Source organism: Pseudomonas congelans (assembly GCF_900103225.1).
Classification (GTDB): domain Bacteria; phylum Pseudomonadota; class Gammaproteobacteria; order Pseudomonadales; family Pseudomonadaceae; genus Aquipseudomonas; species Aquipseudomonas congelans.
In genome coordinates, this window is sequence record NZ_FNJH01000007.1 from 83184 (window position 1) to 265689 (window position 182506).

Consider the following 182506-nt stretch of genomic DNA (forward strand, 5'->3'; position numbering starts at 1 on the left):
AGATCTGCGCCACACCGCACAGTCAAGACAGGACGCAGAGCGTCCAGAAATGCATACCCACGCGGAGCATGGGCACGATAGTGTTCTTGCGGGCGCTTATCGTTCCTCAGCAATCCGGCTCGTCAGCGGTATAACGACGGGCCGGATTGACCGCGGCGTCGAACTCGCGCAGTGCCTTGGCACCGATCAACAGCGGGAAGTTGAAGTGGCTGCGGTCCACCAGGTTGACCTCGACCGTGCGCTTCTTGTCGCCCAGGCACAGTTCCAGGTCAACGACCGGGCGCTTGGCAGGGTTGATGCCTTCGTCTTCATCGTCGTCACCTTCGGCGCGTCCCTTGATCTTGCTGATTCGCGAGACCTTGTGCTCGTACACCTTATTGTCCGCACCCTTGGTTGCCAGGCGGAAACGTACCCAGTCATCGCCATCGCGTTTGAACAATTCAATGTCCTTTGCCGACAGCGAGGCGGTCAGTGCGCCGGTGTCCATCTTGGCTTTGAAGGTCTGGCCTATTTCCGCAACCTTGATGTTCTCGTAGCGACCATACAACGTCGGTTCAGCAGCCATGACCGGCAGGGCCAGCAAAGACAATAGCGCCAGGATCGGTTTCACGTGGGAGGTTCCTCGCAATAGTCAGCGCCCGATTGGCGCCCGGGTTTAGACAGCGAACCTGCAGTAGGTTCGTCGTGATAAATGTGACGTAAGCATAAAGGTCGCGACGTGAAACATTTGTAAGCACCTGTGTAATTGGCGTAAAACGCGTGGGTCTTTATTATTGCCGCCCCTGAACCTTCAAGAGTCCGTCATGCGCCGTCTGCTCACCGGCTATTTTGTTGCCTTGCTGTTACTGATCAATACGCTGGTGCTTATTGGCCCGCTATTGATTTTTGCGTTGCTCAAGCTGCTGTTCAGAGGCCGGATGCGCGATCGCTGTTCAGCTGCAGTGATGTGGATCGCTGAAACCTGGGCCGAGGTCGACAAGGTCATCTTTGCCATCTGCACACCCACGCAGTGGGACATTCGTGGCGATGAAGGGCTGCGTGGTGACACTTCCTACCTGGTCATCAGCAATCATCAGTCGTGGGTGGATATTCCCGCGCTGGTCCAGGCACTCAACCGGCGCACGCCGTTCTTCAAGTTCTTCCTGAAAAAAGAACTGATCTGGGTGCCGCTGTTGGGGCTTGCGTGGTGGGGGCTGGACTACCCGTTCATGAAGCGCTACAGCAAGGCTTTTCTGGAAAGGCACCCTGAACTCAAGGGCAAGGACCTGGAAATTACCAAGGCCGCCTGCGAGCTGTTCAAACGCCAGCCAGTGACTATCGTCAACTACCTGGAAGGCACGCGCTTCACTCCGGCCAAACATGCCGCTCAGGGCTCGCCTCATACCTATCTGCTCAAGCCCAAGGCCGGCGGCGTTGCCTTCGTGCTGGCGGCGATGGGCGAGCAACTGGATGCCATTCTGGATGTCACGGTTGTGTATCCCGGCTCAGGCATTCCCGGTTTCTGGGACATGTTGTGCGGTCGGGTCTCCAGAGTGATCGTCGACATCAGGACCCGCGAGCTGGACCCCGCACTGTGGCAGGGCGACTACGAGAACGACCCTGTGTTTCGCGAGAAAGTGCAGGGTTGGGTCAATCAGCTCTGGGTCGAGAAAGATGCGCGTATTGCGGCATTGCGGCTGGATCTGGCGGGGCACTGACATTTCTGACAGGTAGACGAGACTCAAACGGCGGATGAAACTGGCCTTCAGTTCTGCGAGAGGCCACTTCCATGTTGACGCTCAACTCTTCTCCACTTGGCACCTACCGCTACGACGCGCTGGACCGGCTGTCTTACATAGCGCCTGCTGGACAGGCGTCTATCAGCCGATTCTATCGGGAGAGCCGTCTGACTACCTCCATACAGGGCGCCTCTCACCATTCTGTTGTTCAGACAGAAGACCTCTTACTGGCGTTGCGCCGCGTTGACTCCGGTCAGGTTCTGTTCGATGTGCTTGCCACTGATCAACAGCACTCAGTGCTGTGCAGCATCGAGGCCACGCAAGACACGGCATTCGCCTACAGCCCCTACGGTTTTAGACCTTCGCAAACGGCGTCACAGGGTACTCCTGGTTTTACCGGGCAGATGCTTGACCCGCTAACGGGGCATTACGGCCTGGGAAATGGCATTCGGGCATACAACCCGAAGCTGATGCGCTTCAACTGTCCGGATACGCTCAGCCCATTTGGTGCGGGTGGACTGAACAGCTACGCCTACTGTGTTGGAGATCCTGTGAACTACAGTGATCCGACTGGGCATTGGCCTCTGAGGATGCTGGCAATGGCATTTACGCGCGCTAGAAATTTTCGTGTACCCGCGACATTGACAGTAAACGTGGACGAAGTGATGGAGATATCTCGTCAGGCCATGACGAGAAATGCTGATTTTTCAGGAGAAGTGACGGGCGTCAGAAAATATCTTGGGCAGAACCTTGGTGAACTTGATAAGCACAATGCGTTTATCAATAAACTTGATTCCGTTAATGACAACCTTGCCAGCCATCTCAATGACGCTCTTTCGCAATCACATGCCGACTACTACTTGGGAATAGCTCGTAAAGTGCATGCTGGAGAACTGAGCAATACCGGCGCCCATGTGGCGGCAGCCGAGAAATGGATGCCACAAATTCTTGATCCACGCACCCGCTCGGACGGTATCGTCGGCACCACTTTCAATCTGGGAGGTGCGTTTGGCGAGGGCGTGAATGATCACAGACTCTATAAAACCGGATCGGCATTAACCGGGAGCGCCAGACGCAAAGCCCTGGATATCAGATTAACTGCCGGCACCCCATAACCCACTCAAACTCTGCAACGCCGAACCACTGGCGCCTTGCTGTCCCAGGTATTGCAGAATCAGCGGGGCAAACTGGCTGACCATTGTGCTGTCCATGCCCAACGCCTTGAAGGCGTTATTCACATCACCCATGCTCTGCACGTTGCCCAGTGCGCTGTTGAGCATCGAGCTATTGCCCGACTTGCCACCCAGCAGACTGCCCAGCCCGTTGGCGCCGCCCAGGCTGTCCAGCGCGGACGTACCGGACATTTGCTCCAGTCCCGGCACGGATTTGGCCAACTGCGAATAATCGGTGCTGGTCAGTTTGTTCTTCGCCAGCCCGAGCAGAGCGCCTGTCCCGCCAACCGCCTGTTCCGGGGTGACATTGAGCTGCGTACCGAGGGTATTGAGCAGCCCCGCGACTTCGGGTGCCGCCGTGGCTTTCTGATTGCCATTGGTGGCGTTGGAGACCGCATTCGCTGCGTCATTCAGATTGAAGGCGAATGCAGGGCTTGCAGCCACGGCCATCAACGTTGCCAAAGCCATTACGCGTGCAGTTTTCATTGCGTCACCTTTATCGAAACGGGACCGCCCGTGAGTGGGCGATGAAGCAGAGGCTTTGACTGGAGGAACAGGAGCTTGTTCCCGGCGCGGGGCAGCAACAACGGCGACTTTCCGATCTGCACCGTCGAGCCTGCGCATTGGGTGCCCGGCGTAGTGATAGAACATCTATGTATTACCCGGCTTTTTCCGCGAAACAGCATGGTGTCGGTCATTTGGAATGCACGGAGCATCAGCAATGACCGACACCTACACTGCATCATTTCCTTCCAGGCCAACTGTCGTACGGGAAAGTCTTCAGCACGTATTGGCGGTTGAGGGTAACGAGCAACTGGCCGCCATTCTGCAACGGCCCCGGCCTGAAGGTTTCACGCTACTGGACGAGATCCAGGTACTCGGGGCCGCCAGCGCGTTCGGACGATGGGCAGACGACCTCGAACTCTTGAGTAGCCTGAAATCAATGTTGTTCGACGATGAGCTGAACGCGCTTGGCGACAGCGCAGAACGCGTTACCCGTTCCGTCGGTTCGTCAACATCGGAGGCCGGCCCCGAGCACGAACTGGCCAAAGCGGCGTTCGATATTGCGCAGAGTCATCAGCGCGAGTCACATTCGCCAGGTGTTCGAACCGGGCATATTGATCGCACCCGGGGCGATTACCCCAGGTTGCTGAATACGCTGCGCGCACGCCTGCGGGACGTGAAGACCGGCAACTGTGCGACTGACAGAGTGTTCGTGGCCGTTGCCGACGACTCGCCGCTGTCTGCAGGGGTCGCTTTTGGCGGTTCGATATTGCAACAGTTCAAGGCGTTGCTCCGGGTTATCGCCGGTGTGCATTCGGCTGGCGATGCCGATGAAGATCTATTGCCCAGAGTACGCCGCAAAGACCTGCGCTACGTTCTTGATCTGGTCAATACGACCCGCTTCGACTTCAGGCAGCCCTTCACCTGTGTGTTGCATGTCAGGATGAATGCAGGCAGGCCGGTTTACTCGTTGAGACTGCAGGGCGTTTCCGGGAGCCGGCACCCTGTGTATGCCACGCTGTCAGATCTGCACCTGCGGGTCATCCGGCTCACGGACAGCCTGGCCCGGATGACGCCGCATCTGGAGTCGGCCGATGCCAGGTGCATTCTGGCCATTCGCGACGATCAAAGCATGTCACTGCATGGCCTGCTCCATTACTACGGTGTCGAGATTCCTCTGGCAGCCACCCGAGACGATCTGCTGCAGGCGATCACTGCGCTTTTGCCCGGGGAGAGCGAAGTCCACCCCGCAGTGATGACGCCCGCGTTGCCTTTTACCCTCGCAGAACACCAGCGTTTCCTGCTCGATACATCGCAGGTCTACACCTTTCGGCAGCATAAGGTCCAGGCGCACGGCACGGACGATTATGCTGTCATCGACCTTGAGCTGGAGAAGGAGATGCAGTGGCATCTTGGTCGATGCCGCACCTTGCTGAACAGCTACCGACATTTCGGTGCGTCGCTGCAAGACAACGAAAACGCGCTGCTGGCAATGCTCCAGCAAGCCGGTGGCATCACTCTGAAACTGGTCGTTTACGACAGCGACGGCCACCACGATGTCTACCGCGAGCAGCACACCGTCAACCCCTGGCGCGAGAAGGATCTTCCCGGATACTTCGACGCGGCGCGCCAGGAACTGTCGTCTTACATGATCAACACTATTCGCTATGGCGAGGCCGAGGGGGCGATCAATATCGAGCGGCTGATTGTGGAAGTGATCGTGCCCAATCCTGTCCAGCGTTGCCATCCGCTGACCGATATCGACATCGAAGCCTTCGATATCCGCAGCAAAGAACCTCCGTTTCTGTTCGTGGATCCTTTTGCACTGGGGACTTATGACGTGATCAGGTCACGCTTTATGGAGCTGACCGAGGAGTTGCGCGAGGCGCAGTGGGACGTCGGCCAGTCTGCGACATTGCAGCGCGCGGTCAGTTATCTGCTGACACATTACCAGGAGGACCTGCCGGCTTTGCCGGAAGCACAGCGTCAGACGGCCTACACCCAGCGCTTGAATGATGCAGTCAACACCTACTACAGAGTGATTGCAGAGAACCTCGAGGATCAACAGCGACTGCAAGTCGTTCTGCAGCCTACCCAGCCGGAGTTCGTGGCGCGTGAACTGTGCCGTTATCTGGGGCTGAACGAATCCTGTTGGCCGGTAGTTGCGCGGTCTTCGTTCGATATCAGTTACCAGGCCGGCTGGATCAATACCGGCACGTTTTTCAAGCATGAAGAGTCGGCCGGTTATCGAACACTGCTGAGTGTGGTGTATGACGAAGACCTGCGCCGCGAGCTGGCGCTTGCCGACAATCGTGATGAGCGGCTCGGGCAGCTGGCTCAGGCGCTCGCCGATAAAACCCGCTACACCGCAAGCCTGGACGTGCTGCAAGCGAAGCTGACCGGTTTATTCGACGCGAACATTGCCTTCGTCAACAACGCTCATCTGCCTGCTCAAATGACCACACCCCAGGCAGCGTTCAGGCTCGAGGCCGAGAACTACGCCATCCAGGCCACCGAAACCTACCGGGCGCTGGAGGCCGAGCGGCTGGTGCTGGTCTCCGGCACTGCCGCCGAGCGCCTGCAGACTCTGGAAGGCGCCGTGCTGTCGGACAGTGACAGACCGGTTCATTGCATCGAGTTATTGAGCGCCGACGAGAAGGTCCGGCTTGAAGCCAGTGCTCTGGCGTTCCGGCAGATGTTGAGCGCCCGAGCCAACGACGATGATATTCAGAACATGTCGACCAGCGCGCAGCATGTGCTGCAACTGGTGCATCAGGTCGGCGGACTGATTCCTGTGCTGGGCAACTTCATCAACCTGGGATTCGATATTTACGACGGTAACGACGAAGGCATTTCGATGGATGCACTCAACATCATTGCCGAGCTGGTGCTGTGCAAAATGCGCACGGTCCCTCCCAGGGTGCTGGGTGTGCTGATGCTGCAAGGCACCAATATCTGGACGATGAGCCAGCAGGTCCAGGCCCTCGGCGAGTCGATCAAGTCCAACGACTACGAGGAGTCTGTGAAGAACTTCGGCTTTATGCTGGTCGGCCTGCGTTCGGCGCTGCACTGCGGTATATCGGCAGTGAAAGGGCTCCGGTCCGCGATACGGCATTACCAACAGACTGTCAGCGAGCACGCTGTGTCTGACAGGTCTGATTTGACCGAAACGGTTCGACGCAACGAGCACGGCGATGCCATTGAGCGCGAAGCTGGGGGCGAATACTTGGCGAGGCGTCGGCCATCCACAAGCAGCTCACTCTGGCGGGTTGCCGAGGATGGGCAGATATCCGAGCGGCCGACGGGCAGGAAAATCATGCGCATCGACTGGAACGGCAACGCGATGGTCGAGGGTGGCGCTCGGGCGGTGCTGCTGGGTGGAATAAGCGAGAAGATCTACATGCTGAACGGCCATGCCTGCCGGGCGCTCAGCGCAATGGCGGGTGCGGAATTGCGACCGCTGTATGCGCTGGACCTGGAAGCAGGGCAATGGCGCAGGCATCCGCAGTCAACGGTCGACGCCCCGCAACTTTCACGGTTTGCCCACACCGAAGATTTTCCGGTTGGCTTCAGCGGCCGTCCGGAGCGTTTTCTGGCTCCCGCCAACACGGTCAGTTGGTATGACAACTGCGTGGCGACGCTTGAAGCAGCCCCCGTCCGGGTCATTGACCTGGATAGCGGGGCAAGCCGGCAGACTATGGCGCTTGGCGTGATCGAGCACAAATATGTCACCGAGCGTAATGGCCACGTCGAGGTGCTCGAACATGCAGGCACCGAAGTGGAGACTACCGCCTTCATTCGCGCTGACGGCAGTCGCATGGAAGTCGCCAGGGTGTTGCCTGCCATCCCGAGCTACAAGCCTGAAATTCAGGCACAGATTGTCGCGGCTCAGGGCATGTTCGTGACCGTTCGGATAAGCGACACGTTGCAAGGTCTGGCCGGCAGAAAGACCGTGGCGGGTGTTTTGGCGACGCTCAGTGATGGCCGTGGGCAGGAGCTGGTGATCGAGGCGGATCGCGGCGTTCACTATCGCGGCACGGTGCCCATTGATAGCTTCCTGGCGCTGGCACCGGGCGATACGTTGCATGATCAGCAACCCATTGCCCTGACCCTGCAGAAAATCAGCCCGCAAGCCGATCCCAAACGGGCGTTGCCCCACCTGTGGCGCGACCAGTCGGATTATCGCAACGGGATTGCCCATGATGACTTTGCGCTGGAGCTGTTCTACGGCTCGAAGGCAGCGAACGAAGCCTATGCACGCAACCCTCAGTGGGTTGCCAGGAACATCGACGCTGTGGCCAAAATCAAATCGCGGCTGCCCTCGTCCATTACCACGGTGGAAAATCCCTTTTATGTACTCGATACCCCCGAGGAACTGGCCATTCTATTTGCTGCGCGTAATCAGGCGGCGCTGGCCAATACCTTACTGGGCAATACCATTGAATGGGGCGCGGCATCGAGATCCCGGGAGTTGAGCCTGGGGGGAAATATCCTCAGACAGCTTCGTCTGAACGAGCCGCTTCTGGCTGCACAGGAAAACATTCCGCCGCTCGCCAGCGAGCGGAGCGCCTTCGTCACTCAGCTTCAGGAGAAGCTGGCCCGGAACAACCTGATGATGGCAGAGGTCAGCCTGAAGTCAGGAGAGAAAGCCTGGTTCGCCCATTCGCCTGCCAGGCATCTCGGCATGCTGGCTGGGCATCTGCACGACGAGTTTTACCTGAGTCATTCGGGGTCTGTCATCGATCATGTCGAAGCCTGTTTTACCGACCCGTCGAGAATTGAAAGTATCGCCGTGCTGTCCCTCGACGATGTCTGCGAAACCGATGCCCGACGCATTTTTCTCTCCTCCCAGCGCGGCTACACCTATGAGTCGGTGACCAGCCTCGAGCAGCCGGTCGAGCATGCATACCTGAGCGGCGCGCAGCTGCAGTTGCACATCGACGATGCCATTTATCCCGAGCGAACCCGAGGCGTGGGGATCGCCAGCGCGGTTGTCGATCTGTCCGCCGCCGAAGCGGTCAGCAGTGGGCCAAAGCGCGGCAGTTATTCGATCGAGGGGCGTGACTACATCAAGCTGGATAACGGCAGAATCTACCGGGCAGACTGGGATGAGCGCAACGGGGTGTTTCTGCTGGTACCGCCGCAGGGGCGGTCGCGAGCCGAGCCTCTGGCACTGCCCTGGGTGCGTCACATCGGCGGGCATGAGTTCACGCTGATCAACCGGCCAGCGCTCAAGGGCGGCCATGTCATCGATCAGATGATCTGTAGCATTCGCACCCGGCGGCTGGCCGGTAGCCTGGCAACCCACGAGTCCCATTCTGCTCATGACACAACAAGCGGAACGCTTCAGGTTCACCATGAAGACCTGCACATCATGAACGACGGTGTTCCGGTACCCGGCAAGCTTAATGTGCCATCGAAGCTGTTCCACTCCATCGCAGCAGATCGTGACGGTTATGTGAGGCTCGAAGCCAAGGCAGCGGTGCCTGAAAGCTGCATTTCCAGTACCGAGTTTCTGGTATCGAAATATGCCGGCGGGCAAGTACCGTTCGATTACAAGGGCGAGCGTCTGGGCGATCCGGCCCCAGTGGTGCCCAATGTCGAAGTCGTCGCCCTGCAGGATGGCCAGCCGGTGAGCCTGAATATCACGACGACAGCGCTCGATACCTGGATAAATGCACGCGGCCACTCTGACTACTTTGTCGGCGAGCGGTCATTTCCCGAAGTGGGTGAGGGTATTGGCTTCATCGAGCGAGGTGAGCTGGAGGGCAGTCCGTCATCGGACTACCCGTTTCATTTCATGTTCGTGGCCGGGAAAGTACTGGATCAGAACGGGCAGATTATAGGCGTGCTGGCCTCGGATTTGTCCGAGCCCGCACGTGAACCCGATCAAAACGGAGTCACGCCGCAATTGCCCGCCAGACGTAACTGGAATCTTGGGCTTTTCCCGTCAATCGACAGCATGCGCGGGACACCGGAGCCTGACAGCAACGCCTATGTGCAGGAGCATTACTACTCGGTATTGGTGAGGCCTGTGCGGGAGTAAGGCGTTATCCGGGGCGCTGGAGGCTTGTGCCCCGGCGCTTTTTGGTCCCGCAGGCGAAACAGCCTAGTAGTTCTGCTAGCTGGGCGAAAGCAGGGAGTCAGCCCAGACTTGCTGCCATAGGGTTACCTCAAAGGAGTGACATCATGGCTTCGTCTGGGCAATCAGTACTTTGTGTCTACCGCTACGACGGATTGGATCGCCTGGCCGATTGCGCGCCTGCCGGGCAGGGCGACAATCGGCTTTTTTATCAGAAGAGTCGCCTGGCTACGCAAATTCAGGGGCAGATCCAGTACACACTTCTGCGCACGGATGAGTATCTGCTGGCGCAATGGCGTATGGAAAACAATCAGAGCGATTGCGCCTTGCTGGCGACCGATCAGCAGCAAACCGTGATCGCCGCCCAGGGCCTGGCGTTTGCCTATATGCCTTACGGCGATCATCACCCGGCAGCAGGGCCAATGAACCTGCCGGGTTTTACAGGCCAGCGGGTTGATCCGGTGACGGGACACTATTTGCTGGGGAACGGATACAGAGCATTCAATCCGGTGTTGATGAGGTTCAACAGTCCGGACAGTTTGAGTCCGTTTGGCGAGGGTGGGTTGAATGCGTATGGGTACTGTGGGGGGGATCCGGTTAATCGGATGGACGCGAACGGGCATGTGCCCTCGCTTCTCAGGCCACTGTTGAAAGTTATGCGTTTTTTTAAACCTAAGCCGATCAAAAACCTGAAAGTTATCTCAGAAGATATAGTGGTTTTTGAAGACACCGCAAACGGGGCAAAAAGAATTAATTTCTTTGGGCACGGCAATAGGGTAAAAGAGCATGGGTATCATCCAATTATAACAGCAGACAGAAACTTTAGTCCCGATCAGCTAAATCACTTAGCGGCGACGTCTGGTATTGACTTTGATAAGTATCAGAAAATAAGATTGGTCATGTGCAATTCAGGTTCAGAAGGGAGTGGCTCTTTTGCAGCCCTTTTTTCGGAAATTACACAAAAGCCTGTTAAAAGCTATATTTCGAAAGTGTTCGTCGATCGTGGGCCAGAGAAGATAGCATCAATGATTACTAATAAGTCTGACTCTATTCGCTGGCTGGATGGCGGTAAAAACCAATATGACAAGGGGCTGAATATTGTTAAGAAGAATGTTCATGCGCCTGGCTCTTTCAAGTTTAAAGAATTCAGCTATAAGCCTGTAGTCCATCAGCTTACTGAGCTTTAAAGTAAGCAGTTTGAATGTGGGTTTTAGTTGAGTGTTGCTGGAGTTGGATGTGGAATGGGTAACTATGAGCTACCCATTCTGCGGGTGGTCAAGATGCACTAAACAACCTATGCGGATCAATCACAAACTTCTTCGGTACGCCCGAATCAAACTCGCCATACCCCCGCGGAGCATCATCCAGACTGATCACCTCGACACCCACTATGTCGGCGATCTTGATACGGTCCCACATGATCGCCTGCATCAACTGGCGGTTGTATTTCATGACTGGGGTCTGGCCGGTATGGAAGCTGTGGGATTTGGCCCAGCCCAGGCCGAAGCGAATGCTCAGGCTGCCCATTTTTGCAGCGGCGTCCACGGCTCCCGGGTCTTCGGTGACGTACAGGCCGGGTATGCCGATCTTGCCTGCGACGCGCACTACGCCCATCAACGAGTTGAGAACGGTCGCAGGTGCTTCGGCCTGAGCGCCAGCATGGCCGTGACCGCGTGCCTCGAAGCCTACGGCATCGATGGCGCAATCCACTTCAGGTTCGCCGAGCAGGGCAGCGATCTGTTCGTGCAAGGGTGTGTCCTGGGACAAGTCGGCAATTTCGAAGCCCTGGGCCTTGGCGTGAACCAGGCGTGTCGGGTTGACGTCGCCGACGATTACCACCGCTGCACCCAGCAAGCGTGCTGACGCCGCGGCAGCCAGGCCGACCGGGCCCGCGCCGGCTACATAAACCGTGCTACCAGGCCCAACCCCTGCAGTCACTGCACCGTGATAACCGGTGGGCAGGATGTCGGACAGGCAGGTCAGGTCGCGAATTTTTTCCATCGCCGCGTCGCGGTCCGGGAGTTTTAGCAGGTTGAAGTCCGCGTAAGGCACCAGCACGTATTCAGCCTGGCCACCAACCCAATCGCCCATGTCCACATAACCATAGGCACCACCGGGACGCGCCGGATTGACCGTCAGGCAGACGCCGGTGTTCTGTTCCTTGCAGCTGCGGCAGCGACCGCACGCCACGTTGAATGGTACGGAAACCAGATCACCGACTTTCAGATGTTCCACGTCACGACCGGCTTCCAGCACCTCGCCGGTGATTTCATGACCGAGCACCAGCCCGGTCTGCGCCGTGGTGCGGCCACGTACCATGTGCTGGTCGGAGCCGCAGATATTGGTGGAGACCACGCGCAGGATAACGCCGTGTTCGATGCGCTTGCCGCGTGGGTCTTCCATTTTCGGGAAAGGAATTGATTGCACTTCGACCTTGCCAGCGCCGAGATACACTACACCGCGATTACCAGACATACATGTCACCTCGCTTTTATTGTGGTGGAGCAGAGAGAAGCAGTTGCAGCTATAAAACCACCGTCCTGTTGGCGTTGAGGAACACCCGCCGTTCGATGTGATAACCCACCGCGCGGGCCAGTGTCAGGCCTTCGATGTCTCGACCCTTGGCGATCAGGTCTTCGGGATAGTGACTGTGATCGACCACTTCCACGCCTTGGGCAATGATCGGACCTTCGTCCAGATCGTTGTTGATGTAATGCGCCGTGGCACCGACCAGTTTCACCCCCTTGTTGTAAGCCTGATGGTAAGGCTTGGCGCCTTTGAAGCCGGGCAGCAACGAGTGGTGGATATTGATCGCCTTGCCATCCAGCTTGCGACACAGGTCCGGGGACAGGACCTGCATGTAGCGGGCAAGAATCACCAGTTCTGCACCAGACTCTTCGATGACCTGCCAGACTTTGGCTTCCTGCGCGGGCTTGTCGTTGGGGTCCAGGGGGAAATGGTAGTACGGAATGCCGTGCCAGCCAGCCAGTGGCTCAAGATCAGGGTGATTGGACACCACCGCGACCACGTCCATGGACAGTTGATTGATACGCTGGCGATAGAGCAGGTCATTGAGGCAGTGATCGGCTTTCGAGACCATGATCACTACTTTTGGTCGGTAGTTGGGCGCCGTGAGTTCGAAGATCATGCCGAACGTTTCACTGCGCTCACTCAGACCGGCCCTGAACGCGTGTTCGTCGAAAGCCTCGGGCTGACGAAATTCCACACGGATGAAGAAGCGTCCCGAGAGACGGTCATCGAAGGAGTGGTGCTCTGTGACGTAGCAACCCTGCTCGAACAGAAAGCGCGTCACTGCGTCTACCGTGCCGAGCATGCTGGGGCAGTCGGCGGTCAAAATCCATGTGTCGGGCGCGCGGCTCATTAAATGAATGCTCCAGAGTATTCGTTATCCGCAAATCTGACTGACAGTGTCAGCCAGCTTGCTCAAGCAGGACGCAGAGCGTCCGGAACTGCATTCCCACGCGGAGCGTGGGGACGATAGTCACCGTTTCGGCTATCGTGCCAATGCTCCCGCAGGAGTCTTCATTGAGACTGCCGCTGCGGTTTCAGCCCCGGTCCCCGGCGCTTCACGCTTGAACGCTCAGCCCGTACTCGGCACTCGCATCCTGCAACCACAACCACCAGTAATCCGAGAAGCTGCGGCGGACCAGCAGCTCCCAGGTTTCTTCACCGGTCCGGCGGATTACCAGTTGCGACTTGGCGAACACGGTGCCGACTGCCTTGCCCACCGGGAAGTTGTCCGGGTGCACGTCGTAGCTGGTGGACTTCATCAGTACCTGGCGCACCTTCGGCCCGCTCAGTTCAAGGATCGATTGCCCGCCGCTGACATTGACGATAGCGATGTGTTGTCCGCTCAGTTCGGCCCGCAGCCGCTGTTCTGCAGCGAACTCTTCGCCGCTTGGCACGATCAGCAGCCACTCATCCGGGCCAAGCCACTGCAGCGAGCTTTCGCCGCTGATGACCAGCATCAGCGCGGCGGGCAACTCCATGCCCAGCGCCTTGTGTACGCCAGCGGCGAAAGCCGGATCGTGGGCATTGCCACGAATCGTCAGATGCCCCAGCAGCTTTTTCTCGCGCAGGAAAACCCCCGGGCTGGCGCGCCCCTTGCCAATCAGGCTGTCGAGGTTTGCATGGAACAGCGGCGACTCGGCTTTGACGTCGGTGGTCGGGCGCTGCTGGTAAACGTTGGCTGTGCTCATGATTCACCTGCTTGAATTCTGTGTGCTGCGGATGATCGGCTCACCGCGGACTACTCGACGTTCTGCTGCTCGCCCTTCGGATCGAAGAACACCGAAGAAACGATCTCGGCTTCGATCACGCTGCCATCGGCCAGAGGCGCGAATACCCGCTCGCCCATACGCGCCAGGCCGCCTTTGACCACGCCCATCGCGAACGAATAGCCCAGCGAGTTGTGCGCGTAACTGGAGGTCACGTGGCCCACCATGCTCATCGGGATCGTCTGTTTGGTGTCGAAGACCAGTTGCGCGCCTTCCGGCAGCCATTTGGCAGGGTCCACCGGCTTGAGGCCGACCAGTTGCTTGCGCTGTTCGCGTACGCAGTCTTCGCGATTCATGCCGCGCCAGCCGATCCAGGAGAACGGCTTGGTACGGCCGACACACCAGCCCATGTTCAGGTCGTCAGGCGTCATTGAGCCATCGGTGTCCTGACCGACGATAATGAAACCCTTCTCTGCGCGCAGAACGTGCATGGTCTCGGTACCGTAAGGCGTCAGGTTGTACTGCTTGCCCGCCGCGGCGATCTTTTCCAGGACGCCCATGGCGTAGTCGGCCTGAATGTTGACCTCGTAGGACAGCTCGCCGGTAAACGAGATGCGGAATACACGGGCCGGCACTCCGGCGACCAGACCTTCTTTCCAGGTCATGAACGGGAAGGCTTCACGGCCCAGATCGATATCGGTGACTTCGCTGAGCAGTTTGCGGCTGTTGGGGCCGGACAGCGTCAGGGTCGCCCAGTGATCGGTCACTGAAGTGAAATACACTTTCAGGTCCGGCCATTCAGTCTGTTGATAGATTTCCAGCCATTGCAGGACGCGCGCCGCGCCGCCCGTGGTGGTGGTCATCAGGAAGTGGTTGTCAGCGAGACAGGCGGTTACCCCGTCATCGAAGACCATGCCGTCTTCCTTGCACATCAGGCCGTAGCGGGCCTTGCCGACGTCCAGTTTGGTCCAGGCGTTGGTGTAGATGCGATTGAGGAACTCGCGTGCATCCGGGCCTTGAATATCGATCTTGCCCAGCGTCGAAGCGTCCAGCAGGCCGACGCTGTCGCGCACCGCCTTGCATTCGCGAGCGACGGCTGCCGGCAGGTCCTCGCCGTTCTTCGGGAAGTACCACGGCCGTTTCCACTGGCCGACGTCCTCGAATTCGGCACCGTTTTTGACATGCCAGGCATGCAGCGCAGTGAAGCGCACGGGTTCGAAGATGTGCTTGCAATGACGCCCGGCTATCGCGCCGAAGGTCACCGGCGTGTAGTTGGGGCGGAACATGGTGGTGCCCATTTCCGGGATCGACACGTTCAGCGAACGGGCAGCGATGGCCAGACCGTTGACGTTGCCCAGCTTGCCCTGATCGGTGCCGAAACCCAGCGCGGTGTAGCGCTTGACGTGCTCGACCGACTCGAAACCCTCGCGTGTTGCCAGTTCGATGGCGGCGGCGGTGACGTCGTTCTGAAAGTCAACGAACTGCTTGGGGGCGCGTGCGGTGCCTTTTTCGTGCGGCACCTGGAACAGCGCCAGCGTCGGCTCTTCAGCACGGCTGAGGGCTTTGGGCATCACACCTTCGACAACCTTGAAGCCCGCTTCACTGGCAGCGCGCACGCCGCCTTCGAAGCCATCGGCCAGGCTGTCAGCCAGGCTGTAGACGCCGTTGACGCCGCCTACGCAGATACGTTTCTGCGGTGCTTCGCCCGGCACGAAGCCGAGGATGTCCTCGCGCCACACCGGCTTACCGCCCAAGTGCGAGGCCAGATGCACGATCGGGCTGTAGCCGCCGGAGCTGGCAACCACGTCGCATTCAAGCCATTCGCCGGGGCTGGTCACGCTGTGCGTCTTGACGTCGATGGCGGCCACGCGGGCGGCCGTCACGCGCTTGCTGCCGCGGGCCTCGATGACCGCGCTGCCGGTCAGGATGCGAATGCCTTTGGCCCGCGCTTCCTCAACCAGCGGGCCGCGCGGGTTATGCCGTGCATCGGCAATGGCGACCACGTGCAGACTGGCGTCGAGCCAGTCCAGAGCGACGCGATAAGCGTGATCGTTGTTGGTGGAAAGCACCAGTTTCTTGCCCGGTGTCACGCCATAACGACGAACGTAAGTCGATACGGCACCGGCCAGCATGTTGCCGGGCACATCGTTGTTGCCATAGACCAGCGGACGCTCGTGAGTACCGGCGGCCAGCACCACACGTTTGGCACGTACCCGGTGCATGCGCTGGCGAACCATGCCGATCGGCGCGCGATCACCCAAGTGGTCGGTGAGGCGCTCGTGGATGGTCAGGAAATTGTGATCGTGGTAACCATTGACCGTTGCACGCGGCAGCAGGGTGACGTTGTGCAGGCTTTTCAGCTCGGCAACGACCGTCGATACCCATTCAGCGGCGGGTTTGCCGTCCAGGCTTTCCCGGCTGTCAAGCAGACTGCCGCCGAACTCTTCCTGTTCGTCGGCAATGATCACCCGGGCACCGGAGCGACCTGCTGCCAGTGCGGCAGCCAGACCGGCCGGGCCCGCACCGACGATCAGCACGTCGCAGTGCTGGTTCATTGCGTCGTAGCTGTCCGGGTCGTTCTCGGTCGGCGAGCGACCGAGGCCTGCAGCCTTGCGGATGTACTTCTCGTAAGTCATCCAGAACGATTGCGGGTACATGAAGGTTTTGTAGTAGAAACCCGGCGGCATCAGCTTGCCGCCGACCTTGCCCAGAATGCCCATGACATCGGTATTCACGCTCGGCCAGCCGTTGGTGCTGGTCGCGACCAGCCCTGAATAAAGCGCCTGTTGCGTGGCACGCACGTTGGGGATCTGCGTCGCCTCGGTCGCGCCGATCTGCAGCACCGCATTGGGCTCTTCCGAACCCGCTGCGAAGATGCCGCGCGGGCGGGAGTATTTGAAGCTGCGGCCGATGATATCGACGCCGTTGGCCAGCAGGGCAGAGGCCAGCGAATCACCTTCAAAGCCCTGGTAGGTCTGGCCGTTGAAGGTAAAGTTGAGCACCTTGCTGCGATTGATACGGCCGCCGTTGGGCAGGCGATGGGTCTGGCTCATACCTTGTCTCCCTGATCCGTGAACTGCGGCCTGGTACCGATCGGATAGGTCTCGAGAATCTCGTAGGTCACGGTGTTGCGCGTCATGTTGAAATACTGGCGGCAACCGGCGGCGTGTATCCACAGTTCGTGATGCAGGCCGCGCGGGTTATCGCGAAAGAACATGTAGTCGCCCCATTGCTCATCGGTGCAGGCACCGGGGTCCAGCGGGCGCGGGATGTGCGCCTGACCGGACGGGTGGAATTCCTCTTCGGAGCGCAGTTCGCCACAGTGAGGACAGAAGATATGCAGCATGGTCGTGTTCTCCTGTTAGTGGGCTACGGCTGCAGCGCCGTGTTCGTCGATGAGTGCGCCGTTGTGGAAACGGTCGATTGAGAACGGCTTTGCCAGCGGGTGCATCTCGCCTTTGGCCAGGCTGGCGGCAAATACGTTGCCCGAGCCCGGCGTGGCCTTGAAGCCGCCTGTGCCCCAGCCGCAGTTGAAGAACATATTCGGCACCGGGGTCTTGGAAATGATCGGGCAGGCGTCCGGGGTGGTGTCGACGATACCGCCCCATTGACGGTTCATGCGCACGCGGGACAGCACCGGGAACATCTCGACGATGGCCTGGACGGTGTGTTCGATCACCGGGTACGAGCCGCGCTGGCCGTAGCCGACCCAACTGTCGATACCGGCACCGATCACCAGGTCGCCCTTGTCGGACTGGCTGATGTAGCCATGTACCGCGTTGGACATGATGACGCTGTCGATAATCGGTTTGATCGGCTCGGAGACCAGTGCCTGCAACGGGTGTGATTCGATGGGCAGACGGAAGCCTGCCAGTTTGGCCATGTGCCCGGAGTTGCCGGCGGTTACCACGCCGACACGTTTTGCACCGATGAAACCCTTGTTGGTTTCCACGCCGATGCACACGCCGTTTTCCTTGCGAAAGCCGATGACTTCAGTCTGCTGAATCAGGTCAACGCCCAGTGCGTCTGCCGCACGGGCGAAACCCCAGGCCACCGCATCGTGACGAGCGACACCACCACGGCGCTGAACTGTCGCGCCGATGATCGGGTAACGGGTGTTTTTCGAGCAGTCCAGGTACGGGATTTCCTCGGCGACCTGCTGGCCGTTGAGCAATTCTCCGTCCACGCCGTTAAGCCGGTTGGCGCTGACGCGGCGCTCGGAGTCGCGCATGTCCTGCAGGGTGTGGCACAGGTTGTATACGCCGCGCTGGGAGAACATGACGTTGTAGTTCAGGTCCTGGGACAGGCCTTCCCACAGTTTCATCGCGTGTTCATAAAGGTGGGCCGATTCGTCCCACAGGTAGTTGGAGCGCACGATGGTGGTGTTACGCGCGGTATTGCCGCCGCCCAGCCAGCCTTTTTCGACCACGGCCACATTGGTAATGCCGTGCTCCTTGGCCAGATAATAGGCCGTCGCCAGGCCGTGCCCGCCGCCGCCGACGATGACCACGTCATAGACCTTTTTCGGGGTGGGCGTGCGCCACATGCGCTGCCAGTTTTCATGGTGGCTGAGGGAATGCTTGAGAAGGCCGAAGCCTGAGTAATGCTGCATGTGAGGCTACTCCTGACTCAGCGATAAACCGGGAAATCGGCGCACAGGGCGGCGACCTGGCTGGCAACGTCGGCCTCGACATCGGCATCCCCGAGGTTGTCGAGGATGTCGCAGATCCAGCCTGCCAGCTCGACGCACTGGGTCACCATGAAGCCGCGAGTGGTCACGGCCGGTGTGCCGATGCGCAGGCCGGACGTCACGAATGGCGACTGCGGGTCATTGGGCACCGAGTTCTTGTTGACGGTGATGTGCGCGCGGCCCAGCGCCGCGTCGGCGTCTTTGCCGGTCAGGCCCTGACGGATCAGGCTGACCAGAAACAGATGGTTGTCGGTGCCGCCGGAGACCACGTCGAAGCCCCTGTCGATGAACACCTGCGCCATCGCTTGCGCATTGTCGATGACCTGCTGTTGATAGACTTTGAAGGCGGGCTCCATGGCTTCCTTGAAACACACGGCCTTGGCGGCGATGACGTGCATCAGCGGGCCGCCCTGACCACCGGGGAAGACGGCGGAATTGAATTTCTTCTCCAGCTCTTCGTTGGCCTTGGCCAGGATCAGGCCACCACGTGGACCGCGCAGGGTCTTGTGGGTCGTGGTAGTGACTACGTCTGCGTAGGGCAGCGGATTCGGGTAAAGGCCGGCGGCAACCAGACCGGCAACGTGCGCCATGTCGACGAACAGATAGGCGCCTACCTTGTCGGCGATTTCACGGAAGCGCGGGAAGTCGAGGGTCTTGGAGTAGGCAGAAAACCCGGCAATGATCATTTTTGGCTGGCATTCGACGGCAATGCGCTCGACTTCGTCGTAATCGATCAGCCCGGTCGCGGTGTCGATACCGTACTGCACGGCGTTATAGAGTTTGCCCGAGAAGCTGACCTTGGCACCGTGGGTCAGGTGGCCGCCGTGCGCCAGGCTCATGCCCAATACGGTATCGCCGGCCTGGAGCAGCGCGAGGTAGACCGCTGCGTTGGCCTGACTGCCGGAGTGCGGCTGGACGTTGGCGTAGTCGGCGCCAAACAGCTGTTTGGCGCGCTCGATGGCCAGTTGCTCGACCTTGTCGACATGCTCGCAACCGCCGTAGTAACGCTTGCCGGGATAGCCCTCTGCGTACTTGTTGGTCAAGCCGCTGCCCTGCGCCTGCATCACGCGTTTGCTGGTGTAGTTCTCCGAGGCGATCAGCTCGATATGGTCTTCCTGACGCTGCTCCTCGGCGTTCATCGCCGACAACAGTGCATCGTCATAACCCTGGATCTGGTCTTGCTTGCTGAACATCGCGGATCTCCCAGCGGCGGCGCGGCGCCTGACTTGTCGTTCGGGCGGAACAGAGCCCTCTGAGAGCGATGGTATGGCTGGACCGAAGACGCCAAATGCCTATGGACGCCACACAAAGGTGCGTTTACGACATGGCAGCTGAGGGAGCAGAAATAGCCGAAGGGGAGTTGCCCGGGTGACAAGGCTGCGGACGAAAAAAAGCCCGCTCCCGGCTGGATGAGTCCAGCGCGGTGGAGCGGGCTTGTCGGTTGCAGGCCTTGTCAGCCGTGGTTTTTGCCCAGCAATGCGTGATACAGCTCGGTATCACCCAGAATGCCGACCACTTTATTGCCGTCCTGCAGGACCAGTTTGTTGCCGGTCTGGTAGCGGATCTGCAGCGCGTCGCGCATGCCGATGTTGGAATGCACAAGCGTAGGGCGTCTATCCAGAGTGGCGACGTCCTGACCGGGGGTCCAGTTCTGCAGGTCAAGGGCCGTGGCACCTTGCCGCGCGCCTTTGATCACATTGCCTTCGGCCAGATCGAGCCATGAGTCGCCGCTCGGGTCCAGGCACACCGAACCGTCGACGTGGGTGCACTCGTCGACGGTGCGCATCAGACTGCGCCCGCACAGCACGTTGAGCGGGTTGGTGTGTGCAACGAAGGTGCGCACGTATTCATCTGCCGGATTGAGCACGATCTGCTCCGGCACGCTGTATTGCACGATACGGCCGTCTTTCATGATGGCGATCCGGCTGCCGAGCTTCAGTGCTTCATCCAGATCGTGGCTGACGAACACAATGGTCTTGCTCAACTTGGTTTGCAGGGCGAGCAGTTCGTCCTGCAAATCCTGGCGGATCAGGGGGTCGAGCGCCGAGAACGGTTCGTCCATCAGCAGGATGTCGGCGTCCATCGCCAGTGCCCGTGCCAGGCCCACTCGTTGCTGCATGCCGCCAGACAGTTCGTCGGGCTTCTTGTTGCGCCATTGGGTCAGGCCAACCAGCTCGAGCTTTTCATCCACCAGCTTGCGCCGTTCCTTTTCGGGGCGACCCTGCATCTCCAGGCCGAAGCTGATGTTCTCGCGCACCGTCAGCCAGGGCATCAGGGCGAATTTCTGGAAGACCATGGCAATGCGCTTGGTGCGCATCATTTTCAGTTCGGCTGCGCTGCAGTTGGCGATGTTGATCTGCGAGCCTTCATGCTCGACGAACAGTGAGCCGCGGCTGACGGTATTGAGACCGTTGATACAGCGCAACAGGCTGGATTTGCCGGAGCCCGACAGGCCCATCAGGACGCAGATTTCGCCTTTTTCGATATCCAGACTGGCGCTTTCGACGCCGACGATCTGTCCGGTTTTCTTGAGGATCTGATCACGCGTGAGGCCTTCGTCGAGCAGCTTGAGGGCTTCACGCGGGTCCTTGGAGAAGATGACGTCTACCTTGTCGAATTTGATGATACTCATGCGTCGGACCCTACCTTGGCTTCGGGTTGTTTGCAGATACGGTCGAGCATGATGGCCAGCAATACGATTGCCAGACCGGCTTCGAAACCGAGCGCGATGTCGGCCGTGTTCAGTGCGTTGACCACAGGTTTGCCCAAGCCGTCGGCGCCCACCAGGGCCGCGATGACCACCATCGATAATGACAGCATGATGCACTGGGTAATCCCGGCGGCAATGCTGGGCATCGCGTAAGGCAGTTCAATGCGCGTCAGCAACTGGCGGCGTGACGAGCCGAACGCCTTGCCGGCATCCAGCAGCTCCTGAGGCACATCGCGGATACCCAGGTAGGTCAGGCGAATCGGCGCGGCAATGGCGAAAACCACCGTCGATATCAGGCCGGGTACCACGCCCAGACCGAACAGCGTGAGTGTCGGAATCAGATAGACGAAGGTGGGCACGGTCTGCATCAGGTCGAGTAACGGCCTGATGATGGTGTAGAACAGCGGCTTGTGCGCGGCAATGATGCCCAGCGGCACGCCGATGACGACACAGACCAGCGTGGCGAAGAGCACTTGCGCCAGGGTTTCCATGGTCTCCTGCCAATAATGCAGGTTGAGGATCAGCAGAAACGAAAGGATGACGAAAACCGTCAGGCCCCACTTGCGCTGGATGAAGTGCGCGAGGGCGGCGATAAGGCCGATCAGTACGAATGGATTGAACCAGGTCAGCGCGAAAGTGAACCCGTGGATCATCATTTCCAGTGTCGAGGCTATTGCGTCGAAGTAGTCGGCGCCATTGGCCGTCAACCAATCGACAAATGCGGCGATGTACTCGCCCAGAGGGATTTTATGGTCAGTCAGCATGATTTCGGGTGTCCGCTTGCGGAAGGTGAAGAGGGCAGCAGGCGGGTCAGCCCCGCCTGCTGTCGGCTTACTGGGTCAACTTGGCTTTGGCTGCCTCCAGGCCTGGTTTGCCATCGACGGTGGTCACGCCTGCGAGCCAGGTGTCGAGTACTTGCGGGTTTTTCTTGATCCACGCCTTGGCGGCGGCATCAGGCTTCATTTTGTCGTCCAGTACGTTACCCATCAGGGTGCTTTCCATGTTCAGCGTGAAGGACAGGTTCTTGAGCAACTGACCTACGTTGCTGCACTCCTGACTGTAGCCTTTACGGGTGTTGGTGTAGATCGTCGCCTGGCCATAGTTGGGGCCGAAGAAGTCATCGCCGCCAGTCAGATATTTCATCTTGAAGCGGGTGTTCATCGGGTGCGGTTCCCAACCGAGGAACACCACATCGTTCTTGCGTTTCACGGCGCGGTCGACCTGCGAAAGCATTGCGGCTTCACTGGATTCAACGACCTTGAAGCCTGCGTCTTTGAGGCCGAAGGCGTTCTTGTCGATCATGCTCTGGATCAGGCGATTGCCGTCGTTGCCAGGCTCGATCCCGTAGATCTTGCCGCCCAGTTCCTTCTTGAATTTGGCGATGTCGGCGAAGTCATGCAGGCCTTTGTCGTAGAGCGCTTCCGGCACTGCGAGGGTGTACTTGGCGTTCTCCAGATTGGCACGCACGGTTTCGACGGTCCCTGCTTCGCGATAGGGCTTGATGTCGTTCTCCATGGTCGGCATCCAGTTGCCGAGGAACACGTCCATGTTCTTGCCGTCAGCCAGCGACTTGTAGGTCACCGGTACGGAGATCATGGTGGTCTTGGTCTTGTAACCCAGTGACTCGAGTACGGCGCTGGTTACCGCAGTGGTGACGGTAATGTCAGTCCAGCCTACGTCGGAGAAGTTGACCGTATGACAGGCCTCTGGCTCGGCTGCCTGGGCTAGCACCGGCATACAGAGCGTGGCGGCCAACAGCAACGATTTGGAACCTTTCATGGGGTGGACTCCTGTGAGTTTCTTCTAGTCATCAGCAGGTGAACGCTGACGCGGCTTATGGGTTGGCGAGGCTTTTCGCGAAGCTCCATCACTGCGCCTGGCGATCGAGTCGGAACCGATCATGTAACAGGGAAAATCAAACGCCTACAGGGGGCGTCGTATCCAGTGCAGGAGGCGTCGTATCCAGTGCGCGCAAGGTCGCTTACAGATTCGTTGCATCGTACGCACGCCCGGTTGCAGTGTCGGAACTGCGAAAAAACGGCCAGTACGTTACACAGTCGCTGCGCAGGTCGGCAGCGGTCGGTTGGCAGGTCGGAGCCTGCGCGAACGCGGTGTTTTGGAGGGGAGTAACGCCGACAAGTTCATTATCGGGTCGGATCCGGCAGTGGTCACGCCATGTCGGGTGCCATTTTTGGTGGCTGCGCGCTTTTCGATCACGCGCCCTGCAGGCCGCCACTTTTTAGCGCGAACGCCTGTCCTTTGCAGGCTTTTCCCGGGATGTGCATTGAGTATCACTTGGCGTGCGAAGACCCCTTGGTCGTTTCCGTCAAGTGCTACCGAACTGCTCATCGAACTGCGCATGCGGAGGCTTGGCTGTCGCAAACAGGTACGTGGGTCGCAGCCGGTTAGACGCTTCGCGACGTCGTTTTCAGATGTTCTTGAATGAGCGATCAAATTCCGGCATGGGATTTGCGATGTCATTACAAAGCTCTGCAGTAACGGGGGCTACAAGAAGAGCCTGTTCTGGGGCCAACCATTGCCATATGAGAGGAGATAGTGTGATGACATCGTTCAATCAAGGGACTCAACCCCAGAACCGCGCGCCACAGTCCATCGGCTTTCTGCTGCTGGATAATTTCACCCTGATCTCCCTCGCATCGGCGGTAGAGCCCCTTCGCATGGCCAACCAGTTGTCGGGCCGCGAGCTGTATCGCTGGACCACGCTGAGTCTCGACGGCGGCCAGGTGTGGGCCAGCGATGGTCTGCAGATCACGCCGGATGCGGCGATGCACAAGGCGCCTTTGCTCGACACGGTCATCGTCTGTGGCGGTGTCGGTATCCAGCGCTCCGTCACGCGTGAACATGTCAGCTGGCTCCAGAGCCAGGCACGTCAGTCGCGTCGTCTGGGCGCCGTGTGCACCGGCAGTTGGGCGCTGGCGTGCGCGGGTTTGCTGGACGGTTTCGAGTGCAGTGTGCATTGGGAATGTCTGGCGTCGATGCAGGAAGCCTTTCCGCGAGTGTCCATGAGCACCCGGCTGTTCACGCTGGACCGCAACCGTTTCACCAGTTCAGGCGGCACCGCACCACTGGACATGATGCTGCACCTGATCAGTCGTGATCATGGGCGCGAGTTGTCGGCAGCCATTTCCGAGATGTTCGTCTACGAGCGCATTCGCAACGAACAGGACCACCAGCGCGTGCCGCTCAAGCACATGCTGGGTACCAATCAGCCGAAGCTGCAGGAAATCGTGGCGCTGATGGAAGCCAATCTTGAAGAGCCGATCGATCTTGACGAGCTGGCTGTGTATGTCGCCGTTTCGCGCAGGCAGCTGGAGCGGCTGTTCCAGAAATACCTGCACTGTTCGCCATCGCGCTATTACCTGAAACTGCGCCTGATTCGCGCCCGACAACTGCTCAAGCAGACACCAATGTCGATCATCGAAGTGGCCTCGGTGTGCGGCTTCGTATCGACGCCACACTTCTCCAAATGCTATCGCGAATACTTTGGCATCCCGCCACGTGATGAGCGCGTAGGGTCCAACACCGCACAGCAGGTCGCCATGATGCCAATCCCGCAGGCCCTGGTGCTTGCCCCGTTGTCAGGGCCAATGTCGGCCTTGAGTCAGGCGCGTAATGAGTCGACGTTTGCGAGTGTGAGGCTGTAGCCGCCCAGCATCGTCAAGAGGACGCGGAGCGTCCAGAAAGGCATGCGACGCAGAGCGTCGCACGATAGTTGCGATCATCATTCCGCACGCTCCAGCGTGGGAATGCAGGTCTCGACGCTCTGCGTCGCAAGAGGACGCGGAGCGTCCAGAAAGGCATGCGACGCAGAGCGTCTCACGATAGTTGCGATCATCGTTCCGCACGCTCCAGCGTGGGAATGCAGTTCTCGACGCTCTGCGTCGCAAGAGGACGCGGAGCGTCTGGAAAGGCATGTGCCGCAAGCGTCGCACGATAGTTGCGATCATCGTTCCGCACGCCCCAGCGTGGGAATGCATTTCGCGACGCACTGCGTCGCCAAGAGGACGCACAGCGTCCAGAACTGCATGCCAACGCGGAGCATTGGCATGAGAGTCAGGTACCTGTCTGTAATCAAAGCGCGAAGCGCGAAACCATGCCGTTGAGGTCGATTGCCAGGCGTGACAGCTCGGTGCTGGCTGCGCTGGTCTGGTTGGCGCCGTTGGTGGATTGTGCCGACAGGTCGCGGATGTTGACCAGGTTGCGGTCCACTTCACGGGCGACCTGTGCCTGCTCTTCGGCGGCGCTGGCGATGACCATGTTGCGTTCGTTGATCTCTTCGACGGCGCTGTTGATGGTGTTCAGCGCCTGGCCCGCGCCCTTGGCGATGTTCAGCGTCGATTCGGCGCGTTCGGTGCTGTTGCGCATCGAGCTGACGGCCTGTTCCGTGCCGGTCTGAATGCTGCTGATCATGCGTTCGATTTCGCTGGTCGATTGCTGGGTTCGGTGGGCCAGGGCACGGACTTCGTCGGCGACGACGGCAAAGCCACGTCCTGCTTCACCGGCGCGTGCAGCTTCGATGGCGGCGTTCAATGCCAGCAGGTTGGTCTGGTCGGCCAGGCCGCGAATCACGTCGAGCACCTTGCCGATATCACGCGACTCATTGGCCAGGCTGATGATCAGCTCGGCAGTGCCTTGCACGTCGCCACTCATGCGCTCGATGGCGCTGACGGTTTCCTGCACCAGGTCGCGGCCATCGCCTGCAGAGGTCGCCGCGCTGCGCGATGCCTGCGAGGTGCTGGTGGCGTTGCGCGCCACTTCTTCCACGGCGCTGGTCATCTGGTTGACCGCGGTGGCTGCCTGTTCTATTTCATCGTTCTGCTGCACCAGCCCGCGTGCGCTTTCGTCAGTAACGGCATTCAGCTCTTCGGCTGCCGAGGCCAGTTGCGTGGCCGAGCCGGAAATACCCTGCAAGGTATCGCGCAGCTTGTCCTGCATGGTCTTCATGGCCAGCAGCAGACGACCGGCTTCATCGGTACCGTCGATACTGATCGGCCGGGTCAGGTTGCCTTGCGCGATGGTCTCCGCCGCAAGCAGCGCGGTGGCGATCGGCGTGGTAATACTTTTGATCAGCATCCAGGCAAACACCAGGGTCAGCAGGGTGGCTGCGATCAGCAGTCCGATCACCATGTTGAATGCCGAGTCATACTCGATGGAGGCCTGTTCTTTGACCGCATTCAACTGCGCCGTATTGATATCCACCAGCTTGCGCAGCACAACGTTCATCTGGTCGGAGTTGCTGACCATTTCGTTATTGAGCAAGCCCTGCAATTCGTCGATGTTGTTCGCGCGGGTCAGCGTTTTCAGGCGGTCTTCAAGCTGGCGATACTGGCCCAGCAACTGCACGTACTGGCTATAGAGATCGCGCTCGTCGGAAGTGCTGATCAGCTTCTCGTAAATGGCCTGAGCGTCGGTGATCTGCTTGTTGCGCATCGCCATCAGCTCGATGGTTTTCTGCTGGGTTTCCGGATCGCGGTTGACCAGCAATCGGTAGGACAGCACCCGCAGGCGAATACTGACTTCAGCGAAGCGATCGAGGCTCTTGATGCTGGGCACATTGTTGTCGGCCAGCACTTCGGTTGCGCTGCGGATCTTGCTCATCTGTGACAGTGCAAAGACGCCCAGAATCAGCATGAGGGTGCCGATCATGGCAAATCCAAGAAACGCTCGGGGCGCGATGTTCATATTTCGCAAGGACATAGAAAGCTTCCAGGGTCATTGACGCGTTCCATGCGATTTAGAGACGGGGATAAAGCCGTAAGTGGGGTGCCTATCGGACGTGCGACTGAAGTCTTGAGCCGATAGGCACGTATCGCATGTGCCTTAATCATGACGATTTCTTCATTTCTTTCGCGGATCTGGCGCAACCCATTGAAAAGACGGGGTGGGGGCTTTTTTCGCGATGGCAGTCCGCCCAATGGCTGCGCGCATTTGTCGCAGTTTCAGACGGTCTGACGAACAGCAGGAACCGGATACCGAATAAGGAGTCACAAGCCCCCTACGCGTCTACGTTATCGATGTGTCGATGTGATGACAGAGCGGTGAGCGCTGGTATGCGCAACGACTTTTCTTTATCGTACGCGCCCGTTGAAATTTGCTCGAGAAATCAAAATGTTGGAAGCCTCCCTTAGCCAATTGGAACAACTTGTCGGCGATCTGGTACAGCAGAACCAGGCCCTTCAGGAAACAAATGCACAGCTCGGTGCCGAGCTGGCAAAAGCCAAGGACGAGAACGAGAACTTGCAACTGAGTCTGATGGAGCAGGAAGAGAAGCATGGCAGTACTGCCGCACGCATCCAGGCACTGGTTGATCGCGCGACCAGCGCAAGTGCTGTCGGCGCATGAACGTCGATGGCAGCGGGGTAACCGTTCTCACCATTCTGGGTAATGAGTACTCGGTCAAGGCGCCGGCTGGCGAAGACCTGACCCTCATGAAGGCCGCGGCGATGCTCAATGCATCGCTGGCCGACACCAAGCGTAAATACCCGACGTTGATCGGTGATCGTCTACTGGTCCTCGCCGCGCTGAACCTTTGTTCGCAGCAGATCGAGCTGGAGCAACTGCACAAGGTCGAACTCAAGCGCTACCGGGAGCAGGTCGAAGCGACGGTGGATGTGATCGCCAAGACCATCGCCCCGAACTGAACGTGAGGCGCTGACGCAGTCGCAATCAGAACGAGTGCGACTGTCTGCGCCTGCGCCATTGCCCGAGTGCTTCCTCCAGCCGCAAGGGGCTGTCGATCTGCTGACGACGGGCGTGGCTGAACAGGATCAGCGCCAGTTCTGCGGTGACCAGCGCATCGGCGCTGGCGTGGTGACGCTCTTCGGCATGCAGGCCAAAGAAACGGGTCCAGTCATCCAGCCCTGCATGACGCAGGTTGGCGTGTTCGCATAGCATCGGGGCTATTTCGGCGGCGTCGAAAAACGCATGCTGCAAGCGATAGCCCAGGCTTTCTTTCAAGGCGCGTGACAGCATGTGCTGATCGAATGGCGCATGAAAGCCGAGAATCGGGCTGTCACCGACGAACTCCATGAAGTCCAGCAAGGCTTCGACCGGCTCACTGCCCGCGGCAATCGCACTGGGCGCCAGCCCGTGAATCAGAACGGCCGGACTGACCTTGTGGTCGACGCGCAACAGTGTGCGCTCGAACTGCTGGCCCAGATCGATGGCGCCGTCTTCAATCACCACCGCACCAATGGACAGCACCTGATCACGGTTCATGTTCAGGCCGCTGGTTTCCAGGTCCAGCACTACCCAGCGCTGTTCACGCAGTGACGTGGCGCTGAGCTTCGCGCAAACCGGCAGTCGTTCGAGACGATCCAGTTGATGCGCGTGCAAAGGTGTTTTTTTCGGCCGTGGTTTGAGCCATTCGAACAGATTCATAGTTGATAACGCAGGGTCAGGCTGGTTTGCAATCGCTGCGCCTGGCGAAACGATTCGCGCAGAATGCGCCGGTCCAGATGGTTGAGTGTGTCGGGGGCGATGCGGTTGGAATAAGCCAGATTCTGGCGACTCTGCAGTTGGTGCTGCTGCATGCGGGTCTGCTGAATGAAGTGATAGGCCTCCTCATACGCGGCGCCATCCAGCGGGTCGATAACCTCACGCTCGACTAACTGGCGCAGACGTTCCTGCGTGTTGTTGACGTCAATACCGTTGGCCAGCGCCAGCAGGCGCGCACCGTCGACGAAGGGCGTCAGGCCTTCGACCTTGAGGTCCAGCGTATCCTTTTCACTGCCTTTGCGGGCCAGCACGAAATCCTTGAAGCGACCCACTGGCGGACGCTGGCGCAATGCGTTGTCGGCCATCATGCGCTGGAACAGCCGATTGTCTGCGACCTGATCAAGAATGCCGCGGCGCAGTTGCTCGCAGCCGCTTTCATCCCCCCAGACCACGCGCAGATCGAAATAGATACTCGAGGCCAGCAGGTTCTCCGGCGTCGCCTCGCGAATAAACGTCGAGAAGCGCTGTGACCATTCGAGTCGGGACAGGCACAGGTCGGGATTGCCGGCCATGATGTTGCCCTTGCACAGGGTAAAACCGCACTGCGCCAGGCTCTGATTGATGCGTTCGGCAATCGGCAGCAATACTTTGCGAATCTGCTCCGCCTCGGCTGCATCACGCGCTTCGAACAGAATGCCGTTGTCCTGATCGGTATGCAGCGTCTGCTCGCGACGGCCTTCGCTGCCAAAGCACAGCCAGCTGAATGCGATGCCGGGATCGCCTTTCTCTGCAAGCGTCAGCTCTATTACCCGGCATACGGTGTGGTCGTTGAGCAGGGTGATGATCTGGGTTATCTGGGTCGAAGACGCGCCATGGGCGAGCATGCGATCAACCAACTGGACTATATCGCCCCGCAAGCCGGCGAGCGCTTCGATGCGTGGCGCGTTGCGAATGGTCCGCGCCAGGTGCACCAGGTCGACCCGTTGCAGGGAAAACAGGTCCCGCTCCGACACCACGCCGCACAAGCGTCCGTCCCGAACCAGGCACACGTGGGCGATATGACGACCGGTCATGGCGATGGCTGCGTCGAACGCACTGGCGTCGGGGCTCAGGTGGAACGGTGACAGGCTCATGGTGTGACTGACCGGTGCGCTGAAGTCGGCATTCACATCGGCAACCGCCTCACGCAGGTCGCGCAGGGTAAAAATACCCAGCGGCGCCTGCCGCTCGTCGACAATCACGATGCTGCCGACTTGCTGCTCATGCATCAGCTTCACGGCGTCGCGCATCGGCGTTTCCGGGCTGCACATCACCGGATGGCGCATGGCAAGTTCACCCAGCCGGGTGTTCAGAGAGTACTGCGTGCCGAGGGTTTCGACGGCGCGCTGCTGGACCTGTTGATTGACTTGATCGAGCAGGCTGCTGACACCGCGCAGGGCAAAGTCGCGAAAGGTTGTGGAGAGTGCGAACAGTTTGATGAATGCCTGCTTGTTCAACTGCAGGCAGAAGGTGTCCTCGGCAGCCAGATGCTCGGTGCGAGTGGCACGCTCGCCCAACAGTGCGGCGAGCGGAAAACACTCGCCCGTGGTTATTTCAAATGTCGTTTCCGTAACGCCTTTGGCAGAATGCGGACGCTCGCCGACGATGCGCCCTTGCTTGACGATGTAAAAGTGCTCCACCGGTCCGTCGCCAGGCTTGATGATGCTTTCACCGCCTGCGTAAAACCGCAGCTGACACTGCTCGACCAGATACGCCAGATGAGCGTTTTCCATCTGATTGAATGGCGGGAATTTTTGCAGAAACTGCATGGTGCCGTGTATGTTCTGCAGCACGGCTGTCTTGCCTGCCTGGGTGAAAGCATCTGCCTTGCTCATGGCCTGTTCCGCGTTCTTGTTATTGGTGCTCATGGTCGGCCGCTTGCAGCCAGGTGCCCATTGGACGTAAGTCTTACCTTGAACCCGGTGACACCGCCGTGCCGGTTGCGGCATAACTGATTTGACGAGCGCAATGGATTGCGAGCGAAGATTGGCCAGGATGCCGACGAAATGCATCGCAGATTGACCCGTATCTGCTGTCGGATTAGTTCAGGGAATGATGAGACTGCAATGATTGACCACGATATTCTGAGCGACGATGAGCGCGATGCCCTCCATGAGGTCATGCTCACGCCCGACCGCAGCGCCCCGCAACGGGTCCTGATCGTCGATGACGACAGCGACGCGCGCGAACTGTTGGCCGAAATTCTGAGCCTCAATGACATCAGCTGCATGACCGCGCCCGGTGGCGATACTGCGCTGCAGATGATCCACTCGCGTCAGTCCATTGGACTGCTGATCACCGACTTGCGGATGGCTCCTTTTGACGGGCTGGATCTGATTCGCAAGGTTCGTGAGTCGGACCGCGCCGAACTGCCGATCATCATCGTTTCCGGCGACGCCAATGTGCGCGATGCCATCGATGCCATGCACCTGAACGTGGTGGACTTCCTTCTCAAACCGCTCAATACCAGGCAGTTGGTGAAGCTGGTCAAGCGGGAGTTGGGGATGAACTGAGGCGGTGAGCCGTTGCAGGTTCTGGTCCTTCAAGGACCAGAACCTGCAAGGAGGGTGTGCGACGCGTTACAGGCCGTTGATGGCCTTGAACTCTCGACGGCGACGGTGCAGTACCGGCTCGGTATAGCCATTAGGCTGTCGGATGCCTTCGATGACCAGTTCGACCGCCGCCTGGAAGGCGATGTTGCTGTCGAAGTCCGGTGCCAGCGGGCGATACAGCGGGTCGTTGGCGTTCTGGCGATCCACCACCGGAGCCATGCGCTTGAGACTCTCAAGCACCTGAGTTTCGCTGACGACACCATGACGCAGCCAGTTGGCCATGTGCTGGCTGGAGATACGCAGCGTGGCGCGGTCTTCCATCAGGCCGATGTCGTTGATGTCCGGCACTTTCGAACACCCCACCCCCTGATCGATCCAGCGCACTACATAGCCAAGAATGCCCTGCGCGTTGTTGTCCAGTTCGTTCTGGATTTCTTCCGGCGTCCAGTCAGTGTTTGGCGCAAGCGGAATGGTCAGAATGTCATCCACCGAGGCTTGCTCGCGCTGTGCCAGTTCGGCCTGCCGGGCGAACACGTCGACCTTGTGATAATGCAGGGCGTGCAACGCAGCGGCCGTAGGTGAGGGGACCCAGGCCGTGTTTGCACCCGCCAGTGGATGAGCGATTTTCTGCTCCAGCATCGCCGCCATCAGGTCCGGCATGGCCCACATGCCTTTGCCGATCTGTGCGCGACCTTGCAGGCCGCATTTCAGGCCGATGTCGACGTTGGAGTTCTCGTAGGCAGTGATCCACTTCTCGGCTTTCATCTGTGCCTTGCGCACCACCGGACCCGCTTCCATGGAGGTATGGATTTCGTCACCGGTGCGGTCGAGGAAACCGGTGTTGATGAACACCACACGCTCGCTGGCGGCCTGAATGCAGGCTTTGAGGTTGACCGTGGTGCGGCGCTCCTCGTCCATGATCCCGACCTTCAAAGTGTTACGCGGCAAGCCCAGTACCTGCTCGATACGCTCGAAAAGTTCGTTGGTGAATGCAGCTTCCTCCGGGCCGTGCATCTTCGGTTTGACGATGTACATCGAGCCGCTGCGGCTGTTGCTGCGCGAGGTGTTGCCCTTGAGGTTGTGGATCGCGGCGAGGCTGGTCAGCAGGCCATCGAGAATGCCTTCCGGCACTTCATTGCCATGCTTGTCGAGGATCGCATCGATGGTCATCAGGTGGCCCACGTTGCGAATGAACAACAGCGAGCGCCCGTGCAGGGTGACTTCGCCGCCCTCTGGCGTGGTGTAGACGCGGTCCGGGTTCATGGTGCGGGTAAAGGTCTCTCCGCCCTTGGACACCGATTCGGCCAGATCTCCCTTCATCAGGCCCAGCCAGTTGCGGTAGACAACCACTTTGTCGTCGGCATCGACGGCGGCGATGGAGTCTTCGCAGTCCATGATGGTGGTCAGCGCGGCCTCCATGAGAATGTCTTTCACGCCTGCCGGATCGGTCTGCCCGACCGGGCTGGCGGCGTCGATCTGCAGTTCGAAGTGCAGGCCGTTGTGCTTGAGCAGCAAGGCAAACGGTGCCAGGGCATCACCTTGAAAGCCGACCAGTTGGGCGTCATCGTGCAGGCCGGTATTGCTGCCACCCTTGAGACTGACGACCAGCTTGCCGTCGATCAGCTTGTAAGCCGTCGAGTCTGCATGTGAACCTGCTGCCAGAGGCGCAGCCTGATCGAGAAAGGCGCGAGCGAAAGCGATCACCTTGTCGCCACGCACCTTGTTATAGCCTTTACCTTTTTCCGCGCCGCCTGCTTCGCTGATGGCGTCAGTACCGTAGAGCGCGTCATACAGCGAACCCCAGCGGGCGTTCGACGCATTGAGTGCGAACCGGGCGTTCATCACCGGCACAACCAGTTGCGGGCCGGCCATGGTGGCGATTTCTTCATCGACGTTTTGCGTGGTGATCTGGAAGTCCGCTGCTTCTGGCAGCAGGTAGCCGATCTCCTGAAGGAAGGCTTTGTAGGCCGAGGCGTCGTGAGCCTGTCCGGCATGCGACTGGTGCCAGGCGTCGATTTTCGCCTGTAACTCGTCACGTCTGGCGAGCAGTGCCTTGTTCTTTGGCGCAAGGTCGTGGATCAGTTTGTCCGCACCGGTCCAGAACGCAGTGGCATCGACGCCGGTTCCGGGGGTGGCTTCGTTCTGCACGAAGTCGAACAGGACTCTGGCGACTTGCAGGTCACCGACTTGAACGTACTCAGTCATTGCACTTGCCTCACTCTGCTCAGCAGGGTCGAGCACACTCGGGGAGCGCTCTGTTATTGATCTTGGTGCCATGTAGTGCGCGATTCGGGATACTACATGAGCTGCCTTCGCGTGAAAACGTCGCTGAATATGTCACTAAACGACCGGATATTCATATCGGGTCACGATGATATTCACCGTGTTCCCAAAAGCGCTCAGGATTGTTCCATAAAGCGTGGCAAACGGTACACGATTTACCGCGAGCGAGCTGCCCCTCGGGCATGCCTATACTGGTAAGACCGACGCTGTCTCCAAATCACCTGTGCAGAAAGAGGAATTGACCGTGGATCATCTCGTCGTAACGCTGGTTGCTCCCGACAAACCGGGTCAGGTCGAACGCATCTCGCAGTGCATTGCCGAGCATGGCGGCAACTGGCTGGAAAGCCGCATGTCGCGCATGGCCGGGCAATTTGCCGGGATTCTCAAGGTAGGCGTCGAGGCAGAAAAGTATGACGATCTGATCAATGCCCTGAACGGCCTGTCAGCTCATGGCATCCGCATGTTATTGGCTGAGAGCGTGGTCGAGACGTCCGATACTACCCGCTTGATCAGCATGGAACTGGTCGGCAACGACCGCCCCGGCATCGTGCGCGACATCACCCGCTTGCTGGCCGGGCAGGGCGTCAACGTCGAACACCTGATCACCGACGTAGCCCCTGCGCCCATGAGCAGCGAACTGCTGTTCCATGCCGAAGCAGTGTTGGGCGTCCCGCAGGACTTGTCACTGGATGACCTGCAGATGGCGCTGGAGACCCTGGCGGATGATTTGATGGTGGAGTTGGTGCTGGGAGCCAAGGAGTAAGTCCGACGACTGGTTTTATTCAGTTGTGGACTGCTTCTCGCTCTGGTACCAGCCTGACTTCTACACGTTGCCCCAGCGCTCTTGCTGCGCTGGCCAGCGTCGCAAGAGTCATTCCTGGATCGTTTTGATCCAGAGCCCTGTCCACTGCCGTCCGGCTTGTGTGCATACGCTCGGCAAGGGCCTTCTTGGTCACCTTTTGCTGTTTCATGACTTCGGCGATCTGCCAAGAGATGACTCGCTTCAGAGCTGCGGCAGAAACCTCCTCGGCAAAACCTTGCTCGGCAAGGAAATCATCGAAATCGGAGCCTATGTGCTCGCTCATTACCTTTTCCTCTTCAGTGCTGCCTTGCGCTGTCTGGCAGTTTCCAGATCAGACGCGGGAGTTTTTTCACTTTTCTTGATGAAGCCATGAAGCAAAACCATTGTGCGGGCTTCGACGGTAAACAGTACTCGTGCAATCTTTTCCTTCAAATCAATTCTGACTTCCCAAAGGTCTGGCTCCATTTTACGGACCACAGGCATACCTATTGGCCATCCGAACTGGACCGTCTTGATGTCAGTGCCGACTGCCTTACGATCGTCGCGTGGCAGATCGATCAGCCATTCACGTACAGGTTCATTGCCTGATTCGGTCCGGAAAAACTTGACGGTCAAAGTGGGTGGGAGATTACTCATATTTGGAGTGTACCAAAAAATGTGCATAATTCAATGCTTGGAAAGGTATCCCGGGTTATCCAAGTTAATCGTGCACCTGCCTGTGGATAACCTGGGGGAATAGCCTTGCGCGCCATATCAGCTGCGGCTTCGCGGGATCTGATCAAAAAACCAGCAGTTTCAAGGGCTTGTGCACAGATAAGGTGAGTCTGCCTGTGGATAACCCTTGGAGAACCTCTTGCAGGCCACGGTCGACGTGGCCTGCGAGGATCTGTGTGTTTTTTGATCAGCTACGGCCGCGGGATTTCAGCCAGATATCCACACTGTAGATGGCCAGCCCCGTCCAGATGAAAGCGAAGGTGATGATGGTGCTGGTGGTCAGGTGTTCGCCATACAGCAGCACAGCCAGTAGCAGAACCAGTGTAGGCGCGATGTATTGCAGGAAGCCCAGGGTGGTGAAAGGCAAATGGCGAGCGGCGGCGTTGAAGCACACCAGCGGTACCAGCGTGACCGGGCCGGCGGCGGCGAGCCAGATGGCTTGCGTGGTGGTCCAGAATTCCGGTTGCGCGCTTACGGCCATCGGGTTCAACGCGAGCCAGATCAGCGCCAGCGGCACGAGCATCCAGGTTTCCACCACCAGGCCGGGCAGGGCGGCGACCGGTGCTTTTTTACGGATCAGCCCGTAGAACGCGAAGGTCAACGGCAGTGCCAGCGACACCCACGGCAGGCTGCCAACGTGCCAGACCTGCTGTGCGACACCCATCGCGGCGAAGGCGACCGCCAGCATTTGCAGGCGTCTGAGGCGTTCGCCCAGCAGCAACATGGCGAGCAGCACGTTGACCAGTGGGTTGATGTAATACCCGAGGCTGGCCTCCAGCATGCGTCCGTTGTTCACTGCCCAGACGTAGATGATCCAGTTGCTGGCGATCAGCGTGCCGCTCAGCGCCAGCACGGCCAGCCGTTGCGGGTTGTTGCGCAGGTCGCGCCACCAGCCGGGGTGTTTCCAGAACATCAGCACTATCGAGCCGAAGAGCGCTGACCAGAGCGCGCGGTGGATGATGATCTCGATGGCCGGAACGGCGGCGATGGCTTTGAAGTAGATGGGGAACAGCCCCCAGATGACGTAAGCACTCAGGCCCAGAATGTACCCGCGACGTGGATTGGCAGCTTGCATGGAGCGTCCCTTTAATACAGAAATTTCCGGTTTTATTATGCGGTGATGCGATGGATCGTTTGACTCCTGTTCACGCAGGTGCGCTGATTGTTATACACATATTCGACTGATTCACGCCAAGTGGAGCTGCTCAAGGGCGGACGCAGAGCGTCCAGAACGGCAGGCCCACGCGGAGCATGGGCACGATGGTTTCTCCCGAACACCTATCGTTCCTCACGCTCCAGCGTGGGAATGCCCTTTGTGACGCTCTGCGTCACCGGTTCTCGCTTCACCAAGGGCTTGAGAGTGTCCAGAACGGCGTGCTCTGGGTACTCCACGCAAGTGCGTGCAGCCAGCATCAAAACAACTTCAGCGGTTCTTCATTCAGTGCAGCCATCTGCTCGCGCAGGGCCAGGATATGGTCGCCCCAGTAGCGCTCGGTACCGAACCACGGAAAGCTGTGCGGAAACGCCGGGTCATCCCAGCGCCGTGCCAGCCAGGCGCTGTAGTGCATCAGACGCAGGGCGCGCAGCGGTTCGATCAGGGCCAGTTCGCGAGGGTCGAAATCATGAAATTCGTTGTAGCCGTCCATCAGCTCCGACAGTTGACCCAGACGCTCCTGGCGGTCGCCGGCCAGCATCATCCAGATATCCTGAACGGCAGGGCCAAGGCGGCAATCGTCCAGATCGACGATGTGGAACATCTCGTCGCGGCACATCATGTTGCCGGGGTGGCAGTCGCCGTGCATGCGGATGTTGGTGTGCGGTGTGGCCGCGTAAACGTCTTCGACACGTTTGAGCAGATCGCGGGCCACCGACTCGTAAGCCGGCAGCAGGCTGCGCGGGATGCAGTCGTTTTTCAGTAGAAAATTGACCGAATCATGGCCGAAGTTCTTCACGCCCAGTGCTTCACGGTGCTCGAACGGCTTGGTCGAGCCGACGGCATGCAGACGCCCCAGTAGCTGACCGAGGCGATACAGCTGATCAAGATTGCCCGGCTCCGGCGCTCGTCCACCGCGACGCGGGAACAGCGTGAAACGGAAACCAGCGTGCTCGAACAGGGTTGCGCCGTTGTGCACCATGGGCGCGACCACGGGCACTTCGACCTCGACCAGTTCAGCGGTGAAGCTGTGCTCTTCAAGGATGGCTTCGTTGCTCCAGCGCTGTGGGCGATAGAACTTGGCGATCAGCGGTTGGCCGTCTTCGATACCGACCTGGTACACGCGGTTTTCGTAGCTGTTCAGCGCCAGGATGCGGGCATCGCTGAGAAAGCCGATGCTTTCGACAGCATCCAGGACCAGATCGGGAGTAAGTGTTGCAAACGGGTGAGCCATGACTACTCCTGCGCGCAGCAGGTTGCCGCGTCGGACCGCTGATGGTAACGCAGACCGGTCCCGCTTCGCCAAACCCATCCCATTAAAGTGCTCAAGGGGTGGACTGTCACCAAACGGTCATCACCCAGTCGCGGTATAGCCATGTTTGCCGCTTAGAGTCGCCGTCAATGAGATCGATCTCAAGCGAGCGACAATGACTGATCTGAAAGAGGTAGCGCATCTGGCCGGGGTTTCCCGAGCCACGGCGGCACGTGCCTTCGCAAGCCCCGACGTGGTGCGCTCGGAGACCCGCGAGCGGGTATTCGCCGCTGCCCGCGCCTTGGGGTTTCGTCCCAACCGGCTGGGCCGCCAGTTGCGTCTGCAAACCACCAATCTGATTGGCGTGGTGGTGCCCAACCTGCTCAACCCGGTATTTGCCGAGCAGTTTCAGGCCATGGAGCGGGCGGCGCGGGCGCGGGGCTATAACCTGCTGCTGGCAACCACCGATTACGCCGCAGAACGTGAAAGCGCTGTGGTTGAGGAGTTGTTGCGTCAGCGGGTCGACGGGCTGGTGCTGACGGTGACCGACGCCGAGCACAACCGGGTGCTGCAAAGCCTGATCAATGAAGACACCCCGTTCGTGCTGGCCTATCACCAGACCGGTAATCCGGAGTACAGCGCGGTATCTGTGGATAACCGTGCGGGCATGGCGCTGGCCACCCGCTACCTGATCGATGCGGGCCATCAGCGAGTCGCCATGGTCGCAGGCCCGGCGATGCAGTCCGACCGCGCCCGACTGCGTTATGAAGGCTATCGCGACGCCATGGCCGAGTGTGGCCTTGAGGTCCGACCGGTGATTGAAATGCCTGCTCATACCCGCGCTGATTTCGCTGCACTGGAACCGCTGTTACGTGGTCCGGATGCGCCCAGCGCGCTGGTCTGTTCCAACGATTTGCTGGCCATCAGCCTGATTGCCGAATTGCGCCGCAACGGCTGGGGCGTTCCCGAGCGCCTGTCGGTGATCGGCTTTGACGGCATCGCTCTCGGCACGCAGATGCACCCGACCTTGTGCAGCGTGGTTCAGCCCATCGCCGAGCTGGCGCACATCGTCATCGACCAATTACTGGCACGGATTGCTGGCGCAGTACCTGTTTCTCATTGTCTGCCGTGCCACATCCGGCCCGGCGAAAGCACCCAGCCCTACCAGGAGATGCTTCATGCTCAGCCTCAGTAAAACCCTCGCGGCACTGCTGTTATGCGGTGCGGCCAGCCTCGCCCAGGCCGCCGAAACCGCCATCTGCTACAACTGCCCGCCCGAATGGGCCGACTGGGGAACGCAGCTCAAGGCGATTGCCGACAGCACCGGTGTGCAGGTGCCGCTGGACAACAAGAACTCTGGCCAGGCGCTGGCGCAGATCGTTGCCGAGCAAGCCGCGCCGGTCGCTGACGTGGTCTATTACGGCGTGACGTTCGGCCTGCAGGCGCAAAAAGCCGGTGTGGTCGACACCTACAAACCCAAGCACTGGGACGAGATTCCGGCAGGTCTGAAAGACCCTGAAGGGCACTGGTTCGCGATTCACTCCGGGACACTCGGCATCATGGTCAACGTCGACGCACTGGGCGGTCTGCCGGTGCCGCAAAGCTGGGCGGATCTACTCAAGCCCGAGTACAAGGGCATGGTCGGTTACCTCGACCCGTCCAGCGCGTTCGTCGGTTACGTGTCCGCCGTGGCGATCAACCAGGCCATGGGCGGCACGCTGGACAACTTCGGTCCGGCCATCGACTACTTCCAGAAACTGGCGAAGAACTCGCCCATCGTGCCCAAGCAAACGGCCTATGCACGCGTGCTGTCCGGCGAGCTGCCGATTCTGGTCGACTATGACTTCAACGCCTATCGCGCTCGCTACAAGGACAAGGCCAACGTCGCCTTCGTGATTCCCAAGGAAGGCACCATCGGCGTTCCGTATGTGATGAGCCTGGTGGCCAAGGCGCCGCATCGTGCCAACGCCGAGAAGGTGCTGGACTTCGTATTGTCCGACGAAGGGCAGGCGCTGTGGGCCAAGGCCTATCTGCGTCCAGTGCGCTCGAAAATGCCTGCCGAAGTGGCTGCACAGTTCCTGCCGGACAGCGATTACGCCCGCGCCGGTGTGGTGGACTACCAGCACATGGCTGCCGTGCAGGAAGCCTTCGCCGCCCGTTATCTGCGTGAGGTGAAGTAATGTCAGCCTCGCCGGAACAAGCGCTGGCTCTGCGCAAGGGCGGATTTTTCAGGCTGCGGTTGCGCCCGACCGCTGCGGTGGCGCTGGCTCCGGCGATGGCGGTATTGCTGGCCTTCTGGCTGCTGCCGCTGACCCACCTGATTGTGCTCGGTGCGCAAGGTTCTGATGGCAATGGCAGCGGCTACTGGCAGGTCCTGAGCAGTGCGCAGTATCTGGGCAGTCTGGTGCAAACCTGCCTGCTGGCGCTGGTGGTGACGCTTGCGGCGTTGCTGGTCGGCGGCATCAGCGGTGTGTTTCTGGCCCGCAACCACTTTTTCGGACGCTCTGCGCTGGTGGCCCTGCTGACCTTCCCGCTGGCGTTTCCCGGCGTGGTGGTCGGCTTTCTGGTGATTCTGCTCGCCGGTCGCCAGGGCATCTTCGCTGCGCTCGGGCTGCACCTGGCGGGCGAGCGCTGGGTGTTCGCCTACTCGCTGACCGGGCTGTTCATCGGCTATCTGTATTTCTCGATTCCGCGAGTGATTCTGACAGTCATGGCGGCCTGCGAAAGCCTGGACCGCAGCCTTGAAGAGGCGGCTCATTCGCTGGGTGCCGGTCATTGGCGCGTGGTGTGCGATGTGATCATTCCGGGACTGGCGCCCGCGCTGGTGTCCTGCGGCGCGATCTGCTTCGCCACGTCGATGGGCGCCTTCGGCACCGCCTTTACCCTGGGCACGCGTCTGAACGTCACGCCGGTAGCGATCTACAACGTGTTCACCAATTACGCCAACTTCACGGTGGCCGCCGCGCTGTCGGTAATCCTCGGTCTGGTGACGTGGGCAGTGCTGTTGCTGGCCCGTCGCATGGTCGGTAAATCGGGAGTTGTCCTGTGAAACGTTCACCGCTGTTCGTGGCGCAACTTGCGTTCACCCTGTTGGTCTGTGCGTTCATGCTGGTGCCGGTGGTGCTGTCGCTGCTTGCCGGCCTGACGCGCAATTATTTTCTGGGCCTGTCGAGCGGGCTGACCTTCGACTGGCTGGTGCAGGTCTGGCAGGCCTATTCACCGACCGTCTGGCTGTCGTTACAACTGGCCGTGGCGTGCGCAATCTGCGTTTGCCTGGTGGGTGTGCCGGCAGCGTATGCACTGGTGCGCATGAACAACCGCTTCAGCCGGGCCTTCGAGGAGTTGATGGTCTTGCCCGTCGCCATGCCCGGTCTGGCCAGCGCCCTCGCGTTACTGCTGACCTACGGCCAGTTCGGCGGCTTTCGCAGCAGTTGGTTGTTCATTCTGGTCGGCCACGTGTTGTTCACACTGCCGTTCCTGGTGCGCCCGGTCATGGCGGTGATGCAGCGTCAGCAACTGCCGGTGCTCGAAGAGGCTGCCGCCAGTCTGGGCGCCGGGCCGATCAAGCGGTTCTTCAGCGTGGTGGTGCCTAACTGCCGGGCCGGGATTCTCGCTGGCGTGCTGATGGTCGTGACCCTGTCGCTGGGCGAATTCAACCTGACCTGGATGCTGCACACACCGATGACCAAAACCCTGCCGGTCGGTCTGGCCGACAGCTACGCCTCGGCCCGACTGGAAGTCGCCAGCGCCTACACCCTTCTTTTTCTGTTGCTGATTGTGCCGCTGCTGATTGCGTTGCAGGCCATCAGCGCGCGTCTTGCCCGTGGAGAGAGCCGATGAGCGGAACCACCATTCGCCTGAAAGGCTGCCGCAAGGCATTTGCCGATGGCACCGTTGCTGTAAAGGATCTGCACCTGACCATCGAGCCCGGCGAAACGCTGGCGATTCTCGGTCCGTCCGGTTGCGGCAAAACCACCACCTTGCGGCTGATTGCCGGGCTTGAACGTCCGGATGTCGGCCAGGTGTTGTTCGATGATCAGGACGTTACACGCCTGCCCATCGAGCGGCGCGACGTGGGCATGGTGTTTCAGAACTACGCGTTGTTTCCCAACCTCGATGTGGCCGGGAATATCGTTTACGGCCTGAAGATTCGTGGTCTGTCGGCTGCCGAGCGCAACAAGCGTTGCGATGAGTTGCTGGAACTGGTCGGTTTGACCGGCCACGGCAATCGCCGCGTCAACGAGCTGTCTGGCGGGCAGCGCCAACGGGTTGCGCTGGCCCGGGCACTGGCGCCGCGTCCCCGGGTGCTGTTGCTCGACGAACCGCTGGCGGCACTGGATGCGCAGTTGCGCGAGCGCTTGCGCAGTGAGCTGGACCAGTTGCTGCGTGGGCTGGGCATTACCTCGGTGTTCGTCACCCACGATCAGGGCGAGGCAATGGCCCTGGGCGACCGGATTCTGGTCATGGAAAAAGGCTGCGTCTCGCAATTGGCGACACCGAGGGAAATCTATCAACAGCCTGCCAATGCGTTTGTCGCCGGGTTTGTCGGCAATCTGAACGCGTTCAGTGTGGTCGAGCGCACCGCGTCAGGCCTCAAGGTGAGCGGTGGCGAGTTGCCGTGGCAGGGTGCTGAGGTACCGGGCACGGTCTACTGCCGCCCCGAGCACCTGCGTTTGATGTCAGGAAGCGGCCATCTTCATGGGCGTCTGGTCGGGCAGTTTTTTCAGGGCGCGCAAAGTCGCTTGCTGGTCGATGTCGGTGGCCCGCAGCCGTTGCTGGTGGACAGCACCGACAACGTGATTTACGCCGCAAACGCAGTCATTGCCTTGAGTGTCGACCCGCAAGTGCTGTTTACCCTGCATTCGTGAAATCGTTTTTCGTAGAGAGATTATTTTGAATCGTCCGTTTCTTATTGCTCAGATCAGTGACCTGCACCTCAAAGCCGACGGGCGCCTGACCTATGGCGTGGTCGACACCCTGGGTGCGTTGCGCCGCGCTGTCGCGCACATCAATGCCAGCAAGCAGCGCCCCGACATCGTGGTGATCAGCGGTGACCTGGTGGACTTCGGTCGTGAGGACGAATACGCGGTACTCAAGCCAGAGCTGGAACGTCTGCAGATACCGTTTTATCTGGTGCCCGGCAATCATGACGATCGACACAACCTGCTGGCGGCGTTTGCCGAGCAGGTGTACCTGCCGTTGTCGGCCAGCGGGCCTCTGGATTGGGTGGTGGAGAAATATCCGGTGCGCCTGATAGGCATGGACACGACCATTCCCGGCGAGCATGGCGGGCAACTGGATTACTGTCAGCTGGACTGGTTGCACGCGCAGCTGTCACGTCGTCCTTATGTGCCGACCGTGATCGTCATGCACCATCCGCCGTTCATTACCGGCATAGGGCACATGGACCGCGAACCCTTCGGCAACGCATCGGCGCTGGAGCGTGTGATCGCCCAGCATCCGCAAGTGGAGCGTTTGCTGTGCGGACATCTGCATCGACCGATGCAGCGACGTTTCGGAGGCAGCGTGGCGAGCATCTGCCCGGGCACCTCACACCAGATCGTGCTCGACCTCGACGAAGCCGCGCCAGCGCATTTCAACCTGGAGCCGGCAGGCTACGTGCTGCACCGCTGGCAGTCGGAACAGGGGTTTGTCAGTCATAACGCCGTGTTCGGCGACTATGAAGGGCCGTACCCTTTCTATGATGTGAACGGGTTGATTGATTAATCATCGCTCCCACGCTCTGCGTGGGAGCGCTGTTCCGGACGCTCTGCGTCCTCTTACTGAAGTGACGCAGAGCGTCAAGAACTGCATGCCCACGCGTAGCATGGGCACGATCACCACCCCCACTATCAGGCGCCGATAACGCCGCCATCTTCACGGGTGATGACCATCACCGATGAACGCGGTTTGCCGTTGGGCAAATGCTCGGGGAAGGTAGAGCCGCCGTTTTCGCCGGGATGCTGGATACCGATGAACAGGGTTTTGTAGTCAGGCGCAAAGCTGATACCGGTGATCTCGCAACCGATCGGCCCGACCAGAAAGCGACGGATCTCGCCGCTGGCAGGGTCGGCACAGAGCATCTGGTTGTTGCCCATGCCAGCAAAGTCGCCCTTGTTGCTGGAATCGCCATCGGTCTGAATCCACAGGCGACCGGCCTGGTCGAAGCTCAGGCCGTCCGGGCTGTTGAACATGTTCTGCGCGTTGATATTGCTCGACCCGGCTTGCGGGGTGCCGGCATATACAGTCGGATTCCCTGCGACCACAAACAGATCCCATTCGAACTCCATCGCCGAAGGGTTACTGCCTTCTTCACGCCAGCGCAGGATCTGACCGTACTGATTCTTGGCACGAGGGTTCGGTCCGCCAACCGGCTGACCTTCATCGCCGCGCTTGATGTTGTTGGTCAGGGTGCAATACACCTGGCCATCCTTGGGGCTGACCACAATCCACTCCGGGCGGTCCATGCGCGTGGCCTTGACCACGCTGGCCGCCAGGCGCGCATGAATCAACACTTCGGCCTGATTATTGAAACCGGCAGCGGCATCCAGGCCGTTCTTGCCATGGGTCAGCTCGATCCACTGGCCTTTGCCTTTCGGATGATCGGGGTTGCTGTCGCCAGCGTCGAATTGCGCCACGTACAGCGTGCCGTGATCGAGCAGGTCGCGATTGGCTTTCGGGTTCTGGTGGTCGATCTTGTCGCGGCTGATGAACTTGTAGATGAATTCGCCACGTTCGTCGTCGCCCATGTACACCACGGCGCGACCGCCCTTGGTTTGGGTGAACGCCGCATTCTCGTGCTTGAAGCGGCCGAGCGCGGTGCGCTTGACCGGCGTCGATTTGGGATCGAATGGATCGATCTCGACCACCCAGCCATGCCGGTTGATCTCGTTGGGGTTCTTCGCCACGTCGAAGCGCGGGTCGTGCGGGTGCCAGTTGATCTCCTTGCTGGCAGCGACAACGCCGTAGCGCTTCATGCCTGCATCGAACTTCTGCTCCGCATTGCTGCTGCCGAAGCAATCAGTGAAGTTCTCTTCGCACGTCAGGTACGTGCCCCACGGTGTTTGCCCGCTGGAGCAGTTCTGGAAGGTCCCGAGCGCATGCGTGCCGGTCTTGTCGGCCTCGGTCTTGAGCCAGTCGTGACCGGCTGCCGGGCCACTCAGGTTGATCGGCGTGTTGCCATGCACGCGCCGGTTGTAAGGCGAGTCCTGAACAAACTGCCACTTGCCGTTTTTCTGCTGGACCTCGATGACCGACACGCCTTCGGCCGCCAGAGCCTTTTGCACTTCTTCAGCCGATTGCGGCTCCTTGCCGTGATCGAAGAGGTAGCGGTAGTTGGTGTACTCGTTGTTGATCGCCATCAACGCGCGGTCTTTGTGACCTGGCATCGGGAACAGGCACATGCCGTCGTTGTTGTCGCCGAACTGCACTTCCTGAGCCTTGGCGGTGCCTTTGCCGCTCGGGTCGAACGCCGGGCCGCCTGCCTGCAACGGCTGGCCCCAGCTGATCAGTACCGAAGAGGTGTAGCCTGCCGGCAGGCTGATGCTGTCGGCGGTGGCAGCAGGAATGCTCTGGAAGCCGAGCAAGGTGCCAGAGGCCGCACTGACGCTGTCCGCCAGGACAGTGCGGCTGAGCAGGTTGCCACCCAGGAACATCGCCGCGCCACACAGGGCACCCGCGCTGATGAAACCGCGGCGGGTGAGGCCGACCTTGTCTGCGCCGACCATGTTTTCCAGATCGGTGGTTTGATTTTCTTCTAATAGTTTCATCATCACGGCTCCCTCGAATATGGCAGCCACCTTAGTGCGCGCATATGACGAAATTGTGTCGTGGTGATGACTTGCCAGCGCCTAAAGCGGTATACCAAGCAACACCAGTGAAGCTGAAAATCTTGCCTGCACCGTGGCGCCGGGTTTCAGCTGCTGTGCATGCAGGTGCTCAGGCGTCGCCAGGGCGCACAGCGTCTGGCCGCCGGGGAGTGTGATGCGTACTTCACTTGGACCATCTTCAGCCTCGGCCATGCTGTCGATTCGACCGATCAGGCAATTGTTTCCATTTGTTTCTTGGGTGTCGTCTGGGTGCAGTTGCAGCCAGCCGGCCTTGATCAGTGCAACCACTTCCGTGCCGTTCTCCAGCTCCAGACGCAGGGTGCTGTCATGGGTGACCTGTGCTTCGATAAACACCTCGTCAGCCAATTGCAGGCGAACCTGATCGTTGTGTCCCTGTCGGGTGATGCTGACGATTCGCCCCAGCAACTGGTTGCGTGCGCTGGTACGCAGGGTCAGGCGATTGAGCAGGTCCAGATCGCTGCTGTGTTCGGCTGCTTCCAGCACCTGGGCCTGCAATGCTTGGACGCGCTGATAGAGACGCAGCACTCGCTCGCCCTCGACCGACAACTTCGCGCCGCCACCGCCGCGCCCTCCGACACTGCGCTCTACCAGCGGTTTTTGCGCCAGATTGTTCAACTCGTCGATGGCGTCCCAGGCCGCCTTGTAGCTCAGCCCTGCGCTTTTCGCCGCACGGGTGATCGAGCCCTGTTCGGCAATATGCTGCAACAGCGCAATGCGTTGCGGGCGGCGGACCATGTGTTGCGTCAGCAAGGTGGGTAGGGACATGGAAATCCGGGCGGTCGAGTAGGAGAGGGCAGTATGATCGCTCTTGTGCGCGGCGTCGAAAACCGGACGCGGAGCGTGGTCCGCATGCCTTTCGTGACGCTCTGCGTCACAATTCTGCGCCGCACCGCACGCTCAAGATCTGACGCGGAGCGTGGGAGCGATGAGAGTCTTGAGGTTCATGAACATAGAACCAGATCAATCGCCCGGTTTGGGCGTCCGCGCCAGGCAATACACGTCCACTCTTCGCGCGCCGGCCTTGTTCAGCAATCGTGCAATCACCTCTGCCGTCGAACCGGTTGTCACAACATCGTCGATCAGCGCCAGATGCCTGCCTTGTACCCAATCGGGATCAACCAGGGTGAAGGCGCCGCGCAGGTTGCGTTTGCGGGCTTTGGCGTCCAGGCCCTGTTGTGCGGTTGTCTCCCGGCTGCGCAACACATGCTCTTCGTCGACCGGCAGTTGCAGCTGTTTACCCAGCCAGCCGGCCAGCATCGCCGCTTGATTGTAGCCGCGCTGGCGCAAGCGCTTGTTGGCCAGTGGTACTGGAATGAGGCAGTCGGGACGCGGCAGGTCTTCCTCGAAACGGTGCTGCAGATACTGTGCACACAGCTCCGCCAGCAGCCGTCCCATGGGCCATTTGCCGTTGTGTTTGAAGCGGGTGATCAAGCCGTCGACCGGGAAATCGTACAGCCAGGGCGCGATGACCTGAGTAAAGCCCGGCGGCCGCTTGCAACATTGTGCGCAGCTCATGCCTGAGCGGGGTAACGGCAGCGCACAGCACACGCAGGCGTTGCCCAGCCACGGCAGCTCTGCTTCGCACGGCACGCAGATGGGCGCGGGCACCTCACTGCGTTCATCGCATAACAAACAGGATTGTTTGTTTTTTAACCAGATGTAAACCTCGTGAGTATGGTTGGGTTGACAGTGCATGACTCTTCCTTAAATATGCCCGACATCCGTGTAGCGCCTGGGGTCTTTCCCGCCCTCGCGCATTGCCCAGAAACACCAAGGAGCCGCCCGATGAGCGCCAGCACCACCGCCACTTTGCGTCACGACTGGACTTTAGCCGAGGTCAGGGCGCTGTTCGTACAGCCATTCAATGACCTGCTGTTTCAGGCGCAAACGGTGCACCGCGCTCATTTCGACGCCAACCGCGTGCAAGTCTCCACGCTGCTGTCGATCAAGACCGGTGCCTGCCCGGAAGACTGCAAGTACTGTCCGCAGTCCGGCCACTACAACACCGGTCTTGAGAAAGAAAAGCTGCTGGAAGTGCAGAAGGTTCTTGAAGAAGCCGCGCGCGCCAAGGCCATTGGTTCGACCCGCTTCTGCATGGGCGCGGCGTGGAAGCACCCCTCCGCCAAGGACATGCCTTACGTGCTGGAGATGGTCAAAGGCGTGAAAGCCATGGGCATGGAAACCTGCATGACCCTGGGCCGCCTCGATCAGGAACAGACCGAAGCGCTGGCCACCGCCGGCCTGGATTACTACAACCACAACCTCGATACCTCGCCGGAGTTCTACGGCAGCATCATCACCACCCGTACCTACGCCGAACGCCTGCAAACCCTGGCCTACGTGCGTGATGCGGGAATGAAGATCTGCTCCGGTGGCATTCTGGGCATGGGCGAGTCCCTGGATGACCGCGCCGGGCTGCTGATTCAGCTGGCCAACCTGCCAGAGCATCCGGAGTCGGTGCCGATCAACATGCTGGTCAAGGTCGCCGGTACGCCGCTGGAAAACGCCGAAGATGTCGACCCGTTCGATTTCATTCGCATGCTCGCCGTGGCACGGATTCTCATGCCGCAATCCCATGTGCGTCTGTCCGCCGGTCGTGAAGCGATGAACGAGCAAATGCAGGCACTGGCGTTCTTCGCCGGGGCCAACTCGATTTTCTACGGCGACAAGCTGCTGACTACCGCCAATCCGCAGGCCGACAAGGACATGCTGCTGTTCTCGCGTCTGGGCATCAAACCCGAAGCGGGCGAAGGGCATGCCGACGAAGTGCACCAGGCCGCCATCGAACAGGCGCTGGTCGAGCAGCAAAGCAGCTCGATGTTCTACGACGCCGCCTCTGCCTGATCCGTTGAATGGGCCGGACTGTTCCGGCCCTTTTTGAATTGTCATCCTCCGGACCGGGGCCTGCATGTCTTTTGATCTCCGCACGCGCCTCGATGCCCGTCGCGCCGCACACCTCTATCGCCAGCGCCCGCTGCTGCAAAGTCCGCAGGGGCCGCAGGTCATCGTCGACGGCCAGCCATTGCTGGCGTTCTGCAGCAACGATTACATGGGGCTGGCCAATCATCCCGAGGTGATCGCTGCCTGGCAGGCGGGCGCCGAGCGCTGGGGCGTGGGAGGCGGGGCTTCGCATCTGGTGATCGGCCACAGCGCGCCGCACCACGAACTGGAAGAAGCGCTGGCCGAGCTGACCGGTCGTCCGCGCGCGCTGTTGTTTTCCAATGGCTACATGGCCAACCTCGGCGCGGTGACCGCGTTGGTCGGGCAGGGCGATACGGTGCTGGAAGACCGTCTCAACCACGCCTCGCTGCTGGATGCCGGTCTGCTCAGCGGTGCACGATTCTCGCGTTATCTGCACAACGATGTGAGCAGCCTGGAAGCCCGCCTGAAAAAATCCGTGGGCGATACCCTGGTGGTGACCGATGGGGTGTTCAGCATGGATGGCGATATCGCTGATCTGCCGGCGCTGGCCCGAGCGGCGAGGGCCAAAGGGGCCTGGCTGATGGTGGACGACGCCCATGGCTTCGGCCCCTTGGGCGCCAACGGTGCCGGTATCGTCGAACATTTCGGCCTGACTATGGATGACGTGCCCGTGCTGGTCGGCACCCTGGGCAAGTCGTTCGGCACTTCCGGAGCGTTCGTGGCAGGCAGTGAAGAACTGATCGAAACCCTGATCCAGTTTGCCCGGCCTTACATTTACACGACCAGCCAGCCGCCCGCGCTGGCCTGCGCCACCTTGAAAAGCCTGCAGCTGTTGCGCACCGAGCATTGGCGTCGCGAGCATCTGACGCGTCTGATCGAGCAGTTTCGTCGTGGTGCCGAGCAGATCGGGCTGCAACTGATGGACAGCTTTACCCCGATCCAGCCGATCATGATCGGTGATGCTGGCCGGGCGTTGCGCCTCTCGCAGTTGCTCCGCGAGCGTGGCCTGCTGGTCACCGCCATTCGCCCGCCCACCGTGCCTGCGGGCAGTGCGCGGCTTCGTGTGACGTTGTCTGCCGCGCACAGCGAAGCCGACGTGCAGCTATTATTGAACACTCTGGAGCAGTGCTACCCGCTGCTGGATGCCCACCAATCCTCGGAGCCTGTTCATGCGTGATCGTCTGATTCTGTTGCCAGGCTGGGGCCTTGGCGTTTCGCCGCTGGAGCCGCTTGCCGCTGCGTTGCGCGGGCTGGATGAGCACCTGCGGGTTGAGATCGAGCCGTTGCCGGATATCGACAGTTGCGATTTGCCAGACTGGCTCGACGAACTGGACACCAACCTGCCAGACGATGCCTGGCTGGGCGGCTGGTCATTGGGTGGCATGCTCGCGGCTGAACTGGCGGCGCGGCGCGGCTATCGTTGCTGCGGGTTGCTGACGTTGGCCAGTAATGCCTGTTTCGTCACCCAAGGGGCCTGGCCGAACGCGATGCCCGTGCACGATTTCGAGGCGTTTCTGGCGGGCTGTGCCGTTGATTCGGAGCTGACCCTCAAGCGTTTCAGCCTGTTATGCACGCAAGGCGCAGAAGACCCGCGCGGTCTGGCACGGCTGCTCAAGGCCGGCGCGCCGCACTTGTCGAAAACGGCGTTGATCGATGGCCTGAAAATACTCCGGCAACTCGACACCCGCAGCGCACTGCAAACCTATCGTGGCCCGCAACTGCACCTGTTCGCCGGGCTGGATGCCTTCGTGCCCGCCGAGGCGGCAAGTGATCTGCTGGCCTTGTTGCCTGATGTCGAAGTGGGCCTGATCGAGCAGGCCAGTCATGCATTCCTTGTGGAAAACCCTCACGGGGTGGCGGCCGCGATCCACGCCTTTCTGCACGAGCTGGACGATGACTGATCTTTCGACCCCCAAACCACCTTCTGTCTTGCCTGACAAACGACAGGTGGCCGCATCCTTTTCCCGCGCGGCAGGCAGTTATGACAGCGTTGCCGAGCTGCAGCGCAGTGTCGGTAATGAGCTGCTCGCGCGTCTGCCTGCGCAATGCAATCCGTCCCGCTGGCTTGATCTTGGCAGCGGCACTGGCTACTTCAGCCGTGCACTGGCGCAGGCGTTCGGTCGCAGCGAAGGCATTGCACTGGATATCGCCGAAGGCATGTTGCGTCATGCCCGACCCCTGGGTGGCGCACAGCACTTTATTGCGGGTGATGCCGAACACTTGCCGCTGCATGACCAGAGTTGCGGGCTGATTTTTTCCAGCCTCGCGGTGCAGTGGTGCGCCGATTTCGCTGCGGTGCTCAGTGAAGCTCACCGCGTATTGCAGCCAGGCGGCGTATTCGCCTTTGCCAGCCTGTGTGTCGGCACCCTGTACGAACTGCGCGACAGTTGGCAGGCCGTGGACGGGCAGGTGCATGTGAACCGTTTTCGTCACGAGGATGACTACCGCAAGCTGTGTGCGGCCAGCGGCCTGCGAGTGCGCAGCCTCGACGTTCGTCCGCAGGTCCTGCATTACCCGGACGTGCGCAGCCTGACGCACGAGTTGAAGGCGCTCGGTGCGCACAATCTCAACCCCGGGCGGCCCAATGGTCTGACCGGGCGCGAGCGGATCATGGGCATGGTTCAGGCCTATGAAGGCTTCCGCGAGGACGCCGGACTGCCCGCCACCTATCAAGTGCTGTACGCGGTTCTTGAAAAAAACTGACGGATTGACAGGAAAGAGTGCTGAAATGACTGCCGCCTACTTCATCACCGGGACCGATACCGACGCTGGCAAGACCACGGTGGCTGCCGGTTTGCTGCATGCAGCCCGGTCGTCCGGCCTGAGCACGGCAGCCGGCAAGCCTGCTGCATCCGGTTGTTTTGTCACGCCACAGGGGCTACGCAACCCGGATGCCCTGGCGTTGCTGGCCGAGTGTTCTGTCGAGCTGGATTACGCTGAGGTCAATCCGCAGGCCTTCGAACCGGCCATTGCTCCGCACCTGGCAGCACGCGAAGCCGGCGTCGCGTTGACGGTCGACTCGGTGCTGCAACCCATGCGGCATATCCTCGCCAAACAGGCCGATTTCACCCTGATCGAAGGGGCAGGCGGCTGGCGCGTACCATTGTCCGGGCAGAGCACGCTGTCCGATCTGGCCATTGCCCTGGATCTACCGGTGATTCTGGTGGTAGGCGTGCGTCTGGGCTGTATCAATCATGCGGTGCTGACTGCCGAAGCAATCGCCCGTGACGGGCTATGCCTGATCGGCTGGGTGGCCAACATCGTCGATGCAGACACCTCGCGGCTTGAAGAAAATCTCGCCACGCTGGTCGAGCGTCTGCCTGCCCCTTGTCTGGGGCGGGTGCCGCGCTTGAACGAGCCAAACGCCGAAAATGTGGCGCAGTATCTTGATTTGAAGTTGTTGAGCTGACAGCGCCGCTATGTAGCTGACAGGCAAGACAGTTTTGGATTTTCAAGACTCAGGCTATCGTGCGGCCTAGTGCCATTAGTCTATTTGTCGAGTATTTCCAGGCAAATGCTGGTTCAATGGAACGTGTTCGTTTTTTTGAACTGAGGATCGGCTTATGCAAATCACCATGAACAACACCCTCTACCCGGGCCTTAGCGCAATGCAGGTCGGGCAAGGTCGTGTGGATCAGGCGGCCACCCAGATCGCCAGCTCCAATATCGAAGTGTCGGGCAGAAGCCAGTCTTCTGACTTCCAACTTGAGAACCTGCGCTCGGTTGATCGCAGCCAGCGTTCCGATCTGCCGTCCAATATCGTCGAGCTCGAAGCCGGTAAGGGCCAGTTCGAGGCCGGACTGGCTGCGCAAAAAGCCAGCGACGAGATGCTTGGCACGCTGATCGACACCTACGCCTGATTTCGCTGCACCTCCCGCCGTGCCATCAGCGCACGGCGTTGTCCCCCCCCTGAATTTCTCCGCATCATTGTCCTTTATCACGCCTGCACCTGATTCCGCCCTCCACTAGACTTTTGCTTACGCTTCTCTCGCCCCTCGTACGACGTGCGTCTGCGTGGTTTATGCATGGGCCGTGGACGAATGGTGCGTGCTTCGCTATTGACAAGGTTTGGGCGTAAACGTATGTTTCAAACACCTGTTTGACCGCGAGGCATACGAGATTGTCTGGCGCTTGAGGGTATCTCCCCAGCGACCGCCCGGTCATTCGTTCCAGGATTCATCAGCAGAGGTTATCGCTATGCCTGACTACAAGGCCCCCTTGCGTGATATTCGTTTTGTTCGTGATGAACTGCTCGGCTATGAAGCGCACTATCAGAGTCTGCCAGCCTGTCATGACGCCACTCCGGACATGGTCGATGCCATTCTGGAAGAGGGCGCCAAGTTCTGTGAGCAGGTGCTGGCACCGCTGAACCGTGTGGGCGATACCGAGGGCTGCACCTGGAGCGAGTCCGGCGTGAAGACTCCGACCGGCTTCAAACAGGCTTATAAGCAGTTCGTCGAAGGTGGCTGGCCGAGTCTGGCGCATGACGTTGCGCATGGCGGTCAGGGCCTGCCCGAGTCGCTGGGCCTGGCGGTCAGCGAAATGGTTGGCGAGGCGAACTGGTCGTGGGGCATGTACCCGGGCCTGTCGCATGGCGCAATGAATACGATCTCCGAGCACGGTACGCCCGAGCAGCAGGACGCGTATCTGACCAAGCTGGTGTCCGGCGAATGGACCGGCACCATGTGCCTGACCGAGTCGCATTGCGGCACCGACCTGGGCATGCTGCGCACCAGGGCAGAGCCTCAGGCTGACGGGACCTACAAGGTCACCGGCACCAAGATCTTCATTTCCGCCGGCGAACACGACATGGCCGATAACATCGTCCACATCGTGCTGGCCCGCCTGCCCGACGCACCGGCTGGCACCAAAGGCATTTCGCTGTTCATCGTGCCCAAGTTCCTTTCGGCTGCCGATGGCAGCATCGGAGAGCGCAACGCAGTGAACTGTGGCTCCATCGAGCACAAGATGGGTATCCACGGCAACGCCACCTGTGTGATGAACTTCGACGGCGCTACCGGCTACCTGATCGGCCCGGCGAACAAGGGCCTGAACTGCATGTTCACGTTCATGAACACCGCGCGCCTGGGCACTGCACTGCAAGGTCTGGCGCACGCCGAAGTCGCCTTCCAGGGTGGTCTGCAATACGCCCGTGATCGTCTGCAAATGCGTTCGCTGACCGGTCCCAAGGCGCCGGAAAAAGCTGCAGACCCGATCATCGTTCACCCTGATGTGCGTCGCATGCTGCTGACCATGAAGGCATTCGCCGAAGGCACGCGTGCCATGGTGTACTTCACGGCCAAACAGGTCGATATCGTCAAGTACAGCGAAGACCCGGAACAAAAGAAAGCCGCTGACGCATTGCTGGCGTTCATGACCCCGATCGCCAAGGCGTTCATGACGGAAGTGGGCTTCGAAGCTGCCAACCACGGCGTGCAGATTTACGGCGGCCACGGCTTCATTGCCGAGTGGGGCATGGAGCAGAACGTTCGCGACAGCCGGATTTCGATGCTGTACGAAGGCACCACCGGCATCCAGGCGCTCGACCTGTTGGGCCGCAAAGTGCTGATGACCCAGGGCGAAGCGCTCAAGGGCTTCACCAAGATCGTTCACAAGTTCTGCCAGAGCAATGAAGGCAACGAAGCCGTGCAGGAATTTGTAACGCCACTGGCTGCGCTGAACAAGGAGTGGGGCGACCTGACCCTGAAAGTAGGCATGGCGGCGATGAAGGATCGCGAAGAAGTGGGTGCTGCATCGGTGGACTACGTCATGTTCTCCGGCTATGCCTGCCTGGCGTACTTCTGGGCCGACATGGCGCGTTTGGCGGCCGAGAAGCTGGCGGCCGGTGCTTCGGACGAGGCGTTCTATCGCGCCAAGATCCAGACCGCGCGCTTCTACTTCCAGCGCATCCTGCCGCGCACCCGCACCCACGTGGCGGCCATTCTGTCGGGCGCTGCCAACCTGATGGACATGAAAGAAGAAGACTTCGGCCTGGCTTACTAAGCCTCGCTGCCGTCATGAAAGCCGCCTGATCGCTGATCAGGCGGTTTTTTTATGGCTTCGTTTTAGCGCATTGCTGTACTCGAACCCCTGACCAGACCTGAAAAGGAACCCCGGCCCCGTGCATAGCCACGAGAAGTGTTCTCCAGAACACCTCTCGTTCCTCACGCTCCGCGTCAGGACTCAGCCGTCACTAACGTCGCACTCTGCGTCGTCAGTGCCATCTCGATAAAAAAGCGCTTTTTATGTGCAGTGATGACAGGCAAAGCATGACGTTGCGCTGCAGCACGACGTGGAGCGTCACCCAATGCGTGCCGGCGCGGCGCATGAGCAATCACGCAATAAACATTTCCCGCCTCCTGCCGTTACAGAAAGTAGCGTGTTTATTGATCCTGCCGATGCATTGTTCGCTGGCGGAGGGCACAATGCCATCAGGTCAGCCAGTCTTTCAGATGCCGGGTAGGAGATAACCCTTTTGTTGCGTCCATCAGCTGCACGATTGAGTCATTTTCTGCCGTCACTGGGCTTGCTGGTGGCGGGGCTCGCGGCTGCATATGTAAAAGACCTGAACGTCTTCTTCACTTCGCTGTTCAACGTGCTTCCGACCCTGGTTCTGCTGCTGGGCGGTGCGTACTGCTGTGTTTACCGACGTCAGCGCGAGCTGTTTCTGATGCTCACGGTGTATATCGCCTACTACCTGCTCGATACTCAGACCGATTACTACCGTGACAACGGCAAGGTTCGTGAGGATGCGGCGGTGATCTTTCATCTGGTCTGTCTGCTGCTGCCGGTGCTGTTCGGGTTATATGCGGCATGGGAAGAGCGGACGCACCTGTTCCAGGACATGGTCGCGCGGCTTGCGGTGCTGGTGGCTTTGGGCGGCGTAGCGGTGGGGCTTGAGCAAAGTTATCCGGTCGAGCTGCAAATCTGGCTGGCCGACATCCGCTGGCCTGCCCTGCATGGCGCATGGATGAGTCTGATTCAGTTGTCGTACGCGATGTTTCTGGTGTCATTCGGGGTGCTGATCTGGCAATACCTGGAAAAGCCGCGACCGCTGCATGCGGCACAGATTGTCGGCCTGCTGGGTTTGTTCTGGGCATTGCCCAAGACTTTCATCCTGCCGTTCACGCTGAACATACTCTGCAGCCAGGTGATGCTGATGATTGCCGCTGCGGTCGCTCACGAGGCTTATCAGATGGCCTTCCGCGACGAGCTCACCGGGTTGCCTGGGCGTCGGGCGCTCAATGAGCGCATGCAGCGTCTGGGTCGCAATTATGTGCTGGCGATGAGCGACGTGGATCACTTCAAGAAATTCAACGACACCCATGGTCACGATGTGGGGGATCAGGTGCTGCGTCTGGTGGCCAGCAAGCTGTCGAAAATCACCAATGGTGGCGGCAAGGCTTATCGCTATGGTGGTGAGGAGTTCGCCATCGTGTTCGCTGCCAAGAGCATCGATGAGTGCATGCCGCACCTGGAAGCCATCCGCGAGACCATCGCCAATTACGAGATTCAGCTGCGCAACAAGGACAATCGTCCTCAGGACGATCAGCAAGGCCGGCAGCGTCGCAGCGGCGCGCAGGCTGGCAGCGTGTCGGTGACGGTGAGTATCGGCGTTGCCGAACGCCAGCCGGAGCATCGGACGCCCGAGGAAGTGCTCAAGAGCGCCGACCAGGCGCTGTATGCAGCCAAAGGCGCCGGGCGCAATTGTGTGGTGGCGTACGGGCAGTTGAACCGACGCGGCGCTGTCCGCACAACTGAAGCGGCAACCTGAGTAAACCCTGATACTTCCCATGACCTGTTATGACTATTCAGTCATGACACGACCCTATGTCTCTGAAATGTTGTTCGGTTAGACTCGTGAAACTCGACTGCTGATCTGCGTCGCTGGATGCATCGATCGGCTTCCCAAAGCATTTCGATCCGTGTTCACGAGGTTTGCCATGGCTGACTATAAAGCGCCACTGCGCGATATGCGCTTCGTCCTCAATGAAGTCTTCGAGGTTTCAAAGCTCTGGGCTCAACTGCCCGAGCTGGCCGAAACAGTCGATGCTGAAACGGTCGAGGCCATTCTCGAGGAAGCCGGTAAAGTCACCAGCAAGACCATTGCGCCACTGAGCCGCAACGGTGACGAGGAGGGCTGCCACTGGAAGGACACCGTCGTCACCACGCCTGCAGGTTTCCCCGAGGCCTACAGGATCTACGCCGAAGGTGGCTGGGTCGGTGTAGGCGGTAATCCCGAGTTTGGCGGCATGGGCATGCCCAAGGTGGTTTCGGCTCAGGTCGAAGAGATGCTCAACTCTGCCAGCCTGGCGTTCGGTCTGTACGCGATGCTCACCTCCGGCGCCTGTGTATCGATAGACACCCACGCCAGCGAAGAGCTCAAGACCAAATTTCTGCCCAATATGTATTCAGGCGTCTGGGCCGGGTCGATGTGCCTGACCGAAGCCCATGCCGGTACTGATCTGGGCATCATTCGCACCCGCGCCGAACCACAGGCGGACGGTGCCTACCAGATCACCGGCAGCAAGATTTTCATTACCGGTGGCGAACACGACCTGACCGAAAACATCATTCATCTGGTGCTGGCCAAGTTGCCGGATGCACCGCCCGGTCCGAGAGGCATATCGCTGTTTTTGGTACCCAAGTTCATGGTCGGTGACGACGGCAGCATCGGCGAGCGCAACACGGTCAGTTGTGGTTCGATCGAGCACAAGATGGGCATCCAGGCGTCTGCGACGTGCGTGATGAACTTCGACGCCGCCACCGGTTACCTGATCGGCGAGCCGAATAAGGGCCTGGCGGCAATGTTCACGATGATGAACTACGAGCGCCTAGGCGTCGGCATCCAGGGGCTGGCGTCCGGGGTGCGTTCTTATCAGAGCGCCGTTGAATATGCGCTGGACCGTCTGCAGAGCCGTGCCCCGACCGGTGCGCAGAACAAGGACAAGGCCGCTGACCCGATCATCGTCCACCCCGACGTGCGTCGCATGCTGTTGACCATGAAAGCCTTCAACGAAGGCGGTCGGGCGTTTTCCAGCTACGTTGCCCTGCAACTGGATATCGCCAAGTTCAGCGAAGACGATACCGCGCGCAAGCGTGCCGATGATCTGGTAGCGCTGCTGACACCGGTTGCCAAGGCGTTCCTGAGTGATATCGGTCTGGAAACCACTGTTCATGGTCAGCAGGTATTCGGCGGCCACGGTTACATCCGCGAGTGGGGCCAGGAACAACTGGTGCGTGACGTGCGTATCACGCAGATCTACGAAGGCACCAACGGCATTCAGGCGCTGGACCTGGTCGGGCGCAAGATCGTCGGTTCAAATGGCGCGTTCTATCAGTTGTTTTCCGACGAAGTCCGCCAGTTCATCAACGGCTCGGACAACGCGCTCGGCGAGTTCACTCAGCCGCTGAGCAAAGCCTTGAACATGCTGGATGAGCTCACCGGCTGGGTGCTGGATCGCTCGCGTAACAACCCCAATGAAATCGGCGCAGCTTCTGTGGAGTATCTGCATCTGTTCGGTTACACGGCGTATGCCTACATGTGGGGCATGATGGCCAAGGCAGCACTGGGTAAAGAGCAGCAGGAGGAGTTCTACGCAAGCAAACTGGGTACCGCACGCTTCTATTTCGCACGTCTGCTGCCGCGTATTCACTCGCTGGATGCCTCGGTGCGCGCGGGCTGCGAGTCGCTGTACCTGTTGAAGGCGTCACAATTCTGACCTGGAAAAGTCTTGTAAGCATTTGCTTACACTACGTGACGCCAATTGGCCTCTTCCCAAGAAAGGGATCCAAAGTTAATCTTTGTTCATGGACGTAGCGCAGGAAGCGCAACAAGACATAACAGGGACACGTAGGGAAGCCTGCCAGGATGGCGGGGTGAAAGGGAAATCAGGGAAACAGTCTGGAAAGCCCCGCTTCGGCGGGGTTTTCTTTGTTTGCGTTTTGACGATTCTGTTTCCTTTCCGCTCGCAGCACACGCTGCTGTGCCCGCATTGCAACGCTTGTCCTGAGCCCCTCCCGCTAAAGAATACTGGCGCGCTGCCAGAGCCGGTTGAACCCTCACCTCCGGCCAGGGTCGATTAGCTGTATGGCCAATCAGAGCCAATCAATCAGGAGCTTTCCATGGACATCATTCGTATCATTTTCGCCATTCTGCTGCCTCCGGTAGGCGTGTTCATGCAAGTAGGCTTTGCTGGTGCTTTTTGGCTGAATATCCTGCTGACCCTGCTGGGTTACATTCCGGGCATCATCCACGCGATCTACATCATCGTTTCGCGTAAGTAACACCTCGTTGCACTTGCTGATCGTTCCCTGATGCGGGAACGATCACACGGCCTGATCAGGCATCCAGCACATCCCGATAGAAACGCCATTCCTTCTCCAGCGCATCTGCCAGGTTGTTTGCCTTGCGGAACCCATGATGCTCGTCCGCATAGAAGTGCGCTTCGGTCTTGATACCGTTCTCCTGCAAGGCCTTGAGCATGGAGCGGGTCTGTTGCGGAACCACCACGGCATCCAGTTCGCCCTGAAAGAAAATGACCGGCACGTTGATGCTGTCTGCATGCAACAAGGGTGTGCGAGCCTGATAGCGCTCGATGTCCTTGTCGGGGTCACCGATCAGCCAGTCCAGATAATCACCTTCGAATTTATGCGTCGCCCTGGCCAGTGCCACCGGGTCGCTGACGCCGTAAAGACTGGCACCTGCGCGGAATACGTCGTGGAAGGCCAAGGCGCAGAGCGTGGTGTACCCACCCGCACTGCCGCCACGGATAAAGGCCTGTCGTTCGTCAATCAAGCCGCGCTCGGCCAGATGTTTCACGACTGCACAAGCGTCTTCGACGTCCGCCACGCCCCAGGCCAGGTGCAGGCCTTGCCGGTACACGCGACCGTAGCCGCTGCTGCCACGATAATTGAGGTCTGCCACGGCGAAGCCGCGGTGTGTCCAGTACTGAATGCGCGGGTCCAGCACCGGGTAGCAGGCAGAGGTCGGGCCGCCATGGATGAACACCACCAGCGGCGGTTTTTCCGCGCCGGTCATGGCCGGATAGAAGTAGCCATGGGCCTCGGCCCCGCCACTGGGGTAACGCAGCGTTTGAGGGCAGCTGATCTGGTCGGCCGGCAATGGCGACCCGCCTCCGGCAAGCACCTGAACACTGGCGTCGAGGCGAGAAATGGCCAGTACCGCCGAGGTGCTTATGGCTGAGGCCGCAATGCAATAGACGAACTCTTCGTCAATGGCGAGGCTACGAAAGCGGCTGTAACCTGCGCTGAAATCCTCGACACGGCCGTCAGCCTGACTAAGCCCCAGAACACTTGAACCGTCTTCGAACCAGCTCGCCAGATAACCATCGTTGATCGGCAGCCAGGTGCAGCTGCCCATTTGCCACGGCGCGGAAGCATGATCCGCCGCGCGGGCGGGAAGCGGCGCAAACCCGGAAGGCGATTCGCCCCACGGCTGCCAGAAGCCCGCGCGATCAGTCAGGCAGTACAAGCGGCCATGGGCGTCAAAGCGTGGTTGTTGCAGTGACTCTTGCGCACCCTCGCCTGCGATGCACTGTGCAGCAGCCCAGCTGCCGTCGTCCTGCTTCGTTGCACACATCAAGCGGGTGCAGGTCCACGGCTGATGCGGACGTTGCCATTCGATCCAGGCCAGGCGTCTGCCGTCGGCACTGACAATCGGCGATGAGTAGAAATCAGCGCCTTCGGCCAGCGACTGGCGCTGTCCGTCGGCCAGATCGATAGCGACCAGTCGATGCGTATTGCGCTCCTCTTCAACGGCCAGAATCCGGCCACCGCTGAAAAACACGCCACCGTAGCGCTTGTCGCCCGCGGTCAGCGCCACCGGTTCGCTGGCGTCCAGCGCCTGTCGATACAGTTGCTGGTCGCGCTCGTTGACGAACACTACGGCGTCATCGGCGAGGCAGAACGAACCGCCGCCGTATTCATACACCCGACTGCGCACGCTGAAGCCTTGTGGCGTCAGGCAGCGCTTGCTGTTGGCGTACCAGTGCCAGATGCGGCTGGCGCCGTCTTCGGGACGGTATTCGTTCCAGAACAGGCCCGCCGAGCTGACATCCAGTTCGGCGAAGTCGACGCCTGCAGCGACCGCTTGTGCGGCGCTCAGGCGTTCAGGAGGATTTTGCGATGAGTCGTGAGTTTCGGTCATTGCGAAAGGCCAGCTCTTCAATGGTTTGAGTAGCGGTTTCGGACTCGTCACGAGCCTGAGTGATGATCCCGTGGTGATAGGATTTGCTGCACACCGGGTCGGCATTGGCGGCGTCGCCGGTGAGCATGAAGGCTTGGCAGCGGCAGCCGCCGAAGTCCTTTTCCTTCTCGTCACACGAGCGGCACGGCTCGGGCATCCAGTCATAACCGCGAAAGCGATTGAAGCCGAACGAGTCGTACCAGATGTGCTGCATGCTGTGATCGCGTACGTTGGGGAACTGAATGGGCATCTGGCGCGCGCCGTGGCAGGGCAGCGCCGTGCCATCCGGTGTCACGGTCAGGAAGATGTTACCCCAGCCGTTCATGCACGCTTTGGGACGCTCTTCGTAATAGTCAGGGGTGACGAAGATCAGCTTGCATGGGTGACTCTCTGCCTCCAGCCGTTCGCGGTATTCATTGGTGACGGCTTCAGCGCGGACCAGTTGATCTTTGGTCGGCAGCAGGCCGACGCGATTCAGGTGTGCCCAGCCATAGAACTGACAGGTCGCCAGTTCGACGAAATCCGCCTCCAGCGCGAGACACAACTCGATGATCTTGTCGATGCGGTCGATATTGTGCCGGTGGGTCACGAAGTTCAGCACCATCGGGTAGCCATGCCTTTTCACCGCGCGGGCCATTTCCAGCTTCTGCGCGAAGGCTTTTTTCGAGCCGGCGAGCATGTTGTTGACCTGCTCGTCGCTGGCCTGAAAGCTGATCTGGATGTGGTCCAGGCCTGCTTCCTTGAAGGCGATGATCTTCTCTTCGGTAAGGCCGATGCCCGAGGTGATCAGGTTGGTGTAGAAGCCCAGACGCCGCGCCTCGGCGATCAGTTCGGCCAGGTCCTGGCGCACCAGCGGCTCGCCGCCGGAAAAACCGATCTGCGCCGCGCCCATTTCCCGCGCTTCCTGCATGACCTTGAACCACTGCTCGGTGCTCAGCTCCTGGCCCTGTTTGGCGAAGTCCAGAGGGTTGGAGCAATACGGGCATTGCAACGGGCAGCGATAGGTCAGCTCGGCGAGCAGCCACAGTGGCAGCCCGACCTCGGGAGTGGGCGGTATGTAAGGGATGTTGGTGACGGGTGCTATGTCAGACAAGATCGATCCAGTTTTTTTTCTTGGCGCCTTCCATGAACTCGTCGACGTCCATGCCCAGTTCGGGAACATTGGGGAACTGCTGGTGAAGCGCATGAATGATGGTGGCGATGGTGCGCTTTCCATCGATCAGCCCGCCAATCAGGGCCGCGCTTTCATTCAGCTTGATCATGCCCTCAGGGTAAAGCACCACATGAGCCTTTTGCGCAGGCTCATATTGAAAGCGATAGCCCTGATGCCATTTGGGTATTAACGCACGGAGCTTCAAATCCTGTTTCAAATCGTGCTTCATAGCCTGATCCCCTTATGCCAGACGCGTTGGTCTGTGACGCTGTGATATGGCGGGCGGTTCAATTCATAGGCCATGGACATCGCATCGAGCATGCTCCACAGGATATCGAGTTTGAACTGCAGGATTTCCAGCATACGCTGCTGACCTTCGTACGTAGTGTAGTGCTGTAACGTGATTGCGAGACCGTGCTCTACATCGCGTCGGGCCTGACCCAGGCGAGTGCGGAAATACTCGTAGCCTGCCGGGTCGATCCACGGGTAGTGCTGTGGCCAGCTGTCCAGACGCGACTGGTGGATCTGCGGTGCGAACAGTTCGGTCAGCGAGCTGCTGGCGGCTTCCTGCCAGTTGGCGCGGCGGGCGAAGTTCACGTAGGCGTCGACGGCAAAACGCACGCCTGGCAGTACCAGTTCCTGAGAGCGCAGCTGGTCCGGGTCGAGCCCCACGGCCTGGCCGAGGCGCAGCCAGGCTTCGATGCCGCCGTCTTCACCGGGCGCACCGTCATGATCGAGCAGGCGCTGAATCCATTCGCGACGGATCTCGCGATCCGGGCAGTTGGCCAGAATGGCTGCGTCCTTGAGCGGGATGTTCACCTGATAGTAAAAACGGTTGGCGACCCAGCCCTGAATCTGCTCGCGGGTCGCACGGCCCTCGTACATCGCCACATGGAACGGGTGATAGATGTGGTAATAGGCACCCTTGGCGCGCAAGGCCTGTTCGAATTCGGCGGGGGACAGCGCAGTCGCTTCGCTCATGTCAGCTCCTAAAGCTCGATGCTCATGCCATCGAAGGCCACTTCGACGTTGCGACGAACCAGCTCCGCGCGTTCCGGGGAGTCTTCGTCGAGAATCGGGTTGGTGTTGTTGATGTGGATAAGCACCTTGCGCTGCTCGGGGAAGCCTTCGAGGACTTCCAGCATGCCGCCGGGGCCGTTCTGTGCCAGATGGCCCATCTCCCGGCCGGTACGCGTGCCCACGCCACGACGCTGCATTTCGTCGTCGTCCCACATTGTGCCGTCGACCAGCAGGCAGTCGGCGTCGCGCATCTTCTCGGCCAGCGCTTCATCGACCTTGCCCAGGCCCGGAGCATAGAACAGCTTGCCGCCGGTGCGGGTGTCTTCGACCAGCAGGCCGATGTTGTCGCCCGGATGCGGGTCGAAACGGTGTGGCGAGTAGGGCGGGGCGGCGCTGCGCAGCGGGAATGGCGTAAAGCGCAGGTTCGGGCAGGCCGGAATCACGAAGCTGCCCTGCAACTCGATGCGGTTCCAGCTCAAGCCACCGTTCCAGTGCTTGAGCATTTCGAACAGCGGGAAACCGGTGCTCAGGTCCTCATGGACCATGTCGGTACACCACACCTGATGCGGGCAGCCTTCGCGCAGGCTGAGCAGGCCGGTGGTGTGGTCGATCTGGCTGTCCATCAACACGATCGCGCTGATGCCGGTGTCGCGCAATGCGCGCCCGGGCTGCATCGGCGCAAAGTCCTGCAATTGCGCGCGAATGTCTGGTGAGGCGTTGCACAGCACCCAGTTGATACCGTCATCGGACAGCGCAATGGACGACTGGGTCCGCGCGTGAGCACGCAGGCTGCCGTCGCGAAAGCCCGCGCAATTCAGGCAGTTGCAGTTCCACTGGGGGAATCCACCGCCAGCAGCAGAACCTAGAATCTGGATGTACATGACAGCTCCTGGGACACGCTCTGAAATAAAAAACAGCCACAACCATAAAAAAAGCCCCGGCGAACCGAGGCTTCACAGCGCACTGAAATCAACGGCTTGCGAAGTACATGGTAACTTCAAAACCGATACGCAGATCAGTGTAAGCAGGTTTAGTCCACGACATAAAAATCTCCTCGGATAAGTGCAGCGATTGGTGACTACATCTTAGTGCATCGCCGGAGGCATACGTTCAGATGCTTAGGGAGCTATGTTACTCAATTTCACAATTGGACAGGTTCGGAATCTGCAGAAAAGACCGTTACCGTTCAGGTAAGGATAGTGGGGCGGCCGTGCTGGCAGGGCGATTGGACACGATCAGCCAGCCACCAGTGGCGCTGATCAGTTGATCTGCAGAGGCCAGCAAGGAGTGTGTATCCAGATTTGACAGAGCCCGCTGCAAGGCATGCGCATGGTCACCCCGATGCCCGGCAAGGTGTGCCTGCCACTGCAGGCCCGCACGCTGTTGCTCCGGCAGACTCGACGGCTCGAACTGCGCTGCAAGGGCGTTTGTCTGCTCAGGCAAATTTGCGTCGCGGACCAGTTGTGGCAATTTGCCGATAAAGGCCTCGATGTGCGCAAACAGCTGTTGGGCATTGCAGGTGGGTGATTGCACGCCGAACAGCAAGCCGTTCCTTCCGTCGATTTGCCTGAGGCCGCTGAACACCGCGTAACCCAATTGCAGCTCGACCCGCAGCCGCTGATAGAACGGCGCTTGGGCCAGGTGCGCGAGCAGGCGCCAGGCCGCTTCATCCTTGATGGAAGTGGTGGGCGCCGGGCAGAACACCAGCACGGCGTCTTCCGAGGAGGACGATGCTTGCGCCGTCCAGTGCTTGCCGGAGCGAATGGTTGGCGCATCGGGTGGGGAGGTTTGCCGAACGCCGGGTGCTGCATTCAATATCGCATCCAGCGTTGACTGGCTGGCCGGGCCGAAACCGCTGCTGAAACTGATCCAGCGCGAAGCTGCCCATAAGCCTGGCAGGTCGCTTATGGTCAGTTCCGGGTCGCTGCGCAGGTAATGATCGGCAAGCTGTTTGAGCAATTGACGAATCGGGATCAACACCGGCTCGTCGTGTTCCAACGCGTGGGCGTCGGGATGCTGCAAGCGCTGCAGGCTCTGTTGCAGGACTGCCAGCATCGGTTGGCGCAAGCCGTTCAATTGAAGCTGCCAGTAAGGGCCGTAAGCGCTGAATGTCAGGGTTACGCCAGCCTGACGCGCGTCTTCGGCCAGTGGCTTGAGTGCGGCATCGAGCATCCGCCAAAAAGCGGGCTGCGGGGACGGCAGTTGCCAGCGCAGGTACAGCGCGGCTTCAGCGGGGTCGTCCGCTGCCGTATCGAGAAACGGATTCGGCGCTGGCAGGCGCCAAGCGACCGGCTCGAGATCGAGGTTATCCACAGCAGCAAAACTGACCAGTGCATCAGCGGTGAGCTTCGCCAGTAATGTGCTTAAGGCTTTTTGGCCTTGCTCGCTCAACTGCGCGGGCGTTTCGCGGCAGTGATGGTTTGCCAGAGCCAATGCACCGCACATCTGCAGACGGCGCTGTTCGAGACGGTGGTATTCCTCGATTTGCGTTGGCCAGTGAGCCTTGAAAAAACTGATCCAGCTGAAAAACAGGCTGTTGATAGCGGTCGCGTTTGCCGGGTCGCCTTTAAACTCGATATCCAGCAAAAGCTGCCCGCCGAACTGGTACAGCGGCGCGGCGTTCAATGATGTGCAAAGGCCCCTGCGGACCAGCTCGGCAACCAGTCCGCCAGGCTGCGCGGCATTCAGCCAGTGACAGAAAAAGGCCACCGCTTCGTCAGCCTTGGCCGGCAAGTCCTCGAAGGCAAACAGCAGATGGTTTTGCTCGCCAGCCTGTCGGGGTCTGGCCATCAATGCTGGAGGCGGGCGCTGTCTGACCTTCATCCCGCTGACGAAAACTGCGCCGTGGTTTATCGCCAGCGCCTGCAGTTCAGCCATTGGCAGCGGGCCACTCAGGCACAGGGTCATCTGCCCGGCCTGATAGAAGCCTTGATAAAAGTCGTGCAATGCTTGCTGAAAAGCCGGGTTGGGCACTGACAGGCTGTAGCGATTGCCGGCGTGAAAGCCGCGTAGCGGATGCTGTGGGTTGATCGCTGTCAGCAGGCGCGCCTGATCGCGGGACGCGCTATCGCCGAGCCAGGCGATGAATTCGGCGTGCAGCACTTCGCGTTCGCGCAATTGATCTGCGATGTCCATTCGCGGCCGGGCAAGCATGTCGCACAGGCGCTCCAGCCCTGGGGCGAAGGCCGCCTGCGGAAGTTCGAAGAAGAAGTCGGTGGTGCGCTCGCGGGTGCTGGCATTGACCTGCCCGCCATGACGCTGCACGAAGGTCATCAGGTTGTCCCCGGCCGGGAAGCGCTCGGTGCCGAGGAAAAACAGGTGCTCGAGAAAATGCGCCAGCCCCGGCCACGCCTGCGGTGCATCATGACTGCCCGCCGCCACACGCACTGAGGCCGCACAGCGCTTGAGCCGTGGCTCGTGACACAGCACCACATTCAGGCCGTTGGCCAGCGTGAGGCGTTGAGTGTCAGCGGAGTGTGCGGCAAGCATGAGGGGCGTCCGGAAAGCTGTGCAAGGCGAAGCGTCATGCTAGCGGATTAGCTGACCTGTTCGCGAGCCTGCTGCTCAAGCCTCCGAAATAGAGGACGCAGAGCGTCCAGAACGGCATGCCAACGCGGAGCATTGGCACGATAAGCAACGAGAATTACGATAAGCAAACGCGCTATTTCCAGAGGCTGTACCGGCCTGTTCAGGATCAAGTCAGCGACGCATAAAGCGCCGGACGGCGATCCAAGAAATAGTCGTTCGCGGTTCTGGCCTGGGCCAGCAGTGACTTGTCCAGCGTACCGACCAGCAGTGCTTCGTCCTGACCTGCCAGCACCGGGCGGCTGCCGTCCGGTGCGCAGATGCTGCTGAGCCCGCAGTAACGAATCTCGCCTTCGCTGCCGCAGTAGTTGGCGTACACCACGTAGCAGTGATTCTCGAAAGCCCGCGCGCGGACGGTCACGTCGCAGACGAAATCGTAAGGCAGCATGTTGGCGGTCGGGACCAGAATCAACTCGGCCCCGGCCAAGGCCAGCCGACGGGTGTTTTCGGGGAACTCCACGTCGTAGCAGATCAGCAGGCCCAGGCGCCAGCCATTCAATTCGACCACCGGGTAATGATCGTCGCCTGCGGCGAACATCGACTTGTCCAGCTCGCTGAACAGGTGCGTCTTGCGGTAATTGCACAGGCGTGTGCCCTGGCTGTCGATCAACTGCACGGCGTTGTAAATCTGCCGATCGGTAGCGCGCTCCGCATAGCCGTAGAGGATCGCAATGCCGCTGGCCTGTGCGATGGCGGCAATGCGCGTTGCTGCCGGACCGTCCTGCGCCTGCGCCAGCTCAGCGACAGCCTGAGCGCCGATGTTGTAGCCATTCAGGAACATTTCCGGGCAGATCAGCACCTGTGCCCCTTGCTCGGCGGCGGCCTGAGCCTGCTGTTCCAGGCGAGTCAGGTTGCCGCTGACATCCAGCGGCAATGGAGGGCATTGATACAGCGCAACGCGCATGAGGTTTTCCTTCTGTCAGTCGCCCAGTGCAATCGGGCCGATTTCGCGGAACACATCACCGGGGCCGGGGTTCTCGGCGTGAGTCTTGCCGCCGAAGTGATTCATGATGCCCCACACGGCGTTCAGTGAGGTCTGCACTGCGCCTTCGACCCACGCCGGTGTCCAGGACACATCGTCGCCGGCGATGAACATGCCGCGCTGTTCGCTGGGCATGTCCTGTTGCATGAAGTGCGCATACATACGCTGGTTATAGCGGTAATGGCCCGGCAGCGCACCCTTGAACGCGCCCAGGAAGTGCGGATCGGCTTCCCATGACACGGTAATCGGATCACCGATGATCCGCGCTGCGATGTCCACTTTCGGGTAGATCTTCTTCAAGGCATCCAGCGCCAGCTTCACACGCTTCTCGATGGGCTGCGGGAGCATCTTCAGTGCATCGCTCATCCACGAGTAGGACAGACAGATCACGCCCGGCTTGTCGTCGCCGTTATCGAACAGGTAAGTGCCACGGGTCAGCCGGTCGGTGAGGGTCATGCTCATCAGGTCGCGGCCGGTTTCCGGGTCCTTGTCCTTCCAGAACGGGCGGTCGACCATTACGAAGGTCTTCGAGGACTGCATGTAACGGGTGCGGTCCAGGGCCATCCACATTTTCTGCGAGAACAGCGACTCTTCGCACTCGATCTGCGTGGTCAGCAGCCAGCTCTGGCAGGTGGTCAGCACGGCAGCGTACTGCCGGGTGTCGCCCCAGTTGTCGGTCACCGCAAAACTGCCATCCTCGGCGCGTGCAATGCGCTTCACGCCGGGACGTGGTGCGCCGCGGTGCAGCGAAGACAGGCTGGTGCCCTTGGGCCAGTGCGCGCAATGCTCGGGCACGTGGCTCCACAAGCCGACCGGCACTTGCTGCACGCCGCCGACGATCAGGTGCTGGTGTTCATCGCAGTTGGTCATGACTACGCGGAAGATTTCCAGCATCGAGTTGGGGAAGTCCGAGTCCCAGCCGCCCGTGCCGAAGCCCACCTGGCCGAATACTTCGCGGTGAAAGAAAGACAGCTTGGCGAAGGCTTTTGAGGTCGCAACAAAGTCATAGAACGTGCGGTCGTCCCATAACGGCACCAGCTTGTTCCACAGCTCTTTGAGACGCGGCACGTCACGGTCGCGGATGGCCTGCTGGATATCACCGAATTGCGAGCCGCTTTCCAGTGCGTCGGCCCAGGCGTCGGCGACTTCCTGAAACAGTGCTGGCAGGTCCGAGAGCATCTGTGCGTAGTAGGTGGTGCCTTCCAGGTCGATAACGGTGCTGCCGGACGCCGCGGTCAGCGGGTTGGGGAACGGCCTGGATTCAAGGCCCAGCTTGTCGACGTAATGAAAGAACGCCGTCGAGGACACCGGAAAGCGCATGCCGCCCAGTTCGGCAACGATACCTTTGGCGCCTTCGAACTCCTGCGAGCGCAGGCGGCCACCCATTTTCGAGGCTTCGTACACCACCGGCTTGAGACCCATCTTCATCAATTCGTAGGCCGCCACCAGACCGGCTATCCCTGCACCGATAATTGCCACTTCGGCGCCGTGGTTCTCCACAGGAATGCTGCCCAGACCTTTCGGGTGCTCAATCCAGTCATCGAACGCGAAGGGGAAGTCGGGGCCGAACATGGTGATCGGCTTTTTGCCGTTGGCGGGGTGACGGTTGTTCTTCATGACGGACCTTGGTGGGCAACGGCGAAAAACAACAGTCTAGAGAAGGGCGGGCACGTTAATAAGACGCAAAGTGCCGTCGATATGCTGTTTGTTTTGGCTAAGTGACGAAGCTGGCGGTCACTTTGTATGAGTTGCTTGATCGAGTAGTCAGTTACACCGGCTGGCCGCGGTCGATCTTGCTGCTGAGAATGATCGAGGTCGTGGTCTTCTCCACACCATCCACGCTGCCGATCAGGTCCAGTAGCTGGTCCAGTTGCTCGGGAGAATCCGTGCGCAGCCAGGCGACATAATCGAACTCGCCGCTCACCGCACAGAGTTGCTGAACCTGCGCCATGGCACTGAGCCGCCGCACCACTTCCTTGCCCGAGCGGGGTTGCACGGTGATGCCGACATACGCCTGCAACCCGCCACTGACCACGCGCTGGCCAAGGCGCACGCCGTAACCGGTAATCACTTTGCTGCTTTCCAGGCGTGCCAGCCGCGAGGTGACGGTGGTGCGGGCGATGCCCAATTGCCGGGCGAGCATGGCAACGCTTTCGCGCGCGTTGATTTGCAGCGCGGCAATCAGTTGGCGATCGATTTCATCCAGCACTGGCGGGCGGGTATCGGGCACGGGCGGTTCCTTAAAACTTCCAGCGTTTGGCGGTCTTGGCCAGACGCGCCTGCAGGCCGTCGAGGTTGAGCGCCAACTGCTGGGTCATCAAGTGGTAGCCCTTCAGCTCGGTAGGAATGACGGCTTTCACTACAGGTGTTCCGGGTGTCTCCGGTGTTTCGGTCGTGCGCGCCAGGCGCTCGGTGGCACCGGTTTGCAGGGCGCGGGCCATGCCGATCAGCTGTCGACGAATCTGGCGGTAGTCAGCTTCCAGCGATGCCTTGAGCGTCTCGTCGGCAAGCTGATTCAGATTCGCCGGGCGAATATTGGCGAGAATCTCCAGGGTGCTCAGGCACATGCGGAAGTGGCCTTGAATGGCGTCCAGCTCGACCATGGACATCTTCACTTCCTTGGACACCGACGGCAGTAGCGAGCGCAGTTGCAGCATCGTGCCGTTTAGCCTGGCGGTCAGTTTCAAATGCTCGTCAGCGGTAACCGGCTGGCCCTGCACGATGCGCCCGTACACCTTGGCGCAGTCACGCAGACCACTGGCCAGGTTGTAGCGCCAGGAAAACACCGCATACAGCGGCAGGGCGAAGGAGAACGCCAGGGCCAGCGCGATACCGATCAGAATATCGACGGTCCGCCACAGCCCGTCACTGATCGGGTTGTAACCATGACCGGCCACGATGAACAGCGTGATCGCCGACAGCAGCGCGGTGTAACCCCCTTTGCCAATGGCGTGATAGGCGAAGAAGCCGCACATCACCGACATCATTGCGTAGGTCAGCAACGGCATTTCCAGATAGCCCTGCTGGACCACCACGATCAGACCGAGGCCGGCACCGATCAACGTTCCGTAGGCCCGTTCGACCGACTTCTTGCCGATATTGCCGTGATGCTGCAAACCGCCGATCACGATCAGCATGGTCACCGACGCCCACTCGCCATGAGGCAGGTTGAGGCCGGTGGTCAGCAGAATAGTCACCAGCAAGCCCACCGCAATCCGCGCCGCGTGGATCAGCCGCGCATGCCGATAACGGCGATACGGGTCCAGCAAAGGACGCAAAACAGGGCGAAGCCAGGAGGGTATGAAAGCAGAGCGCGAATTCGTCATGCGTTAAGAGACCGCGAGGGTAGGGAAGAGATTCCCTGATTGGATGATGGCAGGCCTCAGTAAGCCACATTTTGATGGGGGATGGGTGGGGTATGTCGGTGATCAGTGACGTGGCATTGCGCATTCAAGGTGTAGGAATGACGCGCTGAAGGCAGTAATCACGATTTTTATGATTAATTAAGATGGCACTTGGTGATACTTTATTAGAGTTAATGTGTTCTTTCGTGAGCTATTATTTTCGGGGCCACGTAGCTATACGTGTTACTTTGTTTTTTCTAGAACACCTATGCACGTCCACTGGTAACCGCTCATGAAGGCTTTTTTCCCCGTTCAGTGCACCGACACGCTTTTGCGCATTGCGCTGCTGGTAAAGCAGACCAGGTTGCAGCAAGGCATCCGTCAGGTCGATCTTGCCGAAAGGCTGGGCATCTCGCTTCGTACGTTTCGACGTATCGAGGCAGGCAATGCCGAAGGCGTATCGCTGCGTGACTTCATGTTGGTGGTCTGGGGGCTGGGGGTGTCGGAGCGATTGTTTCAAGGGCTTCGGGATGACCAGTCGTTCAGTGTCGAGCAGCTTGAAGCAGCCGACCGAAAGCGTGTCCGCCTGCCTCGAAACAAGCCGGAGGACTTCTGATGGCACAGGCTTATATCTACATGGAGTGCCCTGTAAGCGGGGAGACACTGACGCTGGGCAAGCTGACGATTCAGGCGGGCGTCGGAACGTTCCAATATGCACCGGATGCGGTGCAGGAAAGCATCTGGGTGCCGGATCCTTTCAGGTATCCACTGTCCACGCGGTCCTACACCGTGACTAAAAATGGTGGCGTCCCGGGTTTTATCGATGATGCCATGCCCGATGGTTGGGGAGAGCGGTTGCTGCATCGGATTGAAAAAGGCGCGTTGGACTCGATACAGCTGCTGCTCAAGTCTCCCAACAGCGACAGAGCGGGCAATATCATGGCCGGCCTGTCTCGTGTAGCGCAGGACGGTCTGGGCCAGACGCCTCCCAAGGCCTTTCGTGCCAAAGGGCTCGATCATTTCATCGATGCCTGTGAAGCGATCTATGACAGCCAGCTCAGCGCCGAGCAACTGGAGGCTCTGAAGGTAAGGGATCAGCGATCTTCCGCTGGCGGCGCTCGTCCCAAGCGAACTTATCTGGGCGACAGAAAACTGATTCTGGCCAAGCCTCGCGACAAATTCGATCACTATGACCTGCCCTCCGTTGAGCACGCCTGCATGACCTTCGCCGGGCTTAAAGGGCTGCAGACGTCCAACACTTCTCTGTATCGCGGCGAGCGGATCAATACACTGTTGGTCGAGCGTTTCGACCGCGCTTTTGATGAGCAGACCCATCGCTTCCGCCGCCTGCCGATGCTCAGCGGCTTGACCTTGCTGGACGCCGAGTGGAAGGCCCGTACGCACCCCGACTGGCAATATGCGGCGCTCGCAGATGAGCTGTATCGTCGTGGTGCGCCTGACCGTGATCGGCAGGAGCTGTATCGGCGCATGGCCTACAACGTGCTGGTCGGCAATGCCGATGACCATCCCCGTAACCACGCAGTCATCTGGAAAGAGGGTGGCTGGAGGTTATCGCCGATGTACGACGTACTGCCCATTCTGGACGAAGGGCCTGCTCAGGCACTTGCCATGTCAGTCGGCATCGAAGGGGTGCGGCTCAACCGAGGCAATCTGCTCAGTCAGCACACTCACTTTGCCTTGAGCAAGGAGCAAGCCGAGGCGACGCTGGACGAGGTGGCCGGTTGGGAAGCCGAACTGCGTGATTACTACAGCCAGCTCCTATCCGGTGCGGAACTGGATGCTGCGGTCGATGCGACCAGTGGCGCACGTCTGAAGCGCTAGCAGTTCCTTCTGCTTCGTAGCGTTCTACGGCAAGGTCCGATTGATCTGGTAGCGAGTGCTGCGGCCTCCACCGGGAAGGCGGACCAGGCAGTTTTTGGCAAGCAGGTAAAGTTAATCGGCTCATGGAGTGAGCCGATTGTGGTGATTATTCGGCTCACCGTCCAGATGTGCCATCGGCGTCTGGTTTCGATGTCAGGTAGTCACGGAGGAAAAGCGGGTGGAATTTGATCTGCGTGTGTCGCAACACAGCGACCTGGATTCGTTACAGCGCCTGTCAGTGCGGGCGCGTCACCGTTACAAAAGCATTCCTTCTCTGGCGCATGTCGCCGAAAGCCTTCCGCTGGGCGCAGACAGGTTTGAAGCCTGCCGGGTAGTGGTCGCAGTCGACAGGCACAGCGGTGACATCATCGGTTTTGCAGCCATGCGCCTGCTGGATGATGACCTGTACCTGGACAACATCTCGGTCGAGCCTGATGCATCCGGCAAGGGTGTTGGAAAAAGACTGCTGGCGTCCGTCGAGGCGTATGCGCATGTCTGTCAACTTCACGCGATAAGTGTGACGACATTTCGCGAGCCGCGCTGGAACGGTCCATGGTTTCGGCGAAATGGTTTCCAGCCGATGCCAGCGGAGCGTATTGGCGATGGGCTGAGAAGTGTCATGGAGCGTCAGGCGCAGTCTTTCAACCCTGCGACGCGCGAGACCTTGTGGCGTCTGCTGTAACCCGCGCAGCAACGCGGGCAATCCGCCACCTTCGTTTTGTTGTTCAAGATTCGTACAGCCAGCCTTTGCCATATTCGCCTTGCCAGCCTGTTCTCTTGCCCCGGTGAGAGCTGCAGCGCTCCAGCCAAAATGTATCAAAACGGACATATTCCGGACACGCAACGACCACAGAATTCGCGCCAATCGCTGACGGACCGGCTCATAACCAGAAAATCTCAGGCACCTCCTTCAGACGAGCTAATACCTGCTGCCATGAATAACCTGAACCTGTCGACGCTAGGCCAGAATGAACAATCGCTGGACGTGATTTACGGTCCGATTCAACCTGAGCTGCTACGTGAGGAAGTGCTGGCCGATTTGCTGGAAGCCAGTGTCCGGCGCAATCCGCAGCACGTGGCATTGATCTTCGGCGAGCGCCAGATCAGCTATGGCGAACTGGACCGGCAGGCAGATCAGGTGGCTTCTGCGCTGATCATTGCGGGTGTTCGGCCGGGTCACATTGTCGGTCTGTGGCTGCCGCGTGGCATCGAGCTGCTGGTCATGCAGGCCGGTATCGCCAAGGCTGGCGCCGCCTGGTTGCCTTTGGATCAGGACACGCCGGTTGAGCGTTTGCAGATTTGCCTGGACGACGCCAGCGCAGTCGGGCTGGTGTCCTGCGATGCGATGATGCCGGGGTTGGCCGACACCGGTCTGAAGGTGTGGACTGCCGAACAACTGCTGACGCCGACCGACACAGCGTTGATGCGCCGCAGTGGGGTGCTTCCCGACCATCCTGCCTATGTGATCTACACCTCCGGCTCCACGGGCAAGCCCAAGGGCATTCTGATTTCCCAGCGCAGCATCTGCCATTTTCTGCGCAGTGAAAACGCGATACTCGGCATTCGGGCCAGCGACCGGGTTTACCAAGGCTTTTCCGTGGCCTTCGACATGTCCTTCGAAGAAATCTGGATTGCCTATCTGGTGGGCGCGACGCTGTGGATAGGTCCTAAGGAAACCAGCGGTGACCCCGAAACCCTGCCGCGCTTGTTGAATGAGCAGCGCATCAGCGTGTTGCATGCGGTGCCGACTTTGCTGGCGCTGTTCAGCGAAGACGTTCCCGGCTTGCGCCTGATCAATCTGGGCGGCGAGATGTGTCCGGAATCGCTGGTCGAGCGCTGGGCAACGCCGAACCGGCAGATGTTCAACACCTACGGCCCTACCGAAGCCACTGTATCGGCCAGCCTGGCGCGTCTGTCGCGTGGTCGCCCGGTTTCGATTGGCACACCGCTACCCAATTACGGACTGTTGGTCATCGCCAATGACCCGGCGGTCGGGAGCAACCTGGCGCCCAGCCTGCTGCCGCGTGGTGAAGTCGGCGAGCTGTGCATCATCGGCCCTGGCCTGGCTGAGGGATATCTTGGCCGGCCGGACCTGACCGAAGAAAAATTCCTGCCGAACCCATGGTCCACCGGCTATCACGATGCGCGCCTGTATCGAACCGGCGACCTTGCCCGGATCGACGATGAAGGGCAGGTGCAGTGCCTCGGGCGTGCCGACGATCAGGTAAAAATTCGGGGCTTTCGCGTCGAGCTGGGCGAGATTGAATCGCTGTTGGCGCAGCAGCCTGGCGTGGGCACCGTTGCCGTCCTGTTGCGTAACGAGGAGGGCGTGGATCAGCTGATTGCTTATCTGGTGAGCGACACCTCGACGCCTTCCGCATTCACCAGTCAGTTGCGCAAAACCCTGCAGGCGCAGTTGCCGCCTTACATGGTGCCGGGACACTTCGAACTGCTCGACAGCATGCCACGCCTGACGTCCGGCAAAATCGACCGTAAAACGCTCAAGGCCCGTCCGTTGACGGTCGATGCCGAGGCCGCCAGTGCGGAGTCCGATGTGGCGGAAACAGAAGGTGAGATTGCGCTGTTTGCCGCGCTGAGCACACTGTTCCCCGGCATGCCGATCCGCCGCGATGCGGACTTTTTTACCGATCTGGGTGGGCATTCCTTCTTTGCCGCGCGTCTGGCCTCGGCCCTGCGGGCCAACCCGCGTTTCGCTCAAGTCACGGTGCGTGACATTTACCAGCATCGGCGTATCGGTGCGATTGCCCAAGTGCTGGATCAGGCACCCCAAGAGATGGACGCTCCGGTGGACTGGACACCTCCGTCAGCCTGGCGCCGCTGGCGCTGTGGCGTGGCTCAGGCGCTGGCATTACCGGTCATGGTCAGCCTGCGCATGAGCCAGTGGCTCGCACCGTTCTTCACCTATCACCTGCTCACCGGATCGCCCGAAGACTCTGTCACCTTGGCGACTTTGGCGTCGATCTCGGTATTCCTGATTGCCACCGTTCTGCAGTTTTTCATCGCGCTGGCGGCCAAGTGGCTGATCGTCGGCCGCCTGAAGCCTGGGATCTATCCGTTGTGGGGCGTTACTTACTTTCGCTGGTGGGCCGCAGACCGCATGGTCGAGTCGGCGCCGACTTATCTGCTGAGCGGCTCTTCGCTTTACCCCCTGTGGATGCGTGCACTGGGGGCGAAGATCGGGCAGGACGTGATTATCGGCGGGGCGACAGTACGGGCTCATGACCTGCTGGAAATCGGCGACGGGGTCAGCGTCGGCAACGGTGTCAGTTTTGAAAACGCACGCGTCGAGCGGGGCCAGCTGCATCTGGGACGTATCGCTTTGCAGGACAATGCCTGTGTCGGCTCGTACGTGATCATGGAAGGCAATACGGCCGTAGGCCCGTGGGGACATCTGGAAGCCCAATCGGCCATGGCCGACGGTCGGGAGGTTCCGGCCGGGCGCATCTGGCAAGGCTCGCCAGCGCGTGACGTCGGCGCGTTCGATACGCTCAGTCAACCTGCGCGCCCCGTAACCAGCCCTGCGCGTTTGCGCGCCGAAAAACTGTTCTTCGTCGTCGGCGTTCTGCTGGTCGCGACGCTGTTCTTCATCCCGGTCTTCCCGACCTTTTTCCTGATCGACTGGTTCGACACGCAGCATGTCTTGCCATGGTTCGAGGGCAGCGGGCCACTGGGACAACTGGCGCGCTATTTCCTGCTCGCGTTCCCGGTCAGTGCAGTGCTGATTGTCGCGACCGTCCTGGCGTCTGCGGCATTGCGCTGGGTGGTCTTCCCACGCCTCAAACCGGGCCGTTATGAGGTACACAGCAATACCTACTGCGCCAAATGGCTGATCAGCCAGATTCAGGAAGCCAGCCTCAACGTGCTGTCCGGCATTTACGCCACGGTGTATTCGCCCTTCTGGTATCGGTTGCTGGGCGCGAAAGTAGGGCGCGACGCCGAGATTTCCAGCGCACAGGGCGTTATCCCGGACATGCTGACCCTGGGCGATGAAACCTTTATCGCCGATGCGGTGATGCTCGGCGATGAGCGTATCGACGGCGGCTGGATGACCATGCAACCCACGGTCGTGTCGCATCGCAGCTTTGTCGGCAATGGCGGATATATTGCGGACGGCACGGTACTGCCGGAAAACGTCCTGATCGGCGTCCATTCCTGCGCGCCGCCCAACAGCAAAATAGTCGACGGCGACACTTGGCTGGGCTCACCACCGATCCACCTGCCTGCTCGCGAGCAAGTGAGTGGCGCTCCCGAGTCGCTGACGTTCAAGCCCTCACCGCTGCGCCGCCTGGCCCGAGGCCTTGTCGAAGGCGTGCGCATCGTTACCCCTCATGCGGTGGTGATCGCGGTTGGCTACACGGTGATGCTTGATCTGATGCCACTCGCCTACGATGAACGCTGGGGTGCCGTACTGGCCTACCTCGCCGTCATCGGCATGGCCTACAGCGTGGGTAATTTTCTGCTGATCGCGGCCTTGAAATGGCTGGTGATGGGCCGCTATCGCAAACGCGCTGACCCCATGTGGACGCCCTTCGTATGGCTTTCGGAAGGCATCACCAGTCTGTATGAAGGCATGGCCGCACCAAACTTCATGCGCTACCTGCGCGGTACTCCGTGGTTGCCGCTGGCGTTCAATTTGCTCGGCTGCAGGATTGGTCGCGGGGTTTACATGGACACTACCGACATCACCGAATTCGACTGTGTCAGCATCGGCGCAGACAGCGAGCTGAACGCCGGCGCCTGCCCGCAGACCCATCTGTTCGAAGACCGAATCATGAAGATCGACCACGTCAGCATCGGCGAACGCGTGTACATGGGGCCACGCAGTGCTGTGCTGTATAGCGCCGTCGTCGGCAACGATGCGCACCTTGGCGCACTGACTCTGGTGATGAAGGGCGAACACATTCCTGCAGGCAGCCGATGGGCCGGCTGCCCGGCGTCACCTGACAGGGCATGAAGCACGGGGCGAGCTGGGCATTCGATGAAGATGGCCGGCTTGCCCCGCCAAAGCCTTTCCCTCGGCAGAATGTATTGCTGGTCAGCTGCGTCACCAGACCGGGCTGTGCAAGAGATGAAGCCAGAAACCGCATTCGGGCTTGCGTGCGTACCGCCGTGGAACAGTGGCTTGAGCTGCCACCCGGAGCGATCACGTTCATCCGCGCCCCAGGTCTCGCGCCGCGATTGCTTATCGACGGGCTGCCGGAGCCCGGGTTTTCCATCAGCCATGAAGCTGGATTCTCTCTGGCTGCCGTCAATCTCCAAGGCGCAGTGGGCGTGGACTTGATGCAGTTTCAGGCGGTGCCGGACTGGCATGCTGTCGCGCTGGATTATCTGGGGGCTGAGGTTGCTACCGGCCTGTCAGGCATGCCCGAGTCGATTCGCCCGATCGCGTTCGCCAAGGCATGGTGCAGGCGCGAAGCATTTTTGAAGTTGCGTGGGTTGGCGCTTGAGGAATGGGCAGCAGTGGGAGGGTTGCAGGGCGTTGAGGTTGAGGTTGAATTGGGGGAGGGGATGGTGGGTGTGGTGGCGTTGAGTCAGGGTTTGATGGAATACCTGAATCTTGCTGAGCGGCGTACGGATCCTGAACTGGGACTGTCAGAAATCCCTGATCGATGCGCTGCTGCCAATCATTTCAAAATCTGATCTGGTCGAGCAACTCAACCTTTTCTTTGTTACGCGAGTTTTGCTCTTCAACTTTCTGTTTAACCGCCTCGATGTGCTCAGCGAGCTTTTCTTCTGCCTTTTTTACGTTCTTCTCGGCGGCTGTCGGTTTAGGCGCTGCGGGTTTCCGGAGCTTTTGTTCCATCCCTCCCAGCGGATGATGTGAGGGCTGGGAGGGTTGAAAATCCACCTCGACAAAGCCTGGGTGCTTATCTTCCAGACCTGAACCCGGAGGTGATAGCGCATGCAGTTGCTTCAGCTGACCACTGCTGTCGACATGAATCCTGACTTCAATGTCCCGATCCGGCTTATCGCTCTCGTCCGAGAAATCCTGCGCACGGTAGCTGTAGTGCCGGCTGCCCTCTCCTGAAGATCCTCCGGCGTCGTCAGCGTCCAGATCGGTCATCTCCCCGGTCGGTTTCAACCATGCGGCGAGCCGATGTTTACCAATCCCTTTCGGCAGTTTGAAGCTGCCCACCCTTATCGGCGGTCGGCCTCGCGGAGAAATCTGCGAAGGGACTTCGTGAGTATGACTCTGCGGAGCACTTGGGCCACTCGAACGAGCTGGCCCCGGGGCATGTGCATCGGAGGCAGGCGGACCCCCTGCAGGGTGAGTAATACGGGAGGGATCGAATCCTCGGATCGGGAACATGACGCGAACCTTTAACTGAAGCTTGAAGGCTGAGTGGTCAATACGGCATGCAAGGTTCCCTGGATAGGGGCTTTGTGCGTGTTTGATGGGCGTCGCCGGATTATTCCGGCGTTTGCGCGCCACTGGTCCTGGACAGTTCAGCGGGCCGGGTTGCCGCATTGGAAAAGGCCAAATGATAGGCCAGGCCGACGAACACCGCGCCGCCCACCGCGTTACCTAAAAATACCGGAACGAAATTGTCGCCGAACTGCGCCCAGCTCAAAGCGCCGGCAAAGATCGCTGCAGGAATGACGAACATGTTGGCGACGATGTGCTGAAAGCCGATTGCTACAAATGCCATCACCGGAAACCACATGCCGACCACTTTACCGATCACATCCTTGCTCGCGTAGCTGAGCCACACCGCCAGGCACACCAGCCAATTGCAGCCAATGCCGGAGATGAAGGCCTGTTCGAAGCTGGCCCCCACTTTTGCATTGGCGATGGCCACGGTCTTGGCCATGAATGCGCCTTCAGTCAGACCCACCACATGGCCGAAACAATAGGCGACGAACAGCGCGCCGATCAGGTTGGCCAGCGTCACCAGCAACCAGTTGCGCACCAATTGACCCAGACCGATACGCCCGGCGAACAACGCCATGGGCAGGCTCATCATGTTGCCAGTCAGCAACTCGCCGCCAGCCAGCACCACCAGAATTAGCCCGACCGGAAACACCACAGCGCCAAGCAGATTGCCCAGCGACGCCCACTCGTGAGGGATCATGGTGCTGACATGAATGTCGAGGAGAAACCCGAGGGCGATGAAAGCCCCTGCCAGAAAGCCCAGGATCATCAACGACGACAGGCCCATGTGGGCCTTCTTGACGCCGCTTTCGACGGCAATTTCAGCGATTTGCTGCGGGGTGTTCAAAGACATGGTGGGCTCGTGCGTGGTCGTGGGCTGAGCGTGGGGAGTAGAAACTCAGGCGGTGCGCGCATCTGTCGCACCGGTAAACAACGTTACGGAATGTTTCGGAAGATGGCTAATCGGATGTTTTGATCGGGTGATTGAGATGGTCGATGAGTGGGGAGGTTTGCGCGGAGGTGGGCTTATAGTTGTTTGGTTGGCAGGTTTGTAGTGGGTCGACTAAACCCGAGCACTGAGTTGTCAGCGACCGAGCCACCTTAGAAACGCTGACTCAAGCGCTCAAGCCAGCGGACTGACGCAACTGCAGGCAACGGAGCAAGGCGCCAAGGCTTCTGTAGGACGTTTACTCGTTCCGCAACACGATCCTGTTTTTTACTTCATCCGGCTTGGTATTGCCCGGCATCACCCCATAACTATCCCTGTCTCCATAAACCGCAAGGACAGACCATGACCAACCCAACCGAAACCGCCATCCTTGCCGGCGGCTGCTTCTGGGGCATGCAAGATTTGTTGCGACGCTACCCCGGCGTACTGCATACGCGAGTCGGCTACACCGGTGGTGACGTACCGAACGCCACCTACCGCAACCACGGCAACCATGCCGAAGCGATTGAGATCGTGTTTGACCCGGCGGTGATCAGCTACCGGCAGATTCTTGAGTTCTTTTTCCAGATCCATGACCCGAGCACGCCTAACCGGCAGGGTAATGATCTTGGGCCAAGCTATCGTTCGGCGATTTACTACCTGAGCGAACAGCAAAGGGATATTGCCGAAGATACCGCGGCTGACGTGGACGCCTCCAAGCTGTGGCCGGGACGTGTGGTCACGCAAATCGAGCCCGCCAGGGAGTTCTGGGAGGCGGAGCCGGAGCATCAGGATTATCTGGAGCGGATACCGAACGGTTATACCTGCCACTTCATCCGGCCGAACTGGAAGTTGCCCAAGCGGGCTTGAACCTGAATCGCACCGGGAAAGGCTGCGATAGGGGAGAGCGCAAAAGCTGACCTGTCCCTGTCATGCAGGCAACTGTAGTGGTATCAGACACTTCTATCTGGCGATATTCTCGCCTGAATGAGTGTCCGGAATCACTAGACCACTACAGGACTGTATCTGAGAGGGCCTCACCAGAAACACAAAAGCCGCGCAATGCGCGGCTTTGAGTATGGTGGGCCCACACGGACTCGAACCGTGGACCAAAGGATTATGAGTTGCCTAGAAACGCTGTGAGCCTAGTAAAACTGTTCATAGGTTAACGTAGGCACACAAAGCTGAAAGCATTCTAAACAGCGGGTTTGGCGTAGTTTTGAGAAAGTAGCGAGAGCTTATGACTGTACCTGGTGTGTACCGAATCGTTGAACCAGAATCACGCTCATGAGGTTTCCATACACGGGTGTTCAGTCAATTCTGCCGTATGTCCTCCAAACCTCTTTCAATTCCATCCTGCGCATAATCGCCTATGATTTTGAACGTCTGTTTTGGCTGGTCCTGGGCGTGTCCACTGGCTAACATGACGTGAGCAATTTTACGAAACGGAGAGGTTCAATGAGGTCTAGCCAAAATCGTGTCGCTGAGAGAGTTGCATTTGCCGCCGGTATCGCGCTGCTCGGATACGTTGTAGCTAAAGGATTTTCAGATCAGATAGGCGTAGATATTTCCGCTGGAGGCAGACTCCTTTTCAGCATCGTCCTGTGTCTGAGTTTAGTAGGTTACGCAATATGGAATGAGCTCACGGACGGTTTATTAGGTTGCAGGGCGCTTTTGCCTCTAGCGCTATCGACTTTGTGGAGCGGATTCTGGCCTGCCATGCAGTATTGGGGTGTCAAAGGCTTGTACTTCCCCGGGTTGTCCATCGAGCGTCTAGACGTGGAGTGGTGGGCTAGCACATACATGCAATGGGGAGGTTCCGCAGTGCTGCTTTTTGGAGGGTATGGCATCGCCTACTGGACCTGGAGAAGGTATTAATCCTTATGAGAACACGCACCGTGTCGACAGCTCAAATAGCGAATACGCTCAGCAATGAGCGAGCTGTTAGCCAAAACCAAGCCCAGCGGCCGCCAGGTTTTATTTCGGACTGCTGCGCAGGTTGAGATTCGTAACCCTCCCTGACGAGGCTTTTCTGGCTGATGAATACTTAATGTCCCCAGGTTCAAAGCTCGTACTGAACCACAATGGTAAGCGTCCGGCGAGCTCACCCTCCGAACTCCAGCATTAAGGGCGATGGTGTCCGCGTATTTTTAAGCGGACGCTATCACCCCTAATCGTCAGGTTTTCCATGCGCCAACGAGCTCTTATCCTAAACCGTGCAAAGCCCAGGTCGTTCAGGAACAGCTCAGCCATGCCCAAGCTCTCGACTGCAGTCTGAAACGCTGGGTGACGCTGGCACGCTACCTGGATAATGTGGCTGTGCCCATCGACAACAATTAGGTGGAGAACCGGATACGGCCATGAGCACTCAGCCGCTCAAACTGGCTGTTTGTCGGTCGCTGCGCAGCGGTAAACGGGCGGCGACAATCATGAGTCTGATCCAGCCGACACGTATGAGTGGTCATGATCCGTATGCCTACCTAAATGATGTGCTGACGCTGCCGACGACGCAGCGGGCCAGTGAGATAGAGCAAATGCTACCGCATCAGTGGATGCCGACCTGACTTAGGCAAGCTGAGTTGGGCGGACGCTTACTCAGCTTCAGCACATCGGCGAAGACCTAGCGAAGTTCGATTACACGCCAGGCGTATTCCCCGTACGATTACGCAGCAGGGATGAAGGTTCTGGAGAGTAACTATGAGTCAGGAAAGCGGATACTCCAATTGGGAGTCGAGGGTCCAGCAGGGTCTTGCTCTGTGCGATCAGATGTTGGCAAATGGAGAGGTAGGGGCAGCCCTCGCGCATCTCCGTGGCCTGGAGCTTGGAGGCGAGGCGGATACCAGGGTGGTAGCCATTCAAATGCTTCACCGTGCTGGTTTGCCGGAGCAAGCGTATAGAGAGGTCAAGCGCCTGATACTTCCTGCTGATCCCGAACCAGAGGCACTGTTACGGTTGGCCCATGTGTGTGCGGACGCTGGAGCTGACGCTGACTCTAAAAGCTTCCTAAACAGAGTCGTCGATGATGCATTCTCATTGGACTCTCTCTACATAGCTTCCCGCGTCGCCGAACGAATTGGCGATGCGAATCTTCAGGGACATTTCGAGACACGCATGATCAATGAGCACCCCTCCTATAGCGGTGTCCGGAACTTGGTCTTGCAGCGGGCATTAGGCGACGAACGATTCGCCGAGGCAGCAATTGTGCTTCACCCCGATTTAATGAGTTCGCGCGAGCATCTTTACCATCTGCAGCTGCTGGCAGATTCTGATTCGCTTGATACTGAAGCAATGGTGACACTAGCTGAACGGTCATCTGGCAATTTGGTGCCCTTGGCTATTCTTCGATACCTGCTTGCAAGACATGAGGTAGTGGCTGCGATCAATGTTGCAATCTTACTCGTGGGATTGGAGAAAGATGAAGAAGTCAGAGAACTGCTGGCCGTTCTCGACGCATTTCTGGTGAGAAGGGGCTCAATTGACTTCTTGTTGATTGAGAGCAAGGTTGTAGACATCATCAAGGAGATCGTTGGCTACTTGGCTATCCGCCCGGAGCGGGGCTACGTTCGACAGCGCCTGATAGAGCTGCTTTCGGTTGAGCGTAGTGCCGACATCGGTGTTCCACTCATCTTGAAGGTTGTCTCAGATCTTATTGATGAAGGAGGACTCATCCTCGGACCTGACATGTATCCGGCGTCTAGTTCTGAGGAGGCGCTAATCAAGAGCAAAATCCCAGAAATCTGCATGCAATGGTTCGTGGATCGCCAGCCATGCATTCCTGGCAAGACCAAACTTCCACGCGAGTTGATCTCGATCAATCCAGACGTCTGTATGGCAACCATTTGTACGATGATGAGTTCGGTGGCCATTGCAGTTGAATCACGCAAGGACGTAGACGCCTTGAAGAACTGGCTTCTTCTTGGATGCGGTGTTGCGCCCCATACATCTGCCCCTGATTTTACTACGGTCTTGTTCCGGGTAGCGATGATGCGGTTAGGTAACGCTGGGTACGCGCAGCAGGCCAGAGACCTTTGCGAAGAGCAGCTTTCTCAATGCGGTGATTCACGATCTCGGGCCCAAGCCGCATGGTTCAGCATGGCCGATCTCTACAGCCGTCTTCAGGACCGTCGCACCAGCTTGGTTGCCTTTGCTTGTGCTATTGCGGGCCCCAATATTGGGCAGACACCGTTTACTAGCTTCAATGAGATCAACCTTTGGGTACGGCTGCTTAGGGAGTCTGGACTGTTTGACTATGCTTTGGACGCATTGGAGATATCTGACAAGGCCTTGCAGGCCTGCGGAACCTATGAAAAGCATCGACACCAACAGCTTCATGTCAGATTGACTATCGAGCTTGAAAGGGTTGTTCGCGATCTTCCAGCAAGAGCTGACGAGATCCCTAATCTGCTCCTGCGTACCGCCGAAGCTGGTCAGGAGGCGCTTGGTAGTGGTGAGGACGGCGTCCAAACGATGGCTCTGCTTGATCAGCTCATCCGGCTTTCCAAGAGATTCAACGTTGAGATCCCGGATAGCGCAGCTCAGACGATTAAGGTACTCGCTGGCAATACCTTTTTATCAAAACCGTTCGTCCAAACGCTAATGGATAGCGAGGATCCTATTGGCGCCCTTTGGACGCATTACACATCTGTAGAACCCGCAAAGTTCGCCAACGATGCCGCATATGACTCAATGCCGCTGACGGACGCCGCCAGGGTGGTGCTGACCCTTAAACGCAATAGCGTAAAGCCTGATGAGCTATTGCTGCCGTTTGAGCTTCTAGCCGACAGTGGCGTCGCAGCTCCGGGATGGACGCGGCACCCAAGACCCCCCTACACGTTTGGGTCCCCTTCGAAGATTTTGGAGGTGGCCGAACATCTGCGCGAGCACGGGATCGCCTTGGTGCTGGCCGCATTCGACAACCTCGGCCAGCTAGTTTCCCTCAGATATGAGGAAGGCCAGTTCACTCTTTTGGAAGAGCAAGAGTTCATCTACGACAGCTTCAAGAGATGGTCTAGGTTGTACCCATATGACTACTGCAGGGACGTGGGAACGCAGAGTTGGGAAAAGGAGCACGCAATGCAGCAGTCCCTAGCTGAGTGCAAATGGCAGACACTCCCGTCGAGCGCAACCCTGGTCGTGATGGAGTCAGAGCTGCGTTCGATGCCGAGCAATCTGCTCTGGACCGACAATGGCTTCTTTGGAGCCTCTCAACCCGTTGGTGCCGCACCGTCAATGGCATGGCTCGCGGAGTCGTTCAACCGCCGTCCTGCTTCCGTGCCGCGACTGTGCGCCTGGATATCCAACGCAGGCGAGCAGACACAGACCCTCAACGTATTACTTGGTTATCTGCAAGGGGAGTTCGAGGAATACGGAGTGGTACTGGATACCAGCAACCAGCCGCCCGCAACTCTTGCAAGCTCGGACCTGGTGTTTATAGCCGCCCATGGACAGGTCTCCCCTGAGGGCAACTATTTCCATACCTTGAATGACGAGGGGTCGCTGAAGGTCCCTGCTGATGTGGTCGCAACAGCTGTTCGCGACTCACGTGTGGCGGTGCTGTTTGTCTGTAGCGGTGGCCGCTCGGACAAGGTGCCGGATGCTAACACTACGAGTGGCCTGGCTAAGCAGCTTCTTTCTAATGGATGTTCAACGGTCATTGCCTCACCTTGGCCGGTCGAAGCAATGGTCGCAGCGAGCTGGGCGCCAAAGTTCCTAAAGCACTGGAAGTCAGGCAAAACCGCCATTCAGGCCTGCCATGATGCCAACAAGGAGATTAGTGGTGATCCTTCTCGAGCTTTGGCGATGAATCTTTACGGAGATCCCTGTCAGACCTTATCGTAGCCGTGTGGTGCTAACGCTTTTTGGATTGTGTAGGTGAACGTTTGTAACCGTCCGGCGAATTCTCCCTCCGATCCCAACCATAAGGACGATGGAGTTCGGAGGGTGATCTCGCCGGACGCTTACTTTCATTGGAGCAATACTGCACCCAATGGCTCATCGGTACTAATCGAGCCGGTAAAAGTTTGTCTGGAGAATTGCATTCGACTTGCCCAGATGCTTGCACCGGATTTGACCAGCGCACTGGGTGCGCCCTGACCGGCAGAAGTCGACCCAACGCGGTCAGTGAGGACTGCGTCAATCAGCCGGGTTAACCGGAGATTTTATGTAGGCCCTATCCTCGCTCTGAGAGCGGAATTCTATGTGTGGAGAGCGGTGCATTGATGTATAGTTATTTATAAATAGTGCGGTTATTTTGAAAAATGTAGTTTTATAAGGTGTGCTCGGTGCGTAATACTTGTATGGCATTGGTTACATCAAAGTAAAATTTTAAAGAGGCGGTGTATGTTTTACTCAAGAAAGCTGAACAAGGATACTCAGCAGGTTGAAGTCTGGGAATGTGAGTGGTCAGACCCTGGAACGGGAATGGCCAAGAAGAACTTCATCAGGAAATATTGTATTGAGGGTGAGCAAGAAGATAACCCCGATCAGTACTCGACATCTCAAGCTATTTGTTGGGCGCCAGGAAGAACTATAGGTAATATAGCTGTAAGCTCTGAAGGCGTGTTTGGGAGTTTTACTGCTGTGAAAGGCGATCATGCAGTACTGCCCTGTAATATAATTCCCTGTGGAAAATTCAGGAACGGTGCTGACCGTTGGTATTGTAAAACTCATCAAATTCATTGGGGGGTTAAAGCTGATATTGCTGCGGTTCCTGCTAGCGGGGAGGTGACTTGTAGCAACCATTTGATGGGCATGAGCTACGTTGTAAATCCATTAGTAGTAGACTTCAATGAGTTCGAAGAAATTGCTGTATGGTGCTCACTGCCTCCAGCAATGTCTAGCGAGGATATCGTTCCTCGTGCGCCACACATTCATGTTCATAAACGTTTTACGGGGGAGGAAAGAAAAAGGATAGATCGTGATTACGACGCAATTGTATGCTCCTACAGTCAGGATCTTGGGTTATTCAAAAGCAGTGATATCACTCAAATTCAGATTACTCCCCCTGCTGCATTCGAGTTCGTTAAATCGCTTGAGGATAACCGGGATATGGACTGTGTTACGTGCAAAAAGTGTGGTTATCCCCATTTAGATCTCGGAAGTTTTGCCAACGCTCCTCATAAAAAACACTTTTGTGGTAATTGTGGGAATGACAGTGTCTGGAGTGATGGTAAAATTGTCTCTACCCCTCTTAAACCACTCCATGATCAATTCAATAATAGCAATGAATACATAATACCGGATCGAGTTTTGGATATGGATGACTACCGCGATCTTCATTTTGAATTGTGGTCATCGACCCCTGCTGTCTTATGGACGGCAGATAGACCTCAAGAAAAAGGTATTCATGTTCATGTTTATGAGAAAGGTATGGGCGGAAGGCGTATTGTTGATGATACGTTTGGAAAAGTGATTTATAAAGGCGAGGAGTTAGATCGAAAGGCTCTTTGGGAAATGATGGCTTCTAATACGATATATTAGAGGGTGGAAGGTTATGGTCGATGCGCATCAGTCAATATGCCCATTTTTGAATCTGTGCGAGTGCGCGTTGATGAGCGGGATTAAATGTAAAGGTGTACTTGGATAACGCTATCACCGAGTGGGGTCGCTGTAATGCCAAATACAACTATCACTCAAAGAAGATTTCGTAGATTCTAAGTCGGGGTTAATATGTGGTGCTTTAAGAAATTTTTTTACACGCCGCCGCCGCTTCCCACTCGCTCAGAGGATTTTTCAGACTACAGAGCCTGGTTTTTACACGCGGTGAAATTCACAAATGCTCAAGGCTTTAAGGTCGCAAAGCCAAATTGGCTGTCCTCCCCAATTAGCGAAAGCGATGATTTTCTGGAGCGTGCGCTACTGACCGCAGGTGTGAGCGACGCCTCAAAATCAGCTTTTCAGTGCCTTAAATGGAGCCATTTTCTTGCACCCCACATTGAGGCCTCTCTCGGTAGAAAAGTCTACATCACCATCGGACAGCTTTGGAACGGAGATAAGGCGGCATTCGATCCATCTTGGGGAGATTTGAGACGTTGGTGTAAGAGAGGAATTTCACTTGCAGATATTTCTTCTCAAGGCAGGCAGGGGATTAATCTGCACGTTTGGCTGACAGTTGAAAGCGGTCAAATAATTGATGTCAGTTTACCTAGCTCACTGGCTAGGATTTTTCCCGATAAGGAGTATGGGAAGTATCTTGGAGCGATGATATGGGGTAATCCTCCGCAGATGTATGGTGACTATTTTTACCTGCCTATGGCGGTTGGGTCTGGTTTCGCAGAGGCAATTGGTAGCTGCTCTGAGTTGAAATTAATCGCTCGTAATTCAAATGAGCTGAACGAGTATCAGTATGCATTTGTGAGAAACTAAGTGGAGGCCCGCGATCCTAAGTGATCTGCTCTCCAAGCTAGGTAAGGCCTGCAGCACGCTACGTGGTCTTTCTCAGATCAGCTTTGAGCTGGAACCAGCTAGATCGGGCTGTCAGAAACGGCCAGCCTTCATTGCTCTGGTCCATGGGGTCGTTCAGATGAATCAAGATCTCGCCGTGATGAAGAACTCCCAACTCCCGTATTTTCGCGCGCGCGAAAATCCTTGGCTGCTGGTGATATCCAGCGCGACAAGTCACCCTGGCTCTCACCAGCTCATTTGGAAGCATCTTGTTGAGCTTCCAAACGAGCTGTGTGCACTTATTTGTTCACCGCGAAGTAAACGAACGGTGCACACGCCTACCTCACGCTTAGGTGGGCATCCGCGTAATCACGCAAGATGTGTTCGGCGGACGCTTACCCTGACGGTTGCGGGTCGCTATGAGCAGTGATCCATGATCTGAATTTAGGGAAGCTTTGGAGCGCCTTTACCACCTGCTCAATCGGCCTAATCCTTCTAAGAATCGCTGTAGGTAGCTCTCACTGCCATAGGCAAAGCCGGCAGCAAGCAAGGGCGCGTTGAACTCCGGCGTAGAGTATTCCTGAGCAAAGCGCGAGATTGTCTCCGAGTGCCACGATAGACGACCCATCGCGATGTTTCGAAATTGACTCTGCTGGATTCGATTATTGAGCTCTTCTTCATTGACGCCGTTCGTTTGAGCGAAGAACAGCAGGTTCAGAAACTCGAAACGCTCGTACAGCAGCTCGGGATCCTGCACTCCGGCGAACGAGGGTGCCCATTTACAGGTAATGAGGCTGGCCAGGCGATTGGATAGCGGTGTACGGGCGTTGCTCTGATCCTCTAAGGTTTTCCAATGCGCCAGCAGCCCGTTACCGGCCTCTAAATAGAACGGTGACAACTCGTAACCAATCAATCCTGGTTGCTCACGGCGGTTAATGACGGTTGAATTGAGCAGGCTATATAGAACGTCAAGGCGATTTGCACGGGTTAGGCCCAGTGAATAGCCAAGAACGACCAACGCAGCTGGGTAGTTCTTCAGGGCGAGCCAGTGGGTATAGCCAGCCTGCTCCCTATGAGCTTCTGCATATAGTCCTTTAACGGCATCCAGTACGAGACTCAGCTCATCACCTGTGCCCCATCGACCTAGCACTGAAGCGAGGCGTGCGATTGGTTCTGCAATAGCCTCGTACTCTGGGACCCAATCACTGAACGCCTGGGTTCTCACATCACCCTGTCCTGCAAATAGAGGTGCAAAATCAGCAATACTCTGTCGAGTTTGAGCCGTGACTAGGTCGTCGAGCTGGATTCTGTGTTCAGGCCGGTCCATGAAGCGTTTTGCCATGGCGATCATCAGCTCGATGCTCGCCGGATTGGGCTGGCGGGATTTTTGAATGGTCTCAAGCTTCAGGTTAAGGGCATCGAAGAACGTATCCGCATCAGTCCCACTAACCACCGAAGCGCGGCGTCGTGCGACCAACTCTTGGGCGCGCTCAGACACACCTCCTCGGGCGAGCCAGTAGGTTGGGTAGCGTCGGGAAGGGGCGCGTAGAAACGCAGCCCTCAGGGCGTGATCCCATTCTCCTGACCAGCCGGCGACGATCAACCCGAACTCATCGATTATGCGGTCGAGCAGAGTGTTGAATTCAGTGGGGTAGTCGCCCAGTTCAACATCCGTATTTAGAATCCGGGCGTCCTTGTAATCGCCATGGATTTTGAGGATGAAGCACTGGGAATGGGCGAGCGGTTCTGCTCCTGCCAGGGTGTCGACCGAACTCACGATCGTGGGCTCGATGCCGGCATCACGCAGTGCGTTTTCCATCAGCCTGTCGAAGTTGGTGGTCACAATGACCCGCACGTGCCCAGCACGCACCATTTCTGCGATAGCTCGATGAGCCCTGGTGGGTACTTTTAAACCGTCCTCCAGCTCTTGGGCTGTAGGCTCAAGGAAGCTCTGCACAATGGCTCTGCGTTCGCTCTGCGTGCCTGCTAAGGTCTCCAGCAGCGTCGAATAGTTAGGCTGCTCTCCTGTCTGACCTAGATACCAAGCATACCAATCCTCTTGCTCGCCGACACCTGAGGCAATACCGGCACGTTTGACTAGCTCCATGGTGATCTCCCAGCCGGTTGGAATACCGGCGGTGCGGGATACTCCTGAGCCTAGGAGTAACGCGTACACTCCCTTGTTCTCATATACAGAGAATGCAAGCTGGGTAGTGGGGTCATTGGCGATCATGGGCACAGAGTCTTCCTTGTATTCGGGGTAGCAACGTATGTCACTTAGTCGCCTGCCCTGTTCTGGGTGGGGGTATTCTAGCTAAAGGCCATCACTTGTGCAGTGATCGTACCTCTCGAATTCGAATAAGCTTCCGGCCATCCCTTCTTACGCAACTAAGCGGGTTGTCACCGATGCGGCAACAACTCCCCGATTCCATTTGCCCGCTGCGTCGACTAGCGGCTGCAATTGCACACCGCAAACGCCGACCCAACTGGCGAGCGTTGAGCTAGGTATCGCAAGACCGGCCCGACCGAAGATTTGCTCCTGGCGGTACAGCGGTAAATGATCGGCGTATTTCGCGATCATCACCTGGGCCATCAGCCCGGCAGTCGGGATGCCTTTGTCGATGACCTGTGCCGGTATGCGTGTTTGCCGTTCGCTTACATCACGAAGATTAGGTTTTGAACCCGCTGTGATTTTCGCGCGCGCGAAAATGAGGAGATCTTTCGAAAGTAGGTACAGCTCGTCGTTCTGTGCAGGCTATCAATTTCTAGCTCCCGTTAGCGGGTTGTAACCTTGGGCCGCGCATCGGGCTCTTGCCATGATGCTGGCCGTACATTCTCTTTGCTTCGCCTCGGCTGCAGCTTCCGATTGACGTTTTGCCGCAGCTAGCCGGCGCTCGGAATCTTGCTCTGCTCGGCGTGTAGCCTCGGCAGCTACGCTGGCCTGACGCTCAATGTCCCGTTGGCGTTGGATAGATAGACGCTGTGCTTTATGTTGCTCACGTTCCGCCTGTAGCTCTGCTTGTCGGGCGTCTCTCTCTGCCTGACTTGCCTGATTCTGAGCTTCCAGCTTTGCCTGTTGCTTCTGCTGTTCTGCGCTTCGCTCTGCTTTACGGATTGCGCTACTGAGCTCGTCAATGGGAGCTTTAGGCTCGGGCTGCTGCCGCTCGTATAACTGTTCTCCACTCTCATAATCGGAAGCCTGCTCTGCTGCTGGCCCAGGCACGCCTGCCTTGTCGCCGTTCAGTTGCACATCCAGTCGATGAACCATGTTCTCTGTCTGGGCTTGGAGCTTGAATACTTCCTGCAGTACAGGCAGCGCATCAAGCAATCCGTCTGAAAGCCTTTGGTACTCAAATCGTGAGGGGCGTTTAACCTCAAGAGCATCGAGATACCTTTTCCCTTCAGCGCTCAGCGGTATCTGCAGTTTCGTTAACCCTTTAAATGGCGAAGCTGCGATCACTTGTTGAGCCTGATCGTATTGTTCTTGCTGCACTACCGCTTTCTGAAGTATCTGCTCCTTACTCAAGGGCTTGACCAAGGACAGCTGGGCTTGAAGTTCAGTCGTTTGTGCGGTCGCCACTTGTCGCAGCCATTCAGGTTGGTCTGCCATCAAGCCCTGGAGGCGTGAGAGTGCTGTCTGTGTGTGTTGCGCCGATTGGTCGATCAACTGGTTCACGGCTTCAATGCGTTGAATCGCTTCGTCCGCTTTCATCGCAGGGTACCGGTAACCATAAACGAATGCGGCCAATAGCAGAGCCAAGGCTAGCAAGGTCGCTGGGGAAGTTGACCCTGGCCAATACCAATGGCCCTCCGCTTCACGCATCAACGGCATATAGATTTCGGTAGTTTTCATGCTGCATCCCCCGCTTGTTTCGGATACAGGCGGATCACATCACGGCGTTGGATTCGTCCGCGGTTGATGACTGCGATAGCGGTACCTGGTATGGCCAAGAGGGTGTCGATCTCATCGGGCGAGATGAGTGGGGATAGCTCTAGCTGGAGTGCTGGTCGCGGTGGTGCCTGATTTGGATCATCAGGCACCACCATTCCATCCAGCCAGTTCATAGCTTTGGGAGTCCACTGACGATGCCAGAGTCCTATCGCATAAGATAGCCGTGGCGCGCCGAAGCGATTCTGGCGATGCAGCGTGGTCGACTGCATTGCTTGACCAGTACCAGAGTTAGCGTACAGACCAAAATCGCTAGCGGCGTCAGGTAGCCCCTGAAAGCTTTGTGTCGAAGCCTTCCATACATTACCGACCCGCTTGGAAACGTAGCTGTTTGAGTCATCTGTACGGGGGGCTAAAGCTATGATGCTGGCAAGGTTGCCGAGCATCTGTACCGCGCCGTCGCGCTCCAGGCGCTTATACAAACCGTCGACGTTTTGTGTCGCAAACATCAGATACAGGCCAAGGCTGCGTGCGACCGGAACAGTTTCCAGATCCGCTTTGGTCAACAGGTTCTGAACCTCGTCAGCGGCGAGCAGAACAGGCCTATGGCCTTCCAAGCCCTGCCAACTGTCGCCGCGTTTTTTTACCGCATCGTAGACTCTGCGCATGCATATAGCTGAGATGGCCACCCCGCCAATGCCATATTCCGATTCTGGTAGCAGAAGCCCAATTTTCTGACCGGTCATCACATTTTCAACTCTGAACTCAGTGTCAGTTGTGTTGACCCACGGACCAAGCTTCTCTTGGAGCAGGATGTTGCCCAGCCAGGTTCGAAGCATGTTGCTGATACAGCCGGCAGTCTTCTCCGGAAAATCGGGGTACTCCAGCAGCCAGTAATGAGCTGCGGCAAGCAGGCGGCCACTACCGTCAATTTCGCTAGAAATAGGGTCGAGCCAGTCCGCGCGTTCTTGGTGGCTGGCTAAGCAGAACTGTTGGATCTGCGTCAGCGTGTATGGCAGGTTGGGATGGGCTTCTACCAAGATCGCCGCCATGCGCAGCATGAGGCGTGCAGAGTCACGCCAGAAGGTATCCCCTTTTCCGTCGTCGCATACGTCGGGGAGCACATCAGCCAATGCATCTGGCGTCATACCAGAAATTGGATTGAACGGGCCGTGATCCGGGCTGATGAGTGTGTATCCTTCTGTTCCGTCAAATTCGAGAGGCAATGCTCCTTTGCCATCGAGTACTAGAAGCCCCCCTAGATCGCCATCAATCCATTGTTTGGTAAGGGGGCGAATGACGCCTGAGGTTTTACCTGTGCCGCTAGCTCCTAATACGCCGACGTGGGTAGCCAAGTCCGTTACGGACAGGCCGAACGGGATGCCGGCCTCAGTAGGCGATAGTGGGTCACGTCGTTGCGCTAGAAGACCAGTACTGGTTCCAAGGTGGATAAACGGAGAGCCATCCTTTTTGGCGTTTCGGATCTGCTCAGTACGTGCCTCCTCAAGATGCTGGAAGTACGCCCGTCCGACCTTGTCGACTAATAGCTCCGTACCACTTTCACGCACTGCTTGATCGAGCAGCATTGCGCGAACCTTAAGTGGAGATTTGGCCGTGAAGGTGAGATAGATCGCGAAAGCCCACATCCCGATAACGTAGACCCAGTTAATCACTTGTGCGTCCAGCCGAACAAAAGCATCCAGGTGTTCTCGATAGGACGCAGATAGCCCAAAAATTATTAGCAGTGGGATGATCACGACCTTCAGTGCGAAGAAGAGTACGGACGAATCTTTTTCCTGCTGCCCAGATTTGGATTGCTCGTGATCGCGGGGAATCCAGAACGCCATTTTTTGCCAGACCAAAAGGGAGAAATAATCCAAGACCGCAAGCATGGGCGATGAGGTCGCAAGGACTGGAGATAGCATGACTAAGCCCATCAGCACGAGCACAGCCTTAGTGATCATCCACTCTGCGCGAACGGCTGAAAACTCTAGGTCAGTAGCTAGTACTTGCCCCGCTACAGATTGGCCGTCGGAATCAGTTACCAATAGTCGGGCACGGTCTTTCAGATCGAGCGGAGTTTCTGGCTCTAAATCACGAATGACGCAGCGACTGATTACGCTTTTCACTGAGTCGATTTCATCCTGACGCACTGGCATTTTTGGCAGGAATAACTGGGCAATCAGTGGACCGAATATTGTTGCGGAACAACACAGAAAAAAGCTGAGCCAGACGGTGCCTGTCAGCACCAAGGGAATGAGCTTGTCGCTTGTTGTAGTGCCAGCTGCATTCACCAGCATGTAGGTAATTAGCAGCCCAGCCATCATCAGCATTGGGACGACTAGCCAGGTTCGCTTTGCCCAGATACGTTGAGCGAGAAACACACCTATTTGCGACAGCGAGAGCCGCTGCGCCATTCTTTCGATTTCGTCATCTGATAAGCCGTCATGCTCATTATCAGTACCTACAATCCAATATACCTGCGGGTCTAGGACATCCTCATATTTTCGACCAATGACTGCTCGCATCATTTTTTGCTCTCGATGTAAAAGCCAGTGCCTTACCTTCGATACAGGATCATCAAAAAATTTACTTTTCGCTAAAAAGCTCATGTCTACTGCCTGCTAGGTTTATTGACGTGTGGACGGGGCGCTACTCAGCTTTTTCTGGGTCGTTCCCGACTTGCCATAAGTGCATCTCCTGTTCTTTTCCAGTCGACTCGCACTGCATCGGTTACGGCCGTTTCTTCAATTGCCACAAGGGCGCCCAAGAGCTCACCACGATCCAAAAGAGGACTTCCTGTCTTTGTATCAACCAAGCCTGCCAGTATGAGCAGTCCGGCTGCTTGATAAAGCTCACGGTCCCTGGCTTTACGTGCAGATTCTTTTTCTGCATTAACAATGCGAGCTACATCGCTTCTGGCCTTCTGTGCCTTGGCTTCTGCCCACTCGGCCTTGATGAGAAAACTGAGCTTTCGCTCCTCGTCATTTGTTCGAGAGGTTTTTTCTGAAAGCATCAGGAGTAATCGCTGTTGATCATTTGGTGATTTCAGATTTTTTATGTGAAGAATCCTGTCGCTAAGCCATTTTTCTTTCATTTCGCTTAATTACGCTAAGTTTGATTTTAGGGTTCTAATTATAACTATTATATGTTTGATGTGCGCACGAACTGCTTTATCCTTCCAGTATTGGAAGGCGCGCTTAGTTGTTTCTTCGTTCCTCAGAAACAGCGCGCCCTGCCGGGGGCAGAAGCGAAAATCAAAAGCAGAATTTTCGCGGGCGCGAAAAAAAAGCGTAGTGCCAAGGCATATTTTCGCGGGCGCGAAAATTCAGACGCGTGAGGTAATCCGCAGATGGCTATTGGTCGTTTAAGCATGAAGGTGGGAAAGATCGGGAAGGCTGGGCCACATGCGGCCTATATCGCCCGTGAAGGTAAGTATGCCGCGCGGCTAGATAGAAACGAAAAACTGGAGGCGACTGAGTCCGGGAACATGCCGGCTTGGGCTCAGCATTGTCCTCAAGAGTTTTGGAATGCCGCTGACGCGAATGAGCGCAAAAATGGCACTACGTATCGCGAGATGGAAATAGCGTTGCCTCGTGAGCTTTCACCACAGCAGCGCACTGATCTGGTACATGACTTTGTACGCCAGGAAATAGGAACGCGCCACGCGTATCAGTGGGCAATTCATTCGCCGAAAGCAGCAGACGGCGACGAGCAGCCCCATTTGCATTTGATGTTCAGTGAAAGGCAGTGTGATGGCTATGCACGTGATCCTGAGCAGTACTTCAAACGCTACAACTCTAAAAATCCGGCTAATGGTGGCGCTCGTAAAGGCTATGGCCCAAGCGCTGGACTCACACTGAGTACGACGGAGCGCAAGGCGGAGTTACGTCAGTTGCGCTATCGCTGGGAGACAAGTTGCAATACGCATCTGGAGCGAGCGGGGTTTGCAGAGAGGATCGATATGCGCAGCCATGCCGAAAGGAATACTGGGTTAAAGCCAGAACGGAAATATTTGCCGAGCGAGTGGAGAGATCCGTTGCTACGCGCAAAGGTGATCGACTTTCGACAGGCCCGAGCAGAGCTTTCCCGATCTCGTGATGATTTACGGAGCGAAGTTCCGAGCGCTGCAGCTGAGATTATTAGCCTTGAGAAAGAGCGTGAGCGGCGAACCCACGTGCAAAAAAACTCGGGCGGTAGCCCCCAACAGACCATCATTACGACCGGTTCGGTCGAGAGGCAAAGCGACGTGTCAACTAATTCCAACGGTAGTTCTACTGATAAAAAAAGATCTGAGCGAATGAGTAGAGAAGAGGCTGGACGAATTGCTACAGCGCTCTCCCAAGAAAATGAGCGCCGCGAGAACCTTGAAACCATGCGACACATCGAAAAGATTCCGCAGTCGGAAAAGTCAGCTCAAGAGCTGCGAGATCAAAAAGAACGATCAGACCAAGAGAAAAGCATCCGCGATCAGGTCCGTAGGATGGAGCAATCGCGAAGCGACGAAGGAGATCGCTTGATTAACCAACTGCAGCGGGAGAGGGAGGAGGGAAGTGCGTGCGTACCTGGCGCGATTGAGAAGATGGAGGCCCAGGTGGCCCAGGGGGCCGGGAGTGGAAAGGCACCTGGTCGCGACCATGTACATGGTCAGAACGTTTCAAGCATTGAGCAAATGCGAACCAGGGCAATGGAGCGAGGTCACTTTAAAGATCAGGCGCTAAAGCCCGACCATGACCGTCCTCGCGCTTCTACTACGCTTGAGCAGATTAGGTCCGACGCCGAGACACGTCGTCTTGCGAAAGAGCAGAATTCCAATGAGGCGGACATCGAACGCTGACGGGGTTTGGCTATCACATCTCTAGCTGTTGCCGTACCTTGGGCGGTAGCCACTCCAATTCAGGAAGATTGATTTCCTCAAGGGCCTGCAGCATGGCTTTCAACTTGCGACGGTGTCTCTGAAGAGCATCTTCGAGGGATTCTTTTGGTAGCGTGCTGAGCTCGCAAAGCTCCGAATCGTCGAAAATTCCTCGCCAAACGGCAAGGCAGAGTGGGTTTTTGTCCATGGTAATGAAATATTCGCGCCAGTAGCTGGACTGCTCGATAGATACGTTCGTCATGTGTTCTTGCCATCCCTGATTTTTTTGCGCATATCTTCTAAGTCGATAAGGGCGTTAGTTTGAAAGCGACCGATCAGAAGCTTGCTTAACTGCACCTGTGGAACGCACGCCAGTCGTGCTGCGTCACCAAGTGACAATCCTTTTTCCTCTATGAGTCTGATTATTGAGGACACCGTTTGTGCTTTGACCAGCATTTCCTCCGCTTCTGGGTCGCTAAGATCAGTGTATACGTAGCCGCGACCTGCTTCGACCTCAATCATTGTGGCCTCCAAGCTGTATTAGGATGATTAAAAAGGATTAAGGGGGGGGCATTATCTGCGCAGCCCTCAAGGGACACGGCTTGTAGCCATTTAGGCCTGTGGGTAACTTATCCAGTGCTACGGTATTTGCTAGCCGACGCTACGGTATTTTCTAGCCAATGCTACGGTACATCTATTCAACGCTACGGTACTATTTTTTGCTCTCATAGCCGCTGGCTTTCCTCGCAATATGCCTGGCTTGGCTACTGGTTGGGGTTTTTGTGACATACACGTTGCCACTGCTGATTTCGTAGCTAAACGTCTGTCCGTGCAGATTGCTCGCGTCCTTAAGCGCGTCCAATGCTCTTCGAAGATTCTGTTCACGGCTGGAGGCAGAGCTATTGATGCTGCTTGCCATCATCATCAGTGTGCCAATTGATACAGGGTAGGGCTCAGCATGGGTGGAGAAATACCCATGTAGCCACTGTGCTAGCGGTTTAGAGTTCAAAGCCCTGCGGACGGACCAATCGATGTGGGTGAAGTCATTTGGCCCGAATAGGTTAGAGAGCTCAAGGTTCAGCGTGATAACCAGCTTCTGCTCCTGATCATTTCTATGGATCGAGTCAATCAGACCTCCCGTGTAGGAATGACACTTTGCACTTATCTCGAGCGTGCCTGCTGCCAGGCGGAACAAACGCTTGTAGAGAGTTTTCCTATTACTCCCGGCATCCGTCTTCCCTTGTAGTTTCAGAAGCTCGTATGCGCTGGTTTTAAACGATTTCCCCATCTGCTTTTGGCGAGCGATATGCAACAACGTGATCCAGACATCTAAATCGCCCTGGTCCAACCGTGGTCCCGTATATCTCATTTGCGTAGGCCTCTGAGTGTAAATTTCAGCGCGCTGTAGGAAGGCGTTGCTAGCGGAGCGACTGGACCCGAAAAGCGCAGACCGGAGAGTGACATTGGGTACGCCTCTCACTTCGTCTGGCCAGCTTGTCAGCACCTTTTCAGACCGGACCGGTTCTAGTGATACCACCGTCGGAGTAGGTGGGAGCCTGGAAGCCCGTTCCACTAGTCGCGATAGTTTGGTCACTGCGGACACAGGCTAGTCTTACGCTTCGTCGATAAAACGAGCTATGCCAGCTACGCGGAAATAGACGCGTCGACCAATTTTTATCCTGGAGGGTTTCAAGTTTCGGGCGATTTCGTTATCCCCGGATAACGTTATGCGCAACCCCTCAGGGCTGCGATGAAGGATCTCTGCGACCTGCGATAGTGACAGTAGGGGAGAGCCCCCGTTGCTGGTGAGAATTAGCTCTTCGGTTGTCATGTTTCTTTACCTACAGTGAGTAATGTAGGTAGAACATTACGAGTAATTACGTCTAAAATGAGGCGAATGTTTTTAACTTCTAGGTTGACATGGCGCGCCTTGATTATCTGACAAATTTGCTCAATGTCTACGATCACGATCCTCGTTGTTCAGTCCAGTTTGCTGCTGGCTACAGAGCGGTGTTAGGCCGGCTTAACGCATCCTCAAGCCTAACCTCCAGGCGGTATCCCATCTGGCCTCTGGTGAGGACGAATTTGGATGCGCCGTTTGATCAATGCCTAGCTGGTTACGAGGGCGAGTGGGCCAAGAGTTTGCTGACTGGTGCTCGGCTGTCGGAAATGGCCCATACCCCACCTCCATTTTATGCAGCACCTTACATTGCGAGTGCTGAGGCAGGTGGAGGCGGTCTTATGGCTGATATTCTGGCTCGCGGTGTTATACCCGATAGACCAGAAAATATGCCGGAGATCGACTGGCAGCTCCAGAACTTGGATCGCTGGGACTCAAATATTGAGTTCGCCATTCGTAGTTTGCTCAGCCCGAACGGTGCGCCGTTCGAGGATGCGGAATCGCTTTGCGGGGCTTTGGAATCTGTACGTGACTTGTTTCGATTGATGCGCCACTTCAGACCCCTGCGTACAAAGGCATTGAGAGACTTTGATGCCGCTATAGATGACCGGACCCGTCCACAGGATGGCGGTTACTGTGAGCTTTGTTGGCGTGTAAGCGTTCGGTCTAGCAGACTGCAGGAGCTCGCAGTGCAGCAGCGGCAAGCGGTTGGCGAGATTGTACGCTCAGGTCAGTGCCAGCTCTCCGCGGAGGAACAGTACGCCAGGCTGTCGCAGGCCTGGAGGCTGGAAAGCAGTCTTCAGCTTTCTCCATCCTGTACTTTGATATCGAAAGCAGACGCTGCAAAGCTGCGCCTTGTATTCGAGCGGTTTCGCATCGAGAGAATCGTGGCTGGAAATCTAAGCGACCGGTACTGCGCCATACACAAGCCCGGGTCGGCTAACTACCATGCTGACTTACGCTACAAAGCTGCGTTTCAACGCCATTTGTCCGCACTCAACAGATCTGGAAGGTCTGAGTTTGCATTCAATTTTCGGCTACCCAGTGCTGCTGATACCCAGGAGATAAGAAAGGTTGCCTACGACCAGGTGCACTCAGGTTTGCATGTGGTGACTTCGCCTAAAGCCTCCTCAATTGGTCTGCGCGAGAAAGTTTGGCTCATGCACGTAGAGGGAATCAGCCAATCAGAGATGGCGAGGCGGTTGGGCATATCGCGTCAGGCGATATCAAAGGCTAAGAAAAGCCTTGAATCGTTGATGAATACGCACCATGCCGGTAGCTACATCAACCCTCAAACCGGCGAGGCGCAGGTTCCAGATGCAACTAGAAAGGCGATAATGGATGCTGCAGCGAAAGGGCAATCGATCACGGCAATCGCTAAGGAAGTGGGGCTTAGCAAGGCTACAGTCGACGGGCTGGTACGTCTGATGCGGGAGCTCTAAGCATGCAAAATAATAGTGCTAGCCGTTTTTGTCCCGGCGGATTTTCAGCCGGGGCAAAAGCGGCTGAGGCTTTGATTGGTGTGACCATGGCGTCGGGTCAAGGCGCGTAATTGCATTTGACCACTCATTTGCGTCCTATCTGACAAGCGGACGGCGTATTGACGACTGGCAGACCTGCCAGAAGCTGAAACTCATCCCACTTTGCACTTTTACGAGCTTGCCCCCCGTCGCTTACGCTTACGCGATTGGTGCCATCGTCCAAGACTTCCTTTCCTGGCCGGTCGCTCAAGGTCATACCTTAAGTGAAATGCATTGTCCGAACACACCGTGTCACGCGCCCGCATCAGCGTGTTCACGATTTGGGAACATTCTGTTGACCGCATGCAGACGATGGGATAGTTTGTTACCAAATTGGGAACATGGCACGATCATGAGACTGCTTGGTAGAGAAAAGCTGCCTCCTCTTCAAGAGGAAAGCGAGCAAATCAGGAGGTGGCTGAGCGTTTGGGTAAGCGAGGTTAGCCATGCTCGGTGGAAGGTTCCAGCTGAGATACTGGAACAGTATCCGACTGCCTTTGCCATTGCCGAAGATACCTTTCTATTCTCTATCTGCGAATCTAGCATGCTCCTAGAACTAAAGGTCGCGTTTGCTCAAGGTATTGCAATCATCACTGCGATAGTGAAGAAACTATGAACATGCTTAATCTAAAAATCATTAAAACTGAGGATCAATACCTCGAATATTTCAATGAAGTGCACTCACTAATTATTTCCACTCCAACTCTCGGCTCGGAAGAAAGTGATCGGCTAGAATTGCTTTCAGTGTTGATTGAGGATTACGAAAAGCAAAAATACCCAGTAGAGGCACCGGACCCCATTGACGCTATTCTTTTTCGGATGGCTGAAAAAGGTTTGAAGCAAGCAGACTTGGTTCCTTATTTTGGAACTCGTAGCAGGGTATCCGAAGTCTTAGCAAGGAAGCGGCCGCTAACGGTTCCAATGATAAGGTCGTTAGCGATAGGCCTAGGTATATCGGCTGATACCTTAGTCGGACTAGACGAGGTTGAAAATGGCCAATCTAAAGCGAAGGTAGACTGGGCCAAATTTCCTATCAAAGAAATGGTAGCTAGGGGCTGGATTGACAATATTACGAGTAAAGCAAAGAGGACCGTTGAGGAAATGGTTCAAGGCTTTATTAGTGATATGGGCTTGCAGGAGAGTGGAGTTGCATTCCGTCGTACGCTTTCCGGCGATTCAGCCACACCTACGACTGCATATGCGTTATATGCGTGGCTTGCGAGGGTTATACAAAAGAGCCGAGAAATTAAAGATCAACTTCCGGAATATGATCAGCAAAAAATCGGAGATTCATTGATCAAGCAGCTTGTTCAGCTTAGCCGATTTGAGGACGGTCCTCGAATGGCAATAGACTTGCTTAAAAATCATGGTATTGCCGTTGTGATCGAACCTCAACTAAAAGGTACCATGCTTGACGGTGCGGCGCTGAAAGAATTAGATGGAACACCTATAATAGCTTTGACGCTCAGGTATGACAGGATCGATAACTTTTGGTTTACCTTAGTGCATGAGCTAGTTCATGTGTGGAAGCATATCGATGACACCAATGAAGCTATTCTTGATGACCTCGAGCACCCCAGCACCGACAAGCGAGAATCTGAGGCTAATAGAATAGCAAGAGACTCATTCATCCCTAGGTCTATGTGGAAGCGCACCGATGCGTACCTGAAGCCAAGCAGAGAGACAATTATTGCGCTCGCTAGAGAGTTGAAGATTCACCCAGCTATTGTAGCAGGGCGCCTCAGGAAAGAGGCTGGTAACTATAATCAGTTTACTGACCTTATCGGCCAAGGCATGGTCCGTTCTCAGCTTCTAAATCCATGAGGTGAAAAAATGAACACTCAGTATTATCCTATTGTTCGAGCAAAAGGCGGCGAGCTTGAAGCGCTGATGTTTTTCAAAAAACTAGACAAGGCTTCGTTGTCCCGATGCACTCCAATATTTGAGATTGCAAAGCTTGAAGGCAAATCGTTAGAAGTAGCTAAGAAAAATAGCTCCACCCCTTACGAAGAGTATCTCGACGCGCGTGCTCATAAAATCGCTGAAATATTCAGAGGTAAGCGTGTTTTCCTGGATGTCTCCCAATGGCCAACCGGCTTTACGACTGAAGGCGGAGAGCAGATTCTCACCTATGTGTGCCAAAGCCTCAAAGATCTGGGGGTAATCGTCTGTCCCCTGATCGGTTATGACCGATGGGAAGCAGCGGAGTATCGAGAGACTATAAGATCAATCGTACTTGCTGAAACCGCAGTTTTTTGCATCCGTTTAGATAGTTTGGCAATTGAAGATTTAGGTGATCTCGATCATCTTGACGAAATTGTCGAAGATATGATTCTAACGACAGGGATTAGCGAGGAGCAGACGCCTGTACTTATCGACATTGGAGATGTGACAAAGATTCCGATGCAAGAGCTCATGGAGACTGTTGAAACTGCATATGTTCACATGAAAAGTCTTGGTTTTAGCACCGTTATAATGAGTGCAAGCTCGATCCCAGACTCCATTGAAAAAGCGGTAAGGGAACGCGATTCAAGTGGAATAATTCACCGTAAAGAGATGATTGTTTGGAAAGGATTTTTATCGGCTAATCCAACTGCATCATTATACTTCGGTGATTACGGGGTACGAAATCCCAGGTCCTCAGACAATATCGCACCTCATATGAACGGCAAGATTCGGCACACTATAAACAACGGATTTTATGTGGTGCGCGGCCATTCAGTGCAGGGGGATGGCGGCTTTGCTCAAAGTCAAAAGCTCGCACTCGATGTAGTGCAGTCTGTTCATTATAAACACCCTAATTTTAGTTGGGGTGATGCCATGATTAAGCAATGTAGCGTGGGTAAAGTGATAGGTAATCCGACAAACTGGATCGCATACGATACCAGTCATCATTTGAAATACGTTACTGCAGAGATTTTTGAGTTTACTGCCCAACTTGCGGCCATCGCTGCTCGGGTAGGCAGCGACGCGAAGTCGGCAGTAGGGTCAATTCTGGATCAGCGATAACATGTATGCTACAGCCGCCTTCAGCGATCAGGTGTAAGTAGTAATGAAAACTATATTTGAAGATCTTATTACTCGCTATGGAACAAAGCGTGCAGAGTTTATTGCTAAGACCTGGCCGAAAAAGCCAAAATGGCGTGAGATTATTTCAGTCTCGGAGTCGCCGAGAGCTGAAGAGTACTTTGATGAAGAGATGGCTTTTTACAGGGTTTTTGAGGCGGAGCTTGATGACATACCGCGATTGAGAAATAAGGAAATCAGTGTGGATCAATGGGAGGAGGTTGTTCATTTTTTAAAAATCCACAATGAAAGGCTGTCATCTCAGATTGATAACTCTACTACTCTCACCGCTACCTTTGTGTTTATGGGGTCTCTATTTCTATTGCTTGCAAATTACGTTACGTATCTATTTTATTTTCCGTTCGTTTTCCTGGCAGTCATTGCTATGCAGATCTTTTTACAGCGGATGGGGAGGCGACACGAGTTGGCCAGAAATAAAGAATTTGTGATCATTATTGAAAATTACATCAAAAAGCGTCGTACGGTTTCTTAAGGGGCATCTGCATAGGCACCAATTTAGGGGGGCCTAAATTAGTCCTGAAGGATGCCTGTGGCCAACTGACGGTTTTCATCATGGGAATGATAATGAATGATCGTGGAAATCCTCAGAGGATCTGGTCCGAATAGGCCATGCAGTCGATTTCGGTGATGCCCAGCTCCGAGCCTTCTCTAGTCAAATCGGCATCCACTGATATGCTATAGAACTGTTGTGATAATCCGCATCGACACCATCTTGCTCGGTGCCGAGTCCATGAATACGGAGGACTGAATCGCTTCTGGTTTTGTAGACGCTGAGTGCCTGCTCCTGTCCGTTCTCTGCCTTTCACGAAGGGCTGCAGTCGATCCCAGGCAGACCATGAGTCTCCTGCGTACCAAATGCAAATAGTGGCGCGCTCCGCATACATGCAGTGTCGCGGAGAGTAGCGCGGCACGGTCATGGCCTCAGAACGAGCTGCTCAAATTCAATGCAAATGACTGGTCACGTCGAATGCAAACAGATGGTCGAGTCCATGCAATTACTCATTTAGAGAATTTCTCGCCTCCAGCTTATCCAATTTGCCTACCAGATCCTCAGCTCGCAGATGAGTGTAGCGCTTAAGCATCTGCATCGACTTATGCCCGCTGATGGCGGAAACCTCCTGATCAGAAAGGCCGCCCTCTACCAAGCGGCTGACTGCTTCATGACGAAGGTCATGAAAGCGTAGATCAGGCATTCCTAGCTTAGTCTTCAGCTTGCCCCAAGTCTTGGTGAAGGCATAAGCGCTGCGCTTACCCTCTTTGCCAGGTTCCCCAAAAAACACCAGGTCGCAATCGATTGGACGAATAGGGTTGCTCATCGCCAGTTGGAAGGCGTCAGTGGCTAACCGGGTTAACGGCACGGTGCGAGCGCTATCGTTTTTGGTATCAGAAAGGCGTACCACGCGCTTTTTCAGGTCAACCTGATGCCGGCGCAACGATGTTATCTCCGATGAGCGCATGCCGGTCTCCAAGGCGATTCGAACAATCCAACCAAGCATGGGATTACTGTGAGCATTCACTGCAGCCAGCAACCGACGTTCCTCTTCGGCACCTAGGCGTCGATCTCTGCCTTCACCAGGGCTCGGTTTGCGAATGTTCAGCACCGGGTTGAAACTTAGCCCCAGCCCCCACTCCTGAATTGCGACCGTGTACAGGTGGCTCAGAAGGGCCAGTTCCAGACGCACGGTGTTGTTGCTTGTTGGTTTGCCACGACTGGTGATTGATGCCAGACGCGTATCCCGGTAATTGGCAATGATTTCTGCGGAGAGTGCAGCCATCGAGTACTTGCCTAGATGGCTCATCAACTGCTGAGCTTTGGTTGCTTCGGCGCGCTGAGTCGTCGGTTTCTTCGTTGGGCTGATCTCGGCCAGATATCGCTTCAAAGCCATGGCCAACGTCATGCGCTCTGAACCGCTCCGCTGGATGTAAACGCCTCTGACCATTTCATCTTCTGTGCGACGGGCCCAGTCTTCGGCATCACGCTTTGTACGAAAGGTCTTCGCGTTGGCGGGCCAGCCGGTTTTCCGCACCAGGGCTTTCCAGGTGCCAGCGTCTGTTTTGACGATGGTGGCCATGTTATTTCTGCTCCAAAAACGTACCGTTGTTTTGGCACTGTACTGATTTTGTACCTGTGGACCATAGGACTGGTCCAGCTGTTTTTGTCGCAGGCAGCAAAAAGCCGCGCAATGCGCGGCTCTGAGTATGGTGGGCCCACACGGACTCGAACCGTGGACCAAAGGATTATGAGTCCTCTGCTCTAACCAACTGAGCTATGGGCCCTCAGTAGGTCGCGGATTATAACGGCGGTTTCGCGGCTGTGCTATCCGAAAAGTCCGAAAGATTCATAAGAAGAAATCTTGCGCAGAATTCTTCGGCGTCGAGGGGCAGGCTGACGATGTAGCCCTGGATCTGTTCGCAGCCTTCGCTGGTCAGAAATTGCTGCTGTTCGCTGTTCTCCACGCCCTCGGCGATCACGGTCAGTTGCAGGCTGCGTCCAAGGGCGATGATGGCGCGGACGATGGCGGCGTCGTGGGTGTCTTCCGGCAGGCCGCGGACGAAGGACTGGTCGATCTTGAGGATGTCCAGTGGCAGGCGTTTGAGGTAGCTCAGTGAGGAGTAGCCAGTGCCGAAGTCGTCGATCGCCAGTTGCACGCCGAGTGTCTTCAACTGGTGCAGCACTGCCAGCGCTTCCTGGGTCTGGCTCATGATGAAGTTTTCGGTGATTTCCAGTTGCAGGCAGCCGGGTTCCAGGCCGTTGTCCGTGAGCAGCTTTTCGATGCGTTCCAGCAGGTTGGTCTGGCGCAGTTGAGCGCCTGCCAGGTTCACCGATAGCGGGCCGAACGGCTGACAGGTCTTGCGCCATACGCCCATCTGGCGGCAGGCCTGCTCCAGCACCCAGTCGCCGATCTGCAGGATCATGCCGTTTTCTTCCGCCATGGGAATGAAGTGCTCGGGCGGCACTTCGCCAAATGTCGGGTGGTTCCAGCGGATCAGTGCTTCTGCGCCTGCCATTGTGTGGGTTATCAGGTTGATTTTGGGCTGGTAGGCCAACGTCAGTTGATTGCGCTCCAGAGCGCGTCTCAGTTCCTGCTCGAGGGCGATGCGCTCGCTGGCCTGGTCACTGAGGTCGCAGGTATAGCTTTCGACCCGGTTGCGACCTTTTGCCTTGGAACGGTACATCGCAGCGTCGGCATTTTTGACCAGCGTGGCCACGTCATTGCCGTCGGTAGGAAACACGCAGCTACCGATGCTGGGGCTGATGTAGAGCTCATGTTCGCCAGCTTGAAAGGGCGTGTTGAAGCAGGCCAGTAATTTATTCGCGATAGCCTGCGCGTCGCTGGCTTGCAGCAGGCCTGGCAACAGAACGATGAACTCGTCACCGCCCAGGCGTGCGACGGTATCGATGTCGCGCAGGGTTTCCTTGAGCCGGTGTGCGATGCCTTTCAGCAGCAGATCGCCGACCGGGTGGCCGAGGCTGTCATTGATGTGCTTGAAGCGATCCAGGTCGAGAAACAACACTGCGCCGAGGCTGCCGGACTCTTCGCTGTGTAGCAGGGCGGCCTGAAGCCGGTTCTCGAACAATATCCGGTTGGGCAGGCCGGTGAGCGGATCATGATGAGCTTGATAGTCGAGGCGCGCCTGTGCGTGTTTGAGGCTGGATATGTCGGCGAAGACGGCGACGAAGTGGGTCAGGAAGTTGTCTTTGTTGCGCACGGCACTGATGGTCAGCCAGCTCGGGTAAAGCTCGCCGTTCTTGCGGCGATTGCTGATTTCGCCCTGCCAATGACCCTCGGCTGCCAGTTGGTGCCACATCGAGGCATAGAACGCACTGTCATGCTGGCCGGAGGCAAGCAGGCGAGGGGTCTGGCCAATGGCTTCATCCTCGCTGTAGCCAGTGATTTCCGTGAATGCCCGATTGACGGCACTGATGCGCTGGTCGGTATCGGTGATGAGCACACCTTCGGCGGTGCTTTCGAATACCGTTGCGGCCAGGTGCAGCTTTTCCTGCATCTGGCTGCCTTCGGTTACATCCCGTGCAATTGTCAGCAGGCAGTCATCGCCCGCGATAATGAGGGGTTGAGAGGACAGTTCGCACAGTCGTATATCGCCGTTGGCATTACGCAGCCGGACGCGCAGGTCTCTGACGAAACCATGCTTCTTCATACGCTCGACGAGCCTTGAGCGCTCACTCAAGTCAACCCAGATGCCCAGGTCGAACGTTGAGTGGTCAAGGCAGTACTTTTCGCTGTATCCGGTGATACGGCAGAATCCTTCGTTGACCTCCAGAAGCATGCCGTCCTGTTGCCGGGTAATCGCCAGTCCGTCGGGCGAGGCATGAAAGGCTTTGGCGAATTTCTCTTCGGAAAGCTGTAACTGTCGCCGGGCCTGTTTGAGCTGGGTGATATCTCGCACTGTCACCAGCACAGCGGGCGTCGAGCTTTGCTCGAACGGTTGGGCGGACATGAGGCCGGAAAAGATTTCGCCGTTTTTGCTCCGGAAGGGCATCTCCAGATTATGGATATCGCCCGTCTGCAATTGCTGCAGGACTTTTGGGCCGATGCCTGGCACTGCCCACAGATTCAGTTCTGTAGGTGTCTTTCCAAGCACTTCGTCAAGGGCTAGCCCGGTTCGCTCCACGAACGCCGGGTTGGCATCCATGATCTGCCCGTCGGCAAGGCTGGCGATGATCATTGCATCCGGGCATTGGGCGAAGACCGAGGCGAATCTTCCTTCGGACAGGCACGACGCCTCCCGATCACTGTTGTCGATTACTCCACTCATATGCGGTTTACGTCCGTGCTTGACTATCGCTGATGATGGTGTGGCGTAACCTTGTACTTCATTGATCCAAGGTTTTACTCGAAGAGCGCTTGTTTCCAGCGTGATACGTAGTTGTAGGTCAATTCATCAGTACCTGCAAATGGATTGATGTCTGACCTCTTCTTGTTTTGATCAATTGACGACTGGGCCTGCAAGTTTTGAATTTTTTTCTGCCCGGAAACGCAAAACCCCCGGCATGCCGGGGGTTTTGTTGACTCGCTGGTGTGATTACTCGTCGAGGAACGAGCGCAGGTGCTCGCTTCTCGTCGGGTGGCGCAGCTTGCGCAGTGCCTTGGCTTCTATCTGACGGATCCGCTCGCGGGTTACGTCAAACTGCTTACCAACCTCTTCAAGGGTGTGGTCGGTATTCATGTCGATGCCGAAACGCATGCGCAGAACCTTTGCTTCACGGGCGGTAAGGCCCGACAGCACTTCGCGTGTCGCTTCTTTCAGGCTTTCAACAGTGGCGACATCGATTGGCGACTGCATGGTCGAGTCTTCGATGAAGTCACCCAGATGCGAATCTTCGTCGTCACCGATCGGGGTTTCCATGGAGATCGGCTCTTTTGCGATCTTCAATACCTTGCGGATTTTATCCTCAGGCATCTCCATACGTTCGCCCAGCTCTTCCGGGGTCGGTTCGCGACCCATTTCCTGCAGCATCTGCCGGGAAATGCGGTTGAGCTTGTTGATCGTCTCGATCATGTGCACCGGAATACGAATGGTGCGTGCCTGGTCGGCAATCGAGCGAGTGATCGCCTGACGGATCCACCAGGTGGCATAGGTCGAGAACTTGTAGCCACGACGGTATTCGAACTTGTCCACAGCCTTCATCAAGCCGATGTTGCCTTCCTGGATCAGATCGAGGAATTGTAAGCCACGGTTGGTGTACTTCTTGGCGATGGAGATCACCAGACGCAAGTTCGCTTCGACCATCTCTTTCTTCGCACGGCGGGCCTTGGCCTCACCGATCGACATGCGACGGTTGATGTCCTTGATCTCGGCGATTTTCAGGCCGGTCTCTTCTTCCAGGGCGGACAGCTTCTGCTGGCAACGCTGGATGTCAGGCTGCAGGCGACCGATGGCTTCGGCGTATTTGCTCTTGCCCTTGGCCAGTGCGTCAGTCCAGCTTTCGTCAACTTCGTTGCCCGGGAACTGGCGCAGGAAGTCGGCGCGCGGCATACGTGCATCACGTACACACAACTGCATAATGGCGCGTTCCTGTGCACGAAGACGCTCAAGCGCACCGCGTACACGCTCTACCAGACCTTCAAACTGCTTTGGAACCAGTTTGATCGGCATGAACAGTTCGGCCAGAGCAACCATTTCGGCAATGGCGTGCTTGTCGTCGCGACCAAATTTCTTCAGGGCCTTGCGGGTGATTTCCATTTGATCGGAAACCGCACCGAAGCGCTGTTGGGCGATGACCGGATCAGGACCGCTCTCGACTTCGTCTTCTTCGTCGCTGGCGTCCGCCGACTCTTCCTCTTCGTCATCGGCACCTTCGGCCTTGACGGCTTTAGGGTCGACAGGCGGCGGGACTTCGGCAGGCGGCGCGATGCCGTCGTCCGGGTCGATATAGCCGCTCAGGACATCGGAGAGGCGACCGCCTTCACTGGTGACGCGTGTGTATTCGGAGAGAATGTGGTCAACCGTGCCTGGGAAGTGCGCAATTGCGCCCATCACTTCACGGATGCCTTCTTCGATACGTTTGGCGATTTCGATTTCGCCTTCACGGGTCAGAAGTTCAACGGTGCCCATTTCCCGCATGTACATACGAACAGGATCGGTGGTACGACCGATGTCGGTCTCGACCGCTGCCAACGCTGCAGCCGCTTCTTCTGCGGCTGCCTCATCGGTATCGGCGTCGGCCAGCATCAAGGCGTCCGCATCCGGAGCACTCTCGTGTACCGGGATCCCCATGTCGTTGATCATGCGGATGATGTCTTCCACCTGCTCGGGATCTGAAATATCCTCGGGCAAGTGGTCGTTGACCTCTGCGTAAGTCAGATACTTCTGCTCACGACCCAGGGTGATCAACTCTTTGATACGAGATTGCTGTTGCGCTTTTCCGGACATAACACCCTATCCACTGAAGGTCTTGGCGGGCAAAAAACAAGCCGAGGATTATACCCGAGCTATGACCTCACGCGCCAGTTGAGGTCGGGGTTTGTGCGGGAACATTGCGATTTAGCAGTTCCCTAAGCTGAATTTTCTCTTCTGCGCTCAACTCGGTCTGCCGAGCCTTGCTGATCAGATGTTCCAGACTGCGCTCGCGCTGGCGAGCGGATAAGCTAGTTATAGTGTCGAAAAACTGTTGTTCAAGGTTATCGGCCTCAATCAGCCATTCCTTTTCTGCCAGAGCGCGCAGCAAACGGCCCTGTTCAGTGCCGTGCCATCGCGCTATCAACTGTAACGACCGAAGGTTCGGATTCTTTTGCCGGGCCTCGATAAGAGCGACCAGCAGTTGTGCGTTTGATTGGTCTTCTGCAGCGAAATGGCTGGCATTTTCGACCTTTTCCGCCAATTCAGGGTGATGCAGCAAGGTTCTCAGCGCAGCCTGCATGGGCGGTTCGACGGCGGTAGGCACACGCGGCGTTCGAGGCTCAAAGTCCTGGCGCTTGCCTTTTTTGCCCCAGGATTTGTTGTCCCATTTTTTTTGATTCTGACCGCCGGTTTTCTTCTGCGTCCATTCCTGCTGAGGCTCATAACCGCCTTGTGGCTGGTAATCGGCAAAATCAGGCATGGCATCGTAGTCGACATACGGGTCGTAACTCGGTGGCGCCTCTGCCGGCGCGCTCTGCACCAGCTGACTAACGGCTTCGCCGGACAGCCCGGTAATTTCGGTCAGGCGCTGACGCATCAGAATACGCAGGTTCGCGCCGGGCACCTTGTCGATCAGTGGCGCTGCCAGGGTGGCCATGTGCGCCTTGCCTTCCAGCGAGCGCGGGTCAGACTCTTTGGTCAGTTGCTCGAAAAAATAATCGGCCAGCGGCTGCGCGTGCTGATTGATGCGTGCCTTGAACGCGTCGGTGCCTTCTGAGCGCACCAGCGTGTCCGGGTCTTCGCCTTCGGGAAGAAACAGAAAGCGCGCCCGCCGTCCGTCCTGCAGGCTCGACAGGGTCGCTTCCAGTGCACGCCATGCAGCGTTGCGCCCGGCCTGATCGCCGTCGAAGCAGAACAACACGTTAGGCACGACCCTGAACAGGCGCTTCAAGTGCTCTTCGCTGGTCGCTGTACCCAGCGTGGCCACGGCATTGCGCAAGCCTTGCTGGGCGAGGGCGATGACGTCCATGTAGCCTTCAACAACAATGATTTCATCGAGGTTGCGATTGAATTTGCGCGCCTCGAACAGGCCGTACAGCTCCTGACCCTTGTGGAAAACCGGTGTTTCCGGGGAGTTCAGGTACTTGGGTTTGTCATCGCCCAGTACGCGGCCGCCAAAGGCAATGACGCGCCCACGTGAATCACGGATCGGAAACATCACCCGGTCGCGGAAGCGGTCGTAGCGTTTGCCGGTTTCGGCGTTCTCGATCAGCAGGCCGGCATCGATCATCACCTTTTGCTGCAATGAGTCGCTGCTCAGGTGTTTGTACAGGTTGTCCCAGCCGGGAGGGGCGAAGCCCAGGCCGAAGTCCCTGGCGATTTCGCCGGACAGTCCGCGGCCCTTGAGGTAATCCACCGCAGCCTTGCGTGACGGGTGGCTTTTCAGGGCCTGGCGGTAGAACTCGGCAGCGGCGGTCAACAGCGGGTAGAGCGGGGAATCGGTCGGTTGCCGGGGCTTCTGGCCTTTTACGCTCTGTTCGCGAGGCACTTCCATGCCGGCGGCCTTGGCCAGGTCCTCGACCGCCTGGGGGAAGTCCAGGTTGTCGTGGTCCATGATGAAGCCGAGCGCGTTGCCACCTGCGCCGCACCCGAAGCAGTAATAGAACTGCTTGTCCGGGCTGACGCTGAAAGAGGGGGTTTTCTCTTTGTGGAACGGGCAGCACGCGGTGTAATTCTTCCCGGCTTTCTTGAGCTGCACGCGCGAACTGACAACATCGACAATATCGGTGCGGTTCAGAAGGTCGTCGATAAAGCTCTGGGGAATCAGCCCGGCCATGGCGTTCTCATCATTCAAGCGTGGTGCAAAAGTATCGGATGACTCTACGAGCGTTCCGTCAGCCTGTCAGCCGTCTTTTTGAAGACGTCGGCAATAAACGGGCACGTCTTTGCATCCGAAGGACGGTGTTGGCCTGGAAGGAATAAGGCTTGATCCCGCGAGTGGATCAAAAAGGCCACAAGCTTCGTTGCCCACATGAGTGGTCAGAGCCCGGGACACGGAAGACGCTGCCTTGGCTGAGCTTCTTGCGAAGTCATCAAGGCATACTCGTCTTGTCATCGGTCGATGTGCTGCCCGAGTGGGCATGACCGATGTAGCCTGTGAACAGGCTGGACGTGCTTGACTGAATATCCGAGTCGCATCGGCGGCCTGGACAGGGTCAATCAATAAAGCAAACGCAAAACAGCGAAGCTGTAACTGCCGACAGCCCGGCTGGTTGGCCGGGCAAGGCAGAAGCTTGCGACGAAGGTCTGTAAATTAATACAGACGAACGGCGCGGCGCTGTTCGCGCTGGACTTTCTTGGCGTGGCGTTTGACAGCAGCTGCTGCCTTGCGCTTACGCTCCGAAGTCGGCTTCTCGTAAAATTCGCGGCTACGAACTTCAGCCAGAACACCGGCTTTTTCGCAGGAGCGCTTGAAACGACGCAGAGCTACGTCGAAGGGTTCGTTCTCTTTAACTTTGACGGCTGGCATCCAGAGCTACCTTCATTCATTACCGGGGTCAACGCTCAGTGCAAACACTGCACAAAAGTACGTCGGTTTTTAAGGGTTGCGGATGTTAACCCCTCATTGAGAGGAATGCAAAGCCTCTGATCGAAAACCGCTGGTCGGCACCTCGGTCGACGACTATTATGCGCGCCTTCAAATCTGCCCCCTACAAGGCGCAACCCCATGCTAGTACTGGGATTAGAAACCTCCTGCGACGAAACCGGCGTCGCATTATATGACAGCGAACGCGGTTTGCTTGCGGACGCATTATTCAGCCAGATCGACCTGCATCGTGCCTATGGCGGTGTGGTGCCGGAGCTGGCTTCGCGTGATCACGTCAAGCGCATGCTGCCCCTGATTCGCCAGACGCTGGCCGAGGCAGACTGTGTGGCCACTGATATCGACGCCATTGCCTACACGGCCGGCCCTGGACTGGTGGGCGCCTTGCTGGTCGGCGCTTCGTGCGCTCAGGCGCTGGCATTCGCCTGGGACATCCCGGCGCTGGGCGTGCATCACATGGAAGGTCATCTGCTGGCGCCGATGCTGGAAGAAAACCCGCCACAGTTCCCGTTCGTCGCCTTGCTGGTGTCCGGCGGCCATACGCAACTGGTACGCGTCGACGGTATCGGTCAGTACGAGCTGCTGGGCGAGACCCTGGATGATGCTGCAGGCGAGGCGTTCGACAAGACCGCGAAGATGATGGGCATGCAGTACCCAGGCGGCCCGGAGATTTCAAAGGCGGCGATGCAGGGCGTGGCAGGGCGTTTTGTCTTCCCTCGGCCGATGACTGATCGTCCCGGGCTGGAATTCAGCTTCAGCGGTCTGAAAACCTCTGCGCTCAATACCTGGCAGCAATGCCGGAACGCTGGAGACGACAGTGAGCAAACCCGCTGCGACATCGCGCTGGCCTTCCAGCAGGCGGTAGTGGAGACTTTGACCATCAAGTGCAAGCGCGCGCTCAAGCAGACTGGCCTCAAGAGCCTGGTGATTGCCGGTGGTGTCAGCGCCAACAAGGCACTGCGGGCTTCGCTGGAAAGCATGCTTGGCGACTTGCGCGGCCATGTCTATTACGCGCGGCCCGAGTTTTGTACCGATAATGGCGCCATGATTGCCTTTGCCGGGTGTCAGCGTTTGCAGGCCGGGCAGAAGGAAGATTTGAGCATCAGCGTGCAGGCGCGCTGGCCCATGGAGCAGTTGTCGGGGTTGTGACGGCGACGAGGCGTGTTGCGCCTCAGAAATGTCGTTCGCGCCCGGCGAGCAGGTCGCGTAGATTGCCGCGATGGCGCCAGACGATGAGCAGGGTCAACACGCTCATCGGCAGCAGCGCATGAGGCTCCTGCCATGCCAGCAATGGCAGGGTCAGGGGAGTGGCGATCAGGGCGGCAAGGGAGCTGGTGCGGGTCAGGTAGAGCGTCAGCAGCCAGGCGACTATCGCCAGGGCGGCGGCGGGCGGATACAGGCCCAGCAGCACACCGGCGGCGGTCGCTACGCCTTTGCCACCGCGGAAGCGAAAGTACAACGGGAACAGATGGCCCAGCACCGCGCAGACACCGATCCAGCCCTGCTGTGCAGTGTCCATGTTCCAGGCGCTGGCCATCAGGATCGGCATCAGGCCTTTGCAGAGATCGCCGAGCAGGGTCAGGATGGCGAGTTTTTTCCCGGCCAGACGCAGCATGTTGGTCGCACCGGCATTGCCGGAGCCACTGGCGCGCGGGTCAGGTCTGCCGCTCAGTCGGCTGAGCAGGATGGCGAAGGACAGCGAGCCAAGCAGGTAGGCGAAGGTGGCCAGTAACCAAAACATGCGAACCATTCCGGGCGAGGATGCCCTGATTCTAACGGCGCATCGCGCCCTTGTCGTGCAGTGGAGAGTAGTGCTTGGACAGAGTTTTCATCGAGGGCCTTGAGGTCGATACGGTCATTGGCGCCTATGACTGGGAGCGCGGCATTCGTCAGTGCCTGCGTCTGGACCTCAGCTTTGCCTGGGACAATCGCCCCGCCGCCGCAGGGGATGATCTGAGCAAGGCCCTCGACTACGCCAGCGTCTCGACACGTATCCAGGCGTTCGCCGAGCAGGCACAGTTCCAGTTGGTGGAGACCTTCGCCGAGCGACTGGCCGAAGTGCTGATGGGTGAATTCAATATTCCCTGGCTGCGCCTGAAACTGACCAAGCCCGGTGCTGTGGCGGCCGCCGCCGGTGTGGGCGTGGAGATCGAGCGCGGATGTCGCTGACGCGGATTTTCCTCGGCCTGGGGAGCAATATCGAGCGTGAGCGCCACTTGGTTGCGGGGCTTGATGCGCTGGATGGCTTTCTGACTGACCTGAGCTGCTCGCCGGTTTTTGAAAGCCATGCGGTCGGTATCAAGAGCGGGCCGTTCTTCAATCTGGTGGTGTCGGCGCTGACCGATCTGCCCTTGATGGAGCTGGATCGTCGCCTGAAATTCATCGAAGCGGACAATGGCCGCTATGCTCCGGATCGCAAAGGGTTGCCCCTGGATATCGATGTGCTGCTGTATGGCGAGCAGGTGGGTAATTTCGACGGGCTGATTCTGCCGAGGGCGGAAATCCTGAAGAATGCCTTCGTGCTGCGCCCATTGGCGTTGATTGCCCCTGAACGTCTGCATCCGGGCGTGGGAATTGCCTTCAGCAAACTCTGGGCTGATGCGCAGATTGATCAGCAGCTCTGGCCTGTGGCTTTCGAGTGGCGCGGGCTGGGTCTGACGCCTGAGGATTTACTGCGTAACTGAGGGTGTCCGCGCCTTCCAGTTCGAATGCCTCTGGCGTCACGGGCTGAAGATCGTACGCAGCGCGCCCAAGGCTGCGCTACTACGCCGAGCGTTCGGCGTTATACACAAATCCAACTGACTATCGTGCCAATGCTCCGCGTTGGCACGCATTGGGTGACGCTCCGCGTCACAAATCTGCAGCCTGGCGCGGTATCAAGCGCAAAGAAGTCGCAGGCTTTGGTGCTGCCTGCATATTCAACCGGATTGAATGATGCAGCGTGGCTGCAATGTGACGCAGAGCGTCACGAAATGCATTACCACGCGGAGCGTGGGAACGATAATACGCCACCCTGTACAAGGGTCAGGCCGAATGCTCGGCCTTGTAGGTTTTCAGCGCCTTCAAGCGCTCGTTCTTCAGCGCATCACCCAATTCCTTGCCCTTCAGACCCTGTTCCAGCAACGGCTTTACGGAAACCGCACGTGCGGCCTCGGCAGCGCCGCGCAGGTAATCGGCCTGTGGGTAACTGCGTTGTTCGAAGCCGTGGCGTCCTCGGGCGTCCATTTCGCAAGCCGCAATGAATTCTTCAAAGCGCTGCGGGCGGCGGTAGACGTCGAAGCTTTGCAGCAGCTCCAGCAGGGTCGAGGGCTTCAGCTCCAGCGCACGGTGGCCGTGGGTATGGTACTGGCCGACCAGCAGCGCCAGTTCCTGGCAGTCCCTTGGTACACGAAAGCGCTCGTTGACCGCCTTTATCAGGCGCAGGCCGGTGTGTTCATGGGCGATGTGCCGTGGCCATTCGGCTTCCGGGGTCAGCCCTTTCCCGAGGTCGTGCAGCAAGCAGGCCCAGCGCACCGTCAGCGGATGTTTATGGCGTGCGGATTGCTCGAGGACACTGAGCACGTGTACGCCGGTGTCTATTTCCGGGTGATGCGCCGCTGGCTGCGGTACACCAAACAACGCTTCGACCTCGGGCATCAGCTCGTTGAGCGCGGCGCAGTCGTGCAGCACCTGAATGAACACCTGAGGCTGTTCTTCCATGAGCGCGCGCGAGATTTCCTTCCAGCTTCGCTCGGCAGTTAGCGCCTTGAGTTCACCCGATTCACTGAGCTGGCGCATCAGCCCCAGGGTCTCGGGTGCGATGGTGAAACCGTAGCCGGCGTAGCGGGCGGCGAATCGGGCTACACGCAAGACCCTGAGCGGATCTTCGGCGAATGCGGGGGAAACGTGACGTAATATCCGCGCTTCTAAATCTTTCTGGCCGTTATAGGGATCGGTGAGATTGCCGTCCTTGTCTTCCGCCATGGCGTTGATCGTCAGGTCACGCCGAATCAAATCCTGCTCAAGCGTCACCTCGGGGCTGGCGTGGAAAACAAAGCCTCCATAGCCCACGCCGCTTTTGCGCTCGGTGCGCGCCAATGCGTATTCCTCATTGGTCAGCGGATGCAGAAACACCGGGAAATCTGTACCGACCGGGCGGTAGCCCTTGATCAGCATGTCCTCGGTACTTGCGCCGACCACGACCCAGTCGATGTCCGTGACAGGTTGACCCAGAAGACGGTCGCGTACAGCACCGCCTACTTTATAAATCTGCATAAAAAGCCTCCGTAAGCGCGACAGGATAAACCTTGTGTCGTGCTTGCGGAGGCTAAAGCTGCATGACCAAGCGTTTTAAGCACTATTGGCCTGGCGCTTAAAGGTGGACGACCGCCATATCAAGCCGGGGATATTCACTGTCGGCATGCTCGCCTTTCGGGGGGACGTGATGAGTCTTGACCACCTGATCGCCCTGCAAGGTTTCCAGGTGGATGTCAAAGCCCCACAGCCGGTGCAGGTGTTTGAGCACCTCGTCTGTCGAGTCACCGAGCGGTTTGCGATTGTGCTGTTGATGGCGCAGGGTCAGCGAGCGATCGCCTCGGCGGTCTATGCTGTAGATCTGCACATTGGGTTCCCGGTTGCCCAGGTTGTACTGCGCAGCGAGTATTTCGCGGATGGTCCGATACCCGTTTTCATCATGAATGGCGGGTACCAGGAGGTCTTCCTGCTGGTCGTCGTCCATGATGCTGAACAGCTTGAGGTCGCGAATCACCTTGGGCGACAGGTACTGGAGGATGAAGCTCTCGTCCTTGAAACTGCTCATCGCAAACTTGATCGCCGTCAGCCAGTCGCTGCCGGCAATCTCCGGAAACCACTGCCGGTCCTCATCGGTAGGGTTTTCGCACATCCGGCGGATGTCCTGATACATGGCAAAGCCCAGCGCATAGGGGTTGATGCCACTGTAGTAAGGGCTGTCGAAACCAGGCTGAAAAATCACGCTGGTGTGCGACTGCAGGAACTCCATCATGAAGCCGTCGGTGACCAGGCCTTCGTCGTACAGGTCATTCATCAGCGTGTAGTGCCAGAACGTCGCCCAGCCTTCGTTCATCACCTGTGTCTGGCGCTGAGGATAGAAATACTGCGCGATCTTGCGCACGATGCGCACCACTTCGCGCTGCCAGGGTTCAAGCAGCGGAGCGTGCTTCTCGATGAAGTAGAGAATGTTTTCCTGCGGCTCAGCCGGGAAGCGTGCATTGTCTTCCTTGCTGCCCTTGTCGGCACTTTTCGGGATGGTGCGCCAAAGATCGTTGATCTGCCGCTGAAGGTGCTCCTCCCGGTCCTTCTGCCGACGCCGCTCCTCTTCGGCGGAAATCGGGTAGGGCCGCTTGTAGCGGTCCACACCGTAGTTCATCAGCGCATGGCAGGAGTCCAGCAAGTCCTCCACGGCATCGATGCCATGGCGCTCCTCGCATTGCATGATGTACTGCTTGGCAAACACCAGGTAATCAATGATCGAGCTGGCGTCGGTCCAGGTGCGAAACAGGTAGTTGCCCTTGAAGAAGCTGTTGTGGCCATAGCACGCATGGGCGACGACCAGCGCCTGCATGCAGATGGTGTTTTCCTCCATCAGGTAGGCAATGCACGGGTCGGAGTTTATGACGATCTCGTAGGCCAGGCCCATCTGGCCGCGTGAATAGGACTTTTCCGTACTGAGGAAGTGTTTGCCGTAGGACCAATGGTGATAGCCCAACGGCATGCCTACCGACGCATAAGCATCCATCATCTGCTCGGCAGTGATCACTTCGATCTGGTTGGGATAGGTGTCCAGCGCATACCGCTCGGCAATCCTGCCAATTTCGCGGTCGTAGGCGCGGATCAGTTCGAATGTCCACTCTGACCCCGTGGAAAGGGGTTGGCGCTTCTGCTCTCTGGCGGTCATGACACTAACCTTCGCTGGAAGAGTTCGCGGAATACCGGATAGATATCACCGGCAGAGACCAGCTGTTGCTGGGCAAACGTGTCGGCAAAATCTTCACCGATGCGTTCGTATTCATACCACAAGGCCTGATGCTCACGCGGGGTGATTTCCACGTACGTGTAGTACTGCACGAAGGGCATGATCTGTTTGGTGAGGATTTCCCGGCAGATGGGCGAATCATCGTTCCAGTTGTCGCCATCCGACGCCTGTGCCGCGTAAATATTCCAGTCACTGCTCGGGTAGCGTGCGGCCATGATTTCCTGCATCAGTTTCAATGCGCTGGAAACGATGGTACCGCCGGTTTCCCGGGAATAGAAAAACTCTTCCTCGTCCACTTCGCGGGCGCTGGTGTGGTGACGAATGAAGACCACATCGATTTTGTCGTAGTTACGTTTGAGGAACAGGTACAGCAGGATGAAAAAGCGCTTGGCGATGTCCTTGGTCGCCTGGGTCATGGAGCCGGAGACGTCCATCAGGCAAAACATGACCGCCTTGGAGCTGGGGTTGGGTTGCTTGACCAGCAGGTTGTACTTGAGGTCGAAGGTGTCGAGGTAGGGCACACGACGAATGCGTGCCTTCAGTCGGTCGATCTCTACTTCCAGTTCCTGAATGTCGCCGAAGTTATCCGGCTCTTCGCGCTTCATGCGCTCAAGCTCGGCGGTGGCTTCCCTGAGTTTCGCGCGACTGCTGCCGGACAGCGCGATGCGGCGTGCATGCGCCGAGCGCAGGGTGCGGATGATGTTGATACGCGACGGGTTGCCTTCGTTGCTGATACCCGCGCGCACGGTCTTGAAGGTGTCGGTGCCGGTCAGGTTGCGCTTGACCAGGTTCGGCAGCTCCAGGTCTTCGAACATGAACTCAAGAAACTCTTCCTGAGTAATCTGGAACGAGAACTCATCCATCCCTTCGCCGGAGTTGCCCGCCTTGCCGGGGCCCTTGCCACCACCACCGCCTTGAGGGCGGGCGATGTGCTCGCCTGTGGTGAACTCCTTGTTGCCAGGATGAACAACAGTCTGCTTGCCCCCGCGACCGTGGTGCAGGACCGGTTCGTCGATGTCGCGCCCGGGAATACTGATCTGCTCGCCGTGTTCCATGTCAGTGATGGAGCGCCGGCTGACCGCTTCCTCCACTGCTTTCTTGATGTGGTCACGGTAACGCCGCAGAAACCGCTGCCGGTTTACCGTGCTTTTGTTCTTGCCGTTGAGACGTCGGTCGATCACATAGCTCATAGGCTCCTCCGGGGAGCTTCAAGTTGTAAGCCTCAAGCTGCAGGCGAGCACGCGATCAGTCCCGAGCCCGGGTCTTGATCGCTTTTCGCCTGCAGCTGATAGCTTGAAGCTTGCAGCTGCGTTACTGCGATTTCCGCACGCGCAGATACCATTCGGAAAGCAGGCGTACCTGCTTGTCCGTGTAGCCCCTCTCGACCATTCGTGTCACGAAGTCGTTGTGCTTCTGCTGATCCTCTTTGCTGGCCTTGGCATTGAAGCTGATGACGGGCAGGAGATCCTCGGTGTTGGAGAACATTTTCTTCTCGATCACCACCCGCAGCTTCTCGTAGCTGAGCCAAGTCGGGTTCTTGCCGTTGTTGTTGGCGCGGGCACGCAGCACGAAATTGACGATTTCGTTGCGGAAATCTTTCGGGTTGCTGATGCCTGCCGGTTTTTCGATCTTTTCCAGTTCCTCGTTCAAGGCGACGCGGTTGAGGATCTCGCCGGTTTCCGGATCGCGATATTCCTGATCCTGAATCCAGAAGTCCGCATACAGCACGTAACGGTCGAAAATGTTCTGACCGTACTCGCTGTAGGATTCCAGATATGCCGTCTGGATTTCCTTGCCGATGAACTCGATATAGCGGGGTGCCAGGTATTCCTTGATAAAGCGCAGATAGCGTTCGCGCGTTTCGGCAGGGAATTGCTCCTGTTCGATCTGCTGTTCCAGTACGTAAAGCAGATGCACCGGGTTGGCCGCGATTTCATGCGGATCGAAGTTGAAGACCTTGGACAGAATCTTGAATGCGAAGCGGGTGGACAGACCATTCATGCCCTCGTCGACGCCCGCGCTGTCGCGGTATTCCTGAATCGACTTGGCTTTCGGGTCAGTGTCTTTGAGGTTCTCGCCGTCATACACGCGCATCTTGGAGTAGATGTTGGAGTTGTCCGGCTCTTTGAGGCGCGACAGCGTGGTGAACTGCGCGAGCATTTTCAGGGTGTCCGGCGCGCAGTGCGCCTTGGACAGCGAACTGTTGAACAGCAGCTTGTCGTAGATCTTGATCTCGTCGCTGACACGCAGGCAGTACGGCACCTTCACGATGTAGATACGGTCGATGAAGGCTTCGTTGTTCTTGTTGTTGCGGAAGCTGTGCCATTCCGATTCGTTGGAGTGCGCCAGCAGGATACCGGTGAACGGGATCGCTCCCAGCCCTTCGGTACTGTTGTAGTTGCCTTCCTGGGTTGCGGTGAGCAGCGGATGAAGGACCTTGATCGGTGCCTTGAACATCTCGACGAATTCCATCAGGCCCTGGTTGGCCCGGCACAGCGCGCCCGAGTAGCTGTAGGCGTCTGCGTCGTTCTGCGGGAATTCTTCCAGCTTGCGAATATCCACCTTGCCGACCAGCGCAGAGATGTCCTGGTTGTTTTCGTCGCCGGGCTCGGTTTTCGCCACGGCAATCTGATTGAGAATCGAAGGGTATAGCTTCACCACCTTGAACTGGCTGATGTCACCGCCAAACTCGGCCAGGCGTTTGGTCGCCCAGGGCGACATGATGGTGCTCAGGTAGCGTCGCGGAATCCCGAAGTCTTCCTCGAGAATCGCGCCGTCTTCGGTGGCGTTGAACAGGCCCAGGGGCGACTCGAATACTGGTGAGCCCTTGATGGCATAGAACGGGACTTTTTCGATCAGTTGCTTGAGTTTTTCCGCCAGGGACGACTTACCACCGCCCACCGGGCCGAGCAGATACAGGATTTGTTTCTTCTCTTCCAGGCCTTGGGCGGCATGGCGGAAATACGAAACGATCTGGTCGATGCATTCTTCCATTCCGTGGAAGTCGGCAAAGGCCGGATAGCGGCGTATGACTTTGTTGGAGAAGATCCGCGACAGCCTGGAGTTGGTGGAGGTATCCACCAGTTCGGGTTCGCCAATGGCCAGCAGAAGACGTTCTGCGGCAGAGGCGTAGGCGCTGCGATCCTGTTTGCAGAGCTCAAGATACTCCTGTAACGAGAGCTCTTCTTGCCGCGTGCTTTCGAAGCGTTGTTGGAAGTGGCTGAATATACTCATGACGTCACCTCGCTCGATACGTGGAGCCGGCGGCGGATCGTCAGTCGATGCTGGCAGCAACCGCTTAGCAGCCACTGTTTCCCCCCAGAACACCCTAAAAGTAACTACCGATGACCCACGCGCCGGTGTACCGGCTCTCCCCTGAATACGGATGGCCTAGGGCTAAGGATAGTTCGGATTCGGAAAGATAAAGAAGGGATGCGCGAGAAGAGGGGCTGACCGTTCGTCAGATGGCTCGCGAGCCCGCGTAGAACGCGGGATCAGCTGTCATAAAAATATTTTGTATCAGCCTTGCACGGTTTCTTGCGGGTAAGTGGCGCGCCACAGCTCGAAACCGCCGTCCACGCTGTACACATCCGAGAAACCCTGGCCGACCAGGTAGGCTGCAGCGCTCTGGCTGGAGTTGCCGTGGTAACAGACGACCACCAGCGGCTTGTCCAGGTCGGCCTCGCGGATGAAGTCGGCGATCGAGTGGTTGTCCAGATGCACGGAATCGGGGATGTGATTGCTCTGGAAAGCCTGTGGATCCCGAACATCGACCAGCACGGCGCCTTGCTCGCGCAGAGCCTGGGCCTGTTCAGGTGGAATACGTTTGAATTCAGTCATTGCCTGGGCTCCTGAGCCTGAGGTTACGGAAGGGGAGTAGCGCCGGCTTGCGCTCGGGTAACAAGCCCGTCGGCGGCATTGCCGATAGCATCGCAATTGCACTGATGACGTTCAAGCGTATCGACATTGAGCAGCGTCATCGAGCCACCCCAGACACACCCGCTGTCGAGGGCAAAGACGCCCGGTTCGTCGCAGCGACCTTCCAGCGCAGCCCAGTGACCGAAAATGATTTTCACGTCTCGGGTCTTGCGGCTCTGGTGGCTGAACCAGGGCGCGTAGCCAGGTGTCGCGGTGCCGACCCCTTCCTTGCTCTTCAGATCGAGCTTGCCGTCGCTGGTGCAGAAGCGCATGCGAGTGAAGTAGTTGGTGATGACTCGCAGACGCGTCACACCTTGCAGGTCATTGTCCCACTTGGCCGGTTCATTGCCGTACATGCCGTCGAGGAAGGCGTCGTACAGCTGGTCGTCCTGCAGCGCGTGCTCGACTTCGGCAGCGTGCTTCAAAGCCTTTTTCAGTGTCCACTGTGGCGCGATACCGGCATGCACCATGGCGACATTGCGTTCTGCATCGTAATGCATGAGCTTTTGCCGACGCACCCAGCCGAGCAGCTCGTCACGGTCAGGCGCTTCAAGGATTTCAAGCAGCGTGTCGCCTTTTTTCAGCAGCTCTTTTTTACGGGCCACTGCCAGCAGGTGCAGGTCATGATTGCCGAGTACGCACACCAGCGATTCGCGGATGCTGTACAGGTAGCGAAGCGTTTCCAGCGATTGCGGGCCACGATTGACGAGGTCACCCACCAGCCAGAGGCGATCCTGCTCCGGGTTGAAGTGCACGTGCTCGAGCAGGCATTGCAGAGGTTCAAGGCAGCCCTGCAGGTCACCAACGGCGTACGCCGCCATCAGTGCAGCGAGCCCGGAACAGCCAGACGGAAAGGCTTGATAACCGCATCGAAGCGTTTGCCGTCTTCGGCCAGCATCTGATAAGTGCCCTGCATATTGCCGACTTTGGTCGTCATGACCGTACCACTGCTGTAGGTATGGCTTTGGCCGACCTTGATCAGTGGCTGCTGGCCCACCACGCCTTCGCCACGCACTTCCTCGACATTGCCATCACCGTCAGTGATGATCCAGTGCCGCGACAGCAGTTGGGCGGGGAGTTCGCCGTTGTTATGCACGGTGATGGTGTAGGCGAAAGCGAAGCGGTTCTGCTCGGGTTGCGATTGCTCCGAGAGGAAGCGTGTGACGACGCTGACGTCGACCTTGTAACGAGAATCGGGCATGCAATAGGCCTTGAAATCCATAGCTGCGAAAAAAGGGTGTGTGCGGCAGGTAGATCAGTCTAGGACAAGTAAGCGGCAAACGAAGACTGAGCCTGCCGTTTACTTGTCCCCAGGGTTCACTCTGTCACAACTTTTTCGCTGAGAGTGTCTGCCAGACGAACGAATGCAGCCAGATCGAGCTGCTCGGGACGCAAGCTGCCGTCTACTCCGGATGCGGTGATCTCATCGCTGCTCAACAGCAGCTTGAGCGTGTTGCGCAGGGTCTTGCGGCGCTGGTTGAACGCCTCACGCACGATGCGCTCCAGCACGCGGTGGTCCTTGGCAGGATGAGGCAGTGTTTCGTAAGGGACGAGGCGCACAATGGCCGAGTCCACTTTCGGCGGCGGGTTGAACGCGCCCGGTCCGACGTTGAACAGGTGTTCCACGCGGCAATGGTACTGGACCATGATCGACAGACGCCCCCAGTCACCTCCGCCGGGTCCGGCAGCCATGCGCTCGACCACCTCCTTTTGCAGCATGAAGTGCATGTCGCGGATCAGGATGGCGTTCTGCAGGAGGTGAAAAATCAGCGGTGTCGAAATGTTGTACGGCAGGTTGCCCACCACTCGCAGGCTGCGCGGTTCGGCGCCGAGGGTGTTGAAGTCGAACTTCAGCGCATCGCCCTGATGCAGGTTGAAGTTAGGTTTGCCGGCGAACTGACTGTTCAGGATCGGGATCAGGTCCTTGTCCAGCTCGACCACGTCCAGCTGAGCGCCACTGTCGAGCAGCCCTTCGGTCAGTGCACCCTGGCCCGGCCCGATTTCCAGCAGCCGGTCTTCAGGTTTGGCACGGATGGCACGCAGGATCTTGTCGATAACGCCTGCATCGTGCAGGAAGTTCTGCCCGAAACGCTTGCGCGCCCGGTGTTGGTATTGCTCGGTCATGAATGGGTCTCGGCCATCTGGTAGGCGGTTTGCAGTGCGACGTGCAGGCTGCCGGTGTCAACGTTCGCGGTGCCGGCCAGGTCCAGCGCCGTGCCGTGATCGACAGAGGTGCGGATGATTGGCAGGCCGAGCGTCACATTGACCGCTGCGCCGAAACCTTTGTATTTCAGCACAGGCAGGCCCTGATCGTGGTACATCGCCAGCACTGCATCGCAGTGCTCCAGATATTTGGGGGTAAACAGAGTGTCTGCAGGCAGCGGGCCGCGCAAGTCCAGGCCTTCGCTGCGCAGGCGCTCCAGAGCAGGTTCGATGATGTCGATTTCCTCACGACCCAGATGCCCGCTTTCGCCGGCATGAGGGTTGAGGCCGCATACCAGAATGCGTGGGTGGGCAATGCCGAACTTGTTGACCAGATCGGCGTGCAGGATGCGTGTCACGCGCTCCAGGCGATCCGCCGTGATGGCGTCGGCCACATCGCGCAACGGCAGGTGAGTGGTCACCAGTGCTACGCGCAGGTCGCCGGTTGCCAGCATCATCACCACCTGTTCGGTGTGAGTCAGTTCAGCGAGAAATTCGGTGTGTCCGGAAAACGCGATACCACCGTCGTTGATGACGCCTTTGTGCACCGGGGCGGTAATCATGCCGCTGAACAGACCGTCCAGGCAGCCCTGACCCGCGCGAGTCAGAGTGTGCAGGACGAACGCCGCGTTGGCCTTGTTCAGCACGCCGGTTTGCACCGGAGCGGCCAGTGGCGTATCCCAGACGTACAGACTGCCGGCAGGCGCGGGCAGGTCGGGAAACGCGTCGGGCGTGACTTCGATCAGACTGACCGCCACACTCAGTTGCGTGGCCCGCTCAAGGAGAAGGTCACGGCTGGTGATGGCAATCAGGGGATGTGGCTGAGGCTGCGTGGCGAGCAGCAGGCAGAGGTCAGGACCTATGCCGGCCGGCTCGCCGGGTGTCAGTGCGAAACGCTTGGGTTTCACTGTGCAGCCTGGGTCGCGCCAGGGAGTTTGATTTCTACGTAGGCTTCGTCGCGGATCTGACGCAGCCAGGTTTGCAGCTCTTCGTCGTACTTGCGGTTGCGCAATACGTTCAGCGCCTGCTGTTCACGAGCCTGATCGGTAGCGTCCGTGGAGCGACGACCGAGTACTTCAAGAACATGCCAGCCATACTGGGTCTGGAACGGTTTGGACAATTCGCCTTGTGGCGTTTCGCTCATCACCTGACGGAATTCCGGAACCAGAGAGTTGGGATCAACCCAGTTCAGATCGCCGCCATTGAGTGCAGAACCCGGATCTTCCGAGAAGCTTTTTGCCAGCTCGGCGAAATCTTCACCGTTTTCGATGCGGTCGTAGATCTTCTGCGCAAGACGCTTGGTCTCTGCCTCATTCCGAATTTCGCTTGGCTTGATCAGGATATGACGCACATGCACTTCATCACGCATTTGCGCCTGACCCTGGCCACCACGCTTTTCCAGCAGCTTGAGGATGATGAAACCGCCCGGCGTACGCGCAGGAGGCGTCACGTCACCGACAGGCATCGAGCTGAGCATGTCACCGAAGGGCGGAGGCAATTGTGCAGCCTTGCGCCAGCCCATATCGCCGCCTTCCAGTGCGTTTTCGCTGGACGAGGAGGTGGCTGCGAGCCGGGTGAAGTCAGCACCTTTCTTCAGTTGATCGTAGATCCCCTTGGCCTTGGCCGCTGCAGCCTGGATAGCGTCCGAAGAGGCGCTGTCAGGTGTGGCGATCAGAATGTTGGCCAAGTGAAACTCTTCAGACAGCTGAGCCTTACCCATATCGGAGGCGAGGAAGTTCTTCACTTCCTGCTGGGACACCTGGATACGTTCGGCCACCCGGCGCTGACGCACACGGCTGATGATCATTTCCCGGCGCACCTGTTCGCGCGCATCGTTATAGGACAGGCCGTCATGCGCCAACGCGGCACGGAACTGCTCCACGCTCATGTTGTTGCGCTGGGCAATGGTGCCAATGGCCTGGTTCAGTTCGTCGTCGGAGACACGAATGCCAGAGCGTTCGCCCATCTGCAACTGCAGGTTTTCCAGGATCAGACGATCTAGAACCTGTGGTTGCAGGGCTTCTGCAGGCGGTACGCCAGAGCCGCGCTTGGCAATGGTCTGCTGTACCTCACGTACCCGCTGGTCCATCTGGCTTTTCATGATCACGTCGTTGTCGACGATGGCCACGACACTGTCCAGAGGTTGAACCGCAGCATGCACTGCTCCGCTCAGGAGTAACGCGCCCAGCATCAGCGGGCGCAGACAATCAGAAAGCTTGGTCTTCACGTTCACGATAACCTTGGATGCCTTTGTCGAGGAAGCTGTCTACCTTGGCGCCAGTTACACCGCCGAGCCCCTTCAACACGATTTGTAGGAATATGCCGCGGTCGCCTTTCTCGTTCTGAGGTGCTGCCTGGCTGAACTCGTCGTAGTCGATCCAGTAGCGATTGACCAGACGCATTTTCCAGCAGCAGTTGTCGTACTCGAACCCGCCGAAAGCTTCGATGGTGCGTTCACGGTTGTAGTCATACTGCCAACGGCTGATCAGGCTCCACTGCGGCACAATCGGCCAGATGACCGAGAAATCGTGCTGCTGAATCTTGTAGTAGTCCTTCACGTAGTTAGGCTGACCCGGTGTGCCGTAGTCACCGCCGCCCACGACCCAGCGACCGGTGCTTTCGTCGTAACGAATCTGGTCGTTGCGATAGCGATAGCCGACGTTGACGACCTTATTCGGGTTGTCTTCAGGCTGGTAGTGGAACATCGCACTGCCCGAACGGGTGCTCTTGCTGTCCGGATCCCAGTTGAAATCGGAGTTGAAGCGCCAGTCACGGTTGAAGCGGTATTCGTATTCCAGTGCATAAGGCGAAACATTGGAGCGCGCATCGTCACGATCGGCGAATGCGACACCCGGCAACTGCACCTTGCGGTCTTCGAAATACAGCGCCTGACCGATGCTGAAGCGTTGACGTTCGAAGCCGTTGTCTTCGATCCAGCGGTTGGTAACGCCCAGCGACAGCTTGTTCTCGTCGCCGATGCGGTCGGTACCGGTGAAGCGATTGTCACGGAACAGCGAGGAGAAGTTGAAGGTGCTTTCGCTGGTGTCGAATACCGGGATGTCGGTCTGGTCTTTCTCGGGTACATAGAGATAGAACAGGCGTGGCTCCAGGGTCTGGCGGTAATCCTTGCCGAACCAGTTGGTATTGCGGTCGAAGTACAGGCCGCTGTCGACGCTGAAGATCGGCACGCTGCGGCTTTGGCTGCTGCTGTATTCTTCGTCAGCCAAAAGCGTACGTTTGCCCTGACTGTCCAGATCCAGATCGTATTGCGTGTAGACATACTTCAGCTTCGGCGTCAGGAAGCCATAGGTCCAGTTCATCGGCAGGCTGACGGACGGAGCCAGGTTCAGGCGATCGCCGTTGGCGCGAGCCAGGCCGGAGATGTTGTTGTCCAGGCGTGTCTCGGAGTTGCCGTCTTCATCGATGAACGCGCCGCTGCGCAGGTCACGTTCGAAGCGCACCGCTTCAGTCTGATAATCGAACTTCAGACCGCCGGGGTTGTAGGGCAGCGTACCGTTGAGCGTCAGCTGAGGCAGGCGGTTGTACGGCGTAACGTTGGCAACCGTCGCCAGCTTGTAGGCCTGGGCGTTGAGCACTGCCGAGTAGCTGTCGCCACGGTAGGTCAGGGAGCCTTGCTGGTTGAGGAAGTCAGTTCTTTTCACGCCGATCTGATCGGTTTCCAGGTCTTGGAAATAGTACGGATCGCTGATGTCGGTGTAATCGACCTGCGTCAGCCAGCGCGTATCAAGCCCGCCCTTGTGCTGCCAGTTGATCATCCAGCGGGTCTTGTCGTAGTCCGACTGCAGTTTGCGGTCGTCATTCTCGTCGTTCAGATACGCGCCGCCGAACTGACCTTCGCTGCCCTTGGTCAGGTAGCGGAACTCGCCTTCCATCAGCAAGCCACGATCAGCCATGTAACGCGGGTACAAAGTGGCGTCGTAATTCGGCGCCAGGTTGAAGTAGTACGGGGTGACCAGCGTGAAGCCGTTGTCGCCGCCTGCTGCAATGGTAGGCGGCAGGAAACCGGACTGGCGACGATCGTCGATCGGGAAGTAGATATACGGCGTGTAAAGAACCGGTATGTCCTTGACCCGCAGGGTAACGTTGGTCGCTGTACCGAAGCCGGTGGCCGGGTTCAGCGTGATGTTGTTGCCCTTGAGCGTCCAGGCGTTGCTGTTCGGCTCGCACGTCGTATAGGTACCGTCCTTGAGCCGGATGATCGCGTTCTCTGCACGCTTGGCGTACAGGGCGTTACCGCGAATGTTCGACTTGTGCAGGACGTACTCGGCGTTGTCGACACGAGCTTCGCCGGTATCGAGTTGCAGTTCGGCCTTGTCACCGACGATCAGCGCACCGTTGTCGCGCAGACGGACATCGCCGTTCAGCTCGCCACGGTTCTCGGCCTGATGCAGTGAAGCCTCCTGGGCCTGCACCTGCATGCTGCCCTGGCGCATCACGACATCACCCGCCAGCGTCGCGACCTGCGCTTCCTGTTCGTAACGCGAAGCCTTGGCTCCCACGAACATCGGCGCGTCTTTCATCGGCGTCTTGTCGTCCATGCCAGGACGGATCGGCTCGACGTAGGCACCCGAGCAATACGGGCCGGTTTCGGCCAGTTGCGCTGCGGTAAGCTTTTCGCGAGGAACCCAATCGAGGTGGCTGTAGTCAGCACTACGCGACTTCAGACCTTTGCCCTTGGCTTCAGTGACCAGTTGCGTACCCGCAGACTGCTCACCCGAAGAGGTGCCTTGTGAGGTGACCGTGCCGTTGGAACTGACCGACGTCGTGTCATGCACGGGGCGCGGAGGCAGATCCACTGCAGCAGCATTGGATTTCGGCGCACAGTTCCAGGCACCCGAAGCAGAGACTGAGCAGTCATACTGTTCCGCGGCGACCACGAACTGAGTGGCCAGAGGTTGCATCGCCAGCAGACTGCCGGTTACGAGCAACGGAAATTTTTTACGAAACGCGGGGGATTTCAATGCCATCTTATTAGTCCGGGCTTCCTGCGCGCCATCTGCCCGCGGGGGGGCCGCACGCCTCTCGATGGGCTGAAAAAGATTCCGGATAATAAAGCATGACCCGCTTGACGGCTAGCGCCGTCGGAGACCCTTGTAATGTCAGATCAAGATATACGCCTGCAATCCCTGAAAGTTTGGCTCGATGAGCAGTTGCCGGCGCTGTTTTCGGCGCACGATTGGGGCGCTGTGCCCCCGGCTACATTGACTGCGGCCAGTAGTGACGCAAGTTTTCGCCGTTATTTTCGCTGGGAGGGGGCGGGCCGAACTTTTATTGTCATGGACGCCCCTCCACCACAGGAAAACTGCAAACCGTTCGTGGATATCGCTCATTTATTGGAAAAGTCGGGCATTAATGTTCCAAAAATTTATGCCGAAGACCTGACACAAGGCTTTTTGCTGCTCAACGATCTGGGTCGTCAGACTTATCTGGATGTCATTGACGCTGATAATGCCGATACCTTGTTCGCTGATGCTATCCAGGCGTTGCTGGCCTACCAGCAACTGCCTATGGACGCGCCGTTGCCCAGCTATGACGTAGCGTTGCTGCGCCGTGAGCTGGAGTTGTTTCCCGAGTGGTACGTGAAACGGCACCTGGGTATCGAAATGGACGAGGCGCAGCTGAGCGACTGGCAGCAGGTCAGCGAGTTGCTGATCAACAGCGCCCTGACACAGCCCAAAGTGCTGGTGCATCGCGACTATATGCCGCGAAATCTTATGATCAGCGAGCCCAATCCTGGCGTGCTGGATTTTCAGGATGCGGTCTATGGCCCGGTCACCTATGACGTGACATGCCTGTTCAAGGACGCTTTCCTGAGCTGGCCGCAGGAGCGCGTGAGTGACTGGTTGCGCAGTTACTGGGATCAGGCGCGTACCATCGGTATCCCGGTACAGGAAGATTTTGCAGCATTCGAGCGCGCCAGTGATCTGATGGGCGTACAGCGACACTTGAAGGTGATCGGCATTTTTGCCCGCATTTGCCACCGCGATGGAAAACCGCGTTATCTGGAAGACGTTCCGCGCTTTTTCGCTTATATAGAGGCGGTTTTGTCACGTCGCCCCGAGCTGGCGCAACTCGGGCAGTTGCTTACCAGTCTGCAGCCGGTAGACACCGCTGTCTGAAATGACAGAGACGGCCAGCGTAAGAAAGGGCCGGTTTTAAACATGGCCACTTTGAATGATGGCCACTTTGGAAAAGATCTTGATTGTGTCGAAGAGGATTGCATGAAAGCGATGATTCTCGCCGCCGGTAAAGGTGAGCGAATGCGCCCGTTGACCCTGCACACGCCAAAACCCTTGATACGTGTCGGGGATGTGCCGTTGATCGAATACCACCTGAACGCGTTGCGCGATGCCGGGTTTCACCAACTGGTCATCAACCATGCGTGGCTGGGCCAGCAGATCGAGGATTACCTGGGTGACGGCCAGCGTTTCGACCTGAGCATCCGTTACTCGCCCGAAGGCCTGCCGCTGGAAACCGGTGGTGGCATTCAGCGCGCATTGCCATTGCTGGGCCTTGAGCCGTTCGTGGTGATCAACGGGGATATCTGGACTGATTACGACTTCGGCGCATTACGCGTGCCGCTTGAAGGCCTCGCGCACCTGGTATTGGTCGATAACCCCGCGCATCATCCGACGGGTGATTTCTCGTTGGTCGACGGTCGGGTACGCGACGACGATTCGGCGGGTCAGCGGCTGACCTACAGCGGTATCGCCATCCTCCATCCACAGCTGTTTGCCGATTGCGAGCCCGGCGCGTTCAAACTCGCGCCGCTGTTGCGCGAGGCGATGCATAAGGGGCTGGTCACCGGCGAGCACTACAGAGGGCGCTGGGTCGATGTCGGTACCCACGAGCGCCTGGCTGAAGTCGAGCAGATGCTAGCGGAGACTCGCTGAATGCTCTGGCCCGGCACACTGATCGGCGCTGGAGCTGGTTATGCAATTGCCAGTATTCCAGGCGCAATGCTCGGTGCTCTATTGGGGCAGGCGCTGGACCGGCGCCTGAAACTGCAGAGCTGGGCGCATCTGCGTGAGCGTATGGGTGGACGCGCAACGATCCCCCAGGATGAGCTGCTGTTTGTGCTGCTGGGCCGTCTGGCCAAAAGTGACGGACGGGTTCTGGCCAGCCATATCCACCAGGCACGTATCGAGATGCGCCGTTTGAATCTGAACGAGACGGATCAGTTGCGCGCCATCAACGCCTTCAAGCGCGGCCGCGATGGCACCGATGGCCTGCGCAGTTATCTGCGTGGGCTGCAACGGCAGCCGGACATTGCCGAAGATATGTTGCGCGCCTGCTGGCGGATGGCCTGGGCGGATGGCAAGGCTTCCCGGGTCGAGCGCGAGCTGATCGGGGTATGGGGCATGTGGCTTGGCTGGACAGGGCCGCAAGTCGAGGCGCTGGCTGCTGACCACGACCCCATGAAACGCGCACCTGTCAGCAGCGGCGACGACTACAAAAGTGCGATGACGCTACTGGGGATAAGGTCGGACACGGATCCTTTGAGCATCAAGCGTGCCTACCGGCGTCTGCTCAGCCGGCATCACCCTGACAAGATTGCCGGCTCGGGCGCCAATCCACAGCAAGTGCGGGTGGCGACCGAGAAGACCAGCGAGTTGCACAATGCCTATCGGGTGGTCAAAGCCCGACGCGGGTTCAACTGAACCTGCTGGTACGCCTGACGCTTATTTTTCCTCCTTGGCATCTATCCAGCCGCGAACGCGGCGGAATAGCTGCTCTTGTTCGGTATCTCCGCTGCCGGCGATGTTGATCAGGCCAATCTGGGTAAAGCCCGGCCCCTTGGTGCGTTTACTGGCCTGCAGGCGGGCCTTTGCAGCCTCGTCGGGCGAGTTTTTGTAGATGAAGTCGACGGCCTTTACTTTCAGCTGAGGCACCATGTCCAGCAGCGAAGGCTTGGCATTCAGGGGTTCACGCGCCGCCAGCATCACCAGTTTCTGCACCACAGGCGATGTCCGTTCATTGAGGAACCTGGTCGCCCAGTATGCGCCGCTGCTGTGGCCGATCAACACGATACTGCGTGCCTTGTTCTGCTGCGCAAAGCTGATGGCGCTTTCGATCCGCGCGAAGATGCGCTCTGCCTGGGCCTTGTTGAGCTCTTCGTCGGCAGCAGCCTTGGCTGTTTCAGCCGCAGCCAGCGCCTCGGCTTCTGCGGCCGGGTCTTTTGCTGTCGCGGTGGCGTCCTTGGGGGTCTCCTTCGGTGCTTCAGCGGCTTTGGTTGCGTTTGCATCTGCTGGAGCAGCATCGGGCTCGCGTGCACCCGGTGTGTTGTCGAGCGGATCCGGCATGGTGATGCTCAGGCTCGACCAGCCGACATCCGGAAACTTGCGTCGTAGCGGGCCGACGGCGTCGGGCCAGTCCGGTGACTCGGCGTCGCCAGGCACAATGATGACCGCGCCTTCAGGTGCGTCAGTGTTGGCGGGTTTCCAGAGTGCGAGAAAGCTGTCGTCTCCGGCCTGAAGTTGCTGCTGATCTTCGCGCGGCAATTGGCGTTCCAGCGCTATTGCGTCTTCCTGGGAGCGGCTGAGCAGCGGGGCTCTTTCGACGGGCGCTTGCGCAGCAGCGTCCTTTTCCGGCGCAGGGGCCGGGTCGGCGGCGAGGGCAGGCAAGGCGCAAGGCAGTAGCAATGACAGAAACAATGCAGGAAACGTTGCGCGAAAGGTGTAGGACATCGGATATTCCAAGCCAGAAACTATCCCGGCAGCCTAATGGGTTGATCGGCTTTTGTCAGGCCTGAGCCTGCGCGGCACACGGCCGTGATACGCACACACGAGAGCGACCTAGTGATGATTCGTCTTCTGCGCACCGGTTTTATCGGCTGCCTGGCCTTGCTCTTGATGGCTCAGATGGCGATTACGCTGGCTGACGAAGCTCAAACACCTGCCATTGCGCAGTTGAGCGCAGCGCAACGCAACTGGCTCGACGAGCACGGCCCGTTGCGTGTAGGGCTGGTATTGCGAGCACCTTACGCACAGTTCGATCAACGCTTGCAACAGTTGTCCGGTGCCAATGTCGACCTGATGAATGCGCTGGCGGCGACGCTGCCGGTCGAGTTGCTGTGGCGAAACTTTCCTGACCAGAGCGCGCTGGAGAAAGCGCTGGCCAAGGGTGAAATCGACGTTGCGCCCGGCTTGATGCAAACCCCCGCAGGTCTGCGTCTGTGGTTGTTTTCCGACCCGTATCTGCGTGTTTCGCAGTTGTTGATCGGCGAACGTGATGGCAGCACTGCCGTTGACCTGGAGAAACTCGACAGCCTTTCGCGCGTCGCGGTACGCATGCCCAGCACTACGGCCGACTACCTGCGCAGCAACTTTGCGCATCTCAACCTGCAAGGGGTACCGCTGGAGCGCCAGGCCATGCAATTGTTGCTCAGCCAGCAAGCGCGTTATGCCGTGGTGGACGAAGCGCAACTCAGCCGTCTGCTTCGCGAGCCGGAGTTCGCCGGGCTGGCGGTAGTGGGGGATATCGGGCTGCCGCAATTGTTGCGTGTGGCTTCACGTCGCGATATGCCGGAACTGGCAGCCATTGTCAGCGAAGCGTTGCGGGCGATCCCTGCCAAGCAGCTGGAGCAGCTGCATGCGCGCTGGATGCCGCTGACCCCGTCACATTTCATCGAGTCGACCAAACTCTGGACGAACCTGTGCATTCTGCTGCTGGTGATGTTGCTGGCGTGTTTCGCCATCGTGGTCTGGCAGCGTCGCCAGCAGCAGGCGCTGGAGCAGGAGCTGCTGGCGGCGCGTGAAGAACTCGCCCGACGTGTCGAAGGCGAGGAAGCGCTGCGCCTGGCGCAGTTCTCCATTGATCAGAGCACCGTCGGCATTCTGTGGGTCAACTGGGACAGTCGGGTGCGTTACGCCAATCGGGCGGCGGAATCCATGCTGGGCTATGCGCCGGGACAAGTGGTGGAGCGTCCGCTGATCGATTTCGAGCCCGGTCTGCATATGGATCGCTGGCTCAACCTGTGGAAGAACGCGCGCTCCAGCGAAGACAGCCCGCAGGTGTTCGAGACCCATTGCCTGCGCGCCGATGGCAGCCTGCTGCCTGCCGATGTCTCGTTGAGCTTCCTGCGCTTTCGTGAGGCCGAATACCTGGTGGTGTTCCTCACTGACGTCAGCGAACGACGCCGCGCGCATGACCAGTTACGTGATTTGTCAGCGCATCTGGAAAGCGTGCGTGAGGAGGAGAAAGCGCGTATTGCCCGCGAGGTTCATGACGAGCTGGGTCAGATGCTGACGGTATTGAAGCTCGAGACGTCGATGTGCGAGCTGGCCTATGCCGACCTCGACCCCGGCCTGAGCGAGCGGCTGGAGAGCATGAAGCGTCTGATCGCTCAGTTGTTTCAACTGGTGCGTGATGTTGCCACGGCCTTGCGGCCACCGATTTTAGACGCCGGTATCGCTTCGGCCATTGAATGGCAGGCACGCCGTTTCGAGGCGCGCACGCAGATTCCGTGTCTGGTGCAGGTGCCGGACAATCTCCCGGCGCTCAGCGATGCCAGAGCCACAGGCATGTTCCGGATCCTTCAGGAAGCCCTGACCAACGTGATGCGCCATGCCCGGGCACACACGGTGGAGATCAGTCTGACATTGCAGGACGACATGATGTGCATGAGCATCGCCGATGACGGGCAGGGGTTTGTCATCGAGCCGGGCAGAGCGGTTTCGTTCGGTCTGGTCGGGATGCGCGAGCGTGTGCTGATGCTCGGCGGCAGACTGGAGCTGGACAGCGAGGAGGGTGAGGGCACAACCTTGCGCGCCTATATCCCGCTGGACCCCATCGCACAGGAGCGAAGACAGTGATTCGTGTTTTGGTAGCCGAAGACCACACCATCGTGCGCGAAGGGATCAAGCAATTGATTGGCCTGGCCCGTGATCTGCAAGTGGTGGGCGAGGCCAGCAATGGCGAACAGTTGCTCGAAACCCTGCGGCATGTGGCCTGCGAAGTGGTGCTGCTGGATATCTCCATGCCCGGTGTCAACGGCCTTGAGGCGATACCGAGGATTCTCGCATTGACCAATCCGCCGGCGATTCTGGTGCTGTCGATGCACAACGAGGCGCAGATGGCTGCGCGTGCGCTGAAGGTCGGCGCGGCAGGTTATGCCACCAAGGACAGCGACCCGGCGCTGCTGCTCACGGCCATTCGCCGGGTGGCGGCTGGCGGGCGTTATATCGATCCGGATCTGGCCGACCGCATGGTCTTTGAAGTGGGCCTCACCGACAGCCGGCCTCTGCACTCGCTGCTGTCGGAGCGCGAGTTTTCGGTATTCGAGCGCCTCGCCCAGGGCGCCAACGTCAACGACATTGCTCAGCAACTGGCCTTGAGCAGCAAGACCATCAGTACCCACAAGGCACGGCTGATGCAGAAAATGAAACTCAACTCGCTGGCCGATCTGGTCAAGTACGCGATGGAGCACAAGCTGCTCTGAGTCTGAAAACGACATCCGACAGACAGCCCCTATGCCCCGCGCCCCTTTGCGACGCAGAGCGTCGAGACCTGCATTCCCACGCTGGAGCGTGCGGAACGATAGGTGTCCGTGAGAACACTGTCGTGCCCATGCTCCGTACGGAACGAGAGGCGTCCTTGAGAACGCTATCGTGCCCATGCTCCGCGTGGGCATGCCGTTCAGGACGCTCTGCGTCCTCTTGCGATGCGGAGCGTCGAGAAGGGGCCTGAGCCGACATATCCAATCGCGCCATCTCTGTAGGGCAATCCCTACCCCTGGCCTTCCAGTCGGCCTAGGCGATTCTCTCCCGGCCCCCGATTTGCGGGGGCTTCGGGCTGCTCTAGGCTGGAGCCCACGCAGACAAAACAAAGGTGTGGGTAATGAGCGACGTCGATACAAGCGCTGGAGCAAATGATGTTCTGGTCAGCTTTCGTGGTGTGCAGAAGAGCTACGACGGCGAAGCACTGATCGTCAAAGACCTCAACCTGGACATTCTCAAGGGCGAGTTCCTGACCCTGCTCGGTCCTTCCGGCTCTGGCAAGACCACCAGCCTGATGATGCTGGCCGGTTTCGAGACCCCGACGGCCGGTGAAATCCTCCTCGGTGGCCGTGCCATCAACAACGTGCCGCCGCACAAGCGCGACATCGGCATGGTGTTTCAGAACTACGCCTTGTTTCCGCACATGACCGTGGCCGAGAACCTGGCGTTCCCGCTGTCGGTGCGTGGCACGAGCAAAACCGACGTCGGTGAGAAGGTCAAAAAGGCACTGGGCATGGTCCAGCTCGATACCTTTGCGCATCGCTACCCGGCACAGTTGTCCGGCGGGCAGCAGCAGCGCGTTGCGCTGGCGCGTGCGCTGGTGTTCGAGCCCCAGCTGGTGCTGATGGATGAACCGCTCGGCGCACTCGACAAGCAGTTGCGCGAACACATGCAGATGGAGATCAAGCACCTGCACCAGCGCCTGGGCGTGACCGTGGTCTATGTGACTCACGACCAGGGTGAAGCCCTGACCATGTCGGACCGGGTTGCGGTCTTTCACCAAGGCGAGATTCAGCAGATCGCACCGCCACGCAGCTTGTACGAAGAACCGAAGAACACCTTCGTGGCCAACTTCATTGGCGAGAACAACCGCCTCAATGGGCGTCTGGTCAGTCAGGCCGGTGACCGCTGTGTGGTCGAGCTGGAGCGTGGCGAGAAAGTCCACGCGCTGGCGATCAACGTCGGCCAGCCTGGCGGGCCGGTGACCCTGTCGATTCGCCCCGAGCGCATCAACCTCAATGGCCGCAGCGAGAGCTGCGCCAACCGTTTTTCCGGTCGTGTGGCCGAGTTCATTTATCTGGGCGACCACGTTCGTGTGCGTCTGGAAGTGGCAGGCAAGAACGACTTCTTCGTCAAACAGCCGATTGCCGAACTGGACCCCGGCCTGAGTGTGGGCGATGTGGTGCCCATCGGCTGGCAAGTCGAGCACGTCCGTGCGCTCGATCCATTGCAGCAAGTGCATTGATCTACCGACAAAAGCAATAACAGAGGCGACCTGATCGCCCATCCCAATCGCTTACCAACACTGCTCGTGGAGAAAGAACACATGTTGAAATCTTTGAAGTTCACCGCCATCACGTTGGGCATGATGTGCGCGGCGCAAGCCATGGCAGCCACCGACCTGACCGTCATCTCCTTTGGCGGTGCCAACAAGGCCGCTCAGGAAAAAGCGTTCTATGCGCCGTGGGAAAAGGCCGGCAACGGCAAGATCATCGCCGGTGAGTACAACGGGGAAATGGCCAAGGTCAAAACCATGGTCGACACCAAGAGCGTTTCCTGGGACCTGGTAGAAGTCGAATCGCCGGAACTGGCGCGTGGTTGCGACGAAGACATGTTCGAAGAGCTGGACCCGAAACAGCTGGGCAATGCCGCTGACTTCGTGCCTGGCGCCATCACCACTTGCGGTGCCGGCTTCTTCGTCTGGTCCACCGTGCTGGCGTACAACGCTGACAAGGTCAGCACTGCACCCAGCGGTTGGGCCGATTTCTGGGACACCAAGAAATTCCCGGGCAAGCGCGGCCTGCGCAAAGGCGCCAAGTACACCCTGGAATTCGCCCTGATGGCCGACGGCGTTGCGCCGAAAGACGTCTACAAGGTACTGGCCAGCAAAGATGGCCAGGACCGCGCGTTCAAGAAGCTGGATGAGCTCAAGCCAAACATTCAGTGGTGGGAAGCCGGCGCACAGCCGCCGCAGTACCTCGCTTCCGGTGACGTGGTGATGAGTTCGGCCTACAACGGCCGTATCGCCGCAGTGCAGAAGGAAAGCAACCTCAAGGTGGTATGGACCGGTGGCGTGTATGACTTCGACGCCTGGGCGATCCCGAAGGGTTCGAAAAACGCCGATGCCGCGAAGAAGTTCATCGCCTACATGCTGAGCCCCGAGCAGCAGAAGACCTACTCGCAGAACATCGCCTACGGCCCGGCCAACACCCAGGCGGTCAAGCTGCTGGACAAGGAAACCCTGCAGAACATGCCGACCACGCCTGAGAACATCAAGGATCAGGTGCAGATGGACGTGGCCTTCTGGACCGACAACGGCGAATCCCTCGAGCAGCGTTTCACTGCCTGGGCTGCCAAGTAATCCGTTTGCGTTGAGTCAGAACCGGGCGCTCCCTGAAACGGGGAGCTCCCTCTCGTTGAAAGATTCCGGAGTTCGCTATGGCCATCGCCGTGCCCTTGACTGAAGGCGCCAGCCCCAACTTGAAGCAACGTCTCGCTCGCGCCGAGCGGGTCAACCGCTGGAAGGCTCAGGCATTGATCGCTCCGCTGGTGATTTTCCTGTTGTTGGTGTTTCTGGTGCCGATTGCTGCGCTGCTTTACAAGAGCGTCGGCAACCCCGAAGTCGTGACTGCGCTGCCGACCACCGTGGTCGAAGTGCAAAAGTGGGATGGTAAAGGGCTGCCGCCCGAGTCGGTCTACAAGGCAATGAGCCTGGACCTGGCCGAAACGCGCAAGAATTCCACGCTGGGCGATCTGTCCAAGCGTCTGAACATCGAGCTGGCCGGATACCGCAGCCTGCTGAGCAAAACCGCCCGCGCGTTGCCGTTCAAGACTGAGCCGGCCTCTTATAAAGAAGCGCTCGAAGCGCTGGACGAGCGGTGGGGCGACCCTGCCTATTGGCAGGCGGTGCGTCGCAATACCAGTAGCATCACCCCTTATTACCTGCTGGCGGCAGTCGACCATCGCATCGACGATCTCGGCGAAGTGGCCCCGGCGACCCCGGACCAGGCAATCTATCTGGACATCTTTGCCCGCACGTTCTGGATGGGTCTGGTGATCACTGCGATCTGTCTGGTGCTGGCTTATCCGCTGGCCTATCTGCTGGCCAGCCTGCCTGCCCGGCAGAGTAACCTGCTGATGATTCTGGTGTTGCTGCCGTTCTGGACCTCGATTCTGGTGCGCGTGGCCGCCTGGATCGTGTTGTTGCAGTCCAGCGGTCTGATCAACAGTGCGTTGCTGGCGATGGGCATCATCGACAAGCCGCTGGAACTGGTCTTCAACCGCGTCGGCGTGTACATCTCGATGGTGCACATCATGCTGCCGTTCATGATCCTGCCGATCTACAGCGTGATGAAGAACATTTCCCCGACCTACATGCGCGCTGCCATCTCGCTGGGCTGCCACCCGTTTGCGAGCTTCTGGCGCGTGTACTTCCCGCAGACCTACGCCGGGATCGGTGCTGGCTGTCTGCTGGTGTTCATTCTGTCGATCGGCTACTACATCACCCCGGCGTTGCTGGGCAGCCCGAACGATCAGATGGTCAGCTACTTCGTCGCGTTCTACACCAACACCAGCATCAACTGGGGCATGGCCACCGCGCTCGGCGGGCTGCTGCTGTTGGCGACCATCGTGCTGTACCTGATTTATAGCTGGCTGGTCGGCGCCAGCCGTCTGCGTCTGAGCTGAGGAGTGTCACCATGCTGAACCCTTACACATCGCCGATCGAGCGCCTCTGGTATTACGCCTTGCGCATCATCTGCACCCTGGTGCTGCTGTTTCTCGTGCTGCCGGTACTGGTCATCGTGCCGCTGTCATTCAACTCCGGCAGCTTTCTGGTCTATCCGCTGCAAGGCTTCTCGTTGCAGTGGTATCAGGACTTCTTCAACTCTGCGGAGTGGATGCGCGCGCTGAAGAACAGCATGATCGTCGCCCCGGCCGCGACCCTGCTGGCGATGGGCTTCGGCACGTTGGCGGCGATCGGCCTGACTCGCGGCAACTTCCCCGGCAAGGCGCTGGTCATGGCCCTGGTGATCTCGCCGATGGTGGTGCCGGTGGTGATCGTCGGTGTCGCCAGCTACCTGTTTTTTGCGCCACTGGGATTGGGCAACAGCTACACCTCGCTGATTCTGGTGCACGCGGTGCTGGGTGTGCCGTTCGTGATCATCACGGTGTCGGCGACCCTGCAGGGCTTCAATCACAACCTGGTGCGAGCTGCTGCCAGCCTTGGTGCATCGCCTCTGACCGCTTTCCGGCGCGTGACCCTGCCACTGATTGCGCCGGGGGTGATTTCCGGCGCGCTGTTCGCCTTCGCGACTTCGTTCGACGAGGTGGTGGTCACGCTGTTCCTTGCGGGGCCGGAACAGGCGACCTTGCCTCGGCAGATGTTCAGCGGCATCCGTGAAAACCTCAGTCCGACCATCGCCGCCGCTGCGACCCTGCTGATCGGCTTTTCGGTGGTCTTGCTGCTGGTGCTTGAGTGGTTACGCGGGCGCAGTGAAAAACTCCGTACGGCTCAGTAACCAGGCGCGGCAAGGTTCAAGCTGCCAGCCAGGGCGAATCCATTGGCGTGCAGCTTGAGGCTTACCGCTCCGGGCGAAGCTTGGCGTACAATCCGCGCACCGTGATTCTGCTCAAACAGGTGCGTCATGCAGCCCTTCGTTATTGCCCCATCGATTCTTTCCGCTGACTTCGCCCGTCTGGGTGAGGAAGTCGACAACGTGCTGTCCAGCGGCGCCGACTTTGTCCACTTCGATGTGATGGACAATCACTACGTCCCGAACCTGACCATTGGTCCGATGGTGTGCAGCGCTCTGCGCAAACATGGCGTCACTGCACCGATTGACGTGCACCTGATGGTCAGCCCTGTGGATCGCATCATCGGCGACTTCATCGAGGCCGGTGCCACCTACATCACCTTTCACCCGGAAGCAACCCAGCACATCGACCGTTCGCTGCAACTGATCCGCGAGGGTGGCTGCAAGGCGGGCCTGGTGTTCAACCCGGCCACGCCGTTGAACCTGCTCGAATACGTCATGGACAAGGTCGACATGATCCTGCTCATGAGCGTCAACCCCGGTTTTGGCGGGCAGAAGTTCATCCCCGGCACGCTCAACAAGCTGCGTGAAGCGCGCGCGTTGATCGATGCTTCCGGACGCGACATCCGCCTGGAAATCGACGGCGGCGTGAATGTCAACAATATCCGTGAAATCGCCGCGGCAGGTGCGGATACCTTCGTCGCAGGTTCAGCCATTTTCAATGCGCCGGACTACCGCGAAGTGATCGAAAAGATGCGTACAGAACTGGCGTCATCCCGCGCATGAGCGGCTTCGAGCAGCTGTTTGCAGGCAAGCTTCCCAAGCTGATCATGTTCGACCTGGACGGCACCCTGGTGGACTCGGTTCCCGATCTGGCCGTGGCGGTGGACACGATGCTCTCCGAGCTGGGGCGTCCGATCGCCGGGCTGGAATCGGTGCGGGCCTGGGTGGGCAACGGTGCGCCGGTGCTGGTACGCCGTGCGCTGGCCAACGACCTCGACCACAGTCAGGTCGACGACGCACTGGCCGAGCAGGGCCTGGAAATCTTCATGCGCGCCTATGCGCAAAAGCATGAGCTCACCGTGGTCTACCCCGGCGTGCGTGAAACCCTCAAATGGCTGCAGAAAATGGGGGTCGAAATGGCCCTCATCACCAACAAGCCGGAGCGCTTCGTCGCGCCGCTGCTTGACGAGATGAAGCTGGGGCGTTTCTTTCGCTGGATCATCGGCGGTGACACCATGCCGCAGAAAAAGCCCGATCCTGCCGCGCTGTTTTTCGTGATGAAAATGGCCGGCGCACCTGCCTCGCAATCACTGTTCGTCGGCGATTCGCGCACTGACGTGCAGGCGGCCAAGGCTGCCGGTGTCGCCTGCGTCGCGCTGAGCTATGGCTACAACCATGGGCGGCCGATTGCCGAGGAAAACCCGGCGATGGTTATCGATGATCTGCGCAAGCTGATTCCCGGTTGCCTGGACATGGACGCTGAGATACTGTTGCCCGACATCAAACGTCCCTCCTCAAGAGAATCCATCGTGGTGGTCACTCGCAAACTCTGGATGAAAGTCATCAAGGCCCTGGCCCGCTGGCGTTGGCGCGCCTGACCTGATCCTGGCCGGCCTGCCGGCACGTTTGCCTACCTGACCGTTTTGTCCTCAAACCACGAGGTTGCTTATGAACCGTGAAGAATTCCTGCGTTTGGCCGCTGAAGGCTACAACCGCATCCCGCTTGCCCGCGAAACCCTGGCCGACTTCGATACACCGCTGTCGATCTACCTCAAGCTTGCCGATCAGCCCAACTCCTACTTGCTGGAGTCGGTTCAGGGCGGCGAGAAGTGGGGTCGTTATTCGATCATCGGCCTGCCATGCCGTACCGTGATGCGCGTGCATGGTCATCACGTCAGCGTGACCCATGATGGCGTCGAGATCGAAAGCCTGGATGTCGAGGACCCGCTGGACTTCGTCGAGACCTTCAAAGCGCGCTATAACGTACCGACGATTGCCGGACTGCCACGTTTCAACGGCGGGCTGGTGGGCTACTTTGGCTACGACTGTGTACGTTATGTCGAGAAGCGTCTGGCCAACTGCCCGAACCCTGACCCGCTGGGTGTGCCGGATATCCTGTTGATGGTGTCTGACGCGGTCGTGGTGTTCGACAATCTGGCGGGCAAGATGCACGCCATCGTGCTGATCGATCCGGCGCAACAGGATGCCTACGCAAGGGGCGTTGCGCAGCTCGATGAACTGATGCACAAGCTGCGTCAGCCGATCACGCCGCGCCGCGGTCTTGATCTGGACCGGCCTCCTGCTGCCGACCCGGTGTTTCGCTCCAGCTTTACCCAGGACGATTACGAGGCGGCGGTCGACACGATCAAGCAGTACATCCTCGCCGGTGACGTGATGCAGGTTGTCCCGTCACAGCGCATGTCCATCGATTTCAGCGCCGCGCCCATCGATCTGTATCGGGCGCTGCGCTGCTTCAACCCGACGCCTTACATGTATTTCTTCAACTTCGGCGACTTCCATGTCGTCGGCAGTTCGCCGGAAGTGCTGGTGCGGGTCGAGGACAATCTGATCACCGTGCGTCCTATCGCCGGTACTCGTCCTCGCGGCGCCACCGAAGAGGCGGACCGCGCGCTGGAAGAAGACCTGCTCTCCGATCACAAGGAAATCGCCGAACACCTGATGCTCATTGATCTTGGCCGCAACGATACCGGTCGGGTGTCCGAGATCGGCACGGTCAAACTGACCGAGAAAATGGTCATCGAGCGTTATTCCAACGTGATGCACATTGTGTCCAACGTCACAGGCCAGTTGAAAAGCGGGCTGAGCGCGATGGACGCTCTGCGCGCGATTCTGCCGGCCGGCACCCTGTCCGGGGCGCCCAAGATCCGCGCCATGGAAATCATCGACGAGCTGGAACCGGTCAAGCGCGGCGTCTATGGTGGGGCAGTAGGTTATATGGCCTGGAACGGCAACATGGACACCGCGATTGCGATTCGGACTGCGGTGATCAAGGACGGTGAACTGCATGTACAGGCCGGTGGCGGCATTGTCGCCGACTCGGTTCCAGTACTGGAATGGGAAGAAACCCTGAACAAACGCCGCGCCATGTTCCGCGCCGTAGCCCTGGCCTCGCAGACTGCCGAGGACTGAGCAGGCTTGGCTGCTCTGCGTCTCAAAGCGGACGCAGAGCATCGCACGATAGTTGAGATTATCGTTCCTCACGCTCCAGCGTGGGAATGCCGTGGGTGACGCTCCGCGTCACAGATCTGCGCCGCGCCGCAGTTCTCAGGATAGGACGCGGAGCGTCCAGAACGGCATGCCCATGCGGAGCATGGGCACGATAGTCAGATTATCGTTCCTTACGCTCCCTCCCTGCGGGCAGTCTAAAAACTCAGACTCAACGCAACATTCACCCCTTGCTGGGTCACGTCGTCGTTCTTGCGCCAGTTGTAATTGCCGCGCAGTGTCAGGTCCTGGGTCAGCTTCTGGCTGACGCCCAGCGTAGCCCGATTCAGGTCGCGTTGCGGCGTGTAGCCTTCCAGCGTGAAACCGACTGACTGTACGCTGTTGAGCGCCATGGTCACGTCTTGTTGATCGGTCTCGAACTCCCTTTCATGGGCAACTTCGCCCCACACCTGTGTGCTCGGTGTCACCTGGAATTTGCCCTGCACACCAACGCCTGCTCGCCGCGATTTGCGCGTCTGGTCACTGAAGGTCAGAGCCGTTGAACGGTCGCCTTTTTCCGAGTAGCCGTCGACATCGATGTGCGCGTAATCGGCGCTGACGAAAGGCGACAAATGCCAGCGACTGGCCGGCCCCGCGATGTCGAAACCGACTCGCCCGCTGACAGCCCACATTTCACCGTCGGTATCGCCTTTTTCCTGGCCTTCGCTGACGCCCAGCGCGAACTTACGCTCGGCATTTTCGTAATCCAGCTTGCCGCCCGACACCGCCAGATCACCCCACCAGTGGTTGGCTTGATACTGCAGGAACGCAGTGGCGATGTAGCTGTTGAGTTTGTAGTCCGAGTCTCTGGGGCCCGCTTCAAGATCCTGGCGATACGCTCCGGCAACAACCCCGGTGCGCCAGTTTTCGGCAAACCGGTAGCTGCCGCCAATGGTCAGGTTATAGCCTCTTCCGTCAGCATCAGCCGAGCTGTCCTGCGCGTCGAAGTCCATTTTCTGACCGCCCGCCGAAAGCATGCTCTGCCACTGCCCGACGCCTTGCCAGTTACCCCAGTCGCTGAGCCACTGTGCGCGAATCTCGTCCTGATGCATGCGCAGCGTGCCATTGGCCATTTCCGGCAGCAGGCTTATCTCCCATGGCGCCGAGAGCAGCGAGTACGCATAGTCGGCCAGCAGTCGTTGTCCGGCTTCGGTAGGGTGGACGCGATCGTTGAAGAACAGTCGGCTCGGATTCGGCGTAGCACTGGTTCTGCCGTTGGTGGTGCTTTCCCGGCAGCTGTCGCCGCTGAAACAGGTACTGACCAGATTCTCGTTGGGGTCGAACCCGAAGCGTGCCGGCTCAGCGAGGATTTCATTGATCAGCAACGGAACATTCAGCGGAATGATCTGGGCATTGATCTGCGCCAGTCGGCTGACCAGTTGCTGATTGAAGCCCGCGCTGAGTGCAGAGGACGCCGAGGCCAATGGTGAACCGCTCAAGGCTGGCGTTTTACCGATGTCCGGCAGCAACCAGACCATGATGTAGCGCGCACCGGCCTGTTGCAGGGCTTGCGCGCTGTCAGCCAACTGATTGGCAGCTTGCGCGGCGCTGCTGGCGCTCAGCACACGACCTTGCAGGAAGTCGTTGCCGCCCCCGGTCAGGTAATAAAGAGCGTTGGGGTCGGCGCGAAAACCGTTGGCGGGCAGATAACCGGTCCGGCTGCGCAGCAAGGTGCCGGTCTTCGGGTCGACGACGGTGGATTGCGAGTTGATCGAGTCAAGAATCTGGTCGGTCCGATAGCCGCCGACTGCCCAGTTATTGCCATCGGGTGCGCCCAGCGCAGCATTGACCGGCGAAGTGGACGCCGCCAGATCTCCTGCCGGAACACCGAGCATCCTGCCTATCAGCGTCGACGAGTTCAGGTTGAACGCTTCACCGCTGCCGTCCTGATAGGTTGGGCCGACACGATTGGTGAACCTGAGCGTAGAGCCCCTTGGCCCGGCGGTGTCCGGAAACTGCCCGGCATCGGCCAGACTGTCACCGAACACCACCATGGTGGAGTAGGGCGCTGCAGCAGCGGTGCCGCAGGCAAGCGATAACAGGCAAGCCGCGAAGGGCCAGCGCCTCGATGTCTTGGTCATGAAAGGATCCCGATTGTTTTTGTTTTGTACCGGAAACGTAGCAAGATTTTTCATGACTGCAAAGTTCGATGAACATTCTCGCGCTGCGGCGGTGCTTTTTTGACCTCAGGCAGCCCTGTTGGTCACGATGGCGCTCAGATAGTTGGCCAGGTCGTGCAGGTAAACGAAGGGGTGGCCCTGACGACTGCCGCCTGTACGGCTGACCTTCAAGTCGATGCGTCCTGCGTTGATCTTGCGCAGCAGATTCCTGTCGTTCGACAGGTGCGAAAAATAACGCTCTCTGACGGCGCTCAGTGAAGGGCACGGCGTGGCGAATTCTTTGCGAAGTTGATCCAGTATTTCGTTCATTCCATGACTCCCTGTGGTTTGCATGTGAGTACTCCCGAAATGGGGTGCAGGCAAACAATACGATATGTAGCGTCCTGTGACAATACAGTTTGTATTTTTAAATACGATTTGTATCGTATCGCTCATAGGGAGTCGATGTACCAGCATACGTGGGCAGTGCCGTTTTCAGGGTTACGCGTCACTGTGATGCCTTCGGCTTCGCTGATCTGATCCATGATGCGCTCCCAGTGCGCCACCGACTCTCCAGGTTCTCGAGTCAGCAGGACCTGATGCTCGATCTGGGCCTTGTCACTGTTGATAGCGTCCTGAATCCGCTGTGCCAACGCCAGGTAAGCGTCGTGTTGCAGGGTGTCGGGGGACTGATTGAGCATGAATGAACTCCTTTTTACTGTATGTGCATACAGTAATTGAGGGGTGTTTCTCACGCAAGCTACAAATGTTTCCTACACGGACACATGCCCGTGCAGGAAACAGTGCGCATGAAAAAGCCCCGATTATCGGGGCTTGGGCGGAGCATGGCGGGTGGTCAGAGACGCATCGTCATCTGCCTGATGACGCCGATCAGCTTGCACTCCTCGGTTACCGGAAGTGTCGGGTAGGCGGGGTTAAGCGGCTTGAGAAAGTAGCGTCCGGCGTCTTCGACAAGTTTCTTGAACGTGGCCTCGTTGCTTTCCGGCAGTTTGGCGATGACCAGCTTGCCGGCAGTGGGCTCGATTCCGGTGTCGACCAGAATCAACATGCCTTCGGGAATGCTCTGGCCTGCGGGCGCGGTCATCGAGTCGCCACGCACTACCAGCCAGAAGGCCCTGCCCTTGGCTTTATAGTCGCTGATCTCGAAGGTGTCCGAATAACCGACAGGGTAAGGCTCGACGGCTTCATTCCAGCCACCGGCCTCCACCCAGCTGATGACCGGATAGCGATAGAAACGTGAAGGCTGCACCGTGGGCTCCACGTTGTGCATGCCGGGTTCGCTGGCCGCGAGGGAGGTGGTGAGGATCGGCAGGCCCAGCTCGGTCAACAATCGATTGATGACCTCGATCTTCGGCTCACGCTTGCCGTTCAGCCAGTGCCCTACCGCGCCGGGCGTCACGCCCATCCGCTCAGCCATTTCTTCCTGGCTGACTTCCTGAGTTTCCATGACCTGTCTTGCGACTTCATACCATTTTCTGTTCATGCGTCGAATCATACAGGCTGTAGGGTGTTGAGCAATATACATAATGTAATGCTTCGTTGTGTCATAAAAATACAAAATGTATTGTAAGGCCTTGGTTCTGTGTAGCGAAAGACGCTGCGCAGCGTTTCGGAAAGGTCCTACAGGAGAGACACGATGATCGAGAAAGTAGAAGCCGTGATGCAGCATTGGGGCGAGCAGCGCATGCGCATCGGCCTGGGTGGTGGACTGAGCAGCCCGATGGCCGGGATCATGGAATGGGGCGCGTACATTCCGCGTCGTACACCCGGCTCTCGCGCGCTGGTCGGGAATGGCAGTGGTCTGGACTATATAAGCAGCGAAGTGGAGGCGGCCGTTGCGCAGCTGTCACGCAGTCCGGCAAAGAGCCGCGGGCCTGAACTGGCCCAACTGGCGACATTGCGTTATGTCGAGTCGTTGCCGGTGCGCGAGCAGATGCGTCTGGTGGGTATCAATGAAGGCGCAGACCGCACCTATCGCAACTGGATCAACAAGCTTCATCAGCAGGTGCTGGCGATTCTCGCTGAGCGCAGCGCTTCCAGAAGCAACAACGCCGCCGTCGACAAGGTTGCACGAGGGTAGATGAAGGCACGGTTTCACGCCGTTTATCCGGGTCGATTGCACAGCTGTGGCCGAACTCGTGTTGAACTCCGGTCAAACTCGACCCACCTCGAAACTGCCCCTTCCCAGGCTTTCCGGAGGGGGGTAAAAAGGTCCCACGATATGCGATTTGCGCCTCAGGGCAGCAGCCCGAAACAGGCTGATCAACAGCCACAACCGGTCACTCGCGACCCACCTCGAACCCCGCCTTGGCGGGGTTTTTTATTGGGTCAGACACACGGAGGCTAGTGCAAATGTTGAAAGACTATCGATGCGGACAGTGCAAGAAGCTGCTGGCCCGCATGGGTGAATACACAGAGCTCCAGATCAAATGTTCCCGCTGCGGGACGTTGAATCATGTGAAGGCCGCGAGCCTCGAGTTATCGCCTTTGAGCGACATTAAAGCGGAATCCTCCGCGACAGATCATTCGACTTAACAGGTATAAAAATGTCTAGTTATTACCCAAAACACCCCGCGTATTTCACCGATGTAGGATCGTCCTACATGCCACCAGCGCAAGTCATGGTCCCAGGCCAGTACCTGCTTTCTCAGGACAAAAGATACAAGCTGTTGTTGCAAGAGGATGCCAATTTGGCGATCTACGATCAAACAAGCGGAGCCGCTGTGTGGATTGCCGATTCCAATCAGCCGTACAGCGCATCACGTCCAGGTAACGATTTCCCTCTGCATGTTTTGATGTGGGGCGGCCTGTATCTGTACGACCCGATTCGCGGCCGCACGTGGCTAACCCGCGACGGCACCACTCAGTCTCAATCCGAACGGTATTTTCTGTCTCTCCAGAATGATGGAAACCTTGTTATCGTCGATATCCAAGCACTGTGGTCGACGGATACAAGCGCAACCTTTACGCCTGGCGTCGCAACTGCAACCGTTTTGAATCCCGATCAGGACATGGTGGTGGCTGCAGTCTATCCGGCTGGTGAGTACAAGCTCATCTTCCAGGCTGACGGTAATCTGGTTGTGTATGACAAAGATATGTCGCCGACATGGAACTCGGGAACCCAAAATACCGGTGCTACCAGAGCCGTAATGCAGAGTGACGGAAATTTTGTAATTTACGACGGTGCTGGTAAAGCGGTTTGGCATACGAGCACTTTCGGGTTCCCAGGTGCGTACGCTCAGATCCAGGAGAACGGTGCATTCGTCATCGTGAAGAATGTTCCGATCTGGGCGCGTTTCGGGTGGGCTCCTGAGCCAGTCAAGCCTCCACGTGCTGTGTTCTATCCCGATCACAGCACCGGTCCATTTCCTCTGTTTGGCGGCATCGGTTGGGATTTTTAACCTCTGATCAACATATGCCGCGTTCCTCGATACAAGGTAGGCGGCAGGTGTTTTTTGTCTCACTGCCACGAAGTATGCGAGCAAAGAATCCTTTTGCTCGACCAAAAATTCGAATCGCGAGCTGGGCAGCACATGGCGGCCATTGCCCAGAAAGACGGCGTGATCGCCTATAGCTCTCGAATCATGACCGCGCTCCTTTGACCGTTTCCTATGGTCTTTTATTCAGAGGTAAAGATGGACCCAACCGACCTAGGCCCAGGCACAGCTACCTGGCTGGGCGGCACGGGCACAATTTTGCTTGGCGGCTTTCTATGGCTGCGCAAGTTTCTTTCCAGAGATGCAACAGACCGGGCGATGGACAACGCGGACATCGGCACGGTTCGGCGTCTCAATGAGCTGCTCGACTCCGAGCGCCAGGCGCGCAAGGAGGCTGAAGCGAGGGCTGACCAGTTTGCCAAGGAGCGCAACGAGCTTGCCGCTGCGGTTGGCCGGATGGAGGGCAAGATCGAGGCGCTCACCAGCCACATCGTTCAACTCACCGACAAGGTCACCACGCAAAGCGCCGAAATTGCCCGGCTGCGATCCCAACTCGGAGGTGCAAACGATGCACAGATGCGCAATTGATTTCATCGCTCGCCATTGGTGGCGGCGTCTGGAGGTGTGGCTGATTTCCGTGCTGCTGATCGCTGGCTGTCTGATGCTCGGTTTTCAGGCCGGGCAGTGGTCGGCGAATGCCGAGCATACGCAGCAGCTGGCCGAGGTTCGCAATGCCTACGACGCAGCGCTTGGCAAGCGCGATCGGCGCCTGGACAGGCTGGCCGAAACCACCACCCAGGCGGCAGACAAGGTCGAGAGTGCCGCATCGATTGCCAATCAGGCCGCTCACACGGCCAGCCGTGCTGCAGACAAGGCTGATGAAGCGTTGGGCAAGGCGAACCAGTAGGCGTTACCCACGCCGCAATCAACCTTCAACACACGCGGAACCCCTCATGAAGATAACCCCGATAGTTGCCCATTTGCAGGCGACCTGCCCGAGCTTTGCCGGGCGAATCAGTGCCGGTATCGACTGGGCTGCGGTCGCCCTCGGCGATCAGCTCGCCCATCCGTCGGCGTATGTGATTGCCACGGGTGATCAGTCCACCGCCAACGACTTGCAGAACGTCATTCGCCAGAACATCACCGACACGATCGATGTCGTGGTGGTGCTCGATGGCGGCGACAAGCGCGGGCAGGAAGCCAGTGACCAACTGCATGCCCTGCGCGGCGAACTGTGGCGTGCACTGGTGGGCTGGAATCCGGATCAGGATTACGACGCGATGCAGTACACCGGTGGCGCGCTGGTGCAGATCAGCGGCGACCGGGTGACGTATCGCTTCGGGTTTGCAGCGCAGTTTCAACTGGGCCGCAACACCTCCAATCAGCCTGCCGAGACCTGGCACGAAGCGTATCTGGATGGTTTGCCTGGGTTTACCGGCGCCACCCTCGAGATGGACTGCGTTGACCCCGCAGATCCGAATTTGAAATCCCCCGGCCCTGATGGCCGTATCGAAGCGAAGTTCACAGCAGAGGTAACCCCATGACTCAACGCATCACTGTAGTACCGGCCGAGGGCCGCACTGTGCCGGATCCGGAGGCGGGCGATTTGCTGCCCGTCGAAGGCCGGCAGGTGACCTTCAACGCCTGGTGGCAGCGTCGTCAGAACGACGGCGACATCACCATTCAAACCGAGCAATCCACCACCACCCATCAAGCCTTCACGGCTTAACCAAGAGGAAGCCAAACAATGGCTATCAGCTTTAACAACATTCCATCCGATGTTCGCGTGCCGCTGTTTTATGCGGAGATGGACAACTCGGCCGCCAACAGCGCGTCGGCCAGCATGCGTCGACTGATCGTTGCGCAGGTCAACGACGATGTGTCCGGCCCCGAACTGGGTTCTCTGGTGCTGGTGCCGAGCGTGGCGCTGGCGAAAAACATCGGCGGTCAGGGCTCCATGCTGGCCGCCATGTATGAAACCTGGCGCAAGGCGGACCCCACCGGCGAAGTCTGGTGCCTGCCGTTGCTCAATACCGAAGGCGCCAAGGCCGGCGCAACAGTCACCCTCACCGGCGCGGCGACCGAAGCCGGTCTGCTGAATCTGTATGTCGGCGGCATGCGAGTGCAGGCCACTGTCGTTAACGGCGCAACCGCTGCCCAGGCGGCTACCGCACTGTCGGTAAAGATCAATGCCACGCCTGACCTGCCGATCACTGCGGCTGTCGAAGCGGGTGTGTTGACCCTTTCCTGCAAATGGAGCGGGGCAAGCGGCAACGACATCCAGCTGGAATTCAATCGCCAGGGCAAGACCAATGGCGAAGTCATTCCTGCTGGCCTGACCGCGGCAGTAACAGCCATGACCGGTGGCGTGGGTACGCCTGATCAACTCAAGGCACTGGCTGCGCTGGGCGACGAACCGTTCGAGTTCATCTGCATGCCCTGGACCGACACCGCCACGCTGGATGCCTGGAAAGCGGCAATGGACGACAGCACCGGTCGCTGGAGCTGGGCCCGTCAGTTGTACGGTCATGTTTACAGCGCCAAGCGCGGCACGGTCGGTACGCTGGTGGCCGCAGGTCAACTGCGCAACGATCAGCACATCACCCTTCAGGGTGTGGAAAACGGTGTTCCGCAACCTGTCTGGCTGCAAGCCGCTGCACTGGCTGCGCGCACAGCGGTGTTCATCTCTGCCGACGCCAGCCGTCCGACCCAGAGCGGCACCATGCCCGGTATCGATCCTGCTCCGGCCAGCCAGCGTTTCACCCTGACCGAGCGTGAGTCGCTGCTGCGTTACGGCATCGCCACGGCTTACTACGAAGGCGGTTACGTGCGCATCCAGCGTTCGATCACCACCTACCAGAAGAACGCGTACGGCCAGGCTGACAACTCGTATCTGGACAGCGAAACCATGCACCAGTCGGCGTTCATCATCCGTCGCCTGCAAGGCATCATCACCAGCAAGTACGGCCGCCACAAGCTGGCCAACGATGGCACGCGTTTCGGTGCCGGCCAGCCGATCATCACGCCGAGCACCATCCGTGGCGAGTTGATTGCGCAGTACGCACGTCTTGAAGAAGAAGGTCATGTGGAGAACGCCGAAACGTTCGCCCAGCACCTGATCGTCGAGCGTGATGGCAATGACCCAAGCCGCGTGAACGTGATGTTCCCGCCTGACTACATCAACGGCCTGCGCGTGTTCGCGCTGCTCAACCAGTTCCGCTTGCAGTACGACGAAGCGGCATAAGCCTAACCAACCCTTTCAAGCCCGCCTCGTGCGGGTTTTTTCATTCTGGAGATAAACAACATGGGTCAGAAAGTTGCGGGTACCTGCTACATCAAAGTGGATGGCACCCAATTGACCATCAGCGGCGGCGGCGAAGCGCCTCTGATGAACATCAAGCGCGAGACGGTCGTGCCTGGTTACTACAAGGAAACCGAAAAGGCCGCGTGGTTGAAGTTCACCGCCGTGCATACCGCAGATCTGCCGCTCAAGCTGCTCACCACCGGTGTGGACATGACCATCACCTGTGAATTCAAGAACGGCAAGACCTACGTCCTGTCCGGTGCCTACCTGGTCGAAACGCCAAGCAGCAAAGCTGACGACGGCACCATCGAGCTGCAATTCGACGGTAATCAGGGGAGCTGGCAATGAGTGAAGTCATCGACCTGGCCAGCCCGATCGAAGCGCACGGCGAAACCCTTTCGCAACTGACATTCCGGCGCCCTACGGCGCAGGAAGCGCGGGCCATCAAGGCCCTGCCGTACAGGATCGACAAGAACGAGGAAGTTTCCCTGGATCTGGACGTGGCGGCGAAGTACATCGCCGTCTGCGCCGGCATCCCGCCCTCGTCGGTCAATCAGATGGACCTGTGCGACATCAACACGCTGAGCTGGAAGGTTGCGAGTTTTTTCATGGCAGCGGCATCAGCGACCTCGAAGGCCTGATCGCCGTCGTTTACGACCTCGCGTACTTCTGGAAGACCGATCCCGAACTGATGATGTCCAGGGAGCTGGACATCATCACCGAGTCGATCTTGCAGGCGCAACGCATCAACCAGATCCTGCAGGGGGAGTGATGGCAGACACTATCAAGACGCTGATTACCGGCGTCGACAAGCTGTCTCCAACGCTGGCAACCATCCGCAACAACGTTGAAGGCTTCGAGACCAGGCTTGAAGGCTCTGGTCTTGGGAACGTCGAAGTGGGCGAGATGATCAAGGGCAATGCTTTGACAGAGCCCTTGATTGCCGGGGTAAAGGCAGCGATCGGTTTTGAGACCAGCATGGCCGGCGTGAAACGATCGGTCACCTTTGAAACACCGCAACAGTTCCAGCAGATGAGTTCCGACATTCTGGACCTCAGTGAACGACTGCCGGAAAGCGCCAACGGTATCGCGGCGATTGTCGCCGCGGGTGCCAAGGCCAATGTACCGCGCGAAGAACTGACCGGGTTTGCCAGCGACGCCGTGAAAATGGGCGTCGCATTCGATCAGACAGCGGCCGAGTCGGGCGACATGATGGCCTCGTGGCGGTCATCGTTTCAGATGACTCAGCCGCAGGTCGCGGCGTTGTCCGAGAAGATCAACGTGCTCGGCGGCAACAATCTGGAAAAGAAAATCGCCACCATGGTGACTGCAATGGGCCCGCTCGGGCCGGTTGCGGGGATGGCCTCCGGGCAACTGGCGGCCATGGGCGCGACCCTGGCCAGCGTCGATGTGCCGGCCGATGTGGCCGCCAGCGGCATGAAGCGGTTCATGCAGTCGTTGACTGAAGGGGGCGCGGCGAAAGCCGGGGCGTTCGAGGCGTTGCAGCTCGACGTCAATCAGTTGACCCAAGGCATGCAGAGTGACCCGTCCGGGACCATTGAAAAGGTTCTGACGGCGGTTTCCAGTGTTGATCCCGGCAAACAGTCGGACGTCATCACGCAGCTGTTCGGTGCCGAATCGCTGGGCGCGATCACGCCGCTGCTGGCCCACCTCGATGTGCTCAGGTCCAACCTGGCCAAGGTCGGGGAGGGTGTGCAAAACAGCGGTTCCATCGAGAAGGAGTTCGCAGACAACTCCCAGACCACGGCCACTGCCATCAAAGAGATGACCAACCGTGTCGATCGTCTGGGCATCAATATCGGCAGTATGTTTCTGCCGGCGATGAACGAAGCAATGGCCGTGATCGGGCCGATGATTTCTCAGGTCGCCGCGCTGGCGGCCGAACACCCAGAGGTGATCAAGGGCGTCGTGGGCGCCGCGATTGCTTTCGGCGTATTACAAGTCGCCGTTCTCGCTGCGACGAGTGCCGCCGGGCTGCTGGCTGCGGTCATGGGCATGTCACCGTTGGGCCTGATCGTGCGCGGCCTCGCGCTGGCGGCAGGTTTTCTGATCGCCAACTGGTCGACGGTCGCACCTTATTTTCAGGCGGTCTGGGAGGCGATTCGCGGACCGGTGATGGCGCTGTGGGACGTGCTCAAGGCGGTCTTCGCCTGGACGCCGCTGGGCATGATCGCAGCCAACTGGCAGCCACTGACCGAATTCTTTGCTGCGCTGTGGGACGTGATCAAGGCGCTGGCCACGCCGGTTTTCGATTTTCTGCAAACGCTGTTTGCGTGGTCGCCGCTGGGCATGGTCGTGGCCAACTGGCAGCCGTTGTCCGAGTACCTGGCCGGCTTGTGGGAAACCATCAAGGCCGAGGCGCAGCCGTTTACCGATGTGCTGGCAACGCTGTTCAGTTTTTCGCCGCTGGGCATGGTCATCGAGAATTGGCAGCCGATCAAAACCTGGTTCGCAGGTCTGTGGGCGGACATCAAGCCATTCATCGAGCCGATCATGAGCTGGTTTGGTGGCGACACGAATAAGACCGTCCTGCAGCGGGCGACCGAGAAGGCCAATCAGTTCGCGGAAGAACAGCGGATACGCAACGCAGGGCCAGGCGGCGGGACCGGTGCGTTTCTGGCGGCCGGTGCCGTCGAGAACGTTCGCACGAATCAGCAGTTGCTCAATCAGGCCACTGGCGTGCCCTCGACCAGCCAATTGCTTGGCGTACCCACGCCGTTGGCGCCCGGCAGCCTGTTGTTGCAACAGGGCGCAGCCGGGGCCGGCCCGCGACTTGAAGGCGAGCTCAACATTCGCTTTGAAAACGCGCCACCGGGCATGCGTGCCGGGCAATTGCAAACCAACCAGCCGGGTTTGACGATATCGCCAAACGTCGGTTATCGAACCCTCGGCGCAGGAGCCGGATCATGAGTACATGGCGTGACAGCCTGCTGCCAGCGTCTTTCCGGGGCGTCGGTTTTTTCATTGAAAAAGCCGTCGTCCCGGCAGGCCGCAAGGGGCAGTTGCATGAGTTTCCACAACGCGACGAGCCTTATTTCGAGTCGCTGGGCAAACAGTCGAAAGTGCATACGCTGACGGGGTTCATTGTCGGTCCCGACTGTTTCGAACAGCGAGACAGACTGCTACAGGCACTGGAGCAGGAAGGTGCCGGCGAGCTGGTGCATCCGTGGTTGGGTCGCGTGCAGGTCCAGGTCGGCGAATGTGGCGTCACACACAACCTGAGCGAAGGCGGGCTCGTCCGGCTGGACCTGAAATTCTATCCGGCCAACCCGCTCAAGTTTCCCGTGTCGACCCTCAATACGCGACGGCAGTTGCTGGGCGCGTCCGAGAGCCTGCTGGACTCGGCGCTCAGGCGCTACCGCTCGGTGATGGCCACGGTGGACGCGGTGCGTATCAATATTCAGGCGCTGCGCAGCGCCCTGTCGGGTGTATTCGCGACTATTCAGCGGCAGTTCACACCGTTCATGACGATCTATTCGGATGTCACTGCGCTGGTGCATTCGCTGGTCAATGCGCCGTTGACGGTCAGCACGCTGTTTACCACGTTCTTCGCCAGTTTCGACGGGGACAGTCGTCGAGCCAGAAGAGCGAACGGCACCAGCAGTATTGGCGGGGCGAGTACCGGGACAAGTACCGGGACAAGTACCGGGTCAGGTTCCGGCAACTCGACAGGGGGCGGCTCAGGCAGCGGTTCCGCGAGTGGCAGTAACGGCACCGCTGCGAGCAGCGCGGCAGCAAGGTCCGGCAGCAATGGCGGCGTGTCCTCTGTTGAAACGGTCGATTACCGCTCGGTGATTTCCGAGGCCACGCAACAGGCGGAAGCGGTGTCCGGCATCAATCTGGTCAGCCAGAGCAGCGGGCTGGATACCGGCGTGACGGCTCAGGCCGCGGCCAATCTGGTTCAGGATGCCTTGTTGGTCAAGGTGGCGAAAATCGTCGCGAGCATGCCGGTTGCGACGACCGTCACGCCGCTCACGGTAGTGCCGTCGCTGGATCAGCAAGTGACGCAAGCGTTGCAACGCGTCGATGTGCCGGTTGCCGATGACGTCATCGAACTGCGTGACACGCTGAGTTCGGCGATCTGGGAAGCGTCGTTGAAAGCCGACCCCGAACATTACCTGGCGCTCAATACGTTGCGTCAGGCGTTGATCAGGCATCTCAACGCGGTGGCGGCCTCCGGTGTACGTCTGGTGGACATGAAGGTCTCCGAGCCTTTGCCCGCGCTGGTGCTGGCCTATCGCCGATTCGGTGACGCCAGCCGGGCGCTGGAAATGGTGCAGCGCAATCGACTGGCCCATCCGGGCTTCGTGCCGCCCGGCACGCTGAAGATCGCTCAGGAGTGACCCATGATCGACCCTAACGTTGTCACCCTGACGGTTGACGAGCACGACTATGCCGGCTGGAAGTCGGTGGAAATCTCTGCCGGGATCGAGCGTCAGGCGCGCAGCTTTGACGTGAGCATTACCTGGCAGTGGCCGGGCACTGAGATTTCGCATCCGATCACGCCCGGCGCAGCGTGCGAGGTGCGTATCGGCGGCGAGTTGATTCTGACCGGCTGGGTATTTGCCGCGCCGATCAGCTATGACGGCAAGCAAGTCACGCTAAAGATTTCCGGACGCTCGAAAACCGCCGACCTCATCGACTGCTCGGCCATCAACAAACCGAGTCAGTGGAAGGAGGTGGGGGTGCTGAAGATCGTTGAAGCGCTTGCTGCTCCTTATGGTTTGTCGGTGATCAGCGAAATACCGGAAACCTCGAAGATGGCCGATCACACCATCGAGCCTGCCGAAACCGTGTTCAAGTCCATTGACCGGCTGCTGACCCTGTTCCGGATTTTTTCCACCGATGACGAATACGGCAATGTGGTGCTGGCCAGGCCGGGTAGTCGCGGGCAGAGCGCAGACGCGCTCGAACTCGGCAAGAATGTGTTGAGCGCCGTCATCGCGAGGGACTTTTCCGGGCTTTTTTCCGAGTACCGGGTCATCGGTCAACAGACTGGTAATGACCAGACGTTTGGCAAGGAGTCGTCGGAGGTCTCGGCAGAAGTCACGGATGACCGGCATGACGATCCCGCGCATAAAAAGCGTCTTCGCGTACTGGTCGTTCATGAGGATGCGCCGATCACACCCAAGCTCGCCCTGAGTCGCGCCAATTGGGAGCGTGGTCAGCGGGCCGGCAAGGCGCTGCTCACCACCTACAAGGTCCAGGGCTGGCGGCAGTCCAACGGGGCGCTCTGGCGGCACAACACCATGGTCCGGGTGATCGATCCGGTCATCGGTTTCACGAGCCGCAACATGCTGATTTCAGCCGTGACCTACTCGCTGAGCGACCAAGGCACGATCACCACACTGGTGGTCGGTCCGCCTGAAGGTTTCCAGGCCGAGCCAGGTGACCCCAACAAGCGCAGCAAGGTGCAGGTCAATCAGGACGCTTACTCCTGGCTGCTGCCCATCGACGAGGAAACAACCTCATGAGCTTACTCAATCGCATGCTGGTGCGCGGCACGGTGGTGCTCGCCAGGGCCAGCAGCAAAATGCAGACGCTGCAAATGCGCCTCACCGCCGGAGAGGTCAAGGACGACATGGAGCACTTCGAACCCTACGGTTTCACCAGCAATCCACTGGCCGGCGCTGAAGGTATCGCCGCGTTCATTGGTGGCGATCGTTCACACGGTCTGCTGCTGGTGGTGGCCGACCGGCGCTATCGCCTCAAGGGTCTGGAGTCCGGCGAAGTGGCGATCTATACCGACGAGGGCGACAAGATTCACCTCAAGCGCGGCAAGGTCATCGACATTGAAACCGACACCCTGAACATCAAGGCGGCGGTGGCCGTGAACTTCGACACACCGCAGATCACCCAGACCGGAAAGATCGTGTCTCAGGGCGACCAGCTTGCCGCTGGCATCAGCCAGATCAGCCATCTGCACGGCAACGTGCAGGGCGGGAATGGCCAGAGCGGGCCGCCCGTTGGAGGTGCCGGATGATCATCGAAGGCTCTCTGCAGGCGTCCTTGCTGCGCTCGGTGGTCATCAGCCTGTTCACTTGGCGGCGTGCCGAAGCGGGCGACCCGTTCGACGATGCCGAGCGCTATGGCTGGTGGGGCGACACCTACCCGGCACAGGCCAATGACCGCATCGGTTCCAGGCTGTGGCTGCTGCGCCGGGTCAGGCTGACTGCCCAGACCCAGCGCGATGCCGAGTTCTATGCCCGGGAAGCGCTCGACTGGCTGATCGAAGATGGCCAGGTCAAGCACATCAACATCCTTACCGAACAGGTTCAGAGCAACCGCCTGAACCTGGGCGTCGAGCTGGTCGTCTCGGACGGTCAGCTCGTGCGTTTCAACCCTTCTGAACAGTGGCAGGTGATTTATGCCGTTTGAAACACCTACGTTACCGGCGCTGATCAACCGAACCCAGGTCGACCTCGCCGACGAAGCGCTGCGTCAGTCCGATGCTCGGGTATTGTCCCGCGCGCACAGTGGCGCGGCCTACGGGCTGTACGGCTATCAGGACTGGATCGCCGACCAGATTCTGCCGGACACCGCCGACGAGGAAACCCTCGAGCGGCAAGCCATCCTGCGCCTGAGGCAGCCGCGCAAGGTGGCACAGGCCGCCACCGGCACGGTGCGCTTTACCGCTGCAGCCGGCGCGGTGCTGGATGCGGACACGGTGCTGCAGTTCAGTGATGGACGCTTCTACCGCGTGACCAAAGGCGTCACCACGGTTGCGGGCAATAACACGACCACGGTCGAAGCGGTGGATGCCGGTGTTCTGGGTAATGCGGATGCCGGTCTGGTGATGACTGCCGTGCAACCGGTCGAAGGCATCGACAGCACCTTCACCGTCATTGCCGACGGACTGTCCGGCGGCATCTCGCAGGAAAGTATCGAGTCGTTGCGTGCGCGTGTCGTGCGCTCCTACCGGGTCATCCCGCATGGCGGCAATCAGGATGATTACGTGACCTGGGCGCTGGAAGTGCCGGGCGTGACGCGCGCCTGGTGTGTGCGCCGGTTCATGGGGCCAGGGACTGTGGCGGTGTTCTTCATGCGTGACGACCAGGCCGATCCCATTCCCGACGCCGAGCAGCTCGCCGCGGTCGCTGCGTATATCGAGCCGCTGCGTCCGGTCACTGCAGACGTATACGTGCTGGCGCCGGTGCAGAAACCGGTGGTCTACACCATCCGGCTCACACCGGATACCTCCGCCGTGCGGGCGGCGGTCGAGGCGCAGCTGCTGGACCTGCACAACCGTGAGGGCGGACTGGGCGAAACCCTGTTGCTCACGCACATCGCCGAGGCCATCAGCCGCGCGACAGGCGAAACCGATCATGTGCTGGTTTCACCCGTGGCCAACGTTACTGCCGCGGCCAACCAGTTGCTCACGTTCGGGGGTATTCAATGGTCGTCATAAGAACTGCCGAACACTACGCCGGACAACTGCAGGCGCTGTTGCCACCCGGTCCCGCATGGGATCCGGAGCGGGTGCCGGAATTGCAGCAGGTGATTACCGGCCTGTCCCGCGAGTTCGCACGCATCGATGGCCGCGCGTTCGACCTGCTCAACGAGATGGACCCCGCCACCGTCAGTGAGCTGGTCCCGGACTGGGAGCGGGTGATGAACCTGCCTGACCCGTGCCTGGGGCTCAAACCGTTGTTTGCAGACCGGCGCCTGTCGGTGCGCCAGCGGCTTGTGGCGACAGGAGGGCAGAACGCGGCGTTCTACATCGACATTGCCATCAGCCAGGGCTACCCCGATGCCACTGTGACCGAACACCGAGCGCCCCGTATGGGGCGTTCGCGTTTTGGTCGGGCGCATTTCGGCACCTGGAGCGCGCAATTCATGTGGACCCTGAACACCGGCGGGCGCCAGCGCCTGGGCCGACGCTTCGGGGCCAGCTACTGGGGAGAGCGGTTCGGGGTGAATCCCGGGCTCGCCATCGAATGTTTGATCCGTCGAGCAGCACCGGCGCACAGCGTCGAATTCGTAAACTTCAACTGAGGAACACAATGTGGATTATCCCAAGAGTGTGCCGGGCGTAGGCTTGGCAAGCGGCAAGTTTGTAGATGAAAACCCGGCGACCGGCATGCCCGGTTCGCTTATTCCTGCGCAGTGGGGTAACTCGATCACGCAGGAGATCTTGAATGCGATGGCAGCCGGTGGTGAGCAGCCTGATGAAACCAGAACAGACCAGCTCGCGTCGGCTATCACGCAGATAGGTTCGCAGGTCAGGCAGGCCTACAAAGGTGCCGGGTTTGGCTACACCGCTTCTGAAACTCTGTTGCCCGGAGCGGCGGGGCATTGGCACAGAATCAATGCCGGTGGTATCACGCTGACCCTGCCTCCCAAGGCGAACGTAGTGGTAGGTAAGTCGATAACCTTTCATAACGCATCGCCAGCAGCGGCAACTATCAAGGCCAATGGTGCTGAGGTCATCTCTCTATTCGGTGCCGGCAGCAATACCTTGAAGCTCAATGCGGCGGAGTGGGTAGAGCTTGTTTTTAACACTGACGCGATCTACATCACCAAGCGCGGCAAAATCACAGAGGTAAAGGAGGTCGACTCTCAAAAAGTGTTCTCTTTCAATACCGATACAGTTTTTACAAGAGACCAGATGGAGTTGCTGCTACTGGATGCTACTGGCAGCAATCGTGCATTCACACTGCCCTCTTCAAATGCGGCACTAGGTGTAAAGGACGTCATTGTTCGCAGGATCGACAGCAGTGGCAACCGGCTGACCGTGAATGCAAGTGCCGGGGAAAAGATCAGGTTCCACACCCATTTAAATGCTGCTGGTTATTCCTTTCTGGTTCTGATGGGGGCTGGCGATTGGTGGCACCTGCGCAGCGATGCTGCTGGAAGCTGGTGGCCAATAGGTCGATATGACAGCACCCCATTGGGGCGACCTGTTTTCGAGACAACTACATCGTTCAGCCCAGGAGGATATGGAGCGTTGAACGGTGGGCTTCTTAATCGCGCCGACTGGCCGTGGCTTTGGGATCACGCGCAAAAGTCCGGGATGCTTTACACCGAAGCAGCTCGTACCGGCAAGGAAGGTGGATGGACCAGTGGCGACGGCGCCCTGACCTTTCGAGGGCCTGAAGGTAGGGGCGAGTTCCTGCGGGTACTGGATGAGTCTCGTGGGGTCGATGCGTCGCGTGTCGCCGGCTCTTGGCAGGACGGCACTTGGCTCAGGACGGTGGCTCAGGAGTGGAGCGGCTCTGATGTAGAGACTGGCACCTACCTGCTGGGCAGCGGTCATGCGCAGGCGGATGGGCGCTTGAACTCTACAGGCCCGGGTGGCTTGTTGCCGCCAGGCGCATTGGTCCCGGCTGGCGGTTCGGCATATCTGCCAGAAACAACGGACAACGGCGTTGTGGCGACTGTAATGAGAGACCAGCAACCGATGAACAACTGGATTCGTTTCCGTAGCCGCAACATGGCCTATCCCGGCCGTATCAAACTGATCTGAGGACGTTATGCCTACTTACTTGATAGATGATGTCGGGGCCCTTATCGGTCCTGTCGAATTACCGGTTATCCCTGGGCTGGGCGAGCAAACGCCCAGCAATGCGGTGAGCTTGCCGGAGTTGCTGAACCCGCCGAACACGGGCTTTGCCTGGACGATGGTCAATAATGAGCTGCAACAGGTCGCGGATCGTCGAGGCCCTATGTATCGAATAAACGACGGCTCTGAGGAGGAATGGAGCAGTCTGGGTGAGCCTCCTGAAAGGCTCACTACCAAGCAATGGCCTGGCAAATACTATGTATGGAGAGAGGGTGACTGGGTTCTTGATACCGAAGCGCAGAAGGCCGCTTTGGCTTCCGCTGCTCTGCTGGTTCGTGACCAGCGTTTGCAGGACGCTGCTAAACGTATCGCCCCGTTGCAGTATGCCGAAGAACTGGGAGATGCCACCGAGGCGGAGAAGGCAAGTTTGCTTGAATGGAAACGCTATAGCGTGGAACTGAACCGGATCGAGCAAACCCCGGATTACCCTCTCCAGATCAAATGGCCTTCACCGCCCTCGGATACAACTGCCCTGTAGACATGACCGCGAGAGCGGTTTTTTTTTGCCCGCTTTTCGAGACCGCTGTGTGCGTTTTAGGCGCGTGCCAAATCCTCACAGACTCTGCATACAAAAGGTGCTGAGTCGTTAATAAAACGTGATTCATAACGCCACACAGCACTGACCTTCCGCATCGCTAACTCAGGCGTTATCGGCAGAGGCGTCTGGTATGCACATAAATCGTCATCCCGTAATAACAGCACTCTCTTAATACACAACATGAAGGCACTAACCATGAACATAATACCCGTCTCCCGTAACCCGCAATGGACCGATCAGGCCCACACCTCCATGACACTGTGGGTGATCATTACTGAACCCGGCTATATGGATCGTCAGGACGTTATATCGGTCTCTGCCAATCATCCGGATCCGCAATACGCAGCATTGTTCAGCCGAGCAATCGCCGGTGAGTTCGGTGAGATTCTCGAGCCGAGTGAGCAGATGATCCTTATCAACGTCAATGCGGAGCGCGGTATCTACCTGGGCAACGCTACCAGGAGAATCAACGAGCTGGACTTTCAACTGACCATTGTGCAAAACGCCATCGCATCGGGGGCGGCCACAGTCGCGCAAATCGAGTCCCGGCCTGCGCTGCAAGCCGAGCTTGATGCGTATTCGCTTTACCGGGCACAGCTCTCCAATCTGAGTTCGCTCCCGGGATTCCCTACTTCTTTCGCCTGGCCGGTTCCTCCTGCGACTCCGTTTGTTTACGTAAAGCCGCCGGAAGTGACTACACCGCCTACAGGCGTTAGCGAAGATGAACTGCCTTGGATCATGACAAGCATTCGCAGTCCTCGCTGGGCTGATCGTGCCCGTCTGTCTATCATTCTTTTGATCATCTTTGAGAAAACCAAAGATCTTCATGGTGAGGAGGAAGTCACTGTTTCGGCTACTGGCAAGCCGCAGGCCGTAGAGCTTTTCAACCGGGCAATTGCCGGGGCTTTTGGACCGATTCTTGATCCGATCGAGCCAGTGGACACGGGCGATGTTGAGGGACAGCGCAGCCTCTATTCGGCGATGGCTGCGGCGAAAGTCGATTCACTGATCGGCAGGCTGGATACCTTGCAAAGTGCCATTGAAGCTCAACTGAAAATCCTGCCTGCGCTGCAGGCCGAGCTTGATGCGTATTGGCTTTACCGGGTGCAGCTCGCCCAACTCGATGCGCAGCCAGGCTTTCCAGAGTCGTTCGTGTGGCCCGTCCCGCCAGCGTCGCCGTTTGTATATGTAAAGCCCACTGAACAGCTGGCACCGGTTAGGGGCGTAAGTGCAGACGAGCTGCCCAAGTCCTGACGCCCCGCTCTGAGGGGGCGTTGTTTTATTCGCCATTTAATCTTTTGAACAGGAGAGCCTTATCGGCTCATGGGGTGGGCTCGTCCCGCAGTCCTCTGAGGAGGATCAATGCCTCTCGACCAGCAACAACAACTGAACATCATCCCTGACGCCGGCCCCACCGCCGGCGTTTTAGTTCCTGTCATCAAACGAAACGGGAGGTCCGCTGACGCCCGCAAGCGTCAATCATTCATAAACCCATACTCTCTCACTAGAAAACCAAAGGTATTCATATGTACACAGTAATAAGCGCTCGTGATCCACGTTGGTCCGATATGACACACACATACATTAATCTGTGGGTGTTGTTTGCAGAGTTTAAAGACACTTACGGCGAGGTGCCTTTTAGTGCGTCTCCCAACGACTCCGCTGCTCACGGCGTCGATCTGTTTAACCGTGCCCTCGCCGGTGAGTTCGGCCCGGTTCTCGAGCCGACCGAGGAGGCGGTCCTGCAGCTGGTGACGAGTCAGCGGAATAACTTATCAAGTAACGCTACTTATCGAATCCACTCGTTGCTGGACGAACTGGATATTCTTCAAGACGCCATAGCAATGAACCTGGCGACCGAAGCGCAAGTGAAATCCGTGCCAGCAATAAACGCTGAGCTGTACGCGTTCCGTCTTTACCGCGTGCAGCTTTCCCTAATTGACACATTGCCAGGTTACCCAAGGAAGTTCGACTGGCCAGTGGCGCCTGCGCAGCCTTTTGTGTATGTGCCACCTTCTGAGTAGTTGGCCATTTGGCAGGGCGTGCGCGAAAACGAATTGCACCCGACGCCGGCTCTGAAGCTGGCGTTACTGTTTATGCTTTCGATATCGCCGCAGCCTGCTGATATGACTGCTGCTAACGACTCAGGTAATGACGCCTCGCAATGATGGGGCGTCTGTTACCCCTGATGCGCGTCGCTCTTGAGTCACGAAAGCTTCGTCGATTGGGGGCACTGACGAGCTTCATAAGCAAGGCAGGAGTAACCATGCCTATCAACCAGCAACAACTACTGCAAATCCTCCCTAACGCCGGCCTTAAAGCCGGCGTTTTCGTTCCTGCTCTCAACACCGCCATGGCCCGCTACGCCATCAACACTCGCCTGCGTATCGCCGCGTTCATCGCTCAGATAGGGCATGAATCCGGGCAGCTTCGTTATGTGCGCGAGCTGGGTAGCGACAGCTATCTGGCCAAGTACGACACGGGCCAGTTGGCGCTGCGTTTGGGCAACACGCCAGAAGCAGATGGCGACGGTCAGTTGTATCGGGGCCGTGGGCTGATTCAGGTGACGGGTCGGGCCAACTACGAAGCGTGTGGGGAAGCGCTGGGGCTGGACCTGTTGAGTCAGCCGCAGCTGCTCGAACAACCCGACCACGCGGCCATGTCGGCCGCGTGGTTCTGGGACCGGGCCAACCTCAACGCACTGGCAGACAAGGGTGATTTTCTGATGATCACCCGCCGCATCAACGGCGGTACCAACGGCCTGGCGGATCGGCAGGCGCTTTACCAGCGGGCATTGGAGGTGCTGCCGTGAAGATGCTGGATATGCGATTCCTGATCCTCGCATTCGTGCTGGGGGCTGGGCTGGGTACATGGGCGGCCTGGAAATGGCAGGCGGCCCGCTATGGCCTGCAACTGTCCACGCAAGCACTGACGTGGCAGCGCGAGCGCGAGCAAGCGGCGCTGGCGGTCGTCGACTGGCAGAACGCCGAGCAGGCACAACGACGGGCGCTGGAAGTCCGTTTGCACACCAACGATACAACCATTCACAAGGAGTTGAGCGATGCACAGACTGCTCAGGCTCGTTTGCGTGATCGCCTGGCTACCGCTGATTTGCGCTTGTCAGTCCTCCTCGCCAACAGCCCCGCCAACCGTGCTGGCATGCCAGCCGGCACCGATACCGGCGGCGTGGTTCATGGACGCACGCGAGGCGAACTTGACCCAGCGGCTGCTGGACGAATTGTCGCCATCACCGACTACGGCGATCAGGGATTGATCGCTTTGAAGGCCTGCCAAGCCTACGTGCGCGAGATTGCACACTGATGTTCCTCTCGGCTCCCCACCCCCTAGGCCATCGTGCCCCTGCCTCAATCCCGCCTCCGCAAGGAGGCGCGGCCCTCTTTTGCGTCGTTGCCAGCCTTTCAATCGGCCTGGCCCGGTACATTCATATTGCACCGGCCGATTCGGTACGCTAATGTCCTGAAACGTACCGATGAGACCCCTTCCGTGACGACAGTCAGCAAGCTTTTGATGCGCGTTATCAAGGCTCACGCCCGTTGGCGTTGGCGCGCCTGACTTTTTCCTTGCCGGCCCTGCCGGTCCCGTACCTGTATGCCTTCGATTTTGTGATGCTTTTCTCCGTCCCCCGGCCCTGTGGCTGACGAGGGGATGCATGAGTGAAGCAGAATCTGGAAGGCCTGAATCACGTCAGTAAATCAAAAGGTTGATAGCAAAATGCTGCTGATGATCGATAACTACGATTCGTTTACCTACAACGTCGTGCAGTACCTCGGTGAGCTGGGGGCGGACGTCAAAGTCATTCGCAATGACGAACTGAGCATCGCCGAGATCGAAGCCCTGAACCCGGAGCACATCGTGGTCTCGCCTGGGCCGTGCACGCCCAATGAAGCTGGCGTGTCGCTTGATGTGATCAAGCACTTCGCGGGCAAGCTGCCGATTCTGGGCGTATGCCTGGGGCATCAGTCCATCGGTCAGGCCTTTGGCGGCGACGTGGTTCGCGCGCGGCAGGTCATGCATGGCAAAACCAGCCCGGTCATTCACGAAGACGGCGGGGTGTTCGATGGCTTGAATCATCCGTTGGTGGTCACCCGCTACCACTCGCTGGTGGTCAAGCAGGATACGTTGCCCGACTGCCTGGAAGTGACGGCCTGGACTGCGCTGGAAGACGGCTCGGTCGATGAGATCATGGGCCTGCGCCACAAGACACTGAACGTCGAAGGGGTGCAGTTTCACCCCGAGTCGATCCTGACCGAGCAGGGCCACGAGCTGTTCGCCAATTTTCTCAAGCAGAGTGGCGGCCATCGTCAGGGCTAAGGATTTTTTATGAGTACCCCCATGAATATCAAAAGCGCGCTCGATCGCGTGGTCAACCAACTGGACCTGACCACTGAAGAGATGAGTGATGTCATGCGCGAAATCATGACCGGCCAATGCACTGAAGCGCAGATTGGTTCTTTTCTGATGGGCATGCGCATGAAGAGTGAGACCATCGACGAAATCGTCGGTGCGGTTTCGGTCATGCGCGAGCTGGCGGACAAGGTCGAGCTGAAAACCCTGGATGGTGTGGTCGATATCGTCGGCACCGGTGGCGACGGGGCGAACATTTTCAACGTCTCGACGGCTTCCGCCTTCGTCATCGCAGCCGCGGGCTGCACAGTGGCCAAGCACGGCAACCGTGCTGTCTCGGGCAAAAGTGGCAGTGCCGATCTGCTCGAGGCTGCCGGGGTTTATCTGAACCTCACGCCTGTTCAGGTCGCACGTTGCATCGACAGCGTGGGTATCGGTTTCATGTTCGCCCAGTCTCATCACACGGCCATGAAACACACTGCCGGGCCACGCCGCGAGCTGGGTCTGCGCACACTGTTCAATATGCTCGGCCCGCTGACCAATCCGGCGGGCGTTCGTCACCAGATCGTTGGCGTGTTCAATCAGGCGCTTTGCCGTCCGCTGGCCGAGGTGCTGCTGCGTCTGGGCAGCAAGCATTTGCTGGTGGTCCACTCGCAGGACGGCCTGGACGAATTCAGTCTGGCTGCACCGACCTTCGTGGCCGAGCTGAAAAACGGCGAAGTCACCGAATACTGGGTACAGCCCGAGGACCTGGGCATCAAAAGCCAGAGCCTGTATGGCCTTGCCGTGGAAAGCCCGGCAGCTTCGCTGGAGCTGATCCGCGATGCGCTGGGACGTCGCAAGACCGAGAACGGGCAGAAGGCTGCCGAGATGATCGTGCTCAATGCCGGCGCCGCGCTTTACGCTGCGGATCACGCCACAAGCCTCAAAGAGGGCGTGGCCCTGGCGCACGACGCGTTGCACACTGGCCTGGCGCGGGAAAAACTGGAAGAGCTGGGTGCCTTCACGGCGGTATTCAAGCAGGAGAACGAAGCATGAGTGTGCCAACCGTACTGGAAAAGATCCTTGCCCGAAAGGCCGAGGAAATCGCGGCTCGTCGTGCAATGGTGAGCCTGACCGAGCTTGAACAACAGGCCGCCCAGGCCGACGCGCCACGTGGCTTTGCCAAGGCATTGATCGCTCAGGCCAAGGCAAAGCAGCCCGCCGTTATCGCGGAAATCAAGAAGGCTTCGCCGAGCAAGGGTGTCATCCGCGAACACTTCCTGCCGGGCGAGATCGCCAGAAGTTATCAGGCCGGTGGCGCGACCTGTCTGTCGGTGCTGACCGACGTGGACTTCTTTCAGGGCTCCGATGCCTATTTGCAGGAGGCCCGTGCGGCGTGCAACCTGCCGGTGATCCGCAAGGATTTCATGATCGACCCCTATCAGGTGGTCGAAGCACGTGCCCTGGGCGCTGACTGCATTCTGCTGATCGTGTCGGCACTGGATGACGTGCAGATGGCTGAACTGGCTGCTGTTGCCAAAAGCTTGAATCTGGATGTGCTGGTCGAGGTGCACGATGGCGATGAGCTGGAGCGCGCGCTCAAGACGCTCGATACGCCGCTGGTGGGCATCAACAATCGCAACCTGCACACGTTTGAAGTGAGCCTGGAAACCACGCTGGACTTGCTGCCGCGTATCCCGCGTGATCGCCTGGTCGTGACCGAAAGCGGCATTCTCAACCGTGCGGATGTCGAGCTGATGGAAATCAGCGATGTCTATTCGTTTCTGGTGGGTGAGGCTTTCATGCGTGCTGAACACCCTGGCGCCGAGCTGCAGCGGTTGTTCTTCCCTGAGCGCAAGATTGCGGTAAGCGCTTCGTCCGGCGACTGAGCTGAACACCTTTCCGAGGTCCTGCATGCAAGACTCGATCATCGACATCTGTGTCGAACAAGGCCTGCAGGCCGAGCAGGATCTTCTGGCGTCGGTATGCTCCGGGGCGGCAGATCACGGGCTGCTATTCTGGCGGCCCAATGATCGCGCGCTGGTCATGCCACGGCGGATGAGCCGGTTACCGGGGTTTGCCGAAGCCAGCGAGACCCTGTCGGACAATGCATGGCCCGTCCTCTTGCGTGAAACCGGCGGCGAGCCGGTGCCACAGTCCTGCGCCACGCTGAATATCGCGCTGGTCTATGCGCAACCGCACACTGACGTTGATCGTGACCGCATAGAAACCGCCTACCTGCGATTGTGTCAGCCGATTCTCGATCTGTTGATCGAGTTGGGTGGTCAGGCTTCACTGGGTGAGGTGGCAGGCGCATTCTGCGACGGCCGCTTCAACGTCAATCTCGACGGTCGCAAGATGGTTGGAACGGCTCAGCGCTGGCGTCAGAGTCAGGGCGGAACGCGTCCTGTAGTGCTGGCGCATGGTGCTTTGCTGCTGGATAACGAGCGCGTTCAGATGGCGGCCGCGGTAAACCGCTTCAATGAGCTGTGCGAGCTTGAGCCGCGTGTTCAGGCCGCAAGCCACATTGCCCTGTACGAAGCGTTTCCGGGCGCTGACGTCCTGGGGCGCTTGGCGCAGGCTTACCGGAAGCTGCTCGCCGGGCTCTGAATACCAAGGGCTCAGCGTGTCCCGTAGACCACCATGGTCTTTCCTTTGACGTTGACCAGGCTCTGTTCTTCAAGTGCCTTGAGCACGCGTCCGACCATTTCCCTCGAGCAGCCGACGATGCGACCGATTTCCTGTCGGGTAATCTTGATCTGCATGCCGTCCGGGTGAGTCATTGCATCCGGCTGCTTGCACAGTTCGAGCAACGTGCGAGCCACTCGCCCGGTGACATCGAGGAACGCCAGATCACCTACCTTGCGCGTTGTATTGCGCAGGCGCTCGGCCATCTGGCTGCCAAGCGCATACAGAATTTCCGGTTCTTGCCTGGTGAGCTCGCGGAACGCGTCATATGAAATCTCGGCCACTTCGCACTCGGTCTTGGCTCGCACCCAGGCGCTGCGCACGGACTCCTTTCCCTGGTGCTCGAACAGGCCCAGTTCGCCGAAAAAATCCCCGCTGTTGAGGTAGGCGACGATCATCTCCCGACGCTCGTCATCCTCGATCAGGACCGTGACTGAGCCCTTGAGGATCAGAAACAACGACTCGGAGCGCTCACCGGCATTGATGATGTTGGTTTTCGCGGGGCAGCGGCGGCGTTCTGCATGGGGCAGCAGCTTGTCCAGACTGTTTGCGTTGGGCGTAAAGGTTATTGCGACCATGCGAGACTTCCGAAATAAGGTGTATGGCCAAATGGCATACCTGTAGGTATCGGCTGCGCCTTTATTCTCGCCAGCTTTTCCAGACGTGTAGGAAGCTATTTGCGAACATTCCTACGCGTTTCCTACAAAAAGGCATTTCTTCCGGGCAGCTTTTGGCCCTGTGCTAAGCTGGCGACCCCTTTTTTTACAGTGGAGTCTTGGCGATGAAGGCACGCATCCAATGGGCTGGCGAAGCCATGTTCCTCGGCGAATCCGGTAGCGGTCATGTGGTGGTAATGGACGGTCCGCCGGAGAGCGGTGGTCGCAACCTGGGTGTACGCCCGATGGAAATGGTCTTGATCGGTCTGGGTGGCTGCAGCAACTTTGACGTTGTGAGCATTTTGAAAAAGTCACGCCAACCCGTGGAAAGCTGCGAGGCGTTTCTGGATGCCGAGCGTGCCGATGAAGACCCGAAAGTGTTCACCAAAATCCACCTGCACTTCGTCGTCAAGGGACGCGGGTTGAAAGAGGCACAGGTCAAGCGAGCCATCGAACTGTCCGCAGAGAAGTATTGCTCTGCCTCGATCATGCTCGGTAACGCGGGTGTGAAGATCACTCACGATTATGAAATTGTCGAACTGGGCTGAACGCCAGACATCCAACGATCATAAAAACGGCGCACACTCTGGCAGACGGCTTCGGACGTCTGCATAATGCGCCACTTTTTACGGGCGCAGCATGTATTGGTTTTCTGCTGCCGGTCCGAACAGACAACCAAAATCGCCAACGCGAAGAGGTGTTAACCGTCCTACGCAGATGAGCCGGGCTCACCTGACGGGCATGCTTGATCACGCGGCTGGCGCCGCACCCATATAGAGAGTTTTTAACGGTGAAAAGCAAACTCAAGCTCCACGGGTTCAATAACCTGACAAAGACCTTGAGCTTCAACATTTATGACATCTGCTATGCGGAAACCCCGCAGGACCAGCAGGCGTATGTCGAGTACATCAACAGTGTGTACGACGCAGAACGCCTGACGCGGATTCTGACTGATGTTGTCGATATCATTGGTGCCAACATCCTGAACATTGCGCGTCAGGATTACGATCCACAAGGTGCCAGTGTGACCATTCTGATCTCGGAGCAGCCGGTGACGCCTACCGAAAGCCAGATCGAAGAGTCGCCAGGTCCACTGCCGGAAACCATCCTGGCGCACCTGGACAAGAGCCACATCACGGTCCACACCTATCCGGAAATTCATCCGGTTGACGGTATTGCCACCTTCCGCGTGGATATCGATGTGTCGACCTGTGGCGTTATTTCACCGCTCAAGGCGTTGAACTACCTGATCCATAAGTTCGAGTCGGATATCGTGACGGTCGACTATCGCGTGCGCGGCTTTACCCGTGACGTGGAAGGCAAGAAGCACTTCATCGACCATGAGATCAACTCGATCCAGAACTACCTCTCCGAAGACACGCGCAACGGTTACCAGATGACCGACGTGAACGTGTATCAGGAAAACCTGTTCCACACCAAGATGCTGCTCAAGCAGTTCGAACTGGACAACTACCTGTTTGGCGATGCCACCAGTAACTTGTCTCCCGAGCAGCGCGAGCAAGTGACCGCCAAGGTCAAACACGAAATGCTGGAAATCTTCTACGGCCGCAACGTAGCCGTATAAACCCGGATTCCGGACATTAAAAAGGCGCCTGATGCAGGCGCCTTTTTTATGGGCTTTGTATACGCAATCGTCAGATGCGATAAGTCGACTTGGTCATGACCTTGGCCAGTACACTCATGCCGAACTTGACCGGTGCCGGGAAGCGAAAACCGCCTGCCTCCAGCGCGGACTCAGCGTGGTGTTCTTCATCGCTGAGCATCTGTTGCAGGATAGCCCGGGACTTTCCGTCTTCGGTCGGCAGTTGCTCCAGATGTTCAGCCAGGTGCTTGCAGACCTGATCTTCGGTCGCCGCGACGAACCCCAGGCTGACCCGGTCGCTGATAACCCCGGCTACTGCGCCCATCCCGAAAGACAGGCTGTAGAACAGCGGGTTCAGCACACTGGTATGGCTGCCAAGCTGATGAATGCGCTGTTCGCACCAGACCAGATGATCGATTTCTTCTTCAGCCGCACGCTCCATCGCCTTGCGCACCTTGGGCAGCTTTGCCGTCAGCGCCTGGCCCTGATAAAGCGCTTGGGCGCAGACTTCGCCAGTATGGTTGATGCGCATCAGGCCCGCGACGTGGCGCGTGTCGACTTCGCTCATCTTGTGTTCGGGCTGAACAACGGCAGGGGAAGGGCGCTGCGAGTGCGCGCTGGACGGCAGCAATGTGCGCATCGCGCTGTCGGCTTGCAGTAACAGACGGTCGAGGGGAGAGTATTGACGTTCGGTAGCCATGGGCACCTCCGGAAGATCATGCGGGCAGTTTACCCGAATCGGCCGGAGCGGGCAGGGCTTGTGTTGGCCGACCAGCGCTGATCACACGCGCTGGTCGGCCGGCAAGCCCGAAAACGCTGGCTCAGCCCGGTGGCCAGTTCATCTGACGCTGACCGAGCACGTGCATGTGGATGTGGTAGACGGTCTGCCCGCCCAGCTCATTGCAGTTCATCACTACGCGGAAGCCTTCTTCGCAGCCCAGCTCGAGGGCCAGACGCTGCGCCGTGAACAGAATATGTCCGGCCAGGCCTTTGTCTTCCTCGGTCAGATCGTTCAGGGTGCGGATAGGCTTTTTCGGGATCACCAGAAAATGCACGGGTGCCTGTGGGGCGATGTCGTGAAAGGCCAGTACCTGATCATCTTCATAGATGATCTTTGCCGGGATTTCCCGATTGATGATCTTGGTAAACAAAGTGTCCACAGCCGTTTGCTCCTTGTCGGTTGATGGTCGTCACAGGGTATCGCTGTGCTTCAGCGCGTCCGAGTGTACTGAGCAAGACGCGGCTCGCCCAGCCGTTTGTCGGTCAGCGCGGGCAGTATTTCTTGTTGATGTAGCCACTGATCTGGCGAGCCAGCCAGCGTGAAACCAGGCGCGGGCTGAGCGTCCACAATCGGTTACTGAAACCGGGAGTGATCACTGCGCGGTTTTTTGCCAGTGCGCGAACGGTATACAGCGCCACTTCTTCGGGGCTCATCAGGTTATCGACATTGACCTGTAACTGCGCAGTGCGAAAAAAAGCTGTCCTGGTCGGACCGGGGCACAGCACCGAGACCTTCACCCCGGCTTTTTTCACTTCCTCGCGCAACCCTTCGGAAAAATGCAGCACATAAGCCTTGCTGGCGTAGTAGGTGCTCATCCATGGCCCAGGCTGGAACGCAGCCACCGAGGCGATGTTGAGTATCTGGCCGCCGCCCTGAATGGCCATCAGATTGCCTACTGTGTGGCACAGGCGAGTCAGCGCCAGAATGTTCAGGTCGATCAGATCCTGTTCGGCGCTCCATTCCTGAGCCAGAAAAGGCCCGCACGTGCCGATGCCCGCAGCGTTGACCAGCAGATCAATCTGGTGAGCACCATCTTCCAGCTCCAGCAGAAATCCCGAGAGTCTCAGTGGCTCGCCCAGATCGCATGCTCGAAACAGCACTTCCACGCCAAAACGCTGAGTCAACTCCAGTGCAATTGTTTCCAGCAGATCGCGCTGGCGGGCGACCAGGATCAGGTTGCGACCGCGACGTGCCAGGGCTTCGGCCATCGCCAGGCCTATGCCGCTGGACGCGCCGGTGATCAGGGCGTAACGGGTCATGCATTTCTCCATTGAGCGTGTTGCGACCGGCAGTCTGCCGAACCGTGAGCAGTCTATTACTTGTCGCTTTGTTCTTCGGGCTCTATGTTGACATCCGCTGGCGCGGTCAAGGCACTGTCACGGCTTTCTTCATCGTCATAGGGGAGCGATTGCTCGTATTCGTCGGTCTGCAATTCCAGCTCATCGCGCAGCATGCCTCCACCGCCAGCAGTAAGCCCGATCAGGACAATGGGGATGAGTAACACCCACAGAACAGCCAGAGTCTTCACACCCCGGGAATTCGCTGGCGGCGGCGGGCCGAAAGCGTTGGGGCCTTTTGTTCCGGGCAGCAGGATCATCAGAAACGGGAAAACGCTGCCTACGAACGGCACTAAGGTCAGCAGCAGAAGCCAGCCCGACCAACCCAGATCATGCAGCCGCTGAACGCCGATCTGCGCGCCGATGACAGCGAATACGACGAGTACCACCGCCATCAGCAGACCGCCGGCGACCAGCGAGCCGTTCATGACCAGCAGGCACACACCCACCAGCACCAGCGTCGCGGCGCTCAGGACCATGCTCCACGCCAAATAGCGCAAGCGCCCGATACGTCCATTGATACTCAAGACCTTCAGGGTCGAATGAGCTGGCTGATCAGCGCCGACCTGTGCCTTTGGCGGTGCGTAGGGCGATATTTCCAGATGCGCGGGTTTGGGGGAGGGCTGGCTGACGACTTCATCCAGACTCAGGCTGATTTCAATGTCAGGTTCGATACGTGCTTCGACGCCCGCATTGTTCAGCGCCTTCAGGTAGCGCTCCGCGTCCTGATACGGAATCCCGCGCTTGAGGGCAACGGGTTGACCACTGAACAGCTTCTGCACTGCAGACGGTTCGCTTTTGAACAGCCCCGCCAGATTGGCCTTTGCGGTGTCGAGCTCGACGCCTTCACGCACCTGCCCTTCAAATACGATCTTGAAGTGTGAATCGGCCATACGGGGCTTCCTTGTCTTTAAGTGGAAAACAGTGCCGGGCGCCTGTCTGAGAAACAGCGCCCTGTCGCGTTACTGATGAGGCCGGGTGACGCTTGGCGTCAGAAGGGTTTGACGATCACCAGAATGACGATGGCGATCAGGATCAATACCGGGATTTCATTGAACCAGCGATAAAACACATGGCTGCGGCCATTCTCGCCACGGGCAAAGCGTTTGACCTGTGCGCCGCAGACGTGGTGATAGCCGATCAGCAGGACAACCAGCGCGAGCTTGGCGTGCATCCATCCCTGGCTGAAATAACCGCTGGCGTCGAAGCTGATCAGCCAGCCGCCGAAGACCAGCGTTGCGATCATGGCCGGGGTCATGATGCCACGGTACAGCTTGCGCTCCATGACAACGAAACGCTCGCGGCTGACCGTGTCCTCACTCATCGAGTGATAGACGAACAGTCTTGGCAGATAGAACAGGGCTGCAAACCAGCAGACCATTGAAATGACATGAAGCGCCTTTATCCATAGATAGAGCATTTTTGATTATTCCCAGGTTCACGGTGGCCGAATAGTAGTGTCTTGTGCGCCCATACGTCACGTTGTCGGTTGTCGCAGAGGCGATAGGCTCCTATTATCGACCGCTTTCCAGTTGTTTCGTTGAGGGCAGGTTATGGTCAAGGTCGGTATCGTCGGCGGCACGGGTTACACCGGGGTCGAGCTGCTGCGTCTGTTGGCACAGCATCCGCAGGCAGAAGTCGTGGTGATTACCTCGCGCTCGGAGGCCGGCATGCCAGTCGCCGACATGTATCCGAACCTGCGCGGGCACTACGACGGCCTCGCGTTCAGCGTGCCTGATGTGAAAACTCTGGGTGCCTGTGACGTCGTGTTCTTCGCTACGCCCCACGGTGTCGCTCATGCCCTGGCCGGTGAACTGCTCGAGGCAGGCACCAAGGTCATCGACCTGTCTGCCGACTTCCGTCTGCAGGATCCGGTCGAATGGGCCAAGTGGTACGGCCAGCCGCATGGTGCTCCGCAACTGTTGCAGGACGCGGTGTACGGGCTGCCGGAAGTCAACCGCGAGCAGATCAGGAATGCGCGACTCATCGCCGTACCCGGCTGCTATCCGACCGCTACCCAGCTGGGCTTCCTGCCGCTGCTTGAAGCCGGTATTGCCGACAACTCCCGTCTGATTGCCGACTGCAAATCCGGCGTGAGCGGTGCGGGACGTGGCCTGAACATCGGTTCGCTGTACTCGGAAGCCAATGAAAGCTTCAAGGCCTACGCTGTGAAGGGCCACCGTCACCTGCCGGAGATCACCCAGGGGTTGCGTCGCGCTGCGGCTGGGGACGTCGGCCTGACGTTCGTTCCACATCTGGTGCCAATGATTCGCGGCATTCACTCCACGCTCTATGCAACGGTCACTGATCGCTCGGTTGACCTGCAGGCACTGTTCGAGAAGCGCTACGCCGACGAGCCGTTCGTGGATGTGATGCCGGCGGGCAGCCATCCCGAAACCCGCAGTGTGCGTGGCGCCAACGTTTGCCGTATCGCAGTGCATCGTCCACAGGGTGGCGATCTGGTCGTCGTGCTTTCAGTGATCGACAATCTGGTCAAAGGTGCGTCAGGTCAGGCGGTGCAGAACATGAACATCCTGTTCGGCCTTGATGAGCGCGCCGGGTTGTCTCATGCGGGCATGATGCCGTAAGCACTGCCGCCGTCCAGCAAATAGTTGACCGATTTTCTAGGAGAAGCGGATAATGCCGTCATTACGCATTACGACGGCTAACGCCGGGAGATATCTGACATGAGTGTCGAATCCTTCACGCCTACCGCTTTGGAGTTCACTCCAAATGCAGCGCACAAGGTGAAAACCCTGGTCGACGAAGAGGGCAATGATCGTCTCAAACTGCGTGTATTCGTTACAGGTGGCGGTTGCTCAGGTTTTCAGTACGGTTTTACCTTCGATGAAGATGTAGCAGACGATGACACCATCGTCGAGCGCGAGGGCGTAAGCCTGGTTGTCGATCCGATGAGCTTTCAATACCTGGCCGGCGCAGAAGTCGATTATCAGGAAGGGCTTGAAGGGTCGCGATTCGTGATCAAGAACCCGAATGCCTCCACAACCTGTGGCTGTGGCTCCTCGTTCTCGATCTGATCGAAGCTTGCTGTAAACAAAAACGCCGCTCATTGAGCGGCGTTTTGCATTGCAGCAGGTGTCAGGCGGGGTAGATCGCGCCCAGAACGCGTCTGCCCTTGGCGCCGGTCACCGTCGGACGGTTGGCCGGAACGCCTTCGAGGCAGCAATGCGCCAGCCAGGCAAACGCCATTGCCTCAACCCAGTCAGGGTCTACGCCGAACTTCTCGGTACTGCTGACCTCTGTATCGGGCAACAGCTCTGCAAGGCGTTTCATCAGCGCCTTGTTATGCGCACCGCCACCACAGACCAGAAGCTCCCGGGTAATCGGTTGTGCAGATTTCAGGGAATCGGTGATCGTCAATGCTGTCAGTTCCAGCAGAGTGGCCTGCACATCTTCTGGAGCCAGTGTTTTCGACTGGAACAGATGGTGTTTAACCCAACCCAGGTTGAATACTTCCCGGCCTGTACTCTTGGGACCCTTGGTCAGGAAAAACTGATCGCTGAGCAGTTTCTCGAGCAGCGCAAAATCGACCTTGCCGCTCGCCGACCAAGCGCCGTCCTTGTCATAGCTCTCGTGGCGCTGTGACTGTATCCAGGCATCAAGCAGTACGTTGCCGGGTCCGCAGTCGAAGCCTTCGACCGGGCGATCGGACTCGATCAGACTCAGGTTACTGAACCCGCCGATGTTCAATACAGCGCGATGATCCTTGTTGTCGTCGAACAGTGCTTCGTGGAAAGCCGGTACCAGCGGTGCGCCCTGGCCGCCTGCTGCGATGTCGCGGCGGCGGAAGTCGCTGACCACGGTAATTTCGGTCAGCTCTGCCAGCAGCGCAGGGTTGCCGATCTGAATGCTGTAGCCGCGCGCGGGTTCGTGACGAATAGTCTGGCCGTGGCTGCCAATGGCGCGAATCTGGGCGGGCACCATGTTTTGATCTTTCAGCAAGGTCTGCACACCCTGTGCGACCAGCCTGCACCACTTTTGCTCCGCAATTGCCGCACGCGCCAGCTCGTCCGCGCCGCTGGAGCAAAGCCCCAGCAACTCGGCATACAGGTCTTCCGGCATTGGGATGTAGTGAGTGGCCAGAAGCCTTGATCGGTCATCCTGCTTCAAAAGGGCGATATCAATCCCATCGAGACTGCTGCCGGACATCACACCTATATAGAAGAAGTCCATGGATTACCTTTTATTCGACGCCAGCGTGGTGGCTTTTTCCTGATCCATGCGTGCCATCAACGGCTGGCTTTGCTGCATGAACCGCTGTTTTTCGGATTTGGCGATCGGATCCGCCATCGGAAGCTTCTGGCCCAACGGGTCTACGTGAACGCCATTGACCTGAAACTCGTAGTGCAAGTGCGGGCCTGTGGACAGACCGGTAGTTCCAATATAGCCGATAACCTGACCTTGCTTGACGGTTCCGCCGGTCTGTATGCCTTTGGCGAAGCCCTGCATGTGGCCATACAGAGTGCGGTAGGTGTCGCCATGCTGAATGATGACGGTATTGCCGTATCCGCCACGGCGGCCGGCGAGCAGGACCTTGCCGTCGCCGGTTGCCTTGATCGGCGTACCGCGTGGTGCTGCGTAGTCGACGCCTTTGTGGGCGCGGATCTTGTTGAGGATCGGGTGCTTGCGGCCCATCGAAAACATCGAGCTGATGCGGGCGAAGTCTACCGGGGTACGGATGAAGGCCTTGCGCATGCTGTTGCCGTCGGCCGTGTAGTAATTGGTATTACCCTGCTTGTTGGTGTAGCGAACTGCGGTGTAGGTCTTGCCCCGGTTAGTGAAGCGGGCCGACAGGATATTTCCTGTGCCTACGCTCTTGCCGTTGACCACTTTCTGTTCGTACACCACATCGAATTCGTCACCCTTGCGGATGTCCTGCGCGAAGTCGATGTCGTAGCCGAAGATGTTGGCCATGTCCATCGTCATGCTATGAGTCAGGCCAGCACGTTGCGCGGATTGCGACAGGGAGCTGTTGATCACCCCATGCACATAGGCGTTACGCACGTTGGGCTTGCTGATCTCACGATTGAATGCGTAACCCGTCGCAGTCTTCGACAGGCTGATGGATTCGACTTCGCTGAGCTTCGTGTGCAATTGCTTGAGTTGGCCATCCGGCGTCAGCTCGAACTGCAGCGTCTGCCCGTTCTGCAGCTTGCTGAACTGCTTGGCTTGCTTGTCGCTTGCCAGTACTTCGTGAACAGTGGCGGCTGGCAGCCCGACCTTTTCGAACAGGGTCGACAGCGTGTCACCCTTGCTGACGGTGACCTCCCTGTGGGCAGGATCCTTAGCAGCAGATGGCGCGGGTTTCTCTGCCTGAGGTTGCGCGTCGGCAGTGTCCTGAGCCTGATCGTCGGCATTGTCGATCTGGGCAAATGGCGATTCGGTGGTTTCAGGTGTGGCTTGAGTGGCTTGCTGAGCGTCTTGGTCTTGTACGTCCTGATCCGGTGCTTCCAGATCGAGAGGAATGTTCGTTCGTTTGGCTTCGACATCGCTGGATGGGAAAACCAGGAGAGCCAGGCTCAACAATGCGGCGATGCCGCTTGCAGCGAGCAGGTGACTCTTCGGATAAAGCGGGGGCGCTTTAGGCGGTGTGTCTTTCATAGGTAATTTGACTTTGAAAAAGGTGAAATGGAAAAGATGAATGACATGATGAAGATGAAATAACTGTATAAAATATAACCAAAACCTGCTCGAAGCAACCCTTCCCGCGTATCAGTCACTGATTCGCGGGCAAACGCTGGGCAAAACTTGTAATTGGGCTCTGATCTTGTAAGGTTGGTTCCCTTTGAATTGGGGGCTGAAATGAAGTCGGTTGAAGAGCAGCTGGCGCTGATCAAGCGCGGTGCAGATGAACTCCTGGTCGAGGCCGAACTGGTCGAGAAGCTGAAGCGTGGCCAGCCACTGCGTATCAAGGCTGGTTTCGACCCGACGGCACCCGATCTGCACCTTGGGCACACCGTGCTTATTAACAAGCTGCGGCAGTTCCAGGATCTGGGGCATCAGATCATCTTCCTGATCGGTGATTTCACCGGCATGATCGGCGACCCGAGTGGTAAGAGTGCTACGCGTCCGCCGCTCACCCGCGAGCAGGTTCTCGACTACGCCGAAACCTACAAGTCGCAGGTCTTCAAGATTCTCGATCCGGCCAAGACCGAAGTCGCGTTCAACTCCACCTGGATGGACCAGCTGAGTCCGGCTGACTTCATTCGCTTGTCTTCGCAGTACACGGTCGCGCGGATGCTTGAGCGTGACGATTTCGACAAGCGCTATAAAAGCAATCAGTCCATTGCCATTCACGAATTCCTTTATCCGCTGGTGCAGGGCTATGACTCCGTGGCCTTGAAGGCCGACGTCGAGCTGGGCGGTACCGATCAGAAATTCAATCTGCTGATGGGGCGCGAGCTTCAGCGCGCTTACGGGCAGGAGCCGCAATGCATTCTGACCATGCCGTTGCTGGAAGGTCTGGATGGCGTGAAGAAGATGTCCAAGTCACTGGGCAACTACGTCGGCATTCAAGAAGCGCCGGGCATCATGTACAGCAAGCTGGTGTCGATTCCTGATTCCCTGATGTGGCGCTACTTCGAGCTGCTGAGCTTCCGCTCTATGGAAGAGATCAATGGCTTGAAGGCTGATTGCGAAGCGGGTGCCAACCCTCGCGACATCAAGATCAAGCTGGCCGAAGAGCTGGTCGCTCGTTTTCATGGCGAGGAGGCTGCGGCCAATGCGCACCGCTCTGCGGGCAACCGTATGAAGGAAGGCGAGCTGCCGGATGATCTGCCGGAAATATCGGTAGCTGCTGCCGAGGACATGCCGATCTCTGCAGTGCTTAATAAAGCAGGCCTGGTAAAGAACGCAGCAGTCGCTCGCGATCTGCTGGCTTCGGGCGGTGTGCGAATAGATGGTGAGGTCGTGGAGCGTAGCTTTGTATTCAAGCTGGGTGCGACCCATGTTTGCCAGGCTGGCAAGAAGGCTTTTGGGCGCGTTACGCTGGTTTCAGAAGAAAGTTCAAATTAACGGTTGACGCCCTCTGTGATGTGTCTATAATTCGCCCCACTTCCGGCGCAGACGGAAACGAAAAAGCCTTGTAGATCAATAAGTTGCAAGGTTTTGGAGTGAAGAGTCAGCGAGGAAGGAGGTCGGGTCTGGAGTGATCGACAGCGGTGAAAAAAAAGAGTTTGACACGCGGTTGTAACGCTGTAGAATTCGCCTCCCGCTGATGAGCAACTCAAGAGTTGATCGCAGCGCAAGTGGTTGAAGTTGCAAAGGAAACTTTGAAAGCTTCTTAAAATAACCGCTTGACAGATACAGAGGACGCTGTAGAATGCGCGCCTCGGTTGAGACGAAAGATCTTAACCCACCGCTCTTTAACAACTGAATCAAGCAATTCGTGTGGGTGCTTGTGGTGTCAGACTGAAGTCAACAGATTATCAGCAACCCAAGTTACTCCGCGAGAAATCAAAGATGTAACCAACGATTGCTGAGCCAAGTTTAGGGTTTTCTCAAAACCCAGTTAGATGTTTGAA

At 58.3% G+C, this 182506-nt stretch carries 160 protein-coding genes, 1 tRNA gene and 3 pseudogenes; 87 read left to right on the forward strand and 77 right to left on the reverse strand.

Annotation, left to right across the window (positions count from 1 at the left end; all coding sequences use genetic code 11):
• Window positions 1-106: 106 nt before the first annotated feature.
• Window positions 107-610 (reverse strand): retropepsin-like aspartic peptidase RloA2, encoded by a 504-nt coding sequence (gene rloA2, locus BLR20_RS21020; protein WP_010435849.1) that lies wholly within the window; start codon window positions 608-610, stop codon window positions 107-109.
• A gap of 193 nt (window positions 611-803) precedes the next feature.
• On the opposite strand from rloA2, the gene BLR20_RS21025 reads away from it, so the two are divergent.
• A complete protein-coding gene (locus BLR20_RS21025) occupies window positions 804-1697 on the forward strand; it encodes an acyltransferase (RefSeq protein ID WP_010435852.1) in 894 nt (297 codons plus the stop codon).
• A gap of 71 nt (window positions 1698-1768) precedes the next feature.
• The gene (locus BLR20_RS21030) at window positions 1769-2833 is read left to right on the forward strand and encodes an RHS repeat-associated core domain-containing protein (protein ID WP_054992481.1); all 1065 of its coding nucleotides are present in this window, start codon (window positions 1769-1771) and stop codon (window positions 2831-2833) included.
• Here BLR20_RS21030 and BLR20_RS21035 read toward each other — a convergent pair.
• The gene (locus BLR20_RS21035; RefSeq protein ID WP_032612287.1) at window positions 2813-3376 is read right to left on the reverse strand and encodes a DUF2780 domain-containing protein; all 564 of its coding nucleotides are present in this window, start codon (window positions 3374-3376) and stop codon (window positions 2813-2815) included. The genes BLR20_RS21030 and BLR20_RS21035 overlap by 21 nt on opposite strands.
• A 235-nt stretch (window positions 3377-3611) precedes the next feature.
• On the opposite strand from BLR20_RS21035, the gene BLR20_RS21045 reads away from it, so the two are divergent.
• Window positions 3612-9440, forward strand: coding sequence for a hypothetical protein (locus tag BLR20_RS21045; RefSeq protein ID WP_054992483.1), 5829 nt, complete (start codon window positions 3612-3614; stop codon window positions 9438-9440).
• A 143-nt stretch (window positions 9441-9583) separates the two neighbouring features.
• Window positions 9584-10663: an RHS repeat-associated core domain-containing protein gene (locus tag BLR20_RS28155; RefSeq protein WP_235809979.1), complete on the forward strand. Its 1080-nt coding sequence runs from the start codon at window positions 9584-9586 to the stop codon at window positions 10661-10663.
• 88 nt (window positions 10664-10751) lie between these two features.
• On the opposite strand, the gene fdhA is transcribed toward BLR20_RS28155, so the two are convergent.
• The 10 genes from fdhA to BLR20_RS21100 form a co-directional block, all read right to left on the reverse strand.
• Window positions 10752-11951: a formaldehyde dehydrogenase, glutathione-independent gene (gene fdhA, locus BLR20_RS21055; protein ID WP_010435863.1), complete on the reverse strand. Its 1200-nt coding sequence runs from the start codon at window positions 11949-11951 to the stop codon at window positions 10752-10754.
• Window positions 11952-12000: 49 nt separating this feature from the next.
• Window positions 12001-12858 (reverse strand): formyltetrahydrofolate deformylase, encoded by an 858-nt coding sequence (gene purU, locus BLR20_RS21060; protein ID WP_054992484.1) that lies wholly within the window; start codon window positions 12856-12858, stop codon window positions 12001-12003.
• Window positions 12859-13063: 205 nt separating this feature from the next.
• Complete coding sequence (locus BLR20_RS21065; protein WP_010435867.1) at window positions 13064-13696, reverse strand: sarcosine oxidase subunit gamma; 633 nt, start codon at window positions 13694-13696, stop codon at window positions 13064-13066.
• Window positions 13697-13746: 50 nt separating this feature from the next.
• The gene (locus tag BLR20_RS21070) at window positions 13747-16767 is read right to left on the reverse strand and encodes a sarcosine oxidase subunit alpha (RefSeq protein WP_054992485.1); all 3021 of its coding nucleotides are present in this window, start codon (window positions 16765-16767) and stop codon (window positions 13747-13749) included.
• Window positions 16764-17060 (reverse strand): sarcosine oxidase subunit delta, encoded by a 297-nt coding sequence (locus tag BLR20_RS21075; protein ID WP_003316160.1) that lies wholly within the window; start codon window positions 17058-17060, stop codon window positions 16764-16766. Before BLR20_RS21075 ends, BLR20_RS21070 begins: the two co-directional genes overlap by 4 nt.
• Before the next feature lie 15 nt (window positions 17061-17075).
• On the reverse strand, window positions 17076-18326 hold the full coding sequence (locus tag BLR20_RS21080; RefSeq protein ID WP_003316161.1) for a sarcosine oxidase subunit beta family protein: 1251 nt from the start codon (window positions 18324-18326) through the stop codon (window positions 17076-17078).
• Between the two features lie 17 nt (window positions 18327-18343).
• The gene (gene glyA / locus BLR20_RS21085) at window positions 18344-19597 is read right to left on the reverse strand and encodes a serine hydroxymethyltransferase (protein ID WP_010435878.1); all 1254 of its coding nucleotides are present in this window, start codon (window positions 19595-19597) and stop codon (window positions 18344-18346) included.
• 260 nt (window positions 19598-19857) lie between these two features.
• Window positions 19858-21036, reverse strand: coding sequence for a choline ABC transporter ATP-binding protein (choV, locus tag BLR20_RS21090; RefSeq protein WP_054994459.1), 1179 nt, complete (start codon window positions 21034-21036; stop codon window positions 19858-19860).
• Complete coding sequence (choW, locus tag BLR20_RS21095; RefSeq protein ID WP_170846044.1) at window positions 21033-21881, reverse strand: choline ABC transporter permease subunit; 849 nt, start codon at window positions 21879-21881, stop codon at window positions 21033-21035. Before choW ends, choV begins: the two co-directional genes overlap by 4 nt.
• Before the next feature lie 64 nt (window positions 21882-21945).
• A complete protein-coding gene (locus tag BLR20_RS21100; RefSeq protein ID WP_010407068.1) occupies window positions 21946-22893 on the reverse strand; it encodes a choline ABC transporter substrate-binding protein in 948 nt (315 codons plus the stop codon).
• Between the two features lie 782 nt (window positions 22894-23675).
• Here BLR20_RS21100 and gbdR point away from each other — a divergent pair.
• Complete coding sequence (gene gbdR / locus BLR20_RS21110) at window positions 23676-24779, forward strand: choline metabolism transcriptional regulator GbdR (protein ID WP_010435885.1); 1104 nt, start codon at window positions 23676-23678, stop codon at window positions 24777-24779.
• Window positions 24780-25206: 427 nt separating this feature from the next.
• Here the strand turns inward: gbdR and BLR20_RS28525 are convergent, their stop codons facing one another.
• Both BLR20_RS28525 and BLR20_RS28530 read right to left on the reverse strand, forming a co-directional pair.
• The gene (locus tag BLR20_RS28525; RefSeq protein ID WP_412778643.1) at window positions 25207-26079 is read right to left on the reverse strand and encodes a methyl-accepting chemotaxis protein; all 873 of its coding nucleotides are present in this window, start codon (window positions 26077-26079) and stop codon (window positions 25207-25209) included.
• Window positions 26062-26832: pseudogene (locus tag BLR20_RS28530) on the reverse strand (MCP four helix bundle domain-containing protein); the annotation flags it as partial. The gene BLR20_RS28525 and the pseudogene BLR20_RS28530, both read right to left, overlap by 18 nt.
• Before the next feature lie 411 nt (window positions 26833-27243).
• Between BLR20_RS28530 and BLR20_RS21125 the strand changes: the two are divergent.
• Window positions 27244-27477 (forward strand): hypothetical protein, encoded by a 234-nt coding sequence (locus BLR20_RS21125; RefSeq protein ID WP_003316169.1) that lies wholly within the window; start codon window positions 27244-27246, stop codon window positions 27475-27477.
• Entirely contained in the window at window positions 27474-27776 is a 303-nt protein-coding gene (locus BLR20_RS21130) for a cell division protein ZapA (protein WP_003316170.1), read from the forward strand. Before BLR20_RS21125 ends, BLR20_RS21130 begins: the two co-directional genes overlap by 4 nt.
• Window positions 27777-27801: 25 nt before the next feature.
• On the opposite strand, the gene BLR20_RS21135 is transcribed toward BLR20_RS21130, so the two are convergent.
• Together BLR20_RS21135 and BLR20_RS21140 are read right to left on the reverse strand one after the other, a co-directional pair.
• Window positions 27802-28515, reverse strand: coding sequence for a 3'-5' exonuclease (locus BLR20_RS21135; protein ID WP_054994461.1), 714 nt, complete (start codon window positions 28513-28515; stop codon window positions 27802-27804).
• A complete protein-coding gene (locus BLR20_RS21140; RefSeq protein ID WP_054994485.1) occupies window positions 28512-30446 on the reverse strand; it encodes a DUF294 nucleotidyltransferase-like domain-containing protein in 1935 nt (644 codons plus the stop codon). Before BLR20_RS21140 ends, BLR20_RS21135 begins: the two co-directional genes overlap by 4 nt.
• A 231-nt stretch (window positions 30447-30677) precedes the next feature.
• Here BLR20_RS21140 and BLR20_RS21145 point away from each other — a divergent pair, with 231 nt between their 5' ends.
• Window positions 30678-31124: a response regulator gene (locus BLR20_RS21145; RefSeq protein WP_010435570.1), complete on the forward strand. Its 447-nt coding sequence runs from the start codon at window positions 30678-30680 to the stop codon at window positions 31122-31124.
• 66 nt (window positions 31125-31190) lie between these two features.
• On the opposite strand, the gene BLR20_RS21150 is transcribed toward BLR20_RS21145, so the two are convergent.
• Window positions 31191-33368 (reverse strand): malate synthase G, encoded by a 2178-nt coding sequence (locus BLR20_RS21150; RefSeq protein WP_054994462.1) that lies wholly within the window; start codon window positions 33366-33368, stop codon window positions 31191-31193.
• Window positions 33369-33690: 322 nt separating this feature from the next.
• On the opposite strand from BLR20_RS21150, the gene BLR20_RS21155 reads away from it, so the two are divergent.
• Window positions 33691-34209: a glycine cleavage system transcriptional repressor gene (locus tag BLR20_RS21155; protein ID WP_054994463.1), complete on the forward strand. Its 519-nt coding sequence runs from the start codon at window positions 33691-33693 to the stop codon at window positions 34207-34209.
• Between the two features lie 19 nt (window positions 34210-34228).
• Here the strand turns inward: BLR20_RS21155 and BLR20_RS21160 are convergent, their stop codons facing one another.
• The 4 genes from BLR20_RS21160 to BLR20_RS21175 all read right to left on the reverse strand — a co-directional run bounded on the left by BLR20_RS21160 (window position 34229) and on the right by BLR20_RS21175 (window position 37349).
• Window positions 34229-34531 (reverse strand): helix-turn-helix domain-containing protein, encoded by a 303-nt coding sequence (locus BLR20_RS21160; RefSeq protein ID WP_054994464.1) that lies wholly within the window; start codon window positions 34529-34531, stop codon window positions 34229-34231.
• A complete protein-coding gene (locus tag BLR20_RS21165) occupies window positions 34531-34884 on the reverse strand; it encodes a type II toxin-antitoxin system RelE/ParE family toxin (RefSeq protein WP_054994486.1) in 354 nt (117 codons plus the stop codon). The genes BLR20_RS21160 and BLR20_RS21165 overlap by 1 nt, the downstream gene beginning before the upstream one ends.
• Before the next feature lie 265 nt (window positions 34885-35149).
• Window positions 35150-36037: an EamA family transporter RarD gene (gene rarD / locus BLR20_RS21170; protein WP_010435578.1), complete on the reverse strand. Its 888-nt coding sequence runs from the start codon at window positions 36035-36037 to the stop codon at window positions 35150-35152.
• Window positions 36038-36374: 337 nt separating this feature from the next.
• Entirely contained in the window at window positions 36375-37349 is a 975-nt protein-coding gene (locus tag BLR20_RS21175; protein ID WP_010428370.1) for a serine/threonine protein kinase, read from the reverse strand.
• Between the two features lie 193 nt (window positions 37350-37542).
• Here BLR20_RS21175 and BLR20_RS21180 point away from each other — a divergent pair, with 193 nt between their 5' ends.
• The 6 genes from BLR20_RS21180 to BLR20_RS21205 are packed head-to-tail and all read left to right on the forward strand — an operon-like array spanning window position 37543 to window position 43094.
• Complete coding sequence (locus tag BLR20_RS21180; protein WP_010428371.1) at window positions 37543-38562, forward strand: LacI family DNA-binding transcriptional regulator; 1020 nt, start codon at window positions 37543-37545, stop codon at window positions 38560-38562.
• Complete coding sequence (locus BLR20_RS21185; RefSeq protein WP_003411850.1) at window positions 38546-39547, forward strand: ABC transporter substrate-binding protein; 1002 nt, start codon at window positions 38546-38548, stop codon at window positions 39545-39547. Before BLR20_RS21180 ends, BLR20_RS21185 begins: the two co-directional genes overlap by 17 nt.
• On the forward strand, window positions 39547-40416 hold the full coding sequence (locus tag BLR20_RS21190; RefSeq protein WP_032611823.1) for an ABC transporter permease: 870 nt from the start codon (window positions 39547-39549) through the stop codon (window positions 40414-40416). The genes BLR20_RS21185 and BLR20_RS21190 overlap by 1 nt, the downstream gene beginning before the upstream one ends.
• Complete coding sequence (locus BLR20_RS21195) at window positions 40413-41207, forward strand: ABC transporter permease (RefSeq protein WP_003316181.1); 795 nt, start codon at window positions 40413-40415, stop codon at window positions 41205-41207. Before BLR20_RS21190 ends, BLR20_RS21195 begins: the two co-directional genes overlap by 4 nt.
• Window positions 41204-42235: an ABC transporter ATP-binding protein gene (locus BLR20_RS21200; protein WP_032611820.1), complete on the forward strand. Its 1032-nt coding sequence runs from the start codon at window positions 41204-41206 to the stop codon at window positions 42233-42235. Before BLR20_RS21195 ends, BLR20_RS21200 begins: the two co-directional genes overlap by 4 nt.
• 25 nt (window positions 42236-42260) lie before the next feature.
• Window positions 42261-43094: a phosphodiesterase gene (locus BLR20_RS21205; RefSeq protein WP_054994465.1), complete on the forward strand. Its 834-nt coding sequence runs from the start codon at window positions 42261-42263 to the stop codon at window positions 43092-43094.
• 125 nt (window positions 43095-43219) lie between these two features.
• Here the strand turns inward: BLR20_RS21205 and BLR20_RS21210 are convergent, their stop codons facing one another.
• From BLR20_RS21210 to BLR20_RS21220, 3 genes are all read right to left on the reverse strand, one after another.
• Window positions 43220-45136 carry a PhoX family protein gene (locus tag BLR20_RS21210; protein ID WP_054994487.1) on the reverse strand — a complete coding sequence of 639 codons (1917 nt, stop codon included), beginning with the start codon at window positions 45134-45136 and terminating at the stop codon, window positions 43220-43222.
• Window positions 45137-45217: 81 nt separating this feature from the next.
• Complete coding sequence (locus tag BLR20_RS21215) at window positions 45218-45982, reverse strand: TOBE domain-containing protein (protein WP_054994466.1); 765 nt, start codon at window positions 45980-45982, stop codon at window positions 45218-45220.
• 195 nt (window positions 45983-46177) lie between these two features.
• On the reverse strand, window positions 46178-46912 hold the full coding sequence (locus BLR20_RS21220; RefSeq protein ID WP_032611816.1) for a ComF family protein: 735 nt from the start codon (window positions 46910-46912) through the stop codon (window positions 46178-46180).
• A 90-nt stretch (window positions 46913-47002) separates the two neighbouring features.
• On the opposite strand from BLR20_RS21220, the gene bioB reads away from it, so the two are divergent.
• From bioB to BLR20_RS21270, 10 genes are all read left to right on the forward strand, one after another.
• On the forward strand, window positions 47003-48061 hold the full coding sequence (bioB, locus tag BLR20_RS21225; protein ID WP_010428384.1) for a biotin synthase BioB: 1059 nt from the start codon (window positions 47003-47005) through the stop codon (window positions 48059-48061).
• A gap of 64 nt (window positions 48062-48125) precedes the next feature.
• Entirely contained in the window at window positions 48126-49316 is a 1191-nt protein-coding gene (bioF, locus tag BLR20_RS21230; protein WP_054994467.1) for an 8-amino-7-oxononanoate synthase, read from the forward strand.
• Entirely contained in the window at window positions 49309-50040 is a 732-nt protein-coding gene (locus tag BLR20_RS21235; protein ID WP_054994468.1) for an alpha/beta fold hydrolase, read from the forward strand. The genes bioF and BLR20_RS21235 overlap by 8 nt, the downstream gene beginning before the upstream one ends.
• Window positions 50033-50842 carry a malonyl-ACP O-methyltransferase BioC gene (gene bioC, locus BLR20_RS21240; RefSeq protein WP_032611812.1) on the forward strand — a complete coding sequence of 270 codons (810 nt, stop codon included), beginning with the start codon at window positions 50033-50035 and terminating at the stop codon, window positions 50840-50842. Before BLR20_RS21235 ends, bioC begins: the two co-directional genes overlap by 8 nt.
• Window positions 50843-50867: 25 nt before the next feature.
• Complete coding sequence (bioD, locus tag BLR20_RS21245) at window positions 50868-51548, forward strand: dethiobiotin synthase (protein ID WP_032611810.1); 681 nt, start codon at window positions 50868-50870, stop codon at window positions 51546-51548.
• A gap of 154 nt (window positions 51549-51702) precedes the next feature.
• Window positions 51703-51999: a hypothetical protein gene (locus BLR20_RS21250; RefSeq protein ID WP_010428390.1), complete on the forward strand. Its 297-nt coding sequence runs from the start codon at window positions 51703-51705 to the stop codon at window positions 51997-51999.
• A 337-nt stretch (window positions 52000-52336) separates the two neighbouring features.
• Complete coding sequence (locus BLR20_RS21255) at window positions 52337-54142, forward strand: phenylacyl-CoA dehydrogenase (protein ID WP_032611808.1); 1806 nt, start codon at window positions 52337-52339, stop codon at window positions 54140-54142.
• A 472-nt stretch (window positions 54143-54614) separates the two neighbouring features.
• A complete protein-coding gene (locus tag BLR20_RS21260) occupies window positions 54615-55913 on the forward strand; it encodes a GGDEF domain-containing protein (RefSeq protein ID WP_032611806.1) in 1299 nt (432 codons plus the stop codon).
• Between the two features lie 169 nt (window positions 55914-56082).
• The gene (locus BLR20_RS21265) at window positions 56083-57861 is read left to right on the forward strand and encodes an acyl-CoA dehydrogenase C-terminal domain-containing protein (protein WP_054994469.1); all 1779 of its coding nucleotides are present in this window, start codon (window positions 56083-56085) and stop codon (window positions 57859-57861) included.
• A gap of 403 nt (window positions 57862-58264) precedes the next feature.
• Window positions 58265-58426, forward strand: a complete 162-nt coding sequence (locus BLR20_RS21270; protein ID WP_002555565.1) for a YqaE/Pmp3 family membrane protein — start codon at window positions 58265-58267, stop codon at window positions 58424-58426.
• A 55-nt stretch (window positions 58427-58481) separates the two neighbouring features.
• Here the strand turns inward: BLR20_RS21270 and BLR20_RS21275 are convergent, their stop codons facing one another.
• The 11 genes from BLR20_RS21275 to BLR20_RS21325 all read right to left on the reverse strand — a co-directional run bounded on the left by BLR20_RS21275 (window position 58482) and on the right by BLR20_RS21325 (window position 70413).
• Window positions 58482-60308, reverse strand: a complete 1827-nt coding sequence (locus BLR20_RS21275; RefSeq protein ID WP_054994470.1) for a S9 family peptidase — start codon at window positions 60306-60308, stop codon at window positions 58482-58484.
• Window positions 60271-61440: a pyrroloquinoline quinone biosynthesis protein PqqE gene (gene pqqE, locus BLR20_RS21280; RefSeq protein WP_054994471.1), complete on the reverse strand. Its 1170-nt coding sequence runs from the start codon at window positions 61438-61440 to the stop codon at window positions 60271-60273. The genes BLR20_RS21275 and pqqE overlap by 38 nt, the downstream gene beginning before the upstream one ends.
• Complete coding sequence (pqqD, locus tag BLR20_RS21285) at window positions 61433-61729, reverse strand: pyrroloquinoline quinone biosynthesis peptide chaperone PqqD (RefSeq protein ID WP_010428946.1); 297 nt, start codon at window positions 61727-61729, stop codon at window positions 61433-61435. Before pqqD ends, pqqE begins: the two co-directional genes overlap by 8 nt.
• Window positions 61726-62481 (reverse strand): pyrroloquinoline-quinone synthase PqqC, encoded by a 756-nt coding sequence (gene pqqC, locus BLR20_RS21290; RefSeq protein ID WP_010428943.1) that lies wholly within the window; start codon window positions 62479-62481, stop codon window positions 61726-61728. Before pqqC ends, pqqD begins: the two co-directional genes overlap by 4 nt.
• An 8-nt stretch (window positions 62482-62489) precedes the next feature.
• A complete protein-coding gene (pqqB, locus tag BLR20_RS21295; protein ID WP_032611800.1) occupies window positions 62490-63401 on the reverse strand; it encodes a pyrroloquinoline quinone biosynthesis protein PqqB in 912 nt (303 codons plus the stop codon).
• An 88-nt stretch (window positions 63402-63489) separates the two neighbouring features.
• The gene (gene pqqA, locus BLR20_RS21300; RefSeq protein WP_003422658.1) at window positions 63490-63564 is read right to left on the reverse strand and encodes a pyrroloquinoline quinone precursor peptide PqqA; all 75 of its coding nucleotides are present in this window, start codon (window positions 63562-63564) and stop codon (window positions 63490-63492) included.
• 135 nt (window positions 63565-63699) lie between these two features.
• On the reverse strand, window positions 63700-66009 hold the full coding sequence (gene pqqF / locus BLR20_RS21305) for a pyrroloquinoline quinone biosynthesis protein PqqF (RefSeq protein WP_054994472.1): 2310 nt from the start codon (window positions 66007-66009) through the stop codon (window positions 63700-63702).
• Window positions 66010-66214: 205 nt separating this feature from the next.
• Window positions 66215-67009 (reverse strand): carbon-nitrogen hydrolase family protein, encoded by a 795-nt coding sequence (locus BLR20_RS21310; protein WP_054994473.1) that lies wholly within the window; start codon window positions 67007-67009, stop codon window positions 66215-66217.
• Window positions 67010-67024: 15 nt separating this feature from the next.
• The gene (locus tag BLR20_RS21315) at window positions 67025-68704 is read right to left on the reverse strand and encodes a flavin monoamine oxidase family protein (RefSeq protein ID WP_032611794.1); all 1680 of its coding nucleotides are present in this window, start codon (window positions 68702-68704) and stop codon (window positions 67025-67027) included.
• A 151-nt stretch (window positions 68705-68855) separates the two neighbouring features.
• Complete coding sequence (locus BLR20_RS21320; protein ID WP_003395085.1) at window positions 68856-69317, reverse strand: Lrp/AsnC family transcriptional regulator; 462 nt, start codon at window positions 69315-69317, stop codon at window positions 68856-68858.
• A gap of 10 nt (window positions 69318-69327) precedes the next feature.
• Window positions 69328-70413 (reverse strand): FUSC family protein, encoded by a 1086-nt coding sequence (locus BLR20_RS21325; RefSeq protein ID WP_054994474.1) that lies wholly within the window; start codon window positions 70411-70413, stop codon window positions 69328-69330.
• A 310-nt stretch (window positions 70414-70723) separates the two neighbouring features.
• Here BLR20_RS21325 and BLR20_RS21335 point away from each other — a divergent pair, with 310 nt between their 5' ends.
• The 5 genes from BLR20_RS21335 to BLR20_RS21355 all read left to right on the forward strand — a co-directional run bounded on the left by BLR20_RS21335 (window position 70724) and on the right by BLR20_RS21355 (window position 77973).
• The gene (locus BLR20_RS21335) at window positions 70724-71047 is read left to right on the forward strand and encodes a helix-turn-helix domain-containing protein (RefSeq protein ID WP_010428926.1); all 324 of its coding nucleotides are present in this window, start codon (window positions 70724-70726) and stop codon (window positions 71045-71047) included.
• On the forward strand, window positions 71047-72273 hold the full coding sequence (locus tag BLR20_RS21340; RefSeq protein ID WP_032611790.1) for a type II toxin-antitoxin system HipA family toxin: 1227 nt from the start codon (window positions 71047-71049) through the stop codon (window positions 72271-72273). The genes BLR20_RS21335 and BLR20_RS21340 overlap by 1 nt, the downstream gene beginning before the upstream one ends.
• A gap of 217 nt (window positions 72274-72490) precedes the next feature.
• Complete coding sequence (locus BLR20_RS21345) at window positions 72491-72994, forward strand: GNAT family N-acetyltransferase (protein ID WP_054994475.1); 504 nt, start codon at window positions 72491-72493, stop codon at window positions 72992-72994.
• Window positions 72995-73246: 252 nt separating this feature from the next.
• Window positions 73247-77287 carry a Pls/PosA family non-ribosomal peptide synthetase gene (locus BLR20_RS21350; protein WP_054994476.1) on the forward strand — a complete coding sequence of 1347 codons (4041 nt, stop codon included), beginning with the start codon at window positions 73247-73249 and terminating at the stop codon, window positions 77285-77287.
• The gene (locus BLR20_RS21355) at window positions 77284-77973 is read left to right on the forward strand and encodes a 4'-phosphopantetheinyl transferase family protein (RefSeq protein WP_054994477.1); all 690 of its coding nucleotides are present in this window, start codon (window positions 77284-77286) and stop codon (window positions 77971-77973) included. Before BLR20_RS21350 ends, BLR20_RS21355 begins: the two co-directional genes overlap by 4 nt.
• Here BLR20_RS21355 and BLR20_RS21360 read toward each other — a convergent pair.
• Window positions 77963-78397, reverse strand: a complete 435-nt coding sequence (locus BLR20_RS21360) for a hypothetical protein (protein WP_054994478.1) — start codon at window positions 78395-78397, stop codon at window positions 77963-77965. The genes BLR20_RS21355 and BLR20_RS21360 overlap by 11 nt on opposite strands.
• A gap of 346 nt (window positions 78398-78743) precedes the next feature.
• Complete coding sequence (locus tag BLR20_RS21365; protein WP_054994479.1) at window positions 78744-79559, reverse strand: formate/nitrite transporter family protein; 816 nt, start codon at window positions 79557-79559, stop codon at window positions 78744-78746.
• Between the two features lie 438 nt (window positions 79560-79997).
• On the opposite strand from BLR20_RS21365, the gene msrA reads away from it, so the two are divergent.
• The 5 genes and pseudogenes from msrA (at window position 79998) to BLR20_RS21395 (ending at window position 87998) form a co-directional block, all read left to right on the forward strand.
• Complete coding sequence (gene msrA / locus BLR20_RS21370; RefSeq protein ID WP_024693084.1) at window positions 79998-80504, forward strand: peptide-methionine (S)-S-oxide reductase MsrA; 507 nt, start codon at window positions 79998-80000, stop codon at window positions 80502-80504.
• A 1383-nt stretch (window positions 80505-81887) separates the two neighbouring features.
• Window positions 81888-82198: pseudogene (locus tag BLR20_RS21380) on the forward strand (IS66 family transposase); the annotation flags it as partial.
• 133 nt (window positions 82199-82331) lie between these two features.
• Entirely contained in the window at window positions 82332-85472 is a 3141-nt protein-coding gene (locus BLR20_RS21385; protein WP_054994480.1) for a CHAT domain-containing tetratricopeptide repeat protein, read from the forward strand.
• Window positions 85473-85973: 501 nt separating this feature from the next.
• Window positions 85974-87113, forward strand: a complete 1140-nt coding sequence (locus tag BLR20_RS21390; protein WP_074595028.1) for a hypothetical protein — start codon at window positions 85974-85976, stop codon at window positions 87111-87113.
• 282 nt (window positions 87114-87395) lie between these two features.
• Entirely contained in the window at window positions 87396-87998 is a 603-nt protein-coding gene (locus BLR20_RS21395) for a hypothetical protein (protein ID WP_143010017.1), read from the forward strand.
• A 484-nt stretch (window positions 87999-88482) separates the two neighbouring features.
• Here BLR20_RS21395 and BLR20_RS21405 read toward each other — a convergent pair whose 3' ends face one another.
• The 5 genes and pseudogenes from BLR20_RS21405 to BLR20_RS21430 all read right to left on the reverse strand — a co-directional run bounded on the left by BLR20_RS21405 (window position 88483) and on the right by BLR20_RS21430 (window position 95002).
• On the reverse strand, window positions 88483-90249 hold the full coding sequence (locus tag BLR20_RS21405) for an SIR2 family protein (protein ID WP_054994484.1): 1767 nt from the start codon (window positions 90247-90249) through the stop codon (window positions 88483-88485).
• A gap of 198 nt (window positions 90250-90447) precedes the next feature.
• Window positions 90448-90663: pseudogene (locus BLR20_RS21410) on the reverse strand (IS66 family transposase); the annotation flags it as partial.
• Between the two features lie 111 nt (window positions 90664-90774).
• On the reverse strand, window positions 90775-91869 hold the full coding sequence (locus BLR20_RS21415; protein ID WP_054992528.1) for a flotillin family protein: 1095 nt from the start codon (window positions 91867-91869) through the stop codon (window positions 90775-90777).
• Window positions 91866-94517 (reverse strand): type IV secretory system conjugative DNA transfer family protein, encoded by a 2652-nt coding sequence (locus BLR20_RS26570; protein ID WP_082429536.1) that lies wholly within the window; start codon window positions 94515-94517, stop codon window positions 91866-91868. The genes BLR20_RS21415 and BLR20_RS26570 overlap by 4 nt, the downstream gene beginning before the upstream one ends.
• A gap of 44 nt (window positions 94518-94561) precedes the next feature.
• Window positions 94562-95002: a conjugal transfer protein TraD gene (locus BLR20_RS21430; protein WP_054992527.1), complete on the reverse strand. Its 441-nt coding sequence runs from the start codon at window positions 95000-95002 to the stop codon at window positions 94562-94564.
• 255 nt (window positions 95003-95257) lie between these two features.
• Here BLR20_RS21430 and BLR20_RS21435 point away from each other — a divergent pair, with 255 nt between their 5' ends.
• Window positions 95258-96742 (forward strand): MobA/MobL family protein, encoded by a 1485-nt coding sequence (locus BLR20_RS21435; RefSeq protein ID WP_202907603.1) that lies wholly within the window; start codon window positions 95258-95260, stop codon window positions 96740-96742.
• A 13-nt stretch (window positions 96743-96755) separates the two neighbouring features.
• On the opposite strand, the gene BLR20_RS21440 is transcribed toward BLR20_RS21435, so the two are convergent.
• The 4 genes from BLR20_RS21440 to BLR20_RS28160 all read right to left on the reverse strand — a co-directional run bounded on the left by BLR20_RS21440 (window position 96756) and on the right by BLR20_RS28160 (window position 98591).
• The gene (locus BLR20_RS21440; RefSeq protein ID WP_054992526.1) at window positions 96756-97022 is read right to left on the reverse strand and encodes a hypothetical protein; all 267 of its coding nucleotides are present in this window, start codon (window positions 97020-97022) and stop codon (window positions 96756-96758) included.
• Window positions 97019-97282 (reverse strand): XRE family transcriptional regulator, encoded by a 264-nt coding sequence (locus BLR20_RS21445; RefSeq protein WP_054992525.1) that lies wholly within the window; start codon window positions 97280-97282, stop codon window positions 97019-97021. The genes BLR20_RS21440 and BLR20_RS21445 overlap by 4 nt, the downstream gene beginning before the upstream one ends.
• Before the next feature lie 190 nt (window positions 97283-97472).
• Window positions 97473-98363, reverse strand: coding sequence for a plasmid replication initiator TrfA (gene trfA / locus BLR20_RS21450; RefSeq protein ID WP_338109723.1), 891 nt, complete (start codon window positions 98361-98363; stop codon window positions 97473-97475).
• Window positions 98364-98372: 9 nt separating this feature from the next.
• Window positions 98373-98591, reverse strand: a complete 219-nt coding sequence (locus tag BLR20_RS28160) for a hypothetical protein (protein WP_058445549.1) — start codon at window positions 98589-98591, stop codon at window positions 98373-98375.
• Between the two features lie 410 nt (window positions 98592-99001).
• Between BLR20_RS28160 and BLR20_RS21460 the strand changes: the two genes are divergently transcribed.
• From BLR20_RS21460 to BLR20_RS21480, 4 genes are all read left to right on the forward strand, one after another.
• Entirely contained in the window at window positions 99002-100102 is a 1101-nt protein-coding gene (locus BLR20_RS21460) for a MarR family transcriptional regulator (RefSeq protein WP_235809981.1), read from the forward strand.
• 690 nt (window positions 100103-100792) lie between these two features.
• Window positions 100793-102004 (forward strand): ImmA/IrrE family metallo-endopeptidase, encoded by a 1212-nt coding sequence (locus BLR20_RS21470; RefSeq protein ID WP_054992522.1) that lies wholly within the window; start codon window positions 100793-100795, stop codon window positions 102002-102004.
• Window positions 102005-102013: 9 nt separating this feature from the next.
• Window positions 102014-103189 (forward strand): beta family protein, encoded by a 1176-nt coding sequence (locus BLR20_RS21475; RefSeq protein WP_054992521.1) that lies wholly within the window; start codon window positions 102014-102016, stop codon window positions 103187-103189.
• 43 nt (window positions 103190-103232) lie between these two features.
• Window positions 103233-103739, forward strand: coding sequence for a hypothetical protein (locus BLR20_RS21480; RefSeq protein ID WP_054992520.1), 507 nt, complete (start codon window positions 103233-103235; stop codon window positions 103737-103739).
• 523 nt (window positions 103740-104262) lie between these two features.
• Here the strand turns inward: BLR20_RS21480 and BLR20_RS21485 are convergent.
• From BLR20_RS21485 to rpsU, 6 genes are all read right to left on the reverse strand, one after another.
• Entirely contained in the window at window positions 104263-105339 is a 1077-nt protein-coding gene (locus BLR20_RS21485; RefSeq protein ID WP_054992519.1) for a site-specific integrase, read from the reverse strand.
• 128 nt (window positions 105340-105467) lie between these two features.
• Window positions 105468-105544, reverse strand: a tRNA-Ile gene (locus tag BLR20_RS21490).
• Between the two features lie 15 nt (window positions 105545-105559).
• On the reverse strand, window positions 105560-108046 hold the full coding sequence (locus BLR20_RS21495) for a sensor domain-containing protein (protein ID WP_054992518.1): 2487 nt from the start codon (window positions 108044-108046) through the stop codon (window positions 105560-105562).
• A gap of 267 nt (window positions 108047-108313) precedes the next feature.
• A complete protein-coding gene (gene rpoD / locus BLR20_RS21500; RefSeq protein ID WP_010428811.1) occupies window positions 108314-110164 on the reverse strand; it encodes an RNA polymerase sigma factor RpoD in 1851 nt (616 codons plus the stop codon).
• 67 nt (window positions 110165-110231) lie between these two features.
• Complete coding sequence (dnaG, locus tag BLR20_RS21505) at window positions 110232-112187, reverse strand: DNA primase (protein ID WP_054992517.1); 1956 nt, start codon at window positions 112185-112187, stop codon at window positions 110232-110234.
• Between the two features lie 477 nt (window positions 112188-112664).
• Window positions 112665-112880, reverse strand: a complete 216-nt coding sequence (gene rpsU, locus BLR20_RS21510) for a 30S ribosomal protein S21 (RefSeq protein WP_002551877.1) — start codon at window positions 112878-112880, stop codon at window positions 112665-112667.
• Window positions 112881-113078: 198 nt separating this feature from the next.
• On the opposite strand from rpsU, the gene tsaD reads away from it, so the two are divergent.
• The gene (tsaD, locus tag BLR20_RS21515) at window positions 113079-114104 is read left to right on the forward strand and encodes a tRNA (adenosine(37)-N6)-threonylcarbamoyltransferase complex transferase subunit TsaD (protein WP_003372796.1); all 1026 of its coding nucleotides are present in this window, start codon (window positions 113079-113081) and stop codon (window positions 114102-114104) included.
• A 22-nt stretch (window positions 114105-114126) separates the two neighbouring features.
• Here tsaD and plsY read toward each other — a convergent pair whose 3' ends face one another.
• Window positions 114127-114696: a glycerol-3-phosphate 1-O-acyltransferase PlsY gene (gene plsY / locus BLR20_RS21520; protein WP_010428802.1), complete on the reverse strand. Its 570-nt coding sequence runs from the start codon at window positions 114694-114696 to the stop codon at window positions 114127-114129.
• A 74-nt stretch (window positions 114697-114770) separates the two neighbouring features.
• Here plsY and folB point away from each other — a divergent pair, with 74 nt between their 5' ends.
• Window positions 114771-115124 (forward strand): dihydroneopterin aldolase, encoded by a 354-nt coding sequence (folB, locus tag BLR20_RS21525; RefSeq protein WP_003316242.1) that lies wholly within the window; start codon window positions 114771-114773, stop codon window positions 115122-115124.
• Window positions 115115-115639, forward strand: a complete 525-nt coding sequence (gene folK, locus BLR20_RS21530; RefSeq protein WP_032611778.1) for a 2-amino-4-hydroxy-6-hydroxymethyldihydropteridine diphosphokinase — start codon at window positions 115115-115117, stop codon at window positions 115637-115639. Before folB ends, folK begins: the two co-directional genes overlap by 10 nt.
• 340 nt (window positions 115640-115979) lie before the next feature.
• Here folK and BLR20_RS21535 read toward each other — a convergent pair whose 3' ends face one another.
• The 11 genes from BLR20_RS21535 to BLR20_RS21585 form a co-directional block, all read right to left on the reverse strand.
• Complete coding sequence (locus BLR20_RS21535; protein WP_032611775.1) at window positions 115980-117209, reverse strand: multifunctional CCA addition/repair protein; 1230 nt, start codon at window positions 117207-117209, stop codon at window positions 115980-115982.
• A 97-nt stretch (window positions 117210-117306) separates the two neighbouring features.
• Window positions 117307-118869 (reverse strand): SpoVR family protein, encoded by a 1563-nt coding sequence (locus BLR20_RS21540; protein WP_032611772.1) that lies wholly within the window; start codon window positions 118867-118869, stop codon window positions 117307-117309.
• A complete protein-coding gene (locus tag BLR20_RS21545) occupies window positions 118866-120137 on the reverse strand; it encodes a YeaH/YhbH family protein (RefSeq protein ID WP_011269137.1) in 1272 nt (423 codons plus the stop codon). The genes BLR20_RS21540 and BLR20_RS21545 overlap by 4 nt, the downstream gene beginning before the upstream one ends.
• Window positions 120138-120258: 121 nt before the next feature.
• Window positions 120259-122181, reverse strand: a complete 1923-nt coding sequence (locus tag BLR20_RS21550; RefSeq protein ID WP_003316247.1) for a PrkA family serine protein kinase — start codon at window positions 122179-122181, stop codon at window positions 120259-120261.
• A gap of 285 nt (window positions 122182-122466) precedes the next feature.
• Window positions 122467-122787 carry a thiosulfate sulfurtransferase GlpE gene (gene glpE, locus BLR20_RS21555; RefSeq protein ID WP_003372784.1) on the reverse strand — a complete coding sequence of 107 codons (321 nt, stop codon included), beginning with the start codon at window positions 122785-122787 and terminating at the stop codon, window positions 122467-122469.
• Between the two features lie 23 nt (window positions 122788-122810).
• Window positions 122811-123686 (reverse strand): symmetrical bis(5'-nucleosyl)-tetraphosphatase, encoded by an 876-nt coding sequence (locus BLR20_RS21560; RefSeq protein WP_054992516.1) that lies wholly within the window; start codon window positions 123684-123686, stop codon window positions 122811-122813.
• The gene (gene apaG / locus BLR20_RS21565; RefSeq protein ID WP_032611838.1) at window positions 123686-124066 is read right to left on the reverse strand and encodes a Co2+/Mg2+ efflux protein ApaG; all 381 of its coding nucleotides are present in this window, start codon (window positions 124064-124066) and stop codon (window positions 123686-123688) included. The genes BLR20_RS21560 and apaG overlap by 1 nt, the downstream gene beginning before the upstream one ends.
• A gap of 116 nt (window positions 124067-124182) precedes the next feature.
• A complete protein-coding gene (rsmA, locus tag BLR20_RS21570) occupies window positions 124183-124989 on the reverse strand; it encodes a 16S rRNA (adenine(1518)-N(6)/adenine(1519)-N(6))-dimethyltransferase RsmA (protein WP_032611768.1) in 807 nt (268 codons plus the stop codon).
• Window positions 124986-125975, reverse strand: coding sequence for a 4-hydroxythreonine-4-phosphate dehydrogenase PdxA (gene pdxA, locus BLR20_RS21575; RefSeq protein WP_032611767.1), 990 nt, complete (start codon window positions 125973-125975; stop codon window positions 124986-124988). Before pdxA ends, rsmA begins: the two co-directional genes overlap by 4 nt.
• Window positions 125972-127294: a peptidylprolyl isomerase gene (locus tag BLR20_RS21580; RefSeq protein WP_032611837.1), complete on the reverse strand. Its 1323-nt coding sequence runs from the start codon at window positions 127292-127294 to the stop codon at window positions 125972-125974. Before BLR20_RS21580 ends, pdxA begins: the two co-directional genes overlap by 4 nt.
• Window positions 127275-130055: an LPS-assembly protein LptD gene (locus tag BLR20_RS21585; protein WP_054992515.1), complete on the reverse strand. Its 2781-nt coding sequence runs from the start codon at window positions 130053-130055 to the stop codon at window positions 127275-127277. Before BLR20_RS21585 ends, BLR20_RS21580 begins: the two co-directional genes overlap by 20 nt.
• 129 nt (window positions 130056-130184) lie before the next feature.
• Between BLR20_RS21585 and BLR20_RS21590 the strand changes: the two genes are divergently transcribed.
• The 3 genes from BLR20_RS21590 to BLR20_RS21600 all read left to right on the forward strand — a co-directional run bounded on the left by BLR20_RS21590 (window position 130185) and on the right by BLR20_RS21600 (window position 132749).
• Entirely contained in the window at window positions 130185-131207 is a 1023-nt protein-coding gene (locus tag BLR20_RS21590; protein ID WP_054992514.1) for an aminoglycoside phosphotransferase family protein, read from the forward strand.
• A gap of 102 nt (window positions 131208-131309) precedes the next feature.
• Complete coding sequence (gene murU, locus BLR20_RS21595; protein ID WP_032611762.1) at window positions 131310-131981, forward strand: N-acetylmuramate alpha-1-phosphate uridylyltransferase MurU; 672 nt, start codon at window positions 131310-131312, stop codon at window positions 131979-131981.
• Entirely contained in the window at window positions 131982-132749 is a 768-nt protein-coding gene (locus tag BLR20_RS21600; protein WP_010428764.1) for a TerB family tellurite resistance protein, read from the forward strand.
• Window positions 132750-132770: 21 nt separating this feature from the next.
• Here the strand turns inward: BLR20_RS21600 and BLR20_RS21605 are convergent, their stop codons facing one another.
• Window positions 132771-133775 (reverse strand): alpha/beta hydrolase family protein, encoded by a 1005-nt coding sequence (locus BLR20_RS21605; RefSeq protein ID WP_010428760.1) that lies wholly within the window; start codon window positions 133773-133775, stop codon window positions 132771-132773.
• Between the two features lie 114 nt (window positions 133776-133889).
• On the opposite strand from BLR20_RS21605, the gene BLR20_RS21610 reads away from it, so the two are divergent.
• From BLR20_RS21610 to trpE, 9 genes are all read left to right on the forward strand, one after another.
• The gene (locus tag BLR20_RS21610) at window positions 133890-135902 is read left to right on the forward strand and encodes a sensor histidine kinase (RefSeq protein ID WP_054992513.1); all 2013 of its coding nucleotides are present in this window, start codon (window positions 133890-133892) and stop codon (window positions 135900-135902) included.
• Window positions 135899-136528: a response regulator gene (locus BLR20_RS21615; protein ID WP_003341145.1), complete on the forward strand. Its 630-nt coding sequence runs from the start codon at window positions 135899-135901 to the stop codon at window positions 136526-136528. The genes BLR20_RS21610 and BLR20_RS21615 overlap by 4 nt, the downstream gene beginning before the upstream one ends.
• Before the next feature lie 398 nt (window positions 136529-136926).
• Complete coding sequence (locus tag BLR20_RS21620) at window positions 136927-138051, forward strand: ABC transporter ATP-binding protein (protein WP_054992512.1); 1125 nt, start codon at window positions 136927-136929, stop codon at window positions 138049-138051.
• 66 nt (window positions 138052-138117) lie between these two features.
• Window positions 138118-139167: a polyamine ABC transporter substrate-binding protein gene (locus tag BLR20_RS21625; protein ID WP_390175874.1), complete on the forward strand. Its 1050-nt coding sequence runs from the start codon at window positions 138118-138120 to the stop codon at window positions 139165-139167.
• Between the two features lie 77 nt (window positions 139168-139244).
• Entirely contained in the window at window positions 139245-140492 is a 1248-nt protein-coding gene (locus tag BLR20_RS21630) for an ABC transporter permease (protein WP_004415813.1), read from the forward strand.
• Between the two features lie 11 nt (window positions 140493-140503).
• The gene (locus tag BLR20_RS21635; RefSeq protein WP_003394916.1) at window positions 140504-141325 is read left to right on the forward strand and encodes an ABC transporter permease; all 822 of its coding nucleotides are present in this window, start codon (window positions 140504-140506) and stop codon (window positions 141323-141325) included.
• 126 nt (window positions 141326-141451) lie between these two features.
• The gene (rpe, locus tag BLR20_RS21640; protein ID WP_054992511.1) at window positions 141452-142126 is read left to right on the forward strand and encodes a ribulose-phosphate 3-epimerase; all 675 of its coding nucleotides are present in this window, start codon (window positions 141452-141454) and stop codon (window positions 142124-142126) included.
• Window positions 142123-142941 carry a phosphoglycolate phosphatase gene (locus BLR20_RS21645; RefSeq protein WP_054992510.1) on the forward strand — a complete coding sequence of 273 codons (819 nt, stop codon included), beginning with the start codon at window positions 142123-142125 and terminating at the stop codon, window positions 142939-142941. The genes rpe and BLR20_RS21645 overlap by 4 nt, the downstream gene beginning before the upstream one ends.
• A gap of 70 nt (window positions 142942-143011) precedes the next feature.
• Window positions 143012-144493, forward strand: coding sequence for an anthranilate synthase component I (gene trpE, locus BLR20_RS21650; protein WP_010428738.1), 1482 nt, complete (start codon window positions 143012-143014; stop codon window positions 144491-144493).
• A 233-nt stretch (window positions 144494-144726) separates the two neighbouring features.
• Here trpE and estP read toward each other — a convergent pair whose 3' ends face one another.
• From estP to BLR20_RS21675, 4 genes are all read right to left on the reverse strand, one after another.
• A complete protein-coding gene (gene estP, locus BLR20_RS21660) occupies window positions 144727-146649 on the reverse strand; it encodes an esterase EstP (RefSeq protein ID WP_054992530.1) in 1923 nt (640 codons plus the stop codon).
• A 105-nt stretch (window positions 146650-146754) separates the two neighbouring features.
• Window positions 146755-146997 carry a pyocin activator PrtN family protein gene (locus tag BLR20_RS21665; RefSeq protein ID WP_003316268.1) on the reverse strand — a complete coding sequence of 81 codons (243 nt, stop codon included), beginning with the start codon at window positions 146995-146997 and terminating at the stop codon, window positions 146755-146757.
• A gap of 122 nt (window positions 146998-147119) precedes the next feature.
• The gene (locus BLR20_RS21670) at window positions 147120-147368 is read right to left on the reverse strand and encodes a DUF1654 domain-containing protein (RefSeq protein ID WP_054992509.1); all 249 of its coding nucleotides are present in this window, start codon (window positions 147366-147368) and stop codon (window positions 147120-147122) included.
• A gap of 155 nt (window positions 147369-147523) precedes the next feature.
• Window positions 147524-148135 (reverse strand): LexA family protein, encoded by a 612-nt coding sequence (locus tag BLR20_RS21675; protein WP_054992508.1) that lies wholly within the window; start codon window positions 148133-148135, stop codon window positions 147524-147526.
• A 189-nt stretch (window positions 148136-148324) separates the two neighbouring features.
• Between BLR20_RS21675 and BLR20_RS21680 the strand changes: the two genes are divergently transcribed.
• From BLR20_RS21680 to BLR20_RS21815, 27 genes are all read left to right on the forward strand, one after another.
• On the forward strand, window positions 148325-148768 hold the full coding sequence (locus tag BLR20_RS21680; RefSeq protein ID WP_032611745.1) for a hypothetical protein: 444 nt from the start codon (window positions 148325-148327) through the stop codon (window positions 148766-148768).
• Between the two features lie 272 nt (window positions 148769-149040).
• Window positions 149041-149223, forward strand: coding sequence for a Com family DNA-binding transcriptional regulator (locus tag BLR20_RS21690; RefSeq protein WP_054992507.1), 183 nt, complete (start codon window positions 149041-149043; stop codon window positions 149221-149223).
• A gap of 11 nt (window positions 149224-149234) precedes the next feature.
• Window positions 149235-150089 (forward strand): putidacin L1 family lectin-like bacteriocin, encoded by an 855-nt coding sequence (locus BLR20_RS21695; RefSeq protein WP_074595032.1) that lies wholly within the window; start codon window positions 149235-149237, stop codon window positions 150087-150089.
• 234 nt (window positions 150090-150323) lie between these two features.
• A complete protein-coding gene (locus tag BLR20_RS21700; RefSeq protein WP_003411734.1) occupies window positions 150324-150713 on the forward strand; it encodes a hypothetical protein in 390 nt (129 codons plus the stop codon).
• A complete protein-coding gene (locus tag BLR20_RS21705; protein WP_003372736.1) occupies window positions 150694-151032 on the forward strand; it encodes a hypothetical protein in 339 nt (112 codons plus the stop codon). Before BLR20_RS21700 ends, BLR20_RS21705 begins: the two co-directional genes overlap by 20 nt.
• A 46-nt stretch (window positions 151033-151078) precedes the next feature.
• A complete protein-coding gene (locus tag BLR20_RS21710; RefSeq protein WP_054992505.1) occupies window positions 151079-151669 on the forward strand; it encodes a phage tail terminator protein in 591 nt (196 codons plus the stop codon).
• Window positions 151666-151854 (forward strand): DUF2635 domain-containing protein, encoded by a 189-nt coding sequence (locus BLR20_RS21715; RefSeq protein ID WP_054992504.1) that lies wholly within the window; start codon window positions 151666-151668, stop codon window positions 151852-151854. Before BLR20_RS21710 ends, BLR20_RS21715 begins: the two co-directional genes overlap by 4 nt.
• An 18-nt stretch (window positions 151855-151872) precedes the next feature.
• Complete coding sequence (locus tag BLR20_RS21720; protein ID WP_054992503.1) at window positions 151873-153369, forward strand: phage tail sheath subtilisin-like domain-containing protein; 1497 nt, start codon at window positions 151873-151875, stop codon at window positions 153367-153369.
• Between the two features lie 60 nt (window positions 153370-153429).
• Entirely contained in the window at window positions 153430-153777 is a 348-nt protein-coding gene (locus BLR20_RS21725) for a phage tail tube protein (RefSeq protein WP_010438998.1), read from the forward strand.
• Complete coding sequence (locus tag BLR20_RS21730; protein WP_032611735.1) at window positions 153774-154070, forward strand: phage tail assembly protein; 297 nt, start codon at window positions 153774-153776, stop codon at window positions 154068-154070. The genes BLR20_RS21725 and BLR20_RS21730 overlap by 4 nt, the downstream gene beginning before the upstream one ends.
• Before the next feature lie 130 nt (window positions 154071-154200).
• On the forward strand, window positions 154201-156360 hold the full coding sequence (locus BLR20_RS21735) for a phage tail tape measure protein (protein ID WP_054992502.1): 2160 nt from the start codon (window positions 154201-154203) through the stop codon (window positions 156358-156360).
• Window positions 156357-157793 (forward strand): DNA circularization protein, encoded by a 1437-nt coding sequence (locus BLR20_RS21740; protein ID WP_054992501.1) that lies wholly within the window; start codon window positions 156357-156359, stop codon window positions 157791-157793. The genes BLR20_RS21735 and BLR20_RS21740 overlap by 4 nt, the downstream gene beginning before the upstream one ends.
• Window positions 157794-157796: 3 nt before the next feature.
• Window positions 157797-158924: a phage baseplate assembly protein gene (locus tag BLR20_RS21745; RefSeq protein WP_054992500.1), complete on the forward strand. Its 1128-nt coding sequence runs from the start codon at window positions 157797-157799 to the stop codon at window positions 158922-158924.
• On the forward strand, window positions 158921-159433 hold the full coding sequence (locus BLR20_RS21750; protein ID WP_054992499.1) for a phage baseplate assembly protein V: 513 nt from the start codon (window positions 158921-158923) through the stop codon (window positions 159431-159433). The genes BLR20_RS21745 and BLR20_RS21750 overlap by 4 nt, the downstream gene beginning before the upstream one ends.
• Window positions 159430-159828 (forward strand): phage GP46 family protein, encoded by a 399-nt coding sequence (locus BLR20_RS21755; RefSeq protein WP_054992498.1) that lies wholly within the window; start codon window positions 159430-159432, stop codon window positions 159826-159828. The genes BLR20_RS21750 and BLR20_RS21755 overlap by 4 nt, the downstream gene beginning before the upstream one ends.
• Window positions 159818-160858 (forward strand): baseplate J/gp47 family protein, encoded by a 1041-nt coding sequence (locus BLR20_RS21760; RefSeq protein ID WP_003372716.1) that lies wholly within the window; start codon window positions 159818-159820, stop codon window positions 160856-160858. Before BLR20_RS21755 ends, BLR20_RS21760 begins: the two co-directional genes overlap by 11 nt.
• Complete coding sequence (locus BLR20_RS21765) at window positions 160846-161445, forward strand: YmfQ family protein (RefSeq protein WP_024662983.1); 600 nt, start codon at window positions 160846-160848, stop codon at window positions 161443-161445. Before BLR20_RS21760 ends, BLR20_RS21765 begins: the two co-directional genes overlap by 13 nt.
• A gap of 10 nt (window positions 161446-161455) precedes the next feature.
• Window positions 161456-162916 carry a hypothetical protein gene (locus tag BLR20_RS21770; protein ID WP_010439015.1) on the forward strand — a complete coding sequence of 487 codons (1461 nt, stop codon included), beginning with the start codon at window positions 161456-161458 and terminating at the stop codon, window positions 162914-162916.
• A gap of 7 nt (window positions 162917-162923) precedes the next feature.
• Entirely contained in the window at window positions 162924-163490 is a 567-nt protein-coding gene (locus BLR20_RS21775; RefSeq protein ID WP_054992497.1) for a tail fiber assembly protein, read from the forward strand.
• A 312-nt stretch (window positions 163491-163802) separates the two neighbouring features.
• Complete coding sequence (locus tag BLR20_RS26580; RefSeq protein ID WP_235809980.1) at window positions 163803-164804, forward strand: tail fiber assembly protein; 1002 nt, start codon at window positions 163803-163805, stop codon at window positions 164802-164804.
• Between the two features lie 272 nt (window positions 164805-165076).
• Window positions 165077-165574 carry a tail fiber assembly protein gene (locus BLR20_RS21785; RefSeq protein WP_054992495.1) on the forward strand — a complete coding sequence of 166 codons (498 nt, stop codon included), beginning with the start codon at window positions 165077-165079 and terminating at the stop codon, window positions 165572-165574.
• 242 nt (window positions 165575-165816) lie between these two features.
• Entirely contained in the window at window positions 165817-166362 is a 546-nt protein-coding gene (locus tag BLR20_RS21790) for a glycoside hydrolase family 19 protein (RefSeq protein WP_010439024.1), read from the forward strand.
• The gene (locus tag BLR20_RS21795) at window positions 166359-166871 is read left to right on the forward strand and encodes a lysis system spanin subunit (protein ID WP_054992494.1); all 513 of its coding nucleotides are present in this window, start codon (window positions 166359-166361) and stop codon (window positions 166869-166871) included. The genes BLR20_RS21790 and BLR20_RS21795 overlap by 4 nt, the downstream gene beginning before the upstream one ends.
• 411 nt (window positions 166872-167282) lie before the next feature.
• A complete protein-coding gene (locus BLR20_RS21800; RefSeq protein WP_003394873.1) occupies window positions 167283-167882 on the forward strand; it encodes an aminodeoxychorismate/anthranilate synthase component II in 600 nt (199 codons plus the stop codon).
• Between the two features lie 21 nt (window positions 167883-167903).
• On the forward strand, window positions 167904-168953 hold the full coding sequence (gene trpD / locus BLR20_RS21805) for an anthranilate phosphoribosyltransferase (RefSeq protein WP_054992529.1): 1050 nt from the start codon (window positions 167904-167906) through the stop codon (window positions 168951-168953).
• On the forward strand, window positions 168950-169786 hold the full coding sequence (gene trpC / locus BLR20_RS21810) for an indole-3-glycerol phosphate synthase TrpC (RefSeq protein WP_010439035.1): 837 nt from the start codon (window positions 168950-168952) through the stop codon (window positions 169784-169786). Before trpD ends, trpC begins: the two co-directional genes overlap by 4 nt.
• 25 nt (window positions 169787-169811) lie before the next feature.
• The gene (locus BLR20_RS21815; protein WP_032611720.1) at window positions 169812-170507 is read left to right on the forward strand and encodes a lipoate--protein ligase family protein; all 696 of its coding nucleotides are present in this window, start codon (window positions 169812-169814) and stop codon (window positions 170505-170507) included.
• A gap of 11 nt (window positions 170508-170518) precedes the next feature.
• On the opposite strand, the gene crp is transcribed toward BLR20_RS21815, so the two are convergent.
• Window positions 170519-171163: a cAMP-activated global transcriptional regulator CRP gene (gene crp, locus BLR20_RS21820; protein WP_054992493.1), complete on the reverse strand. Its 645-nt coding sequence runs from the start codon at window positions 171161-171163 to the stop codon at window positions 170519-170521.
• A 203-nt stretch (window positions 171164-171366) separates the two neighbouring features.
• On the opposite strand from crp, the gene BLR20_RS21825 reads away from it, so the two are divergent.
• Both BLR20_RS21825 and speD read left to right on the forward strand, forming a co-directional pair.
• A complete protein-coding gene (locus BLR20_RS21825; protein ID WP_003372688.1) occupies window positions 171367-171789 on the forward strand; it encodes an OsmC family protein in 423 nt (140 codons plus the stop codon).
• 242 nt (window positions 171790-172031) lie between these two features.
• On the forward strand, window positions 172032-172826 hold the full coding sequence (gene speD / locus BLR20_RS21830; protein ID WP_003316303.1) for an adenosylmethionine decarboxylase: 795 nt from the start codon (window positions 172032-172034) through the stop codon (window positions 172824-172826).
• 70 nt (window positions 172827-172896) lie between these two features.
• On the opposite strand, the gene coq7 is transcribed toward speD, so the two are convergent.
• From coq7 to hemJ, 5 genes are all read right to left on the reverse strand, one after another.
• Complete coding sequence (coq7, locus tag BLR20_RS21835; RefSeq protein ID WP_003401955.1) at window positions 172897-173544, reverse strand: 2-polyprenyl-3-methyl-6-methoxy-1,4-benzoquinone monooxygenase; 648 nt, start codon at window positions 173542-173544, stop codon at window positions 172897-172899.
• A gap of 121 nt (window positions 173545-173665) precedes the next feature.
• Window positions 173666-174004, reverse strand: a complete 339-nt coding sequence (locus BLR20_RS21840; protein ID WP_003316306.1) for a histidine triad nucleotide-binding protein — start codon at window positions 174002-174004, stop codon at window positions 173666-173668.
• Between the two features lie 103 nt (window positions 174005-174107).
• Entirely contained in the window at window positions 174108-174884 is a 777-nt protein-coding gene (locus BLR20_RS21845) for an SDR family NAD(P)-dependent oxidoreductase (RefSeq protein WP_010439051.1), read from the reverse strand.
• Between the two features lie 56 nt (window positions 174885-174940).
• Window positions 174941-175855 carry a DUF805 domain-containing protein gene (locus BLR20_RS21850; RefSeq protein ID WP_054992492.1) on the reverse strand — a complete coding sequence of 305 codons (915 nt, stop codon included), beginning with the start codon at window positions 175853-175855 and terminating at the stop codon, window positions 174941-174943.
• 98 nt (window positions 175856-175953) lie between these two features.
• Entirely contained in the window at window positions 175954-176382 is a 429-nt protein-coding gene (gene hemJ, locus BLR20_RS21855) for a protoporphyrinogen oxidase HemJ (RefSeq protein WP_010439055.1), read from the reverse strand.
• A 133-nt stretch (window positions 176383-176515) separates the two neighbouring features.
• Between hemJ and argC the strand changes: the two genes are divergently transcribed.
• Together argC and erpA are read left to right on the forward strand one after the other, a co-directional pair.
• Window positions 176516-177550: an N-acetyl-gamma-glutamyl-phosphate reductase gene (gene argC / locus BLR20_RS21860; protein ID WP_032611713.1), complete on the forward strand. Its 1035-nt coding sequence runs from the start codon at window positions 176516-176518 to the stop codon at window positions 177548-177550.
• A gap of 99 nt (window positions 177551-177649) precedes the next feature.
• Complete coding sequence (gene erpA, locus BLR20_RS21865; protein WP_002551953.1) at window positions 177650-178000, forward strand: iron-sulfur cluster insertion protein ErpA; 351 nt, start codon at window positions 177650-177652, stop codon at window positions 177998-178000.
• A 61-nt stretch (window positions 178001-178061) separates the two neighbouring features.
• Here the strand turns inward: erpA and BLR20_RS21870 are convergent, their stop codons facing one another.
• Window positions 178062-179156, reverse strand: coding sequence for an anhydro-N-acetylmuramic acid kinase (locus BLR20_RS21870; protein ID WP_054992491.1), 1095 nt, complete (start codon window positions 179154-179156; stop codon window positions 178062-178064).
• A 3-nt stretch (window positions 179157-179159) separates the two neighbouring features.
• Window positions 179160-180584 carry a peptidoglycan DD-metalloendopeptidase family protein gene (locus BLR20_RS21875; RefSeq protein WP_032611709.1) on the reverse strand — a complete coding sequence of 475 codons (1425 nt, stop codon included), beginning with the start codon at window positions 180582-180584 and terminating at the stop codon, window positions 179160-179162.
• 201 nt (window positions 180585-180785) lie between these two features.
• Here BLR20_RS21875 and tyrS point away from each other — a divergent pair, with 201 nt between their 5' ends.
• On the forward strand, window positions 180786-181997 hold the full coding sequence (gene tyrS, locus BLR20_RS21880) for a tyrosine--tRNA ligase (RefSeq protein ID WP_054992490.1): 1212 nt from the start codon (window positions 180786-180788) through the stop codon (window positions 181995-181997).
• The last annotated feature ends 509 nt before the right edge of the window (window positions 181998-182506 follow it).

Coding starts and splice junctions, on each gene's coding strand:
- BLR20_RS21025 (WP_010435852.1), top strand. CDS start 804: ATGCGCCGTCTGCTCACCGGCTATTTTGTTGCCTTGCTGTTACTGATC.
- BLR20_RS21030 (WP_054992481.1), top strand. CDS start 1,769: ATGTTGACGCTCAACTCTTCTCCACTTGGCACCTACCGCTACGACGCG.
- BLR20_RS21035 (WP_032612287.1), bottom strand. CDS start 3,376: ATGAAAACTGCACGCGTAATGGCTTTGGCAACGTTGATGGCCGTGGCT.
- BLR20_RS21045 (WP_054992483.1), top strand. CDS start 3,612: ATGACCGACACCTACACTGCATCATTTCCTTCCAGGCCAACTGTCGTA.
- BLR20_RS28155 (WP_235809979.1), top strand. CDS start 9,584: ATGGCTTCGTCTGGGCAATCAGTACTTTGTGTCTACCGCTACGACGGA.
- fdhA (WP_010435863.1), bottom strand. CDS start 11,951: ATGTCTGGTAATCGCGGTGTAGTGTATCTCGGCGCTGGCAAGGTCGAA.
- purU (WP_054992484.1), bottom strand. CDS start 12,858: ATGAGCCGCGCGCCCGACACATGGATTTTGACCGCCGACTGCCCCAGC.
- BLR20_RS21065 (WP_010435867.1), bottom strand. CDS start 13,696: ATGAGCACAGCCAACGTTTACCAGCAGCGCCCGACCACCGACGTCAAA.
- BLR20_RS21070 (WP_054992485.1), bottom strand. CDS start 16,767: ATGAGCCAGACCCATCGCCTGCCCAACGGCGGCCGTATCAATCGCAGC.
- BLR20_RS21075 (WP_003316160.1), bottom strand. CDS start 17,060: ATGCTGCATATCTTCTGTCCTCACTGTGGCGAACTGCGCTCCGAAGAG.
- BLR20_RS21080 (WP_003316161.1), bottom strand. CDS start 18,326: ATGCAGCATTACTCAGGCTTCGGCCTTCTCAAGCATTCCCTCAGCCAC.
- glyA (WP_010435878.1), bottom strand. CDS start 19,597: ATGTTCAGCAAGCAAGACCAGATCCAGGGTTATGACGATGCACTGTTG.
- choV (WP_054994459.1), bottom strand. CDS start 21,036: ATGAGTATCATCAAATTCGACAAGGTAGACGTCATCTTCTCCAAGGAC.
- BLR20_RS21100 (WP_010407068.1), bottom strand. CDS start 22,893: ATGAAAGGTTCCAAATCGTTGCTGTTGGCCGCCACGCTCTGTATGCCG.
- gbdR (WP_010435885.1), top strand. CDS start 23,676: ATGACATCGTTCAATCAAGGGACTCAACCCCAGAACCGCGCGCCACAG.
- BLR20_RS28525 (WP_412778643.1), bottom strand. CDS start 26,079: ATGAAGACCATGCAGGACAAGCTGCGCGATACCTTGCAGGGTATTTCC.
- BLR20_RS21125 (WP_003316169.1), top strand. CDS start 27,244: ATGTTGGAAGCCTCCCTTAGCCAATTGGAACAACTTGTCGGCGATCTG.
- BLR20_RS21130 (WP_003316170.1), top strand. CDS start 27,474: ATGAACGTCGATGGCAGCGGGGTAACCGTTCTCACCATTCTGGGTAAT.
- BLR20_RS21135 (WP_054994461.1), bottom strand. CDS start 28,515: ATGAATCTGTTCGAATGGCTCAAACCACGGCCGAAAAAAACACCTTTG.
- BLR20_RS21140 (WP_054994485.1), bottom strand. CDS start 30,446: ATGAGCAAGGCAGATGCTTTCACCCAGGCAGGCAAGACAGCCGTGCTG.
- BLR20_RS21145 (WP_010435570.1), top strand. CDS start 30,678: ATGATTGACCACGATATTCTGAGCGACGATGAGCGCGATGCCCTCCAT.
- BLR20_RS21150 (WP_054994462.1), bottom strand. CDS start 33,368: ATGACTGAGTACGTTCAAGTCGGTGACCTGCAAGTCGCCAGAGTCCTG.
- BLR20_RS21160 (WP_054994464.1), bottom strand. CDS start 34,531: ATGAGCGAGCACATAGGCTCCGATTTCGATGATTTCCTTGCCGAGCAA.
- BLR20_RS21165 (WP_054994486.1), bottom strand. CDS start 34,884: ATGAGTAATCTCCCACCCACTTTGACCGTCAAGTTTTTCCGGACCGAA.
- rarD (WP_010435578.1), bottom strand. CDS start 36,037: ATGCAAGCTGCCAATCCACGTCGCGGGTACATTCTGGGCCTGAGTGCT.
- BLR20_RS21175 (WP_010428370.1), bottom strand. CDS start 37,349: ATGGCTCACCCGTTTGCAACACTTACTCCCGATCTGGTCCTGGATGCT.
- BLR20_RS21180 (WP_010428371.1), top strand. CDS start 37,543: ATGACTGATCTGAAAGAGGTAGCGCATCTGGCCGGGGTTTCCCGAGCC.
- BLR20_RS21185 (WP_003411850.1), top strand. CDS start 38,546: ATGCTCAGCCTCAGTAAAACCCTCGCGGCACTGCTGTTATGCGGTGCG.
- BLR20_RS21190 (WP_032611823.1), top strand. CDS start 39,547: ATGTCAGCCTCGCCGGAACAAGCGCTGGCTCTGCGCAAGGGCGGATTT.
- BLR20_RS21200 (WP_032611820.1), top strand. CDS start 41,204: ATGAGCGGAACCACCATTCGCCTGAAAGGCTGCCGCAAGGCATTTGCC.
- BLR20_RS21210 (WP_054994487.1), bottom strand. CDS start 45,136: ATGAAACTATTAGAAGAAAATCAAACCACCGATCTGGAAAACATGGTC.
- BLR20_RS21215 (WP_054994466.1), bottom strand. CDS start 45,982: ATGTCCCTACCCACCTTGCTGACGCAACACATGGTCCGCCGCCCGCAA.
- BLR20_RS21220 (WP_032611816.1), bottom strand. CDS start 46,912: ATGCACTGTCAACCCAACCATACTCACGAGGTTTACATCTGGTTAAAA.
- bioB (WP_010428384.1), top strand. CDS start 47,003: ATGAGCGCCAGCACCACCGCCACTTTGCGTCACGACTGGACTTTAGCC.
- bioF (WP_054994467.1), top strand. CDS start 48,126: ATGTCTTTTGATCTCCGCACGCGCCTCGATGCCCGTCGCGCCGCACAC.
- BLR20_RS21235 (WP_054994468.1), top strand. CDS start 49,309: ATGCGTGATCGTCTGATTCTGTTGCCAGGCTGGGGCCTTGGCGTTTCG.
- bioC (WP_032611812.1), top strand. CDS start 50,033: ATGACTGATCTTTCGACCCCCAAACCACCTTCTGTCTTGCCTGACAAA.
- bioD (WP_032611810.1), top strand. CDS start 50,868: ATGACTGCCGCCTACTTCATCACCGGGACCGATACCGACGCTGGCAAG.
- BLR20_RS21250 (WP_010428390.1), top strand. CDS start 51,703: ATGCAAATCACCATGAACAACACCCTCTACCCGGGCCTTAGCGCAATG.
- BLR20_RS21255 (WP_032611808.1), top strand. CDS start 52,337: ATGCCTGACTACAAGGCCCCCTTGCGTGATATTCGTTTTGTTCGTGAT.
- BLR20_RS21265 (WP_054994469.1), top strand. CDS start 56,083: ATGGCTGACTATAAAGCGCCACTGCGCGATATGCGCTTCGTCCTCAAT.
- BLR20_RS21270 (WP_002555565.1), top strand. CDS start 58,265: ATGGACATCATTCGTATCATTTTCGCCATTCTGCTGCCTCCGGTAGGC.
- BLR20_RS21275 (WP_054994470.1), bottom strand. CDS start 60,308: ATGACCGAAACTCACGACTCATCGCAAAATCCTCCTGAACGCCTGAGC.
- pqqD (WP_010428946.1), bottom strand. CDS start 61,729: ATGAAGCACGATTTGAAACAGGATTTGAAGCTCCGTGCGTTAATACCC.
- pqqC (WP_010428943.1), bottom strand. CDS start 62,481: ATGAGCGAAGCGACTGCGCTGTCCCCCGCCGAATTCGAACAGGCCTTG.
- pqqB (WP_032611800.1), bottom strand. CDS start 63,401: ATGTACATCCAGATTCTAGGTTCTGCTGCTGGCGGTGGATTCCCCCAG.
- pqqF (WP_054994472.1), bottom strand. CDS start 66,009: ATGCTTGCCGCACACTCCGCTGACACTCAACGCCTCACGCTGGCCAAC.
- BLR20_RS21310 (WP_054994473.1), bottom strand. CDS start 67,009: ATGCGCGTTGCGCTGTATCAATGCCCTCCATTGCCGCTGGATGTCAGC.
- BLR20_RS21315 (WP_032611794.1), bottom strand. CDS start 68,704: ATGAAGAACAACCGTCACCCCGCCAACGGCAAAAAGCCGATCACCATG.
- BLR20_RS21325 (WP_054994474.1), bottom strand. CDS start 70,413: ATGACGAATTCGCGCTCTGCTTTCATACCCTCCTGGCTTCGCCCTGTT.
- BLR20_RS21335 (WP_010428926.1), top strand. CDS start 70,724: ATGAAGGCTTTTTTCCCCGTTCAGTGCACCGACACGCTTTTGCGCATT.
- BLR20_RS21340 (WP_032611790.1), top strand. CDS start 71,047: ATGGCACAGGCTTATATCTACATGGAGTGCCCTGTAAGCGGGGAGACA.
- BLR20_RS21350 (WP_054994476.1), top strand. CDS start 73,247: ATGAATAACCTGAACCTGTCGACGCTAGGCCAGAATGAACAATCGCTG.
- BLR20_RS21355 (WP_054994477.1), top strand. CDS start 77,284: ATGAAGCACGGGGCGAGCTGGGCATTCGATGAAGATGGCCGGCTTGCC.
- BLR20_RS21360 (WP_054994478.1), bottom strand. CDS start 78,397: ATGACCGATCTGGACGCTGACGACGCCGGAGGATCTTCAGGAGAGGGC.
- BLR20_RS21365 (WP_054994479.1), bottom strand. CDS start 79,559: ATGTCTTTGAACACCCCGCAGCAAATCGCTGAAATTGCCGTCGAAAGC.
- msrA (WP_024693084.1), top strand. CDS start 79,998: ATGACCAACCCAACCGAAACCGCCATCCTTGCCGGCGGCTGCTTCTGG.
- BLR20_RS21385 (WP_054994480.1), top strand. CDS start 82,332: ATGAGTCAGGAAAGCGGATACTCCAATTGGGAGTCGAGGGTCCAGCAG.
- BLR20_RS21390 (WP_074595028.1), top strand. CDS start 85,974: ATGTTTTACTCAAGAAAGCTGAACAAGGATACTCAGCAGGTTGAAGTC.
- BLR20_RS21405 (WP_054994484.1), bottom strand. CDS start 90,249: ATGATCGCCAATGACCCCACTACCCAGCTTGCATTCTCTGTATATGAG.
- BLR20_RS21415 (WP_054992528.1), bottom strand. CDS start 91,869: ATGAAAACTACCGAAATCTATATGCCGTTGATGCGTGAAGCGGAGGGC.
- BLR20_RS26570 (WP_082429536.1), bottom strand. CDS start 94,517: ATGAGCTTTTTAGCGAAAAGTAAATTTTTTGATGATCCTGTATCGAAG.
- BLR20_RS21430 (WP_054992527.1), bottom strand. CDS start 95,002: ATGAAAGAAAAATGGCTTAGCGACAGGATTCTTCACATAAAAAATCTG.
- BLR20_RS21435 (WP_202907603.1), top strand. CDS start 95,258: ATGGCTATTGGTCGTTTAAGCATGAAGGTGGGAAAGATCGGGAAGGCT.
- BLR20_RS21440 (WP_054992526.1), bottom strand. CDS start 97,022: ATGACGAACGTATCTATCGAGCAGTCCAGCTACTGGCGCGAATATTTC.
- BLR20_RS21445 (WP_054992525.1), bottom strand. CDS start 97,282: ATGATTGAGGTCGAAGCAGGTCGCGGCTACGTATACACTGATCTTAGC.
- BLR20_RS28160 (WP_058445549.1), bottom strand. CDS start 98,591: ATGACAACCGAAGAGCTAATTCTCACCAGCAACGGGGGCTCTCCCCTA.
- BLR20_RS21460 (WP_235809981.1), top strand. CDS start 99,002: ATGGCTGATATTCTGGCTCGCGGTGTTATACCCGATAGACCAGAAAAT.
- BLR20_RS21470 (WP_054992522.1), top strand. CDS start 100,793: ATGAACATGCTTAATCTAAAAATCATTAAAACTGAGGATCAATACCTC.
- BLR20_RS21475 (WP_054992521.1), top strand. CDS start 102,014: ATGAACACTCAGTATTATCCTATTGTTCGAGCAAAAGGCGGCGAGCTT.
- BLR20_RS21480 (WP_054992520.1), top strand. CDS start 103,233: ATGAAAACTATATTTGAAGATCTTATTACTCGCTATGGAACAAAGCGT.
- BLR20_RS21485 (WP_054992519.1), bottom strand. CDS start 105,339: ATGGCCACCATCGTCAAAACAGACGCTGGCACCTGGAAAGCCCTGGTG.
- BLR20_RS21495 (WP_054992518.1), bottom strand. CDS start 108,046: ATGAGTGGAGTAATCGACAACAGTGATCGGGAGGCGTCGTGCCTGTCC.
- rpoD (WP_010428811.1), bottom strand. CDS start 110,164: ATGTCCGGAAAAGCGCAACAGCAATCTCGTATCAAAGAGTTGATCACC.
- dnaG (WP_054992517.1), bottom strand. CDS start 112,187: ATGGCCGGGCTGATTCCCCAGAGCTTTATCGACGACCTTCTGAACCGC.
- rpsU (WP_002551877.1), bottom strand. CDS start 112,880: ATGCCAGCCGTCAAAGTTAAAGAGAACGAACCCTTCGACGTAGCTCTG.
- tsaD (WP_003372796.1), top strand. CDS start 113,079: ATGCTAGTACTGGGATTAGAAACCTCCTGCGACGAAACCGGCGTCGCA.
- plsY (WP_010428802.1), bottom strand. CDS start 114,696: ATGTTTTGGTTACTGGCCACCTTCGCCTACCTGCTTGGCTCGCTGTCC.
- folK (WP_032611778.1), top strand. CDS start 115,115: ATGTCGCTGACGCGGATTTTCCTCGGCCTGGGGAGCAATATCGAGCGT.
- BLR20_RS21535 (WP_032611775.1), bottom strand. CDS start 117,209: ATGCAGATTTATAAAGTAGGCGGTGCTGTACGCGACCGTCTTCTGGGT.
- BLR20_RS21540 (WP_032611772.1), bottom strand. CDS start 118,869: ATGACCGCCAGAGAGCAGAAGCGCCAACCCCTTTCCACGGGGTCAGAG.
- BLR20_RS21545 (WP_011269137.1), bottom strand. CDS start 120,137: ATGAGCTATGTGATCGACCGACGTCTCAACGGCAAGAACAAAAGCACG.
- BLR20_RS21550 (WP_003316247.1), bottom strand. CDS start 122,181: ATGAGTATATTCAGCCACTTCCAACAACGCTTCGAAAGCACGCGGCAA.
- glpE (WP_003372784.1), bottom strand. CDS start 122,787: ATGACTGAATTCAAACGTATTCCACCTGAACAGGCCCAGGCTCTGCGC.
- BLR20_RS21560 (WP_054992516.1), bottom strand. CDS start 123,686: ATGGCGGCGTACGCCGTTGGTGACCTGCAGGGCTGCCTTGAACCTCTG.
- apaG (WP_032611838.1), bottom strand. CDS start 124,066: ATGCCCGATTCTCGTTACAAGGTCGACGTCAGCGTCGTCACACGCTTC.
- rsmA (WP_032611768.1), bottom strand. CDS start 124,989: ATGACCGAGCAATACCAACACCGGGCGCGCAAGCGTTTCGGGCAGAAC.
- BLR20_RS21585 (WP_054992515.1), bottom strand. CDS start 130,055: ATGGCATTGAAATCCCCCGCGTTTCGTAAAAAATTTCCGTTGCTCGTA.
- BLR20_RS21590 (WP_054992514.1), top strand. CDS start 130,185: ATGTCAGATCAAGATATACGCCTGCAATCCCTGAAAGTTTGGCTCGAT.
- murU (WP_032611762.1), top strand. CDS start 131,310: ATGAAAGCGATGATTCTCGCCGCCGGTAAAGGTGAGCGAATGCGCCCG.
- BLR20_RS21600 (WP_010428764.1), top strand. CDS start 131,982: ATGCTCTGGCCCGGCACACTGATCGGCGCTGGAGCTGGTTATGCAATT.
- BLR20_RS21605 (WP_010428760.1), bottom strand. CDS start 133,775: ATGTCCTACACCTTTCGCGCAACGTTTCCTGCATTGTTTCTGTCATTG.
- BLR20_RS21610 (WP_054992513.1), top strand. CDS start 133,890: ATGATTCGTCTTCTGCGCACCGGTTTTATCGGCTGCCTGGCCTTGCTC.
- BLR20_RS21620 (WP_054992512.1), top strand. CDS start 136,927: ATGAGCGACGTCGATACAAGCGCTGGAGCAAATGATGTTCTGGTCAGC.
- BLR20_RS21630 (WP_004415813.1), top strand. CDS start 139,245: ATGGCCATCGCCGTGCCCTTGACTGAAGGCGCCAGCCCCAACTTGAAG.
- BLR20_RS21635 (WP_003394916.1), top strand. CDS start 140,504: ATGCTGAACCCTTACACATCGCCGATCGAGCGCCTCTGGTATTACGCC.
- rpe (WP_054992511.1), top strand. CDS start 141,452: ATGCAGCCCTTCGTTATTGCCCCATCGATTCTTTCCGCTGACTTCGCC.
- BLR20_RS21645 (WP_054992510.1), top strand. CDS start 142,123: ATGAGCGGCTTCGAGCAGCTGTTTGCAGGCAAGCTTCCCAAGCTGATC.
- trpE (WP_010428738.1), top strand. CDS start 143,012: ATGAACCGTGAAGAATTCCTGCGTTTGGCCGCTGAAGGCTACAACCGC.
- estP (WP_054992530.1), bottom strand. CDS start 146,649: ATGACCAAGACATCGAGGCGCTGGCCCTTCGCGGCTTGCCTGTTATCG.
- BLR20_RS21665 (WP_003316268.1), bottom strand. CDS start 146,997: ATGAACGAAATACTGGATCAACTTCGCAAAGAATTCGCCACGCCGTGC.
- BLR20_RS21670 (WP_054992509.1), bottom strand. CDS start 147,368: ATGCTCAATCAGTCCCCCGACACCCTGCAACACGACGCTTACCTGGCG.
- BLR20_RS21675 (WP_054992508.1), bottom strand. CDS start 148,135: ATGGAAACTCAGGAAGTCAGCCAGGAAGAAATGGCTGAGCGGATGGGC.
- BLR20_RS21680 (WP_032611745.1), top strand. CDS start 148,325: ATGATCGAGAAAGTAGAAGCCGTGATGCAGCATTGGGGCGAGCAGCGC.
- BLR20_RS21690 (WP_054992507.1), top strand. CDS start 149,041: ATGTTGAAAGACTATCGATGCGGACAGTGCAAGAAGCTGCTGGCCCGC.
- BLR20_RS21695 (WP_074595032.1), top strand. CDS start 149,235: ATGTCTAGTTATTACCCAAAACACCCCGCGTATTTCACCGATGTAGGA.
- BLR20_RS21700 (WP_003411734.1), top strand. CDS start 150,324: ATGGACCCAACCGACCTAGGCCCAGGCACAGCTACCTGGCTGGGCGGC.
- BLR20_RS21705 (WP_003372736.1), top strand. CDS start 150,694: ATGCACAGATGCGCAATTGATTTCATCGCTCGCCATTGGTGGCGGCGT.
- BLR20_RS21710 (WP_054992505.1), top strand. CDS start 151,079: ATGAAGATAACCCCGATAGTTGCCCATTTGCAGGCGACCTGCCCGAGC.
- BLR20_RS21715 (WP_054992504.1), top strand. CDS start 151,666: ATGACTCAACGCATCACTGTAGTACCGGCCGAGGGCCGCACTGTGCCG.
- BLR20_RS21720 (WP_054992503.1), top strand. CDS start 151,873: ATGGCTATCAGCTTTAACAACATTCCATCCGATGTTCGCGTGCCGCTG.
- BLR20_RS21725 (WP_010438998.1), top strand. CDS start 153,430: ATGGGTCAGAAAGTTGCGGGTACCTGCTACATCAAAGTGGATGGCACC.
- BLR20_RS21730 (WP_032611735.1), top strand. CDS start 153,774: ATGAGTGAAGTCATCGACCTGGCCAGCCCGATCGAAGCGCACGGCGAA.
- BLR20_RS21735 (WP_054992502.1), top strand. CDS start 154,201: ATGGCAGACACTATCAAGACGCTGATTACCGGCGTCGACAAGCTGTCT.
- BLR20_RS21740 (WP_054992501.1), top strand. CDS start 156,357: ATGAGTACATGGCGTGACAGCCTGCTGCCAGCGTCTTTCCGGGGCGTC.
- BLR20_RS21745 (WP_054992500.1), top strand. CDS start 157,797: ATGATCGACCCTAACGTTGTCACCCTGACGGTTGACGAGCACGACTAT.
- BLR20_RS21750 (WP_054992499.1), top strand. CDS start 158,921: ATGAGCTTACTCAATCGCATGCTGGTGCGCGGCACGGTGGTGCTCGCC.
- BLR20_RS21755 (WP_054992498.1), top strand. CDS start 159,430: ATGATCATCGAAGGCTCTCTGCAGGCGTCCTTGCTGCGCTCGGTGGTC.
- BLR20_RS21760 (WP_003372716.1), top strand. CDS start 159,818: ATGCCGTTTGAAACACCTACGTTACCGGCGCTGATCAACCGAACCCAG.
- BLR20_RS21765 (WP_024662983.1), top strand. CDS start 160,846: ATGGTCGTCATAAGAACTGCCGAACACTACGCCGGACAACTGCAGGCG.
- BLR20_RS21775 (WP_054992497.1), top strand. CDS start 162,924: ATGCCTACTTACTTGATAGATGATGTCGGGGCCCTTATCGGTCCTGTC.
- BLR20_RS26580 (WP_235809980.1), top strand. CDS start 163,803: ATGACACTGTGGGTGATCATTACTGAACCCGGCTATATGGATCGTCAG.
- BLR20_RS21785 (WP_054992495.1), top strand. CDS start 165,077: ATGTACACAGTAATAAGCGCTCGTGATCCACGTTGGTCCGATATGACA.
- BLR20_RS21790 (WP_010439024.1), top strand. CDS start 165,817: ATGCCTATCAACCAGCAACAACTACTGCAAATCCTCCCTAACGCCGGC.
- BLR20_RS21800 (WP_003394873.1), top strand. CDS start 167,283: ATGCTGCTGATGATCGATAACTACGATTCGTTTACCTACAACGTCGTG.
- trpD (WP_054992529.1), top strand. CDS start 167,904: ATGAATATCAAAAGCGCGCTCGATCGCGTGGTCAACCAACTGGACCTG.
- trpC (WP_010439035.1), top strand. CDS start 168,950: ATGAGTGTGCCAACCGTACTGGAAAAGATCCTTGCCCGAAAGGCCGAG.
- BLR20_RS21815 (WP_032611720.1), top strand. CDS start 169,812: ATGCAAGACTCGATCATCGACATCTGTGTCGAACAAGGCCTGCAGGCC.
- crp (WP_054992493.1), bottom strand. CDS start 171,163: ATGGTCGCAATAACCTTTACGCCCAACGCAAACAGTCTGGACAAGCTG.
- BLR20_RS21825 (WP_003372688.1), top strand. CDS start 171,367: ATGAAGGCACGCATCCAATGGGCTGGCGAAGCCATGTTCCTCGGCGAA.
- coq7 (WP_003401955.1), bottom strand. CDS start 173,544: ATGGCTACCGAACGTCAATACTCTCCCCTCGACCGTCTGTTACTGCAA.
- BLR20_RS21845 (WP_010439051.1), bottom strand. CDS start 174,884: ATGACCCGTTACGCCCTGATCACCGGCGCGTCCAGCGGCATAGGCCTG.
- BLR20_RS21850 (WP_054992492.1), bottom strand. CDS start 175,855: ATGGCCGATTCACACTTCAAGATCGTATTTGAAGGGCAGGTGCGTGAA.
- hemJ (WP_010439055.1), bottom strand. CDS start 176,382: ATGCTCTATCTATGGATAAAGGCGCTTCATGTCATTTCAATGGTCTGC.
- argC (WP_032611713.1), top strand. CDS start 176,516: ATGGTCAAGGTCGGTATCGTCGGCGGCACGGGTTACACCGGGGTCGAG.
- erpA (WP_002551953.1), top strand. CDS start 177,650: ATGAGTGTCGAATCCTTCACGCCTACCGCTTTGGAGTTCACTCCAAAT.
- BLR20_RS21870 (WP_054992491.1), bottom strand. CDS start 179,156: ATGGACTTCTTCTATATAGGTGTGATGTCCGGCAGCAGTCTCGATGGG.
- BLR20_RS21875 (WP_032611709.1), bottom strand. CDS start 180,584: ATGAAAGACACACCGCCTAAAGCGCCCCCGCTTTATCCGAAGAGTCAC.
- tyrS (WP_054992490.1), top strand. CDS start 180,786: ATGAAGTCGGTTGAAGAGCAGCTGGCGCTGATCAAGCGCGGTGCAGAT.